This window comes from Enterococcus sp. AZ141 (assembly GCF_051714385.1).
In the GTDB taxonomy this organism is placed as follows: domain Bacteria; phylum Bacillota; class Bacilli; order Lactobacillales; family Enterococcaceae; genus Enterococcus_D; species Enterococcus_D entomosocium.
Window position 1 is genome coordinate 1,788,411 of record NZ_JBIORT010000001.1, and the last position, 230,686, is coordinate 2,019,096.

At 42.6% G+C, this 230,686-nt stretch carries 212 protein-coding genes and 1 tRNA gene (2 of these 213 only partly in view); 167 read left to right on the forward strand and 46 right to left on the reverse strand.

What is annotated here, in order from left to right:
• The 7 genes from IGI89_RS08345 to rbsK form a co-directional block, all read left to right on the forward strand.
• On the forward strand, positions 1-96 hold the 3' portion of the coding sequence (locus IGI89_RS08345; RefSeq protein WP_430617467.1) for an alpha-L-fucosidase. It extends 1,371 nt beyond the left edge of the window; the window shows 96 of its 1,467 coding nt (coding positions 1,372-1,467); its start codon lies off the left edge, out of view; its stop codon occupies positions 94-96.
• Between the two features lie 10 nt (positions 97-106).
• On the forward strand, positions 107-916 hold the full coding sequence (locus IGI89_RS08350; RefSeq protein WP_086316532.1) for an alpha/beta hydrolase: 810 nt from the start codon (positions 107-109) through the stop codon (positions 914-916).
• Positions 917-1,066: 150 nt separating this feature from the next.
• A complete protein-coding gene (locus tag IGI89_RS08355) occupies positions 1,067-2,080 on the forward strand; it encodes a LacI family DNA-binding transcriptional regulator (protein WP_008380606.1) in 1,014 nt (337 codons plus the stop codon).
• A 140-nt stretch (positions 2,081-2,220) separates the two neighbouring features.
• The gene (gene rihC, locus IGI89_RS08360) at positions 2,221-3,141 is read left to right on the forward strand and encodes a ribonucleoside hydrolase RihC (RefSeq protein ID WP_081117921.1); all 921 of its coding nucleotides are present in this window, start codon (positions 2,221-2,223) and stop codon (positions 3,139-3,141) included.
• 12 nt (positions 3,142-3,153) lie between these two features.
• On the forward strand, positions 3,154-4,524 hold the full coding sequence (dcuC, locus tag IGI89_RS08365) for a C4-dicarboxylate transporter DcuC (RefSeq protein WP_005234077.1): 1,371 nt from the start codon (positions 3,154-3,156) through the stop codon (positions 4,522-4,524).
• A 4-nt stretch (positions 4,525-4,528) separates the two neighbouring features.
• A complete protein-coding gene (locus tag IGI89_RS08370) occupies positions 4,529-5,023 on the forward strand; it encodes a GNAT family N-acetyltransferase (protein ID WP_086297989.1) in 495 nt (164 codons plus the stop codon).
• A gap of 4 nt (positions 5,024-5,027) precedes the next feature.
• Positions 5,028-5,957: a ribokinase gene (rbsK, locus tag IGI89_RS08375; RefSeq protein ID WP_086297986.1), complete on the forward strand. Its 930-nt coding sequence runs from the start codon at positions 5,028-5,030 to the stop codon at positions 5,955-5,957.
• Positions 5,958-6,048: 91 nt separating this feature from the next.
• Here the strand turns inward: rbsK and IGI89_RS08380 are convergent, their stop codons facing one another.
• Positions 6,049-7,263 carry an amidohydrolase family protein gene (locus IGI89_RS08380; RefSeq protein ID WP_086297984.1) on the reverse strand — a complete coding sequence of 405 codons (1,215 nt, stop codon included), beginning with the start codon at positions 7,261-7,263 and terminating at the stop codon, positions 6,049-6,051.
• A gap of 230 nt (positions 7,264-7,493) precedes the next feature.
• Here IGI89_RS08380 and IGI89_RS08385 point away from each other — a divergent pair, with 230 nt between their 5' ends.
• The 20 genes from IGI89_RS08385 (at position 7,494) to IGI89_RS08480 (ending at position 31,418) form a co-directional block, all read left to right on the forward strand.
• Positions 7,494-7,907: an RDD family protein gene (locus tag IGI89_RS08385; RefSeq protein ID WP_005234081.1), complete on the forward strand. Its 414-nt coding sequence runs from the start codon at positions 7,494-7,496 to the stop codon at positions 7,905-7,907.
• On the forward strand, positions 7,885-8,178 hold the full coding sequence (locus IGI89_RS08390; RefSeq protein ID WP_005234082.1) for a hypothetical protein: 294 nt from the start codon (positions 7,885-7,887) through the stop codon (positions 8,176-8,178). Before IGI89_RS08385 ends, IGI89_RS08390 begins: the two co-directional genes overlap by 23 nt.
• 50 nt (positions 8,179-8,228) lie before the next feature.
• The gene (locus tag IGI89_RS08395; protein ID WP_086297981.1) at positions 8,229-10,556 is read left to right on the forward strand and encodes a glycoside hydrolase family 65 protein; all 2,328 of its coding nucleotides are present in this window, start codon (positions 8,229-8,231) and stop codon (positions 10,554-10,556) included.
• A gap of 11 nt (positions 10,557-10,567) precedes the next feature.
• Entirely contained in the window at positions 10,568-11,845 is a 1,278-nt protein-coding gene (locus IGI89_RS08400; protein WP_005234084.1) for a sugar ABC transporter substrate-binding protein, read from the forward strand.
• A 62-nt stretch (positions 11,846-11,907) separates the two neighbouring features.
• Positions 11,908-12,816 (forward strand): carbohydrate ABC transporter permease, encoded by a 909-nt coding sequence (locus tag IGI89_RS08405; RefSeq protein ID WP_430601172.1) that lies wholly within the window; start codon positions 11,908-11,910, stop codon positions 12,814-12,816.
• 5 nt (positions 12,817-12,821) lie between these two features.
• Positions 12,822-13,658, forward strand: coding sequence for a carbohydrate ABC transporter permease (locus IGI89_RS08410; protein ID WP_016612747.1), 837 nt, complete (start codon positions 12,822-12,824; stop codon positions 13,656-13,658).
• Positions 13,645-15,771 (forward strand): glycoside hydrolase family 65 protein, encoded by a 2,127-nt coding sequence (locus IGI89_RS08415; RefSeq protein ID WP_101699315.1) that lies wholly within the window; start codon positions 13,645-13,647, stop codon positions 15,769-15,771. Before IGI89_RS08410 ends, IGI89_RS08415 begins: the two co-directional genes overlap by 14 nt.
• A gap of 3 nt (positions 15,772-15,774) precedes the next feature.
• Entirely contained in the window at positions 15,775-16,800 is a 1,026-nt protein-coding gene (locus IGI89_RS08420) for a LacI family DNA-binding transcriptional regulator (RefSeq protein WP_005234088.1), read from the forward strand.
• Between the two features lie 244 nt (positions 16,801-17,044).
• A complete protein-coding gene (locus IGI89_RS08425; RefSeq protein ID WP_086297971.1) occupies positions 17,045-18,925 on the forward strand; it encodes a BglG family transcription antiterminator in 1,881 nt (626 codons plus the stop codon).
• A 3-nt stretch (positions 18,926-18,928) separates the two neighbouring features.
• On the forward strand, positions 18,929-19,714 hold the full coding sequence (locus IGI89_RS08430; protein ID WP_438735528.1) for a tyrosine-protein phosphatase: 786 nt from the start codon (positions 18,929-18,931) through the stop codon (positions 19,712-19,714).
• A gap of 15 nt (positions 19,715-19,729) precedes the next feature.
• Positions 19,730-20,995: a PTS sugar transporter subunit IIC gene (locus IGI89_RS08435; RefSeq protein WP_034872121.1), complete on the forward strand. Its 1,266-nt coding sequence runs from the start codon at positions 19,730-19,732 to the stop codon at positions 20,993-20,995.
• A 28-nt stretch (positions 20,996-21,023) separates the two neighbouring features.
• On the forward strand, positions 21,024-21,323 hold the full coding sequence (locus tag IGI89_RS08440; protein WP_034872120.1) for a PTS sugar transporter subunit IIB: 300 nt from the start codon (positions 21,024-21,026) through the stop codon (positions 21,321-21,323).
• Position 21,324: 1 nt separating this feature from the next.
• Positions 21,325-21,666: a PTS lactose/cellobiose transporter subunit IIA gene (locus tag IGI89_RS08445; protein ID WP_005234093.1), complete on the forward strand. Its 342-nt coding sequence runs from the start codon at positions 21,325-21,327 to the stop codon at positions 21,664-21,666.
• 156 nt (positions 21,667-21,822) lie between these two features.
• Positions 21,823-23,163 (forward strand): hypothetical protein, encoded by a 1,341-nt coding sequence (locus IGI89_RS08450; protein WP_086297968.1) that lies wholly within the window; start codon positions 21,823-21,825, stop codon positions 23,161-23,163.
• Between the two features lie 220 nt (positions 23,164-23,383).
• Positions 23,384-24,748, forward strand: a complete 1,365-nt coding sequence (gene guaD / locus IGI89_RS08455) for a guanine deaminase (protein ID WP_086297965.1) — start codon at positions 23,384-23,386, stop codon at positions 24,746-24,748.
• A 40-nt stretch (positions 24,749-24,788) separates the two neighbouring features.
• The gene (locus IGI89_RS08460) at positions 24,789-26,072 is read left to right on the forward strand and encodes a uracil-xanthine permease family protein (RefSeq protein ID WP_086317423.1); all 1,284 of its coding nucleotides are present in this window, start codon (positions 24,789-24,791) and stop codon (positions 26,070-26,072) included.
• A gap of 328 nt (positions 26,073-26,400) precedes the next feature.
• Complete coding sequence (locus tag IGI89_RS08465; RefSeq protein ID WP_034878363.1) at positions 26,401-27,018, forward strand: LysM peptidoglycan-binding domain-containing protein; 618 nt, start codon at positions 26,401-26,403, stop codon at positions 27,016-27,018.
• Between the two features lie 287 nt (positions 27,019-27,305).
• Positions 27,306-27,707: an MmcQ/YjbR family DNA-binding protein gene (locus IGI89_RS08470; RefSeq protein WP_008380641.1), complete on the forward strand. Its 402-nt coding sequence runs from the start codon at positions 27,306-27,308 to the stop codon at positions 27,705-27,707.
• Positions 27,708-27,936: 229 nt separating this feature from the next.
• The gene (locus tag IGI89_RS08475) at positions 27,937-29,646 is read left to right on the forward strand and encodes an ABC transporter ATP-binding protein (protein ID WP_005234099.1); all 1,710 of its coding nucleotides are present in this window, start codon (positions 27,937-27,939) and stop codon (positions 29,644-29,646) included.
• Between the two features lie 2 nt (positions 29,647-29,648).
• On the forward strand, positions 29,649-31,418 hold the full coding sequence (locus tag IGI89_RS08480) for an ABC transporter ATP-binding protein (protein ID WP_438735529.1): 1,770 nt from the start codon (positions 29,649-29,651) through the stop codon (positions 31,416-31,418).
• A gap of 206 nt (positions 31,419-31,624) precedes the next feature.
• Here the strand turns inward: IGI89_RS08480 and IGI89_RS08485 are convergent, their stop codons facing one another.
• Complete coding sequence (locus IGI89_RS08485; RefSeq protein ID WP_194199243.1) at positions 31,625-31,942, reverse strand: RNHCP domain-containing protein; 318 nt, start codon at positions 31,940-31,942, stop codon at positions 31,625-31,627.
• A 514-nt stretch (positions 31,943-32,456) separates the two neighbouring features.
• Between IGI89_RS08485 and IGI89_RS08490 the strand changes: the two genes are divergently transcribed.
• Positions 32,457-32,774 (forward strand): hypothetical protein, encoded by a 318-nt coding sequence (locus IGI89_RS08490; protein WP_008380648.1) that lies wholly within the window; start codon positions 32,457-32,459, stop codon positions 32,772-32,774.
• Between the two features lie 107 nt (positions 32,775-32,881).
• Here IGI89_RS08490 and IGI89_RS08495 read toward each other — a convergent pair whose 3' ends face one another.
• The gene (locus IGI89_RS08495) at positions 32,882-33,673 is read right to left on the reverse strand and encodes an L-threonylcarbamoyladenylate synthase (RefSeq protein WP_005234103.1); all 792 of its coding nucleotides are present in this window, start codon (positions 33,671-33,673) and stop codon (positions 32,882-32,884) included.
• Between the two features lie 325 nt (positions 33,674-33,998).
• Here IGI89_RS08495 and IGI89_RS08500 point away from each other — a divergent pair, with 325 nt between their 5' ends.
• Together IGI89_RS08500 and IGI89_RS08505 are read left to right on the forward strand one after the other, a co-directional pair.
• Positions 33,999-34,919: a cation transporter gene (locus IGI89_RS08500; protein WP_438735530.1), complete on the forward strand. Its 921-nt coding sequence runs from the start codon at positions 33,999-34,001 to the stop codon at positions 34,917-34,919.
• A 58-nt stretch (positions 34,920-34,977) separates the two neighbouring features.
• Positions 34,978-35,814 carry a YitT family protein gene (locus IGI89_RS08505; RefSeq protein WP_005234105.1) on the forward strand — a complete coding sequence of 279 codons (837 nt, stop codon included), beginning with the start codon at positions 34,978-34,980 and terminating at the stop codon, positions 35,812-35,814.
• Between the two features lie 97 nt (positions 35,815-35,911).
• Here IGI89_RS08505 and IGI89_RS08510 read toward each other — a convergent pair whose 3' ends face one another.
• Positions 35,912-36,580, reverse strand: coding sequence for a GntR family transcriptional regulator (locus IGI89_RS08510; RefSeq protein WP_005234106.1), 669 nt, complete (start codon positions 36,578-36,580; stop codon positions 35,912-35,914).
• Positions 36,581-36,768: 188 nt separating this feature from the next.
• Here IGI89_RS08510 and IGI89_RS08515 point away from each other — a divergent pair, with 188 nt between their 5' ends.
• From IGI89_RS08515 to IGI89_RS08535, 5 genes are all read left to right on the forward strand, one after another.
• Positions 36,769-38,364, forward strand: coding sequence for a mannitol dehydrogenase family protein (locus IGI89_RS08515; protein ID WP_438735531.1), 1,596 nt, complete (start codon positions 36,769-36,771; stop codon positions 38,362-38,364).
• Between the two features lie 3 nt (positions 38,365-38,367).
• A complete protein-coding gene (gene uxuA, locus IGI89_RS08520; RefSeq protein WP_142437419.1) occupies positions 38,368-39,444 on the forward strand; it encodes a mannonate dehydratase in 1,077 nt (358 codons plus the stop codon).
• 16 nt (positions 39,445-39,460) lie between these two features.
• Positions 39,461-40,849 (forward strand): glucuronate isomerase, encoded by a 1,389-nt coding sequence (uxaC, locus tag IGI89_RS08525; RefSeq protein WP_438735532.1) that lies wholly within the window; start codon positions 39,461-39,463, stop codon positions 40,847-40,849.
• A 139-nt stretch (positions 40,850-40,988) separates the two neighbouring features.
• Positions 40,989-41,315, forward strand: coding sequence for an MGMT family protein (locus IGI89_RS08530; protein ID WP_438735533.1), 327 nt, complete (start codon positions 40,989-40,991; stop codon positions 41,313-41,315).
• Positions 41,312-42,019, forward strand: coding sequence for a GntR family transcriptional regulator (locus tag IGI89_RS08535; protein WP_086316517.1), 708 nt, complete (start codon positions 41,312-41,314; stop codon positions 42,017-42,019). The genes IGI89_RS08530 and IGI89_RS08535 overlap by 4 nt, the downstream gene beginning before the upstream one ends.
• Before the next feature lie 94 nt (positions 42,020-42,113).
• Here IGI89_RS08535 and IGI89_RS08540 read toward each other — a convergent pair whose 3' ends face one another.
• A complete protein-coding gene (locus tag IGI89_RS08540) occupies positions 42,114-43,313 on the reverse strand; it encodes an enolase C-terminal domain-like protein (RefSeq protein ID WP_005234111.1) in 1,200 nt (399 codons plus the stop codon).
• 290 nt (positions 43,314-43,603) lie between these two features.
• Here IGI89_RS08540 and IGI89_RS08545 point away from each other — a divergent pair, with 290 nt between their 5' ends.
• Positions 43,604-45,433 carry a glucose PTS transporter subunit IIA gene (locus tag IGI89_RS08545; protein WP_061053186.1) on the forward strand — a complete coding sequence of 610 codons (1,830 nt, stop codon included), beginning with the start codon at positions 43,604-43,606 and terminating at the stop codon, positions 45,431-45,433.
• Positions 45,434-45,486: 53 nt separating this feature from the next.
• Here the strand turns inward: IGI89_RS08545 and IGI89_RS08550 are convergent, their stop codons facing one another.
• The 3 genes from IGI89_RS08550 to IGI89_RS08560 form a co-directional block, all read right to left on the reverse strand.
• Positions 45,487-46,257 (reverse strand): ABC transporter permease, encoded by a 771-nt coding sequence (locus tag IGI89_RS08550; protein WP_005228499.1) that lies wholly within the window; start codon positions 46,255-46,257, stop codon positions 45,487-45,489.
• Entirely contained in the window at positions 46,250-47,185 is a 936-nt protein-coding gene (locus IGI89_RS08555; protein WP_005234114.1) for an ABC transporter ATP-binding protein, read from the reverse strand. The genes IGI89_RS08550 and IGI89_RS08555 overlap by 8 nt, the downstream gene beginning before the upstream one ends.
• A 175-nt stretch (positions 47,186-47,360) precedes the next feature.
• A complete protein-coding gene (locus tag IGI89_RS08560; protein ID WP_005234115.1) occupies positions 47,361-47,609 on the reverse strand; it encodes a helix-turn-helix domain-containing protein in 249 nt (82 codons plus the stop codon).
• Positions 47,610-47,802: 193 nt separating this feature from the next.
• Here IGI89_RS08560 and IGI89_RS08565 point away from each other — a divergent pair, with 193 nt between their 5' ends.
• Both IGI89_RS08565 and IGI89_RS08570 read left to right on the forward strand, forming a co-directional pair.
• Complete coding sequence (locus IGI89_RS08565) at positions 47,803-48,066, forward strand: hypothetical protein (RefSeq protein WP_005228502.1); 264 nt, start codon at positions 47,803-47,805, stop codon at positions 48,064-48,066.
• 13 nt (positions 48,067-48,079) lie between these two features.
• Positions 48,080-48,997 (forward strand): LacI family DNA-binding transcriptional regulator, encoded by a 918-nt coding sequence (locus tag IGI89_RS08570; RefSeq protein ID WP_008380675.1) that lies wholly within the window; start codon positions 48,080-48,082, stop codon positions 48,995-48,997.
• Between the two features lie 60 nt (positions 48,998-49,057).
• Here the strand turns inward: IGI89_RS08570 and IGI89_RS08575 are convergent, their stop codons facing one another.
• Positions 49,058-49,831, reverse strand: coding sequence for a MerR family transcriptional regulator (locus IGI89_RS08575; RefSeq protein ID WP_438735534.1), 774 nt, complete (start codon positions 49,829-49,831; stop codon positions 49,058-49,060).
• 114 nt (positions 49,832-49,945) lie between these two features.
• On the opposite strand from IGI89_RS08575, the gene IGI89_RS08580 reads away from it, so the two are divergent.
• From IGI89_RS08580 to IGI89_RS08600, 5 genes are all read left to right on the forward strand, one after another.
• On the forward strand, positions 49,946-50,827 hold the full coding sequence (locus IGI89_RS08580) for an HAD-IIB family hydrolase (protein ID WP_005234118.1): 882 nt from the start codon (positions 49,946-49,948) through the stop codon (positions 50,825-50,827).
• Entirely contained in the window at positions 50,814-51,170 is a 357-nt protein-coding gene (locus IGI89_RS08585) for a DUF1827 family protein (RefSeq protein ID WP_008380681.1), read from the forward strand. Before IGI89_RS08580 ends, IGI89_RS08585 begins: the two co-directional genes overlap by 14 nt.
• A gap of 244 nt (positions 51,171-51,414) precedes the next feature.
• Positions 51,415-52,881 carry a nicotinate phosphoribosyltransferase gene (locus IGI89_RS08590; protein ID WP_005234120.1) on the forward strand — a complete coding sequence of 489 codons (1,467 nt, stop codon included), beginning with the start codon at positions 51,415-51,417 and terminating at the stop codon, positions 52,879-52,881.
• 62 nt (positions 52,882-52,943) lie between these two features.
• Positions 52,944-53,768, forward strand: coding sequence for an ammonia-dependent NAD(+) synthetase (gene nadE / locus IGI89_RS08595; RefSeq protein ID WP_016612726.1), 825 nt, complete (start codon positions 52,944-52,946; stop codon positions 53,766-53,768).
• A gap of 192 nt (positions 53,769-53,960) precedes the next feature.
• Positions 53,961-55,781: an LTA synthase family protein gene (locus tag IGI89_RS08600; RefSeq protein WP_438735535.1), complete on the forward strand. Its 1,821-nt coding sequence runs from the start codon at positions 53,961-53,963 to the stop codon at positions 55,779-55,781.
• Between the two features lie 67 nt (positions 55,782-55,848).
• On the opposite strand, the gene IGI89_RS08605 is transcribed toward IGI89_RS08600, so the two are convergent.
• Positions 55,849-57,498, reverse strand: coding sequence for a MutS-related protein (locus tag IGI89_RS08605; protein ID WP_438735536.1), 1,650 nt, complete (start codon positions 57,496-57,498; stop codon positions 55,849-55,851).
• Between the two features lie 41 nt (positions 57,499-57,539).
• Positions 57,540-57,989, reverse strand: coding sequence for a class Ib ribonucleoside-diphosphate reductase assembly flavoprotein NrdI (gene nrdI / locus IGI89_RS08610; protein WP_005228511.1), 450 nt, complete (start codon positions 57,987-57,989; stop codon positions 57,540-57,542).
• A gap of 135 nt (positions 57,990-58,124) precedes the next feature.
• On the opposite strand from nrdI, the gene gloA2 reads away from it, so the two are divergent.
• Both gloA2 and IGI89_RS08620 read left to right on the forward strand, forming a co-directional pair.
• The gene (gloA2, locus tag IGI89_RS08615) at positions 58,125-58,502 is read left to right on the forward strand and encodes an SMU1112c/YaeR family gloxylase I-like metalloprotein (RefSeq protein WP_005234127.1); all 378 of its coding nucleotides are present in this window, start codon (positions 58,125-58,127) and stop codon (positions 58,500-58,502) included.
• 93 nt (positions 58,503-58,595) lie between these two features.
• Positions 58,596-59,162 carry a GNAT family N-acetyltransferase gene (locus tag IGI89_RS08620; protein WP_005234129.1) on the forward strand — a complete coding sequence of 189 codons (567 nt, stop codon included), beginning with the start codon at positions 58,596-58,598 and terminating at the stop codon, positions 59,160-59,162.
• 4 nt (positions 59,163-59,166) lie between these two features.
• On the opposite strand, the gene IGI89_RS08625 is transcribed toward IGI89_RS08620, so the two are convergent.
• Together IGI89_RS08625 and IGI89_RS08630 are read right to left on the reverse strand one after the other, a co-directional pair.
• Positions 59,167-59,688 carry an LURP-one-related/scramblase family protein gene (locus IGI89_RS08625; protein ID WP_005228514.1) on the reverse strand — a complete coding sequence of 174 codons (522 nt, stop codon included), beginning with the start codon at positions 59,686-59,688 and terminating at the stop codon, positions 59,167-59,169.
• Positions 59,689-59,727: 39 nt separating this feature from the next.
• Positions 59,728-60,597 carry a Cof-type HAD-IIB family hydrolase gene (locus IGI89_RS08630; protein WP_005234136.1) on the reverse strand — a complete coding sequence of 290 codons (870 nt, stop codon included), beginning with the start codon at positions 60,595-60,597 and terminating at the stop codon, positions 59,728-59,730.
• Positions 60,598-60,729: 132 nt separating this feature from the next.
• Here IGI89_RS08630 and IGI89_RS08635 point away from each other — a divergent pair, with 132 nt between their 5' ends.
• The 5 genes from IGI89_RS08635 (at position 60,730) to IGI89_RS08655 (ending at position 64,282) form a co-directional block, all read left to right on the forward strand.
• A complete protein-coding gene (locus IGI89_RS08635; protein WP_005234138.1) occupies positions 60,730-61,419 on the forward strand; it encodes a uracil-DNA glycosylase in 690 nt (229 codons plus the stop codon).
• Between the two features lie 141 nt (positions 61,420-61,560).
• Positions 61,561-62,544 (forward strand): phosphate acetyltransferase, encoded by a 984-nt coding sequence (pta, locus tag IGI89_RS08640; RefSeq protein ID WP_008380699.1) that lies wholly within the window; start codon positions 61,561-61,563, stop codon positions 62,542-62,544.
• Positions 62,545-62,759: 215 nt separating this feature from the next.
• Positions 62,760-63,233, forward strand: coding sequence for a tRNA (adenosine(37)-N6)-threonylcarbamoyltransferase complex ATPase subunit type 1 TsaE (gene tsaE / locus IGI89_RS08645; protein WP_008380702.1), 474 nt, complete (start codon positions 62,760-62,762; stop codon positions 63,231-63,233).
• Positions 63,226-63,750: a GNAT family N-acetyltransferase gene (locus tag IGI89_RS08650; RefSeq protein ID WP_008380704.1), complete on the forward strand. Its 525-nt coding sequence runs from the start codon at positions 63,226-63,228 to the stop codon at positions 63,748-63,750. The genes tsaE and IGI89_RS08650 overlap by 8 nt, the downstream gene beginning before the upstream one ends.
• A 16-nt stretch (positions 63,751-63,766) precedes the next feature.
• The gene (locus IGI89_RS08655) at positions 63,767-64,282 is read left to right on the forward strand and encodes a GNAT family N-acetyltransferase (RefSeq protein ID WP_438735537.1); all 516 of its coding nucleotides are present in this window, start codon (positions 63,767-63,769) and stop codon (positions 64,280-64,282) included.
• Positions 64,283-64,357: 75 nt separating this feature from the next.
• Here IGI89_RS08655 and IGI89_RS08660 read toward each other — a convergent pair whose 3' ends face one another.
• Both IGI89_RS08660 and IGI89_RS08665 read right to left on the reverse strand, forming a co-directional pair.
• On the reverse strand, positions 64,358-64,891 hold the full coding sequence (locus tag IGI89_RS08660) for a 3'-5' exonuclease (protein ID WP_005234143.1): 534 nt from the start codon (positions 64,889-64,891) through the stop codon (positions 64,358-64,360).
• 84 nt (positions 64,892-64,975) lie between these two features.
• Positions 64,976-65,728 carry an exodeoxyribonuclease III gene (locus IGI89_RS08665; protein ID WP_060791404.1) on the reverse strand — a complete coding sequence of 251 codons (753 nt, stop codon included), beginning with the start codon at positions 65,726-65,728 and terminating at the stop codon, positions 64,976-64,978.
• A gap of 214 nt (positions 65,729-65,942) precedes the next feature.
• Here IGI89_RS08665 and IGI89_RS08670 point away from each other — a divergent pair, with 214 nt between their 5' ends.
• The 4 genes from IGI89_RS08670 (at position 65,943) to IGI89_RS08685 (ending at position 68,923) form a co-directional block, all read left to right on the forward strand.
• Positions 65,943-66,218, forward strand: a complete 276-nt coding sequence (locus tag IGI89_RS08670; RefSeq protein ID WP_438735538.1) for an AbrB/MazE/SpoVT family DNA-binding domain-containing protein — start codon at positions 65,943-65,945, stop codon at positions 66,216-66,218.
• A complete protein-coding gene (locus tag IGI89_RS08675) occupies positions 66,212-66,562 on the forward strand; it encodes a type II toxin-antitoxin system PemK/MazF family toxin (protein ID WP_008380710.1) in 351 nt (116 codons plus the stop codon). The genes IGI89_RS08670 and IGI89_RS08675 overlap by 7 nt, the downstream gene beginning before the upstream one ends.
• A gap of 138 nt (positions 66,563-66,700) precedes the next feature.
• Entirely contained in the window at positions 66,701-67,585 is an 885-nt protein-coding gene (gene murB, locus IGI89_RS08680) for a UDP-N-acetylmuramate dehydrogenase (RefSeq protein ID WP_375137363.1), read from the forward strand.
• A 117-nt stretch (positions 67,586-67,702) separates the two neighbouring features.
• Entirely contained in the window at positions 67,703-68,923 is a 1,221-nt protein-coding gene (locus tag IGI89_RS08685) for a hypothetical protein (RefSeq protein ID WP_438735539.1), read from the forward strand.
• Positions 68,924-68,989: 66 nt separating this feature from the next.
• Here the strand turns inward: IGI89_RS08685 and IGI89_RS08690 are convergent, their stop codons facing one another.
• The 4 genes from IGI89_RS08690 to IGI89_RS08705 are packed head-to-tail and all read right to left on the reverse strand — an operon-like array spanning position 68,990 to position 71,962.
• Positions 68,990-69,634 carry an ECF transporter S component gene (locus IGI89_RS08690; RefSeq protein WP_438735540.1) on the reverse strand — a complete coding sequence of 215 codons (645 nt, stop codon included), beginning with the start codon at positions 69,632-69,634 and terminating at the stop codon, positions 68,990-68,992.
• Positions 69,635-69,636: 2 nt separating this feature from the next.
• The gene (coaC, locus tag IGI89_RS08695) at positions 69,637-70,194 is read right to left on the reverse strand and encodes a phosphopantothenoylcysteine decarboxylase (protein WP_008380717.1); all 558 of its coding nucleotides are present in this window, start codon (positions 70,192-70,194) and stop codon (positions 69,637-69,639) included.
• A gap of 32 nt (positions 70,195-70,226) precedes the next feature.
• The gene (coaB, locus tag IGI89_RS08700) at positions 70,227-70,976 is read right to left on the reverse strand and encodes a phosphopantothenate--cysteine ligase (protein WP_429960196.1); all 750 of its coding nucleotides are present in this window, start codon (positions 70,974-70,976) and stop codon (positions 70,227-70,229) included.
• Positions 70,973-71,962, reverse strand: coding sequence for an acrylyl-CoA reductase family protein (locus IGI89_RS08705; protein ID WP_438735541.1), 990 nt, complete (start codon positions 71,960-71,962; stop codon positions 70,973-70,975). Before IGI89_RS08705 ends, coaB begins: the two co-directional genes overlap by 4 nt.
• Positions 71,963-72,349: 387 nt before the next feature.
• On the opposite strand from IGI89_RS08705, the gene IGI89_RS08710 reads away from it, so the two are divergent.
• Genes IGI89_RS08710 through IGI89_RS08730 form a run of 5 tightly spaced genes read left to right on the forward strand, consistent with a single transcriptional unit; the run spans position 72,350 to position 76,722 of the window.
• Entirely contained in the window at positions 72,350-72,892 is a 543-nt protein-coding gene (locus IGI89_RS08710) for a helix-turn-helix domain-containing protein (protein WP_008380724.1), read from the forward strand.
• 16 nt (positions 72,893-72,908) lie between these two features.
• A complete protein-coding gene (locus tag IGI89_RS08715) occupies positions 72,909-73,997 on the forward strand; it encodes an ABC transporter ATP-binding protein (RefSeq protein WP_005228533.1) in 1,089 nt (362 codons plus the stop codon).
• 12 nt (positions 73,998-74,009) lie between these two features.
• Complete coding sequence (locus IGI89_RS08720; RefSeq protein WP_005234157.1) at positions 74,010-74,819, forward strand: ABC transporter permease; 810 nt, start codon at positions 74,010-74,012, stop codon at positions 74,817-74,819.
• A complete protein-coding gene (locus IGI89_RS08725; RefSeq protein ID WP_005228535.1) occupies positions 74,816-75,652 on the forward strand; it encodes an ABC transporter permease in 837 nt (278 codons plus the stop codon). The genes IGI89_RS08720 and IGI89_RS08725 overlap by 4 nt, the downstream gene beginning before the upstream one ends.
• Positions 75,649-76,722, forward strand: a complete 1,074-nt coding sequence (locus tag IGI89_RS08730) for an ABC transporter substrate-binding protein (RefSeq protein WP_005234158.1) — start codon at positions 75,649-75,651, stop codon at positions 76,720-76,722. The genes IGI89_RS08725 and IGI89_RS08730 overlap by 4 nt, the downstream gene beginning before the upstream one ends.
• Before the next feature lie 140 nt (positions 76,723-76,862).
• Here IGI89_RS08730 and IGI89_RS08735 read toward each other — a convergent pair whose 3' ends face one another.
• Positions 76,863-77,309 (reverse strand): MerR family transcriptional regulator, encoded by a 447-nt coding sequence (locus IGI89_RS08735; RefSeq protein WP_016612709.1) that lies wholly within the window; start codon positions 77,307-77,309, stop codon positions 76,863-76,865.
• Positions 77,310-77,562: 253 nt separating this feature from the next.
• Here IGI89_RS08735 and IGI89_RS08740 point away from each other — a divergent pair, with 253 nt between their 5' ends.
• From IGI89_RS08740 to IGI89_RS08765, 6 genes are all read left to right on the forward strand, one after another.
• Positions 77,563-78,570, forward strand: coding sequence for an aldo/keto reductase (locus tag IGI89_RS08740; protein ID WP_008380731.1), 1,008 nt, complete (start codon positions 77,563-77,565; stop codon positions 78,568-78,570).
• Between the two features lie 171 nt (positions 78,571-78,741).
• Complete coding sequence (locus tag IGI89_RS08745; RefSeq protein WP_231472762.1) at positions 78,742-79,035, forward strand: zeta toxin family protein; 294 nt, start codon at positions 78,742-78,744, stop codon at positions 79,033-79,035.
• Positions 79,028-79,195, forward strand: a complete 168-nt coding sequence (locus IGI89_RS08750) for a hypothetical protein (protein WP_413135230.1) — start codon at positions 79,028-79,030, stop codon at positions 79,193-79,195. The genes IGI89_RS08745 and IGI89_RS08750 overlap by 8 nt, the downstream gene beginning before the upstream one ends.
• A 409-nt stretch (positions 79,196-79,604) precedes the next feature.
• Positions 79,605-81,371: a 1-deoxy-D-xylulose-5-phosphate synthase gene (locus IGI89_RS08755; protein WP_438735542.1), complete on the forward strand. Its 1,767-nt coding sequence runs from the start codon at positions 79,605-79,607 to the stop codon at positions 81,369-81,371.
• 290 nt (positions 81,372-81,661) lie between these two features.
• On the forward strand, positions 81,662-82,840 hold the full coding sequence (locus IGI89_RS08760) for an MFS transporter (RefSeq protein ID WP_315037116.1): 1,179 nt from the start codon (positions 81,662-81,664) through the stop codon (positions 82,838-82,840).
• A 125-nt stretch (positions 82,841-82,965) separates the two neighbouring features.
• Positions 82,966-83,853: a MurR/RpiR family transcriptional regulator gene (locus IGI89_RS08765; RefSeq protein WP_008380734.1), complete on the forward strand. Its 888-nt coding sequence runs from the start codon at positions 82,966-82,968 to the stop codon at positions 83,851-83,853.
• Positions 83,854-83,888: 35 nt separating this feature from the next.
• Here the strand turns inward: IGI89_RS08765 and IGI89_RS08770 are convergent, their stop codons facing one another.
• On the reverse strand, positions 83,889-84,710 hold the full coding sequence (locus IGI89_RS08770) for an MBL fold metallo-hydrolase (protein ID WP_016612704.1): 822 nt from the start codon (positions 84,708-84,710) through the stop codon (positions 83,889-83,891).
• Between the two features lie 98 nt (positions 84,711-84,808).
• Between IGI89_RS08770 and IGI89_RS08775 the strand changes: the two genes are divergently transcribed.
• The 3 genes from IGI89_RS08775 to IGI89_RS08785 all read left to right on the forward strand — a co-directional run bounded on the left by IGI89_RS08775 (position 84,809) and on the right by IGI89_RS08785 (position 88,470).
• Complete coding sequence (locus IGI89_RS08775) at positions 84,809-84,964, forward strand: hypothetical protein (protein WP_008380736.1); 156 nt, start codon at positions 84,809-84,811, stop codon at positions 84,962-84,964.
• A 213-nt stretch (positions 84,965-85,177) separates the two neighbouring features.
• Positions 85,178-87,034 carry a beta-glucoside-specific PTS transporter subunit IIABC gene (locus tag IGI89_RS08780; RefSeq protein ID WP_438735543.1) on the forward strand — a complete coding sequence of 619 codons (1,857 nt, stop codon included), beginning with the start codon at positions 85,178-85,180 and terminating at the stop codon, positions 87,032-87,034.
• Positions 87,035-87,045: 11 nt separating this feature from the next.
• Positions 87,046-88,470, forward strand: a complete 1,425-nt coding sequence (locus IGI89_RS08785) for a 6-phospho-beta-glucosidase (RefSeq protein ID WP_005234174.1) — start codon at positions 87,046-87,048, stop codon at positions 88,468-88,470.
• Positions 88,471-88,592: 122 nt separating this feature from the next.
• Here IGI89_RS08785 and IGI89_RS08790 read toward each other — a convergent pair whose 3' ends face one another.
• Complete coding sequence (locus IGI89_RS08790) at positions 88,593-89,477, reverse strand: AraC family transcriptional regulator (protein ID WP_008380738.1); 885 nt, start codon at positions 89,475-89,477, stop codon at positions 88,593-88,595.
• A gap of 132 nt (positions 89,478-89,609) precedes the next feature.
• On the opposite strand from IGI89_RS08790, the gene bglB reads away from it, so the two are divergent.
• The gene (gene bglB, locus IGI89_RS08795) at positions 89,610-90,716 is read left to right on the forward strand and encodes a beta-galactosidase BglB (RefSeq protein ID WP_438735544.1); all 1,107 of its coding nucleotides are present in this window, start codon (positions 89,610-89,612) and stop codon (positions 90,714-90,716) included.
• Positions 90,717-90,755: 39 nt separating this feature from the next.
• Positions 90,756-91,067, forward strand: a complete 312-nt coding sequence (gene rhaM, locus IGI89_RS08800; protein ID WP_061053170.1) for an L-rhamnose mutarotase — start codon at positions 90,756-90,758, stop codon at positions 91,065-91,067.
• A gap of 155 nt (positions 91,068-91,222) precedes the next feature.
• Here the strand turns inward: rhaM and IGI89_RS08805 are convergent, their stop codons facing one another.
• The 3 genes from IGI89_RS08805 to IGI89_RS08815 are packed head-to-tail and all read right to left on the reverse strand — an operon-like array spanning position 91,223 to position 95,065.
• Positions 91,223-92,674 (reverse strand): response regulator, encoded by a 1,452-nt coding sequence (locus IGI89_RS08805; protein ID WP_005234181.1) that lies wholly within the window; start codon positions 92,672-92,674, stop codon positions 91,223-91,225.
• Positions 92,671-94,440 carry a sensor histidine kinase gene (locus IGI89_RS08810; RefSeq protein WP_438735546.1) on the reverse strand — a complete coding sequence of 590 codons (1,770 nt, stop codon included), beginning with the start codon at positions 94,438-94,440 and terminating at the stop codon, positions 92,671-92,673. The genes IGI89_RS08805 and IGI89_RS08810 overlap by 4 nt, the downstream gene beginning before the upstream one ends.
• Positions 94,409-95,065: a DUF624 domain-containing protein gene (locus IGI89_RS08815; protein WP_010749870.1), complete on the reverse strand. Its 657-nt coding sequence runs from the start codon at positions 95,063-95,065 to the stop codon at positions 94,409-94,411. Before IGI89_RS08815 ends, IGI89_RS08810 begins: the two co-directional genes overlap by 32 nt.
• Positions 95,066-95,329: 264 nt before the next feature.
• Between IGI89_RS08815 and IGI89_RS08820 the strand changes: the two genes are divergently transcribed.
• The 16 genes from IGI89_RS08820 to IGI89_RS08895 all read left to right on the forward strand — a co-directional run bounded on the left by IGI89_RS08820 (position 95,330) and on the right by IGI89_RS08895 (position 118,131).
• A complete protein-coding gene (locus tag IGI89_RS08820; protein ID WP_016612696.1) occupies positions 95,330-96,640 on the forward strand; it encodes an ABC transporter substrate-binding protein in 1,311 nt (436 codons plus the stop codon).
• A gap of 189 nt (positions 96,641-96,829) precedes the next feature.
• Entirely contained in the window at positions 96,830-97,789 is a 960-nt protein-coding gene (locus IGI89_RS08825) for a carbohydrate ABC transporter permease (RefSeq protein ID WP_016621592.1), read from the forward strand.
• A 3-nt stretch (positions 97,790-97,792) separates the two neighbouring features.
• Positions 97,793-98,626 carry a carbohydrate ABC transporter permease gene (locus tag IGI89_RS08830; protein ID WP_438735547.1) on the forward strand — a complete coding sequence of 278 codons (834 nt, stop codon included), beginning with the start codon at positions 97,793-97,795 and terminating at the stop codon, positions 98,624-98,626.
• A 75-nt stretch (positions 98,627-98,701) separates the two neighbouring features.
• On the forward strand, positions 98,702-100,315 hold the full coding sequence (locus IGI89_RS08835) for a glycosyl hydrolase family 28 protein (RefSeq protein WP_438735548.1): 1,614 nt from the start codon (positions 98,702-98,704) through the stop codon (positions 100,313-100,315).
• Positions 100,316-100,739: 424 nt separating this feature from the next.
• Complete coding sequence (locus tag IGI89_RS08840) at positions 100,740-101,993, forward strand: glycoside hydrolase family 28 protein (protein ID WP_438735549.1); 1,254 nt, start codon at positions 100,740-100,742, stop codon at positions 101,991-101,993.
• A 419-nt stretch (positions 101,994-102,412) separates the two neighbouring features.
• Positions 102,413-103,927 carry an extracellular solute-binding protein gene (locus IGI89_RS08845; protein WP_438735550.1) on the forward strand — a complete coding sequence of 505 codons (1,515 nt, stop codon included), beginning with the start codon at positions 102,413-102,415 and terminating at the stop codon, positions 103,925-103,927.
• 266 nt (positions 103,928-104,193) lie between these two features.
• Positions 104,194-104,862: a DUF1961 family protein gene (locus tag IGI89_RS08850; RefSeq protein WP_429968044.1), complete on the forward strand. Its 669-nt coding sequence runs from the start codon at positions 104,194-104,196 to the stop codon at positions 104,860-104,862.
• Positions 104,862-105,536: a YesL family protein gene (locus tag IGI89_RS08855; protein ID WP_194199249.1), complete on the forward strand. Its 675-nt coding sequence runs from the start codon at positions 104,862-104,864 to the stop codon at positions 105,534-105,536. The genes IGI89_RS08850 and IGI89_RS08855 overlap by 1 nt, the downstream gene beginning before the upstream one ends.
• Positions 105,511-108,024 carry a hypothetical protein gene (locus tag IGI89_RS08860; RefSeq protein ID WP_438735551.1) on the forward strand — a complete coding sequence of 838 codons (2,514 nt, stop codon included), beginning with the start codon at positions 105,511-105,513 and terminating at the stop codon, positions 108,022-108,024. Before IGI89_RS08855 ends, IGI89_RS08860 begins: the two co-directional genes overlap by 26 nt.
• Positions 108,009-108,956 (forward strand): ABC transporter permease, encoded by a 948-nt coding sequence (locus tag IGI89_RS08865; protein ID WP_005234199.1) that lies wholly within the window; start codon positions 108,009-108,011, stop codon positions 108,954-108,956. Before IGI89_RS08860 ends, IGI89_RS08865 begins: the two co-directional genes overlap by 16 nt.
• Positions 108,957-108,967: 11 nt before the next feature.
• Positions 108,968-109,846 (forward strand): carbohydrate ABC transporter permease, encoded by an 879-nt coding sequence (locus IGI89_RS08870; protein WP_086297880.1) that lies wholly within the window; start codon positions 108,968-108,970, stop codon positions 109,844-109,846.
• Positions 109,847-109,932: 86 nt separating this feature from the next.
• Positions 109,933-112,143, forward strand: a complete 2,211-nt coding sequence (locus IGI89_RS08875; RefSeq protein ID WP_438735552.1) for a helix-turn-helix transcriptional regulator — start codon at positions 109,933-109,935, stop codon at positions 112,141-112,143.
• A 193-nt stretch (positions 112,144-112,336) separates the two neighbouring features.
• On the forward strand, positions 112,337-115,009 hold the full coding sequence (locus tag IGI89_RS08880; protein WP_438735553.1) for a beta-galactosidase: 2,673 nt from the start codon (positions 112,337-112,339) through the stop codon (positions 115,007-115,009).
• Positions 114,981-115,820 carry a sugar phosphate isomerase/epimerase family protein gene (locus tag IGI89_RS08885; protein ID WP_008380772.1) on the forward strand — a complete coding sequence of 280 codons (840 nt, stop codon included), beginning with the start codon at positions 114,981-114,983 and terminating at the stop codon, positions 115,818-115,820. Before IGI89_RS08880 ends, IGI89_RS08885 begins: the two co-directional genes overlap by 29 nt.
• 286 nt (positions 115,821-116,106) lie before the next feature.
• Positions 116,107-117,090, forward strand: coding sequence for a LacI family DNA-binding transcriptional regulator (locus IGI89_RS08890; RefSeq protein WP_438735554.1), 984 nt, complete (start codon positions 116,107-116,109; stop codon positions 117,088-117,090).
• A 273-nt stretch (positions 117,091-117,363) separates the two neighbouring features.
• Positions 117,364-118,131 (forward strand): histidinol-phosphatase, encoded by a 768-nt coding sequence (locus IGI89_RS08895; protein ID WP_086316497.1) that lies wholly within the window; start codon positions 117,364-117,366, stop codon positions 118,129-118,131.
• A gap of 68 nt (positions 118,132-118,199) precedes the next feature.
• Here the strand turns inward: IGI89_RS08895 and add are convergent, their stop codons facing one another.
• The 4 genes from add to IGI89_RS08915 form a co-directional block, all read right to left on the reverse strand.
• A complete protein-coding gene (add, locus tag IGI89_RS08900; protein WP_086297866.1) occupies positions 118,200-119,216 on the reverse strand; it encodes an adenosine deaminase in 1,017 nt (338 codons plus the stop codon).
• Between the two features lie 152 nt (positions 119,217-119,368).
• Complete coding sequence (ald, locus tag IGI89_RS08905; RefSeq protein WP_016612688.1) at positions 119,369-120,475, reverse strand: alanine dehydrogenase; 1,107 nt, start codon at positions 120,473-120,475, stop codon at positions 119,369-119,371.
• Positions 120,476-120,622: 147 nt separating this feature from the next.
• Positions 120,623-121,345 carry a C39 family peptidase gene (locus IGI89_RS08910; protein ID WP_086297862.1) on the reverse strand — a complete coding sequence of 241 codons (723 nt, stop codon included), beginning with the start codon at positions 121,343-121,345 and terminating at the stop codon, positions 120,623-120,625.
• A gap of 100 nt (positions 121,346-121,445) precedes the next feature.
• Positions 121,446-123,377 carry an ABC-F family ATP-binding cassette domain-containing protein gene (locus tag IGI89_RS08915; protein WP_438735555.1) on the reverse strand — a complete coding sequence of 644 codons (1,932 nt, stop codon included), beginning with the start codon at positions 123,375-123,377 and terminating at the stop codon, positions 121,446-121,448.
• 217 nt (positions 123,378-123,594) lie between these two features.
• Here IGI89_RS08915 and IGI89_RS08920 point away from each other — a divergent pair, with 217 nt between their 5' ends.
• Complete coding sequence (locus IGI89_RS08920) at positions 123,595-124,269, forward strand: redox-sensing transcriptional repressor Rex (RefSeq protein ID WP_005228549.1); 675 nt, start codon at positions 123,595-123,597, stop codon at positions 124,267-124,269.
• Positions 124,270-124,361: 92 nt separating this feature from the next.
• Here IGI89_RS08920 and IGI89_RS08925 read toward each other — a convergent pair whose 3' ends face one another.
• On the reverse strand, positions 124,362-124,724 hold the full coding sequence (locus IGI89_RS08925) for a thioredoxin family protein (RefSeq protein WP_438735556.1): 363 nt from the start codon (positions 124,722-124,724) through the stop codon (positions 124,362-124,364).
• Positions 124,725-124,944: 220 nt separating this feature from the next.
• On the opposite strand from IGI89_RS08925, the gene IGI89_RS08930 reads away from it, so the two are divergent.
• From IGI89_RS08930 to IGI89_RS09000, 15 genes are all read left to right on the forward strand, one after another.
• Positions 124,945-125,892 carry a permease gene (locus IGI89_RS08930; protein ID WP_008380792.1) on the forward strand — a complete coding sequence of 316 codons (948 nt, stop codon included), beginning with the start codon at positions 124,945-124,947 and terminating at the stop codon, positions 125,890-125,892.
• 3 nt (positions 125,893-125,895) lie between these two features.
• Positions 125,896-126,726 carry a TIGR03943 family putative permease subunit gene (locus IGI89_RS08935; RefSeq protein ID WP_438735557.1) on the forward strand — a complete coding sequence of 277 codons (831 nt, stop codon included), beginning with the start codon at positions 125,896-125,898 and terminating at the stop codon, positions 126,724-126,726.
• A 145-nt stretch (positions 126,727-126,871) separates the two neighbouring features.
• Entirely contained in the window at positions 126,872-127,138 is a 267-nt protein-coding gene (locus tag IGI89_RS08940) for an IreB family regulatory phosphoprotein (RefSeq protein ID WP_005228556.1), read from the forward strand.
• A complete protein-coding gene (gene ruvX, locus IGI89_RS08945) occupies positions 127,138-127,569 on the forward strand; it encodes a Holliday junction resolvase RuvX (RefSeq protein ID WP_005234242.1) in 432 nt (143 codons plus the stop codon). Before IGI89_RS08940 ends, ruvX begins: the two co-directional genes overlap by 1 nt.
• A gap of 22 nt (positions 127,570-127,591) precedes the next feature.
• Positions 127,592-127,909 carry a DUF1292 domain-containing protein gene (locus IGI89_RS08950; RefSeq protein WP_005228559.1) on the forward strand — a complete coding sequence of 106 codons (318 nt, stop codon included), beginning with the start codon at positions 127,592-127,594 and terminating at the stop codon, positions 127,907-127,909.
• 104 nt (positions 127,910-128,013) lie between these two features.
• A complete protein-coding gene (locus IGI89_RS08955) occupies positions 128,014-128,436 on the forward strand; it encodes an NUDIX hydrolase (RefSeq protein ID WP_176285369.1) in 423 nt (140 codons plus the stop codon).
• A gap of 145 nt (positions 128,437-128,581) precedes the next feature.
• On the forward strand, positions 128,582-129,685 hold the full coding sequence (locus IGI89_RS08960; protein ID WP_008380802.1) for an alpha-hydroxy-acid oxidizing protein: 1,104 nt from the start codon (positions 128,582-128,584) through the stop codon (positions 129,683-129,685).
• Between the two features lie 176 nt (positions 129,686-129,861).
• The gene (locus IGI89_RS08965; RefSeq protein ID WP_010749841.1) at positions 129,862-130,488 is read left to right on the forward strand and encodes a glycosyltransferase family 32 protein; all 627 of its coding nucleotides are present in this window, start codon (positions 129,862-129,864) and stop codon (positions 130,486-130,488) included.
• Positions 130,489-130,600: 112 nt separating this feature from the next.
• Complete coding sequence (locus IGI89_RS08970) at positions 130,601-131,110, forward strand: GNAT family N-acetyltransferase (protein ID WP_438735558.1); 510 nt, start codon at positions 130,601-130,603, stop codon at positions 131,108-131,110.
• Positions 131,111-131,231: 121 nt separating this feature from the next.
• A complete protein-coding gene (locus tag IGI89_RS08975; RefSeq protein ID WP_005234267.1) occupies positions 131,232-132,074 on the forward strand; it encodes a DUF368 domain-containing protein in 843 nt (280 codons plus the stop codon).
• Between the two features lie 259 nt (positions 132,075-132,333).
• On the forward strand, positions 132,334-133,785 hold the full coding sequence (locus IGI89_RS08980; protein ID WP_086297850.1) for an amidase: 1,452 nt from the start codon (positions 132,334-132,336) through the stop codon (positions 133,783-133,785).
• A gap of 12 nt (positions 133,786-133,797) precedes the next feature.
• Positions 133,798-134,649: a transporter substrate-binding domain-containing protein gene (locus IGI89_RS08985; RefSeq protein WP_086297847.1), complete on the forward strand. Its 852-nt coding sequence runs from the start codon at positions 133,798-133,800 to the stop codon at positions 134,647-134,649.
• Positions 134,649-135,329 (forward strand): amino acid ABC transporter permease, encoded by a 681-nt coding sequence (locus IGI89_RS08990; RefSeq protein ID WP_005234278.1) that lies wholly within the window; start codon positions 134,649-134,651, stop codon positions 135,327-135,329. The genes IGI89_RS08985 and IGI89_RS08990 overlap by 1 nt, the downstream gene beginning before the upstream one ends.
• A 277-nt stretch (positions 135,330-135,606) precedes the next feature.
• A complete protein-coding gene (locus tag IGI89_RS08995; protein ID WP_086297843.1) occupies positions 135,607-136,245 on the forward strand; it encodes a GyrI-like domain-containing protein in 639 nt (212 codons plus the stop codon).
• On the forward strand, positions 136,242-137,186 hold the full coding sequence (locus IGI89_RS09000) for an ROK family protein (protein ID WP_438735559.1): 945 nt from the start codon (positions 136,242-136,244) through the stop codon (positions 137,184-137,186). Before IGI89_RS08995 ends, IGI89_RS09000 begins: the two co-directional genes overlap by 4 nt.
• Positions 137,187-137,228: 42 nt before the next feature.
• Here IGI89_RS09000 and IGI89_RS09005 read toward each other — a convergent pair whose 3' ends face one another.
• Positions 137,229-138,428 (reverse strand): AI-2E family transporter, encoded by a 1,200-nt coding sequence (locus IGI89_RS09005; RefSeq protein ID WP_438735560.1) that lies wholly within the window; start codon positions 138,426-138,428, stop codon positions 137,229-137,231.
• A gap of 201 nt (positions 138,429-138,629) precedes the next feature.
• A complete protein-coding gene (locus IGI89_RS09010; protein WP_005234285.1) occupies positions 138,630-138,998 on the reverse strand; it encodes a PaaI family thioesterase in 369 nt (122 codons plus the stop codon).
• Positions 138,999-139,186: 188 nt separating this feature from the next.
• Between IGI89_RS09010 and menB the strand changes: the two genes are divergently transcribed.
• The 6 genes from menB to menC are packed head-to-tail and all read left to right on the forward strand — an operon-like array spanning position 139,187 to position 146,527.
• Positions 139,187-140,002, forward strand: coding sequence for a 1,4-dihydroxy-2-naphthoyl-CoA synthase (menB, locus tag IGI89_RS09015; RefSeq protein ID WP_005228595.1), 816 nt, complete (start codon positions 139,187-139,189; stop codon positions 140,000-140,002).
• Entirely contained in the window at positions 140,002-141,501 is a 1,500-nt protein-coding gene (gene menE / locus IGI89_RS09020) for an o-succinylbenzoate--CoA ligase (RefSeq protein WP_086297834.1), read from the forward strand. Before menB ends, menE begins: the two co-directional genes overlap by 1 nt.
• Entirely contained in the window at positions 141,479-142,843 is a 1,365-nt protein-coding gene (locus tag IGI89_RS09025) for an isochorismate synthase (protein ID WP_438735561.1), read from the forward strand. Before menE ends, IGI89_RS09025 begins: the two co-directional genes overlap by 23 nt.
• Positions 142,836-144,548 (forward strand): 2-succinyl-5-enolpyruvyl-6-hydroxy-3-cyclohexene-1-carboxylic-acid synthase, encoded by a 1,713-nt coding sequence (gene menD / locus IGI89_RS09030; RefSeq protein WP_086297828.1) that lies wholly within the window; start codon positions 142,836-142,838, stop codon positions 144,546-144,548. Before IGI89_RS09025 ends, menD begins: the two co-directional genes overlap by 8 nt.
• On the forward strand, positions 144,545-145,384 hold the full coding sequence (gene menH, locus IGI89_RS09035; RefSeq protein WP_086297825.1) for a 2-succinyl-6-hydroxy-2,4-cyclohexadiene-1-carboxylate synthase: 840 nt from the start codon (positions 144,545-144,547) through the stop codon (positions 145,382-145,384). The genes menD and menH overlap by 4 nt, the downstream gene beginning before the upstream one ends.
• Before the next feature lie 15 nt (positions 145,385-145,399).
• Positions 145,400-146,527, forward strand: coding sequence for an o-succinylbenzoate synthase (gene menC, locus IGI89_RS09040; protein WP_429960548.1), 1,128 nt, complete (start codon positions 145,400-145,402; stop codon positions 146,525-146,527).
• 72 nt (positions 146,528-146,599) lie between these two features.
• Here menC and IGI89_RS09045 read toward each other — a convergent pair whose 3' ends face one another.
• Together IGI89_RS09045 and IGI89_RS09050 are read right to left on the reverse strand one after the other, a co-directional pair.
• Positions 146,600-148,138 carry an AMP-binding protein gene (locus IGI89_RS09045; protein WP_086297819.1) on the reverse strand — a complete coding sequence of 513 codons (1,539 nt, stop codon included), beginning with the start codon at positions 148,136-148,138 and terminating at the stop codon, positions 146,600-146,602.
• Between the two features lie 194 nt (positions 148,139-148,332).
• Positions 148,333-148,956, reverse strand: coding sequence for a DapH/DapD/GlmU-related protein (locus tag IGI89_RS09050; protein ID WP_008380829.1), 624 nt, complete (start codon positions 148,954-148,956; stop codon positions 148,333-148,335).
• Positions 148,957-149,050: 94 nt separating this feature from the next.
• On the opposite strand from IGI89_RS09050, the gene IGI89_RS09055 reads away from it, so the two are divergent.
• From IGI89_RS09055 to IGI89_RS09070, 4 genes are all read left to right on the forward strand, one after another.
• Positions 149,051-150,244, forward strand: coding sequence for an NAD(P)-dependent oxidoreductase (locus tag IGI89_RS09055; RefSeq protein ID WP_086297816.1), 1,194 nt, complete (start codon positions 149,051-149,053; stop codon positions 150,242-150,244).
• Between the two features lie 54 nt (positions 150,245-150,298).
• Positions 150,299-150,952, forward strand: coding sequence for a GntR family transcriptional regulator (locus IGI89_RS09060; RefSeq protein WP_005234303.1), 654 nt, complete (start codon positions 150,299-150,301; stop codon positions 150,950-150,952).
• A 135-nt stretch (positions 150,953-151,087) separates the two neighbouring features.
• Complete coding sequence (locus IGI89_RS09065; protein WP_005228609.1) at positions 151,088-152,302, forward strand: quaternary amine ABC transporter ATP-binding protein; 1,215 nt, start codon at positions 151,088-151,090, stop codon at positions 152,300-152,302.
• A complete protein-coding gene (locus IGI89_RS09070; RefSeq protein WP_005228611.1) occupies positions 152,295-154,019 on the forward strand; it encodes an ABC transporter permease/substrate binding protein in 1,725 nt (574 codons plus the stop codon). The genes IGI89_RS09065 and IGI89_RS09070 overlap by 8 nt, the downstream gene beginning before the upstream one ends.
• Positions 154,020-154,138: 119 nt before the next feature.
• Here IGI89_RS09070 and IGI89_RS09075 read toward each other — a convergent pair whose 3' ends face one another.
• The 3 genes from IGI89_RS09075 to IGI89_RS09085 are packed head-to-tail and all read right to left on the reverse strand — an operon-like array spanning position 154,139 to position 156,042.
• On the reverse strand, positions 154,139-154,975 hold the full coding sequence (locus IGI89_RS09075; RefSeq protein ID WP_086297813.1) for a histidinol-phosphatase HisJ family protein: 837 nt from the start codon (positions 154,973-154,975) through the stop codon (positions 154,139-154,141).
• A gap of 19 nt (positions 154,976-154,994) precedes the next feature.
• A complete protein-coding gene (locus tag IGI89_RS09080; RefSeq protein ID WP_086297810.1) occupies positions 154,995-155,636 on the reverse strand; it encodes a sugar O-acetyltransferase in 642 nt (213 codons plus the stop codon).
• A 13-nt stretch (positions 155,637-155,649) separates the two neighbouring features.
• Positions 155,650-156,042, reverse strand: a complete 393-nt coding sequence (locus IGI89_RS09085) for a VOC family protein (RefSeq protein WP_008380837.1) — start codon at positions 156,040-156,042, stop codon at positions 155,650-155,652.
• A 159-nt stretch (positions 156,043-156,201) separates the two neighbouring features.
• Here IGI89_RS09085 and IGI89_RS09090 point away from each other — a divergent pair, with 159 nt between their 5' ends.
• A complete protein-coding gene (locus IGI89_RS09090; protein WP_086297807.1) occupies positions 156,202-157,182 on the forward strand; it encodes an ROK family protein in 981 nt (326 codons plus the stop codon).
• 88 nt (positions 157,183-157,270) lie between these two features.
• Here the strand turns inward: IGI89_RS09090 and rnhC are convergent, their stop codons facing one another.
• Positions 157,271-158,197, reverse strand: coding sequence for a ribonuclease HIII (gene rnhC / locus IGI89_RS09095; RefSeq protein WP_005234312.1), 927 nt, complete (start codon positions 158,195-158,197; stop codon positions 157,271-157,273).
• Positions 158,198-158,413: 216 nt separating this feature from the next.
• On the opposite strand from rnhC, the gene zapA reads away from it, so the two are divergent.
• From zapA to IGI89_RS09135, 8 genes are all read left to right on the forward strand, one after another.
• Complete coding sequence (zapA, locus tag IGI89_RS09100) at positions 158,414-158,854, forward strand: cell division protein ZapA (RefSeq protein ID WP_005228634.1); 441 nt, start codon at positions 158,414-158,416, stop codon at positions 158,852-158,854.
• Positions 158,855-158,877: 23 nt separating this feature from the next.
• On the forward strand, positions 158,878-159,432 hold the full coding sequence (locus IGI89_RS09105; RefSeq protein ID WP_005234314.1) for a CvpA family protein: 555 nt from the start codon (positions 158,878-158,880) through the stop codon (positions 159,430-159,432).
• 78 nt (positions 159,433-159,510) lie between these two features.
• Positions 159,511-161,874 (forward strand): endonuclease MutS2, encoded by a 2,364-nt coding sequence (locus IGI89_RS09110; protein ID WP_016612651.1) that lies wholly within the window; start codon positions 159,511-159,513, stop codon positions 161,872-161,874.
• Between the two features lie 96 nt (positions 161,875-161,970).
• Positions 161,971-162,285 (forward strand): thioredoxin, encoded by a 315-nt coding sequence (trxA, locus tag IGI89_RS09115; protein ID WP_438735562.1) that lies wholly within the window; start codon positions 161,971-161,973, stop codon positions 162,283-162,285.
• A 282-nt stretch (positions 162,286-162,567) separates the two neighbouring features.
• Positions 162,568-162,894, forward strand: coding sequence for a PadR family transcriptional regulator (locus IGI89_RS09120; RefSeq protein WP_005234324.1), 327 nt, complete (start codon positions 162,568-162,570; stop codon positions 162,892-162,894).
• A complete protein-coding gene (locus tag IGI89_RS09125; RefSeq protein ID WP_005234326.1) occupies positions 162,881-163,561 on the forward strand; it encodes a DUF2812 domain-containing protein in 681 nt (226 codons plus the stop codon). The genes IGI89_RS09120 and IGI89_RS09125 overlap by 14 nt, the downstream gene beginning before the upstream one ends.
• Before the next feature lie 17 nt (positions 163,562-163,578).
• Positions 163,579-164,478, forward strand: a complete 900-nt coding sequence (locus IGI89_RS09130; RefSeq protein ID WP_005234329.1) for an ABC transporter ATP-binding protein — start codon at positions 163,579-163,581, stop codon at positions 164,476-164,478.
• The gene (locus IGI89_RS09135) at positions 164,471-165,724 is read left to right on the forward strand and encodes an ABC transporter permease (protein ID WP_008380850.1); all 1,254 of its coding nucleotides are present in this window, start codon (positions 164,471-164,473) and stop codon (positions 165,722-165,724) included. Before IGI89_RS09130 ends, IGI89_RS09135 begins: the two co-directional genes overlap by 8 nt.
• A gap of 72 nt (positions 165,725-165,796) precedes the next feature.
• Here the strand turns inward: IGI89_RS09135 and IGI89_RS09140 are convergent, their stop codons facing one another.
• Positions 165,797-166,510 carry a gamma-glutamyl-gamma-aminobutyrate hydrolase family protein gene (locus IGI89_RS09140; protein ID WP_008380852.1) on the reverse strand — a complete coding sequence of 238 codons (714 nt, stop codon included), beginning with the start codon at positions 166,508-166,510 and terminating at the stop codon, positions 165,797-165,799.
• 76 nt (positions 166,511-166,586) lie between these two features.
• Positions 166,587-166,961 (reverse strand): lactoylglutathione lyase, encoded by a 375-nt coding sequence (gene gloA / locus IGI89_RS09145; protein WP_005234340.1) that lies wholly within the window; start codon positions 166,959-166,961, stop codon positions 166,587-166,589.
• 147 nt (positions 166,962-167,108) lie between these two features.
• On the opposite strand from gloA, the gene IGI89_RS09150 reads away from it, so the two are divergent.
• Positions 167,109-167,552, forward strand: coding sequence for an NUDIX hydrolase (locus tag IGI89_RS09150; protein WP_008380853.1), 444 nt, complete (start codon positions 167,109-167,111; stop codon positions 167,550-167,552).
• A 42-nt stretch (positions 167,553-167,594) separates the two neighbouring features.
• On the opposite strand, the gene yidA is transcribed toward IGI89_RS09150, so the two are convergent.
• The 3 genes from yidA to IGI89_RS09165 are packed head-to-tail and all read right to left on the reverse strand — an operon-like array spanning position 167,595 to position 170,598.
• A complete protein-coding gene (gene yidA / locus IGI89_RS09155) occupies positions 167,595-168,413 on the reverse strand; it encodes a sugar-phosphatase (RefSeq protein ID WP_438735563.1) in 819 nt (272 codons plus the stop codon).
• 9 nt (positions 168,414-168,422) lie between these two features.
• On the reverse strand, positions 168,423-169,793 hold the full coding sequence (locus IGI89_RS09160; RefSeq protein ID WP_008380856.1) for an HD domain-containing protein: 1,371 nt from the start codon (positions 169,791-169,793) through the stop codon (positions 168,423-168,425).
• Positions 169,777-170,598 carry a biotin/lipoate A/B protein ligase family protein gene (locus IGI89_RS09165; protein ID WP_399550368.1) on the reverse strand — a complete coding sequence of 274 codons (822 nt, stop codon included), beginning with the start codon at positions 170,596-170,598 and terminating at the stop codon, positions 169,777-169,779. The genes IGI89_RS09160 and IGI89_RS09165 overlap by 17 nt, the downstream gene beginning before the upstream one ends.
• Positions 170,599-170,819: 221 nt before the next feature.
• Here IGI89_RS09165 and IGI89_RS09170 point away from each other — a divergent pair, with 221 nt between their 5' ends.
• Positions 170,820-171,257 carry a DUF1934 domain-containing protein gene (locus tag IGI89_RS09170; RefSeq protein WP_005234346.1) on the forward strand — a complete coding sequence of 146 codons (438 nt, stop codon included), beginning with the start codon at positions 170,820-170,822 and terminating at the stop codon, positions 171,255-171,257.
• An 84-nt stretch (positions 171,258-171,341) separates the two neighbouring features.
• Positions 171,342-171,950 carry a DNA-directed RNA polymerase subunit delta gene (gene rpoE / locus IGI89_RS09175; RefSeq protein ID WP_005234347.1) on the forward strand — a complete coding sequence of 203 codons (609 nt, stop codon included), beginning with the start codon at positions 171,342-171,344 and terminating at the stop codon, positions 171,948-171,950.
• Between the two features lie 164 nt (positions 171,951-172,114).
• Here rpoE and IGI89_RS09180 read toward each other — a convergent pair.
• Positions 172,115-172,186, reverse strand: a tRNA-Arg gene (locus tag IGI89_RS09180).
• A 51-nt stretch (positions 172,187-172,237) separates the two neighbouring features.
• Between IGI89_RS09180 and rpoN the strand changes: the two genes are divergently transcribed.
• The 8 genes from rpoN (at position 172,238) to IGI89_RS09220 (ending at position 192,866) form a co-directional block, all read left to right on the forward strand.
• Positions 172,238-173,557 (forward strand): RNA polymerase factor sigma-54, encoded by a 1,320-nt coding sequence (gene rpoN / locus IGI89_RS09185; RefSeq protein ID WP_438735564.1) that lies wholly within the window; start codon positions 172,238-172,240, stop codon positions 173,555-173,557.
• Positions 173,558-173,803: 246 nt separating this feature from the next.
• The gene (locus tag IGI89_RS09190; protein ID WP_005228675.1) at positions 173,804-174,841 is read left to right on the forward strand and encodes a sugar-binding transcriptional regulator; all 1,038 of its coding nucleotides are present in this window, start codon (positions 173,804-173,806) and stop codon (positions 174,839-174,841) included.
• Positions 174,842-174,881: 40 nt separating this feature from the next.
• The gene (gene gap / locus IGI89_RS09195) at positions 174,882-175,883 is read left to right on the forward strand and encodes a type I glyceraldehyde-3-phosphate dehydrogenase (protein WP_420694341.1); all 1,002 of its coding nucleotides are present in this window, start codon (positions 174,882-174,884) and stop codon (positions 175,881-175,883) included.
• 99 nt (positions 175,884-175,982) lie between these two features.
• On the forward strand, positions 175,983-177,173 hold the full coding sequence (locus tag IGI89_RS09200; protein WP_008380859.1) for a phosphoglycerate kinase: 1,191 nt from the start codon (positions 175,983-175,985) through the stop codon (positions 177,171-177,173).
• A gap of 63 nt (positions 177,174-177,236) precedes the next feature.
• Positions 177,237-177,992 carry a triose-phosphate isomerase gene (gene tpiA / locus IGI89_RS09205; protein WP_008380860.1) on the forward strand — a complete coding sequence of 252 codons (756 nt, stop codon included), beginning with the start codon at positions 177,237-177,239 and terminating at the stop codon, positions 177,990-177,992.
• Positions 177,993-178,104: 112 nt separating this feature from the next.
• Positions 178,105-179,406, forward strand: a complete 1,302-nt coding sequence (gene eno, locus IGI89_RS09210; RefSeq protein WP_005234360.1) for a surface-displayed alpha-enolase — start codon at positions 178,105-178,107, stop codon at positions 179,404-179,406.
• Positions 179,407-179,636: 230 nt separating this feature from the next.
• Positions 179,637-180,749, forward strand: coding sequence for a UDP-galactopyranose mutase (glf, locus tag IGI89_RS09215; RefSeq protein WP_005234362.1), 1,113 nt, complete (start codon positions 179,637-179,639; stop codon positions 180,747-180,749).
• 159 nt (positions 180,750-180,908) lie between these two features.
• Positions 180,909-192,866, forward strand: coding sequence for a KxYKxGKxW signal peptide domain-containing protein (locus IGI89_RS09220; protein ID WP_438735565.1), 11,958 nt, complete (start codon positions 180,909-180,911; stop codon positions 192,864-192,866).
• A gap of 125 nt (positions 192,867-192,991) precedes the next feature.
• On the opposite strand, the gene secA2 is transcribed toward IGI89_RS09220, so the two are convergent.
• Both secA2 and IGI89_RS09230 read right to left on the reverse strand, forming a co-directional pair.
• The gene (gene secA2, locus IGI89_RS09225) at positions 192,992-195,361 is read right to left on the reverse strand and encodes an accessory Sec system translocase SecA2 (protein WP_438735566.1); all 2,370 of its coding nucleotides are present in this window, start codon (positions 195,359-195,361) and stop codon (positions 192,992-192,994) included.
• 46 nt (positions 195,362-195,407) lie between these two features.
• A complete protein-coding gene (locus tag IGI89_RS09230; protein ID WP_244732300.1) occupies positions 195,408-195,803 on the reverse strand; it encodes a hypothetical protein in 396 nt (131 codons plus the stop codon).
• Between the two features lie 323 nt (positions 195,804-196,126).
• On the opposite strand from IGI89_RS09230, the gene IGI89_RS09235 reads away from it, so the two are divergent.
• From IGI89_RS09235 to IGI89_RS09405, 35 genes are all read left to right on the forward strand, one after another.
• Positions 196,127-197,344, forward strand: coding sequence for a preprotein translocase subunit SecY (locus tag IGI89_RS09235; protein ID WP_034872023.1), 1,218 nt, complete (start codon positions 196,127-196,129; stop codon positions 197,342-197,344).
• Positions 197,345-197,365: 21 nt separating this feature from the next.
• Complete coding sequence (asp1, locus tag IGI89_RS09240; RefSeq protein ID WP_223347114.1) at positions 197,366-198,967, forward strand: accessory Sec system protein Asp1; 1,602 nt, start codon at positions 197,366-197,368, stop codon at positions 198,965-198,967.
• Entirely contained in the window at positions 198,957-200,540 is a 1,584-nt protein-coding gene (asp2, locus tag IGI89_RS09245) for an accessory Sec system protein Asp2 (RefSeq protein ID WP_144331068.1), read from the forward strand. The genes asp1 and asp2 overlap by 11 nt, the downstream gene beginning before the upstream one ends.
• 15 nt (positions 200,541-200,555) lie before the next feature.
• The gene (asp3, locus tag IGI89_RS09250; protein ID WP_225869308.1) at positions 200,556-201,461 is read left to right on the forward strand and encodes an accessory Sec system protein Asp3; all 906 of its coding nucleotides are present in this window, start codon (positions 200,556-200,558) and stop codon (positions 201,459-201,461) included.
• Between the two features lie 16 nt (positions 201,462-201,477).
• Positions 201,478-202,917, forward strand: coding sequence for a glycosyltransferase (locus tag IGI89_RS09255; RefSeq protein WP_420656997.1), 1,440 nt, complete (start codon positions 201,478-201,480; stop codon positions 202,915-202,917).
• Positions 202,907-203,755 carry a hypothetical protein gene (locus IGI89_RS09260; RefSeq protein ID WP_429967337.1) on the forward strand — a complete coding sequence of 283 codons (849 nt, stop codon included), beginning with the start codon at positions 202,907-202,909 and terminating at the stop codon, positions 203,753-203,755. Before IGI89_RS09255 ends, IGI89_RS09260 begins: the two co-directional genes overlap by 11 nt.
• Positions 203,756-203,762: 7 nt before the next feature.
• Positions 203,763-204,320: a hypothetical protein gene (locus tag IGI89_RS09265; RefSeq protein WP_086332624.1), complete on the forward strand. Its 558-nt coding sequence runs from the start codon at positions 203,763-203,765 to the stop codon at positions 204,318-204,320.
• A gap of 58 nt (positions 204,321-204,378) precedes the next feature.
• On the forward strand, positions 204,379-204,561 hold the full coding sequence (locus IGI89_RS09270) for a hypothetical protein (RefSeq protein WP_034872028.1): 183 nt from the start codon (positions 204,379-204,381) through the stop codon (positions 204,559-204,561).
• A 45-nt stretch (positions 204,562-204,606) separates the two neighbouring features.
• The gene (locus IGI89_RS09275) at positions 204,607-205,593 is read left to right on the forward strand and encodes a helix-turn-helix domain-containing protein (RefSeq protein ID WP_081117484.1); all 987 of its coding nucleotides are present in this window, start codon (positions 204,607-204,609) and stop codon (positions 205,591-205,593) included.
• Positions 205,590-206,606, forward strand: a complete 1,017-nt coding sequence (locus IGI89_RS09280; RefSeq protein ID WP_016612581.1) for a sugar transferase — start codon at positions 205,590-205,592, stop codon at positions 206,604-206,606. The genes IGI89_RS09275 and IGI89_RS09280 overlap by 4 nt, the downstream gene beginning before the upstream one ends.
• On the forward strand, positions 206,603-206,986 hold the full coding sequence (locus tag IGI89_RS09285; RefSeq protein ID WP_016612582.1) for a hypothetical protein: 384 nt from the start codon (positions 206,603-206,605) through the stop codon (positions 206,984-206,986). Before IGI89_RS09280 ends, IGI89_RS09285 begins: the two co-directional genes overlap by 4 nt.
• A gap of 71 nt (positions 206,987-207,057) precedes the next feature.
• Positions 207,058-208,395, forward strand: a complete 1,338-nt coding sequence (locus IGI89_RS09290) for a hypothetical protein (protein ID WP_438735567.1) — start codon at positions 207,058-207,060, stop codon at positions 208,393-208,395.
• A gap of 662 nt (positions 208,396-209,057) precedes the next feature.
• Positions 209,058-212,369, forward strand: a complete 3,312-nt coding sequence (locus IGI89_RS09295; RefSeq protein WP_438735568.1) for a Cna B-type domain-containing protein — start codon at positions 209,058-209,060, stop codon at positions 212,367-212,369.
• Between the two features lie 144 nt (positions 212,370-212,513).
• On the forward strand, positions 212,514-213,470 hold the full coding sequence (locus IGI89_RS09300; RefSeq protein ID WP_438735569.1) for an alpha/beta hydrolase: 957 nt from the start codon (positions 212,514-212,516) through the stop codon (positions 213,468-213,470).
• Positions 213,471-213,487: 17 nt separating this feature from the next.
• Positions 213,488-213,760 carry a GNAT family N-acetyltransferase gene (locus IGI89_RS09305; RefSeq protein WP_005234370.1) on the forward strand — a complete coding sequence of 91 codons (273 nt, stop codon included), beginning with the start codon at positions 213,488-213,490 and terminating at the stop codon, positions 213,758-213,760.
• Between the two features lie 156 nt (positions 213,761-213,916).
• Positions 213,917-214,153 (forward strand): preprotein translocase subunit SecG, encoded by a 237-nt coding sequence (gene secG, locus IGI89_RS09310; protein WP_005228700.1) that lies wholly within the window; start codon positions 213,917-213,919, stop codon positions 214,151-214,153.
• Between the two features lie 123 nt (positions 214,154-214,276).
• Positions 214,277-215,029 carry an alpha/beta hydrolase gene (locus tag IGI89_RS09315; RefSeq protein ID WP_005234371.1) on the forward strand — a complete coding sequence of 251 codons (753 nt, stop codon included), beginning with the start codon at positions 214,277-214,279 and terminating at the stop codon, positions 215,027-215,029.
• A gap of 3 nt (positions 215,030-215,032) precedes the next feature.
• Complete coding sequence (gene rnr, locus IGI89_RS09320; protein ID WP_005234372.1) at positions 215,033-217,393, forward strand: ribonuclease R; 2,361 nt, start codon at positions 215,033-215,035, stop codon at positions 217,391-217,393.
• 15 nt (positions 217,394-217,408) lie between these two features.
• Entirely contained in the window at positions 217,409-217,867 is a 459-nt protein-coding gene (smpB, locus tag IGI89_RS09325; RefSeq protein WP_008380870.1) for an SsrA-binding protein SmpB, read from the forward strand.
• A 292-nt stretch (positions 217,868-218,159) separates the two neighbouring features.
• Positions 218,160-218,879 (forward strand): F0F1 ATP synthase subunit A, encoded by a 720-nt coding sequence (gene atpB, locus IGI89_RS09330; RefSeq protein ID WP_008380872.1) that lies wholly within the window; start codon positions 218,160-218,162, stop codon positions 218,877-218,879.
• 32 nt (positions 218,880-218,911) lie between these two features.
• Positions 218,912-219,124, forward strand: coding sequence for an ATP synthase F0 subunit C (atpE, locus tag IGI89_RS09335; protein ID WP_005228705.1), 213 nt, complete (start codon positions 218,912-218,914; stop codon positions 219,122-219,124).
• 88 nt (positions 219,125-219,212) lie between these two features.
• On the forward strand, positions 219,213-219,737 hold the full coding sequence (gene atpF / locus IGI89_RS09340) for a F0F1 ATP synthase subunit B (RefSeq protein WP_005228706.1): 525 nt from the start codon (positions 219,213-219,215) through the stop codon (positions 219,735-219,737).
• Complete coding sequence (locus IGI89_RS09345; protein ID WP_005234375.1) at positions 219,724-220,266, forward strand: F0F1 ATP synthase subunit delta; 543 nt, start codon at positions 219,724-219,726, stop codon at positions 220,264-220,266. Before atpF ends, IGI89_RS09345 begins: the two co-directional genes overlap by 14 nt.
• 23 nt (positions 220,267-220,289) lie before the next feature.
• A complete protein-coding gene (gene atpA, locus IGI89_RS09350; RefSeq protein WP_008380876.1) occupies positions 220,290-221,846 on the forward strand; it encodes a F0F1 ATP synthase subunit alpha in 1,557 nt (518 codons plus the stop codon).
• Positions 221,847-221,862: 16 nt separating this feature from the next.
• Positions 221,863-222,765, forward strand: a complete 903-nt coding sequence (locus tag IGI89_RS09355) for a F0F1 ATP synthase subunit gamma (protein ID WP_005228710.1) — start codon at positions 221,863-221,865, stop codon at positions 222,763-222,765.
• Positions 222,766-222,791: 26 nt separating this feature from the next.
• The gene (atpD, locus tag IGI89_RS09360; RefSeq protein ID WP_005234377.1) at positions 222,792-224,198 is read left to right on the forward strand and encodes a F0F1 ATP synthase subunit beta; all 1,407 of its coding nucleotides are present in this window, start codon (positions 222,792-222,794) and stop codon (positions 224,196-224,198) included.
• A 31-nt stretch (positions 224,199-224,229) separates the two neighbouring features.
• Entirely contained in the window at positions 224,230-224,652 is a 423-nt protein-coding gene (locus tag IGI89_RS09365; RefSeq protein ID WP_005228716.1) for a F0F1 ATP synthase subunit epsilon, read from the forward strand.
• Between the two features lie 158 nt (positions 224,653-224,810).
• Positions 224,811-225,044 (forward strand): DUF1146 family protein, encoded by a 234-nt coding sequence (locus tag IGI89_RS09370; RefSeq protein WP_008380880.1) that lies wholly within the window; start codon positions 224,811-224,813, stop codon positions 225,042-225,044.
• A gap of 90 nt (positions 225,045-225,134) precedes the next feature.
• Positions 225,135-226,427: a UDP-N-acetylglucosamine 1-carboxyvinyltransferase gene (murA, locus tag IGI89_RS09375; protein ID WP_142437618.1), complete on the forward strand. Its 1,293-nt coding sequence runs from the start codon at positions 225,135-225,137 to the stop codon at positions 226,425-226,427.
• 20 nt (positions 226,428-226,447) lie between these two features.
• The gene (locus IGI89_RS09380; protein ID WP_005228723.1) at positions 226,448-226,624 is read left to right on the forward strand and encodes a DNA-directed RNA polymerase subunit beta; all 177 of its coding nucleotides are present in this window, start codon (positions 226,448-226,450) and stop codon (positions 226,622-226,624) included.
• A 92-nt stretch (positions 226,625-226,716) separates the two neighbouring features.
• Positions 226,717-226,992, forward strand: a complete 276-nt coding sequence (yidD, locus tag IGI89_RS09385) for a membrane protein insertion efficiency factor YidD (protein ID WP_008380886.1) — start codon at positions 226,717-226,719, stop codon at positions 226,990-226,992.
• A gap of 39 nt (positions 226,993-227,031) precedes the next feature.
• The gene (locus IGI89_RS09390) at positions 227,032-227,490 is read left to right on the forward strand and encodes a GNAT family N-acetyltransferase (protein ID WP_005234382.1); all 459 of its coding nucleotides are present in this window, start codon (positions 227,032-227,034) and stop codon (positions 227,488-227,490) included.
• Positions 227,491-227,616: 126 nt separating this feature from the next.
• Complete coding sequence (locus IGI89_RS09395; protein WP_005234383.1) at positions 227,617-228,498, forward strand: ROK family protein; 882 nt, start codon at positions 227,617-227,619, stop codon at positions 228,496-228,498.
• Positions 228,499-228,782: 284 nt separating this feature from the next.
• Positions 228,783-229,970 (forward strand): ABC transporter substrate-binding protein, encoded by a 1,188-nt coding sequence (locus IGI89_RS09400; protein ID WP_008380891.1) that lies wholly within the window; start codon positions 228,783-228,785, stop codon positions 229,968-229,970.
• A 108-nt stretch (positions 229,971-230,078) separates the two neighbouring features.
• Positions 230,079-230,686, forward strand: partial view of a branched-chain amino acid ABC transporter permease gene (locus IGI89_RS09405; protein ID WP_008380893.1) — the 5' portion only. The gene runs 271 nt beyond the window's last position; only the first 608 of its 879 coding nucleotides appear in the window; the start codon lies at positions 230,079-230,081; the stop codon falls past the right edge of the window.

Genomic DNA, 230,686 nt, shown 5'->3' on the forward strand with positions numbered 1-230,686 from the left:
CCTATTGATTGGCAAGTGACCGATGAAGGCTTGCAACTAACTTTTGAACCAATTGAAACCGACCAACCAATCGTCTATAAAATTACAATGAAATGAGGCGCAATCCGTGATACATGAAAAAAGAACCGCACTTTTACCAGAAAGCCAAGCCAGTTTAACCACGTATGTCATGGAAAATTCTCCTGAAATGGAACCAGATCGTGTTCGACCAGCGGTCATCATCTGTCCTGGCGGCGGCTATGAAATGTTGTCTGATCGCGAAGCGGAACCCATCGCCATCAAAATGATGAGCTTTGGTTTCCAAGCCTTTGTGTTGCATTATAGTATCAAACCGGCTGTCTATCCGTTAGCCTTAAAGGAATTGGCGGCTGCCGTTCGTCTTGTGCGCACCAATCATGAGGTCTGGCACGTCGATCCTGAAAAAATCATTGTTGCCGGTTTTTCAGCTGGTGGTCACTTAGCTGCTAATCTGGGTGTGTCTTGGCAGCAACCTTTTCTAGCAGAGGCTTTACAAGGAGCCAATGAAGAATGGCGACCTAACGGGTTACTGTTGAGTTATCCGGTCTTATCTAGTGGTGAACTTGGGCACCAAGATTCCTTCCGTTCATTATTAGCAGATCGCTATGAAACAGAAAAAGCGGCTTTGTCTTTAGAGACTTTAGTCAATGAACAGACACCGCCGACGTTTCTTTGGCATACGTTAGAAGATGGATTAGTCTTGGCGGAAAACAGCCTCCTTTTTGCCGAACAGCTGCGCAAATTTAATATACCTTATGAGCTGCACATTTTCCCTCGCGGTGGTCATGGACTAAGTTTAGGAACACCGGAAACCGCCAACGGCAATCAACACGGGATCGAAGCATCGGTTGTCCGTTGGCCAGAATTGTTTGCTGATTGGGTGAAGTGGAACATCTAAGAGGAATGCAAAAAACAGTATAATCTTTAATCAATCATCTTTGTCGAATTCTCAAATCCGTTTTTTCAGCAGTATAAAAAGGATTTACTGAAAACATAAGATTGAGTGCTTGGTTCATTTACAAAATTAGGAAAGCGAAAGGGGTATTCAGTGAAAGTCAGATTAAAAGACATTGCAAAAGAAGTAGGTGTATCGATCGCAGCCGTTTCTCAAGTGTTAAATGACAAACCGATTCGGATCACAGAAGAAAAAAAACAGCAAATCAAGCGCTTGGCGGCAGAAAATAATTATACGCCGAATGCTGCGGCTAAAAGCCTGGTTTTGAAAAAAACCAATACGATCGGACTGATCATCCCAGATATCAACAATCCTTTTTTTGCCAACTTGGCCAAGGTCTTAGAAGATTTGCTGCGAAAACAGGGGTATCTGCTGATTTTGGTCAACTCAGATGATAAAGTTGACGTTGAGAAGGAATTGATTCAGCTCCTGATTGACCGCAACGTTGATGCGTTGATCATCGCCCTTTCAACCGAATCCTACGCGGATGAGGTACAAACCAAAGAACGATTGAAGAATCTTTCGGTTCCAATCGTTTTGGTTGATAGAGGAATAGATAACTTTGAGGTCGATCAAGTCTTTTATAATAATCGGCATGGGGGATATATTGCTACCAGTGAGCTAATAAAAAAAGGACACAAAAAGATCGGCACGATGATGAACCCTGATAAAAATATCAATTGTGTGTATCGATACCAAGGCTATTTAGATGCGCTGAAGGAATTCAATCTCCAACGAAAAGACAGTTGGCATGTGGTAACAAAGTTCCAATTTGAAGACGCCTATGAAAAAGCAGACATTCTCTTAAAAAACCGAGATGTAACCGGCATTGTTGCTGGCAACGACTTGATTGCATTGGGAATTATGAAGCGTGCCAAAGAACTAGGAATCAAGGTTCCAGAGGATGTTTCGATCGTAGGATACGACAATCTTGTTTTGAATGATCTTTTAGAAGTATCTCTAACGTCTGTGGAACAAGATGTAAATGATTTAGGTGAAAAAACGGTTCTTGCCTTGATGAATGCAATCAGCGGACAGAAGCCACGTTACGTCCAATTGACACCTAGATTGATAAAAAAGAACAGTGTGACTGAAAGAGTTTCCTAGCGAAACTCTTTTTTTACTATTGACAGCGCTTTAAAACGATGTTATTCTTTGTGTGAACATTAGATAAAACGCTTTATCAGATGTTCACTTTTTTTAGAAAAATGATAAAACGTTTTATCAAAGGTGAGAGGAGAATACGTATGTCAAAAAAAGAAGTCATTATTGATACGGATCCGGGGATCGATGATGCAGTTGCGTTGGGAATTGCTCTATTTAGTGAAGTCTTGGAGGTCAAGTTGATCACGACAGTGGCCGGAAATGTCGGTATTGAACATGTCACCAATAATTTACTGAAACTGCTTTCCTTTTGGAATTTGTCGATTCCAGCAGCACAAGGTGCATCTCAGCCACTAACGCGAGCAGTCAAAGATGCCAGCGATGTTCATGGGGTCACAGGAATGGCCGGCTATTCATTTCCAGAACCAGATCGTTCATTGCTGCTGGAAACTTCAGCTGTGGAAGCGATGTATCAAACGATCAAAAAGAATAAAGAAAAAATCACAATTGTCGCATTAGGTCCTCTAACGAATATTGCTCTTTTGCTTAAGATTTATCCAGAAGTCAAAGAAAAAATCGATGAGATCGTTTTAATGGGCGGAGCCTTAGGTAGAGGAAACTTTGGTGTATTGTCAGAGTTCAATATTGCGATTGACCCCGAGGCTGCAACGATTGTTTTTGAGAGCGGCTTACCACTTTCTGTAGCACCATTAGATGTGGGCGCCAAAGCGCTTGTTTACCCAGAAGACAGCGCAAAAATCAAAGAAATGAATCAAACCGGAGATATGATGGTTCAATTATTCAAAAAATATCGTGGTGGCAGTTTTGGCACGGGGCTGAAAATGTATGACAGTTGCGCGATCGCTTATCTTTTGTGTCCAGAGATGTTCACTGTTCAAGAGACTTTTGTTGCGATCGAAACACAAGGAGCCTACACAGCAGGTGCGACAATTGTCGATCTCAACAATCGTCTGAAGCAGAAAAACAATTGCCGTGTTTGTGTCGATATCGATGAAGCGCTCTTTAAAGAATGGTTTTTACAGGCAATCAGCAAGTGTAAATAGGAGGGGAAAGAAATGATAGAAGCGATTTTAGTACTCGTTGTTTTGGGGATCGTCGGATATTTTATTATTAAGAGTTATAATCCAGCATTGATTTTGATTATTGGGGCACTTGTCTTGCTTTGTGCATCCGTTGCTTTAGGAAATCCGCTTTACCCAGAAGGCGAAGGGACTGGCTTGGCCTTATTCGATATTTTTTTAAAGCTTAAAGATACGATCATCTCTCAAGTAAGTTCTGCTGGTCTAGTGATCATGATCTTATTCGGATATTCAGGTTATATGAATCTCATTGGTGCCAATCAAAAAGCTGTCAATATCCTGGTTCAGCCAATGACCAAAATCAAGTCTAAGGCATTATTTATTCCGATCGTTTTCTTATTAGGGAATTTGATGTCGTTAGTCGTCCCAAGTGCATCTAGTTTGGCAATAATTTTGATGGCAATCCTTTATCCACTGCTTCAAGGGATTGGTATCTCTTCCTTAACAGCAGCCGGTGTTATCGCAATGACTGCCACGATCATGCCGACGCCATTAGGTGCGGATAATGTGATTGCGGCTCAGACATTGAATTACAACATCTTAACTTATGTTCTGTACCATGCGAAAATTTCCATCCCAACATTGCTGATCATGGCCATTGTTCATTACTTTTGGCAAACGTATTGTGATAAAAAAGAAGGCAAAGATGCCTTTGTAGAACTAAAAGAAATTGAAAGTAAGTCAGAAGAAACGGCTGTTCCTGGATTTTATGCAATTTTACCACTCCTTCCTTTGGTGTTGATCATTATCGTTGGTATAATCGGTATATTCAAAGAAGGTGTAACAATGGATATTTTCGTCCTAACGATGATTTCCTTTTTTGTCGCATTACTGATTGAATGTTTGAGAAAGAAATCTTTCAAAATCGCGCAAGAAAGTGCAGTGGAACTATTCAAAGGAATGGGACAAGGGTTTAGTCAAGTAGTCATGTTGGTTGTGGGTGGATCATTATTTACCACAGCTATCCAAAGCTTAGGAGTGATTGATTCACTAATGAGTGCGGTAGAAAATTCTCAATCTGCTGGCGTGTTAACGGCATTGATATTCAGCGGCGCAACCGCATTGTTCGGTATTTTGAGTGGCGGAGGATTGGCGATGTTTTACGCTGTGATTGAACTGATTCCCGATATTGCCGCTAAAGCGGGAATTGACGGGATTTTGATCGCCTTGCCAATGCAGATGATCGCCAATCTTGGCAGAACGATCTCACCAGTTGCCGCTGTAATTATGATTGTGTCTTCTTCAATCGACGTCAGCCCTGTTCGGTTACTGAAACGAACCAGCGTTCCAACGATCGTTGGGATTATAGCAGTGGTCATTTTGTCGTTGGTATTGCTCCCTTACTAGAGTCATGAATGAACTACAAAGGGCGTCACGGCAAGAATTAGCAGAGATTTTTCAACTGTTCATCGAAGCAAAGCAGCAGATGAATAGAAGGAAAATCTACCAGTGGACTGATACTTATCCCTCCCTAGAAATCTTAGCGAAGGATATCGAGAAAAAGGAACTGTTGGTGTTGAAGGATGAAAATAAAAACATTGTAAGTGTCGGTGTTTTGTCAGTTGACTCATTGTCAAATTGTAGCAAAGAATATCATGGGATAAGAACGATTCAGCGACTCGTTGCGAGACCATCTCAAGCGGGGCAAGGCTTTGGCCGCCAGTGGATCAGAAGCTGTTTGGAACAACAGTGTGATGAAGGGGAAACACTTCTTTCAATCACAAATCATACCAATCTGCCCATGCAGCGATTATTTGTAAAAACAGGGTTTTTAAAGGTTGGTGAAACGACCATTGAGGGTCGGGAAGCCTTTGGTCCTTTTTATATATTCAAGAGAAATAGGTGATTTTTTGAGTAAGATAACGATTTTAGGTAGTGTGAACATGGATATCGTGATCACGACAACACGAATGCCGAGGATCGGCGAAACGATCATTGGGGAGCAAATTGATTATTTTGTCGGGGGCAAAGGAGCAAATCAAGCAGTGGCAGCTTCTCGTTACGGTGCATCAACAAAATTTTTAGGGAAAATCGGGGAAGATACTTTTGGGGAAAAGGTTCTTCAGCACCTCAGCAGAGAAGCTCTCGATTTATCGGCTGTTTCCCGTGAAAAAAATATGTTCACAGGAATTGCGAGTATTTTTAAATTAGCAGAGGATAATTGTATCACTGTCGTCCCCGGTGCGAATGGACTGATCGATGAAGCCTACGTTCAGCAAACAATCAGTGAACTTTCACAAGGGGATATCTTACTTACTCAACTGGAAATTCCTGTGGAAACAATCAAACAAGCATTGATTCTTGCCAAGAAAAAAGGAGTTCTAACGATTTTGAATCCTGCTCCTTACAATGAAATCGTACCGGAACTCCTGCCGTATATTGATATTTTGACACCAAATGAAACGGAATTTGCCGCTTTGATCGGTAAAGAGGCCATTTTGGAAGACGAAATTGAGCAGGTCATTGCTGATTGGCAAAAAAAATATGCCACGCGAATCGTTGTCACACGAGGAAGCAAAGGGGTAACATTTGTAGAAAAGTCACAAGTTGTGACGATTCCATCGAACAAAGTTTCAGTTGTAGACACTACCGGTGCGGGGGATACCTTTAATGGCATCTTGGCAGCAGCTTTAGGGGAAGAAGCCGATTTTTATGAAGCCGTTTCTATGGCGAATAATGGAGCTAGTCTGTCCGTTCAAAAGCTGGGGGCTCAAACAGGAATGCCACTAAAAAGTGAAATAGAAGAGTTTATGAAGCAGCAGGTTGATTCATTTACCTGAAAGACTATGTACAATTAGCAAACGACTATTCCTGAAAAAAGGCATCTGCGCCTCTAAAAAGAAGCGCAGATGCCTTTTATATAGGTAAGATTTATGCGGTGAAAACAACTGTTCCGTGATAAAAGCTTTTGCTGACGAAGCCTTTACGGGCAACGAATTCTGCCGTACAAGTAGCTGGTGTCAGTAAGAAATCAGCCGAATCACCAACCTTAGGCCATTGCTGCGCACCGTTTTTATCCAATGGGACTTTGCCATCCGTGACTAAACCTAATGCTTGCGTCAAGTCTTCCTGACTTTTGACGGCAAAAATCTCTAAATAGCGGGCCAGTTTTTCTTGTAAAGAACCATCTCCTAGAGAAGACCAAGAATCATAGACGTTGTCGCAACCAATATGAACAGCAACGCCATAGCTTTGCAATTCCTTAAGCGGTGGAATCGTGCCAGGGCTGATGGGAATACTTGAAATGATGTGGATCTCTAAATCTGCTAAGGCTTGAAAGACTTCTTTGCGTTCTGTGCCTTCAAAGTCATTTAGACCAAAGGCGTGACTGATCGCCACATTTCCTTGCATATTGAATTCCTTCGTCAAACGAATCATTTCTTTGACGGTCGCTCTGCCAGCTTCTTGCCGATCGTGAAGATGGAGGTCAATCCCGACATGTCCTTTTTGAGCAAGTTCAAAAGTTGTCCGTAAGGAAGCCTGGTAATCTTGATCGAGTGTATAAGGATCAACACCGCCAATAAAAGATGCTTTGCCCGTTGCTAAGGCTTCTTCAATCAAAGAAGCAGCATTTGAGCGCAATAAGCCATGTTGTGGGAATAAGACCAACTCCGAGCCAAAAGGTTGTTCGGCAACTAATTCGGTAATCGCATCAAAATAACGCAGCTGAGTCATTGGTTCAATATCAATATGTGAGCGGAACATCACCGCACCATGAGGCAGTTCTAAATCGATCAGCGCTTGTCCGCGTTCTTTGATCGATAACGGCAAGGCATCTAATTGGGGAATCTCAGTTTCAAATCGTTCCACCAAGCTAGCTGCCGGCGTTACTGGACGCCAAGGAGTACCTAATTTACTTTTGTCCAAATGACAATGTTTTTCGATCAATCCTGGCAACAATAACTGATTTCCCCCATCAATGATCGTCGCTTCGCTTGATGCCTGCCATTCGGTCATCGGCACGATCTCCGCTATTTTTCCATCATTGATCCCGATTGCTGTATTTTCTGTTTTGGTTCCATAAGACCAATCGCCTTCTTTTAAATAACTCGTCTCAAGTTGTACATTTGTAAGCCATAAATCCAAGAAATCGCCTTCTTTCGTATTTGCTTCATGGTATCACAAGTAAAGCTGGTTCCCAACCAAATCGCTTGCAAAAAAACAGACAATCTAAAACGTTTTAGTATTCACGCGATTTTCCATTAGGAAATCGGAAAAAATAAACATTATTTTTTTATGAAAACGCTTGAATAGAGAAAAGATGTCTGGTAATATGTGGATGTAACGAAAAGGTTTTCGAAAAGAGGGGGACAAATATGCTGTTACTAAGATTGCTAGCATTTTTGATTGATTGCATGATCATTTTTTTACCAAGTACCATGCTTAGCTATCTCCTAATGGTACCTGCTGGAGTAACGATTGTCTTGCCACAACTTCTCTTTGTGGTCTACAACATGATTTGTTTGAGTAGTTTTGAGGGGAAAACGATTGGCAAACATTTTGCGAAACTCGTTGTTTTTACGAATCAACGTAATTTATTAACTGTAGGAATGAGGGAAGTAGCAAAATTGCTCTACTTTTTACCAATGATCGGTTGGTTGTTTTTCACTGGTTCTTTCTTCCTCTATCTAGGTACGAAAAAAACGTTACACGACATTTTAGGACAAAGTGTAGTGGGGTTCAATAAGAAACAGGGGAATGATCAGTATGAACGAAACCTCCTTCGATGAGTTGTTAACAGGGAATCCTTTATTGGAGATCAATACACAAGCGCTACTTTTGTTAGTTATTTTTGCTTGGGCTAGTGCTAGTCTTATTGCTTGGAAGTGGCGAAACGAATACCAAGCCGCAAAAATAATTAGAGATTATGCTTACTATGCGCCACTCCACTTGATCGTAGGATGGGTGTTTCTTAACGCAGCAATTGTCCTAGTAATTGGTAGTTATTTCATGGGCTTGATTGTACTTTTGTTTCGGTCCAATAACTATTTTTATAAATAAAAAATTTTTGAAAGAAACTAAAACGTTTTCTGAAGAAATAGGAGGAAAAAATGGAGACAGCGATGCAGTATTTAAAAGAAGACCCTTGGAAAATTACGGAAAAGACCTTTGATACAAAATGGTTAGGCAAAGCAGAAGCCATCATGTGTTTGGGTAACGGGTATCTGGGGATGCGCTCTGTGACAGAAGAGAAATATGTTGGCGAAACGCGTAATCTTTTTGTTGCAGGAACCTTTAATAAATTCGACGAAAATGAAGTGACTGAGCTTCCTAATGTGCCGGATATGATTGGAATGGAGCTCCTTTTTGATGGCGAACGATTAGATTTATCAAAAGGCAAATATTCAAACTATTCACGTGTCTTAAATTTGAGAACTGGGGAACTCACGCGCTCCTTTCAATGGAAACATGGTCAGATTAATGTCGAACTGACCTTTAAGCGATGTGTTTCCTTTGCCCAAAAGCATGTGTTTGCGCAACAAGTGCTGGTCGAAAATTTAGGAAAAGAAGTCACGTTGGAAATTATTTCTGGTATTGACGGACAAAAGACAAATAGCGGCTCACAGCATTTTACTGAAGGTGACAAATCATTAACAGAAAATCGTTTCTTACAAATGATGCCAAAGACCACTCAATCTAAGATCGCCTTTGTTCTTTCGACAGCACATAATCTAGAAAAAACAGAAGATTGCTATGATGGAACCAAGAAGCGGATCGAGATGGGAAGACGGAAAATCTACAATCGTTACTGGCAAACCTTGGCACCTAATGAGACGTTGAAGCTTGAGAAGTTTTCTTCTGTTTATACCACGATCGATAAAGAGCATTTAGGAAAGGCACCACAAGATTTGAAGAAGATTGCCCTTGAAGAGCTGAAAGAGATTCGCAAAAACGGCTATCAGGAATTAGCAAAAGCTTCAGCAGCGGCATGGGACAAAGAAGTCTGGTCCGTCTTTCCAATCAAAATCAAGACAGAGAACACACTAGATCAATTAGCGATTCATTTTGCAAAATATCATCTACATGTGATGACACCAGCCCATGACGAACGCATGAACATAGGTGCCAAAGGCCTATCTGGGGAAGGGTACAAAGGACATACCTTTTGGGATACAGAGATTTTCATGCTGCCATATTTTACCTTCACACACCCAGAAATCGCCAAAAAATTAGTGACTTATCGCTATTTAGGTTTGGCTGGTGCCCATAAAAAAGCTACTGAGAACGGCTATCAAGGCGCCCAATTTCCGTGGGAAGCTGCTTGGCCTGAAGATGGTGAGACTACGCCAGTTTGGGGCGCTGCGGATATCCTTACGGGCTTACCAACGAAAATTTGGTCAGGATTTATTGAACAGCATATTACCAGTGATGTCACCTACGGCATCAAACAATTTATTGATGTAACGAATGATCAACAATTTGCATGGGAAAAAGGTTATGAAGTGATTTTTGATACGGCGATCTTCTGGGCGAGTCGTTTAGAGTGGTCCGAAGAAAACCAGCGTTTTGAAATTTTAGACGTAGTCGGACCAGATGAATATAAGGAGCATGTCGATAACAATGCTTTCACGAATCATACTGCGCACTGGAACATTCAATTAGCCATTTCATTGTATGAAGAGTTGAAAAAGAACCAGCCAGAACAATTTGCGAAACTAGCTGAAAAATTACCATTAAATGAAGCTTATCAAGAATGGCAAGCAAAAGTAGCTGCTATTTATTTACCGCAACCGAATGAAGCGGGAATCATCCCGCAAGATGATACCTATTTGACGAAAAAAGAGATCGATCTCACGAAATATAAAAATGATTCGCAAGTAGGCACACTGTTCCATGAGTATAACTTAGAACAAGTCAACGAGATGCAAGTTTCGAAACAAGCGGATGTTCTTTTGCTCTTGTTCTTATTTGAGAACCTTTTTCCAAAAGAAGAGAAACGGTTGAATTGGGATTACTATGAGCCGAAAACGTTGCATGATTCTTCCTTATCCTTATCGACACATGCCATCCTCGCTGCTGATTTAGGGGAAGTAGCACTTTCTTATGATTTGTTTCAACAAGCAATCAACATTGATATGGGAGAAAATATGCTGTCTTCCAATGAAGGGATTCATGCAGCATCACTCGGCGGTATTTGGCAAATGACGGTCTTCGGCTATGGTGGTATCCGTTGTTTAGACGGCCAGTTAAGAATCGAACCACATTTACCAAAGGCTTGGGAAGCACTTGAATTTGGTATTATGTGGCACCAACAGCCATTAAAGATTGAGGTCACACAGGAAGGTTTTACGGTCACCAACCATGGGGAGCAAGCGATTGAGTTTATCGCTTTTGATAAGGTTTATCTGCTTGAAGAACAAATCAAAATCACTTTTTAGGGGGAAATAAAATGACTGGATGGAAAAAAGTAGTAGGAACAGGGCTTCTATTGTCTGGAGCAGTGGTGCTGGCAGCTTGTGGGGGAAACGAAGACACCAGTAGTTCGACAGATCAGACGGATTTCACGGGGGATTCGTTAACGATCGGTGTTTGGGGTGGCAACGAGGCAGAAGAAAAATCGTTGGATGAGATGATCCAATCTTTTGAAGAAGCAACGGGTGCAACAGTTGAAAAGAAAGTATATACCGATTATAATACCCAAATTCAAGCTGACATGGCTGGTAGAACGGCACCAGATGTCTTTTACGTGGATGCCTATATGTTCCCATGGTTCTCAGAGAATGGCACACTTGCAGAGCTGGATCCGGCTAATTTTGAAAGTGAGCAGTTTTATGATAGCTTGATCGATGCTTTTACGACTTCGGATGGACAACTGCAGGCTGTTCCCAAAGATATGTCAACTTTAGCACTCTATTTCAATACAGCGATTTTTGAAGAAGCGGGTGTGTCGATCGATGAAGTGCCAGACACACTTGAAGCGTATGTTGAGTGGCTGCCGTCGTTCCAAGAAAAAATCAATGAGGCGTATGGTGACGGAAATGTTTTTGCCATGAGCTATAACCAAGATATGGCTCGCAACTATCATCTTGCAACGCGGGAAAATGCTCAACCAATCAATGAAGATGGGACGGCTAATTTGGCTGATCCAGCAGTAGTTGATAATCTTTCGATTTTAAAAGAGTTGGTCGATACGAAAGCAGCTGTTACACCGCAAGATATCGGAACAGGTTGGAACGGCGAAGCTTTTGGTTCTGGAAAAATTGCGATCATGGATGAAGGAAACTGGGTGTATGAGACACTTAAGACAGAATTTCCTGATATTCCTTTTGTTGTAAAAGAAATGCCAACGTATAAAGGAACGGAAGGGTCAATGATGTTTTCTGTCGGTTGGGGAAAATATGTTGGGACCGAAAAAAGTGCCTTGGCAGATAAATGGATTCAACACGCTACTGGTCAAAGCGGTATGCAAGCATGGGTTGAAGGAACCGGGACATTACCTAGTCGTCAAGATGTAGCAGATGCGGCCAAAATCACAGAAAACAGTGACTTGAATGTTCACCTAGAGGCTTGGGATTATGCAACGATTTGGCAAAAGGGCACCACTTTAGATACGATCAACAAAGCCTATCAAAACTTTTTACCAAATGCTTTAAATGGAAACATGACCTTTGAAGAAGCAATGGAAGCTGCTGATGAACAAGCGAACGCAGATATTACAGCAAATTAGTCTGAATTTGAACGAGGGAGAGGAACTCCTCTCTCTTTTCTTTTGGGAAAGGTGACAACATGATGGAACGAAAAAAAACTAACTATACAAAAAGCCAATGGCAAGAAATCCGACAAGCTTGGCTCTTTCTGGCTCCAGCAATCATTGTCGTAGGAATCTTTTTCGTCTTAGCTGTTCTCTTTGCTTTTTATCTATCTTTCAACGACGTCAATTTGTTTACCAATACATTTTCTTTTAAAGGGATAGAAAACTATTTACGTATCTTCACCGATCAAAAAGCGCGAATCGCTCTTAGAAATACGGCCACGTTTGCCTTGGTCGTCGTTCCGTTACAAACGATTTTTGCTTTGATTATCGCGTATATTTTAAGCAGCAAAGGAATCAAGGGGAAGAAACTGTTTCGGATGGTTTATTTTTTGCCAACTTTAACTTCTAGTTCAGCATTGACGATCATCTTTATGTTTATTTTTAATATTTACGGTCCAGTCAATGACTTATTTATGAATTTAGGATTTTACTCAGAACCAATCAATTTTTTACAAGAACCGGCCTATGCGTTGAAAGTGATTATGGTAATGAATATCTGGTCGACCGTGCCTTATTATATGACGATCTATTTGGCTTCTTTAGTTGATCTGCCTCATTCTTTGTACGAAGCAGCAGAGATCGATGGTGCGACAACCGTGGATAAATTACGGTATATCACGATTCCTTATCTACGCCCAATCACTACCTATGTACTGCTGACGGGGATCATTGGTACCTTTCAGATGTTTGACCAGGCGTATATCTTCTCGAACGGATCAGGGGGACCCAACAATTCGACTCTGACCTTGTCACTAATGATTTACCAATACGCCTTTGGACAAATGAACACGATGGGGTATGCGGCAGCATTAGCGATCGTTTTAGCAATTCTTATCTTTATCACGTCACTTTTAGCAGAAAAATTGAACAAAGAAAGAGGGTAACGTCCGTGAGAGGAAAAGAGAAAACAAAAATTTTAAAGATCTTGCTTTATACGATCTTGATTCTTTATGCAGTACTGACCTTTTATCCTTTTGTCTGGGCAATTGCTGCATCTTTCAAACCCTATAGAGAAATTGTTTCTGGGGATATGAGTTTGATCCCCAATGAGTTTACTTTAGACAATTTTCGATATGTCTTGGGGCGCTCTTCTTTGTTTATGCGCTGGTTTCTAAACTCCGTGATTATATCCGTTATTGGAACGACCATCAATATTTTATTAAATACGATGGCAGGTTATGCCTTAGCAAGATTAAATTTTCCGGGGCGTGAACGAATTTACTATGGGTTTTTGGCATTGATGATGGTGCCAGCTCAGGTTTTGTTGATTCCAAATTACTTAATCTTGATGAATCTAGGAATGTTAGATAGTTTTTCAGCATTGATTTTACCAGCTGCGATCAACATCGGGAATATCTTTATGATGCGTCAATTCTTTTTATCTTTTCCAAAAGATGTGGAAGAAGCTGCGGCAATCGATGGTCTCGGCAGATTTCAAACATTCTTTCGTATCGTGATGCCATTAGCAAAACCATCCATCGCAACACAAGCTGTCTTTATTTTTATGGGCTTTTGGAATGAATTCATGAAACCAATGCTCTATTTGACCACGCCAAGTAAATATACTTTGACTCTAGGGTTGCAGACTTTCCAAAGTCGAAATGGTGGTGTACGATGGGATCAGACGATGGCGGCAAGTGTGATCACGATCATTCCCATTGTGATCATTTACTTGCTGTTCAACAAATATTTCTTACAAGGAGTGCGAATGGATGGCGAAAAATGATTCATTTAAAGTAAGAGCACAGGAACTTTCTCATCAAACCCCTGAATACTTAGAAACATTGTTTGCAGTTGGCAATGGTCAAATTGGCGTGCGTGCAGGTCACCCCTTAAAAGTCAATGAGCTTTACGAGGGAAACCCAGGCTCCTTTGTTAATGGTTTTTTTGATAGTGAGACGATCCAATATGGTGAATGGGCATACGGCTATGCCAAAGAGCATCAGACGATCATCAAGCTGCCGAATCTAAGAGGCGTACGTTTACAGATTGGTGACGAGGACTCTAGTGCTTCAGAATGGCAAGTAAAGCCTATACAAATGACTTTGGATTTGGAAAAAGGCGTGTTGGATGAATCCTATAAAGTAGTAACGCCACTAGGTAAAACTTTTGAATTGGTGATGCAGTCGTTTGCCTCTGTGACACGAAGTGAACTTTACGTCTGTCAGTATCAAATTAAGAACACCAATTTCTCAGAGCCAATTTCCATAACACATCCGTTAGAACAAAAAGCAGCAATTGTTCAAACAGATGATCCTCGGGTTGCTAGTAAAGCACATCACTTACGAAAAGCTGATTATCAGGATTATGCGATTTGGACTGCTGAAAATAGTCAACGAAGTATAGCAATTCGAGTGATCAATGGCGAAAAGCAAGTACAAGCAGAGGAAACGCTTACGACGGTTTTCCAAATGAAACTACTTGAAGATAATCAAAATCACGAAACACCTTTTAACCAAGAGTTAGCCGATTTTGAAGTTCTCTTGCAAGAGCAGCAACAAAGTTATCAGCAATTTTGGGCGGCAAGTGATATCCAAATCGAAGGAGATCCAGTTCTTCAAAAAGGCATTCGGTTCAATTTGTTTCATTTGAATCAAGGTGCGGGGCGAGACGGCAGAACAAATTTCGCAGCCAAAGGATTGACTGGCGAGGGATATGAAGGGCATTACTTCTGGGATACGGAAATGTATCTGTTGCCATTTTTTATTTTCACGAACCCTGAAATAGCCAAGGCATTGCTTTCCTATCGCGGGAAGATCTTGCCGCAAGCCAAACAACGGGCGCAGGAGCTAAGCCAAGAGGGTGCTTTGTTTGCTTGGCGAACAATTGATGGAAATGAGACGAGTGCTTATTATCCAGCGGGAACTGCCCAAGTCCATATCAATGCGGATATCGTTTATGCATTCCAATTGTATGAACGAGTGACTGGCGACCAGGCATTCATCGAAACGGTTGGCAGTGAAGTTGTTTTTGAAACGGCGAAATTCTGGTTGAGCTATGGCGATCTAGTAGAAAAAGAGGGCAAACTTGCCTTTTGCATCAATGGAGTGACTGGACCTGATGAGTACAGTGCCCTTGTTAATAATAATTTTTATACGAATAAAATGGTTCAAAATAATCTATATTATGCCATTGAGTTAGCACAGCGGTATGGTAAATACCAAGAAACAATTAGTGCTTGGCAGCAAGCAGCCGACTTAATGTACTTTGGTTACGATGAACAGCGAGGGATTACGAAGCAAGACGATGGATTCTTAGAACAAGCAGTCTGGCCATTTGAGACTACACCTGCTGAAAAGTATCCTCTCCTGCTGCATTATCATCCAATGGTCATCTACAAACATCAAGTCTGTAAGCAAGCCGATACGGTTTTAGCCCAAATGCTCTATACAGGAGACTTCAGTCTTGAGCAATTAAAAAAAGATTATGACTATTACGAACAAGTGACGACGCATGATTCCTCCTTGTCTCGTTCTATTTTTAGCGTGATGGCGAGTCGAATTGGGGATTCTGAAAAAGCCTATCGTTATTTTATGGATACGGCTTTGATGGATTTAACGGATCTCCAAAAAAATGTTGTCGATGGCATTCACGCAGCAAATATGGGGGGAAGTTGGCTGAGCTTGATTTACGGTTTTGCAGGGTTGTATTACGATCAAGGCCTGCGATTAGCGAATCATTTGCCACAGAAAATAAAAGAACTAAAATTTACGCTCTTTTATCAAGGAGAACCTGTTAAAATCAGTTTAAAGGATCGCGATATTGACTGTCAGTTAGCGGAGACAACCCAATTGCTCGCTACGAAGACTGATGGTGGTATTTGGATAAAGGAGAGATAGCAAATGCGAACAACGATTCGCGATGTGGCAAAGGCAGCCGGTGTATCAATAGCGACTGTATCCAAAGTTTTTAACGGGTATAGTGATATCAACCAACAAACCAAGCAAGAAATTTTAAAAATAGCGAAAGAATTAGACTATTCCCCAAACATGGCAGCAAGGACACTGTCTTCGAAGAAACAACAAACCATCGCCTTGATTTTAAATGAGTTGAATTTCAACCGAAAATCAACGATGCCTTTAGAAGTGTTGAATGGGGTCTATCGTTATACGGATCAGTCAGATTTTGAGTTTGTCTTTTATGGGACAAGTACTGAGAAACAAAAGCAAAAGACGTTTAGTCAGTTCTGCAATGAGCACAATATCACTGGTGTAGTGATCCAAGGGTTAAAAACCACCGATCCTTACTACCAGGAAGTACAGCAAACCTCTTTGCCGACAGTTCTGATTGATATGGAAATCGACAATCCTAAGATCGGCTTGGTTTCGATTGACAATGAAAAAGCGGCGCAAGAAGCTGTGGATTTTTTGATTGCCAATAATCATCGACAAATTGGCATGATCAACGGGAGTCGTGATGCCAATGTCAGTGAACTTAGAGAAAAAGGCTACCGCGCTTCTTTGGCAGCGCATGGCTTGTTAGTGAATGAGTCGTATATCCAGTACGCCAACTATGAAGAAGAAATTGCCTATTTGATTTGTAAAAATCTGTTAGAAAACAATCAAGAAATCACTGCACTGTTCTGTGCTAGTGATATTATGGCAATCGGAGCGATACGAGGAATCAAAGACATGGGCTTGCGGGTTCCTGAAGATATTTCGGTCATCGGGTTCGATGATATTATTTTGGCTAGCTACGTAACGCCTGAATTAACAACCGTTGCCCAAGATATGGAACGAATCGGTTATGAAGCAGCTGAATTACTAGCAGACATCATCACCAATCAAGCAGAAACGAGCCATCGAAAAATTAGTCCCCATCAATTAAAAGTGCGACAGTCGGTAGAGAAAATCAGCGAGGTTCGCTAAATAAAAAAGACATGACCTTCATTGAGTGAAGATCATGTCTTTTTTTGTGGAGAAGAAAACTCAAACAAATTGGTCGGTCATATGTGGCAACAACAAAGTGAAAGTCACGACCATTCGTTTTTTTGATAAGAAGCAAAGCACAAGGCAAGCAACTTCTTGTAGAAATTTCCCTTAATGAAAGGGAAGATATACCTATGGAGGTTGCTTGGGTTTGACTCTAAACTAGTAAGCGAGGGAGAGAGAGATGGAAAAATTAAGCCTATTGTTGTTAAGAACACTTTCGGAGCATGACGGTTTTATGACGAGTAAAGCGGCTGCTGCCGAGTTGGGTGTTAGCAGAAAAACCGTTCGCCGTTATGCAGAAGAAATCAACCAGCATCAAGAACGATACGGTTGTATGATTCAAGCGAAAAAAGGGAGTGGGTTGTATTTACAAATAACGAACGAAGAAGCTTTTCAGCGAAGGAAAGAACAAGCGTCCCACAATGACGACTTTGTTTCTAGAATTATTGAATTCTTTATTCAAGAAGAAACGTATATTAAATCCGAAATGCTTTGCGAACGCTTATTCATTTCTCAGAGTAAGCTATCTCAAGAATTGAAAAAGCTGCGACGGATACTAAGCCATTACCAGCTCTCCATTCAAACGAAGCCGTATTACGGAATGAAACTTAGCGGTAGCGAATTTGACTTGAGACGGTTTATGGCTAGTAATTATTTGCAAAGAACCCATATCAAGCAGTTAGAAGAGGGCACAATCAGCGAAGATACACCGTCGCTTCTTCACCAGCAGATAAAAGCGATCGTTTCGACGGAGTTTTCGCAAAAAGCCTACCCCATGTCGGAGGCTATTTTGAACAATCTGGTGAATCATTTAGCGATCGCTGTCTTACGCATGCAAAGCGGCCGCTACTTAGATCGAAACCTACCGATCAGCGGCAGGACCAATGATGAGCAGACATTACTAGGAGAGCGAATCATCGCCAGAATTGAAAAAGAGTGTGCTGTACATTTTACCGAATACGAGCGAAATTATGTTTTAGGGCAAATCGTTGGCAAACGAGTAGTCCCTAGAAATGAAAAGATGACTGTTTCAGATGAAGCAGCAGAATTGGTCAGCAAAATTTTAAAAGCGATCAAGGAAAGCCGCCAAATCGATTTCAGCAAAGACTTGGATCTGCAAACGATGTTGATGTTGCACTTTGCTCCGCTGATCGATCGGATCGAATTGGGGATCGAGCTGAAAAATCCTTTGTTGAATGAGGTGAAGGTACACTGTAATGTCGCTTATGATTTAGCCATCATTGCCGGTCAAGTCATTGCAAAGCAATTTGAAAAGACCATCAGTGATCATGAACTCAGCTATTTGGCGATGCACTTTGATGTGGCTTTAAATAAGAAAAATTCGCAAACACAGCGCAAGTATATTTTAGTGGTCAATGACCTAGGCCGAGCGGCCAATACCTTCCTTAAAGAGAAATTTGAGTTTTATTTTCGCAATTATATCAAGAAAGTCACGGTATGCAATCAATATGAATTTTTGCAAATGATCGAAGAGCAGGAGTTCGATTTTATCTTTTCTTCGATTCCACTTCCTTACGAAGGAACGATTCCTGTTATGAGTGTTGATTATTTTATGCAACCGGATATGATCAAAAAGATCGAAGCCGCATTGGCCGCTGTCTTCACAGAAGAAGTGCTTTTGAACTACTTTAAGGAATCGTTATTCATCTGTGAACAAGAATTTGAAACAAAAGAAGCGGTGTTGCATTTTTTATGCCAACAAATCAAAGAACAGTATTCAATGCCTGAGAATTTTGAAACGTTGGTTTTTGAACGAGAAGCCTTTTTTGGAACCGATTTCTTACCGTCAGTCGCTTTCCCTCATCCCAATGCGCTGATTGGTGCAGAAACGGTGATTGCCGTTGCAAACTTGAAAAAGCCAGTGTTCTGGTACAAACAGACGGTTCGTCTCGTTTTCTTATTAGTGATTGCTGAACAAGATCACTTAAAAGTGAAACCGCTGAATGATCATTTGATCAAACAATGTTCTTCGTTGGATAAAGTAAACAAACTAGCTGCGACAACGGACTTTATGACGTTCATTAATTATTTAAAGGAGTAGTGTATGACAAATGAAAAAGTAACCTTAGAAGGTGCGTATAATTTTCGCGATTTTGGCGGCTATCGGACCAAAGAGGGCAAATACGTAGTGACTGGAAAACTATACCGCTCAGACGAATTGAGCAAATTGACAGAAGCTGATCAGAAAAAATTAGCAGCTCTGGGAATTGAGAAAATTATTGACTACCGCAATGCCCAAGAAAGAGCAGACAATGAAGACAAACCCATTGGGAATGCTCAGATACTTTATTTGACGCCAATTGCTGATATTGCTGCTTTAGCTTCTTCAGAAGAAGGGGAGCCAATGGCGCTTTCTGCAGAAAAAATCACCGCCGAAGTTGCAAAAGAATTGATGATTCGGCAAAATTATGAATTTGTTGAAAACAGTCAATGCAAGACCGTTTTTAAAGAAGTATTGGCCATTCATTTGGAAGCTGAAGGTGCAGTGGTTCAGCACTGTCGTGGTGGCAAAGACCGCACCGGGTATGGGGTTGCCCTGATTCAGTTACTGCTGGGTGTCAGTTATGAAGAGGTCATGGAAGATTACCTGCTGACCAACGAGTACAAAAGGGAGAAAAATACCAAGAGTCTCAAGCAGATACAAGAAGAAACGAACAACCCCGATTTTGTGGCAGCAATGCGATACTTCAAAGAAGCTGATCGGTGTTTTTTACAAACCGCTTTGGATTTGATTGAGGCTCATGGGGGGATTGAAACGTATGTAAAAGAAGAACAGGGTTTTTCACAGCAGAAAATCCAGCTACTTAAAGATAAATACTTGCGGGATTAAGTGAAGGAGGACCTTATGAATACACTGAAAGATAAAATACTAGCTGCAGCCGTTCAAGTACAAAACAATATTTATATGAAAGCCATTGCCAATGCAATGATGGGCTTAATGCCCGTCATGATGATCAGTTCCATTGCCTCCTTGATCAATGCGATCGACATTGGGGCAACGCAACAGATAATGGAACAAATTGGTTTGAAAGCATTATTAACCCAAGTCAACGCGATGACGATCGATGTCGTTTCCGTTTATGTCGCCTTTCTAGTTGGCTATAAATTAGCCGAGCATTTAAATGCGGATCAACTAAATGCCGGTATCATGAGTTTGGTATCATTTTTGATCTTGAGTCCGATTTCGACTTTAGAAGAAACCCGTACGATGGAGTTGTCGACCCTTGGCTCCGGTGGGATGTTTGTCGCCATGTTTGGCGGATTGTTGGGTGCCAGAATTTACATTTTATGTGTACAGAAGAATTTGATGATCAAAATGCCGGATTCGGTACCGCCGATCGTCAACAAATCCTTTGCAGCGATCGTGCCAGCAATTATTGTTTCAGCCATTATGGGCATCATTTACGTGGGTATGGCGGCAACTCCTTACGGCACACTGACAGATATGATCTATACTTGGGTACAAGCTCCATTGACCTTATTAGGAGCGAATATTTTTGCTTGTATGATCATTGTGGCGTTTATCGAATTTCTTTGGTTCTTTGGCATTCACGGAGTGTTGGCTGTTTATCCGATCTTGATGTTGGTCTTTTACCAACCAGGGCTTGATAATCTGGCGGCGTACAGTGCCGGCCAAGCATTACCACATCTGTTTACGATTGGGTTTATTTTGAACAATCGCGGGGCTCGTTCATTTGCAGTCGCTTTACTGGCTATTTTTGGCTGCAAATCAGAGCAACTAAAAGCTGTTGGTAAAATTGGATTGATCCCTTCCATGTTTGGTATTTCTGAGCCAATCAAATTTGGGATTCCTCAGGTGATGAATATCAGAATGCTGCTTCCCTTGATGTTAACACCGGCTGTTTCCGTGTTGTCAGCATATCTCTTAACAATTGTCGGCTTTTTGCCTTACCACAATGGAGTCAATATCCCAACTGGATTTCCGATTATTTTCGGTGGCTTCTTAGTGAATGGCTGGCAAGGGATCATTGCACAATTGATCCAATTTGTCTTATGTATCATCATCTACATCCCTTTTATGCGTCTGCAAGACAAAGCAGCACTAGCTGAAGAAAAGAATCTGCAAACCCAAGCGGCAGTCGTTGAGTAACAAATAACGAGAAAATGGAGGAAAAATGATGAAAAAAATAGTGTTAGTTTGCGCTGGCGGCATGTCTACTGGCGTCTTAGTAAATAATATGAAGAAAGCAGCGCAAGAAAAAGGAGAAGCGGTGGCGATCGATGCGTTCTCCATTGAATCGGTCACGACTGCAGCAAAAGATGCTGATTGCGTACTGTTAGGACCGCAAGTTTCTTACCGATTAAATGAAGTCCAAGGCTTAGTTGCTTGTCCAGCAGCCAGTATCGACATGCGCACCTATGGCATGATGGATGGAAAAAAAGCATTGGAACAAGCACTTGAACTAATAGGAGAGTAGAATGGAAGAAAAAGAACAAATTTGTTTTCAGATTATCTCGCAAGCGGGTATGGCAAGAAGTTGCTTTTTTGAAAGTATTCAAAAAGGAAGAGAAGCCCAGAATCTGGCTGCACTGCAAGCAATCGAAAAAGGAAAAGAACACTATCATGAAGCCCATTTGGCACATCGGAAGTTAGTTCAACAAGAAGCTCAAGGGGACAAAGTTTGGATGTCCTTACTATTAAGTCATGCGGAAGATCTTTTGATGAGCGCAGACATCATGAGTGAGCTTGCAAAAGAGTTTCAAGGGTTGTATGAAGAAATTCAGGCAATTAAGCAAACGATTCAGTCTACTGGCTTCTAGCCGAAAATCGCAATAAGAAAAAGAAACGAAGTGTCAGTCTTTTGACAATACACTTGGTTTCTTTTTGCTTAAATTTGGCACGCAAGTTGACAGGATTGCTTGAAAGTGTAGGATAGAAGAAAGATGGAACTTTAAATCAAGGCAAGGAGTCGGACGATGAAAGTTTTAAAATCCCATACCGCACTTTTGATCATCAGCAATACGATCACGATCATCCCGTATCTTTATTTCTTATCTTTGAGCAAAGAGCAGTCGCTAAGTGCAGCATTAGCCTTTGCGCTCTTTTATACCTTTCGCATGACAGGGGTCTTTTTCTTACAGACGCTTACGGCGCTTTTTGCACCATCATTGTTAGCAGCCAGTGTCTTGATCGGCGGCGCCGGCGCATTGGTAGGTATCTTGAGCACTTGGTGGAGCGCTGCACTCTTGCCAGCTGCTGGTTTGTTGGGGATCAGTGCTTCTTGGTTGCCGCCAGCTGACCTGATGGTACGCCAAAAAGCCAAGCTCACTGAACAGCCGCTGAAAAATGATTGGAAGGAGGCGCTGTTCTTTCTTTTCGTTTTATTGTTTGCCTTACGGTTGCCTGATGACCTTCAAGGCATTGGTCTATTTGGCAGTTATCTTGCACTCTTTATGCTGGCGGCTAAGAGTAGTCAAACCTTCAAAAACCTCCCAAAAAGACCGCTGATGCAGCGCAACCAGTTATTCAATAAGCAATTTTTGTTGTATTTCTTTTTCTTTCTCTTACTGTTTGGCTTGCGAGCCGCCAGGCTGATCAAGTCGAATGCCCTCTTTGAGTGGGCGATCACTGGTTTCTTGTTTCTCTTTGCTTTGCTACTGATCACTTTAACGAAACGCAGTAAGTCGTGGAGACAGCCGCTTCACTTGAACATCCTCACCTTTATTCGGGGAGTGATCGGTAACTTTCTTTTTCTTTTCGGCTCGGTCTATGTTACCGGTCGATTTGGGGCACAAGCGCTAAGCACGCACGTTTACTTACCATATGCACTGGGCCTTTTTGGTGCCATGTTTCTCGGAGGAAAACTCGCTCATCGTTTAGAAAAACAGCTGGTACCAACATATTTACTTGGGCTGATGGCAGGTGTTCTTCTGTTCAGCAGCGACACACTGATTCCAATAAGTTTATTTGTCATTAGCTTCTTTAATGCGGGATTGAATCAATGGCTCACGAAACAGTATTTGGCGGCAAAACCGGAAGCAATTGAACAGCAGAGTTTAGCCAAGTATGCCACACAAAGCAAAGGGAGTCTGGTACATCAATTTCTTTTGATGACACTCCTGTTTGTCATTCTTCGTTTTGAACATCAGCCGTTGGCTTTCTTGTTTCAGCTATCAGGAACGACGGCAACGAATCAGACCTCAAGGATCCAAAGCTTTTTAGAGCCAGCAAAATGGGGCTCGATTGCAGGATTACTGTGTTTGCTAGTAGGTGGATTGGTGGTATTTCGCCGACAATCAAAGAAAACAAAAGAATAAGCGTCTTTAGCAGTCACTATCTTGATTCAAGACAGTGGCTGCTTTTTTTGAAACCGCATAAAAACCGAACGTTCAGCGTTTTATCTTCCTTTATGATAGTGAATTTTATTGCACTATTTTCGAATAGCGTTAAAATAAGAACATCGTGTTAGTGAAAAAGGAACATTAAATGAACGGCTTTTTCCTGACAATGTCTTAGAGAACGGGGGAAATCAAACAAATGGCAACCATTCGCTATTTTAAAGGAGATGTTTTCCATACGCCAACTGATGGAAAACTAGAATATATAGAAGATGCATTGATTCAAGTCGATGATGCAGGGATCATCACGAAAGTCACTGCCAAAACAGATCAAGGGTATGAGGCAGAGCTGGCAAAAGCATCAGAGAATCTTCAGGCTTTATCTGAAGGCCAGTGCTTTTTACCAGGGTTTGTCGATCTGCATGTCCATGCACCGCAATGGCCGCAAGCAGGGATCGCGTTAGATGAACCGTTAAATGTCTGGTTAGATGAATGCACGTTTCCGCTGGAGGCAAAATATGCCGATCCAGCATTTGCCAAAGCTGTCTATCAAGATTTGGTGGCACAGCTATTGGCAAGAGGAACGACAACGGTTCTTTATTTTGCAACGATCCATCTAGAAGCGAGCCTTCAATTGGCGAAGACTTGTGCCGCTCTTGGTCAACGGGGATTAGTCGGAAAAGTCGTTATGGACGATCCCCAAGCCAATCCTGTTTTTTATCGGGATGCGTCAACAGAAGAGGCATTAGCGGATACAGAACGTTTTATTCAAGAAGTACAAGCAATCGCAAAGACCGCACCTCAAGGCGTTTATCCTGTGGTCACTCCGCGATTTGTCCCCAGCTGTACCGATGAAGGCTTGGCAGGCTTAGGCGCATTGGCTCAAAAATATGATGTCCATGTTCAGACCCACTGCAGTGAAGGGCAATGGGAACATGACTTTGTTCAAGAACGATTTGGCAAAACGGATACCGAAGTGCTGCAAGATTTCGGCTTGTTGCGTGACAAAGCAGTGATGGCTCATGGCAATTTCATCAGCCCAGCTGACGGCGCCCGTTTTGTCGAAACCGGCGCCGCAGTTGCGCACTGTCCCATCTCAAATGCCTACTTTGCCAATGGCGTGATCCCAATCAAGCGCTTGAAAGAACAAGGAGTCACGATTGGTTTAGGAACGGATATCTCCGGCGGTTTTTCACCGAGTTTGTATGACAACATCAAACAAGCTGTGATGTCTTCGAGAATGTTAGAAGATGGCGTAGATGTCACGCTTCCCCAAAATACACGAGGAGTAGCAGATTCTCGTATATCCGTGATCGATGCGTTCTCATTAGCGACAAAAGGCGGCGGTGAGGCACTGAAATTACCTGTAGGTGTCATCAAAGAAGGCTATGCGTTTGATGTACAAGTGATCGATACGCGACAAAAAGAAAATCCTTTGCCTGACTTCGGTGTGTTCACCTCACCCGAAGCAAGATTACAAAAAATCCTGTACTTAGCAACGATGCAAAATATTCGCCAAGTCTGGGTCCAAGGAAAAAAAGTACACGAAAAACGAGGAGAATGAGACAGTGGAATCAACGAAAAATAAACATTTAACGATCGGAATGAATGAAGACATTCCCTTTGGTCAAGCAGTACTTTTAGGGTTGCAGCATGTGTTGGCAATGGACGTGTATGTGCCGCCATTTATTATCGCAACGGCGGTGGCGATGTCCTCTTCAGATGCATCAGGTTTGATCCAATCAACCTTTTTAGGAGCAGGGATCGCTTCTTTGATCCAAGTCCTCTTTTTCTTGAAATTACCCGTATGTCAAGGGCCATCCTTTGTCCCCGTTGGAGCGATCATCGGTATTTATTTTGGTGCCAACGGCATGGACACGGTGTTAGGAGCCAGCATCGTAGGTGCCACAGCAGTCATTTTACTAGGTTTTACGGGCATTTATAAGTATATCGTTCGTCATTTTATTCCTACGATCGTCAGTGGAACGATCATTATGATCGTTGGGTTGACATTGCTGCCAACGGCCTTTACCAGCAATATCTATCCTGCCACTGAAACACTAAGTGCCAATCAAAACATGTTGTTGGCTGCGATTACTGCGGCGATTTTGATTTTGTTTTCCATGTTAGGCGATTATTTTCCGGGAATGGGAAAATACTTCCGAATCAGTTCGGTCATTATTGCTTTGGTTATCGGTACCGTGATTGCTTCCTTTATGGGGGGCGTTGATTTTCAGTCGGTGGCGGATGCTTCTTTCTTTAGTCTGCCAAAACTGGTATTTCTAAACTATGGCCTGCACTTTGATGTTTCAGCGATCTTAACGATGCTAGTGATCTATATGGTGCTCCTAGCAGAAACAACAGGTACTTGGTATGCGGTCAGTTCCGTGACAGAAGAACCTGTTACGGATGAACAGATCAATAAAGGCGTGATCGGCGAAGGATTAGGCTGCTTGGTTGCCGCCTTAGTAGGAACGACCCCTGTGACTGGTTATTCTACCAATGCAGGGATCATTTCGATCACCGGGGTTGCTAGTAAAAAAGTCTTTGTGATGGCATCCGTCTGGTTTATCCTATTGTCCTTCATGGGGAAACTTTCAGCCTTGATTCACGCAGTACCTTCTGCTGTCATCGGCGGCGTGTTCGCGGTCGTCTGTGTCATTATTTTGTTGAGCGGCTTTCGGGTCATTAAGAATGAAGAGTTTTCCGAGCGTGAGTTGTATATTATCGGGGTACCATTGATTATTGCCATCGGCTTGTTGTTTATGCCAGCAGAAATCAAAGAATCTGCGCCTCAATTCTTACAATATTTATTAGATTCACCGATTGCTTTAAGCGCTATTGCGGCGATCGTCATGAATAAATTGATCCCAGTGAAGAAAAAATAGGAAGTAAATGGGGAATGAGACCTTGTCTCGTTCCTTCTTTTGTTACAAGTCTGTGTAAAAAGAGGGTTTTTTGTAATATAGGAAAGGTTTTCTAAGGTTAACTGGTTTACCTGAAAACAAAATAACTGTAATGTTAAAAATTACAGCAGAGAAAAGCTTGATATGATAGTCTTTTTCAATTCTTACGAAACGTAAGGCAACTGTCGTTTTCGTAATCATCTGTAATGATTTCTTTACCTATGAAATATTCTTCGGTGTTAGACTTGTTTATGCGCTTGAGTCATCTCAAATGACGCAAAATGAGTTTCAAAGAAGGAGATTTAATTATATGAAGTCTTTAAAAACTGTTTTACTTAGTACAGCTGTCCTTGCCGGTTTCGGCCTTTTCTTAGGTGGGAAAGACGCCTTTGCAGACGAACAATACACTGTTCAATCTGGTGATACATTATCAACAATCGCTACTAACTTTTACGGTTATAGCTCTGATGATACGATCAGTGCGATCGTTGAAGCAAACGAGATTGCTGATAAAAACTTGATTTTTGTTGGGGAAGCATTGATCATCCCTACAGATGGCACTGCCACTTATACAGAATCTGCAAACACGACTGCTGCAGCAAGTGTACAACAACCAAGTGAACCAGCAGCTTCACAATCAAGCAACACACAATCTGCTGCTGCAAGCACACAAAGCAGCTCAAGCTACAGCTCTTCAGCTAGCGGCTCAGAAGCTTCAGCAAAAGAATGGATCGCAAACAAAGAATCTGGTGGTTCTTACACAGCGACAAACGGACAATACTACGGCCGTTACCAATTAACCAACTCTTACTTAAATGGTGACTATTCAGCTGCTAACCAAGAAAAGGTTGCCGATGAATATGTTGCATCACGTTATGGTTCTTGGTCTGCTGCCAAAGCATTCTGGGAAGCAAATGGTTGGTACTAAGATTCTAAAATGAATCTTGTCCATGACATCTAGTAATCAATTGCCCTTATTGGCGAGTACATCTTACTCGCTGATAAGGGTTTTTTTGTATCTTCTGAGAGAGATGAATGAATGTAACGCCGCATGCAACTCTCAAGAGTCATTTTCAGGCAACATGCCATTGATAAAAAATCCCTTTTTACACGGCAACCATGTATAATAGTAGGAAATAGAGCAGAAAGCGATTCAATCTGTCAAAATTGAGACAGAAAATGACGGTTTTGATAGTAGAAAGTGAGGGAAACACAATGAGTACATCGATTGAAGAAAAAATTGCACAAAAAATGCAGCGATTTCAAGCATTTGGGGAAGGCTTGCCGGGAGCCAAAGTCTATTACCGCGAAGATTGGGATGCAATCTACTTTGATTTAGTAGGAAAACAGTTTGGGATCATGAGTCCGCAAGCAGAAGAAACAGCATTTTTGACTTTGAAAAATCTGCCCGAGGTCAACGAAACGCTGCGAGAGCAATTTCCTGACGTCATCATTCCGGGGTATTATGCCAATAAGACCCATTGGAATACCATCAAGTTGGCATCTGATGCCTTGATGGAAGAAAACATCGAACAAATGATTTTGGTTTCCTACGATCTAGTCAAACAAAAACTGACAAAAAAACAAAAAAGTGAGCTGGAAAACAGCGAATCGTAAGTCAAAGATTTAGCGCCAGAAAATAAGGAAGACCCTCTTGAGGATCATCATAATCCCTTTATTATTCGTTATTTTCGCCAACATTTATGCAATATTTTCAAAGAGCTTTCATGAAAGCTCTTTTTGTTTTATTTGTTCGCTTGTTTCTAGTCGTGATCCATGGTAAATTGTTGTGCAACCGAAATTTTTTGGCAGTCTTTTCTGCTAAACACAAAGGAGTGGTACGTATATGGATCTGGTCTTACGCCATGTCAAAAAGTACAAAGCGGCAACCAGCATTGCCTTATTATCGGTCATTTTAATGGTCGTTGCTGCATTATGGCAGCCAAAGCTCTTGCAGCAAGTGCTAGAATCAATTATTACCGAAAACAATGATGAAATGAAAAAAATTGGTGTGCAGTTGATTGGGCTAGCATTGCTAGGACTTGTTGCAGGGATCATCAACACGGTTTTTTCTGCGAAAGTGGCGCAAGGCGTTAGTGCCGATATTCGAGAAGAAATGTTTCGGAAAATCCAGACTTTCTCATTTGGTAATATCGAAACCTTCTCGGCAGGAAACTTAGTGGTGCGTTTGACCAATGACATCACGCAAATTCAAAACTTAGTGATGATCTCACTACAATCGTTGTTTCGCATCCCGTTCTTATTTATCGGTGCCTTCATTTTGGCGATGACAACCATGCCGCAACTGTGGTGGATCATCGTCTTACTGATTATCGCTGTTCTAGTGATTACGGCACTCTCCTTTACACGGATGGGGAAACACTTTATGATTATCCAAAACTTGATCGACAAAATCAACGGGATCGCCAAAGAAAATTTGATGGGGATTCGTGTGGTGAAATCCTTTGTCCAAGAAGACAACCAACTGCAAGGCTTTTCCAAAGTCAGTGAAACGTTAACGAAGCATAATATTATTGTAGGAACCCTGTTCTCTGTAATGATCCCCTCCTTTATGCTGGCGGCCAACTTAGCAGTGGTCGGCGCGATTTTCTTTGTCAGTGATCTAGCGAAAGATGACCCAACCTTGATTGGGGGAATTGCCTCATTCATGAATTATTTGATGCAAATTATGATGGCGATCATTATCGGCGGCATGATGATGATGATGACTTCACGGGCTGCAGTTTCGCTAAAACGGATCAAAGAGATTCTAGATACCGAACCGGATCTGCAATACCAAGATGTCCCAGAACAAGAATTGTCTGGAAGTGTCGCTTTTGAAAACGTCAGCTTCCGTTACCCTGGGGATGAAAAAAATGCCCTAACGGCTATCAGTTTTACCATCAAACCTGGCGAAATGATTGGGATCGTAGGAGCGACTGGTGCCGGCAAATCAACACTGGCGCAGCTGATTCCCCGTTTGTTTGACCCAACGGAAGGTGTCGTGCGGGTTGGCGGCGTTGACCTAAAAGAAGTCAATGAACAAAGCTTGCGTAAAACGGTCGCCTTTGTCTTGCAAAAAGCGATCCTCTTTTCAGGAACGATTGCCCAAAACTTGCGGCAAGGGAAAAAAGATGCTTCAGAGTCTGAGATGTCTCGGGCAACAGAAATCGCCCAAGCCAGTGAATTTATTCAAAAATTGACAGCGGGTTTTGAAGCGCCGGTCTCCGAGCGCAGCAGCAATTTTTCTGGAGGACAAAAGCAACGCTTATCGATTTCTCGAGGCGTGATCGGTGAACCGAAAATTTTGATTTTGGATGATAGTACGAGTGCATTAGATGCGCGTTCGGAGAAATTGGTTCGCGAAGCGTTTGAAAAACAATTAAAAGACACGACAACAATCATTATCGCGCAAAAGATTGCCTCTGTTGTGAAAGCCGACCGTATCTTCGTTTTAGATAATGGACGTCTGGTTGGTGAAGGAAGCCATGAATTTTTAGCCAATAACAATGCCATCTATCAAGAAATCTTCGCAACACAGAAAGGAGAGGAGTAACCATGACAGATTTGTTCAAAGCGAGTAAATTTTTCTACCATTACTTAAAACAATACAAGTGGTCGTTTCTATTCATTTTTGTAACGGTGATTCTGGCAACGTATCTGCAAGTACAAGCGCCAGTCTTTATCGGAGAAGCGTTCCAGGAATTGGCGAATTATGTTGGCGGTTTGATGCAAGGGGTCGATGATAAATCGGCTTTTCTATCGATCATTTGGAAACTGTTGATTTTTTATGTCTTAGCCAGTGCAGCTAATTTTGTCTATAGTATCTTGTTCACGCAAGTGGTGGGGAAATCAACCAACAGAATGCGGATCGGTTTATTTAATAAACTGGAAAAATTGACGATCAAATTCTTTGATTCTCATCAAGACGGTGATATTTTGAGCCGTTTCACCAGTGACTTGGATAACATCCAAAACAGTCTGAACCAAGCATTGTTGCAAGTGCTGACCAATGTAGTCTTAATGGTGGGGATCTTGATCATGATGTTCCGTCAAAACGTTGAATTGGCATGGGCAACGATTGCTTCTACCCCGATTGCGGTGTTGATCGCGGTGATCGTGATCCAAAAAGCCCGCAAATATGTCGATCTGCAGCAAGATGAAGTCGGAAAATTAAACGGCTATATCGATGAAAAAATCAGTGGTCAACGAATCATCATCACCAATGGACTGCAAGAAGAAACCATCGATGGTTTTCTGGTCCACAACCAACAAGTCCGGGAAGCTACCTACAAAGGGCAAGTCTACTCTGGGCTGCTTTTCCCATTGATGCAAGGGATGTCCTTGTTGAACACGGCAATCGTGATTTTCTTTGGTGGCTGGTTAGCATTAAACGGTGACTTAGAACGTTCCGTTGCTTTAGGATTAGTTGTGACCTTTGTCCAGTATTCGCAGCAGTATTACCAACCATTGATGCAGATCTCTTCTGGTTACAGCATGATTCAATTGGCGATCACCGGTGCGCGCAGAATCAATGAAATGTTTGATGAACCCGATGAGGTCAATCCAAAAGACGGGATCAAAGTGAAGGGCATCAAAGAGGCGGTTGCTTTGAATCATGTGGACTTTGGGTATGACAGTCAAAAATTGGTCCTAAAAGATGTGTCGATCACAGTCAACAAAGGCGAAATGGTCGCATTAGTCGGACCGACGGGTTCAGGAAAAACGACCATCATGAACCTATTGAATCGCTTCTATGATGTGAATGGTGGTTCTGTGACCTTTGACGGCATCGACATCCGGGAGCTAGACTTGGATCTGCTGCGTTCTCAAGTGGGAATTGTTTTGCAAGAATCCGTGTTGTTCTCAGGGACGATTCGCGAAAACATTGCTTTTGGGAAACCAGAAGCGACTGAAGCCGAAGTCATTGCAGCAGCGAAACAAGCCAATATCCATGAGTTCGTTATGACGTTGGAAAAAGGCTATGACACGGAGATCACCGAAGAGAATAATCTTTTCAGTACTGGTCAAAAACAATTGATGAGTATTGCCCGAACGATTTTGACCAATCCAGAATTGTTGATTTTGGATGAAGCCACCAGTAACGTTGATACCGTGACCGAAGCGAAAATTCAACGAGCAATGGATGAAGCGATCAAAGGTCGAACCAGTTTTGTGATCGCCCATCGCTTGAAGACGATTTTGAATGCCGACCGCATCGTAGTCTTGAAGGATGGCAAAGTCATTGAAGAAGGCAATCACCATCAATTGGTGGCTGCCGACGGCTTTTATGCGGAACTGTATCACAATCAATTCGTTTTTGAATAAGCGCAAACCAACGTAAAATCATCAAGAAGACACTAGCAGGACAGCCCGCAATTTCGTCAACCAATCGACGAAACAGCGGGCTGTTTTTTTAGGTTAAAGCAAGCGCTTCTTATGACGACAATGTTTATGAGCAGTTAGTGGTATAAGGGGTCCGTTGTTCTGATAAACAAAAAAGACCAGCCTGAAGCATAGTCTTCTTTGGTTTTTTAGTGATACGCAGCGGTTTGAACCAACCACTCAATAAAATGGTCTGGCTGTTGCGTATCCTGTGCCACGATATTCCACTGCTGGTTTTTGCAGCGGGTGCATTCATGCAGCAGCTGATAGCCTTTTTTGGAATGTTGGCGATAATCGATGGGTCGCATCAGGCCATGGCAAGTATTTTGACGATCACCTGGGCGAATATCCACGTGTAACGAGTAGAGACACTGGGGACAATGGTTGCGGTAAGAACCATTGGTCAAGGGTGCCACAGGCGTACTGCAGTTTTTACAAACAAAGGTCGTATTTTCACCTTTTCTCATTTTGCTTTCCTCCAAAAGAATGATTTCTTTTGAGAGAAAAGGGTTCCGTTCGTTCTTCATCAGGCTTCTTTGGCTAGGGACACATTCACCGTCCGTAACGATTACTTCTGCTTCCAGCTTCATGCGATTTCGCAATCCGTACCACGCTTAGTTTTTTCGTTTTGTGCTAAGCACTGTGTTGCGGCAGCCCACAACCCAGCAGTAAGTGTAGTCCAAAGTCACTGTCATTGGCGTCGTCCCCTAGAAAGCAATTGAGGAATGCTTTTTCATAGAGTCCCTCCTATGTGTTTATGAGGGGATTATAGCAGAAATAGAGTTGGAATTCTATGACAGAGAAAACCTGATCGTAATTTATCTCCTTTTTTATCTTTAAAAACAACAAAATGTAGATTCTAATGCTATTTTATGACAAAATGTTCGTATGTAGGTTTCGCTCAATTTTATTTTGGTCACTGAAGAAGAGACACGGAATCACAAAATGGAGGAAGGATGACCTAACGAAAGGAGAACAAAAATGTTTGGCACGAACAAGAAATCTGAAAATTCGAATGGCACACAAGGCAAGAAACGAAAAAAGCGTTTGACTGTAGAAGACCTGATCAACCAGTATATTGTAGAAAAAGAGGTTCATGAATTGAGTGAGGAACTGTCTGTTCAGATCTTTAATGACTTATCTGCACACCGAATACATTTCATGGAGATCCCCAACCTTAGTTACAAAAATCTCGGAGCAGCTATCCAAATCGACCAAAACTGGATTAAAATCAAGCAACAAGATACGATCATCAAACAACAGGCACAGATCATTCAGCTTTTGAAAGAAACACGATAGAAGAAAAGTATTTTTTTCTATTGAAAAACCGAAGAACGAGCTGAGCGTTTTTCCTTGAATAGGAGGGCCGTTAGCTGGTTCTTCGGTTCTTTGTTGACGATGAAAGATTAATAATACTCCCCGTGGCGATAGTCCCATGAGTTGAAGTGATCAGAAAGGTACATTTGGATTTTTTCAACATCGAGTCCTTTACGGATCAAGACAGGTGCGGGAGTGATGGAGCGTTGGTCTCCTTGCTCTGGAATCAAGTTACCGTCTTTATCAACGAAAGAAACCATGACTCCTTGTTCGTAGCGGGTTTCCAGCGTTTTGTCTGGTTGGATCGATGCAACATAGTCGTTGCCTTCAATGATTAGATCGGCTTCTTGCGCGATTTGTTCGCCGATCCCTTCAACAAGTCCGCGGTTTCCTTTGCCTGAAGGGTTCGCTGAGCTGGCGAAAAGCAATTTCTTTTTTTGATCCCAAAGTTCTTTTGAGATCTGCTCACCAGGGACACCGAATTTGATCACGAAACAGCTGGTTCCCCGAACGTCCGTCATCAATTCTTCTGAACCATCTTTTGGGATATAGGCTTTTCCTGATTCTTTCCAAGGCAAAATCGCACCGAATAACACGTCATTGTTCCAACACGTTTCATAAACGGCGGCGGTTTCCGCATTTAATTCGGCTAATTCATGTAGCTGCTCCAATGAGCTGCAAAGAACGACACCTGGTTTGTTACGCTTGCGATTCTTTGCTGAAAACTTGCGTTCCAGCCCTTTTTTATCAGAGACGGCAATGATATAGCCGACTTTGGTTGGGCAGACGATCACTTTGCCTTCTTCATTCAAATAGTTGATCGCTCGTTGGTTTGGTTCTCCTGTCCATGGGACTTGTTTTGCTTCATTCACTCTCTTCATCCTCCCTGTCTTCCAATGAATCGCCGTTATGAAAAATATAACGGAATATTCTGAAAATTCTGATTGAATATGGTTACCCTTGATGATAAGGGAATCAATCCGCGTAGTCAAGGGGATTTACACCAGAATGTAAAAAGAGTGGAATAGAAAGATCGAATATGCATCACTAGAGAATAGAGTGAATGATTGACAGCAATACTATTTTTTTCCGCTTTGTATGAAAAAATTGACTGTTTTTTATGTTATTTATATGGGAAGATAGGCTTATAGATAGAAGAATGCAATCAAATTGATAGTTTTTTTGAAAAAAAGAAAGAGGAGTATCATGAGTGAAAAGAAAAAAATACGCAAACTTTTGCTGGCATCGATTGTCGCTGGGAGTATCTATGGCGGCGGTGCCTTGCTTTTTGGGTTACTGGTCAGTTATAACGTCCTCTTGTTAGATGGTGTTTATACATTGATTGGTGCAGTGATGTCACTGATTGCTTTGTATGTGGCAAAATATATCCAAGCCCAAGACTTTGAACGTTTCCCATTCGGCAAAGAAGCGTTGATGCCGTTGGTTGTTTTTATTCAATATAGTATCATCTTGCTGATCTCAATTTATGGAATCATTGAATCTGCTTTTAGTTTATTACACGTCAGTGATGGCATGATTGATCCAATCGGTTTGTATTTCTCGCTGATTGGTACGATCTACTGTTTCTCTTTTTACTTGTACTTAAAAAAGAAACCACTGACTCATCCCTTTTACTGGGTAGAACTAGAACAATGGCGTTTCGGCTTTTTCTTTAGTCTGGGTGTCGTCGGTTCATTTCTTGTGTCATGGCTGATTCAAGCCAGTCCCTATGGAAATTTCGCGATGTATGTCGACCCAATCATCTCCATCGGGATCACCTTGTTCTTTATTCAGCTTTCGATTAAAGAGTTGAAAGCGGCCATTCTGGAATTGACTTCTTCAACTCCGAAAGAAGAACTACGAGAGTCCATCATGACGATCGTTGAAAAAGAAATGCGCGCAGAAGAAGTGGTGGACTTTGTGTTACGTACCGCCAAAGTCGGCAATCAAGTCATTGTGGAATTAGATGTGGTGATTTTACCTGCAACACCTCTCGATACAGTTGGGCGGCAAGATCCCTTGCGAGAACGATTGAATCAAGCAATCAGCCAACAGATTTCCGGTTATTCCCTCTGGCTAAACATAAATTTTGTCGGTGACATCAAATGGGCGTATAGTGAGGAGTAAGAATGGCTGCAAAGCGGCTTGAATAAACCGTGAAAATGACAGAGAAAAGAGGAAACAAATGACAATTCTGAAAACCTATGGAAAAATCACCGCAGCACTTTTCTTGTTAGCGGCAAGCATCAATTTATTTTTAGGCCCGCATCATGTGGCAGCTGGCGGTGTCAGCGGAATCGGTATTTTATTAGAGTCAGCCCTCGGTTGGGATCGAGCGGCTGTGATCATGGTCTTGAATATTCTCATGCTTATTCTTGCCTATGCCTTTTTAGGGAAGGGGCCTTTTTTGAAAGTCCTCTATGGTAGTTTTGCTTTTCCAGTAGCAATTGCTTTAGTCCCAGAATATATGGTGGCTGAAGATCGGCTGCTTTCCGTGATATTTGGCAGTGCGATTTTTGCTTTAGGAGTAGCGATTTTGTACAAAAATCAATCTTCCAGCGGCGGTACAACGATTCCACCGCTGATTTTCAAGAAATACTTTAATTTGAATCCAGCGATTGGCCTGCTGGCGACCGATGCGATCGTGGTCTCCATGAACTTGTTCGTTTTCGGGTTTGAAGAGTTCTTGTTTGCGATATTATCGATCGTGATCACCTCTGGTGTGATGACCTATATTGAAACGGGCTTTAACCGGAAGAAATCCATCATGATCTTAAGTGAGAACCACGTGAACGAGATTCGAGAAGCAGTCTTTGATAAAACAGCTCGTGGTGCCACACTATTGGCTGCCCAAGGCGGCTACCAGCAAGCAGACAAACAAGTACTGTTGATCGTGGCCAGCGACCAAGAATTTATGCAGATCAGACAAATCATTGAGACCATTGACCCAAAAGCGTTTGTGATCGTCAATAATGTCTCAGAAGTACTGGGCCAAGGCTTTAGTTATCACCCAATCGAATGAGCGTATTCTCGCTTGTTCAGCGTATGAAACCACCCTCGTCAAGTAGGCAATCTACTCGACGAGGGTGGTTTTTAAGGTCCATGATTTTCAAATAGCTTTACTCCGTAAAGTAATCGGGAAAGGCCTTTTCCACAAAAATCAAATCGTTATCAATGACATCAATGTGTTGTCCGACCAAGGGAGCAATTTTGGCTTGGTCTTTTTCTTTTAAAGTGGCTAAGATTTCTTCGTGATCCCGCAAAATAATTTCCCAAGACAATTCCTCCACCTCTAAACGTAAGAAGCGGAAGCGATTTAAAGGCAGATTGATCGTTTGTAGCCAATTCCAGACATTTTCTTTGTCGGCGATTTTATAAATCAACTGATGGAAGGCCTCGTCGAGTTGGAAAAACTCGATTTCATCCTTCAATTGGGCATAGGTCCGCTGCAAAATAACGAGTTTTTCTAGTTCTTTCAGCTGCTCTTCTGTAATGGCTTGGCAGGCCGCTACGAATACTTCTTTTTCAAGCGTCTCTCTGACAAAACGAGCTTCTTCAATTTGTTTGATACTGATTTTAGAAATATAGGTGCCGCTTTGGGGAACGACATGGATCAGTGCTTCACGGCGCAGACGAATAATTGCTTCACGGATCGGCGTCCTGCCAATGGTTAGCCGTTGCTCCAATTCCTTTTCAGATATTTTTTGACCGGGAATCAGTTTGGCGGTTAAAATCAACTCTTTGATTGATTCATAAGCTTGTGATTGAAAATTTGTAGGGTTCAACATAAACGCTTCTTTCTGTATCAGGCATTCAATTACCTTCTAAAGAAAAACTCTGAAGGAAGGTGCCTAGGGATAGTTTTGAGTAATAAAACTAGTATATAAGTTGAATAACCTTTTGTAAAGGCTTGCAATTCAGTATAGAATGAACTAGAATACTAATATATCAGTTTTAAGAAAAAGGAGGAAGTAGGATGTTTGATTTTGCTGCCTTGAAGCAGGCAGGAGTTACGATGCCGATCGTTCCCAAAGAAGTGACGGATCAATCAGATACTCAGTTTCAATGGTTACACTTTGGTGGGGGAAATTTGTATCGGGCATTTCACGCAGAAGTAGCCCAAACGTTGATCGATCAACAAGCGCTGACAAAAGGAATCGTAGTTTGTGAAACCTTTGATGAACAGGTGATTGATCAAGTATATGCCCCTTACGAGAATGATATTTTAGAAGTGGTCATGCATGAAGGGGGACGGTTGGAGAAAAAATTGCTCCAGTCAACGGCGGCTAGTTATTATTGCCATCCTTCCCGTGCTGCGAGTTATGAGCAAATACGCAAAGTATTTCAGGAGCCGTCACTACAGTTGGTTACCGTAACGATCACAGAAAAAGGCTATGGCTTAAAAGACAGTCAGGGGAAATTTTTACCTGTCGTACAAGCGGATCTCGCTGCGGGTCCCCATCAGGTCAACCATACAATGAGCATTTTGGCTAGCTTTTTATGGGATCGTTTTCAATCAGGGGCACTTCCGATCGCCATGGTCTCCACCGATAATTTTTCGCAAAATGGGCTCCGTTTCCAAATGGCGATTGTCACCATCGCAAAAGAATGGCAAAAGCTGGGGCATGTTTCAGAAGCGTTTGTCCGATACTTAGAAAACAACGCGCAGGTGACGTTTCCGTGGTCAATGATCGATCGGATCACGCCAAATCCTTCGACAGCAGTTGCAGAGGAATTAGCAGCAGCTGGCATTCAGCAGTTGCCAGTTACCCATACCGATAAAGGAACGAATATCGCTCCGTTTGCTAACACAGAGGCGACCCATTACTTGGTGATTGAAGATGATTTTCCAAATGGTCGCCCGAATTTGGATAAAGCGGGGGTGATCTTGACGAGTCGAGAGATCGTCGACAGAACCGACAGTATGAAAGTCACAACTTGCTTGAATCCACTGCATACCGCAATGAGTTTGTTCGGCTGTTTACTCGGTTATACATCCATTGCTGCGGAAATGACCGATCCAGATATTGTTGCTTTGATCAAAGGAATCGGCTATCGTGAAGGCTTACCGGTAGTGGAAGATCCTGAGATTATTCAGCCAGAGAAATTTATCGATGAGGTGGTCGGTCTTCGTTTACCGAATCCCCTGATTCCTGACACCCCACAGCGGATCGCCGCAGACACCTCACAGAAAATCGCCATCCGTTTTGGCGAAACCATCAAAAAGTATGTGGAGAAAGAAGGCTCGGCTTCTGAGCTGACTTTCATTCCCTTAGCGATTGCAGGCTGGTTGCGTTATCTATTAGCGATCGATGATGAAGGCCATCCATTTGGTCCAAGTCCTGATCCCCTCTTAGCAGAATTACAAGAGATTTTACGTGAGTGTCAGTTAGGGACAGCCGCCGATGTTCAAGGGATCATTCGACCAATCCTAGCAAATCCGCAGATTTTTGGTTTGGATCTCTATCAAGCAGGAATCACTGAAAAGGTGGGTCACTTGTTCGCTAAGATGCTGGCAGGAACCGGCGCAGTCCGTAAAACATTACATGAAACAGTAGAAGGGATCGAATAAAAAATGGAAATGACATTTCGTTGGTATGGAAAAGACTACGATAAAATCAAGTTAGCAGATATCCGTCAAATTCCTGGAATGAAAGGCATCGTCGGCACACTCTTTGATTTGCCTGCTGGGGCAGTTTGGCCGAAAGAACGGATCAAGGCGCTCGTGGAAGAAGTCGAAGCAGTTGGCCTTTCCCTGAAGGTGATCGAAAGCGTCAATATTCATGATGACATCAAGATTGGCTTGCCTTCGAGAGACCTGTATATCGAAAACTACAAAAAAACGATTCGTAATTTGGCAGCATATGGGATCGAAGTGATCTGCTATAATTTTATGCCGATTTTCGATTGGATCAAAACGGATCTCGATTATCGCTTAGCCGACGGTTCTTCTACGATGGCATTTGAAAAAGCAGGGATTGACAAAGACCCAGAAGAGATCGTCAAAGAAGTTGAGGAGTCAAGCTCTGGCTATACCTTGCCAGGCTGGGAACCAGAACGTTTGGCACATGTCAAAGAATTGTTTGCTGCGTATAAGGATGTCGATGATGACAAATTAAGAGAAAACTTTGCTTACTTCCTAAAAGCCATTATTCCCACCTGTGAAGAGGTCGGCATCAAGATGGCTGTTCATCCAGATGATCCTCCCTATTCGATTTTTGGTCTGCCTCGTATCGTTAAAAACCGCGATGATTTGGATTGGGTCTGCAACGTGGTCGACAGTCCGTCAAATGGTATCACACTTTGTACTGGCAGTATCGCCGAAGACCCAGCCAATAATGTCTATGAGATTTTGGCTGAGTTTTGTCGCCGGGACCGGATTCCTTTTGCTCATGTTCGTAACATTCAATACTTGGGCAATGACAAAGACTTTTATGAAGCACCGCATCTCTCCTCTGAAGGCTCGTTAGACATGTATCAGATCCTAGAAGCGATGTACAAAAATGGCTTTGACGGCTATATTCGACCAGATCATGGGCGAATGATCTGGGGAGAGAAGGGACGTCCAGGCTATGGCTTATATGATCGGGCGATCGGCGCTTCCTACTTATTAGGGTTGTGGGAAGCCATCGACAAGAGCGTGGGGCGTTAAGAAAAGGAGCGAAGAAATGTTTTTAACTGACGATTTTATTTTGAAAAACAGCTTTGCCAAACAGTTATACCATGAGTATGCAAAAAAGCAGCCGATCATTGATTACCATTGTCATTTAGATCCGAAAGAGATTTTCGAAGACCAAAACTTCACCAATCTGACCCAAGCGTGGCTGGCGGGGGACCATTACAAATGGCGCTTAATGCGAGCCAATGGTGTTGCAGAATCTTTGATCACTGGCGATGCTGATGACTACGAAAAATTCTGTGCTTGGGCGCAGACCTTGGAGGCTTGCATTGGCAATCCCTTATATGTCTGGACCAATTTGGAATTGAAGCGAATCTTTGGTATTGATGAGCGGTTGACACTAGCCAATGCAGCAAGCATTTGGGAAAAAGCCAATCAACAGCTGCAAACGAAGGAATTTTCACCACGAGGGCTGATCAAAAAGATGGCTGTTGAGGTGATCTGTACGACGGATGATCCCATTGATTCGTTGACGTATCATCAAAAGCTGGCAGAAGAATCCTTTGCTGTGTATCCTACCTTTCGTCCTGACAAAGCAATCAATCTGCAGAATTCAGAATTTCCAGCATACCTTAAGCAATTGGCTGCAGCTGCGAGCAAAGAAATCACTAGCTATCAAACGCTGGTTGAAGCATTGACCGTGCGTATTTCCTACTTCCAGCAACGGGGCTGTCGTTTAGCAGATCACAGTCTATCACGTCTTGGAGAAGAAGCCTACGATACCGCTGCACTTGAAGCGATTTTTCAGAAGCGTTTGACCACTGGAACACTGACTAATGAAGAAATCAGACAGTTTCAAACCGGCTTGCTGATTGACTTGATGCGCCAATACGCAAAGCAAGGCTGGACCGCGCAATTGCATCTGATGGCGACTCGCAACAACAATCAAAAACTTTTCCAACAACGAGGACCTGATAGCGGCGGTGATGCGATGGGGGACGACCGTCTAGCGAACGGCTTAAGTCGGACATTGGCGCAGCTTCAGGCGGAAAGCTTACTGCCGAAGACAATTTTGTATTCACTGAATCCCAAAGATTATCCGGTGTTGACTGCGCTGATGGGGGCGTTCCAAGAAGAAAGCAAAGGTAAGCTGCAATTAGGCTCTGCTTGGTGGTTCAATGATACGTATTCTGGCATGCGGCATCAGTTGACGACCCTAGCAGAAGGCGGGATTCTCGGAAACTTCGTCGGCATGCTGACGGATTCTCGCAGCTTTTTGTCTTACCCACGCCACGAGTATTTCCGGCGGATTTTGTGTCAGGTGATCAGTGAATGGGTGGAAGACGGACAACTGCCAGCAGATGAAATGTATTTAGGGCAGATCGTCGCAGACATCTCCTATCACAATGCGAAAACCTACTTTGATTTTCCAAACTAATGACTACTCGATTCGTTCTTGGCTTGCTAGAGAAGGAATCGAGTGTTTGGATGGCTATTGCTAAAGTTGCGTCTGGTCATTTACTATTGGCAGGGAATCCATTACTATGATAGAAAGAATCAAAGAAGGAGCGAGTAGTATGAATCCATTCTATGAAGAAGTCTATGCGCTGGCGCGGCAGATCCCTTTTGGTAAAGTCGTCTCCTATAGTCAGATTGCGTGGAAATTGGGACAAATCAACGGCGCACGGGCAGTCGGTCGAGCGATGCGCTTGAGCCCTCAGGATGTCCCTGCTCATCGAGTCGTGCGGGCAGATGGCGTCTTAGTTGGTCCCTCCGCCAATGTGCGAAAAGCAGCACTCGTCGATGAAGGGGTGGTCTTCAAAGCCAGTGGTCGTATCGATATGAAGACTTGCAGTTGGTCCATGAGCGAGATCGCTCCCGCTCAAATAAAGGAGCCATTATGAAAAAACGTGAATTTATCGTGCAAGATCTGTTGAGTAAAATCTATCAGGAAGAATTTTCTGCCGGCAAACTACCCAACCAAAGAACCCTTGCGCAAACCTATGGCGTTTCTCGGTTTACGATCCAGCAAGCAATCAAAAACCTTGAAGAGATCGGGATCGTCAAAGTGGTTCAAGGTTCAGGGATTTTTATCCATGAAAAATGGGTCAAAAACCCAATGATCTTTAATTCCTTGACCCGCACCCCTTATGACCGCATCCATTCCAAAATGATTTCATTGAGTAAAGCGGCAGCAACGTTGGATGAACAGCAGATTTTCCAAATAGGCCCAGAAGAGGAAGTCTGGACCTTTGAACGAGTGCGGATCGTTAATTACAAAATCGAACAGCTGGAAACCTCTAAATTGCCCGTCAGCCTATTTCCCGAATTGACACAAGAAATCGTGGAGCACTCGATCCAACGCTATGTCGAAAGCTGCGGGTACCGCATTTCCCACTACATCACCAGCTATACCCCCATCACCACATCGACTGCGCAGTCGGGCATTTTATTGTGCAAGCGGGGGACGCCGGCAATGCAGATCAGCAATCGGGCGATTTTAGAAGACGGCCGCGTGTATGAGTTCAGTAATATCGTTGCCATTGATTATGCCGTGACCTACATCCGTCCCTTTGACCGTGAGATCCATCGCTCACGCATCGATTGATTTGGAAAAGCAAATTTGCCAGTTGCGTCTTTTTTATCCAGAAAGAACAAAAGACATCCCCCGTCGGTTGGACAGGGGATGTCTTTTGTTGTGTTTAAGGAGTGATCAATGTGCCGTCTGGTGTACGGCTCTGGGTCCATTCATGAGGACGGTAAACCACGGGAAATTCCGCAGCTGCTGCTTCATCGAACGTGATTCCGATCCCGCTTTTCTCGATCGGATAAAAATAGCCGTTTTCAGGTTGCGGACTGCCACCAAAGACCGACTGGGTATTTGCTGGGATCGCAATCGTTTCTTGGATCGCGGCATTGTGCAGATGGATATTTAGATGGGTGTTGACGGCTAAGCCGACAGGGCTGATATCAGACGGCGTGTGCCAAGCGATCCGAATGCCCATCGCATCGCAGAAGTGAGCCAATTTCAATGCTGGCGTGATCCCACCGATTTGTGAGACATGGGCACGCATAAAGTCAATCTGTTGATTTTTGACTAGCTCTTGCCATTCCATCGGATTATTGAACAATTCGCCGGTCGCGATCGGGGTCGCCGACTGGCTGCGGAGTTGCTGCAACCACTTGTTTTGATCCGGCGGCAAAATATCTTCTAGGAAAAAGAGATTAAAAGGTTCAGCGGCTTTTGCAAATTGAATCGCTTGGTTTGGATGCAGCCGTTCATGCACGTCATGCAGCATTTGAAATTGATTGCCGTATCGTTCTTGGATCGCAGCAAACATTTTCAGTGTTGTGTCCATGTAGTCTGTTTGATCAAAATAGGAACCAGCGATGGGCTGATCGGGTGTTTGCAGTTGGCTAGGATTTCCACCATAAAAGCCTAATTGACAACGGATATAGCGATACCCCTCAGCCAAGAAGCGATCGATTTCTTGATAAAGATCTTCGAGATTATCTGCCACGGCATGAGTATAGGCGGGAATCGCCGTACGCGCTTTTCCACCTAACAGTTGATACAATGGCATATCGGCTAATTGTCCCTTGATGTCCCACAAAGCCATGTCAACTCCTGAGATGGCATTGTTGGTGATTGGACCATTCCGCCAGTAAGAATTGACATTCATCACTTGCCAAAGATCTTCGATTTGATTGGCATCGCGGCCAAGTAAGAGGGGGCGTAAATACTCGTCAACGACGGTTTTTACGGCTAGTGGGCGAAACTGGAAGGTTGCGCAGCCTAACCCAGATACGCCTTTGTTCGTTTCTACTTTAACGACAACAAGGTTATGGCGATCAGGTTTGATCGCAAAGGCTTTGACGTCGGTGATGATCGTTGGTGTCATTTCATTCACTCCAATTTTTGTCTCTAGTTGCTATAGCCATTGAAACATGCTTGGCAACCGCTGTCAATTTGGTCTAATAAAAACTAGATATACACCATAAAACTAGTCCAATTTTTTACTGTTTTACAATAAAACGTTGATATATAGCGTTTTTATTCTGTTTTTATCAAAAAAGGACTGGTTTTACAAGTATGTGTGAGCATGCTACTATGTGTGTGAAAACGGAAACACCTGAAAGGGCGCCCGTCAAAAGGATCAGGACCGTTAGCAAACAACAGGGGGAAAAAAAGATGACCAAAGAAGACATCGTAAAACAGATTATTAAAGATGTTGGCGGATCAGAAAATATCAACAATGCATGGCACTGTATGACTCGCTTGCGTTTTGATTTAAAGGATGAGAAAAAAGTCGACTATGCGGCGTTAGAAAAAACACCCAAAGTCGTAGGAACAAAATATCAAAGCAATCAGCTGCAAGTAGTGATAGGAACGGATGTTGCTGATTATTATGCACCTTTAGCCAAAGAATTAGGTCTTGATGAAGCGAACCAAGGGGAAACATCAGAGAAAAAAGGAGCCGTTTCCTTATTTATGGATACCGTTTCTGGCGTTTTTGGTCCGATCGTTCCAGCTATCGCTGGCGCAGGAATGATCAAAGGATTAATGGCTGGATTGGTGGCTTTGAATGTCATCTCTAATCAAACAGACACCTATTTAGTGATCGACATGATCGCGAGCGGCGTATTTACATTCTTGCCATTTTTTGTTGCTGCCTCAGCCGCTCGGATTTTTAAAACCAATCAATATTTAGCGATCGCAATCGCGGCAACGCTGCAATTTCCAACGATGACCAATGCGGTAGCCGAAGGAAGCATTTCCGCCTTTCGTTTGTTCGGCGTACTGCCAGTACCCGTCTTTAACTATGCAGGGACAGTGATTCCCATTATCTTTGCCGTGCTAGCGCTTAGCTATATTTACCGTTGGGTCGATAAACTCTTACCACAAGTGCTGCGTACCGTGTTTACACCGACGATTTCGTTGTTTGTCGCTGGTATCTTGACATTAACGGTCATTGGCCCAATCAGTATCCATCTAGGAAACTTACTGGCTGCTGGCGTGGCTGGGTTATTCACTATCTCGCCTGTCTTAGCAGGAATTGTGGTAGGGGCGATTCGTCCAATCGCAATCTTCACGGGTCTGCATCATGCCATGACCCCGATCGCTTTGCAAAACTTCGCCAATCAAGGGTATGACATGTTGATGCCAATGATGTTTATGGCAAATATGGCAATCACCGGCGCAACAGCAGCTATTTATTTCAAAGTCAAAACCAAAGAAGAAAAATCGATCATTCTATCTTCGGCTGTTTCGGGCTTGTTAGGGATCACAGAACCTGCGTTATTCGGGATTTTGTCGAAGTATAAAAAAGCCTTCATCGCAGCAACAGTTGGTAGTTCTGTGGCGTCTGCCTTCATCAGTTTCTTCGGTGTTCGGATTTATGGGTACATTCTTTCAAGTATCTTTAGTTTGCCAGCCTATATTGGGGAATACTTTATCTATGCTGTTTTAGGGATCATCTTGGCAATCGGCTTATCCTTTGCAATGAGCTGGTTCTTGGTACCAAATCAAGCAGCCGAAGGCGATCGTTACACCAACGAAGTGGATCTGCATGCCGTGACCCATGGAGAATATGTCCCATTAGAAGATGTACCAGATGAAGTTTTTTCAACGAAAATGATGGGAGAAGGCTATGCCATCGAGTCACAAGATGGGCAAATCTTTGCACCGGTCAGTGGCGAAGTCACCACTGTGTTCCCTTCAAAACATGCCGTCGGGATCAAAACCCAAAACGGCGTTGAAGTTCTTGTGCATATGGGGATCGATACAGTTTCACTTGGCGGACAAGGCTTTGATGTCTTTGTCAAAGCTGGGGAGCAAGTCACTCCGCAAACCAAACTGGCACAAATGGATCTACCTTATATCAAGCAGCAAGGCAAAGAAACCATGGTGATCGTTTTGATCACCAACATGGATCGCGTGCAGCAATTTTCTGGAAGTACTGATTTAGAAGGCAGACACCAAGCCGGTGCATTGCTGGAAAAAGTCGTTTTGAATGCCTAATAAAAGAAAAAAGATGAGCTTCGTTAACGAAGTTCATCTTTTTTTTATTGCAATTAACTACGCAGCCCGCGGCCTTTTTGGATCAAGTACCAGCATACGCTGTATAAGACAACAATGAACAAGACCAAAATACCGATGGATAGGAAAATTGGGACATCGATGGTGCCTAAAAAGCCGTAGCGGAAACCAGAGATCATATACACGATCGGGTTGACTTTGGAGATCGTTTGCCAAATCGGCGGCAGCATGCTGATGGAGTAAAAGACGCCTCCAAGATAGGTCAATGGTTGTAAAACAAAGGTTGGCACGATGGAAACATCGTCAAAGGATTGGGCGAAGATCCCATTTAGCAACCCTGCTAATGAAAATAAGATGGCGGTCATGACTAGGGTTAGGACAACGATGACCCAAGAATACACATGTAATGGCACGAAGAAAAGGGAAATGATGGTCACCAATGTGCCCACCAAGATACTACGGCCAAGTCCGCCAAAGACAAAGCCCCAAATGATGACGTGAGTAGGAACCGGCGCCACTAAGAGTTCCTCAATGTTTTTTTGAAACTTCTGTGAAAAGAAGGAAGAAGACACATTGGAGTAAGAGCTGGTGATCGTCGACATCATGATCAGCCCAGGAACGATAAATTCCATATAAGAAAAGCCGCCCATTTCGCCGATGCGGCTGCCAATCATTTTCCCAAAGATAATGAAGTATAAGGAAGTAGTGATGACGGGTGGGACGAGGGTCTGCACCCAAATCCTTAAATAGCGGTTGGTCTCTTTGACCGCTAAACTTTTTAAGGCTGTAAAATAAAGACTAAACATGGTTTTCCTCCGCTTCGTGTGCTTCTTCGGTGATTTTCAAAAATAGTTCTTCCAAGCGATTGGATTTGTTGCGCATGGAGAGGACATTGATCCCTTGCTGGCTGAATTGAGCAAAAAGATCGTTGACGCCTTGGTCTCGAGCGACTTCAACGGCGATGGTCTGTTCATCTTCCATTTGGATCGGATATCCAGTGATCGTTGGTGCTTGTTTGATCGGTGCGATATCAAAAAGAAAGGTTTCAAATTGCAGTTTTGCCAACAAAGATTTCATGCTGGTGTTTTCGATCAGTTCACCAGATTGAATGATCCCGATATTGCGGCAAAGCATTTCCGCCTCTTCTAAATAATGGGTCGTCAAAATGATCGTTGTGCCATTTTGGTTCAGCTCCCGCAAAAAGCTCCACATTTCCCGACGCAATTCGATATCGACACCTGCCGTCGGTTCATCCAAAATCAATAGCCGTGGTTCATGCATCAGGGCACGAGCGATCATCAAACGGCGTTTCATCCCGCCCGACAGCATCCGCGCACGAACATTGCGTTTTTCCCACAAATTCGACTGCTTCAAGTATTTTTCGCTGCGCTTGATGGCTTCGTTGCGGGGGACACCATAATACCCGGCTTGATTGACCACGATCTGCTGGACCGTTTCAAAGGGATTGAAATTGAATTCTTGGGGAACTAGACCAATCTGTTGTTTGACTTGGACCAATTCTTTGTCTAAATCGTAGCCGAAGACTTTGACGCTTCCGGAAGATTTATTGACAAGAGAGGTGATAATGCCGATGGTGGTGGATTTTCCAGCGCCGTTTGGGCCTAACAAGGCATAAAAGTCGCCTTCTTCTACCGTCAAATTTATGCCCCGCAACGCTTCAACGCCGGTAGCATAGACTTTGCGTAAATCGGTTAGTTCTAGTGCATAGGTCATGTTTATTTGAACTCCTTCTATGTATGATGGTTTATTCTATCATTTTTTTTCAAGAAGAACCGCATGTTTTGATTTTTTCATTCGATTAGATAACGATTGTTGCTAATTGATTAAAAGTGGGAAAGAGACAAAAGAAAAAACGACCATTTGATCGTTTTTTCGATAAAGTCGATTGTTAGCATAAATACCGTTCTGGTCGTTCTGTCTGTCCTAGTAAGTAATCGACAGAAACATTATAAAGGGAAGCTGCGTGTAGCAGCGTCAATACATCGGGTAAGCGATCGCCTGCTTCGTATAAGGTGTAATCGGGGTAAGACACATCGAGATGCTGGCATACTTCTTTTGGGCTCAATCCGCGTTCTTCTCTTAAAAACTTGAAGCGGCAACGCAAGGTGTCTAATAAAAAAGCTTCTTCTAATGTCACTTTGCGGTCCTCCTTAAAAAATTGCGCTTCCTTTCGCACTGTTCTCTTTTTATTGTACCAACAAAAGCAAAATATGCGAAGTAATTCACATGAAGGTCGAACGGTTTTTGTTAAAAAGTGAAACAAATGACTTGCTCTGAGACGCGTTTCATACAGTATGCTTGATTTATAAAAAGGAAGGCGGGATGAAAAAATGAATACATACATGAAGAAAAATGGTGCGGAATGTTGTTATGTAACGTTGGCTTTTGATGGACAACAACTGGTATTGACGAAGCCAAAAGGGTTCTTTCAAGAACGATTAGTAGAAATTCCTGTGGATGAGATCAGTCACTTGACGTGTGATGAACACTTCGGGTCTCAGCGGATCGGATTTATTCATCACAATGATTACTATGAATTTTATACATGTGGGTTAAGTGTGATAGACTATATGAAAGAACAATTATTCGTTTAAGGAGCAGTGAGTCATGGCAAACATTCGGGATATTGCACGCTTGACCGGTTATTCGGTCTCCACAGTTTCACGAGTCATTAACAACAATCCGTATGTCAGTGAAGAAAAGCGTCGCAAGATTCTGGCTGTCATGAAAGAGGTCAACTATATTCCAAATTACACCGCGCGGGCATTGAGTGTTGGCAAAACCAAAAATATTGGTGTGATTCTGCCATTTGTCAATCATCCGTACTTCGATCGCTTGTTGAGCGGCATCACAACAGCAGCGTTTGCTCGGGGCTATAAGGTTACGCTTTTAGCCACGAACTATGATCCGCAAGTAGAGGAAGCGTATTTGCAAGAATTTGCGGCGAAAAGCTTTGATGCCTTGATCATTGCCTCGCGGGCGAATCCGATCGAAACCTTATTGCCTTATCGTTCTTACGGTCGCATCGTCTTTTGTGAGAATATCTCGTATTTGACTGACGGTTGCACCTATATTGATCGAGAGGAATCGATCAAAGAAGTCTTTACGTATTTTAAGGAACAAGGTATCCAGAAAATCGGCGTGACATTGGGACGTAGCCGCAAGCTCAGCAGCAATTCAAAAATCACGGTCCGTTTGGCTCATGACTATTTTTCGACTTTTTCCGAAGACTTGATCTTTTGGGATTGTTTGACGGAAGAAGATGGCAAAGAAGCAGCTGCTTATTTTGCAGATAAAGGGGTCGAAGCGATTTTCACCAATGGGGATCATGTTGCTGCTGGGATCCAGTCGCAGGCGCCGGGAGAATGGCTCGTGATTGGACGGGACAATTTATACATCAGCGAGCTGCTACAGCTTTCAACGATCGATCATCACTTGCAAGCTTGCGGGGAGACTGCCGTCCAATTGGCGATAATGGAAAAAAGCGGCAACTATCGCATGCCCTATGAGTTCATCAAACGATAGCATAGACGAAACGATGCGCAAACAAAGCCCCTGAGTGGGCAGTGCTTGCGCATCGTTTTTTTAAAGGGATTCGGTGTAATGGTCAATGATCTCTTTCAACAGCTGGGCGCTACCGACGCCCGCTTTTTGATCGTAATAGGCGGTAAAACGCTCGTCTTGAACGTAGATTTCCCCTAAAGATCGGTGATATTCTACTGAGTAAAAGGGCGCTGCTTGTTTAAGCCATGCTTGATGCGCAGCAAAAGCCATTTGGGCTTTGTCAGAAGGGATTCGTTTCCCTTCCTTTTCAATCAATAGCTCTTTTAACAGCTGCAATAAGCGGTTTTCGTTGTCGGTCAGTGCTTGATAATCGACTTGGGTCATCTGCTGCCACTTTTGGTTGCTTTTTTCGATGATCTCCTCACCGTAGGTTTCTCGTAACTCGGCACCGTAGTTTGCTTCGTTTTCACGAATTTTTTGTTTCTTAAAATAACTGAATTTCTCTTGATCGGTCATCGTCTTTTCTCCTTCATAATAATCAATTGTTTGCGCTAAGGTGGTCAAAAGACTGTCCAGGGCTGCTCGCTCTTGTAAAAGCTGTTGGTAATGCTGCAACAAGACCGTTTGGATCGATGCTTGCGGCTCATCCAAGATCCCGCGGATCGTTTCTAATGACAGCCCAAAAGACTTAAAATACAAAATCTGCTGTAGGCGATCGACTTCCTGTCTCCCGTAGATACGGTAACCAGCTGAGTTGGTGCGTTGCGGTTGTAACAACTTGATCTGATCATAATACCGCAGGGTACGGCTGCTGACTCCTGACAGTTTGGCTAAGGCACTGATCGTATATTCCATCGGCTTTTCCCTCCTTACACCTGTATCCTAAAGGTTGACGTAACGACAAAGTCAAGAAAATTTTTTTGCGTTTTTTAAAATGTGCTATAATTATAACAAAGAAAGGAAGATAAGATGCAAATAGTTTTTTCTGATATTGATGGGACGTTTCAAGAAATGGGGCACCCGATTCATGAGATCAATAAAGAAGCCATCCGTTGTTTGCAAGCCCAAGGGGATCACTTTGTGTTTGTCACAGGGCGAGGATTTGAGCTTGTTCAAGATATGATGGCGGAAGAAGGCCTTTCCTGCGATGTGATTTTCGGAAACGGCGCCGGTCTGATGATAAAAGGAGAAGCGCCTGTTTTGACGCATACCTTACCCTATAAGACATTGGCACAAGTGATTGGTATCTTAGAGACAGAAGCGGTTTTTTATTTCTTACATACTGACCATGGCATCATTTCCCCACAAGCGCATTTGTATGAAGCGCAATTTCAAGAAAGCCGTAAGCAGTTACTCGCGGAGTTAGGGGAGCGAGGGCAAATCATCGCTGACTACAAATACGAGTTCTTCTACAACGAATGCCTTCATAAAGACGACGTGTTGCAGTTTATGAAGGAACATCCAGAGATAAAGGTCATCAAAATCGAACTGATGGAAGCGTCAGACGAAAAAAGAGAACGGCTGCGGGCGATGATCCAGTCAGAAACGGCAGCGATTTTTCAATCCTTTGTCCAAACACTGGAAATCGTTGATCCATTGGCGACCAAAGGTGCGGCGATCCGTAGCTTTTTAGAAGCTTTTCCCGCTGCCAAAAGCTACGGGATCGGTGATGGTGAAAATGACCTTGCGATGTTTGAAGCGGTGGATGTTTCTTTGGCTGTAGCAAATGCCAGCCCAGCGATCAAAGCAGTTTGTGATCGAACCATTGAGCGCGCGGAAGACGGCGGTGTTGGCCGCTTTATTTTAACAGAATTAGTTTCGAGAGAGGATGTTGTGCATGAAGTTGATTGAAACCCCAGTAAACCAAAATCTAAATATGGAAACTTTTTACCCGAACATCTCCAAGTATCTATTCGACAAAATAGCGATCAAATACTATAAATTGTATTCGCTTGATCGGACGCAGATTCTCTATGTGGATAGTTTTGATACGATTTCTTTAGTATTGATCAACAATAAAAAGAAAATCAGTCGGGAAGAAGTCGATACAGCGATTCATCGTTTGCTGAAGGTCGATCGCAAAGACGTGACCGTCAATATCAATATTCGTAAAGAAATGGAAGCAAGAGGCATCACCTTTTCTAAACCGAGAAAAGATGTCATTCTTGTTCAATTGCCTGTGAAAGAACACTAGTTGAAAGAAGTTGGGACATGCACGTTGCAAGAGCAATCAAACGTTGAACAAAGGGGCGACCTTATACGAGCGCGCAAATAATGCGCAATAAGTAGGAGGCTGACCCATGCTTTGGAGCAATTTGTTCTCAGATGGATTGCCTTGTACTGGCAAAAGCCCAACTTTTTTTTGAAAAAACAAGTTTTTCTGTCTTTTGTGTTTTTTTTGCTATAATGAGAAGAAGTAAGCTAGAGGGAGTAAGAACATGCAGAAATTATTTAAAGATGACAGCTTGACGCTGCACACCGATCTCTACCAAATCAACATGATGCAAACCTATTGGGAGTTAGGCAGAGCCGACCGTAATGCGGTGTTTGAATGCTATTTCCGTGACATGCCTTTTGAAAATGGCTATGCGATCTTTGCCGGTCTGGAACGTTTGATCGATTATTTGAACGATTTATCCTTTTCAGAAACGGATATTGCCTACTTGCGAGAAATCGGCGGCTACCCAGAAGCCTTTTTAGAGTATCTAAAGGAGTTCAAGTTTGCTTGTACCGTTCGTTCAGCGTTAGAAGGCGATTTAGTCTTCAACAATGAACCAATCATTCAAGTAGAAGGGCCGTTAGCACAAGCGCAGCTGATCGAAACAGCGCTACTGAATATGGTCAATTTCCAAACCTTGATCGCCACGAAAGCGGCCCGCATCAAATCCGTGATCGGCACGGATCCCTTGTTGGAATTTGGTTCACGTCGGGCACAAGAATTGGATGCAGCCATTTGGGGGACCCGAGCGGCTTATATTGGCGGAGCGGATGCGACGAGTAATGTGCGGGCAGGGAAGATTTTTGGCATCCCAGCCAGCGGAACCCACGCCCATTCCCTCGTGCAATCCTACGGCAATGACTATGATGCATTTATGGCGTATGCCCAAACCCACAAAGATTGCGTATTCTTAGTCGATACCTATGATACCTTGCGTTTAGGTGTGCCAAATGCGATTCGTGTGGCCAAAGAGATGGGGGATAAGATCAATTTCTTAGGTGTGCGGATCGACAGCGGCGATATGGCCTATATCTCGAAAAAAGTCCGTGAACAGTTGGATGAAGCGGGATTCACGGAAGCCAAAGTCTATGCTTCCAATGATCTAGACGAAAATACGATTCTAAGCTTGAAAATGCAAAAGGCGAAAATCGATGTATGGGGTGTCGGCACCAAGCTGATCACCGCTTACGATCAACCGGCATTAGGTGCGGTTTATAAACTGGTTGCCATCGAAAATGAGCAGGGAGAAATGATCGACACCATCAAATTATCCAGCAATGCCGAAAAGGTTTCGACCCCTGGGAAAAAACAAGTCTGGCGGATCACCCGTAAATCGGACGGCAAGTCAGAAGGCGATTATGTCACGCTATGGGAAGAAAATCCGCAAGCAGCAGACGAACTGTTCATGTTCCATCCTGTTCACACTTTTATCAACAAAACAGTGACGAACTTTGATGCGCGACCATTGTTGCAAGATATCTTTGTAGATGGCCAGCAAGTGTATCAAGTACCTGACTTAGAACACGTCAAAGCCTATGCGACGAATTGCTTGGATTCCCTTTGGGATGAGTACAAACGTGATTTGAATCCACAGAAGTACCCAGTTGATCTCTCGCAAGAATGTTGGGATCATAAAATGCGGACGATTGAAAAAGTACGCAAACAAACCAATGGCGCGATTTTGTAATCCGCAACTGCGCTGGTCCTAGGATCAGTCAGCTGCTTCAAAAAATAAGAGGAGGCGTTTCTATGACCATGCAACAAGAAATTATCAAAGAATTAGGAGTCTTACCGACCATCGACCCGAAAGAAGAAGTTCGTAAGAGTATTGATTTTTTAAAGGCGTATCTGCAAAAGAATTCGTTCTTGCATACGTTTGTCTTGGGGATCAGTGGTGGGCAAGATTCGACATTAGCTGGCCGGATCGCGCAATTGACGATGGAGGAAATGCGCAGTGAAACCGGGAATCCCAACTATCAGTTCATAGGGGTACGCTTACCTTATGGGGAACAAGCAGATGAAGAAGATGCAAAAAAAGCCATTGAATTTATCAAACCAGATATTGAGCTGCGGGTAAACATCAAAGCCGCCGTCGATGCCCAAGTGCAAGCGGTGGAAGAAGCAGGCTTAGCGGTTTCTGACTTTAATAAAGGCAATATCAAAGCCCGTCAACGGATGATTACGCAATATGCCATTGCGGGTGAAAAAGCAGGAGCTGTTCTGGGTACGGATCACGCTGCTGAAAATATCACCGGCTTCTTTACGAAATACGGCGATGGCGGTGCCGATATCTTACCACTGTTTCGTTTAAACAAACGCCAAGGCCGCCAACTCTTGCAATACTTAGGCGCACCAGAAGCATTGTATACCAAAGTCCCAACTGCGGACTTGGAAGACGGCAAACCTTTAGTGGCAGATGAAGCAGCTTTAGGAGTGACCTACAACGACATCGATGACTATTTAGAAGGCAAGGAAATTGCGGCTGAAGCCCAACAAACCATTGAAAACTGGTGGAACAAAACGCAACATAAACGCCACTTGCCAGTCACGATTTTTGATGATTTTTGGAAATAAACGAAACCAGTGATTCCGTTCCATTCAGATAGAAAGAAGAGTCTAGGGGGCAAGAAACCTTAGACTCTTTTTTTATGAGGGTTGCTTTCTTTAAAAATAACAAAAGCTTCTTGCCCTGGCTTTACTTTCTTGTCTTGAAAGCATAAAATACGAGGGTACCTAGAACGTGTAGAAAAGGAGGAATGTTCCTTCGTGAAAATAAATAGCCATCCTTATCTGAAGATCGCATTAAAAGGCATCGCCATCGTCCTGTTGATCATTTTCAGTAATTTATATTTGCAATGGTGTCAAAACAATCTTTCCGTTGAATTAGCCTTGAAATTTGCCTTTTCGTGGCATACAGCAAAGTTTTTCTTGGCTTGTGGGGTGCTACTGCTGGTGTATGGGGTGTTTGCCAGCTTGGCAGGTTCGGTACTGATCGGGGGCATCTTTTATAGTGTCGTCATCGGAATCTTAGGGTATGCCAACCACACGAAGATGGTCTATCGCCAAGAACCAATCTATCCCGATGATTTAAAGATGGTCACTCAATTCGACCTTCTACGAACTATGATCGGCAATGGCGCCTTTTTCTTAGCCATCCTCTTCGCTCTGGTGGCGATCGGAGCGATCGGCTGGAGTATCTATCGCAGCCGCAAATTAAACCGGCGTTTGCAAGTGATGCGAGGAGCGGTGCTGATCGTATGCTCGCTGGGCTTAGTCTATGTTTCTCACTTCAATGACAGCAACAACCTTTTACGCAAAGCCTACAATCAGACGGCGCTCTGGATTCCGTATTCACAAAAAATGAACTACTACAATACGGGATTTATCGGTGGTTTTTTGTACAACCTGCGGGTAGATGCCATGACGAAGCCTGAGGGGTATTCAAAAGAAGCGATCCAAGCGATTGCGGACACCTACAATGCACAGGCTGCGGAGAAAAATCAAGACCGTGAAAGTGAAGCACCAAATATCGTCTATGTGATGAGCGAGAGTTTTTCCGACCCGAGCCATTTAAATGGCTTATCGATCACCGGCGATCCGTTGAAAGACTATTACCACGTCGCCGATCAAACCATCAGTGGAAAAATGCTTTCGCAAAATTATGGAGGCGGTACGGCAAACATCGAGTTTGAAGCGTTGACTGGTTTTGCCATGGGCCTATTGAATCCACAGATGACAACGCCTTACACGATGCTAGTGCCGAAATTGACGCAACTGCCATCCTTGGTTTCTTTCTTGGAACAATCAGGGTATACGGCAACGGCGATCCATCCTTACGATACATCGATGTACAAACGCAAGGATGTCTATGGGGTGATGGGGTTTGAACAGTTTATCGATCAAGATACGATGACCTATACCGACAAAATCGAAAATAATCCTTATATCTCTGATGAGGCGGCCTACAAAGAAGTGCTGGCTTTGTTGGAAAACGATCAGCAACCGCAATTTGTCCATTTAGTGACGATGCAGACCCATATGCCTTATGCTGGCAAATACGATATGTTGAATTACCAAGCGAGCGGTCCTGGCAATATGGCTTCTTTGGAAAACTACCTACAGGATATCTCTTATAGCAGTACAGCGTTGAAAAACTTTGTGGCTGAATTAGAGCAGCTGGATCGGCGAACGCTGGTCGTCTTTTGGGGAGATCATTTACCAGGCATTTATGCCGATGAGATCAAGAATCAAAATGAAACGGCTGCCCTGCATGAAACCGAATTTTTGATGGTTGATTCGCAAGGGAATTTTGCGCCAGAAGATGTACCAGTAACAAGTCCTTTTTATTTTGCGCCGAACCTATTAGAAGCCAGTGATCAACCAACCAGCGGGTTTTACCAGTTGTTGTTGGCCTTGCAAGATGAGTTGCCGGCTTTTGAACTGGGTCAATATTATCAAGAGGGACAATGGCAGACGACTCTTGCGTTGGATCAAGAAGCCCAAGAAATCTATGATGCCTACAATTTGATCCAATATGATGTGCTACAAGGAGAGCAATACAGTTTAACGACTGGTTTGTTTGACTAAATGAAACATAAAATAGCGCCTTATCCTGTGACTGACACTGGGATAAGGCGCTTTTGTTTGTGTGAAGTTATAATTCCTGCCATTTACGATTTTTATCAAAATCATTGGCGGCGGCGTAGGCGTCTTGAACGATCGTTTCAGGGTAGCCCATGACTTTTAAGAGGGCGATCGCGTTGCGGCTCAAGGCAGGACCGGATTTGACCTTATAATCAAAGGAGATGCCGTCATCTTCCGTGACTTGTTCAGAAAAATGAATGTTGCGGCAATCATTTTTCAAAATTTCAGTCAGCTCAATATCATGGGTAGCGACAAAGGCCAATGATGGGTAGGCTCGCAACCAATGGATGATGCTGGCAGAAGAAGCGATTCGTTCCACCGTATTGGTTCCTTTTAAAATCTCATCAACAAAACAGTAGCAGCGCTGTTTCGTGGCAACGGTATCTAGCAGGCGTTTGATGGATTTGATCTCCGCCACGAAATAGCTGTCGCCTTCAAATAGATCATCTTCGACAGCCATCGAGGTAATGACGTGACCAGGAACCATCGTAAAGGTTTCAGCTACTGCTGTCTGGATCGTTTGTGCCAAAATACAGTTGATGGCGACACTTTTGACATATGTCGATTTGCCTGAGGCATTGGAGCCAGTTACAAGGGTATTGTGGGTCCAAGTGACATCATTCATGACTGCTTCACTCAGAAGGGGATGATACGTACCCGTTGCTTCTACACCTCCGCTTGTTTGGAAGGTCGGTAGGCAAGTGATGGGCATATACGTGCGAAAATTTAAAATGGCGGCTGCGACTTCCAATTTTCCCAGCAAATTCCACAGATCGATGGCTGCTTGTTGGTGTTTGGCCAGAGTAGTGGTGACCGTTTGATAGGAAATAAACGGCAGCATAAAAATGATATTGATGTATTCAAACAACATGTCTCCTTCGCTGCCGTTTTTGGCACGAAACGAGAAAGCGAAACGAGTGATCTTCTTTAATGGTGCCAAGGATTGTTTGATCTCATCTTGGAGGGGCGTGTTGATTTTAGCGATCTGACTGCCAGAGGCAATCGTTTGAACCAAATAGCGCATGCTGTTCAGTTCTGTTTCCAGCTTGGCTTTTTTGATAGAGTAATAGATCGTATTGAAAACGACACTAATCAACGTCAACAGGAGGCCTTGGACAATCCCCAGCAGGAGCAGCAAGATGCCGACTAATGGCAGCACACCTAAAAAGACAAAGAACGGCAGAGAACCGATCGATTGCGCCGCTTCATTGGCCAAGTAGGCTTTCGAAAAATTATCATCTTGTTTTCCTAAACGAGCAAACGTATATTGGGATTGTTCGCGTGCGGCACTGTCAGCAGCAAAAAAGTCGATCAATTTGGTCAGCTGTTTGTCCGGCTTGAAGTGGAAATTGCGTAATTGCTGGTACAACGCTTCTGAACCAACACTGGAAAACGTCAGATTAATGGACTCAAACAATGAAAAGCCATCCAAGTCATACCAAGTGATGTCATCGACCTCGCTATCAAAATCGTGAAACTTCTTCTCAGTCAGCCAAGCTTTTTTCAAACTCGCTTCTTTATCAAAGCGGGGCTGACGGGGAAGTTTTCCCCAAGCAAGCCGAACGTAACGGCGTACTTTGTATCGATTCCAGATATCTAGTGCGGTCAAGATGAGAATGCTGGCGAGTATGATCAAAATGACCATCGTTTGTGGTTCCATATGCAAAAGTCCTCCTAATGGCTAATGAATGCTGGCTAAAGCTAAGTGTTGCTGTGGGCAGGATCGATTTCTTTTAAACAAGCATAGATCCGTTCAATATCTTGTGTCGTGCCTCGCAGCTCGAAATCCGCTAAGAACGGGATCGAAAATTGTTCCGCATATTGCTTTGCGGTCAAGCAATATTGATAATTAAAGTTTTTGTTGCCGCTGCCGATCACGCCTAAGCAAAGAGCGGCGTTGTTTTCATAGTCAATGTATTCCCGCATGGTTTCTGTAAGGATCTCCTGATCGCCGTTATCGACGCCGTTTCCACCTTCTAAATAGGTAGGGACAAAAACCACATAAGGTTCGTCTTCTTGTTCAAAGACACTATTGTCATGAATTTCTTTGGCTTCCCAAGTGCTCGGTGTGTCTTGCTGATCTGCATAGGCCAACAAGCGGTTGACGAATGCACGGGTATTTCCAGAGATTGAAATATAAAGTAGTTTCATTTTTTCATCACCTTCCGCTTTCTAGTATAACAGAAACCATTTATGAAAAGAGGAGAACTTCGGCAGTCTTTTCTAGTAAAATGCAGCCAAAGGCTTTAAACTGAGAGAGGAGTCCAATACAAAGGAGTGGCAATAATGTTTTCAAAAATGCATCATGTGGCGATCATCGCTAGTAATTACCAACAGACCAAAGAGTTTTATGTAGAAAAATTAGGCTTTGAAGTGATTCGTGAACATGCGCGCCCAGAAAAGAAAGATGTAAAAATCGACTTGCGCTTTGGGGAATCAGAAATAGAACTGTTTGTGGTGGAAAACCCACCAGCAAGACCAAGTTTTCCCGAAGCAGCCGGCTTGCGACATTTGGCCTTTGCGGTGGAAAATATTGAAGCAGTCGTAGCGGAGTTAGCCACTAAAGGGATTGTGTGCGAACCGATTCGTTTTGATACCTTCACCAATAAGAAGATGACCTTTTTCCAAGATCCAGACGGCTTGCCGTTGGAATTACATGAATAAACAAGGAAGACTTTGTGTTGATCCTTTGTCGATTCAACTTGGTTTTTCTTGAGAGAATTGTTATTCTATGTATAGAAGCAAGGAGGAAAAAACGTGATAAGATTTGCAAAAGAAGAAGATCGTTTTGTCATGGCTGAACTCGTTTTAGTCATTTTAAAGGACATGGAATTGCCGTTTGTCAAAGAGATCGGAGAAGCCAAGACCTTAGAGATCTTGGCAGATGCCATGCTAGAACCCGATTATCGTTACGGCTTTCGCCGTGCGCTAGTCAATGAGATCGACGGAGAAGTTGCTGGCGTCGCCTTTGGATATCCAGACAAAGAAGAGGCGACGATCGATCAGCCTCTAGATAAAGTGCTGGAACAGTACGGTTTGAGTAAAGACATGAAGCTGTTTATCGATGAAGAGACTTTACCAAATGAATGGTACTTAGATACCATCTGTGTGGCTGAGAAATTTCGGGGCAAAGGCGTCGGCTCAGCCTTGTTAGAAGCATTGCCGAAAATTGCTTCTAGAGATGGTTATGAGGTGATCGGCTTGAGTGTTGACCGAGCAAATCCCCATGCGAAGCGGCTCTATGAAAAGCACGGATTTGAAGTCGTGGCCCAAAGAGAGATCAGTGGCCATCTTTACGACCATATGCAAAAAAGAACCAGCTGATTTTTCAGCTGGTTCCATTTGTTAGTCGAAGCTCAAGAGGATGGTCTTTTTTGCGGTGCCGATTGTACAGCCAGTAATCCATGACGGCCGCAATACAGATGCAGACCGGCGCATCCCGGTCATCGACAACATCCAGTACATAATAATCCCCCGTCAACAAGGTCGCTTTGTCCATCTCCATAATCTTTTTATTGAAATGATGGATCCCATAGCGATGATTATAGATATCGCCGTGGACCGCCCAGTGAAGCTGCTGGATATAGTAGAAATCACCTGGCCAGTTAAAAATTTTTTGCAGTGTACCGACTTTCTCAAAGTCTTTGTAGATCTCAAAGCGTGTACCAAAAGTAAAACTGATTTGTTTGATACTAGCGACCATTTGCCCATTTAAACGGTAAAGGGAGAGGGCATCGCCCTTTGTTCCCCAACGTCCCACCATCAAAAATAGTGATTTGCCTGTTTCATCTTTGACAATGGTTCGTGTGACTCTGCTAAGTTGCCTATCTTGGATGAAAAATTCTGACATACTTACGCCTCCTCATGTATCCCCAAAAAGCTGCGTGGTTTAAAGATTTTCATCAATTGCCCGAACGATTGCTTTGCCGACACCAGCCTCAATATTGGTGTCCGTCAAATACTTCGCGACTTCTTTTACCTCTAACTCGCCATTTCCCATTGCAAAACTAACGCCTGCCAGTTGCAGCATACTTACATCATTTAAGTTGTCACCGATCGTCATCACTTCCGCCAGTGAGATCATCCGATCTTTGGCGACATGTGCCACTGCGATTCCTTTTTGCGCGTTTCGGTGGTTGATCTCAATATTGTTTTGTCCAGAAGAAGTCACCACTAGATCGCCGTACCCATCGATGATTTTCGTGATAGGACCCAATACCCGGGCACCGTCTTGGTGGAAGCAGATCACTTTCAAAAATTCTAATTCTTCGATCGAAAACAACTCACTGAAATCATCGACATAATTGATCGGTAAAAATTCTAAACGGGCTGCTGTCATAGCAATCGCCATCTTATGGGTTAAATGGGGCATTGCTTCTGCCGTATGGATCGCAAAATTTTCGATCCGACGTGTCTGACTTTCCGAATAGATCCCATTGCTCGTTGAGATCTCAAAATAGATGTCGTTTTCTTTTAGTAGGTCGATCAACGAACGAGTTTGTTCATGGCTGATCGGCACAGTAAATAATGAATTACCCGTTTCGTCATAGACTTGGGCCCCATTCAAGGTGATCATTGCACAGTCGATTCCGGCTTCTTGCAGCGGTGGCAATGCCTCTTTACGGTTACGGCCAGTTGCGACCATAAATTCGATTCCTTTGGATTGGGCATATTTGATTGCTTGGATATTTTCTTCTGAAATCTGCATACTGGCATTTAAAAGCGTACCATCCATATCAGAAGCAATTAATTTGATCATTGTCAGCGTCCTTTCTTAATCGTTTCTACAAATAGTGTACCATAAATCACGGATTTTTTTTCTTTCGAAGAGTAATTCTTGTTTCTAATAGGCGGGATTTGTTATCCTAGAAGAAAACAAAGGAGATTCGCCATGAAACGACTATTGGACAATGATTGGCAAGAGCAATTGCAAGAATCATTTGAGCAACCCTATTACCAACAACTACGGGCTTTCTTGAAACAAGAATATGCCCAGCAAAAGATCCATCCAGCGATGGACCATATTTATGAAGCACTTAAACTGACACCATACCATGACGTAAAAGTTGTCATCTTAGGTCAAGATCCTTATCATGGCCCTCACCAAGCCCACGGACTGTCGTTTTCCGTGCAGCCGGGGGTCAAAATACCGCCTTCCTTACGCAATATTTACAAGGAATTAGCCGATGACTTAGGGATTGCACCTGTGTCCCATGGCTATCTTGTGCCATGGGCGCAGCAAGGGGTCTTATTGTTGAATACCGTATTGACGGTACGTGAGGGACAAGCTTATTCACATCACGGGCATGGCTGGGAGCAGCTGACAGATACGATTATCGAAAAATTGAATCAACGAGAAAAACCGGTCATTTTTGTGCTTTGGGGCAAACCCGCTCAAAAGAAAGCCGCTTTACTAGATACCAGCAAACATATTATTATAACAGCGCCTCATCCAAGTCCGTTGTCGGCACATCGAGGATTCTTTGGTTCAAAGCCTTTTTCTAAGATCAATCAAGCGTTGCTGGCATTAGGGGAAGAACCGATTTCTTGGGCGTTACCGGAAAAAATAACACAGTTGTAAAACTGTGTTATTTAGAACTGATGATTTTGTGAAAAAGGTAACGATATTTAAAATAATCGACTAATACAGGATTTTTATCTGTTCTTTTTTTCGCAGTTATTGTACAATGGAAGGGTATAAAAAAACTGGAGGTCTTTACCCGTGGAATTATTCGAAAGTTTAAAATTTAAAATCGTGCGTCGTCATATCAAAATCGTTTTTCCAGAAGCAACAGATCCTCGTATCTTAGGTGCTGCTAGCCGTCTACGTTCAGAAGAATTGATTGAACCCGTTTTGATCGGTAACCCGGTTGAAATCGAAAAAGCAGCAGAAGCTCGCGGAATCAACGTATCAAACTTTGAAATTTTAGATCCTGAAAATTATGATCGTTGGGATGAAATGGTTGAAGCTTTTGTGGAACGCCGCAACGGCAAAGCAACGAAAGAACAAGCAGAAGAAATCTTAAAAGATGTCAACTATTTCGGTACAATGTTGACTTACATGGGCATTACTGAAGGAATGGTTTCCGGAGCGATCCATTCTACGGGTGATACAGTAAGACCCGCTTTACAAATCATCAAAACAAAACCAGGTGTGAGCCGTACAAGTGGTGCTTTCTTAATGGTTCGTGGTCGTGACCAAGAAAAATACTTGTTCTCAGACTGTGCCATCAATGTAAACCCAAATGCACAAGAACTAGCAGAAATCGCTGTTGACTCAGCGAAAACCGCTGAATTATTTGAAATCGATCCAAAAGTTGCTATGTTAAGCTTCTCAACGAAAGGTTCTGCGAAAGCACCGGAAGTAGATAAAGTCGTTGAAGCAACAAAAATCGCCAAAGAATTGGCACCAGAATATCAAATCGATGGAGAATTGCAATTCGATGCTGCGTATATCTCAGCAGTTGCGCAATTGAAAGCTCCTGAATCTGAAGTAGCAGGTAAAGCAACCGTCTTTGTTTTCCCCGATTTACAATCAGGAAACATTGGCTACAAGATCGCCCAACGTTTCGGTAACTTTGAAGCGATTGGACCAATCTTACAAGGGTTGAACAAACCAATCTCTGATTTGTCCCGTGGTTCAAATGAAGAAGATGTCTACAAATTATCAATCATTACTGCTGCACAAACATTAATGGAGAAATAAGCAGCCAATCGCTGCACTTATGAAAAACTGATCCGTTGAGGGTCAGTTTTTTGTTTTGCTTTTGGAAAGTTGAGGGCAACAAAGCAGGGGGCGTCCATATGAATCAACGATCCAGTGGTCGTCGGGAAATTTTCCTTAAGCTCCTTCTTTACAATTCCTTGAAAAACAAGCTATACTAGCAACTAGTAAATTAGATTGATCAAAGGATGGGGACTATGTTTACCATTAACGACTTAGAAGCAACCGCAGCATTTGCAAAAATCATTGGAGAAGTAGCCGAGCCAGGGGATAATCTGGTATTGACGGGCGACTTGGGTGCTGGCAAAACAACATTGACGAAAGGCATCGCCTTGGGGTTAGGGATCGAGCAACTGATCAAAAGTCCGACCTATACGATCATTCGTGAATATACCAATGGGCGGATGCCCCTGTACCATATGGATGTCTATCGGGTGGAATACGGTGCAGAAGATTTAGGACTGGATGATTATTTCGAAGGGGATGGCTTGTGTGTGATCGAGTGGGGCAATCTCTTAGAAGCCTCCCTGCCAGAGGATTATTTAGAACTGATTTTGGAAAAAGATGATACAGATGAACAAAAACGTCTTGTGAAATGTCATGCATATGGCTCCAAAGCAACCGCCTTTTTGCAACGGATCACAACCAAATGGCAGGCAGCCCATGAGTGAGATCCAATTACAGATCAAAGAAGCCACGGGTGCTGATGCGAAAGCCGTGTTAGCAGTCAGTCAACAGCTAGGAGAAGAAACGGATTTTCTCTTAATGGACGAAAGCGGCTTGGCGTTGCCAGAAGCCCTATTGGCAGAACAGTTGGATGCTATCTATGAACGGGAGGACTATTTGCTGTTGTTGGCATTTGATCAAGAACAATTGATCGCCATGGCATCAGTCAAAGGCAACGAAGAGTGGCAATTAGCCCATGTCGGGGAGATCGGTATCTCGATTTTAAAAGACTATTGGGGCTTGGGTTTAGGTTCGCTCCTGATTGAAGAATTACTGGACTGGGTAGTAGAAGTTGGCGAATTGACCCGCATCGAGTTGACCGTCCAAGCGAGAAATCTACGAGCGATCCATCTGTATCAAAAATTTGGTTTTTTAACAGAAGGCTGCATGAAAGAAGCAGTGCAAACCCGCGAGGGGCAAAAAGTTGACGTCTTGATGATGGCACGTCTTTTTGAATCATAAAAAAGGAGTGAAGGAAATGGAGTTTCGGGAACCGACGATCGCAGACTGCGATCAAATCGAAGCGTATCGGCAAGCGTTTGAGAAGAATCAAGAAGTCATCCACGGTGGGGCAGGACTTGTAGAAAGTCCGACAGCCAAAGACTGGCTAGAGGGATTGGCGGATTTTAAAACAGCAGAAACGGTACCAGAAGGATTCGTCCCCGCCCGTACCTATCTGGCTATCCAAGATCAAAAAGTGGTCGGTCTCTTGAATCTGCGTCTGACACTTAATGCGTATTTGCGCCAAATTGGCGGACACATCGGGTATTCGGTGCACCCAGACCATCGAAAGCAAGGCATCGGCTCGGCAATGCTGGCACAGTCATTGGTAAAGGCCAAACAATTTGGCTTGAAAAACGTGTTAGTAACCTGTGAAGAAGCCAATCGTGCTTCCGCCAAAGTCATTGAAAATAACGGAGGTAAACTAACCGAAGAAGCCATTGATCCTGAAGATGGCGCTGTAATCTGTCATTATTGGATCGATCTAACTTAAAATGATTCCTTCCTTAAATGAAAACGTGCGTCCTAAAGTCTAGCGCAATGCTGACTTTAGGACGCACGTTCTTATTTATTTGACTAAAACCATTTTTTTTAATGGATCGATGCCAAATTCTTCTTCTTGACGCAATAAGATTTGGGCACATGCCCGGCTATCTTCCAAGGCATCATGGTGGTTTAGTAAAGGAATCTGCAATTGCTCACAAACCGTATTTAATTTGTGGTTCGTAAATTCTGGATACAGTTTGCGGCTTGTTCGTACCGTGCACAAGGAAAGATAGTTTGGTTGTGACAACCCATAATAGTCAAGACACCCCGCCAAAACGCCGGTATCAAAACCAGCATTATGCGCAACAATCAGACTGTTTAATTGATAATATTGTTGGATTTGTTTCCATACGTCAGGAAACTTAGGCGCTTCTTGCACATCTTCTGGACGAATGCCATGAATTTGAATGTTTTTCCAAAAAAATTCCGTTTCCGGTTGGATCAATGTGTAATATTCGCCCACGATTTTGCTATCTTGTACCATGACTAGTGCAAGGGAACAGGCACTATGCTTTTGATAATTTGCTGTTTCAAAGTCCATTGCGATAAAATTCATCAGACTCACCTCATTGCCATTCTAGCACAAAATCAAAGAATGAAAAGCGAACAAACGTTAAGAAAAACTGAAGTTTTCTTACGGTTATTTGAGATCCAGTTCCACCGGGCAATGGTCACTGCCGATGATATCTGTATGGATCTTGGCATCTAGCAAGCGCTCATTTAAGTCATCCGAAACGACAAAGTAATCGATGCGCCAGCCGGCATTGTTTTTGCGAGCGTTGAAACGGTAGCTCCACCAAGAATAAATGCCTTCTGCATCTGGATAGAAATAACGGAACGTATCGGTAAAGCCAGCAGCCAAAAGAGTCGAAAACTTTTCCCGTTCTTCAGGTGTAAACCCAGCATTTTTTTGATTGGTTTTCCAGTTTTTGATATCGATATTCTTATGGGCAACATTCAAATCACCACAGAGAATCACTGGCTTTTGTTGTTTCAATTCAGTCAAGTAAGCCAAAAAGGCATCTTCCCAAGTCATGCGATAATCCAAGCGGCGCAATTCATTTTGAGAATTCGGTGTGTAGCAAGTAATCAAGAAAAATTCAGGATACTCTAGTGTGATGACGCGACCTTCCGTATCATGTTCTTCGATCCCTAATCCATAACGGACAGATAGCGCAGGTTCTTTTGCGAAAATCGCCGTGCCAGAATAGCCTTTCTTCTCCGCATAATTCCAGTATTGATGATAGCCTGGTAAATCCAATTCAATCTGACCTTCTTGCAGCTTTGTTTCTTGTAAACAAAAGAAATCAGCATCGAGGGCTTCAAACACTTCAGAAAAATTTTTTTTAACGATGGCCCGTAAACCATTGACATTCCAAGAAATAAATTTCATTGAGACTCCTCCTTATTTTCCACTACGCCTCCCATTTTACCTAAAAAAGCCAGAAGCGCAAAGCAAGTGAGCGGAATAAGGAAAACAAGGAGGAAGAATGAGGATTAAATTTGGATGCTAGAGAAAATTCGTTTGTGGTACGAAAAAGGATTAATAAATCCTTACTTTTCCTTACGTTTTATGTTACAATCGTTTTGAAAAGGGGGCAGTTCACATGACGATCAAAGCGCAAGTTTCAGCGAAAATGACTTCGAAAAATCAAATAACTATTCCAAAAAGTGTGCGGCAAAAGTTAGGCTTAAAAGAGAATCAGCGGGTAATTTTTGAATTTACTCCAGAAGGCGAGATCAAGGTAACAGGCGAAAAAGCAGCACCTTCCTTTGAAGATTTTTGGAAACAAGAATTAGCGATCGTAGAAGAAACGGGGAAATTTGATACAGGTGAGATGTTTTTTGGAGAAGATTTTGGTGAGGAGAATATTGAATGGTAAGACAAGGAGATATTCTTTTTATTGACTTAAATCCCACCAAAGGAAATGAAATGGCAAAAAAAAGACCGTGTGTGGTGGTTAGTAATGATTATTATAACAAGAGTTTCAATACCGTCTTAGTGATGCCAATCAGTAGCTCAAAAAAATATGTAGAAGAAAAATTCGCTCGATCGAATGCGTTTCAAACAGTTACCGAAACACAAAAGAGTAAAGTTCAAGGGACGATTCTTTGTCAGCATATTCGCAGTGTGGACCTCTTGCATCACAGCAACTTAGAAGTAGTCGATAAAGTCACTACGGAGATGAAAGAACGATTATCTGAAATAACAAAACACTTTTTTTGAAGCTTACTCTTTATTAATCAGGTCATTCGATTATTAAGCTTTTCTTTGATTCACCAGAGGTAGCAACTTTTCCTTGAACATGCTAAAATAAGTGAGATGTTTATTGTGAAAGGAAACCTTCTCGTGAATAAAGACTTGATGATTGCGCAATTCCCTGAAATTGCCTTATTAAAAGATGAACCCTTATTGAACTATACGTATACAAAAACTGGTGGACCGGCAGACATTTTGGCTTTTCCCAAAACAGCAGAAGAGGCTAAACAGCTGCTTGATTATTGCCGAGAACAAGCGATTCCTTGGATCGTCTTAGGAAACGCCAGCAACTTGATCGTCCGTGATGGTGGTATTCGCGGCGTGGTGATCATGCTGTCGGAAATGAACCAAATCGTGGTAGACGGCACTTCTTTGATCGTCGATGCTGGAGCAAAGTTGATCGATACCACCTATGTCGCTTTGCATGAATCCTTGACTGGTTTTGAATTTGCCTGCGGGATTCCCGGCAGTGTCGGCGGTGCCGTCTTTATGAATGCAGGCGCTTATGATGGCGAGATCCAAGATGTCTTTGCGTCCTGCGACGTTTTGCTGGCTGATGGTCAAATCGTGACATATACCAAGGAAGAAATGGAATTTGCTTATCGTCATAGCAAATTGCAAGAGCAAAAGATGATCATTTTGAGCAGTCGCTTTGATCTAGCAAAAGGAGATCAAGAGCAAATCAAAAAGCGGATGGATGAACTGACAGAATTGCGGCAATTGAAGCAACCGCTAGAATACCCCTCTTGTGGGAGTGTCTTCAAACGCCCAGTCGGTCATTTTACCGGCAAGCTGATCCAAGATGCAGGCTTACAAGGATTGAAATGGGGCGGTGCCCAAATTTCGGAAAAACATGCGGGCTTTATCGTGAATGTCGATCAAGCAACAGCCACGGATTACGTTGAACTGATCGCTCATATCCAACAAGTCATCAAAGAAACCTTTGATGTCACCTTAGAAACAGAAGTCCGAATCATCGGCGAAGAATAGATTAGCGAAAAGATTGTCCCGCGGGGCAATCTTTTTTTCATGAGAGCTGATAAAAAAGAGCTTAGGATTGTAAGCTTTCGCAGTCTTCGGTACAATAAACGAAAAGGAGTGAGCAGGATGAAAAAGTGGGGAAGCGTCATTTTGTTTGTTGGGTTCGCCTTTCTTTTCGGCGGTTGTACGAAATTACCGCAAGAACAGTTTGCCGAACAGTTGACGAATCAGCAAGCAACGAATGCTGGTGAATTCCAAGCGACGATCGATACCTTTGAGATAGGCAACAGCAGCGAATACGGTCAAGAAGCCGATAGGTATGCCTCTATGTTGATGTCACAGTTAGTCGGCTCGTCATTTAAAGGGGACTTCGTCCAAGACAAGGAAACCAAAGCGATTTTACTCAATCTGGCAGTCGCTTATGGGGGGCAGGAGCTGCCGATCAAGCTGATCGTCGATCCTGAAAAACAAGAAGCGTATGTGTCAGCTGAAATCTATGAAACACTGCAAGGGTATATCAGCGCATTTGGTGATGACAGTTATGGAACAACACCAGACGCTGGGGAATATGAGGGCAAGTACCTGCGCATCGATCAAGAAACCTTAGATTCTTACTTTGGCGAAGGAACTTTTGCAGAGGACGACGAGGAGACAACCGAAGCAGAAAAAGCGCCTGAAAACCTCTTTACCATGAACAGTCTTTTTCATAATGAGACGTTTGCAGACTATTTGAAAACCTTCGAACCGGATGCTTTCAAAAGAGATGGAGATACGATCAGCCATACGTTTACCAAAGAAGAATTGGCAGATTATGCAACCTATGCCCAAGAACACGGTGCCGATCAAAAGCAAGTCGCCGAATTAGAAACGATGCTGGAAGAAGTCGAGCAGTTTGACTTAGCTATGACCGTCAATACGAAAACAAATCAGCAGAAAATGGCTTTTCACTTCGTGCAAGCGGATGAGCTGCAAACGACTATCGGAGCTACGGTGACTTTTACAGGAAAGAAAAGTGATACTGCCGTTGCGATCCCCACAGCGGAAGAATTGATTGACCCAGAAGAATTGTTTTCTCCCTATGATTATGGCTGGGATGACAGCTATGACGATGGGTATGAGAATGATTATGATGATGAGTACTGGGATAGCTATGATGAAGCCGATGATTGGTCTTCTTATATGCTGACGGATGAGGAGTTCGAGGAACTGCTACTGCAAATCAAGCAAGAGCTGCCTTATTTGACCCAAGCAGATATCGATGATTATCTGACATTTTATGAAGAGTATTTGACCCAAGAGCAGTATCAAGAGCTTGTCGAAGCACTCCAGATGACACAAAGTTTATGAGTCACTCAAAAGGGAAGCGACCGCCTAAGTTAGCCAAAAAGCTAACTTTAGGCGGTCGCTATTTTTTTAGATACGATTTTTTTTGCGGTTCATGACTAAGCGCAAAAGGACGGTTCCAACTGCCATCGTGGCGATTCCCGCTACAATGGCTTCAGGTACACCTTGGGCGAAGATCACACCCAAAATCGCTGCATAAACAGCATTGCCAGCTTTCCCCACAACCACCGCATATTCTTGCTGGAACAAGAAGTAGATCAAGTTCATTACCAGAATCGTATTCGTCAAACCTCCGGCAACACCAGCAATTAGTAGCGAAAGACTTTGCTGTTTGTTTTTCCAGATTTTTTGACAGCCCTTATAAACAAAGTAAGGAACGACACCAATCAAAATACGGGGAATCAGCGCTACGAGGATCGCTTTCCAACTTCCTTGATCACTCCCATAAATCGGTACGAAAGGAGAGAAGACAAAAGAAAGCGGGGTGATGATCCAGGTCGAACGTACCATACTGATGATCCCAAAGGCACCGCCTAAAAAGCCGCCGATCCGAGGGCCCAATACAATGGAAGCAATGATGACAGGAATGTGCATCGTTGTCGCATTGATTGGTCCTAAGGGAATAAATCCAAGAAAGGGTACCGATGCTAAAAGAATCAAGATTCCTAAAAAGAAAGCTGTTAAGACAAGTTCAAAAGTTGATATTTTTTTCATTGTTAGACACTCCGTACTTCCAAAGCAGTCAATGCTTTTTCGAGAATCGTTTCTGTTGCTGCTAATGCGCCTCTGCCGAAATCACCGCAAGCCAGTAACGCTTCACGGGGTTCAATCTCTTGGAAGCCGACTTCTTTCAAAATCCCCAAATTTCTTTGAACAATCGGGTTTTCGTACATGACGGTATTCATGGCTGGTGCAATCAAGCGGGGCACGGATAACGGTAACGCTAAGGCAACTGTTGAGATCAAATCATCGGCTAACCCATGCGCCAGCTTGCCAATACTGTTAGCACTGGCTGGGGCGAGCAAGAAAAGATCGGCTTGTTTGGCTAGTTCAATATGATTGATCCGATCTGGTTGGCGCTCTTGCATAACATCCACATGGATCGGGCGTTTGGATAATGACTGTAACGTCAAAGGCGTAATAAATTGTGTGCTATTTTGAGTCATTAAGACATCCACTGCATAGCCCTTTTTGGTTAATTCATTGGTCAGGTCGGCTGCTTTGTATGCAGAGATACTGCCGCTGACGCCAAGCAGAACGTGTTTTTGTTTCATGATTCTTTCTCCTTTTCTAAAAAAACATCTAGCTAAGCACGCAGGTCATTGCGTAATGTGTCAACGATCAAGGTTGCGATCTCAGCTTTTGTGCGACCAGTCCCGATTTGTCCTTCTTGTGTCAAAAGGTGGCCAACATGCTGGTTTCCTGAAATTTGCGTCAAGTCGTTGGCCAACACATAATCCGCTTGGCTAGCCAGCAAACTTTTTCGTGCGACCGCAAACAACTCGTCTTCCGCTACGTCTACTAATAATTTGAATCCGACTAATAAGGTTGTCGGCTGTAATGCTTTGATGGTTTGGATCACTTTCGGGGTTTTCTTCAACACTAAAAACAAATGATCCGTATTAGAAGAAACTTTGCCTGCCGTTGCCTCAGATTGTGCGAGCACGTGTGCCATCAATGCCGGAGTGACCTGGTTGTCATAAGTCGGTAGGGCATCGTTGATTGCTTCATAAAAGGCTGCTTCTGAAAAATGAGCAGCAGGGGTAAAATCACTAACTGCCATACTGTGGATCACGGCAGCATACGAATGGGTCGTCAATAAATCGGTCAATTGCGCCAACAAGTCCGTGGTCCCTTCAATGAAATGACAGGTAACTCGTGGATCGGTAGGCGGTTGCTTGGCAGTTTTCGTCGTAACGTAATCGATGGTCACCTCAGGGTACCGCAGCCATTCATTGGCAATCGCTTGACCAAGTGAACCCGTGGAATGATTCGTGATTGCACGGACATCATCGATTTTTTCGGAAGTACCGCCAGCCGTAATCAAAATTCTCATTTCCCTTGTGACACCTCAACGATCGTCCGTCCTTGGTGCGTGCCAGCTAATAAAGCTGCCAACGTTTCTGGTAAGTCTTCCAAAGTGATGGCTTTCGTGTAAAGCTGATCGATCACATTCCACTCACCCGCTAATTTCTCCCATAATGCCGTGCGGATTTCATGGGAAACATTGACTGAATCGATCCCAATTACGCGAATCCCACGCAAAATAAAGGGTAAGACAGTCGTTTCGATTTTGATCCCACCAGCATTGCCGCATAAGAAGGCACCGCCCCCATAAGCGATTTGCGGAAGCACGGCCGCAAGCAATGGACCACCAACCGTATCGATGACCGCTGCAAACGATTGTTTTGCTAATGGTTTGACCTTTTCGGGTACCACTTCATCCGGACGGATGATTTTCGCTGCGCCTAGGTCTAACAACCACTGCGCATCGGTTTTCCGAGATAGCGCCACTATATTTGTATAGCCCAGTTTTTTCAATAAGGCAATGCTGACACTGCCAACGCCACCGCTCGCACCTGTCACCAAAATCGCAGCGTCTTTTGCTAAGTGCAGCTGCTCTAATTCTTGCACCGCTAAAGCTGCTGTGAACCCAGCCGTGCCATAGGTCATACTGTCTTTTGCTGAAAAACCAGCAGAACGTTTCACGAGCCACTCGGCTGGGACCCGTTGAAATTGACTGTAACCGCCTGGGTGAGAAACCCCTAAGCCATAACCTGTCACTAAAACTTGATCGCCTGGGGCAAAATCAGCAGACTGACTGTCCACGACTTCCCCTGCTAAATCGATTCCCGGCGTCATCGGATACGTGCGAATCACACCGCCATTTTCATTTGCTGCCAAAGCATCTTTGTAATTAACATCTGAGTAATCAACACGGACAAGCACATCGCCTGCTGGCAGCTCGTCAAGGGTTGCAGTTGTGAGTGAAGCAGTAAAATTTGGTTCATTCATGACACGAAAGGTAGAGAAATTCGTCATTTCAGACACTCCTTTGATGGTTTGTACTCATAATACCATAAGTTTTATTTTTTTAACCAGTGAAGCAAGAAAAGGCAGGGCTTCTTATCAAAAAATCAGTAAAAACAGATCATTATTAAATCTACCTTTTCTTCGTTAAAATAGAAGATGTTCTTTTAAACCTGTGAAAAGCGAAAATGACGGGACCGCCAATCGTTTCCTTTATAGCACAAGCATTTAGCATCACTCCTTTTTTTGATTAGGAAGAAAAGAATTCAAAGAAATGAAGAAAAAAGGCTTGTGTTTTCTGCAATAATTTGTATACTAGAAAAAGTGAAATTAAACATGAAGTTTACTTATAGCAAACTTTTTATACTTGCAGTTGTGTCAATAAAAGGGGGAATGAACATGGAGATTGGCGAGAAGCTGCGCAATTTGCGCGTTCAAAAGAATTTGACCCAAGAAGAATTAGGTGAGCGGACCGATTTGACGAAAGGCTATATCTCACAGTTGGAACGTGATTTGAGTTCGCCTTCTATGGAAACTTTTTTTACGATCTTAGAAGTTTTAGGCGTGACACCAGAGGAATTTTTCCGAGAAGAAAATGCGCAGCATCAAGTGGTTTATCGCGAAGAAGATAGCACGCTTTATTATGATGAAGAAAATGGCTATGAATTGAAGTGGCTGATTCCCGATTCCAATGAAAAAGAAATGGAGCCAGTCTTGCTGACTTTTGATAAAGCCGGCGAATACAAGACCTTTGAACCATCGTTAGCAGAAACATTTATCTATGTCTTAGAGGGCAGTGTGGCGTTGTCGTTAGGAGAAACGCAGTACAAGGCTCGTAAAGGCCAATCGATCTATTATCAGGCGACTGAGCCGCATCAATTAAAAAATATCGCCGGCAAAAAAAGCCGTGTGCTCGTAGTCGTGACGGATTCTTATTTATAGTACAGGAGGAAAGAGTGTGGGAAAAACAATAATTTCATTCAACAATGTGGTGAAACGATTTGATGATGATGAAACAGTTTTGAAAAAAGTGAGTTTTGATATTGAAGAAGGTCGCTTTTATACATTGTTAGGTCCTTCAGGTTGTGGAAAAACAACTATTTTACGCATCATTGCGGGTTTTTCGGACGCAACAGAAGGCGACGTTTATTTTGATGGACAAAGAATTAATGACGTTCCTGCCAATCAACGGCAAGTGAATACTGTCTTTCAAGATTATGCCTTATTCCCACATATGAACGTTTTTGAAAATGTGGCATTTGGTCTGCGAATCAAAAAATTACCAAAAGATGAAGTGAATAAAAAAGTCTTAGAAGCGTTACGGTTAGTACAACTTCCTGGTTATGAGAATCGTGAAATCAGCGAAATGTCAGGAGGTCAACGCCAACGGGTCGCAATCGCACGAGCGATCGTCAATGAACCCAAAGTATTGCTTCTTGATGAACCATTGTCCGCATTGGACTTGAAATTGCGAACTGACATGCAATACGAGCTGCGGGAATTGCAGCAGCGACTAGGCATCACCTTTATTTTTGTCACCCATGACCAAGAAGAAGCGTTGGCCATGAGTGATGAGATTTTCGTCATGAACAAAGGGAAGATCGTCCAAAGCGGAACACCAGTGGATATCTACGATGAACCAATCAACCATTTCGTGGCGGATTTTGTCGGTGAAAGCAACATCGTCACAGGCACGATGATCGAAGACAACTTAGTGGAGTTTGTCGGCAAGCAATTTGAATGTGTCGATGGCGGGATGCGGCCGAATGAAGCCGTTGAGATCGTGATCCGTCCGGAAGATTTGAATTTGACGACGGCGGAAAAAGGCAAGCTGGTCGTTGAAGTAGACACGCAATTGTTCCGAGGCGTGCATTACGAAATCATTTGTTACGACGAACAAGGCAACGAATGGATGGTTCACTCTACAAGAAAAGCCACTGAAGGAAGCAAGATCGGGCTTTCCTTTGAACCAGAAGACATCCACGTCATGCGTTTCAATGAGTCCGAAGAAGATTTTGATGCTCGTTTAGAGAGCTACGAAGATTAGGAGGGAAAGCAAATGACGAAAATGCGTCGTTTTTATGCGATACCCTATGTCTTTTGGTTATTGCTATTTGTTATTGCACCAGTCTTATTGATCATCTACCAATCCTTTTTTGATATGAACGGCAACTTTTCGCTGGTCAATTATCAAAGCTACTTAGGTTCTGGCAAATATTTGATCATGACCTTAAACTCGGTTTGGTATGCCTTTTTGATCACCTTGATTACCTTAGTGATCAGCTACCCGACAGCCTATTTCTTAACTAAGCTGCGTCACAAAGATTTGTGGCTGCTGTTGATCATCTTACCAACGTGGGTCAACTTATTGTTAAAAGCCTACGCGTTTATTGGCATCTTCGGCATTCACGGTAGTGTCAACAATTTTCTAGAAATCATGGGTGTTGGACCAAAGCAGATTTTGTTTACCGACTTTAGCTTTTTGACGGTTGCCGTCTATATCGAACTGCCCTTTATGATCATGCCGATTTTTAATGCCTTAGAAGAAATGAATCCCTCTTTGATCAGTGCCAGTCGCGATTTAGGGGCAAACAGCTATGATACGTTTCGACGAGTGATTTTCCCTCTGTCGTTAAACGGGGTAAAAAGCGGCGTCCAAGCCGTCTTCATTCCATCGCTCTCCCTCTTCATGTTGACCCGTTTGATTGGGGGCAATCGCGTGATCACGCTTGGTACGGCAATCGAGCAGCACTTTCTCGTTACCCAAAATTGGGGCATGGGTTCGACCATCGGCGTCATTTTGATCATCGCCATGTTCCTCGTGATGTTGTTTACGGGAGAAAAGAAAAAAGGAGGGCAACGTAAATGAAAAAATTTCGCTGGTCGAATCTTTATCTGATCGTCGTCTTTATTCTTTTGTACGTGCCGATCTTTTATTTGATTTTCTATTCCTTCAATGAAGGAGGCACCATGAATGCTTTTACGGGTTTCACTTTTGAACATTACCAATCCGTCTTTCAAGATACCCGCTTGATGATCATCGTGTTGAACACCTTTATGCTAGCATTTTTATCAGCATTACTGGCAACGATCATTGGCACATTTGGTGCGATGGGCATCTACTATACCCGCAAGCGCCGAACGAGAACGGCCTTGTTGAGTTTAAATAATATTTTGCTGGTTTCACCAGATGTCATCATTGGTGCCAGCTTCTTGATTTTCTTTACGATGATCGGCAACTTGTTCCGTGGGTTTAGCTTAGGCTTTTTCAGCGTATTGCTTTCGCATATCGCCTTTAGTATCCCGATCGTGGTATTGATGGTCTTGCCGAAATTGCAAGAGATGAACGATTCAATGATCGATGCTGCCCGTGATTTAGGCGCGAATAATTTTCAAGTCATCAAAAATATCATTTTGCCTTTCTTGACACCGGGCATCATCGCCGGCTATTTCATGGCCTTTACTTATTCACTTGATGATTTTGCCGTGACATTCTTTGTGACGGGCAATGGCTTTAGTACCTTATCAGTAGAGATCTATTCTAGAGCACGTCAAGGAATCAGTTTAGAAATCAATGCATTAAGCACACTTGTCTTCTTATTCTCCATGATTCTGGTGGTAGGCTATTACTTTATCAGTAAAGAAAACGGCGCGAAGAAATTACGTAAAAACCGCCGTGTGGAGGTGGCAAATCTGCGATGAAACGACTACAATCTCTGATTATCGGTATTGTTGCGATCGTCCTGATCTTGCTCTTTGGTGTCCGTGAATTGGAACGCACCTCTGGTATGGCAGGTGCTGAGGTCGTCAACATCTACAACTGGGGCGACTACATCGACCCTGATTTGATCAGTAAGTTTGAAGAAGAGACTGGCTACAAAGTCAATTATGAAACCTTTGACTCAAATGAAGCGATGTTCACGAAGATCCAACAAGGCGGTACGTCCTATGACATCGCCATACCGAGTGAATACATGATTGAGAAAATGATGGAACAAAATCTTTTAAAACCATTGGATCACAGCAAAATCAAAGGGCTAGACAATATCGACCCTCGCTTTTTAGACCTGAGTTTTGATCCGGGCAATCAATATTCGATCCCTTATTTCTGGGGAACACTAGGGATCGTCTATAACGATAAATTCTTTGATGAAGGTGAGATCACCCAATGGGACGATCTTTGGAAACCCGAATTAGCAAACAGCATCATGCTGATCGATGGCGCGCGTGAAGTAATGGGATTAGGTTTGGACAGCTTAGGCTATTCTCTAAACAGCAAAGACGATGATCAGTTGCAAGAGGCATTCAATAAGCTTCGGACCATGACCCCAAACATCAAAGCCATCGTCGCAGATGAAATCAAGATGTACATGGCCAATGAAGAAGCATCGGTTGCGGTCACATTTTCTGGGGAAGCAGCCGACATGATGTACGAAAATGAACACATTCATTATGTGATCCCTTCGGAAGGCTCCAACTTGTGGTTTGATAATATGGTCATTCCTAAGACCTCACAAAACGAAGCCGGCGCTTATGCCTTCTTGAACTTTATGCTGGAACCCGAGAATGCTGCACAAAACGCAGAGTACATCGGCTATTCCACACCTAACCAAGAAGCCATGGCCTTACTGCCTGACGAGATCACCGAAGACGAACAGTTCTATCCATCCGATGAATTGATGGAACACCTCGAAGTCTATGAAAACTTAGGTGCTGAGTATCTTGGCATCTATAATGATTTGTTCTTGGAATTGAAGATGTATCGGAAATAAGCAAACTGCCATTAAGCAGGGAATGAATCCTGTTTAATGGCAGTTTTTTAGTAATGAATAGTCTATTTCAGCACTATACGAATATAATCATCAAAAAATTAAGTGTCTATTGATCCAAATCATTGGTAAAATATCTTCATTCAAGTTCTATTCCGCAATACTGCTTCCTCCTCCCAAGTTGCCGGATTCAATGGATCGTTAGAAGCTGTTTTCTGGTTGATGAGCTCTTGATAGGTATTGCTTTTCTTTTCTAAATAAGCGACTCGTTTTTGCGCTTCTGTAAGTTTAACGAGCGCTTTTTCTTTTTGCGATTGAATGATGTCGGCTCTTTCTTTGATCGTCGAATCGCCAAGGAGGCAAAGCGAAATATAATGCTTAATGGCTTCTAAAGACATGCCTGTTTCGCGCAAATTCTTGATACCAGTTAACCAATTGATGGAAGTCTGATTAAAAACCCGTCTGTTGTTTTTGTCCCTGATCAAACTAGGAACCAAACCCATATCGGTATAATAGCGAATCGTGTGTTCAGACAATTCAGTGATCGTGGCTGCTTCTTTGATAGAGTAAATGTTGGTCACGCCTTTCATAATTTGCTGAAGTCAAGCAAGTCGTTTGAACGTATTAGTAAAAACTGTTGTAGATCATTTTCTTTTTATATCGCGTATTATAGCACAGATAATTTTGTGGAGAAAAGTAGCTTCCTATTTGAGAGCCTCAAAAAGAAAAAAGGTGGAAGAAAAATGATTGTTAGAAACTCCTTGACTTCGAGTGACTCGAAGATGCTAAAGTTTAGCTAGCTTAGCGAGCACACAAAGTATCGATGGAGGAGGGAATTATAATATGAAGAATAGAAAAATCAGAAGTTTAGCAGTTTCGCCAATCGGAATGGGGTGTATGGGGTTTTCTCACGGATATGGAAAGGTGCCAGAAGAAAAAGAGAGTATTGCATCTATTCGCAAAGCTTACGAATTTGGCTGTACATTTTTTGATACAGCAGAAGCTTATGGAAAAGAAATGTTTTATTCTGGACATAATGAGGAGTTGGTGGGTAAAGCACTGTCGCCTTTTCGAAACAAAGTTGTTCTTGCCACCAAGTATCATCTCGACGAAAAAGAAGTGAATGAAAGCACAACTCTTTACACAGCCATCCGTAACCATTTGGTTGCTTCAATGGAAAAACTGCGCACCGATTATATTGATCTCTATTATCTTCATCGAATCAATGAACAGATTTCTATAGAAGAAATAGCTGAGGTGATGGGACGATTGATCAAAGAAGGTATGATCAGAGAATGGGGACTCTCACAAGTTTCCGTGGAGACACTTGCTAAAGCACATGGGATTACCCCCGTTGGTGCTGTGCAAAATCTCTATTCAATGGTTGAGCGTGATTGTGAGCGAGAGATTTTCCCCTATTGTCTTGAGAACGAGATCGCCGTCGTTCCTTTTTCACCAATCGCTAGTGGGTTTTTATCTGGAAAAGTCACACCAGATACATCCTTTGAAGGGGATGATGTTCGCAAATTCGTCCCTCAGCTGGCTAAAGAAAACCTCGTAGCCAATCAACCGATTTTAAATATGCTAGCAGAAGTCGCTCAAGCAAAGCAGGCGACAAATGCCCAAATTTCATTGGCGTGGATGCTTCACAAGTACCCGAATGCAGTGCCGATTCCTGGATCAAAAAATCGAGGCAGGATTTTGGAAAATCTAGCTGCTTGGGATGTACAGCTTACAGATACCGAGTTTCAAGTAATTGAAAACCAATTGAATCAAATACCTGTATATGGCCATCGAGGACATGTCGAATCACAACAACAATCTTTCGGAAAACAGTGGGACAAACACTAAATTAAGAAAAAGTTGGAAAAGCAGACTGCATGACAAATGTAGTCTGTTTTTTTGCGTATAGTTCATTAACAGAAATTTTTGCCATCTTACTTCTCGCAATAAATGATTCTTGTTTCACCCACTAAAAAAGCTGATCAAAATATTGCGCGATGCTTAAAAAAGAATTATGATGTGCTTATCTATTATATCTATCAAGATCCTTTTATTGCTTGGAATTATACGAAGCAACGTGAAAAAATAGAAGGACGCTTTGTTCCTAAAGAACATTTTATAAATGCTTTTTTTCAATCAAGATATAACTTGATTAAAATGAAGGAATTGTATAAAGAAAATGTGACCGTTAATATTTTTATAAAAGATTTTCAAAATCGCCATTCTCATACGTTGATGGCAGTTGACAATGTATCGTTCGCTTTGCCATTAACATACACAAAGGAAGAATTGGAGGAGAAGCTCAATGACTGAGAAAGAAAAAGTAGAAACAATCATGATAAAATATCATCGAAACTTCTCGATCTTACAGAAAAAGGCAACGCCTAGCGAATTGAAAACAGTTTTAAACTTTATTGCAGAAGAATCGAACCGTAAACAGCGAGTGCTTGTTGGCTTAGAGAAAGAAGAATAAGTGGTCAATGAAAAAATTTAGGTTTCTTAAGAATGACCATTGAACAAGTAAAATCCGAGATAAGAAGCAAGCGCTTCTTATCTTTTTTTTGTATCATTATGGCGGGCATGCAGTAAAGATAGGATCAAAATAGAATAAATTCACAAAAAGTGCTTGACCTAAAGTGAACTCTAGGTGGTATCTTTTTAGATAGAAGAAATGAGCAGCGATTGTTGAAACTCAAAAAAATCACGATTTCCCTTTAGGATAACTTGCTATTTCTTGGTTTGACAGGAATTTTAAAAAGAGCGTCTAGCTCTTATGGCCACGTTTTTCATTCTAGAGAACGATCCACTCATTTCGATTTCGTGTCTTTTTCCTTGTGAGCAAACACACGAATCATTCAAACATTACTACAGGAGGTACGTACATGTTATTAGAAAAAATCAAAAGCCCCAAAGCGTTAAAAGAATTGACCAGTGGGCAACTTCAAGAACTGGTAGTAGAAGCACGAACTGCCTTATTGGAAAAAATCAGTCACCATGGGGGGCACAATGGCCCCAATCTGGGGATGGTTGAGATGACGATTGCGTTGCATAAAGTCTTTGATTCCCCCACAGATAAGCTGATTTTTGATGTGTCCCATCAGACCTATATCCATAAAATGTTGACGGGACGCGCCCATGCCTTTCTTGATGCTGCGCAGTATGGTGCGGTTTCTGGTTACACGAATCCGAAAGAAAGCGAGCACGATCTCTTTACGGTCGGACATACCTCCACGTCAGTTTCGCTGGCAAATGGTGTGGCGAAAGCCCGTGAACTAAAAAATGAAACGTATAACGTCGTTGCCGTGATTGGTGATGGTTCTCTATCAGGCGGGTTAGCGTTTGAAGGCTTGAACAATATCGTGGAATTAGGCACCAATACCATCGTGGTCCTCAACGACAATGACCAATCGATCGCAGAAAACCATGGGGGGATGTATCAGAATTTGCGAGTATTGCGAGAAACAAAGGGGCAAGCAGCAGACAATCTGTTCAAAGCGATTGGTTTTGAGTACCACTATTTGGATGAAGGAAATGACCTCGCTGCATTGATTGCTTTATTTGAAAAAGTGAAAGATGTTGATCATCCTGTTTTATTACACATTCATACGATCAAAGGCAAAGGCTTCAAGTTTGCGGAAGAAAATCGTGAAAAGTTTCATGCAGGCGGTCCCTTTCATTTAGAAACCGGCGAATATATTTCTACTGGCGGCAATCAAGTAACGTACAATAGCTTAACGACGGATTATTTATTAGAAAAAATGGCGTCAGATCCTAAAGTCGTGGCAGTAAACGCTGGTACACCGATGCTGCTTTTTTCTCCGGAACAAAGAGAAAAAGCAGGCAAACAATTTGTAGATGTAGGTATTGCAGAAGAACATGCGGTATCGATGGTTGCTGGGTTAGCAAAAAATGGAGCAAAACCTGTCTGGGCCGTTTTTTCTACCTTTATGCAACGTAGTTTTGATCAAATTTCCCATGATTTGGCCTTAAATCATCTGCCTGGAACGATTCTGGTATATGGTGCATCGATTCACGGCATGAATGACGAGAGCCATTTGGGAATTTTTGATATTCCATTTTTGGCACATATTCCCAACCTTATTTATCTTGCGCCAACCTCTAAAGAAGAATATCTGGCAATGTTGGATTGGTCGCTGGAACAAACCAACGCACCAGTTGCGATCCGGGTACCGGTTGGACCTGTCAACGAAATGGCAGTGACAGTCTCTACTGACTACAGTGATCAAAAAAATGAAGTGACTCAAGCTGGCACGCAGGTAGCCATCGTCGGTGTTGGGAACTTTTATGCGCTAGCGGAAGAGATCGCAGAACAATTGAAAATGCAACATGGAATTACGCCAACGGTGATCAATCCTAAGTTTATTTCAGGGGTCGACAAAGAGTTGTTGGATGCTGTGGCACGATCGCACAAACTCGTTGTCACGTTGGAAGATGGCATACGAGAGGGTGGCTATGGACAAATGATTGCCAGCTACCTGGGTGATCGTGAGATTGTCGTCAAAAACTATGGCTTAGAAAAGAAATTTTATGATAATTACCGGGCAGCGGACGTTTTATCTGAACTTGGTATCACCGTTGAGACAATTACGAAAGACGTTATGGAACAGTTACAGCAATCAATTCACTAAAGCATTCTGAGTAGTTACAGTCGATTTATGAAAAGAAGGAAACCTTGCAGAAAACATACTGCAAGGTTTCTTTTTTTTAGACAAACATAAATGAGTTCCAGCAATCGCCATAGAAACCTAGTAAAATACAGAAGACCAATGCTTTTCAAGCATAAAGCCCAAGCGCGTTAAGCATTGGTCAACGAGGACAATCTAGCGAATAATAAGGTAGTGAAAGGATCACTTTGTCATCTTGGACTATTGGGTTCAGAGACAAGGAAGAAAAGGTGTTTTTAAGGAAAGGGGTATTTATGAAATTTTTTTCTATGAAGTTGTTGGCACTGCTGTCGGTGGCAATGGTTGTCTATTCGGCACCGGCGATTTCTGCCAATGTCCCAGCGATTGCGGCAAGCTTCCCAGAAGTTGATGCGGTCTACATTGGGTTACTGACCACGATTCCATCATTGTTTCTTTTACTGGGAATTTTTACTACCAGCATGATCGAAAAAAGGATCGGCAAAAAATACACGATGGTCACCGGCTTGGTCATTGTGGCGGTTTTTGGCACGCTGCCGGCATGGTATCAGGGGAGCTTTCCCGTCTTGTTTCTTTCTCGAGGGATTCTTGGCTTCGGGATCGGCTTATTCAATCGTTTGGCGATTCAAATGATTAGTTTGCTGTTTCAAAATGAGCCGCAAAAGAAAGCCAAAGCTCTTGGATTAGAAAGTGCCGTCGGTGGTTTAGGTGGTATCTTTATGACTTTGCTGGTTGGGCAGCTAGTGAAAATCAGTTGGGAAATGTCCTTCTTGGTTTATGGCTTTGCCCTGATCAGTCTCTTCTTTGTCCAGCTGTTTATTCCAAACGAAACACAGGCTGTGACTAATGAGACGTTATTGGCGAACGTCACGGTTTCAAAAGAACGGAAACAGCGATCATTCGTTCTGGGTGTGCTCTTGTTTCTAATCGTTGTCTTATTTATTAATTACAATTTACAGATCACACCATTGTTATTGGAAAAAGGAATCGGGGACGCCACTGAAGGCAGTAACATGATTGCCGCCATTGCGACGGGAGCATTTATCGCCGGCAATGCCTTTGGCTTGATATACAGTCGCCTACATCGCTGGTTGCTGCCCATTGCGGCATTGCTTGCAGGAAGCAGCATCTATTTGACTTATCCATTGCAGACAGTGGGGCTACTCTTGGGTTGTTCTTTATTATTAGGCTTTGCCTTTCGCAGCATCATGCCTTTTTTCACCCACTTGCTGACGACTGGTGGTGAAGCAGAAGCTAAGTTTGGCACGATCGTCTCGATCGTTGCTTACAATTTAGGGGTCACGCTCGCACCCTATGCATCACGCTTGCTGATACTAGTCAGCGGCAATGAAACAGCAGGGATGCAGATGATCTTATCAGGGGGCACGCTATGTCTGATTGGTATGATCGCCCTTTTGGGAAATAAATTCTTTTTGTATTTTGAACGAGGGTAGGCATACGCTGGCGTGCTCCACGCTTTTCTGTCTTCAATTCATCACTTTCAGTGCTTTTAGATAGAAAGAAACGTGAATGAATGGGACGTGTAAAACTAACAGCAGCAATCAGAAGGGAGAACCAGATGTATCTTTTTCAAAAAATTGAAGAAGCAGCGTTTAAACAAAATGATGCAAGAAGGACGATCGGTGATTTTTTACTAGGCAATCGGGAAAAAGTCAGTGAGTATACTATGGAAGAAATCGCAAAACTGACCCATACCTCAAAGCCGACGTTAGTCCGTTTTGCAAAATATTTTGGCTTTTCCGGTTGGAAAGAATTTGTGTATGCCTTCGTGCATGAACTGGCACACTTTGATGATGGCTCAGCAACGATCGATGTGAATATCCCTTTTGGTGAGGCGGCAGACACATTAGAAATCATTGAAAACTTGGCGAACTTGCGCATGCAGACGATTAAAGAAACAGCGGCACTTATGACGGTAAAAGACCTGAATCAAGCCGCTCGACTCATCAATGGCGCTCAAAACGTTGTCATCTATGGGCGTAGTCCAAATTCGTATTTCGGGCAGCTGTTTAAACGCAACTTAAACACGATTCATAAAAAAGCCTTTGTTGCGGATACGGACGAAGCGGGCTTGATTTCCCAAACGCTGACCCCGCAGGATTGTGCCATTCTTATCTCTTATTCTGGCAATAATTCAGAGACCTATCCTATGAAAAATGTGAAAACATTGCTGAAAAATGGTGTGCCAATTATCAGTCTTACGAGTGGTGGGGACAACTATTTGCGGGACTATTCGACGATCGTCTTGACGATTGCTAGCCGAGAAAAACTATATTCTAAAATCGGAAATTTTTCCACAGAAGAATCGATTCAATTCCTTTTGACGGTTTTGTTTGCTCAGATTTTTTCCCTCGATTATCAGGAGAATATCCAAATGAAAATCAGCAACGCTCGTTATTTAGAAACGAGTCGAAGAACGACGTTTAAAGAGATGGCAGAAGAATAAAAGGACCACACCAAAAATGGTGTGGTCCTTTTTCCCTATTCTAAATTGTTGGAAGTGGTTGATTTCAATTCGATCGGCTCACCGGCAGCAACTAGACGAATCCGTTTCGGATTGACGATCCGATCGTACAAAGCTTCAGGGTCCCCATTAAAAGCATCGATATGCGGAGCATCCACTGTTCCCCAATGGGAGAGGATCAATTCAGCATGAGGATAGGTATTTGCCAGTTTCACGGCGTTCTCAAAGCCGATATGCCAAGCGTTGTCGTTAAAGTCAAATAAGATCGCATCTGGTTGAGGCATCTCTAATTGTTCTGGTAAAAGACGAGAATCGCCAGGAATCCACAAGGAACCATCCGGAGTATCGATCCAAAAGCCGCAATAGTCCTCAATTTGGAAGACACGGTCAAATTTTGTCGTCTCATTTTGCCAAAGGTGATACGCCTTTGTTAAAGAAATCTCCAAATTTTTAACGGTGAATGAATCATAGATTTCGTGACCTTGGGCAGCAACTTGAAAGTGCTCTTGCATAAGTTCGGCAACATATTTGGGTCCATGGAAGCTATCGGTAATCGGGACTAATTTTTCAATCGTCGGAATGCCGTAGTGATCATTATCTGAATGGGTGATCAATACCGCATCTAAGTGAGGGACTGCCGTCGGTTTGATTGGCAGATCGATCAGTAACGGCAGGTCAAATCCTTCTAAGACCGGATCGACCATGATACATGTACCACGGCTGTTTAGAAGAATACCGGAGTTTCCTAACCAGCGAATGATCGTTTGATCTGTTTTTTGAAAAGCTTCTTCATGAAAGAAAATCGTTTTTGGGGGTATTGCTTGTTTCGCGTTTGTCATGTTTCTTCGTTCCCTTCGCCTGTTTTTTATAAATCCAACCCAGAATAGCCGTTCATAACAGACTAGACCAAATCGTTGATTCAGTAAGGATTGCTTCAATGGTTGGGGGAAGAAGCAGTGGTTTGATCCGTTGTTGCGGGATCATCGGGGCGCTCTTTTTCGGTTGGTGGGTCCATTACGTTGAAAAAGCCTATTATGATCGCGATAAATCAAAAGTAACACAATCATCTAGTAAATTATATCATTGTTTCTAGTGGCTTCGTCAAGGCGATGTTTGGTCTTTTAATGGAATGGATTTCGAAAAAAGAGCGGTTTTTAATGAAAAGATGAAATCCATTTCGTCTTTAGGAAAATATATTGGAAACGCTCTCTATAAATGGTACATTGCTGGCAGAAAGAACAGTATGTTATACCGGTAAGCACATACAACATAGATTTTCTTTGAAATTTATTTAGGGGTGGAATGTATGAGTGAAAATTATCAATCATTAGCAAAAAAAATCGTCCAGTATCTGGGGGGACAAGAAAATATCACGGATGCCTATCACTGTCAAACCCGATTGCGCTTTAAAGTCAATGAAGAAAAGCGTATAGATCAAGGAGAACTAGAGGCGCTCGATGGGGTTGCCAAATACATCAATAACGCAGGGGTACATCAAGTCGTGATCGGAACACATGTCAAAGATGTCTATGAAGAAGTCACAAAATTGGTTTCGCTTCAATCATCAGGGGCGTCGGAACCTGGGGAGAAAAAAGGACCAGCAGCTGCAGTGATCGATTTTGTGGCAGGAACGTTTCAACCAATTATTCCCGCACTGTCCGGTGCCGGAATGGTTAAGGCAGTTTTGGCTTTATTGATCGTTTTTGATGTGATCACGGCTGATTCGCAAACCTATTACATGCTGAATCTTTTTGCAGATGGTGTTTTCTTCTTCTTACCAATGATCCTGGCCTTCACTGTGGCACAAAAATTGCGATGCAATCCGATTTTAGCGGCTTCAGTGGCTGCTATGATGATGCATCCTAATTGGGGTGCCTTGGTCACAGCAGGCGAACCCGTTCACTTTTTTGGGGTTATTCCTTTTACATTAGCAAATTATACGGGATCAGTCATTCCGATCCTGATCGTGATTTTTTTCCAATCGTATGTCGAAAAGTTTTTGAACAAAGTGATTCCAAAATCAGTGGAGCTGGTTTTTGTTCCGATGCTAACATTCTTGATAATGGGTACATTAGCCTTCTCGCTATTTGGACCGATCGGTAGTATCTTGGGTGGTTATTTGGCAACTTTCTTTACCTTCTTAAGTGTCCATGCTAGCTGGGTTCCAGCGGTTTTGATTGGGGGCTTTTTGCCAATCATGGTGATGTTTGGATTGCACAATGGGATTGCTCCTTTAGGGGTGATGCAAATGGCAGAACTTGGGTATGACAGTATTTTTGGTCCAGGGGCATTGGTCTCAAACATTGCTCAAGCAACCGCAGTAGCAGTTGTCGCATTGCGTACGAAAGAGAAAAAAACTAAGCAGTTGGCGGTATCAGGGGCAATCACTGCCTACATGGGGATTACCGAACCCGCTTTATATGGCATCAATTTGCCCAAAAAATATCCGTTGGTTGCGGCAATGATTGGTGGGGCTTCTGGTGGTTTGTATGCTGGCTTGACCAATACGCATCGCTTTGCGACCGGTTCGTCTGGTCTCCCAGCAATCTTACTATATATCGGTGATGATACGATGCGCTATTTTTGGAACATCATTATCGCATTGGTGATTGCAGCTGTGGTGAGTGGGGCCGTTACCTATGTCTTAAGTTTCAAATATGAAACAAAAGTGACAATTGATTTTCCGGAGATGAAAGCAGTAGTACTAGAAGATACCGGCTTGATCAATCCTGTACCGGGAATCGTGATTCCGTTGAATCAAGTCAAAGATGACGCATTTGCTTCTGAAGCACTCGGAAAAGGATTTGCGGTCGATGAACCCATCGGTGAAGTCATTGCGCCTTTTGATGGAAAAGTCGCTGCTGTTTTTCCTACCAAACACGCGATTGGCTTGGTTTCAGACACCGGAATCGAATTGTTGATCCATGTCGGTTTAGACACAGTGGAACTAAATGGTCAGTATTTTGATGCTTTAGTAGAAGCAGAGCAAAAAGTTACAAAAGGGCAGCGATTGCTGACGTTTGATGTACCGCAGATAAAAGCTGCAGGATATGTCACACAAGTACCGATCATCGTTACCAATACACCACAATATACCGCAGTCGAACGTGTGAAAGAAGGTTTGGTAGCTAAAGAAGAGGAAGTACTTGTAGTCAAAGTTTAGGAGGAAATAACATGGGATTATCAGATGATTTTTTATGGGGCGGTGCAACGGCTGCCAATCAAGCAGAAGGTGGTGTATTAGCAGGAGGACGTGGCTTATCAAATGTCGACCTCTTACCAACTGGTCCTGATCGCGCAAGAGTCGCTGCTGGTGAGTTGAAGATGTTAGAATGGCAGGAAGATTCTTTTTATCCAGCCCAAACGGCCATTGATATGTATCACCATTATATGGAAGATATTACCCTTTTTGCCGAAATGGGTTTTAACGTGTATCGGATGTCACTTTCTTGGTCAAGGATTTTTCCAAATGGCAATGACGAAGAGCCCAACGAAGAAGGACTGCTTTTTTATGAGAAAATCTTCAAAGAATTGAGAAAACATCAAATCGAGCCATTGGTCACGATTGCCCACTTCGATGTTCCGCTGCATTTGATCAAGGAATTTGGGGGCTGGAAAAATCGTCGGCTCATTGATTTCTATGTGACCTATGCGGAAACCGTCTTCCAGCGCTATCGCGGGTTGGTCAAATATTGGCTGACGATCAATGAAATCAATATTTTGCTGCATCAGCCCTTTGTAGGTGGCGGGATCGTCTTTAAAGAAGGGGACAATCGTCAAGAAATCAAATACCAAGCAGCGCATCATCAGTTAGTCGCCAGTGCCTTAGCAACCAAAAAAGCTCATGAGATCGATCCGACCAATAAAGTCGGCTGTATGCTGGCTGGCGGCAGTCATTATCCTTATACTTGCCGACCTGAAGATTACCAAGAAGCAATCAATCGTGATCGCGAAGGCTATTTCTTTATCGATGTGCAAGCCCGAGGCAAATACCCCAATTATGCCTTGAAAAAATTTGAGCGAGAAGGCTTAACGATCAAAATGACACCTGAAGACGAGGCGATTTTAGCGGCTTCTCCTGTTGATTTTGTCAGTTTTTCTTATTACTGTTCGCGAACGGTCAGTGCCCATCCAGAAGACTATGCGCAAGCGACCGGGAATCTCTTTCCATCAATTAAAAATGAACATCTACCATCGACTGAGTGGGGGTGGCAGATTGATCCGTTAGGACTGAGAAATTCATTGAATCAATTGTATGATCGCTATCAAAAACCGTTGTTTATCGTAGAAAATGGGTTAGGGGCGATCGATACCCCTGATGAGAACGGGTTTGTCGCAGACGATTATCGGATCAACTATTTAAAAAAACATATTCAAGCCTTCAAAGATGCGGTGATGATCGATGGCGTGGAACTACTTGGTTATACTACTTGGGGTTGTATTGATCTTGTAGCAGCCAGTACCGGTCAAATGAGTAAACGCTATGGCTTTATCTATGTGGATCGAGATGATCAAGGCAACGGCACCTTGAAACGAACCAAGAAAAAATCCTTTGAGTGGTATAAAAAAGTGATCGCTTCAAATGGGGAAGTTTTATAGCATACAAAAAGAATGACACATTTCCTCGTGTCATTCTTTTTGTATTGTGTCATCTAACATCAGGAAAGGGAAGCAGCAACTCTTTTTTCACGAGCCAATGATTGGCGCTTTGCAACGGCGTGCTATTTTTTCCCTGCAAAATGCGTAAAACGGACAAACTGATTTTGGGCTTCTTCTTGTAAAAATTCTTTTGGTGTCAGCTGAAATTCTTGTTTAAAGCAGCGTAAAAAATGGGTATAGGAGTTGAAGCCGCAAGCTTCGAACGTGGCGGTGGCGCTTCTGGTTTTACGTAAAATTTCTTTGCTCTTTAAGAGTCGTTTCTTTACCACATAGGCATGAAAGGCGACGCCAGTTTCTTTTTTGAAGGTCCTTGAAAGCGAGTATGGGCTCATGAAAAGGGCTTTGGCGACGGTCTCTAAGGAGAGATCAGCGGTCAAATGCTGATTGATATAGGTAATAGCAGCCAAAATGTCTTTATTTTTATAGAGTGAGTCGGATAAAAATAGCGGTTCTTTTTCCTGATAGGCAATCGTATTGATGGAAATCAAAAACGCAATCAAATGATTTTGATAAAGTAAGTCGGTGCCATAATTGCTATCCGTTTTTTTGCGTAAAGGACGCAATAGCTGGTCTAGTTGGTCGGCATCGATCGATAAAATACGACTGTTGATGCCGCCGTTGCTACGAAAACAGGCAGTGAGATCTGTTTGGGTAGTGGAGAGGGCAGCGAGATAACTAGGATTGATATACAGGTAGGTTCGCTCGAAAAAATCAGAAGTTTGATGAACGATTCGATGCAAGACGTTTGGAGGAATCAAGATGATCGTACCAGGTTCTAGAGGGAATTCTCCGCCATCGATAAAGAAGACCGCTGATCCTTTTAAGGTACAGTGAATCTCATAAAAACTATGGTAATGATAAAGGGTATTGTTTTCTTCTACGATGTCTTTGATATGAAAGGCCTCAAAACGATCGTTGATCATCGTATCCGCACTTTGCTTCTCCATGATTGGCTCCTTTCGTACTCGTTTGTTTTTATCATACAAGAATAGATAGTAAAGTGTCAATAACTGCTATTTTTGTGTAAATGTAAGCGTGTTACGATCAATCTATCAAAGAGAAATGAGAGGATGAACCCAATGGTGATTTTAGAACAGTTATTTGTGGAAAAACGTGTTGTAGAAGAAAAAATTGATCGCATGATCGAAAATTTAACGACGATCAAGGATGATAATGGCGAATTTCTATTAGAATTTGACGGCTTGATCGTTGATGATAAAAGCTGGGGGATTTGGAACTGGCCGCAAGGGGTGGGACTATACGGCATTTATAAAAACTACCAAATCACCAAAAATCCCAAAGCGCTCCAAGTTGTGGAAGAATGGTTTGAGCAGCGGATGTTAGAAGGCGCGCCGCCTAAAAATGTCAACACGATGGCGCCGCTTTTGGCAATGGCGTATCTTTATGAAGACACCAAAGATTCTCGTTACTTGCCGTACCTTGAACAATGGGCGGAATGGGTCATGCATGATATGCCGCGAACCGATGAAAATGGTCTGCAGCATGCGACCTATGGACCAGAAAATCGCAACCAGCTTTGGGACGATACCTTGATGATGACCGCTTTGCCTTTGGCGAAAATTGGCATGTTGCTGAATCGTCCGGCCTATATCGAAGAAGCAAAACAACAATTTATGATCCATATCAAATACTTAGTTGATAAAAAAACTGGTCTTTGGTTCCACGGCTGGACCTTTGAAGAACGCCACAATTATGCGCAAGCGCTTTGGGCAAGAGGCAACTGCTGGATCACCATTGCGATTCCTGAGATCATTGACATTCTCGACTTGCAAGAAGGAGATGCGTTACGAGGCTTCTTGATCAATACCCTCTTAGACCAACTAGCTGCCTTGCAAGAAATGCAAGATGAAAGTGGTTTGTGGCACACCTTGTTAGATGATCCTAGCTCGTATGTGGAGGCTTCTGCGACGGCTGGTTTTGCCTATGGGATTTTAAAAGCCGTTCATAAGCGTTACATTGACAAAGCTTGGGAAGATGTTGCCTATAAAGCGTTAGCCGGTTTGATCGAACAAGTCGCAGAAGATGGAGAAGTCCAAAATGTTTCCATCGGTACTGGAATGGGAGAAGACTTGGCGTACTACAAAAACATCGCGATTACAGCAATGCCTTACGGGCAATCACTGACAGTTTTAGCATTTACTGAACTATTGGTTTCATTTTGTTAAGCAGAACACCTTACGTAATAAAGAGAGGAGCAGACAAAGATGATCAAAAAAGCGATTCGGATGAAGCTACATCCTGGTTATGAAGCAGAATATGAAAAACGGCATCGCGAACTATGGCCAGAACTAAAAGAGCAGCTCATAGCACACGGGGCGAAAAGCTACCAGATTTTCTTAGATCCAGAAAGCCTTGCGTTGTTTGGCTACCTTGAGATTGAAGATGAAACCCGCTGGCAGCAGTTAGCGGCAACCGAGATCAACCAAAAATGGTGGCAGTACATGGCAGAACTTATGGAAACAAATCCGGATGATTCGCCAGTGACACAGGAGTTAAAGGAAGTCTTTACGCTGTAAGCTAGACAAAAATGTTTATTTCTTAAAACGAACACGGTCGCATCAATTGTTTGACATCAATTACTGGTTAGTCAAAGAGGTAGTTCGCTCACGAATGTGAGCGGACTACCTCTTTTGTTGAAATAGCAACACAGTCATTTCGGATAGAAGAAACGTTAAGAGAGAAGTGCTTTTTCTTGCTGCTTCAAAAATTTCTTTGGTGTCATACCGGTAATCTTTTTAAACGTTTGAACAAAATATTCGGGGGCATTACTAAAGCCCGTCATCGCTGCCACTTCGTAGACTTTGTAGTTTTTCTTCAGCAGTTCTTGTGCTTTTTGGATGCGGTATTCGGCTAATTTTTGATTGAAGCGAATCCCGGTTTCTTTGTAATAGGTTTTTCCTAAGTATTCAGGATTTAAGTACAAAAGATGGGCGGCGATCCATTTCAATGACAATGCTTCATGGTCATAATATTCTTCGATGATCAGGTTGACTTTTTGGGACAGCTGCATGTTCTCGCTATCGTCTAAGCTGCCCCGCATCAAATCGATACAGTGAAGCAGCATAAACTGGAGTTCGTGCCAATTATTCAAGAGCATGATCTTTGGGGAATAGTCATCAAAGTAGATGTCTTTTTTGATGCGATGGTTTTCAAAAATTGCCGATAACAAATCGTTGACCTGCAGCCGCAATAGTTGGACAGGGTAAAGCTCCATGCGACAGGTAGAAAAAAAGTTTTCCGTAAGAACTTGGGCTAAAGTCAGTTCGCCTTTGTCGATCAATGCCAAAAGTTTTTCACGGTATTCCATATAGAGACTATTTTCATAGACATTTTCTTGTGAGATTTGGGCTTCTTGGATGACTTCAAAGGTATCAAAATAAAACTCCTTATCCAAGTTCCGCTTGCCTAAATGATAACTGAGTAAAAATTTTTCGGGGGTTTCGACCCAGCAATTGATGGCGATCCCTTTTCCTAGATGCGCAGCCTGTACCTTCGTTTTAAAAAAGAGATTAAAGGTATTTTCCGTACTGAAGTTCAGGATATAGCCAACTTTGTTTTGATGACCGATCACCAACTCGTGATGGTTCTCATAGCTTTCGATCCGCTTGGCGATGGCGTGATAGAATTTCGAATCAAATAAGTACATACAAAATGGAAAAACGAACGATTCAGGCAGCGGTTCTTCTCCGCAGCTATTGATGTATTGTTCAATTTGTTGTTTTAAATAGAGGGTAGATTCCATTTGACGACGTTCAGAACGTTCGATCGTCTCAGCCAACGCTTCTGAAAGCTTGCTCGGAAAAACAGGTTTTTCAAGGAAAAATTTGACCCCTAAAGCCATCGCTTCTTTGGCAAAGGAGAAGCTGCCAAAGCCTGTCAAAATAATGATTTGAATCGCAGGATTGATGGCTTTTAATTTTTTGATCAAGGCAAGTCCATTGACTTTAGGCATATTGATGTCGGTAATCACGATGTCGATGGTGTTTTGCTGACAAAATGCCAAGGCTTCTTCACTGTCTGTGTAAATTCCTTTGACCACTAATGGGAAATCAAAAGAAGCAACGAGGTTAGCCACACCATTTGCTATCAAGGGTTCATCGTCAACAACGAGGATATTTTTCATGTTTCACTCACTCCTTTTAAGGGGATCACAAAGCGCACCGTCGTCTTTTTGAAGGGAATCGAGGAGACGATGGCTAAGGACGCTTGATCACCATAATGCAGTTGCAATCGTTTTTGAATATTGGTCAATCCGATGCCGCCTTCTTTTTCAATCGAGAAGTTGGCTTTAAAACCAGGGCCATTGTCAGAGACACTGACTTGGAGAAAGGTTGCTTGTTGTTCAATCGTAAGGACGAGGCGACATGTCTCCTTCATATCATTGACGGCGTATTTAAAGACATTTTCAATCAATGGTTGAATCAGTAACTTAGGAATCTTAAAGGACAAGTCATTCACCAAAATTACTTCGATATACTCGATCCGTTTCCCGAAGCGAACGTTTTGAATATTGATATAGGCGTGCACGATATCTAATTCATCTTGTAGCGTTGTGAAGTCAGACTTGGTATCGATTTTTTTTCGAAACAAATAGGCAAGGGAGGTGACCATCTCTGAGATCTGCCACTGCTGATTTTCAATGGCGATCCAGTTGATCGAGTCTAACGTATTGTATAGAAAATGTGGATCTAATTGCGCTTGCAATCCTTTAAATTCGATTTCTTGGGACAATATACGCATTTCATAATTGTCCTTGATCAAGGCATTTAATTCATCGATCATCGTATTGTAGCTTTCATAAAGGACCATGATCTCTTCTTGACTATTTTCTGGGACAGCGAGGGTCTTTAAAGAGGCCAGTTTTTTCGTTTTCCGCAGAACGGCCATTTGCGAAGCCAAGTCAGCTAAAGGGCGGGTCAGCTGATTGCTTATTTTCCGAATCACAACAATAATCAAACATAAAAAAGGCAAACTCACAGCGATGGAAAGGCCTTGTAGTTTATAAAGATCAGCTAAGACTTGATTTTCAGGCAGTAAATAAATGAAGGTCATATTCGGCATCGTCTTCCGATCCATTGCGTAGTAGTACTGGCGATTATCAAACGTCATGGAGCCGATCGATCGCTGGAAGGTTTCCATTTTTTGCTGCAAGGTATTTTGATACGCAGCTACGGTTTGCTCGTCATTTGCGGTACTATAAAATTGGTTCTGATACGCCATGAAAAATTGGTTTTGTTCGGAGACAATGGGAAGACTTTCGATCTCGTTACGAAAGAAGGACGTATTCACTAGAAATATCACCGTACCAATATAGGTTAAAGAAAGATCGGCTGTTGAATAGATTTTTCGCAGGTAGACACCTTGAGAAAGGTCCTTTGCAAAAAACCAACTCCCTTTGGCAGGCTTATCGGGCAAAGTCTCGATCATATCTTTGATGGTTTGGCCATTAAAGATATGGTCGGTCTCGGCTAGAAAGTTGATCATGTTTTCGTTCGTTGGGGTAAAGAGATAGACGTTTTGAATCGTTGATTCATTGCGTACGAGGGCGTTGATTTCTGCACTTAAGGCATTCTTTTGGTCGATCGCCTCTAAGGATTGCAAGGAATCTTGTGCCAAGATCCTTTGTAGGCCATTTTGGATCGGTGCACTATCGATAATGCGAAAAGAGAGGGTTTCGACGGCAGTTAAACGCTTGGCGATATTTGTTGAAATGATCGAGACATCTTTATACGCGGCTTCTTTCAGCTGCGCCATGTAGACTTGTCGCCAAACTAAGGTCAGGAGAACAGCCAATGAGACGATAATTGCCACCGTCGCAAAAAAGACAAAATGTAACTGTCGCTCAAAAGGCTGCTTTTTAAAGTGATTGATCAGCTTCTGGGACTTCATGGACACTGCCTCGCTTTGCTTGCAATTGTTTGGTTTTTTCAATCATCTGACCATGAAAAAATTCAGCGAAGAACAAGAAAATCACCAGTCCAAAGACGAGTAACAAAGAGGTTTTGGCAGTCAATAAGAGAAACAATAAATACCAGGTAAACAACAAGGCAAGGCCTTGCAGTGGGTAGCGAAAGACTAGAAAGATACTGACGTACAAGGTCTGTTTCCAAGCGTGTTGTTCGGCTTTGGCATAGGTCATAAAGCTGATGAATGCAGTGTAAAGGAGGAGAATCGTTAAAAGTAAATAGACAGGACGCAGCCAAGCCATTTCAGTCGGGAAAAAATGAGTAATCCGTAAGTTAAACAACAACAGGAGTACTGTACTTAATAGTCCAATGCCAAAAAGGGAAAAGGTGCGAAAGGCTTGCTTGTAGGCTTGCCAGAAGGCAACAGCTGAATAGTCATGACCAGTTTTACGAAAATCATGTAAACATTTGATCGTGACAGCGGTGGCAGGACCGAAGCCAAAAATCCCCAACCCTAAAAGGGTAAAGAAAAGCCATAAAAGGTTTAATTTAGCAAAATAAGCTGTTACCGTAAAAAGACGAAACAGTCCGGTTTGTATTTTTTTCATTGTTTCCACCTACCTTGTTTTTTGAAAAGTAAGCCTTTTCAACGCTAGTATAGCATAGTATATTGGAAAAAATAGAGCATGTCTGTTTTTTTACATTTTTCATCTGTTTTTCTATTTTTTTCTAGCTATTGCCCGTGAAGGCTTAGCCTTCAGCAAAAACGACAGTCTAGTTTTTCACATATTTGCTCTTGTTTTTTCATTTTTATTAACGAGGATTTCCATTACAATCACCTTGTAAGCGCAAACAAAAAGGAGTGTAGAAGAATGAAGAAAACTTTTTTAAAAGCAGCGAGCTTGTTGTTTCTTGGTGCGACCTTAGCAGCTTGTGGCAATAACGGCAATAGTAGCGGAAGCTCAGAAGCTGATGCAGATGGGAAAACGACGATTTCCTTTACCTGGTGGGGCTCAGAAGTCAGACACGAGAAGTATATCGAATCGATCAAAGAATTTGAGAAACAAAATCCTGACATCAAAGTTGAATATGAATATGGTTCTTGGGATGACCATTGGAAAAAACTAGCGACAAAAGCGGCTTCTGGAGAATTACCTGATGTGATCCAGATGGATGTGCAGTACATTGCGCAATATGGAACGAAAAATCAATTAGCAGATATGTCGGAATTTATCGGCAATGAGATTCAAACCGATGATATCAAAGAATCGATTTTAGCAACAGGCGAGTTAGATGGAAACGTTTTCGGCATACCAACTTCTGTCAATACTATGGCGATGCTCTACAATCCATCATTGGTAGAACAAGGGGGCACTGGGATTGACTTTAGCAATTATACCTTCGATGACCTTGTAGAAAGTACGGCAGCGATCGCTGAAGCAACAGGTGATTACGGTTGGAACGATAACAATGACAACAGTACGATTTTGCAATACTTTTTACGTACTAAAGGCGAAGATCTATACCAATACGATGCAGACGGCAAACCAGAGATCGGTTTTACCAAAGAAAACTGGGTTGAATTTATGGGGGCTATCGCAGATCTTACGGAAGCCAAAGCAATGCCAACCGCAGAAGTGACTAGCAATGCCAACAGTATGGATCAATATCCGTTTTCACAAGGAAAAGCAGCTTATATGATGACTTGGTCCAATCAATACTTGACCTATAAAGCCTCCGCCGCAGAAGATGTCGAAATCAATTTGGCTCGTCCTTTTGACTCAGAAAACGGGGCGATGGCGTATCGACCAGGGTTCTTTTATTCGATCGCGAATGCTTCTGAATCAAAAGAAGCAGCTGCGAAGTTTGTTGACTTTTTAGTGAATAGTGAAGAAGCCAATAAGATCATCGGTACTGAGCGGGGAATTCCTTCCAATGATGCCATCAAAGAATTGCTTTATGCCGACATGACACCAGAAGAACAAGAGTCCTCTGATTTCTTAGATGATATTGCAGACATCGTCGGTGATCCATCCCCAATCCCACCAATTGGGTTTGCTGAAATCAACACGTACTTTAAAGAGCTGTACGCAGAGATCACTTATGGCACGATGACACCAGAAGAAACTTATGATGCCTTTACGCAACGCTGCGAAGAAATTTTTGCAGAAAACTATCAATAAGCATAGATGCGGCGCCTTTACTGACTTTTTCAGTAAAGGCGTTTTTTTAGGAGAAGCACTGGAGGAAAAAAATATAGGTCCTCTAGTTTTTCACATTTCTGTGCTTTTTTTTCTATTCATTCTTAAGAAGTACTTCGTTAAAATCAACTTGTAAGCGTAATCAACTATAGGAGGTAGGAAGTGAAAATTATGGAACTACAATCAAAATCACCCACGGCCAAAGAACCTGGGAAACTCAAAAGCTGGTTTAATCGATTACCAGAATCAAAACAGAATATGGTTACAGGCTACTTATTTATCTCACCCTTCATCATTGGCTTTTTTGCTTTTATAATCGTCCCGATGGGGATTTCTCTTTTTATGTCTTTTCATGACTATGATCTATTGACAGAGGCGCAATTTGTTGGCTGGAATAACTTTATAACGATTTTTACGAATGATCCCAAGTTTGTTCAGTCACTGACTGTTACGCTGAAATATGTTGTGTTGGCAGTCCCTTTACGGCTGATCGTCGCATTAGCAGTGGCGATGCTGATCAACCGCCCATCGAAATTAAGCGGCGCTTATCGGGTATTATTTTATATCCCTTCGATTTTAGGTGGGAGCGTGGCGGTATCGATCATGTGGCGGAATCTTTTTGGCGATTCAGGGTTGATCAATGGCGTGCTAGCGGCGATCGGCTTAGACCCGATCTACTTCTTTAAAAGTCCTGGCTTAGCGTTGATGACCTTGATTTTATTAGCAGCGTGGCAATTTGGCTCGTCGATGTTGATTTTCTTATCCGGTTTGAAAAATATTCCGAAAGATTATTACGAAGCGGCGGAAATTGATGGGGCAGGAAAAATCAGACAGTTTTTCAATATCACGGTCCCAGTCCTGACGCCAATCATCTTTTTCAATCTGATCTATCAAACGATCATGGCCTTTTTGACCTTTACACCTGCGTTTATCATTTCGAATGGGACGGGTTCACCCCGTAACGGCACGTTAGTCTATTCCTTGTACATGTATCAACGAGCCTTTACCGATTTCAAAATGGGCTATGCTTCAGCCTTAGCGTGGATTTTACTGGTCATCGTTGGGTTGATTACGATTCTGTTGTTCGCAACATCGAAATTTTGGGTGTTTAAAGAAAACGAGGAGGTTTGATTGATGCGTGAACAAAAACAAAATTTTTTCTTTGATGCCGTGATCTTAGTTGCTGCATTACTGATGCTTTATCCGATTTTCTGGCTGCTGTTTAGTGCCTTTAAACCTAGTAGTGACATTTTTCGAACGGCAACGGAGTTGATCCCCCGCAGCTGGACGTTAGAAAACTTTACCAAGGGGTTTGAAGGGATCGCAGGGATTCCCTTCATTCGCTATATTTTCAACTCATTGCAAATCGCGTTGATTTCAATGGTAGGGGCGGTCTGTTCTTCGGCTGTCATTTCTTATGGATTTGGTCGGATTCCTTTCAAAGGAAAAGGCTTTTGGTTTGCTTGTATCTTGGTCACGATGATGCTACCGCAAGAGATCATCATGGTGCCTCAGTATCTTTGGTTTAATCAATTAGGCTGGCTTAACTCGATTCGTCCAGTGACCGTTCCTTCATACTTCGGACAAGCCTTCTTTATTTTCATGATGGTCCAATTCGTCTCTGCGATCCCGACAGATTTAGATGAAGCAGCAAAAATGGACGGCTGTGGACGGGTCGGTATTTTCTTCCGCGTGATTCTACCGTTGATGAAGCCTTCCTTGGCAAACGCTGCGATCTTCTCTTTCTATTGGAAATGGGAAGAACTGATCGGACCGATGCTGTACCTCACACGTCCGCAAAACTACACGGTATCGATTGCCTTGAAGCAGTTCCTGGATGCTAGCAGCACCTCCAATTGGGGAGCCATGTTCGCGATGTCTGTGGTCTCCTTGCTGCCTGTGTTGATCATTTTCTTTATTTTCCAAAAATACATTGTTGAAGGCATCAGCACGACTGGTCTTAAATAAGTATGGAAAAAGATATTCGCTGTTTTGGAATATCTTTTTTCTATTGAATGAATTCGTTGAAGAAAGGACAAACCGATGGAACCATTTCAAGTAATTGATTTTCATGTCGTACCAAGCACGATCGGCGCTCATCAAGCGACCCTTATTTGGGAGAAGCCGCTGCACGCTCAAGCTATTTTTGGTTATCAATTGTTTTTAGACAACGATTTGATCCAAACCAGACCAACAAACAAGACGCATTGGACGTTGACAAACTTATCTGCCGATCAAACGTATCAAGTAACGATCATCTGCCTCGATCTTCAGGGATGTCTGCTTACAAATACCGCAGTCACGACGACCTTTCGTACAAAGAAAAAAAGTGTTGTGTTAGATGTTACGCAAGCACCATACCATGCTGATAGCGAAGGCAAAGAAGATAGTACCGCCATTCTCCAGCAAGCGATCAACGATTGTCCTAGCAACGGCACAGTCTGGATCCCAACAGGGGCGGTGATCCTTTCCGGTGCGTTGGAGCTAAAAAGCAATATGATTTTTCAGGTAGATGGCACATTGCAAGCAAGCCTCGACATAGAAACGTATCGGGTTGCCCCTCACGATTATTTAGGAAGCGTGAATCAAGAGGGGTTGCCATTAAGCCGTTATGAAGGCTGGGAATTGTTTTGTTTTCGTTCATTGATCAACATTGGGTATATCGATCGGGGCGATCGAGGGCGTATCGTTTGTGAAAATGTCCGTCTTTGTGGCAAAGGAACGATCATTGGTGGCGGGAATCCATTAGGACTAGCGATGCGAAACCCTTATGTAGACCGTGAACAGTATCCAGAATATGTTTCTGATGGAAAACCTGGAAGACGAGTAAGGGGACGTTTGATCTGTATGATGCAGGCCAAAAACATCCATTTGACAGAGCTGACGTTGAGTGATCCACCATGCTGGACTGTTCATATGATTTACTGTGACACCGTTGTGACCCATGGGGTGACTATTCAGTCCAAAGGCATCGACAATGGCGATGGTTGGGACCCAGATTCTTCGCAAAATTTGCTGATTTTTGACACCGTTTTTGATACGGGCGATGATTGTATCGCAATCAAATCTGGCAAAAATCCAGAAGGAAATCAGATCAATAGACCAGCGAAAAATATTCGGCTGTTTGATTTGGCTATTCGAGGGGGACATGGCATCGCGATTGGTAGTGAGCAATCTGGTGGTGTTGAAAATATCGCTTTTCGAGATTGTCAACTGACCAATACGCTTTATGGACTAGAATTGAAAGCGCAGAATGATCGTGGTGGCTATATTCGTCAAGTGACGATCACCGATTGCCTGTTGGATCGTTTCATGGCTCATCCTGTTGCTTACAATGCCGATGGTCAGGCAGCACAACAGTTACCGATCATTTCGGATATTTTGGTCAAGAATACCCGTATCGTAGGGCAGAACCCTTTGGTCGAGCTAAAAGGGTTTGTCGATGAACAAACACAGCAGGTTTCACCGATCCAACGCGTTACTTTTGAGTCAGTTGCCTTTGAATCAGCTAAAGGGCAAAAGAAAATGATTTTTGAACAGTGTCAGGAGGTCAGCTTTAAAGAGGCAGCGATCATTGATCGAGCGGCCATAAGTGACGCAATAAGTTGCCAAGAAACAGTCGAACTATCCATGGTGGGGCAAAAGAAACGCACGTAGAACAAGCTTTTGGAAATGATCTGCGTTGGTTTTCCCAATGAGAAACAGTTAGTTAAGCACCTTATTTCCTTCCTTGACAGGTTGCGCCTTTTTGCTTTTGTAGACAAAAAGGCGCATTTTTCTAACAAGAAAGGACGTTACAAAAAAAGACGATCCTCAGAAATCAAAAAGGACTTTCTTTTGCCACTAAGGGGACTATAGTAAAGAATGTAGGAAAAAAGGACGCCAGAAAGCACATGGGAAAAGACAACGAGATGTGCCAAGAGGAACGCTTTACTTGATGGACAGCGCCAGTAAGAAGCACTTAGTTCTATCCAAATAAATGATAGATGAAAAAAGGTTGGCGATGCGCAAATTTTTAAAAGTCATGGATATCGATAAACCTATTTGTAGCGTAAAACAAAAGCGTAGGAGGTAAGCAAGAATGGAAGACATCACGCAATTATTGCAACGAGAAATTGACCAAGCATCAACTGTGCAGGGAACAGTGATTACACCACCCGGCGCCTATCAAATCGGCGCACTGTTTTTAAAAAGCAATGTGCACTTGATTGTCTCAGAGGATACGATTCTGTATGGTAGTCAAGAACTGACCGATTATCCCGAAGTAAATAATCGGGTCGCAGGGATCAATATGAAGTGGCCTGCAGCGATGATCAATGTTTTTCACGCAGAAAATGTCATGATCTCGGGAAAAGGAAAACTTGATGGTCGTGGAGAAACATGGTGGCAAACGTTTTGGGGAACAGATGAAGCCAGCGGGATGATGGCGGATTACGCAAAGAGAGGCTTACGCTGGGCAGCAGATTATGATTGCAAGCGTCCACGGAATATCCTTGTTTATGAAAGTCAGCAAGTAACCATCAAAGATATTTCGTCGGTACAGTCGGGTTTTTGGAATACCCAAATCACGTATTCTCACCACATATTGATCGACGGCATCACGATAGACAATGGGAAAGGGCCTAGTACCGATGGCATCGATATTGATTCCTGTGAAGAAGTCACCATTCAAAATGCTCACATTTCCTGCAACGATGACAATATCTCGATCAAGGCGGGACGTGGGGCAGAAGCCTTAGCCCAGCAAAGAAGCTGTCGGAAAATCACGATCAAAGACTGTCAGTTAGGGTACGGTTCAGGAATTGCCATTGGCAGTGAAACTTCAGGTGGGATCGAAGAGATCAAAATCCAAAAAGTCGTCTTTGAGCAAACTGGCGCAGGGTTTCGGATCAAATCCGCCAACAATCGAGGTGGATTTATACGCAAGGTCACTGCTTCGGATTTAACGATGAAGGATGTTGGCTTTCCTTTTCTCTTACAAACAAATTGGTACCCAGATTATAGTTATCCAGAACTGCCAGCTGATTATGCGGAAGAGATTCCCGACTATTGGCACAAATTGATGGCACAACCAGCTATTCCAGTAGGTCCAGCAAAGGTCTGCGACATTACTATTGAAAACGTGCAAGCTACCAAAACAGGACAACAAAGCGTGCGTGCTTTTTTCATCGAGGCCAGCCCAGCAGAACCGATCCGCAATCTAACATTGAAAAATCTTTCCATCCATGCCGATGAGTTCGGCAAGATTGCAGGGGTTGAGAACTTAAAGATGGTGGAAACGATCGTCACTGCGTTAGCGCCAACCTTGGATCAAAATGATGTGTATGAGCGGTAGTACTCTTTCTGTCAAATATGAATAAGTGGTGATCCGCTTAGTACTAAAAAACTGATGAATTATCAAAAAAGACCAATGAGTTGGTCTTTTTTTCATGATAAGGTGTTTCCAAATCTCTCACGAATAAGAACATCAGTACTTAGGCTACCCTTTCTACAACGAGAATTTAAGAATGATAGGAATCAGAAAAACTGCGATAATTAAATTGATTGAGCGAACTAAGAACATGAAGAACTATTTATTCTTTTTTCCTATAATTTACGATACCTGCAAATGTAGAGCAAAACTCCCTACCCAGCCATATATCAACGATTAGCAAAAAATGTCAATTGCTGGAAATCCTGCTTTTCGTTATGCTTTTGATATTGAAAGCGGTTTATTTAATCGGGCTCAACAACAAAATCTAAGGAGGAAAAGTAGTGAAAAAATTAAGTACGATTCTTGGTTTGGGGTTACTATCAGTCGCCTTTTTGTCGGCATGTGGGAAGGAGGAAGCAGGTTCCACAACAGATTATGATACGATTTCGATTTTATCGCCGTACATTGAAACTGAACCACCTGCAAGTGACAACGAGATTTTGAAACAATTAGAAGCTTACACTGGCAAAAACATTGATATTACCTGGGCACCCAATACATCCTATGAGGATAAAATGAATATTACGTTAGCTTCAGATGATATTCCAGAAGTGATGGTCATTCAAGGAAAATCAGGAGGATTTATCAAGTCAGCAGAAAATGGGGCTTTTTGGGATTTGACCGACTATTTAGCTGATTATCCTAATCTCTCTCAGTCTAACGAGGATGTTTTGCGTAATTCTTCTGTGAATGGCAAAGTGTATGGAATTTATCGGAAACGTGATGCGATGCGGACGGCGGTGATCATCCGAAAAGATTGGTTAGAAAACTTAAACTTAGAGGTACCAGAAACGATCGATGATCTTTATGAGATTGCCAAAGCATTTACTGAGAACGATCCCGATGGGAATGGTGAAAATGATACGTTTGGTTTGATTATTCCCCAATGGCCTGGCTCGATCAATTCAAATAGTCCTTACGATGTGTTAGCTACTTGGTTTGGGGCAGGAAATGCTTGGAAAGAAATAGACGGCACTTTAGAGCCATCCTTTATGCAACCAGAATACCTAGAATCAATGCAATTTGTTAAAGATATGGTGGAACAAGGCTATGTCAATCGTGATTTTGCAACTATGGCAGCAGATAAATGGGATGAGCCGTTTATCAATGGACGTGGTGGGAGCATTATTGATACGTATTCACGAGCAGCACAAATCAGTAATAAATTATTGCAAGCTGGAGAAGAAGACCTCGTCGTCTTTACAGGGAATTTAAAAGATAATAACGGTACGATGAACGCGTTACCGACAGATGGCTATTCTGGCTTCTTGGCGATTCCTAAGTCGAGTGTCCAGACAGAGGAACATCTAAAAGAGGTGTTGACGTTCCTTGATAAATTAAATGATAAAGAAGCACAGGTATTGCTGAACAACGGAATCGAAGGAATCAATTTTGAAGTAGTGGACGGAATGTCCGTCGCACTAGAAGGAACAGAAGCTGAAGCGCTAGCCAATGCGGTCAAAGGCTATTCACAAATTGGGATGAATGTAACGGAAGATACCCTTTACTATATTGCTAAACCTGATACAGAAGCGGCTACTGAAAGCTATGAAAAACGATTGTCATTGATGGAAGCTGATTTAGAGCACGCTGTCTTTAACCCAGCAGCCTCCTATAATACAGATACGTATGTAACAAAAGGGGCACAGCTTGATCAGATCATTAGTGATGCGCGGGTTCAATTTATTGCAGGACAAATCGATGAAGTGGGTTGGGAAGCTGCGATCGAACTTTGGAAGAATCAAGGAGGCACGCAGCTGATGGAAGAAACGAATGCCCTTCATCAAGCACAATAACGACAGTCGAAGAAGGTTGAGTGGATCTTGCTCTCAACCTTTTTCTTTTTCAATGATTTTTTTCAGCTAATAAATTGGAGTACTATTCAGGTGAGACGAGACAGGTAGTAAGAAATCAGAAAAGAAAAAATGGAAAAAACAAGTGAAAACCCTAATCTAACGCTTGATATCAAGGAATTCAAAAAAAGTCAATTGTTAGAAATGTAGGTCAAGTTTACTATGAAAAGAGAGAAGCAGCTCATATACGCATAAAAGGAGAAGAAGAAATGGTAGCGAAATTGATCTATGAAAATCCGCTGAATCAAGCAGCAGATATTCAACACTTTATTGCTGAAGGAGAGCCCAAAATTACTTTCCAAGACGGGATGATTCTGGCGAATACGTATTCTGAAGAATCAAACAAACAACCACATTTTGTTTTATGGCTGCCTCAACAATTTCCAGCGGACCTACGAATCACCTGGCAGTTTCAACCACTGGCTGAACCAGGCTTATGTATGCTCTTTTTTGCAGCAGCCAATCGCAAGGGTGGCTCGATCTTCGATTCTGGAGTACCCAAACGAACCGGGGCATATCCCGAGTATCATTCTGGAGGGATCGATGCTTACCACCTTTCTTATTTTCGAAGAAAGTATGAGGAGGAACGGGCGTTTGAAACGTGTAATTTGCGCAAAAGCCATGGGTTTCATCTGGTCGCCCAAGGCGCAGATCCACTTCCGAGTGTAGCAGATGCCCGAGGGTTTTATCACCTAAGAATCGATAAGGTAGGTGCAACGATCTCCTTTTGGATCAACGACTTATTGGTGTTAAGGTACCTTGATGAGGAACAGTTTGGTCCCATATTAACCAAAGGAGCGATCGGATTTCGGCAAATGGCGCCAATGAAGGCCCGCTATAAAGACTTAAAGGTATATTCCTTAGAGGAGGAACGGTGATGAATTGGCAGAAAGTATATCAAGCAGCAGATTTTGTCTTTTATTGTTTGCTGATAAATGTAACCGTTATTATAGGTGCGCTAGTAGGTGGGATCATCTTTGGACTGGCGCCTAGCGTACAAGCAGGATTCCACGTAGCAAAGAAAACCCTTAAACAGGAATCGCCGCCTTTTTTTCAAACGTTCTTTCGGTATTACCGCAGGAACTTTTGGCGATCGAATCGCTTGGGCTTACCGATCATTCTCTTTTATTTGTGCCCCATGGTAGTGATCCAGCAAGGATTTTTAGCGGCATTGACTCAAACAGGCTTGATCCTATTGATCGTTAGCCAATGCGTCGCGATCGCTGTGATTAATACATTGCTTAGCATGTACGAATATTATGTGCTCCCAACGAAGAAGTACCTAGGCGCTTCACTACGCTTTCTTTTCTTTCAACCTATTGGCACCTTTTTAGGCGTCCTTTGGTTTGGGATTTGTAGTACGATCAGTTTTTTTCTCCCCGGTCTCCTGCCATTTTTAAGTATTGGGATGTGGATCATTGGCACAATGGGGATTTACTTGAAATTATTTGATGAAAATGAACGAAAGCTAAAGCAACAAAAAGATGCAGGTCAACCTGCAGAGAGGGAAGAGGAGGAAATCGAACATGGCATTGAAATGGCTCAAAAATAAACCTAAGGGAAAACGTGGGCTGAGTTTTGGGTATCCATGGGAAAAAGGAGCTTTACAACCTGAGGCTCTAAGTGAGGAAATTTTTTTGCTGGGTGAGGAGCCGCTACAAACGAAAGTACTGGCTTACTGGCCAGATGGCAGTGTGAAATGGACAGGACACAGTGGTCTGGTGGCAGAAACGACGCAGTTACTTTTTCAAAGAAAACAGCGTGTCCAGAAGAAACAGGCGATTGCTAGGAAAGCTTACAACGGTATTTATTTTGACAACGGTACGATCAAAGGCTTCTTCCCGAAACATGGGGAAGGGAAAAATGTATTGGACTGGGTAGCGGTCAATGGGCAGAAAAAATTGCAAGATCTTCACGCAATCCTGCAATACCAAAACAAAAAGGTGCAGTCCAAAGTAACGGACTTGATGTTGGAAGAAAATGGTTCCGAGAAAGCCGTTATCAAAGTATCAGGCATCATTGAGATCGATCAAGAAGTGGTGCAAGAGTTTATTTTACGGTTCCGCATCTTTCGCGAAATCAGCAAATTGGAAATCATTCATACGGTCATTATCATCAAACCACTTGCTTATGAAGGCATGGGGATAGCATTTGATTATGCGTTGACAGGTGAAAATTGGAATCGACAAGTCAAATTTATTGCAGATGCTGTGTATCATGAAGCGGCGCAATTGTTACTTTCACGGCGACACTATCAACAAAACATTCCCTATCAAGAACAAGCCAGTGGACAGCTCGTTTCATTGACCCCAGCGGACGAGCCGATGCTGTCTCATGCAGTGGAAAATGCTATTTGGGACAATTTTCGGGTCAATCAAATCAATCATCGGTCATTTGAATTAGAAAAACAGACCGAAGCTGGGTACTGTTGGTTGCCCATTGGGGATGGCGAGCATTATTCAGGTACCTTTTACGCTGGGGGAGAAACCGGCGGCGTTGCTTGCAGCATGGAGAAATTTTGGGAAAAAGCACCATCTGCGATCGAGGTGGCAGGCATCACCCAAAAAGCAACCCAAATCACGATGTGGCAGTGGTCACCGAATGCCAAGCCAATGGATTTTCAGCACTATTCCAAACGGGATCATATGCTTAGCGGATACGAAGGAATGGAAGAGATTCGTTCGACGGCAGTTGGTGTAGCAAATACGACGCGTTGTTGGTTGGATCTTTATGAAGAAGCCCCGTCAGAAGAAGTGTTGCTGGGCTTAGCTCAAGAAAACCAAGAACCTGCCCAGCTCGTTTCATTGCCAGAGCGTTATCAAGAGACGAGGGTTTTTGGCAGGATCAGTTTACCAGACGAATCAACGAAAACGAAACAATTGCTGGAGCAACAATTGGCTGAGATGCGGCAATTCTATTTAGCAGAAGTCCAACAAAGAGGTTGGTATGGCTATTGGAACTATGGTGATGTCATGCATACCTATGATCAGTTTCGACACCAATGGCGCTACGATCTTGGTGGGTACGCTTGGCAAAACACTGAATTGGTGCCTAACATGTGGCTTTGGTTAGATTTTTTACGGACTGGTGATCCAAGCGTCTACTATCTGGCTGAAAGCATGACGAGACATACTTCAGAAGTCGATCAGTATCATGCTGGGGAATACAAAGGATTAGGGTCACGGCATAATGTCGTTCATTGGGGTTGCCAAGCCAAAGAAGTTCGAATTTCAATGGCGGGTCTCCATCGCTACTACTACTATTTGACAGCGGATGAACGCATTGGAGAGATTATGGAACAAGTCAAAGACAATGAAACCTATGCTTTTGATGCGTTACCACCGATGCGCGAGTTTTATGAACGAGAAACGAAGCGGATACCGATTCGCATCGGACCAGATTGGGCTGCGCTAGTCTCGAACTGGTTTACCCAGTGGGAACGGACGAATGATCCTGTTTACCTTGAAAAAATTCGCACGGGCATCACCTGCATCAAAGCCATGCCCCAGCGCCTATTGTCTGGTCCCACAGTGTTATTTGATCCACAAGACAAAACCTTATCTTATATGGGAACAGGGAATTTTGGCGGCTATCACATGGTCATCTCCTTTGGGGCGCCGCAAGTTTGGTTAGAACTTGCTCAAGTGCTGGAAGACCCCGAGTGGACAGAGATGTTAGGGGAGTTTGGCTGGTTTTATAGCTTGAGTCCTGAAATAAAAGCAGAAGAGTCAAACGAGGTACTGACGGAACCTCATTTTGCCTGGCCAATGTTTGCGTCGACGATGATGGCCTTTGCTGGGCGAGTGCGTAAGGATCAAGCAATCAGTCAAAGGGCTTGGCAGTTATTGCTTGATAATGACAAATCGGGTGTTCCATTGCCGATCGAAGCGACCATTGAAGCAGCGACAACGTGGAAAAAAATAAAAGAAATGCCGTGGGTATCGACCAATGTGTTGTCACAGTGGGGTCTAAATACGATTTGTTGTTTAGCACTGATCGGAGCGGAGTTAGAGGAGGAGAATGAATGGAAACAACAATAAAAAAAGTGCCGAAAACGAAAGAGCAATGGGGGAGTTTTCTCAACCATTTTAAACAAAATAAATGGCTCTATATTTTGACGATTCCCGGGATCATCTATTTTGCAGTATTTCGTTATGCGCCGATGTATGGGTTGATCATTGCTTTCAAAGATTATGTGCCCTTTTTAGGAATCGCAGATAGCCCATGGGTAGGAACACAAAATTTTATGGATTTCTTCAATAATCCTGATTTCTTTCGAATCTTGTGGAACACGTTGATGATTGCCTTTTTAAACATTTTCTTTTCGTTTCCAGCACCAATCTTTTTGGCACTGTTACTGAATGAATTACGCAACAAGCTGTTTCAGCGGACCATTCAAACCTTCGTCTATGTACCGCATTTTCTTTCATGGACGATCGTCGTTAGTCTTTGGCATATTTTATTCAACATCGATCATGGAGCGATCACTCAATTTATCGCTTCGTTGACAGGCGTGGAAATCGATTTTCTCTCAGACCCGCAATGGTTCCGCCCCATGATCGTGATGCAATCGATTTGGAAAGAGATCGGTTGGGGGACTATTATTTATTTAGCTGCCTTATCAGGTGTGGATCAGGAACAATACGAAGCCGCGATCATGGATGGTGCAGGACGTTTCCGTCGTGTGTGGCACATTACTTTGCCTGCGATTCGTTCGACGATCATCATTATGCTGATTATGCGGATCGGGTCAATTTTGTCTACTGGGTTTGATCAGATTTTCTTGATGACCAATCAATTGAACCGGACAGTAGCAGATGTTTTTGACACGTATGTGTATATGATGGGGATCACCAATGGCGCTTACAGTTACTCAACAGCCGTCGGATTATTTAAATCGATCGTTGGGATCATCCTCGTACTTTGTACCAATAAATTAGCGAAACGTTTTGGCGAAAGCGGCTTATACTAAGGAGGAAAAAGATGGCTACTTTACACAATACGAAAGCAGGGAAAATATTTGACATTTTTAATGCACTATTTTTGGCATTGATTGGGTTATTCATGGTGATTCCTTTTATTTATGTGATCGCCGGTTCATTTGCTACGGAGTTAGAATTGACCACACGTTCGTTTTTCTTATGGCCAAATGAGATCAGTCTCGACTCCTATCGCTTTATTTTTTCAACCAACACCTTTATCCGTAGTTTGCTTGTAACGGTCGGCGTTACCATCGTTGGCACGCTGGTGCAGCTTTTCTGTACCTTCACCTTTGCCTATCCTTTATCACGCAAGCACCTAAAAGGACGGAACACCTTGTTGAATCTCGTGATTTTTGCAATGCTCTTTTCAGGTGGGATGATCCCAACGTTTATCGTGGTGAAAAATTTAGGACTGATCAATTCTTATTGGGCATTGATTTTGCCAATCGCGATCAATCCGTTCAACTTAATGATCATCAAAAACTTTTTCCAAGAAATGCCGATCGAGTTGGAAGAATCCGCCAAGATGGACGGCTGTACGGAACTAGGGATCTTATGGAAAATCATTTTGCCTTTATCAAAACCAGTGATCGCGACCTTCACCCTTTTTTACGCCGTTGGTATCTGGAACGACTTCATGAGTGGATTGCTCTATATCAACGATTCAGCAAAATGGCCGATTCAGTTATTGTTAAGACAGATCACGATGGCCTCCAGTGGTGCCAATGCGTTAGCAAGTATGGACCCAAACTATGTGCCGCCTGAACAAGGAATCAAATTTGCAGTCATCATTGTGGCGACTTTACCAATTTTGATCTTCTATCCGTTTTTGCAAAAACATTTTGCCAAAGGAATGCTGATTGGATCCGTCAAAGGATGATACACTTCAATAGTTGTGGATAGGTTGTCATGCGTTTTTTCGCATGACAATTTGTTACATAAAATCTATTACAAGGGTGTTTGGGAATGAAGTACTTTAAAACAGGCGGTTTTCATCGAAAACTGCAGCTAGCCAGTCTATGGATCGTCGTGCCGCTATTAGCCGTTGCAATCTTTTTGCATGCCTATTTGATCGGACCATTACAACGATCGTATCAAGAACTAAACAATCGCCAAGTCGAAGGAATCGTTAGTAACATCAACCAACAGTTCTCGCAGCTGGAAGTGACTTTAAGCGTTTGGGGGCAATCGTTTCAAAGGCGCTACCAAGAAGATTTATTGGAAACGACGAATTATCAGACGTTGATCCAGCTGTCGGAAGAATTGTTTTACTTAACCAATAGCTCCAATTATGTCAATCGAATCGGTATTTATTCGCTCGGAGAGGCGCCCTTTGGGATTGAAAGTGGCGGCACGTATGAATTAACGCTCGAGCAAACCAAAACAGCATTTGAACGCTATCGGATCGATAATGGTAGGCAGTATCAGTGGAAGATCATTGAAGAAGAGGATGAATTGATTTTTGTACAAAACATTGATAGCCAAGGCGAAGATCAGCCTAAAATTTTTTTAGTTGCAACGATCGACGAGCAATCATTGTTAAAGTATTTTTATGATACTCAAATTGAAAATGGACTCGCAGCGATTTCCTTTAATCATGAGAGTTTTCGTTTTATTGGCGATCAGAACTTAGCGAATGTTATCCAACCGCTGAGTGAGGAGCATCAAGGAACCTGGGTCGAATCGATCAATGGCAATGATTATAGCATGATCGCCGTAAACAGTACGCGACTCAACCAAATATGGACGTTTTATACCGTCGTTCCCTTAGCATTGATTACCGAGCCAGTCACTCATTTGGCTAGAGTGCTGATCGTCGTAAGCATTCTTTTTATTGCTTGTGTGGCAGTCATGAGTCTCTTTTTGGCAAAAAAACAATACCAACCTTTTGAAAAAACGATGGATCAGCTCTTTGGTAATACCCAATGGAAAAAAGAAAACGATCTGGAGTTTTTGGTGGACCGTTGGCAACAATTAAGTCGGGAAAAAGGATTGTTGCAAAATCAGGCGGAACGCTTTCAAGATTCGCTGAAGCGACAAGTGATCCAACATTTGATGGAAGGGTATTATGGCTATTTATCGGAGGAAGAATCGCAACAATTACTGCAGCAAAAAAACTGGTGCTTAAGTGACCAAGGGTATCGCCTGTTTTATTTCCAACTCAATGATCTATTAAGCAATCAAGCAAATTCACAAGATGAAACCCACATTTTGTTTGCCTTAGAAAACATTATAGCGGATGTCACAGCCATGTTTTTCCCTGAATCAACCATTGTTTCTTCAAATGAAGGACGGATTTTGGTTTTTGTGGTCAATCAAGAGCAGCTACTGACAGATTACTTCACGATGATCACCAAGCAAATCAATTTGATCGTCTGCCGTTATGTCACCATCGTTAGTTCGCAACAAGAAACAGAGATTCGCAAGTTGCCTGAAGTTGCCCAACGTCTCAAAAAGCAAATCCATCTGCAACGGTTGATTCCCGAAAATCAAGTGCTTCAAGGAGAGAAAATGCGCCCGCTGCCGAAGTATTCTCTTTCGCAAGAAAATTTGATTTTAACAGCGCTGAAAAGTGGCTATCATGAAGAATTGCAACGAAGTGTCCAGCGGTTTTTAGAACAGGTCGTGGCAGAAAACAATCAACAGGCTGCGGTGATCTATGTGGTCAATCGACTGTACGATCAAGTCGATTACCTTTTAAATGAAAATGGGGTCTCACGAACGGATTATGTATCGAAAACGGTTGTGTTAGAGCGAATCGAACGACTTTTAGCCATCAATCAGATCCAAGCCTTTTTGTACCATCATTTCTTAAAACCCGTCTCCATCCTCTGGCAAGAAAATGTCGCTAATTCTTATAGTGAAATGATCCAAAAAGTAGCGGAGTACATCCAATCTGATTTTCGCAATGAACAAATTTCGTTAGAATACGTTGCGGATCGTTTCGAAGTAGACCCAATCTTTTTGAGTAAGGAGTTCAAGCGTGCCAAGCAGGTCAACTTTATTGATTATTTAACCAATGTTCGCATCGTAGAAGCAAAACGGCAGTTGCTCGAAACTGATCACCAAATCAATGAAATTGCAGAAAACCTTGGGTATAATCCCAGTTACTTCAATCGTTTATTTAAAAAGTGCACGGGAATGACCCCAGGACAATATCGAAAAGGTCAGAGCTGATCACTGTTGGTTGCTGCGGAAAAGCTCGTATTTTCGCAGCTTTTGCTCTGATTTTTCCATGTTTTCGTCAGCAAATGTTTTGTATAATAGAAAAGAAAGCGATTTTCAATGCAGCTTATGTTCAGCAAGAAAACCAGTGGACTTGTCGAAGCTGTTGGAAATCTGATAGTAAATAGATGGAGGAAGAAAAGAAATGAAAATCGTTCTAGGCGGAGATTCAACCGTGGCGGATTATCCCATTGATCAACAGCCAATGATGGGCTGGGGACAAGCTTTACCAAGCTATCTGTCCCCAGAAGTAGACGTACGCAATTTTGCGAAAAACGGCAGTACGACTCGTTCCTTTATCGAAGAAGGGTTGTTTGAGCAACTCCTGCAAGAAGTCGAACCGAATACAGTCGTCCTACTGCAATTTGGACATAATGACCAAAAAGAGAAAAATCATGTCACGATGGAGGCGTACATTGCTCATTTGACAGAGATGATCCGTCAAATCAAAGAAAAAGCAGGAATCCCGATCCTGTGTACACCTGTTGAACGGCGTGTAGGAGAAGAGGGACGACTGGCGCATACGTTGTCAGCGTTTTTATCGGTCTTAAGAGAACTTAGTCGAACGGAAGAAGTGGATTTGTTTGATTTAAATCGCTATACCTATCATTATTATGACACACTAGGACTAGAAGCTTCCAAAGCGCTCTTTGTTTGGTTAGCACCAGATGAGCACCCCAATTATCCTGCAGGTCTCGCAGATGATACTCACTTTTCAAAGGTCGGGGCGCATATGATCGCTCGCTATGTAGCGATTCGTTTACAGGCGTTTTTCCATGAGCAACCACTGTTTCCTGATATTTATTACGGCGCCTGCATGTATCCAGAAGTCTGGTCGGAAGAAATCATGCAAAGTGATAGTCAAACGATGAAAACGTTGGGCATGAATTTTGCTAGAATTGGGGAATTCATGTGGCGTGACTTGGAGCCTCAACCTGGAGAATATGATTTTTCGTTGTTGGAACGTGCGCTAGAACAGTACCAAGCAAATGGCATCGATGTTTGCTTATGTATTCCAACGCCGACCCCACCCCGCTGGTTTACAAAACAGTACCCAGAAGCATTAATCACTAATCAAGATGGAACGAAGATGCATCACGGCTCAAGACAGCATGTCTGTACAAACAACGAGGACTTTCGCCGTTATGCCTATCGGTTGACGAGAAAAATCGCTGAGATTGCCGAAAAACATGAAAATGTCGTTATGTTGCAATTGGACAATGAGTTTAAATGTCATGTCGATCTATGTTACTGTACGACATGCCAAACGCGTTGGCATACGTATTTAAAAGACAGCTATCAATCCGTGACCAACCTCAACGAGTGTTGGGGCACGAAGGTATGGAGTGAGCGGTATGACGCATTTGAGGATGTCGTCTTGCCACTAACGACCCCGTTTTTGCATAATTCTTCCCTGATGAATGCCTTTCGTCGCTTTACCACTGATACGTTGAATGAGTTTGCGCATGATCTTTGTCATTTTATCCGAATGGAGACCGCGTTACCCATTACCCATAACTCCGCTTTTGGGTTTAACTTGCAAAATGATGAGCTATTTGCTGATTTAGATATTGCCGGTTTTGATACGTATGCACCGGCAGACAACTATCCAGCGTATACCATGAACTTGGATCGTTGGCGGAATGTCAAACCGCGCAACAAGGAAATGTTATTGTTAGAAACTTGTACCGCCAATGCCGGTCATATTGAAAACTATGCGGCACCTCGTCCTCATGGGTTTGTCACAAGTGAAGCGTTCATTGGCTATGCTGGTCATTTGAAATCCTTCTGTTTTTGGCATTTTCGTGGACATCGCTATGGTGTGGAGCAACCCCATAGCGCCGTGTTAACTGCTTGGGGAGAGCCAGATCGTGGGTATGAAGAGGTAGTTCGGATTGGCGAACTAAGACAACAGATCGCACCACTTTTAGCGGAAACGAAGTATGTATCTGCAAAAATAGCCATCATCTACTCGGACTACTCGAAACGCTTTTACACGATCGATCATGGGGGTATTTATGATTATCGCAGCCTGTTTACCGAATTTTACGGCAGTCTGATTCGCCAAGGGATTCGTGTAGAAATCATTCAAGAAAATAGTCCGTTAGAAGAGTATGATGTTGTTCTTGCCCCATTTGTTCGTTGGATCAGTCCTACCTTGCTGAAAAAATTTGCCGCCTTTACTGAAGCAGGAGGCAAGCTGATTTTAGGCCCGATGACGGGGGATCGGACAAAAGAGCTAGCGTGGCCAGCGACGAATGGCTTAGATCGTTTAGGAGAATGGCTCGGGTTTGACCAAATCCAGCAGTTTACGGTGAAAGGACTGACTTATCAGCTAACCTATGACGGCCTAAAAGAACCTTTGGATCATTTGGTCACAGTTTTTCATTGCCCAGAAGATTGGGAAACGATCGGACGAGGGAATGACCAAACGCTACTAGCTAAGAAACAACTGGCTCAAGGAGAGATCATCTATTTAGGTGCGCTACCTAGCAATTTACCAGACAGTTTGATATGGCAGTCGTTTTGTCACAAAGAACTTTTCCCTTATGAATCAGAGCGCCTGTTGATCAAATGTTCGGAAGGTGTGATGAAGTATCGCCGAGAGTCAGCGACCCATGTCCAACTCTGGATCAGTAACTTAGGGATGACGACAGCTGACTTTACCTTACATCTCCCCGGTTTCGAACGCTTATCAGGTGAAGCGCTGGCGCGGGGTAACCATAGGCTAGAACCTTATGAAAATTTGATTATTGAATGGGAAAAAACAGTAGAAAGCGAGGAGTCAGATGATTCATTTAGCCATCCGAGGGCATGACCTCTCAGGAGAATATACACCCAAGCAGCTAGCACAAGCGGTAGGAGCAAAGAAAATAAGAAACGTTCAGTTTGCCTTGAATGCGTCTTTTCCAGACCTAAGTGCTCCTGAAAAAATGAGTCCAGGTATGGGGACCTTCTTCAAGAATGAATTCCAAGAACAAGGCGTTCAAATCGCTTTGTTAAGTTGTTATAGTAACTTGATTCATCCCGAACCAGAGGAACGAGAGAAAATCTTACAGAAATTTGAGCGCTACTTATTCCATGCCCGTTATTTTGGTGCCAGCATGGTGGCTTCAGAAACAGGCTCAGTCATTGCCGCGCTGGGATATAGCGAAGAGAATTTTTCGGATGAGGTTTTTGAAGACTTGATCCATGTGATCCAGCGACTCGTTCGAGTAGGAGAAAAACATAAAACCATGGTAGGGATCGAAGCAGGAATGAATCATCCGTTGTATTCGAATCAGCGCATCGCCGAGCTGATTGAACGTGTTCCTTCTGATTATCTAGGGATCATTTACGATCCAACGAATTTGATCACCGCAAAAACGGCTGCTGATCAAGTTGCATTGGTAGAAGAAGCGTTTACTCTTTTTGGCGAGAAAATCGTCTGCTTGCACCTAAAGGATTTTCAACTCTCGAGAGAAGAAGTGATCCCTGTCCCGTTAGGTGAAGGACAAATACGGTATCCAGAAATTTTACAGCTTCTGATCAAACACAAGCCATACTGTTACGTGGTGTTAGAAGAAACAAAAGACGCTGGGATCGATCGTGCGGTGGCGTTGATTGAAGGCTTAGATTTAAAAAATTAGCTGGGTGCTTTTGTAAATGATTGTTTAAGAGAACACGGGAGTGATTTTCTTGTTTTCTTCAAAGACGCTGACATTAATGCAAACTTTTATCGAGCATAGAAAAGTTGTTTATGGTGAGATTTCATCTAAACAGCTTTTTTATTTTCATAAAAACAGAAAATATGATGCAAGGTTTGTTATTATAGAATAAAAAGAAAGCATTTTAGAGTGTTGCATTCGGATAATAGATCAAATGGAAAAGGATTTAACAATTACGAGACATGAAAAAGAGAGAAAGGAGGGACCAATGGCAAACATGCAAGATGTGGCAAAACTTGCCAATGTATCCGTGACTACCGTCTCACGAGTGATCAACAATAAAAAATACGTGAATGAAGAAACAAAGCGGGTTGTGCTAGAAGCAATTCAAGCACTTGATTATGTACCAAATGAATTAGCACGGTCCTTTTATTACAATTCTTCAAAGATGATCGGCTTGCTGATCTATGATTTGAAAAATGATTTTTATAATCAATTTATTACCCGAATCGAGTCGCAACTGATTGAGAAAGGCTATAGTTTGATGATTGGTACCACACAAGGAAATCCTGAAAGAGAAGCCTATTTTTTGAACTTGTTTCTCGCAAATAATATTGATGGGTTGATCTTATGTACCAACCTTTGTACGCAAGGTCCGTTGTTGCAAAAGGTTCTCAAATTACCTCTAGTGAGTGTGGGTAGAGTCCTTAGCGATGAAGTATCCTCCGTTTCTGCGGATAATACCTCAGGTGGACAGTTGGCAGCACAGATCTTAATCCAAAATCGTTGTCGCGAGATCCTCTTCGTTAATGGACCAAAGACATTACATTCCGTTCAAGAAAAATCAGCTGGTTTTTATCAAGTGATGGACCAATACCCAGAGATCCATGTTCACGAGGTCATACTCGATTTTGTAAATGTCACGCAAACTTCCTTTGATCAACTTTTTCGTCAATGGCCTTCTATCGATGGCATTTTTGCGGCAAGTGATTTTTTGGCAGCCTGCGCTTTACGTTCCCTTCATTCACTGGATAAAAAGATTGGTGAAGCGATTCAGGTGATTGGTTATGAAAACACCAATGTTTGTCTTTGTACTAACCCTTTGCTTTCGTCCATCGCACGACCTTTAGAGGAGATGGTGGATTGGACGACCCAGCTACTTTTTCAAGAGGTACAAGGAGACAAAACCGCACCAAGACACGTCCTCTTGAAAAATTCATTTGTCCCAAGAGAAACGACTCAATGGAAGTGATGGGAAAAGAAGCAACCGCTTGCAGCTTTCTTTTGATTGTCTTGGGATAGCCGCAATTCTATAATGAAATGGACTGGAATAAATCCAGACTGATGAAGTTGCTAAGTGATAGGTGTTGATAGCTAGTACTATTTTTTCGAAAAAATGGTTCCGTTTACAAAAGATTCTGTAAAATAGCGAACGGTTTGAAGGATAACGCCTCAAGAAGAGTGTACCTAAAATGCGATCACAAAAACAAATTAACCTAAATGTAATAAGAAGGAGTGAATAACCATGTGGAAAGCAAACTATCATACCCACACAACTCGATGCAAACATGCACGGGATTCTGATGAAGACTATGTGATCAAAGCCATCCAAGCTGGCTTTAAGGAAATCGGCTTCGCTGATCATTGTCCCTGGCCCTTTGAGGATGGGTATGTCTCGCCCATGCGGATGGATGTTGCGCAATTGGAAGATTACGTTTCATCGGTGAAAAGCTTACGGGAAAAATATCAAGGACAAATCGATGTGAAATTAGGATTAGAGTGTGAATATTTTGAAACAATGATTCCTTGGCTAGTTGCAGAGAAAGAAAGGCTGTCGATCGACTATTTGATTTTTGGCAATCACTTTCCTGAAATCGAAAGCAATCACTATTACGACCATACACCCGGGGATTCGGTAAAAGCGATCAAAGATTATCTCCGTGTTTCTTTACAAGGGATCGAATCAGAAATTTTTGCTTATATGGCACACCCAGATGTGTTTATGCGGGGCTATAAAACCTTCGATTCCCATTGCGAAGAAGTTGCTTACCGTTTATGCGAAAAAGCCAAAGAGTATCAGCTGCCATTGGAGTATAATTTGGCGGGCTATACGAATGGTGGCTATCCGCATCCTGAATTTTGGAAGATCGCTAAGGAAGTCGGCTGCTCTTGTATTATTGGGATCGATGCCCACGAGAGTGCGGCTTTCACAAATACAGAAATTTACGAAAGAGCTCTTTTAGAAATCGATGCCTTAGGATTAACAAGGATCGATCGGCTCTTCTTTGCGTGAAGGAAAGAAAGTTGATTGTTTTGGAAATAAACATGGACGCCAGTGGGGATCACTAGCGTCCATGTTTATTAGAATTGCCATTCTTGAATTTTTTTCAAGAGTACCGCTTTGTCGGCAGCTTCCGCAAAGGAATGCTGAGCGGCAGTTTCGTTTATGAAGCGCATCTCTGATTCGGACATGTCGCAATGATGAGCCATTTGCAGGTATTCATTGGTCAATGTCGTATTTGAGACCGTTCGGTTATCTGTGTTCAAACAAAAAGGGACCTTGGCTTCCAGCCATTCTCTTAATGGGTATGCCGAGTATGTGGGAATCGCACGAGTATGAACATTGCTGGTAGGACAGCCTTCGATACAGCGCTTTTGTTCTCGAACAAACGCTTGAGCAGTGTGATCTCCTTTTAAGGCGATGCCGTGGCCAATCCGCTGCGCACCGCTTTCGATGGCTTGATAAATGTTTTGCACACAGCCGCATTCGCCTGCATGTAAGGTCAGCTGGACACTTTGGTTCTTGAGGAACACTTGATAGCTGGCAGCTAAATCAGGGACGTACCCGTCTTCTTCTGGACCTGCTAGATCAATACCGACTACTTTTTCATCGGTAAGAGCGATCGCTTCATCAAAAATCTCCGTAATAGCTGGTAGGTCTTCTTGACGCATCCCAATGACCAAAACATTGCCTTTGATTGGGTAGCGTTTTTCTGCTCGTGCGATGCCTTCGATCACGGCTTGGATGGTCTGGCTGCAAGTGAGTCCTTTGTCCATCGATAAGCTGGGGGCAAAGCGGATCTCAATATAAGCGACCCCATCTTGAGCGGCTTGTTCCATCACGTCATAGGCAGCAGCTGCTAACGCTTCTTGTGTTTGCAGATACGGCCGAACGAAATCAAAGCAGCGAAGATAATCCCTCAGGTCATGACAATCTTTGGGGGCTTGCATCTGTGCTTTCACAGCTTCGATGTCTTGAGCGATGGGAAGCTCTTGCTGATTGGCGATGGCGATCAATGTTTCTGGACGAATGGAACCGTCGAGATGGCAATGAAGTTCTACTTTGGGAAATGCTTGGATTTGTTGTTGAGTAAGCACAGTGTTCCTCCTGTCTAGGTCGAATTTTTTTTAAGTATGAATATAGCATACTTCCAAAGCCCATGCTACCCAAAAAAGGAAATTCTCATAGAAAGCAAACCAGCAGCCGCGAATTACTTGTGTGGCTGCTGGTTTTATTGTGGGAGAGTGGCTCAAATCAACTCCGATAGATCGGTAAAAGGCAATGACAGATCATGAGCGGCTTCTTTTGAAGTAAATGCGCCCTCATAGGCGATGACCCCTTTGGCAAGGGCCTCGTTTTCTCGCAACGCTGCTAAAGGGTCTTTCGCTAGCTGCTGGGCATACGGTAATGTGGCAATGCTCAATGCGATGGTTGCCGTTTGCGGCACAGCACCCGGCATATTCGCCACTGCATAGTGAATGACTTCTTCCCGGATATAGGTTGGCTCGTCGTGGGTGGTGACTTTGTCTTCGGTCTCGAAAATTCCGCCTTGGTCAATGGCAATATCGACGATCACCGATTTTTCAGGCATCTGTTTCACCATGTCGCGGGTCACTAAGCACGGGGCTTTTTGTCCTGGCAATAAAACGGCTCCTACCACCAAGTCTGCGGATTGGATCGTTCGCTCGATATTCAAACGATTGGAATACAAAGTTTGGACTTGACCAGAAAATTGTCGATCCAGCTCTTGTAAGCGTGGGATTGAAACGTCTAAAATTGTCACTTGTGCGCCTAGACCTACGGCGACTCTCGCGGCATTCTCGCCGGCAACGCCACCACCAATGATCGTTACCCGACCTTGACGGACGCCGGGAACACCCGAAAGCAGGATCCCTTTTCCGCCATAAATTTTTTCGAGAAATTGCGCGCCAATTTGAACAGACATTCTTCCAGCGATCTCACTCATGGGAGACAGTAAAGGCAGGGTGCCGTTCGCCAGCTGGACGTTCTCATAAGCAACAGCGATCACTTTGCTGTCGATCAACGCTTGAGCAAGCTGTTGATTGGCGGCTACGTGGAAATAGGTGAATAAAACCAGTCCCTCATGCAAAAAGGGGTATTCTTCTGGTAAAGGTTCTTTGACTTTCATAACCAATTCAGAGGCCCAAACCTCTTCAACGGTAGCAATCGTAGCGCCGACTTCCTGATACGCTTGATCAGAAAAGGTTGATCCTGCACCAGCGCCTTGTTCAACGAAGACTTCGTGTCCGTCTTGGACTAACTCATAGACTCCGGAGGGCGGCAATGCCACACGATTTTCATTGTTCTTGATTTCTTTGGGGATACCGATTTTCATAGACTTCACACCTTTCTTTCTTCCATTATAATAGAAAGCGGATTCCCAAGGGGAGAAAAAAGGGTTTTTTTATTAAAAAAGTAAGATCCAGTTGCTGCTTTCGGGACGACAAAGAAAAAAGCCCCCAATGGGACTTTTTTCGAACAATCAGCTGAAGGTCCAAAAGCGCAAGCTTTGATCAGCGATTTCATCTAGTGTGTAGTAAGTAGCGTAGTGGGATTTTTCCGGATCATCATTGGGATCTAAGACAAACACTTGATCGCCCATCATTCCACCTAAGACCATGATATGGCCGCCATCTGTAAATTCCCCTGGGGTCATAGAAACGATGACGGGATGATTTTGTTGCAAGTAGGCTTCAACGCTAGCTAGGTCAGTACTAAGATCATAATAGTTGTAGCCGTTTGCATCGGCAAAGTCAGAAAAAATCCGCCAGTCCGTTCCTTGGCCGTCAACGTAATAATGATCTCCTGCCCAATCAAGGACTTCCGGTGGCGTAATGTGATAGCCTTCAAGATAGGATTGAACCATCGCAAGAGAAGCGATCGCACAGCCGTTTTCTGCTAAGGTTTGGCTGCCGTCATTGCCATAGGATCTATCGGCCCATTCTTCGTTCGTCTGCAGGAAAATCGGTGTTGTGATGTCCATTTCCCCTAAGTAAGCATTGATATCTTCACTAAAAATAGCTTGAGAGTAAATATATTCGTCGTCATAACTCTCATCATAGGCAACGACGGTGTGCACGTGTTCGGACAACTCTCCGTACAACACGTGATGAGAGATTCGATTGAACCCTATCCAAATCAACACCAATCCTGCTAAAACAATCATTGGCCGACGCTTTCGATAAACATCTGTCTGTTTTTGCATTTTTCCCTCCTTGTTTTACGAATCGTACGTATTCATCCTGTTCTTTTAAGTAAAACAAAGGAGGGGGCGCTTGTCATCGGCCTACAGACCGATTCCACGATCAACTTTCAAATGCCTCTAGTTCTAAGCTAGTATTTTCCCATGCTTCTAATAGGGCTTCTTGTTCAGTGCGGGCTTGTTCTAACGCTTGATTCAACGCGGTCAATTTTACATGATCATTCAACGCTTCTGGTGCGGTCATGTCTTGTTCCAGTTGCTGGATCGTTTCTTCTATCGTGGCAAGCTCTTCTTCGATTTGGGCGACTTTTCGCTGTAAGGTTCTAACGGCTTTTTGCTGTTCTTTGCTTTGGACAAAGTTTTGCTTGCCCGCTGAGATGGTGGTTTCGGTTGTTTTTGCTTCCAACATTGCTGCGATCTCAGCTTCTTCTTGTTTCTTTTCTAAATAATAATCGTAATCGCCTAGATAGAGCTTGCTGCCGTTTTCAGACAGTTCCACGACCTTGGTGGCGATTCGATTGATAAAGTAGCGGTCATGAGATACGAAGAACAACGTGCCTTCATAATCGATCAGGGCATTTTCTAAGACTTCTTTGCTGTCGATGTCTAAGTGATTGGTTGGTTCATCCAAAATCAAGAAATTGTCATGATCCATGGCTAATTTTGCCAAAGCGACACGGGCTTTTTCGCCACCGCTTAACAGCGTGATCGGCTTTTCAACATCTTCTCCCGAAAATAAGAAGCTGCCTAATATATTGCGAATATCGACTTCAGGTGTGGTACTGTGGTCATCCCAAAGCTCATGGAGGATCGTTTTGGTTGAGTGCAGATCGGATTGAGTTTGGTCATAGTACCCGATTGAGACATTGGCGCCAAAATGCACCTTTCCTTGAATAAAGGGGATTTTATGAATCAGCGATTTCAGTAAGGTTGACTTGCCGATCCCATTCGGCCCCACTAAAGCGATCGCATCTTTGCGACGAACATCTAAGTCGATGGGCGCCGATAAGACTTCTTCTTCAGAATAACCGATAGCGGCATTTTCTACTTGCATTACAACATTTCCTGAAGGTTTTTCAATGGAAAAAAGGAAGTGGGCGGATTTTTCATCTCCTTGCGGGCGATCCAACCGGTCCATTTTCTCCAATTGCTTACGGCGACTTTGCGCGCGTTTGGTGGTAGAGGCACGGACAAGGTTGCGGGCAACAAAGTCTTCCAGTTTATTGATTTCTTCTTGCTGCTTTTCAAAGGCTTTCCATTCGCTTTGCAGCTGTTCAGCTTTCAGGGTCAAATAGCGGCTGTAATTGCCTTTGTAGTGGCGCATTTTTTGCCGACTCAGTTCGTAGACTTCGTTGACAACTTTGTCTAAGAAGTAACGGTCATGGGAAACGATCAGCAACGCACCGGCATATCCTTGTAGATAGTTTTCCAACCAAGATAACGTTTCGATGTCTAAATGGTTGGTCGGCTCATCGAGGATCAAGATATCAGGTTTTTGCAGCAGCATTTTTGCTAATGCCAAGCGGGTTTTTTGACCACCGGAAAGGGTATCGATCGGCTGTGTGTAAAAAGAAGGATCAAACTGAAAACCGTGCAAGACGGAGCGAATCTCATTTTCATAGCCATAACCGTTTTTTTCTGCAAATTCATGCTGCAACTGGTCGTATTCTTTCAGGAGATTGCCAGAGTCAGCAGCAGGATCTGCTTCGGAGATGGCGATCTCTAAGGTACGCATGCGCTGCTCCATCTGTCGAACCGTTGCAAAAGCTCCTAGCATTTCTTCCCAAACGGTGGCCTGACTATCAAGTCCGGTATCTTGAGCTAAGTAGCCCATCGTAGCGGTCTTGTTTTTAGCGATCGTTCCTTTATCAGGACTTTCGAGTCCAGCAATAATTTTCAGTAGCGTTGATTTACCAGCACCGTTGCGCCCAACAAGCGCGATTCGGGAATTGCTGGCAATCTCTAATTGGATATTTTCAAATAAAACCTCGGCTCCGAAAAGACGGGCGATTTGGTTGGCTTGTAATAAAATCATGTGTATGTCATTCCTATCTTTAAGAAACTTGTCTGTATCAAGGTTGCAATACTACAAGTCTATCATATTTTATGAAAAACAGCGATTGGGAAAAAGTTTGATTTTACCATTATAAAATTTATATTTCAAATTATGAGCATTCAAATTGATTTTTGAACAATGTATTTGTTATGATAGCTTCATCACAAGTGAATTTTTCACAATGGGGGAGTATTCTTTGAAAGATCATCAAATTCCAAAGGCAACAGCGAAGCGATTGCCTTTATATTATCGTTACTTGCGTATTTTGCACCAAGCTGGCAAATTAAAAGTTTCTTCGACCGAACTAAGTGAAGCTGTTCAAGTTGATAGTGCGACGATCCGCCGCGACTTTTCCTACTTTGGTGAATTAGGAAAACGCGGCTATGGCTATGACGTTGAAAGCTTGATGCAGTTCTTTGCGAAGACATTGAACGAAGACCACATGACGAATGTAGCTTTAGTCGGTGTCGGAAACTTGGGGAGCGCCTTGTTGAAATACAAATTTCACCAAAGCAACAGCATTCGGATCAGTGCTGCATTTGATGTCAATGAAGATCTAGTTGGTCGAATCGTAGATGGTGTGCCGGTCTATCCAATGGATGACATGAAGGAACAAGTGAAGATCCAGCAGATCGATGTGGCTATTTTGACGGTTCCCGCACAACATTCACAAGATTTAGTGAACGAGCTTGTGAAAGCTGGCATTAAAGGAATCTTGAACTTTACACCTGCACGGATCACTGCACCAAAAGGCGTGCTGATTCAAAACGTTGACTTAACCAATGAATTGCAAACATTGATTTATTTCTTGCATTCAGGCAACGTCTTGTCCCATGAAGAACCAGTAGAAGAACCATCACTAAGCGAATAATCGCATCACATAAATAGGAACCAGCAAAACAGCTGCCAGATCGTAGTATATACAAGGATCTGACAGCTGTTTTTTGCTTTCATTCACTGAACTTACTCGTCTAACTGGTCAAAAAGTGATTCGTAGGAATCTTGCTCTTCAACGCTTGTGAGTGCTTCTTGATACCGCAAGATTTGTTGAGTCAAACGTGTGAAATCGATGATGCGGGCTTCGCGATGCACTTCTTTCCCATTTGCGAACAAGAGGACGACGGGAACCGTCAAGACCGAAAATAAACTGGCTGCTTCTGGCTCTGTCAGCGTGTTGATGGTAAATAGTGGGAGTTGTTGGGTTTGTGCCAGTTTTTGGATGCGTGGTTTGTCTGCAATACAAATACTGCAATTCGGTTGAGAGAGATAGAGTAGTGCCAACGGTTGTTGGGCGAGCTGCTCTTGGATCGGTTGATTTTTTTGCATAAGTCATTCCTCCATGGAAAATGTACGCTGTTCTTGAGGAAAAGTCAAAATATCTGCTAGCAGCTGATCGCTTAGGTGAGTAAGAAGGATTCAAAGATAAGGGAAATCTAAAGCAACGATTAAAAAAATAGGCTGCTTTAAAAAAAACGTTGTATAAAAAAAGGAAAAAACGTATAGTAATTCCAGCGTTTCGAATTTATTGATAAAGAAGGTTAAAGTTATGTTTCAGGCATTACCGAATTCTGTCCTGCAAATGAGTGTTATTTTTTTATCTATCGTCATTGAAGCCTTGCCCTTTGTCCTATTGGGCTGCTTGATATCAGGTGCTTTACAAGTCTTCTTGACGCCAGAAAGAGTCACGAGACTCTTACCAAAAAACAAATTGGCATCGATCACTGTTGGTTGTGGCCTGGGGGTCTTTTTTCCTTCCTGCGAGTGTGGGATCGTACCGATCGTTAATCAGTTCGTAAAAAAAGAAGTGCCAGTGTATACGGCGTTTGCCTTTATGCTGACTGCACCGATCATCAATCCTATCGTGATTTTTTCGACATTCATTGCCTTTGGAAATTCCGCGAAATTCGCCTTTTTGCGTGTACTGGGCAGCTTATTGGTCGCAATGGTCGTGGGGATCTGGCTGGCGTATTTTAACAAACAAGAGGTCTTAAAAACACGGCTTGCCAATCAATTAAGTGGCGGGAATGAGCAAGTAGCTCACCCACACCATCATGGGCATGATCACGCCCACCATCAAACAGAAAAGACCAGTCATCCGCTTCTTCGGCAGATTCGTCATTTGCTACAGCATAGTTTGGATGAGTTTTTCGATACTGGGCGTTATTTGATCATTGGTGCGTTGATCGCCTCAGCGATGCAGACCTATCTGCCAACTGGCTTGATGCTGACATTAGGCTCCACGAAGCTGTTAGCGGTTTTCGTCATGCTGCTGTTGGCACTGACATTATCCCTATGTTCCGAAGCAGATGCCTTTATCGGCTCTTCGTTGTTGAGTTTATTCGGCACTGGACCAGTCGTCGGTTTCCTGGTTTTTGGTCCAATGGTAGATATTAAAAACCTGTTGATGATGAAGCGGTACTTTTCGGGGCGTTTTATCGCTTCTCTGGTTGGTTTAGTCGCAATCGTCGTTTCAATTTATGCATGGGTGGTGTAAAGAATGATTCGTTTTTTGATCTTATCAGGCTATTTTGAATTAATGATGTATTTGCAAGTGACGGGCAAACTCAATCAGTTTATCAACATTCATTATCGCTATCTCGCTATTTTATCTATGATCATTTCTTTATTGTTGGCTTTGGTCCAGCTGTACTTTTGGGTCAAACAAGAGCCCGAGCATCATCATGACGACGAGCACCAGCATGGATTAGAGAAAAAATACCAACGAGTGATTGCGTATTTTCTATTAGCCTTACCGATCATCGTGGGTCTCTTTTTTCCCACCGTTAGCTTGGATACGACGATCGTTGAAGCAAAAGGGTTTAATTTCCCCCTAAGTGAAGAATCTGTGGGGGATCCAGAAATGACGACCCAATATCTGAAACCCGATACAAGTCTTTATTTTAACAAAGAAGATTATGACACTCAGATGGATGCAGCATTGGCACGTTACGCCAAAGATGAGACGATTGCGATAACGGAAGAAAATTACTTGGAAGTCATGGAGTTGATCTATACGTACCCGAGCGAATTTATTGGCAAGAAAATCACCTATGATGGATTTGTGTACCATGCAGATCAAGATGATGCCAATGAAATCTTTTTGTTTCGTTTTGGCATTATCCATTGTGTGGCTGATTCAGGCGTTTTTGGCTTGCGAGTGGAATTACCACAACAAACAACGGCAGAAAATAACCAGTGGCTCCACGTGGAAGGGACGATCCAATCGAAGTACTATCAACCCTTCAAACGGGACTTGCCGATGGTGGTAGCAGACCAAGAGAAGACGATTGAAGCACCAGAAAACCAGTATGTCTATCGCGCTTTCTAGCTTTTTTTAAGAAAGTTCATAAAAACATCATAAACCTTTGTTATAATGGAGAAAATCTTAGCATATGTTTGTAGTTTTATCAAACGTTTAGTACAATATAGTAGGAACATATGCTAAAATCTATACAAAAGAGAGGTGTCGTGAAATGGGTTTTACAGATGAAACAGTTCGCTTTGATTTTGATGATAGCCGTAAAAAAGAAGTCAGCGAAACATTAGCTATCGTCTACCGAGCATTAGAGGAAAAAGGATACAATCCGATCAATCAAATCGTCGGTTATCTCCTTTCTGGCGACCCGGCTTACATTCCTCGTTATCGGGATGCCCGGAATTTGATTCGTCGTCACGAACGGGATGAGATCATGGAAGTTCTGATCCGTTATTATTTAGGCAATCACGGGATCAACCTATAATGAGAATCATGGGATTGGATGTTGGTTCGCGGACAGTCGGCGTGGCGGTCAGTGACCCAATGGGCTGGACAGCACAAGGGATCGAGATCATTCGCATCAATGAAGATGAAGGCAATTTCGGTTATGATCGACTTGCTGAATTGGTGAAAGAATATGAAGTCTCACGTTTTGTGGTAGGACTACCTAAAAATATGAATAATACGATCGGACCTAGAGCGGAAGCTTCTATGGCTTACGGCGCAGCGATCGAACAGCAGTTCGGTTTGCCGGTCGTTTACCAAGACGAACGTCTGACGACCGTTCAAGCAGAACGAATGCTGGTAGAACAGGCGAATACATCGCGTGCCAAACGAAAAAAAGTGATTGATAAATTAGCAGCAGTCATGATTTTGCAGAATTATTTAGATGGTGCTGGGAAACAGCTGTTTTAATTTACAGAAAAGAGGAAAATAAATGTCAGAACATACACACGATCATAACCACGATCACGATCATGAAGGACATGAACACATTACTTTAATCGATGATCAAGGAAATGAAACATTATACGAAATTCTATTAACGGTTGACGGTACGGAAGAATTCGGCCGCAACTACGTCTTGCTTTATCCAGCAGGCGTACCAGAAGAAGAAGACGTTGAATTACAAGCATACGCTTATATTGAAAACGAAGACGGTTCTGAAGGTGAATTAGAACAGATCGAAACAGAAGCAGAATGGGATATGATTGAAGAAGTCTTCAACACATTCATGGCGGAAGAAGAAGAGTAATAAGTTGCAAGTGCTGACCCTTTCCATAAGGGATCAGCACTTTTTTTGATTTAACGACTGTTTATTTTAGAAACATGTCTGCTTTTTTGAAAGGAATGAGAAAAATGAGTAACGTAACGATATTCGATCTTGAAAAGATCGCAGAAGAGCAGCTAGTTTTTGCCGTGATCATCAGCAAGTACCAAGAAAAGTTCGTCTATGTCAAACACAAAGAACGAGACACCTTGGAGATCCCTGGAGGCAAGCGAGAACTAGGAGAAAGCATCACAGAGTGTGCTGCCCGTGAATTAAAAGAAGAAACAGGCGCCAAGCACTTTACTCTAGAGCCGTTATTTATCTATGGGGTAGAAAAAGACGGGGAGACCGATTACGGCTTGGTGTTCGAAGCCCAGATCACGGAGTTGGAGGATGAGTTGACCTCAGAGATCGAAGCAATCTATGTAAGGGTAAAGCCGCCTGTCAGTTGGACATATCCAACGATTCAGCCGTTGTTATTGGCAGAATATGTTAAACGAACAAAACAATAATTCAGCTAGTTCAAATGGAGGGCTGTCTTGAGTGGAAAAGTAAAGTAAGCCTATTTGACAGGAGTGAGCGAATGAGTTGCGTGATCCTGCAATCAGGGGTAGGATGAAAATGTAAACGTTATCTTATCGGAGAGTAGGGAAAGGCATGGAAAAAATTTATCAAGCAAGTACCGCAGAAGGAGCAATCGATTTTATCAATATGCGCGATTTGGAGATCGCGGCAGAGGAAGTGATTCCTAAAGGTGGGTATGGCTATATCAGCAGTGGTGCGGGGGATATTTTTACCTATCAAGAAAATGAACGCGCCTTCAATCACAAATTGATCATTCCTCATGTCTTAAAGGACATTGAATTACCGGACACAACGTTGTCCTTTGGCGGTGACACGTTGTCAGCGCCAATCATTATGGCACCTGTGGCTGCCCACGGCTTAGCAAATGTTGCGGCAGAACAAGCGTCAGCCAAAGGTGTGTCACGTTTTGGCACGATCTATACGGCGAGTTCGTATGCCTCTTGTACGTTGGAAGAAATCCGAGCGGCTGGAGGTCAAGAAGCGCCGCAGTGGTTCCAGTTTTATATGAGTAAAGACGATGGTATTAACAAAGACATCTTGGCGATGGCAAAACGCAATGGCGCCAAAGCGATCGTTTTGACCGCAGATGCAACCGTGGGGGGCAATCGAGAAACGGATCGCCGCAATGGCTTCACCTTTCCGTTGGCAATGCCGATCGTTCAGGCTTATCAATCAGGGATCGGACAAACGATGGATGCCGTTTACGGCTCCTCAAAACAAAAATTAAGTCCCCAGGACGTCGCTTTTATCGCCAAAGAATCTGACTTGCCAGTTTATGTCAAAGGGGTGCAATCAGAAGAAGATGTGGAACGAGCTTTAGGGGCAGGTGCACAAGGGATTTGGGTCTCAAATCACGGGGGACGCCAATTGGATGGTGGTCCAGCTTCCTTTGATTCCTTGCAGATCGTGGCTGAAGCAGTGGCAGGTCGGGCGCCGATCGTCTTCGATAGCGGGGTACGGCGAGGACAGCATGTCTTTAAAGCGATTGCTTGCGGAGCAGATCTAGTGGCGATCGGTCGACCAGTGATCTATGGGTTGGCTCTAGGTGGTGCCACTGGTGTTCAACAAGTCTTTGATTTCTTCAAAAAAGAATTGGAGATGGTCATGCAGCTTGCGGGGACGCAAACGGTGGCAGATATCAAAAAAGCCGTCTTACGGGACAATCATTATTTATAAGCAATCCCTCAAAAAGCACTCGAGTCGTTGACTCAGGTGCTTTTTTCAATGATCCTTTCTGATCCTGAAGAGCAGAGCCAACAGTTCTTTTCGCCGTAAAAAGTGTATATGATTTTGAAACAATTGCAAAATCCGCTACACTTAAAAGAGACCAATAAACTAAAGGAGAGAGATTGATGATTCCAAAAATTATTCATTATTGCTGGTTTGGCGGCAATCCATTAGGTGAACAAGAAAAGAAATACATGGATACCTGGAAAAAATATTGTCCGGATTATGAGATCAAACGTTGGGATGAATCAACGATCGACCTTTCAAAATTCGGTCCTTATCTAAAAGAGGCCTATGACCAAGAAGAATGGGCATTTGTGTCAGATGTGGTTCGTTTGTATGCGTTAGTGACAGAAGGCGGTATTTATATGGATACTGATATCGAGGTGGTCAAACCTTTAGATGAGCTCTTGACACTGGAGGCATTTATGGGCTTTGAGATCGAAACCAAGATTTCTACTGGGATCATTGGAGCGGTTCCGCACCATCCCTTTATGGAAGAATGGTACCACGATTACGATGACCGAAAATTTGTCCGGGCAGAAAAAACGGAAGATGTCGTCACCAATGTGATCCGAGTGACGGAACTGCTGCAAAACCACGGATTAGAATTGAATAATCAACGACAAACCGTTAAGGGCGTAGAGATCTTCCCGCAAATGACGTTTTCACCAAAAAGCTATATCACGGGTGAGGTCGAGGAAGATCCGAGTACGATGGTGATCCATCAGTTTTCTGGCTCTTGGTTATAAAAGAGTAAGTCTATGAAAGGACGGACAGTGGGGAAAGCTGTCCGCCCTTTTTGCTTTTGCAAGGGATAATGGAGATGTGATAGAATAGCTTGATAAAAAAGGAGGCGTTTTGATGGCTATCAAACGATGTACTTTGGCAGATTTAGAAGAATTGGGAGAAATCAGCGTATCCACCTATTACGATACATTTGCTCCTTTCAATACGGAGGAAAATACCCGCATCTATCTAGAAGAAGCCTACAATCTGCCGAAACTGACCCGAGAGTTAGAAAATCCGCAATCGGTGTTTTATTTTTTGCAAGAAAATGATCAAACCGTAGGGTATATCAAACTTAACTGGGGGGAGGCACAGACGGAAGCGATCGCCCCAGAGGGGTTGGAAATTGAACGGATCTATATCAAAAAAGAACATAAGCGGATGGGCTATGGCAAAACACTGCTGCTTTTTGCCCAAGAGACCGCCAAAGAGCTGCAGAAAAAGTCGATCTGGTTAGGCGTTTGGGAATTTAACGACAATGCGTTGGCTTTTTATCATACGATGGGCTTTGAAAGAGTTGGCAGTCATTCCTTTTTTATGGGGGATGATGAGCAGACGGATTTCTTGATGCTGAAAGAGCTTTGAGTGCCGCCTTGTATGAGGAATTAGAAATTACTTTCCATTTTTTTGGCAATCAAGTATAGTTAAAGGGATTGATGAAAAAAGAACGATTGGTGAAAACCATCGCTAAGGAGAGCAATTGTAAATGGAAAAACAGAGAAACGAAAGTATTTTGTCACGTTTTCTTAAAGGCGTGGTGATTGCCTTGGGCTTTATCTTGCCTGGTGTTTCAGGTGGCGTATTGGCAGCCATCTTAGGCATTTATGAGCGGATGCTGCGCTTTATGGCACATCTGACGAAGAATTTTAAAGAGAATTTCCTCTTTTTCCTACCAGTAGGGATCGGGGGAATCGTAGGGATCGGTCTTTTATCGAAGCCATTAGAGTGGTTGCTGCAAAATTATCAAATCATCGTTTTGTGGGGCTTTGCGGGGGCAATTATTGGGACATTACCGGCACTTGCCAAAGAATCTACTTTAAAAAGCAAACGAACAACCGGTGATTTGATTTGGTTCTTCGGCAGTATGGTCATCGGCTTCTTGTTCCTCTATTTTATGGGCGATATCTTAGGAACGATCCCTGCCAATTTCATAGGTTTTGTGATCGCCGGCGGTCTGATCGCGTTAGGTGTTTTGGTTCCCGGCTTGAGTCCTTCAAACCTTTTGCTCGTTCTGGGCCTTTATGATCCGATGTTGAAAGGCTTTAAGAGCTTTGACATCATGGGTGTCTTTCTACCGATCGCCATTGGCGGCTTGGCAGTGATGCTGTTGTTTTCGAAATTGATGGAGTGGCTATTGACGCATTATCATTCAAAAGTCTATCACTTCATTTTAGGGATCGTTATTGCCTCAACGGGTTTGATCGTGATTCCTCCGGTGGCAAACTATAGCGGCTTTACTTGGGTAACGGCCGTCATCGGAATTATCTTGTTTGTCTTGGGGGCTTGGTTAGGTCTTTGGATGAGCAAGCTGGAAGAAAAATACAAGTAAATCAAAACGGCACATCGTTTGGCGATGTGCCGTTTTTGTTAGGTTATGATTCGGGCAGCTAAGAGAAAGCGTTGGTGGACAGCCAGTAGTAAAAAGATTGGAACGTTTGATAACGATGTGATACAGGTTTAAAAACTGTTCTATTTTTGTTGAAAGATTTCCTAGTGTTTGGTATATTGTAGTCTATATAAAGAAGAATTTTTCATGTGTTACAGTTTAGATAATTGTTTGAGGTTATTGAGAAAAAGGAGGGACAAGCATGCAAGATGCGACCTATTGGGCGGAACAATTGCGGCAAGGACAAATCAGCTTTGCAGAGCGGGTGGCGATGATCGAAGAAAAAGTCAATCAACAAAATTCGCTTTTGAATGCGCTTGTAACATTTGATCCGCAAGCAGCGATCCAGCATTACGAGCAGCATCTTCAAAAAACGGTTTTTGGTGGACAACCCATGCCGTTAAAAATACTCGGCCAAACCAAAGCAGGGTGGCCAGCAACGTCAGGAGCCAAACTGTTTGCAAAAGCACGAGCCAGCCGCACGGCTCATTTTGTCTCTCGTTTAGAAGAGGCGGGCTTTGTGCCGTTAGGGCAAACCAATGCACCAGAATTTGGATTCAAAAATATCACTGATCCAACATTGTATGGGCCTACACGTAATCCGTGGAATCCTGCCTATTCAGCTGGTGGTTCCAGTGGTGGTGCGGCAGCGGCAGTGGCTTCGGGGATGTTTCCGATTGCAGGTGCCAGTGATGGCGGCGGATCGATCCGCATTCCAGCTTCCTTTAGCGGATTGATCGGTTTGAAGCCAACCCGTGGCACGATGCCAGTGGGTCCTAGTGAATGGCGCAGCTGGCAAGGCGCTTCCATCAACTTTGCGTTGACGCTTTCTATGCGTGATACGGAACAGTTGTTTTATGCGTTGCGGACGTCACAGCCGGCAGCCCCTTATCAGGCACCGCAAGTAGAATGGCATCATCAGCAAGCGAGTCAAAAACCGCGGTTGAAGGTTGCTTTTACTACCGCATCGCCGACCGGTGGACAAGTGTCTGAAACTGCCATCCAAGCAGTCCGAAGTGCAGCCGCATTTTTAGAAAAGCAGGGGCACGAAGTCATTGAAGTGGGCTATCCAGTGGATGGTCAGCAAATGATGACCACTTATTACGCCATGAATGGTGGCGAAACAGCTGCGATGTTTGCTGAGATCGATGCTGCTCGTCAAGAACCGGTCAAACGGGAAGAAATGGAATTGATGACCTGGGCACTTTACCAATATGGCAAAAAACTGCCGGCCGCCGATTACGTTCTTGCCTTGCAGTGGTGGGATCAGCTGGCAGAAAAAATGGAAGAAGTCTTTTCGACCTATGATCTCTTTTTAACACCGACGACGGCTTTTCCAGCCCCTTTGATCGAGGAAGACTTACAAAGCGATAGCATTCGCCAAAGACTGCATGAGATCGAATCGCTTGGAAAAAGAGCTGCGGGTGAGTTGATCGAAGAAATGTTTGCCAAGAGCTATGCTCTGACACCTTACACTCAATTAGCCAATTTAACGGGGCAGCCAGCCATCAGCTTGCCAACTGCTCTTAGCGAGGAAGGGTTGCCGCTAGGGATCCAATTTATGGCGTCTAAAGGCAGAGAAGATCTGCTTTTCCAAGTCGGCTATTTATTTGAAACACAGCAACGATTTCTGTTGCCAAAACAAGGAAACTAAGAGGAGGATATTATGAAACAAGTTAGAAAAGGGAAAATCGTTGCAATGGTTGGCTTTTTAGGTTTATTTACGGGGGTCCTGTTAAGTGCCTGCAGCAAACCAACGGAAGAAGACTCAAGTCTAAGCAAGGTGGAAGAAGCCAAAACATTGGTTGTTGCTACTTCGGGAACCTTGTATCCATCGTCTTACTATAACGATAAAAATGAATTAGTGGGCTATGATGTCGATGTGGCAAAAGAAGTCGCCAAACGATTAGGCGTAGAGATCACATTTAAAGAGTACAATGTCGATGGACAAGTTTCTTCTTTAACACGTGGAGAAGCCGATTTTGCTGCCAACGATTTTGGTTTGACGGATGAACGGGCGGAAAAATTCAGTCTCTCAACGCCTATCAAATACTCGTTCGATAGTATGATCGTGCGTAAAAGTGATGACTCAGGGATTGCTTCTTTAGAAGATTTGGATGGCAAAAAAGCTGCTGGTGAACCGAATACCAGCTACATGCGCTTAGCCGAATCTTATGGGGCAGAATTAGTGACTTACGACAACGCAACGAATGATCAGTATTTGACAGATGTTGCGAATGGTCGAACGGATGTGATCTTGAATGATTACTATTTGCAAAAAATGGCGGTTGCTGCTTTGCCAGATATCCCTGTAAAAATTTTAGAAGATGTCTACTTTAATCCGAATGAAACGGGCTTCTTATTTGTGAAGGATCATAAAGCATTGCAGGAAAAAGTGGATGCTGTTTTAGCAGAAATGAAAGAAGACGGCCGTTTAAAAGAACTTGCAGAAACGTATTTTCAAACCGATATTTCAGTAAAATCTGATCAAGCGATCCAAACGGTTGAAACAGACTAATGTATATTCCAACCCTTGATTTGCCGTTGATGTGGGACTCATTGCCCTATTTGCTGTCGGGCTTGTCCTATACGGTCGGCATTGCTGTCGTTTCTTTTCTAGGTGGCAACCTCTTAGGGATCATGCTCACCTTCTTAGGGATGCTGGAAAACCCCATCATTAGAGGGTTCGTGCGGGGCTATCTCTCATTTCTAAGAGGCGTCCCAGCGTTGGTCTTGTTGTTCCTACTGTATTTTGGCTTGCCCTATCAATTGTCGGCGCTTAGTGCTGCGATCATCTGTTTTACATTGACCAGCAGCGCATTTATCGGGGAAATCTACCGAGGATCAATTGCTGGAGTGGATCGTGGGCAATTTGATGCTGCCTATGCGTTAGGGTTATCATTTACGAAAACGATGCGTCTGATTATTTTGCCGCAAGCTTTTCGTATATCTGTACCGGCATTGAGTAATGTGGCAATGGATTTGTTGAAAGGAACCTCCTTGGCAGCAATGATCACGATTCCTGATATTTTTCAAAAAGCCAAGATCGTTGGCGGACGAACTTTTGATTACATGTCCATGTACGTGCTAGTTGCCATCATCTATTGGCTGTTGTGCATTTTGATTGAAGCCGGGCAAAAGCGATTAGAACAACATTTTTCAAAACGCTTTGCTGCTAATGAGGCTGTAAGACAATAAAAAAAGAGCTGAGGCTCGATCACTGCAGAAATCACTCTCTTCTTGAATTGATTTCTGCAGTTTTTGTATTTGAAAAGATAGAAGAAAGGAGATTGCCATAGTAAAACAATGAGCGAAGGCAAGGAAGATAGAGAAATTTCTGTAATGTCAAACTAGTTTCAGTATGAAAATGGTGCTGACCAAGTTATTTTCCTTCACTTAAACAGTCTATATTTCATTCGTTCGGCTCAAGTGATTCATGGTAAAATAAAGAAAAGCAAATCGAGGAGGGTCTTTTATGAAGTATGAATGGCGCAAACTAGAAAAAGAGCTTTATCTTCCCAAAAAACCAACAGTGATCGAGGTGCCAACGTATCAATTTATTAGTTTGAGCAGCAGCGGCAATCCGAATCGTCCTGAATTTAGCGAAGAGATCGCCGCTTTATATACGATTTCTTATTCACTCAGGATGGGATTGAAAAAAGGGGCTTTTGGCAATGAACCCTTTGAATACACGGTCTTTCCTTTGGAAGGCGTGTGGACCTCTCTGACAAAGCCAGAGGGTGCCATCAACAAAGAAGAATTGATCTACAAAATCATGATTCGCCAACCAGAACCAGTCACGGAAACACTGTTTCAAGAACAGCTCTTGGCCGTCAAAGAGAAGAAAGACAATCCAAATCTAGAAAAGCTCATCTTTGAGCGCTATGAAGAAGGATTGTGTCTGCAAGCGATGCATACAGGTTCTTTTGACACTGAAGCGGAAACATTTGCGAAAATGAAAGAGCTGTTAAAACAAGAGCAGTTAGTGATCCGTCCAACGATGGACACGTTCCAGCATCGAGAAATCTATTTGTCTGATCCGCGAAAAGTTTCACCAGATAAAGCCAAAACCGTCCTGCGATGGGCAGTAGAAGCAGAGGGTGGGATTCAGTGAATAAAAACTATTTAAGCATCGACATCGGCGGCACGAAAATCAAATCGGCTGTCATTGATCGCTCGGGGAATATTCTGGCACGAGGCCGGATGGATACGCCGAAAAATCTTACGGAATTTCTGACAGGGATTGAAACGATCATTGAAGACGTTCATGGGAGCATTCGGGGCATTGCTGTTAGTACTCCAGGAAAAGTCAACCCAGAGACAGGGACAATCTCGTTTGGCGGGGCATTGCCTTTTTTAGATGGGGTCTCCTTAAAACAGCTGCTGGCAAAGTATCAAATGCCGCTTGCTGTGACCAACGATGGCAAAGCAGCCGCATTAGCTGAATGGTGGCTAGGAAACCTTAAAGGGATTCAAAACGGAGCTGCCATAACATTAGGTACTGGTTTGGGCGGTGGCGTAATCGTTGAGGGAAAACTGATCCAAGGTGCACATTTTCAAGCCGGGGAATTAAGTTTTCTACTAAATGCCACTAAGAGAAGTGACACTCAAGAAAACGCTGAGCAACCAGTCAATCAGGGATTGACCCTGCAGCAATTGGCAGGTTTTAGCGGTTCATCGGTCGCCATGATTCGTCGCAGCGCCCAACTGCTAGGCTTAGCTGATCTTGCGGATGGTGAAGCAGTTTTTGACGCCATCAATCAGAAACAACCACAGGTCTGGGCGCTGTTTACAGCGTATTGCCGAGAAATCGCGTGTGTCATGCTCAATGTTCAAGCCGTGATCGACTTAGAGCGCTTCGTGATTGGCGGGGGCATCAGTGCCCAAGCGATCGTGGTGGAAGAAATCGACCGTCAGTATCAGCAACTGCTAGCTAGTTTACAGATTTTGCAGCAGACTTTGACGAAGCCGGAAATCCAAGCCTGCAAATTTCAAAATGACGCCAATTTATTAGGGGCGCTCTATCATTTCTTTTTGGAACATGAGATGAAATAAAATAGAAAAAAACTGCCGCGAACCAACGATCGCGGCAGTTTTTTAGGCTTTTTTCTTGGTGTCTTTGTCTTCGTCACCTAGGTAATCTTTGCTAGTGAAGGCACTGTGGAAGTATTTGCCCTCTTGACCGTAATAGCGGTTATAGCGCTGCTTGAATTTGCGGAACACGTAAACGACAAGAACTTTTAGCAGACAATAAATTGGGATCCCGAAAATCACCCCAACGATCCCCATCAAATCACCCATCACTAATAAAACAACCAGAATCGTAATAGGATGAATTTTCAATCGGTCACCCATCACACGGGGCACGACTAAATCCCCATGAAGCAACTGTACAGCAAACCAAGCAATCAAAAATTTAATCAACATCCCGGTGGAGTCTTGTGCGGCAATGAAAAGTCCCGGAAAAAAGACGATAAAAGGACCAATATAGGGGATGATGCAAAGCAGACCAGCGGCGATCGCCAGAATACTGGCATACTCTAAGCCAATCAATAGGAAAACGACCCAATAGATCGCCCCTAAAATCAAGGAAGAAATGATTTGTCCTTTCAAAAAGGCACCGACTTGTATGTCAGAGATCTTGACGATTTCATTAAAGTCTTTGCGAAAACGTGGTGGCACTAACGAGAGAACTGAAAAATAAAACTTGTTGGGGTTGCGCAATAAGAAAAAGGCAATGATCGGTCCCGTAAACAAAGCGATGAACAAGGTCGAAATCGTTGAAAACAAGCTGCTGAGCCCAGCAGCACCAGTTTCCCAATAGTCCCCAATAAAACTCATGATGTTGTTGGTGATATTTTGCAATGTGTCTGTAATTTGTGCCATCTCATCTTGAAACGGGGTATTTTCTAAAAAGGCGGTCGCGTTTTTCTCAAAGTCACTGACCAAACTTGGTAAGCTGTTGATCAGATCGGTGGTTTGCTGCTCCAAAATCGGGTAAAGCTGGAAACCAGCAAAGACGATCAACAAAAGAATCAAAAGATAGATCCCAGCAATCGAAACACTGCGGGGAATTTTTTTCGATTTCAATTTATCGACCACCGGGTTAAACAGATAGTAAAGGATCAGCCCAAATAAAAAGGGTGGGATAATAGCTGTAAGTATGGCTGAAAAGGGTGTAAATAAAAAAGAAATCTGATTTAGCAAAAAGACAGCAACTGCCGACAAGATAATCAGTCCTAAGACATAATAGCTTGTTTTGCCGCCTAAAAAGTGGATCAATCGGTTATTTTTCATAATAAGCCTCGCTTTCTTAGCTACATTATAACGAAAGACCCCTATTCTGTAAAAAAACAACGTACCTTTTGAAAAAACTACGCTCATATTCTCAATATCTTTATAATGAAAGAATATCTTTGATAAGGGGTTAACTGATGGCATCTTTCTTCAAAGCAGGCCAAAAATGCTCCCGTGTTTACAACACAGGAGCGAAAAGAATTATTTGCGCACTGTCGTCAAGGTACAGCGACCAACGGCTGTTTTTAACCCGCTAGCTAACCAAATAGTGGCTTGCCAAGTTTGGATACGAGCGCCGATACGATCAGGACTAGCTTCTACGATCAGGGTTCCTTCTTGAGCGGCGGCTAGATGGTTGACTTGTAGGTCAACGCCGGCGGCGAAGGCTTCTTCTTGAGCCAAAGCTTGATTGGCGCCGATGCTGCAGGCAGTCTCGATCAAAACGCCGTTAATGCCACCGTGAACGAGACCAAAAGGCTGTTTGTGCTGTTCTTTGATTGGCATCCGTAAACGAACAAAATCGGCTGTTGCTGCTTCTACTTCGATTTCTAAAGCTTCTAGTAAGTTCATTTTTAGCTCCTTTTTCTAAGAAAGTTACCATGATTATAGCACGAGTTTTGTTAGAAATAGCCGAAGTTCTCAGAAAGTCGGCAACAGGGGGAGAAGTCTTAAGAAATTCCCTTAACCAAAGCAATTTCTAACGAAAAGCGACTAGATATGTGTATAATAGAGCTATGTGAATTGAGGAGGAACAAGTAATGAGAGAATGGAAAACCTTAAAAGAATATGATGAAATTTTATTTGAACAACATGGAAAAGTGGCGAAGATCACGATCAACCGCCCAGAAGTCCACAATGCGTTTACACCAAAAACGGTGTTTGAAATGATTGATGCGTTTTCAATCAGTCGCGATGAACCAGGCATCGGCGTGATTATTTTGACAGGCGCCGGCGACAAAGCCTTTTGTTCAGGCGGAGACCAAAAAGTCCGTGGTCACGGTGGCTATGTTGGGGAAGATCAGGTTCCTCGCTTAAACGTATTGGATCTGCAACGCTTGATCCGCACGTTGCCAAAACCGGTGATCGCCATGGTCAAAGGCTGGTCGATCGGCGGCGGAAATGTTTTACAATTGGTTTGTGATTTAACGATTGCCGCTGACAACGCTAAATTTGGTCAAACAGGACCAAATGTCGGTAGTTTTGATGGTGGCTATGGTTCGGGGTATCTTGCACGGACGATTGGACATAAAAAAGCCAAGGAAGTTTGGTTCATGACAAAACAATATACTGCCGAAGAAGCATTGGCAATGAACTGGATCAATACGGTCGTTCCTCTTGATCGAGTAGAAGATGAAACGATGGAATGGGCCGAAACGATGCTGCAAAAGAGCCCGTTGGCGTTACGCATGATCAAAGCATCAATGAATGCCGATACAGACGGATTAGCTGGCATTCAGCAATTGGCCGGCGATGCGACCTTATTGTATTACACGATGGATGAAGCCAAAGAAGGTCGTGACGCGTTTAAAGAAAAACGTCAACCAGACTTCGACCAATTCCCTAAATTCCCATAATGACTGGGAGTTGGCTGCAAAGGCAAGCACAACTTCATCCAGAACGACCAGCTTTTTATTGGCATGAAAAAAGCTGGTCGTTTGCTGCCTTGCAAAAAGAGGTTTATGCTTATGCTGCTTATTATCAAGCCCAATTCGTTGTTCTGCCAAACCGGGTAGCCCTTTTTAGCAATAACTCCCCTGAAATGGTCTTTACGATCCTTGCTTTGTGGGAGTTGGGGATCGAAGTCCAGCTGTTGAATACGCGATTGACAGCCGCTGAAATCACCTTCCAATTGCAAGATGCCCACTGCGACTGGGTGATCACGGCGGATCAGGCAGCGGTCCCGGGTGTTCGCAGCCTGACCTTTGGACAAGCGATGGAACAGGCGAAGGCTCTTGCCAGTTCTTTTGATCCTTCGTTTGTTCCTAATAAAGCAATCTATCAAGCAGAACAAGTAGCTTCGATTATGTATACATCCGGTACGACGGGCAATCCCAAGGGTGTGCCGCAAACCTTTAGGAATCATCTAGCAAGTGCCGAAGCGACTCAAAAGAACTTAACGATCACTAGTGAGGATTGTTGGCTTTGTGCAGTTCCGCTGTATCATATCAGTGGATTATCAATTCTCTTGCGTTCCTTGCGACTTGGAATGAGTGTTCGTTTGTATGAGCGCTTTGATGCTGGAGAAATGGCGAAAGATCTTGAGGCAGGAAAAGGGACGATCGTTTCTTTGGTGGCGAAAATGTTGACAGATTTGCTGCCATTGGTGCCCCAACAAGGCTTTGATTCGTTGCGTTATGTACTGCTAGGCGGCGGGCCCATTGCCAAAAGTATATTGGAAAAATGCCAGCAAAAACAGCTTTCTGTGATCCAATCCTATGGGATGACAGAAACCTGTTCACAAGTGGTGGCATTGCCGCCAGAAAAAGCTTCAGAAAAAATCGGCTCCTCAGGGGTTCCCCTGCAAGGTGTCCATCTACGAATTGCGGTTGATGCGAAAATGGCAGATCATCGGACTGCTGAAAGTACCCAGTCGATCGGAGAGATCCAACTGCAAGGACCGGCGATCACGACCCGTTACTTAAACGATCGCAGTCCACAGCAGTGGGACCAAGAGGGCTGGTTTGCCACAGGAGATCTAGGGTATCTTGATCAAGAGGGCTTTTTGTATGTAGTCAGTCGTGCAAGCGAACTGATCATATCTGGTGGAGAAAACATCTATCCTGCAGAAGTGGAGCAAGCCTTGTTGCAGCATCCAGCGGTCAAAGAGGCAGCTGTGGTGGGGGAACCAGACGAGGAGTGGGGACAATCTGTCGCGGCTTATTTAACGTTAAATGAGTCCGTCCGACTCCAAGCCTTGTTGGATACATTAGAAGGGCAGATCGCCCATTATAAATTTCCGCGCCGTTTTTATCACGTGCGAGAAATGCCGCGCACAGCAAGCGGCAAACTTTTAAAACGGCTATTGCTGAGTGAAGAAAGAGTGAACTACATTGAACAGCAAATCATCAAGTAATTATGAAGCAGCGATCGCTGCCGGGAAAACCTATTTGAGTGAGTATCAGCCTTTAAAAAGGTGTGACTTACTGGCTCTTTATGCAGCGGCACAAGAATATCAAGGGGAACGCTATTTCTGGCGTACCCCTGATGAAACGACTAGTCTGGTAGGGTTGGGTTGGTTAGCCACTTTTTCGCAACCCAAACTTGCAGACTTTTCAGAAGTCCGCTCTCTCTTAAAGCAAGCCCATTATCAACCAGAGGCACCTTTGCAGGCGCAGTTGGTTGGTGGTTTTGCTTTTGATGAACAGGCAGAAGTCAGTCAGGATTGGGCTGAGCTAGGTGCCGGTCTCTTTGCGTTGCCAGAAATACTGGTCCGCAAAACTGATGATCAGTGTGGCGTCGTTTATACAGTAGCCGCTTCTTCCGAGGAACAACGACAACAAAAAGTCGCTGCCTTACAGGAAAAAGTCGCAAGCTGGTTGAATGCCAACCCGGACAAGAGTCTTGTAGCAGAAACGCCTGCTTTTCAGGCACAAGAGGAACTAGAGGTGCCCCAATGGCTGCAAGCGGTCGAAGAGACAGTGGCAGCCATTCGCTCGACTGAAACACCGTTGAAAAAAGTGGTTCTGGCCAGGAGAATGAAGATAGAAACGAAGCAGTCGATCATTAGTGCTGGGGTGTTGCAACGGTTGGCGCAACAGCAGCCGAATACCTATCTTTTTGCCATCGAACATGGGGGCCATGTTTTTGCTGGTGCGACGCCAGAACGCTTGCTAAAAGCAACTGTCGATCAGTTTGAAACGGTAAGTATCGCAGGTTCCGCGCCAAGAGGCAAAACCAAAGAAGAAGATGAGGCACTGGCACAATCCCTCTTAGCGGACGCAAAAAATACCCATGAACATCAAGTAGTTGTCGATCGCTTGGAAACGGCATTGGCTACTTTGTTAGCTGACGGTTTTCAATCAGAAGCCCGCTCCGTCATCAAAAATCGTGACATTCAGCATTTGTTTGTTCCTTTAGCAGGGCAAAGAAAAGCAGGAGTCAACTTTCTGAGCGCCGTGCAAAAACTACACCCGACCCCAGCATTGGGGGGAGAACCGAAAGAAGCAGCCGTCTCTTGGATTCGTACCCATGAACCAGCCAGCAGAGGGATGTACGGTGGACCGATCGGTTGGTTGGGAATTCAAGAAGATATTGGCGAGTTTGCAGTGGCCATCCGCTCAGGATTCTTTAGCGGCAATCAAGCAACGCTGTATGCAGGCTGTGGGATCGTTGCCGATTCAGATGCGGAATCCGAACGTCAAGAAACACGGTTAAAATTTCAACCGATGAGGAGAGGGATCTTAGGAGATGAATAACCAGACAGTCATGACAGACTATTTATTAGCGGCAATCCAAGGACTAAAAGCAGCGGGTGCGAAGCGAGCGGTTATTAGTCCCGGTTCACGCTCAACGCCATTGGCGCTACTATTGCATCGTGATCCTGAGATCACCTGTATGGTGGCTGTCGATGAACGTTCGGCTGCTTTTTTTGCTTTAGGGATGTCCAAAGTTGATCTCCAACCGACGATCTTACTGTGTACCTCTGGAACTGCAGCAGCCAATTATTATCCAGCAATTTGTGAAGCAGAGGCCACCAACTTGCCATTGATCGTCTTAACGGCTGATCGCCCGCCAGAACTGCGGGGCGTTGGGGCGCCACAAGCAATGGACCAACAGAATTTGTATGCCTCTCACGTCAAAAAGATGGTAGAGATGACGGTGCCAGAAAACGATCCTGCTTTGTTGCGTTATAGTTTTTGGCAAGCTACAACTTGCACGATCGAAGCGCAAAAACAGCCGAAAGGCCCGGTCCAAATCAACTTTCCATTACGGGAGCCGCTGTTGCCTGACTTTAGTCGCCAATGCAGTATTCAGCAAGACGTGAGCTATCTGGCACCACAACAAGAGCTGTCAGCAGAGATGATCACCCAGCTAGCCCCTTACTTTGATAAAAAAGGTATTCTGATTGCTGGAGAAAGCCTTACGATCGAAGAAGCGCAGCAGTTGCTGGCTTTTTCAGAGAAATTAGGCTGGCCGATTGTCGGCGATCCATTGACCAATCTGGCGACAGCCGGTACCAAAGTAGGAACATTTATCAGTCAAGCCGATCTTGTTTTCCCGCAATTGACTTCTGCCTTCCAACCAGAAGTGGTCGTGCGTTTTGGTCGCTTACCAGTCACTAAAAATGTCCTATTATGGTTGAACAAAGCAGCGGATACGACGACGTGGCTCTTTGTTGATCCATCGGGGCAGTGGCAAGATCAGCTGCATCGGGCAAACTATTTGATCGAAGCAGCGATCAGCACTTTCGTGGTGGCCATCACCCAGTTGCCGATCGTCAAACATACGGCGTGGCAACAACAATGGCAAGCACTTCAAGCGCGGGCAGATCAGGTGATTGCTGCAAGTCCGCAGTTGAAACAATGGGATGAGAGCAGCGCTGTGCGCATGCTCCAACAATGTCTACCTGAAGAAGCGCAAATTCTTTTGGCAAACAGCAATGCGATCCGTTTCTTTGATCGCTACGGCAGCAAAACTTCCTCCACTTATCGAGTGTATGGAAATCGGGGCGTCAATGGGATCGACGGCCTTGTCTCGACCGTAGCTGGGATTGCTTCAGCCAGTCAAAGGCCTACCTACTTGTTGATTGGTGATTTAGCGTTATACCATGATATGAACGGCCTACAACTACTGCGTCAGTATCAATTGCCAGTAACGATCATTTTACTGAATAATAACGGTGGTGGGATCTTTTCCTTTTTGTCACAAAACACCTTAGAACCAAACGACTTTGTCCCGCTCTTTGGCACGCCGTTAGACCTTGATTTTCAAAAAGTGGCGGCCTTATATGAGGCAGATTGGCACACACCGACCTCTTTGCTAGAGTTTCAAACGATTTTAACGGAAACAAGCCAACGGCCGTGCTTTCAAATAATCGAAGTGAAAGGTGAGCAAAAAGATCCGGTCAATACTTGGCAAGCACTGCAACAGCAGTTTAGCGAGGCGGGAGCGCAGCCATGAAGGACACGATAAATGGCGTCAGTTATTTTTATCAGTGGCTGCAGCCGTATCGACCAGCCTTACCAACCCTTGTGGCATTGCATGGCTTCACGGGTTCTTCGGAAAGTTTTCGACCGGTTTTTGCAGAGGAAGGTTCTTATAATGTATTGGCAGTCGACTTGATTGGACATGGACGGTCATCGATTTATGTCCATCCCATGCGTTATGAACTTCCTTTACTGGTAGAGGATCTTGCACAGCTTTTAGCGAAGCTAGGGATTGAACGTTATGGCCTTTATGGCTACTCGATGGGGGGACGAATCGCACTTGTCTGGGCAGTCAAGGAACCAGCTGCAGTGACCCATCTTTTGCTTGAGAGTGGTTCCCCCGGGTTGGCTGATCCAGCAGAACGACTCGCTCGTCAGCGGCACGATCGCCGCTTAGGATTGCGCTTACTAAGGGAGCCTTTGGTCGATTTTGTCGATTACTGGCAAGAACTGCCGTTGTTTGCTAGTCAAAAGGAGCTGCCCTTAGAGCAGCAGGCTGCTGTACGGCAAGGACGCTTGCAGCAAAATAAATTTGGCTTGGCAGTAAGCTTGGTTTACGGTGGTACTGGCAAACAGCCAAGCTGTTGGTCGGCACTTCCGCAGCTAGCTTGTGAAATTCTTTATTTAGCGGGGGAAAAAGATTTAAAGTTTCGGAAAATCGCCCACCAAATGAAGCAGCTGCAACCAGAGATGACCATCAAAGTCGTTGCTAATGCTGGACATTGTATCCATTTAGAACAGCCGACACAGGTTCGTCATGAAATCGATCAATGGTTTGTAAAAGGATCGAGGCCACAGTCAGCTGATTGACAAGGAGAGAACGCAATGAAGATTGAGAAAATTGAACGCATCGCCTGTCGCTTGCCCCTCAAACAATCCTTTGTGACAAGTTACGGACAATTAACAGAAAAAGCCTTTGATCTTTATTTGGTGACGGCAGAGGATGGAATGGTTGGCATCGGTGAATTGGTCGCTTTTGAGCAGCCAGATTACATTGAAGAAACCCTCTTTTCTGCTCGAAAAGTGATTGAAACAGCACTGATCCCATTATTGATTGACCAGGAGATCGAGCATCCGCAAGAAGTTTGGCAGCTGTTTCAAACGGTCCAAGGAAATTACATGGCAAAATCGGCTTTGGAAACAGCAATTTGGGATCTATATGGCAAGCAAACGCATCAAAGTGTGAAAGAGCTGTATACCGCAACCCGACCGAGTGTCGCTGTTGGCGTTAGTATCGGCATACAAGACTCTGTCGAAAAACTAATGGCTCTTGTTGCCGCTTATGTCGCCCAAGGGTATCAACGAATCAAATTAAAAATCAAGCCGGGGCAAGATGTGGCACCTTTGCGAGCGATTCGACAAGCCTTTCCAGAATTGCTTTTGATGGCAGATGCAAACGGAGCCTATCAGAGTGAGCCAGAACGCATTTTGGCACTGGATGACTTAGGCTTGGTGATGATCGAGCAACCCCTTAAGGTACGAGATCTGTTGGGGCACAGTCAGCTGCAGCGGCAGATGAAGACGCCTCTATGTTTAGATGAAGATATTCGAACGGCAGAAGACGTCGATACAGTCGCAGCACTGGACAGCTGCCGTGCGATCAACCTGAAAATCCCCCGTGTCGGTGGGATCACCGAAGCTTTGCGAATCCTTGATCGATGTCAAACCCATGGACTGCTTGTTTGGTTAGGCGGCATGTTTGAGTCTGGTGTAGGACGAGCCATGAATTTGCAATTTGCGAGTCAAGATATTTTCCATTTTCCCGGGGACCTTTCCGCTTCTGACCGTTACTTTTATGATGATGTCATTACACAGCCTGCAACTTTGCATAAAGGAAAGCTGCTGGTACCTGATGGAGAGGGCTTTGGTATCACGTTAGCTGAAACAAAGCTAAGTCAATATGGGCAACCTAAAGAACGTATCTACTCAAGAAAAGGGTCAGCGAAAGAATAACATCAGCCAAAGAAAAACAGCGAAAGCAAAAGAAACGGCCAGCAGGGAAATCTGCTGGCCGTTTCTTTTGTTTTATTCTGCGTTTTTGAATTCTTTTTCAATTTGTAGTCGTTGGACTTTCATGGTTGCTGTTCGTGGGATATCTTCGTAGTCGCGTAAAATTGGCTGATTGAGGTGAGGGAGATCTTCCACCATTTTCCACCAAGCATCCCAATCCATTTCACGATTTGGCGCTAAAGCAATGATAGGTTGTGGTGAGTTCTCTTTGTCGCGAACGATCACAACTTCGGCAAGGAAGTCTAAATGATCCAGCAAAAGGTCTTCCAAAGCAAGATTGCTTTCAATATTTTTGATCAAGTCCACTTGACGGTCTTTTAAGTAAAGATGTCCCTGATCATCCATCATGCCGTAGTCTCCACTGTCCCACCAAGCGCCATAGACATTGTCAGCAAAACGCTGATCTTCTTTATAATAGGTCAACGCGCGTCCTTTTGAAAGGAAATGGATGTGCCCATCGGTATTGGCTGGCAGCTCGTTGCCCTCTGCATCGGCGATCCGTGCTCTCGTTAAGTCCTCGAGACCCACACCCATATCACGGGCATCGTTGGTAGCGATGCTTTCTAAGGTATGTGCTTTTAGGATCATTGGCCCGCATTCACTTTGACCATAGACTTGCAAAAAGATTGCTTCTTTTGTTGCTGAAGTATTTAAAAAAGTGGCCATTGTTTGGTTGTTGATGGCATCAAAGGTTGAATGGTAATAGCGAATATTGGCGAAAGCATCTGGTTGTTCTTTTGCCACAAAGCTCCATTGGACAAAATTGTTTGGATGAGTTTCCAAAGCGATTGGTGGATATTCTTTTAGCATGCTTACGACATGAGCGCCGTTGGCATTGGCTAATGGCATCATCGGAAAGCCCATCGCCATCAAGGATGAGATGCCAATATTGAAGCGGGAGTGCACCGGTGAAATATGGAACGCCACTAAATCAGAGTCTGCCTTGGTGCGATCAATCTTGGTGAAGATCGTTTTTTGCCATTTTGTCCGCCAGCCCATGGAGTTTGCCGAATGACAAATCAATTTTGGAATACCCGTTGTTCCAGAAGTGTGGGTCATATAGGAAATTTGATCCGCCGGTAACTCAGTTTGTGCCACGGGTTCCGCTGGTTGTTGCAGCAGATGACGAACAGCAATCTGTTTGTCAGTACTGCTATTTTTCACTTGTGCGACGCGGCCTTCGGTTTCTTCATCAAATAAGATGAATGGATCTTCTAAGCGATCCACAAACACTTCGATGGTTTCAGCAGGGAAATGATAAGAGATCATAGCAGGCACTGCGCCAAGGTAAGAAGCAGCCGTTGCTAATAAATAGGTATCGAATTTTGAAGATTTATAAAGAATGATTTTATCGCCGGCTTGCACGCCTAGTGCAGCAAGTTGGTAAGCACGTTTTAAAATCATTTCATGACTCGAACGGTAGGTACTACGATAGCCAAGTTCAGGAAATGCTGGTAGCACTTCATCGTGGATGATGGTTGTGTCAGGAAATGCCTCGGCAGCTTCGCGGTAATTGGTGTAAAGATTTAATGGACGATAGTCTAAAATGGTCAAATAGAACACTCCTTTAAAAGTTCGTGAAAAACTTCATTTGATTTCTCCATTTTAGCACAGGAATTTCTCGATACAATAGATTTTCAGTGTTTTTTATTTATTTCTAAAAAATCCTTCCCTCAAAGACTTTCGAAGAATGAATGACTGTGATGTGTTATCATTCATTCCTCATACTAAGCGGAAAAAGCGCATAATCAACGGGTGTATTTTACTATAAAATCTTCGATTGGGAGCCGGAAATCCAGATAGCGTGCTTCTAATTCTGCACGACTCCAATTCCACCAAGCGATTTCTTGTAAAGCAGTGATCGTTTCTGGATCAAAGCGGTATTTGATCACTTTTGCTGGAACCCCGCCGACGATCGCATAAGGCGGCACATCTTTGGTTACGACTGCGTTTGAGGCGATCACGGCACCATCACCGACGGTCAAACCAGATTGGATCACGGCACCGTGGCCGATCCAGACATCATTGCCAATGACGGTCGTTTTTGCTTTGCGTTTTTCTAAGAAGGACTCGTCCTTTGGCGCAAATCCATAGCCTTCGCCATTATAGGCAAAAAGATGCTGACTAGGGCGTTCATAGGGATGATTGGTGGGGCCGATGCGGACCATCGCTGCGATACTGATAAAACGTCCTAATTGACTGTTCTGAATAAAGCAATATTGCCCCGTATAGGTATAATTGCCGATGGAAGAATGATCAATGTGATTGGCTTCGCCAATTTCGACATAGTCTCCTAAAGTTGTGTCTTGAAGCTGCGAGTCTTTGCCAACGATCGGCTGTTCATCTGGAAAATTTGTGATCGATAGGTGCATAGTAATCATCCTCTCTTGCGTATTGCTATCATTTTACCGCACTTTTTTGTACTATTTGACTAATACGCACTAAAGACAAAAGGAGGTCTGCTTTATGGAGACGATTTATCAGTTAGATAAGATGACCGAAACGATAGGTAAGCGAGCAATCAAAAAAGGATACTCGTTAAAAAATCAAGCGGCCCCAGAGGCGCTGTTTGTACGCAGTTCAACGGTTCCTAACGAATTGATCACACCAGAATTAGCTGTGATCGCTCGCTCAGGAACAGGCACCAATACGATCGATTTGGCACGGTGTACTCAAAATGGCACAGTAGTCTTCAATAGTCCCGGTGTCAATGCCAATGCAGTCAAAGAATTGGTGCTCTCCAATTTGTTTCTCAGCGTTCGCCCCTTATTCAAAGCCATCCAGACGGTAGCCGATTTGCAAGAAGAGCTAACGTCAGGTCAAATTGAAGCAGAAGATGTGTTGAAGGTAGCTGAAGAACGGCGAAAAGAAGTGATCGGCGAAGAATTAGCTGGAAAAACCATCGGTATTTTAGGCTTAGGAGAGATCGGTGAACGGGTGGCAAAAGCCTGTCATCAGCTAGGGATGGAAGTCCTCGGCTATGCCCGTACGAAAAAAGCGGCCCACGATTACGAACAAGTCAGTGACTTGCACGTACTGTTGGCCGAATCAGATTTTGTAGTGGTTTTGCTCCCTTTAAGTCAGGAAACCAAAGGCATGCTGAATCGACAAACGATTCAGCAGATGAAAAAAAATGCAGTGTTGATGAATTTTGGGCGCGGGGAGATCGTGGAAGAAGCAGCCGTCTTAGAAGCACTAGCCAAAAATCAGCTCAAACAATACATCACCGACTTTCCTAGTGCCGGCTTGATCGGACAACAGAAAGTGTTGTGTTATCCGCATATCGGCGGCAGTACTACCAATGCCTTGGAAAAGGGGGATCACGTAGTTTTTGATCGCATGCATGCCTATTTGCGCGCTGGGACGATTCAAGAATCGGTCAATTTTCCTCATGCAGAGTTGCCTTTTTTGGCACCGTATCGCTTGGCGCTGTTTTATCACGACAAGCCTGGTGCTTTTGCCCCGCTATTGCGGATCATTTCTGAAGCAGGCGTAGATATCGATAATTTGGCGAGTGAGAGAAAAGCCGGAGTCGCCTATACCTTGATTGATCTTGATGAGACAAATGAAATACTGCTGCAAGATCTACAGAAGCAGATACAGCAAGAAACAGCGGTCATCCGTGCCCGCTTGATCAAAAATTCGCGAACCAGTGAATAGTTGCCACCAACAATGTTTCTTGTTATGATGAAAAAAAAGTAAAGGAAGTTCATCATGACGAATAAGTTTCAAGATAAAAAGAAGGTCGCTTTGCCTCGTTATCAGCAGATTGCCGTGGCGATCGCGGAACGAATCGTTGAAAATCGCTACCAAGTTGGGCAAAAGATCCATGCGCGCTCAACGTTAGCCAGCAATTTCAATGTCTCTCCTGAAACAGCCCGCAAAGCGATCAATGTATTAGTTGATTTAGAAATCATGGATGTCCGTCATGGCAGCGGCGCCTATATTGCTTCAAAGGAAAAAGCACAGGCCTTTGTTGAACAATACCAAGATGTGCAGTCGATCCAAGAAATCAGACAAGACATTTTAGACAGTGTGGAGCGGCAGCAGCAAGAGCTGGATAATTTTTCTGACTTGTTGAACACGTTAGTGCAGCAGACCAAAAAGGTACACCATATGAGTCCGTTTGTGCCCTTTGAACTTCAGTTGACGGAACAAGCGCAGCATTTGGAAAAAAGTATCAATGAATTGAATATTTGGCAAGCCACAGGGGCGACGATCATCGCAATCCAAACAACCGAAGAATTGTTGTTGTCACCAGGACCTTATGCGAAATTTAGTGCAGGCAATACGATTTATTTTGTCGGAAATGAACTGGCGTTGCAGCGCATGACCAATTTCTTCTATCCAACGGACCATTCAGCGTAATTCTTTTTCCTGATTCCCATGCTTTTTTTGCAAAAGAAAAAGCATTGGGAAATTTTTTTTGACAAAGTGACCACATCTTGTTAAGATAGTATGGTCACTTTCGTGAAATTTTTCAGAAAAAGGAGTATTAATCATTTGAGTAAAGTTAAAGTGGAACACTTAACCAAAATCTTCGGTAAGAAAAAGCAGCAAGCTCTTGCCATGGTCAAAGAACAACGCAGCAAAAACGAGATTTTAGAAAAAACGGGTGCCACCGTCGGGGTCTATGATGTGAACTTTGAAGTCAACGAAGGCGAGATTTTCGTCATCATGGGCCTTTCTGGAAGCGGGAAGTCAACATTGATTCGACTATTGAATCGATTGATCGAGCCGTCTGGCGGAGATATTTACATAGATGGCGTGGATGTTGCCAAAATGAGTAAAGAGGAACTACGAGAAGTTCGCCGTCACAAAATCAACATGGTTTTCCAAAGCTTTGGCCTTTTCCCTCATCGGACAATTTTAGAGAACACAGAATACGGACTAGAAGTCCGTGGGGTCTCGAAAGAAGAACGAACAGCGAAAGCGGAAAAAGCGTTAGAAAACTCAGGATTGCTTTCTTTTAAAGACCAATACCCTGACCAGCTGTCTGGAGGGATGCAACAGCGTGTGGGACTTGCCCGTGCGTTAGCCAATGATCCAGAGATCCTCTTGATGGATGAGGCCTTTTCAGCATTAGATCCGCTGATTCGCCGTGAAATGCAAGATGAACTTTTAGAATTGCAAGCCAATGTTCAAAAAACGATTATCTTTATCACCCATGATTTGAACGAGGCCTTGCGGATCGGTGACCGGATCGCTTTAATGAAAGATGGTCAGATCATGCAGATCGGTACAGGAGAAGATATTTTGACGAATCCTGCCAACCAATACGTGCGTGATTTCGTGGAAGATGTCGATCGTTCCAAAGTCTTGACTGCGCAAAATATCATGGTTCCAGCATTGACGACGAACATCGAGATCGATGGACCAAGCGTAGCATTGAACCGGATGCGGAAAGAAGAAGTCAGCATGCTGTTAGCCGTCGACAAACGTCGTCACCTAAAAGGAAGCCTGACAGCCGAGTCTGCTCGTGAGGCACGGAAAAACAATCTGACCTTGAAGGAAGTTATTGATAAAAATGTTAAAAAGATCGATAAAGATATGCTGGTAACGGATATCTTCAATTTGATCTATGATTCGCCTACACCTTTAGCCGTGGTAGAAAACGATCGTTTGATCGGAGTCGTGATCCGCGGAAGTGTGATTGAAGCATTGGCTGAGACTGATTCAGCCGCTCAAGCAGAGGAAGGGGTAGTGACAAATGGATAATTTCTTACAACATACGATTCCGGTGGCTGATTGGGTCGAAAACTTTACTGATTGGCTAACAGGAACTTTCAGTGGATTGTTTTCAGCCTTACAGTCTTTCGGACAATTTATCATGGACGCTATTACAAATGTATTACTGTTTGTACCACCGTTATTAATGATCGTCTTATTGACGGCTGCTGCCTTTTTCGTTTCACGCAAAAAATTCGGCTTGCCAGCTTTTACTTTTGTCGGGTTGCTGTTCATCTATAACCAAGGGTTATGGACAGACTTGATGAACACCGTGACGTTGGTCTTATTGTCGAGTTTGGTTTCGATCATCATTGGGATTCCACTAGGAATCTTAATGGCGAAAAGCGAAAAAGCGCAAAGTATCGTGACGCCGATCTTAGACTTTATGCAAACGATGCCTGGTTTCGTTTATTTGATTCCTGCGGTTGCTTTCTTTGGGATCGGGATGGTTCCTGGGGTCTTCGCCTCAGTGATCTTTGCTCTACCACCAACCGTTCGGATGACGAACTTAGGGATTCGCCAAATTTCTCGTGAATTGGTGGAAGCCTCTGATTCCTTCGGTGGGACTGGCTGGCAAAAACTGATCAAATTAGAATTGCCACTAGCCAAAAGCACTATTTTGGCTGGGGTCAACCAAACCACGATGCTGGCATTATCAATGGTCGTGATCGCGTCAATGATCGGTGCTCCTGGGTTAGGGCGCGGCGTCTTGTCTGCCTTGCAACGAGCACAAGTCGGTAACGGATTTGTCAGTGGGGTATCCTTAGTTATTTTGGCGATCATCATGGATCGCTTTACCCAGAATTTGAACCGTTCGGCACATCAAAAAGCAGCGAGCAAGACGAGTCGCAAACAAAAACGTCTTTTTGGCGGGATTGCTGCAGCGGCAGTCGTTGCTTTGATTGGCGCATCGTTTGCCTTTGGAAATGTTTCTGACAGCAAAGGCACGGTGAACTTGGCGTATGTCGAATGGGATACGGAAGTCGCATCTACCCATGTGGTGGCAGAAGTCTTGTCGCAAATGGGCTACGAAGTCAACACGACGCCTTTGGATAATGCCATCATGTGGGAATCGGTGGCAAAAGGGGAAGTTGACGGGATGGTTGCTGCTTGGCTGCCATCTACGCATCAATCCCAGTATGAACAGTACCAAGACCAAGTCGAGAACTTAGGTCCTAACTTAGAAGGGGCAAAACTGGGGATCGTTGTCCCAAGCTATATGGATGTAGATTCCATCGCAGACCTTTCTGACGAAGCTGGAAAAACCATCACTGGTATCGAACCAGGCGCTGGTGTCGTGAATGCAGCGGAGAATACGGTTGCGACGTATGACAACCTTTCCGATTGGAATGTCGCTACCTCTTCTTCTGGAGCGATGACAGTGGCATTGGGCCAAGCCATCAAGAACCAAGATGAGATCGTTATTACTGGTTGGTCTCCACACTGGATGTTTGCGAAATATGATCTGAAATATCTGGATGATCCAGAAGGAACAATGGGTGAAGCAGAAAGCATCAACACTGTTGTACGCCAAGGATTAGCAGATGACATGCCAGAAGTTTACGAAGTACTTGATCGTTTCAACTGGACACAAGAAGATATGGAAGAAGTCATGTTAGCAATCAATGACGGAACATCAGCCGAAGATGCAGCCAAAGATTGGGTAGCCAATCACCCAGAAGAAGTTGCTGCATGGACGAACTAATGTCTAAAAAAAGAACGACCGCAGATTGAAGCGGTCGTTCTTTTTGTTGTTTAAAATACTTAGGTTCATAACGAAAGACGAGGGGATGATTTTTGCAAAAGACGGAGCTTTTGTGCAGGTTAAGCAAAACGATGAAAAATCGGCTGCATCTGTTCAAACGCACAGAGTTCAGTAAATCCTAATGATCGTAAAAGATCTTGTCCCTCTTTGATTTGAAACCCGAGCTGCTCTGGTTTATGACTGTCGCTGCCGATGGTTAGCACGCTTCCCCCCAAGTCACGATAAAGCTTGAGGATCTCGATCGATGGCGTATACCCATTGATTCCGTAACGGTGGGAAGAGGTATTCAGTTCGATGCCTTTGCCATCTTTGATCACGACTTTCAAGATCTCTGCGATTTGTTCTTTCGTTTGTTCAAAAGCGTCCTTCTCTTTATCTAAATAACGACGAATCAAATCCATATGGGCTAAGACGGAATACTCTTTATATGTCGTGACCAGCTGATACATTTCATCATAATAGCGCTCGTAGCATTCCTGTTGGCTGCGTCCTTTTTGAAATTCTCCGGTCCAAAATTCTTGATCGTCTACCTGATGAACGGAAAGTAAAATGAAGTCAAAGGGATGCGAATGATAAAGACGGGTAAATTGTGGGATCGTGTGCATTTGCATCCCAAATTCCAGCCCAGTTTTTAGCTTGATTTGGTCACTGTATGTTTCCTTTAAGCGTGCCAGTTCGTTAAAATACAAGTCGTAGTAGACATTTTTTACGACTTTATTGGCTCCAACGAGGTACGTATCCGTGGCTTGCCAGTCTTCTTTGACCCCATAATCCACATGATCGGTAAAGCAGATTTCGGCTAAGCCTAGTCTAATAGCGTCTTTGACTACATCTTCCATCAAATACCAAGAATCATCGCTGTAATCACTATGAACGTGATAGTCTGTAAAAATCATGGCGTCTCCTTTTGTTTCGTTATTTTTGCTGCTTCTGCCAGTCTGCTCGTTTTTGATGATAAAGCTGGGCGGCCGTTTCCCAATGCTCTTTGTCAGTCGGCTGAATCTCACGGATAAGACGGGCTGGATTGCCACCGACGATCGTATTCGGCGGCACATCTTTTGTGACGACGGAACCAGCAGCGACGATGGCATGTTTGCCGATCGTGACACCTGGTAAAATCGTACTGTTGCCCCCGATCCAAACGTAATCTTCGACGGTGATCGGTAGGCCAAATTCCAAATCTTGACTGCGGATCACAGAATCGATCGGATGGCCGGCTGTATAGAAGCTGACCCGTGGTCCCACCATCACATGATCACCAATCAGAATCTTATTGACATCTAAAAAAATGCAATCCATATTGGCATAAAAGTGATCACCAATCTCAACATGGCGACCATAGTCGACAAAAAGGGGTGGTTGGATAAAGCAATGCTGCCCAAATTTGCCAAAGAGTGCTTTTTCTTTGGCGATGATTCCTTCTCGGTCATCGACTGGTAAAAGGTTGATTTCCTGGGCACGTTTTTTCCCCTCCACTGAGCCATTCTCAGGGAGAATACCGGCAGCTTGATACAGTTGACCAGCCAACATCGCTTGATAATCAAAATCTTCTTTCATTGCAAAATCCTTTCTAAGACGGTAAATCGTCGGTGGTTAATTCAATCAAATTGCCTTCGGGGTCTTGGACAACTGCTTCATAATAGCCATCGCCTGTCGTACGAGGACCATTTAAAAGAGGGTAGCCATCTTCAACAAACCGTTGAGCGTATCGATCAACGTCAGCTTGATCACCTACTGCAATCGCAAGGTGAGTGTAGCCTAAGCTCTCACTGACACGAGGGCTTAAAAATTTCTTGGTCGTTAATTCTAACCGACTTCCAGAATCAAAGGTCAAAAAATAGGACTGAAAGCCTGTTTTCGGATTATGATATTTTTGGTTGCTGACCGCCTGAAAGTAGGTTTCATAAAATGTTCTCATTTTTTCTAAATCATTGACATATAGTGCGATGTGTTCAATTTTCATTATCGACAACTCCTTTAATAAGCAACATAGATCGTTTTTTTTTGAACTTAGTAAACTTTGTTTAATAAGTTGCTTCTATTATACCTTTGTTAACAAAATTTATAAAGGTATATTCCCAGCTTTTTATCTGTTAAAATAGGAGCGTTGAGGGGGAGAAAAATGAAAGCTTATCAGCCAACGACCATTAAATTACATAATCAGGCAGTATTGCTGGATTTGCTAAAACAGCAGCAAGCGCCTATGACCAAGCGCCAACTGGCAGATGCCTCTCAATTAAGCGTGGTAACGATCAACAAGCTGCTTCCTGAATTGATAGAAAAGCAGTTGCTTTTGACGACGGATCAACCGCAACGAACGGGAGGACGTCAAGCTGCGGCTTACCAGTACAATGCGCAACGGACACTGTTGTTGATCATTCAGTTTATCGAAGAAGACCAGCAGATCGTGATTCGTTTTTCAGTCGTCGATCTCGTCGGGAACATTTTGCATCATGAGCAGTCAGCAGAGGGCCGATTGCCGCAGTTCTTGCAAGTGATTCGTCAGATAAAACAGGAATACCCGAAAATCAGCTTGGCAGTCGTGGGAATTCCTGGTGTGGAAATTGCTGGAAGACTGAAGATCATGGATGCTCCAGCATTTAAGGACATGGCGCTAGGGGAATTGATTGAAAAGGAGATCGCGGTAAAAACGCTTATTGAGAATGACGTGAATGCAGCGGTATTCCATTTCAAAGAAGAGAAAAAAATCGTGGCTGGCATTTATTTTCCAAAAAATTATCCACCAGGTGCGGGACTGGTCATCGACCAACAGCTCTTTAAAGGAGCCAACCATTTAAGTGGCGAAATCAAGCATTTGCCGCATCTTTACAAAGTTTCTTACCCTTTGGCAACAGAGGCGATCCAAGAGCAAGTGACTGCCACTCTTCAAGCGATCGTGGCAGTCACGGACCCGCATCAAGTCATTTTGTTTTTGCCCTCTGAGTGGCAGGCGCTTGTGCCGCGCTCTTTTTTGGAAAAGCAGCTGGCAGCAGTGTTTCATTATGGCGTCTTACCAAAGTTACACTTTTCAGATCGGTTTTCAGAAAACTATTTGGCTGGGTTGATCACGATGGGAATCGAAGCAGCGGGCTTAGGGCTTTGATTCGCAGCATTTAACTGGTACTGAGGACAAAAACTGCCGCTGCTTCCTTTATCAGAAGCAATGGCAGTTTTTTTGAAAATACGAGAACTCACAGTTTAGCGAGTTTCTGTGCTTTTTCGGTATTCGCAAAATGCAGTTTGGCATATTTGCCCAATAGTGCTATGCCACCTTGCTGCAGTAATTTTGCGGCAACTTGGTCAGCAGCTGCGTGGGCGCCAGAAGGCAAGCGCATACCGACTTCTTTGGAGGCTGCCTCTAATTCATCCAAAAAGACTGTACGACATAAAATAGAGGCTGCCGCTACTGCTAGATGATATTGTTCACCTTTCGTCGCAAAATAGAGCTTTTCGGTAACCGCTGCTTGTTCCGATTTTAAATAAGTGCGATAATTTTTTTCGCTTGTGAACTGATCGATCAAAATGGCATCTGGTGTCTCAGGAGCAATCTTTTGCAAAAGCAAACGAATGGCTTGATTATGCAAAGCAACTTTCATTCGGACCGTGTTGTATTTTGGTTGGATCTCGTTGTATTTGCTGGGTGTAACAGTGAGCAATTGGTAAGGAACCAATTCTTTGATTTTCGGCGCCATCTTACGGATCTCTGGATCTGTCAGCATTTTTGAGTCCTTGACACCTAAGGCTTTCAGCTGTGGCAATTGCTCTTTTTTGGCATAGACGGCACAGACCACCAAAGGACCGAAATAACTGCCGTTGCCGACCTCGTCACTGCCGACGACGCTTTTTTCGCTAAATCCTGCTGGCAACGCAGTGGTTGAAACAGTCGCTTTTTTCTTATCCGGTACAGCACTTGCCGTATCGCCCCATAAGGAAGCTTCTTTTTCAGCAGTCGCTCCTTGAAACATGACTTTTCCAGACGTATAAGCAGTGATCGTCGTTGGCCCTTTTTTGGCGACAAACGCTGTATAAGGAACTTTCTTAGCCAGCAGTTCTCGTTGGTAAAATTGCTGCATCTTTTTGATAGTTGAAGTTGGTACTTTGATAACGATCGTACTCATTTGATTCCTCCTGTTTTTTTGTCTTTTCTTAGGTAGACAAAAGGATACTTTAAGATTTTACCATACTTCTTATTCTTTTTTACTAAGACGATCAGCAAACAAACGATTGGCATGGAAATTCATAAGAAAATCACGTATAATAGTTAAGAGTTTGCGACACATGTTCAATAAGTGATAGAATAGAGCAGAATGTAAGCAATGGGAGGAAATATTCCTATGACGGAGCAAAAGAAACGCTATAAAGCAGTTATCGCGAATCAAAGTTACACGATTATTGGACGCGAAAGCAAAGAACACATGGATATGGTGACAAGATTGGTCAATGACCAACTGCTTGAGATCATGCAATTATCGCCACAAACCGATCAAGAACAAGCGTCGATCTTATTAGCGATCAACGCTGTTTCCGACCAGCTGAAAAAACAAGAACAGCTTTTGGTCTTACAAAAAAAAGTGGACGAGTTGCGGGGACAAGCCATTAAAGCAACGGAGCTTGAGAATCGCATCAAGCGGATCGAAGCAATCGAATCCGAAGCACGGAAAGTTCTCGATGAGACAGGTCGCAGTGATGTGGAGATCCATAATCATGTGGAAGCACAACAGATCTTAAATGAACAAAGGAAACGAAAAATTCAAGAAAAGACAGCCCATGGGTAGTGCGGCGTAGAAAGGATTCCTAAATGATTGGATTATTTGTCTTGGTTTTGTTGTTGGCAGCCTTTTACGGCGGCGCGCGGCGCGGAACCAGTTTACAATTGGTCTCAGTTTTGGGCTATTTGATCTCTTTTTTCTTTGCAGTTGCGAATTACCAAGAAATTGCGAAAAAAATTGAGCTCTATGTTCCTTATATGTCAGTAACGGCGGATTCAAAGTTAAAATACTACGATATGGAACTGGCTTTAGATTTAGACAAAGCCTATTATGCGGCTATCGCTTTTGTGATGGTACTCTTTGCTGGTTGGCTGATCACAAAACTATTAGTGATTTTTGCAGACAGTTTGCGTTACAAACGCCTACGTTTTTTAGGTGGCTATGACTGGGCAGTTGCGGGTGTTTTGAATGTCATCTTGATGTATATCAATTTATATATGTTTTTTATGATTCTCTCAATGATCCCGTTTGCCACGATTCAAAATCTGTTTGAAACGAGCGGAACTGCGAATTTCATCGTTGATCGGTCACCGATTCTCTCAGATTATTTCTATCGATTGTGGATCACAGATGTGATTGGGTAAAAAGCAGGCAGATGGTTGCAGAGCCATTCTGCCTTTTTCTTAGGAACAAAAAGTTAAAACAAAGCAGGTGAGAAAAGAATGAATACTAAGATCCTTGATGTTTTAGGATTTGAACAAGTAAAGAGTCAAATCGGTCAGTATATCGTAACAGCCCAAGGAAAAGAAGCCTTAGCAAAGCTTGTGCCATCAAGTGATGCGCAAGTCATTTCCTCTTGGCTAGCAGAAACAGAAGACGCGATCAAGATCCAGCGTTTAAGAGGCGGAATCCCTGTACCAAAAATTGAGAATATTCGTCCCCAAATGAAACGGATCGAAATCGGCGCAGATTTAAACGGCGTTGAATTGGCACAAGTTGCCCGCGTCTTATCAACTACGCAGGAATTGAAACGCTTTTTTGCTGATTTGTCTGAAAGTGAGATTGAATTTTCCCGCTTGTATCACTGGGAAGAACAGTTGGTTTCTTTACCAACCTTGAATCGTCGCTTGAAAGAAGCTATCGATGAGGATGGCCGAGTCACAGACGATGCCTCTCCAGCACTTCGGGGAATTCGTCAATCGATCCGACGAGCAGAACGGACGATCCGTGAGACATTGGATGGCATCGTCCGAGGTGGCAATGCAAAGTATCTAAGTGATACGATCGTAACCATGCGAAATGAGCGTTATGTGATTCCAGTCAAACAAGAATACCGAGGTGTTTTCGGCGGCGTGGTTCACGACCAAAGTTCATCTGGTCAAACCTTGTTTATCGAACCGAAACAAGTAGTGGAACAAAATAACCGCTTGCGTCAGCATCAAATTGCGGAACGGGACGAAATCACTCGTATTTTGGCGGAATTATCAGCAGAGTTAGCTCCGTACCAAAGAGAGATCCTCCATAATGCATATGTGATCGGAATCATGGATTTCATGAATGCCAAGGCTCGTTTTGGGAAAGAGATGAAGGCAATCGTACCAGCGATCAATCAAGATAACCATGTCTTTTTTAAACAAGCACGTCATCCATTGATCGATCAAGAAAAAGTCGTTCCTAACGATATTACGATTGGAAAAGACTATCAAGCTGTTGTCATTACTGGGCCGAATACCGGCGGGAAAACCATCACCTTAAAAACATTAGGGCTATTGCAGATCATGGGCCAAGCCGGCTTACCAATCTTGGCAGAAGAAGAAAGCCAAATGGGGATCTTCAATGAAATTTTTGCGGACATTGGTGATGAACAATCCATTGAGCAAAGTCTATCGACCTTTTCTTCACATATGACAACGATCGTTGATGTGTTGAAAAAAGTCGACGAAACAAGTCTGGTGCTTTTTGATGAACTAGGTGCTGGGACCGATCCCCAAGAAGGGGCAGCACTAGCAATTGCGATTTTGGACGAACTTGGGGCTAAGTCGGCTTATGTCATGGCGACGACCCATTATCCAGAATTGAAAGTTTATGGCTATAACCGATCCAATACGATCAACGCCTCTATGGAGTTTGATGTCGATACCTTAAGTCCGACCTATCGCTTGTTGATCGGGGTTCCGGGACGAAGCAATGCGTTTGAGATTTCGAAAAGACTTGGCTTGCCAGAGACGATCATTGATCAAGCCAAAGAGATCATGGACGGAGAAAGCCAAGACCTGAATGAAATGATCGCTGATTTAGAAAATCGAAGAAAAATGACGGAAACCGAGTATCTGGAAGTTCGTCATCATGTAAAAGAAGCAGCCCGCTTGCACCAAGAATTGGAAGCAGCTTACAGTTATTTCTTTGAAGAACGCGAAAAAGAATTGGCAAAAGCCCGTCAAAAAGCCAATCAAATCGTAGAAGAAGCCAAAGAGGAATCTGAAAAAATCATTGCCGATATTCGTAAAATGCAGTTAGCTGGCGGTCAAACGAAGGTCAAAGAACACGAACTGATCGATGCGCGCACCAAGCTATCAGGACTGCAGCAAGAAGAACATCTGCAAAAAAACAAAGTTCTGCAAAAAGCCAAAGCAGCCAAGACGCTGAAAGAAGGAGACGAAGTGCTTGTAACATCTTATGGGCAGCGCGGGGTCTTATTGAAAAAAGCAGGCAAAAATCAATGGCAAGTCCAAATCGGTATTTTGAAAATGAATTTGCCAGAAACAGATCTCCAACCAGCAGCGCCAGTGAAGGAGCCTACACAGCGTATCGTCAATACGATTCGTTCTGCTGACAGCAGTCCAGTGGTCAATCAGTTGGATTTACGCGGCAAGCGGTACGAAGAAGCCCTCAATGAAGTGGATCAGTATTTAGATGCAGCGATTTTGGCAGGCTATCCGCAAGTGACAATCGTCCACGGAAAAGGAACCGGCGCATTGCGTCAAGGGATCACTGACTACCTAAAAAATCATCGCTCGGTGAAAAGTTTTGAATTTGCGCCAGCAAATCAAGGGGGCAATGGGGCGACCATTGTGAAGTTTAACTAACCTTTAAGAACCCTTACCTTTTGTAAGCAGACGATTTTAAAAAACTTCCGATACGTGGTATACTTTTTTTAGTTTTAAAAATGGAGGGGAAGTACGATGGCAAAAGAAATTACCGATAAAAATTTTTCAGAAGAAACCGATAAAGGCTTAGTCCTTATTGATTTTTGGGCAACTTGGTGTGGCCCTTGTCGTATGCAAGCACCGATCTTGGAACAATTAGCGAATGAATATGAGGAAGACGAATTGAAGATCGTGAAAATGGATGTGGATGAAAATCCTGAAACACCTGCTTCATTCGGGATCATGTCTATTCCTACTTTGTTGTTGAAAAAAGACGGACAAGTCGTTGATAAAGCAATTGGGGTGCATACAAAAGATCAATTGAAAGCTTTAGTTGCGGAACATATGTAATAGAAGAAGTGTTTTTGAAGCAATAGCCGAAAGAGGCTATTGCTTTTTTTATTTTGGGGACAAAGTCTTTGAAGAATGCCTTTGACGTTTCTAACTTCTACTCTTTGTTCCATGCACTGCTGTTGGGGTTCACTCAATTGCTAACGAGAAAAGTGAGAATGAACATTAAGAAAGCAGTCATTCTCCAGCAATGTTAGCAGATCAGAAAAAAAAGATTGACGCTGGCTATATCATTCGATAATATATCATTAAGTGATATAGTTAGTGGGATGGAGGAATCAAATGGATGAGGCATTGACAGATTCAACCTATTTGATTTTATTAGCGCTTTTAAAGCCAAAACATGGGTATGTCATTATGAAACAAATCCATGAGCTAAGCCAAGGAACATTTGAGATTGGCCCCGCGACGATGTATACGATTTTGAAAAAGCTGACGAAAAAGGGGTGGATCGATTTAGAAGAAAGCGTCGATCGAAAAAAAATCTATCAGATTACACCAGAAGGAAGACAGGTTCTGGAGAAAGATATTCAGCGACGCAAACTATTTTATCAAATCGGAGAACAGGTCTTCGAAGCGTTAGGAGGGGAACAAGATGGGCATCAATAAGAAATATCTTCTTTCTCTTGGAGTCGCCTATTATCCGGAAAAGGAAATGGTTCGTTTACAAAAACAAGCGTCAATGGGCTGGCATTTTGTGAAGATGAATCGGTTAGGGTTTTTGAAGTTTATCAAAGGAAAATCGGAAACGACCAAATATGCAGTGGACTTTTTCGAAGGAGATCCTTCTGAGATCGTTGATTACCTAGCGATGTATCAAGCTGGGGGCTGGACCTATATCAGCAATTATAAAGATCGGTATTTTTATTTTAAAGCATCTCCGGATACACCAGCGATTTTCAGCGATCAAGAAAGCTATCAAGAACGAATCGATAATGAGACGCGCTATTTGATGAAAAAATCGATTCTGTTTTCAGTGGTCAGTTTAGCAATTTTAGCAGTGATTTATTTTTCCATTCGTTATTTCAATATTCGTACAAATCCCTTTTGGTCCTTTGGGCTAGGATTGATTACTGGGCTAGTATTTATTCCGATAGGGGTAGGATTGACCACGATTTTGATGAAATTTTTATACAAAAATCGAGCAAGTTATTACAATGAACCAGAGAAACTGGCGAAACGCCAACGGGTGATCCGCGACTCTATCATCTTGATGGTTGCAGGAGCAATCGTTGGTGCCATTATCGGTTTTTTCTTTAGTGACATATTTTATTAGACAGGGAAGGTGAGCATGTGTTAGAAGCAAAACAGCTAGTAAAAACATTTGGGGATTATACAGCAGTCGATCAATTGTCTTTTACCATCAATGATGGTCAGATTATGGGATTAATTGGTCAAAACGGAGCAGGAAAAACGACGACATTCCGATTGATCTTGGATTTTTTGAAAGCCGATCAAGGAGAAGTATTATGGGATGGTCACAAAATTAGTGAAAAAGAATACAATCTTATTGGCTATCTGCCAGAAGAACGCGGCTTGTATCCAAAAGTCACGATTGAAGATCAATTGATCTACTTCGCGCGTTTACGTGGCAAAAAGAAAGAAGACATCGTACCCAAAATCGACTATTGGATGGACAAGTTTAAAGTCAAAGGCAAGAAAACTGATAAAGTCAAATCTTTATCAAAAGGAAATCAGCAAAAAGTTCAGCTAATTTCAACGTTGATCCATGAACCAAAATTAGTGATTCTAGATGAACCGTTTAGTGGCTTAGATCCAGTCAACGCGGAACTGTTGAAAAACGGGATCATTGAACTGAAAAAAAATGGCTCTTGTGTCATCTTCTCCAGTCATAATATGGATAACGTAGAAAAAATCTGTGACCACTTGATTATGCTAAGGGATGGTCAAACTGTCTTAAACGGAAAGGTCCATGAAATTCGTGAATCCTTTGGACGAACGAAAGTTTATTTGGAGTCTAATTTGACGAAAGAACAGCTTTTGGCAGTGGCAGGTGTTGAGGAAGTCATTGCCAGAGAAGACGGCAGCTATGATATTACGATCGCTGATCCTGCAGTAGGAAAAACCTTATTTGATTTAGCGACGGCGGATGGTTATATCCCTATGTTCAATCAACAACCGCCAACGTTAGAAGAAATCTTTAAGCGGAAGGCAGGAAAAACAAATGAATAAGTTTTGGGTAATCGCATTAGATGTTTATAAGAAAAATATCAAATCAATTTCGTTTTTGATTATGATATTGGTTCCATTCATTGCAATGGGCGGATTTTATCTGATTAGTTACTTTGCCGATGGTATGAGCAGTGTGGATAAAATTGTCGTTTATGCGAATGAACCAGCCATTGCGCAGACCTTTGTGGAGCAAAGTAGCGATGATTATGAATTTGAAGTTGTGGAAAGCGAAGAACAAGGACAACAACAGTTGGCTGACAAAGATGCTGATGCCTTGTTAGTTATTACTGCTTCAGGGGATACGCTGCAAGGGGAATTATTAAGCGAGTCCTCGATGGGGCAAGCTTTAGAGCTGACGATCCAACAATTATTGACGGGCTTGCAGTCATCCTTTCGAGCTAGCGAGCTTGGTTTGACTGCTGAGCAAGTGGCAGTTCTTAGTGAAGTTGCACCACTTGACCGGCAAAAAGTTTCCTTCAGTGAAGGTGGCGAAATGACCTATGGAGAAGATAATACCGCGATGCAAGCAGCAGTTAGTACCATCGCAACAATCGTTCTCTTTTTCTTTATCATCACTTACGCACAAATCATTGCGCAAGAAATTGCTTCTGAAAAAGGAACGCGCATTATGGAAGTCATTTTGTCTAGTACGCGAGCACAAACCCATTACTACGCCAAATTAACTGGGGTGATCATGGTTGCAGCGACCCAGCTAGTTGCGTATGTTGCGATTTTTGGCGGGAGTTATTTCTGGATCAAGGACAACTCCATGGTAAAAGACTTATTGGCAAGTTTTTCATCAGATGGCATTTTTGGTCCTTTCCTCGTGTTTGCGATCGTTTTCGTCTTCTTAGGAATCTTGATCTATTCTGTCTTGTCAGCCCTTTGCGGGTCGTTAGTGAACAAAGCAGAAGATACGGCGAAAGCCATTATTCCAGTGACGTATCTTTCGTTGGGCGGGTATATGCTAGGAATCGTACTAGGCGGTATGGATCCGCATAACGTTGTTTTACGAGTAACTTCTTATATCCCATTCTTGTCCTCGTATATTATGCCAGTACGGCTTGCTAATGATACAGTGGGGATTGGCGGAGCGTTGATTTCAGTAGGGATCCTTGCTGTTACCACGATCGTCCTGATGCTGGTTTCTGCAAAAATGTACAAATCAAATGTCTTGATCTATAACGACAATGGCATCTTGGCAACGTTGAAACAATCACTGGTGTTAATGAAAAATGAGAAATAAACAAAACGCCCGATCCTTTTTGTGATCGGGCGTTTTTTATTGGCTAGCATCTAGAAAACAAGGTGCAGGCCTTTAGAATTCCTGCACAAAAAAGTCGAAGATCGATTGCTCAGAAGGCAGCTTGTGAGCGGCTAGCTCAGGATGCCACTGAATGCCTAAGATCGGTGCGCCATAGGCGGTGGATTCAATGGCTTCAACAACACCATCAGGAGCGGTGGCGGTCACATTGAAATCATCTGCAACTGTTTTGACTGCTTGGTGATGAAAAGAATTGACTTGATAGGTTGTGCCTAAAAGAGCAGCCAAACGACTGTCTGCCTTGATTTCCACCCGATGTGTAGGGAATTGAAAGAACGTTGGTAATTGCACGTGTTTGATCGTTGGGTGATCGATCAAAGAGAGATCTTGGTACAAACTCCCACCAAATGCGACATTTAGTAACTGCATGCCGCGGCAGATTCCAAAGATGGGTTTGTTTTGAGCCACTGCTTCTTTGATCAATGCCAATTCAAAGACATCACGATCAGGATGAATGCCTTGAATCAAAGGATGAGGATCTTCGCCATAATGATCAGGGGAGACATCATGACCACCGGCTAACAAGAGTTTATCGATTTTGCTGATGTAAGTCGCAGCATCTTCCACGACACCCATTGGTAATATTAGGGGAATGCCTTGGGCTTGTTGGATATGGGTGACAAAATTTTTGGGTGTATAGGACAACCAATGTTCTGCTTCTTCAATCATTGGCCGTTCATTAGCAGCGATGCCGATAATGGGTTTCATTTGATCAAACCTTTCTATAAGTAAATGGAACGAAAAGAAAAAAGGACACGAGGTCCTTTTTTCGAGCATCTTCGCTTTATTTTTCGCGAATAACTTCGATTTTATAACCATCAGGATCTTTCACAAAATAGTAAGATGGAGAAGTCCCTGGTAGTCCTTTCAAGTCAGTGACGTCAAATCCGGCAGCTTGGTGCTTCTCATGAAGCGCTTCTAGATCATCGGTACTGATGGCGATGTGGCCATAGCCGTCGCCTAACTCATAGCCAGGATGGTCATAGTTATATGTCAACTCTAGCTCGTAGTCATCTCCAGGCAATGTTAAGTAAACCAAAGTAAATTGATGTTCAGGAAAATCACGACGGCGAGATTCTTCAAAACCAAAGGCAGTTTGATAAAAATCTAGAGAAGCCGTTAAGTCTTTGACGCGGACACAAGTGTGAGCCATTTTCATGGGTAAATCATCCTTTCGATCTTGATAGTTGTATGATAACATATTTTATCATTTTATAACGAATAAAAGACAACAGAGCGTTATTTCCAGCTTGTCCAGACTATTGGCATAGGGTAAAATGGAAAGAAAGTGTTGGTGGAGGGAATCATGCCAGAAAAGGAAATTGTGTTCGGGGAAAAAGAAGCGGGGAAACCATACAAATCAAGATATGGCGCGTATGTCGTTCTTCCAAATGAAAAAAATGAAGTGATCTTGGTACAAGCACCCAATGGCGCCTATTTTTTACCAGGCGGTGAAATTGAACCAAATGAGACCAAAGAAGAAGCGATCCAGCGAGAATTAATAGAAGAACTTGGATTTGAAGGGGAGATCGCTGCCTATTTAGGGGAGGCAGTTGAATACTTCTATTCACGCCATCGCGATACATTTTACCATCATCCCGGCTATTTCTATTTAATGACCAAATGGAAAAAAGTCTGTGAACCGACAGAAGAAAACAATCAGTTGTCATGGCATACGCCAGAAGAAGCGATTCAGCGATTGAAACGCGGCAGCCATAAATGGGCAGTTGAACAATGGTTGGCAAAATAAAAAAGGCAGGCTTCCGATAAAAAGGAAACCTGCCTTTTACACTTAGTTATTTGCTAAAACATACTTGTTGATTACTTCTGCCACACCATCTTCTTCGTTTGATGCAGTTAGGACATCTGCGGCATTTTTCACGTTTTCAGTGGCATTGGCCATCGCCACACCGATACCAGCGTATTCCACCATGGTTAAATCATTTTCGTTATCGCCGATCGCCATGACTTCTTCTTGTTTGATGCCTAAGTGCTCCGCCAATTTTTTGACAGCAGCCCCTTTATGGGCTTGTTTATTTAGAACTTCCAAGAAGTAAGGAGCACTTTTGACCACATTGTAATTGTCCGTCAAACTGCTCGGCAATTGTGGGATGATCTGATTAAGTTTTTCGGGATCATCGATCATCATCATTTTGATGATATTCAAGTCAGCAGTCATTTCTTCTGGTGTCCGATATTTCAATGGCATGTTGACTAAGAAGGCTTCATAAATCGTATAAGGACTGATATCGCGGTTAGCGGTATACATGGTATCTTCGGTTTCTACATGAAGATGAACCCCTAATTTTCTCGCAGTCATCTCAACAAAGAGATAGTCATCTTGGGACAAGCCGAATTCAGAGATGATCTCTTGGTTTTTGGTTTTTTGAACCAAAGAGCCATTATAAGTAATAACGAAATCATTGTCCGTAAATAAGTCTAGTTCCTTTAATAAATCTTGGACACCAGTTAAAGGGCGTCCCGTACACAAAACGATGCGTACACCTTGCTTTTCAGCGTCTTTCAATGCCTTGTAAGCGGCTGGGGTGATCTTGCGGTCGTTGTTCAACAGGGTACCATCGATATCGATGGCGATCAATTTGATACTCATAAGTTCCTCCTAGTGGCTTGGTTTGATCAAAGCACCATTGCGAATGTGCTTGGCAAACTCTTGATACGTCTCTCCAAATAAATCATAGTGATTTTGGATGTTGGGGTCAATCATTTCTTTTGGAAAATAAAAGCGTTGGTCACCTTGGGTTTGTCCCGCTAAAGCTGCAACTAGCTGACTGGCTTGGGATAATTCCACAAGGGAACCATCTTTTTCCTGTAATTCGATTTGTGTCCGATGTTTGCCTGAAGTCGGCCGATAAAAATCATAAGGCAGATCGAAGCTTGAATTGATGGCAGTATAATAGCGGGGATTGAAGCCGACTTTTTCCACCAGTCCCTGCATTTCTTCAATCATCGGCAACTGCGTCTCATCGTCAAAGCGGGCGGATTTCAACGGTTTACGATTTAAGAACCGCTTGGCCAAATCGCTGAGGATCGGATCATTTTCTTCCGTCCATTGGGTAAAGTAGGTATTCAGAACGCCATCGTCGAGTTTCAAGTATTCATCTAAGGTGAATTCTTGTTTTAAAAATGGGAGAAGCAGCTGCGAATGGCCTTGAAACAATTCTGAATCCACTTGATACAGTTCTGCAGCTCGATCCAGCAAATGGGCTAAGATCACTTCCATCCCTCGAGAACTCGCATGGAAATAAACTTGCACATACATCTGGTAACGACTGACGATGTAGTCCTCCACAGCGTGCATGCCATTCATAGAAAAAGCAATACCGCCTTCGTACGGACGAATCACTCGTAAAATTCGGGTCAGATCAAACGTGCCGTATTCAGTGCCGGTAAAATAAGCATCGCGCAGCAAGTAGTCCATCCGATCAGCATCGATTTGACTAGAAATCATTTGAACGACTTGAGGATTTGGATAAGTTTTAGTGATAACACTTGCGACTTTCTCAGGAAATCCAGCTTCCACTCGGTTCAATATCTGATGAACTTCCGTTTCAGGAGAAGTAATGATCGCCACTGTGATGGCTTCATGGTCTGTATGGAAAATGTGCTCAAAGGTGTGGGAGTATGGTCCGTGGCCCACATCATGAAGCAATGCTGCACACAAGGTCACTAAACGCTCTTTATCATCCCAGCCGTTTGGTCCGACTTTTTCAAGGGAATAATTGCGTTGGAAAATATCGCAAATGCGACGGCTGATTTCATAAACGCCCAAGGAGTGAGAAAAGCGGCTATGTTCTGCTCCGTGAAAGGTAAAGGAAGCAGTTCCCAGCTGTTTGATGCGCCGCAAACGCTGCACTTCTTTGGAATTGATCAAATCTAAAATCACTTGGTGCTGTACATGGACATAGTTATGAACAGGATCACGAAATACTTTTTCTATCGCTAAGGTTTGATATTTATATGGTAGGCTCATCGCTAAACTCCTTTATTGGTTGGTTTCGCTTTTCCATGCCAGCTAAGCGTTGCTGCATTTGTTCGCTAAGGTTATTTTCTGTCAGCCATTGATCCAGTGATTCAAGCGGATATAGGGATTGGTCTGTGATCAAGGAAAGCAGGGCTTTTTGCAAGCGGTCAGTCACCTCGTGTGTGGTAAACTTACGGCCGAGGGCCGCTTCTAAAGTGGTCATGCTCGCAGGATTGACGACTGGATAGCCATCTGTACCAAAGCGCTCTTTCAAACCTGCTTGGTAAAAACGACGAACGAGAGAGCCGCGGGCTGGTTGGTCGCCGTTGACACTCAGATACATCATGACAGCCACGCCGTCTTTGATTCGTCGTTGTGCTGTACCAGCAATTTTTTTCCCATCAATACTCAGGTCATAGGTGCCTGGGCAATACGAGTCAGCAATTTCATAAGCCAAAATTGTCCGCTCAGGAAAGGCGGTTTGCAGCAATGTCGCCATCATTTCATAGGCTGCATCTGTGGTGGCAGCCAAATGTTTAGGGAAGATGAGGGAGACATTCAAAATACCGGCATCATTAATTACACCAAGCCCCCCTGAGTTGCGGATGATCGAGGCATAGCCAGCTTCTTTCAAAACCTGCAGACCATCTGTCAAAAAAGGCAGCCGGGTATCTTTCATTCCTAAAATCATCGTATCGGACAACTGCCAAAAATGACAATAAACTTGTTCCTTTTTGCCAGCAACTTCGGTGGCAACATCGGTGAAGGCAAACGGCTCATAAGGATTGTGGATACGTGGTAAGGTTTGATCCATTACATAGATAGTCAAATCGGTTAAACTCCTTTAAAATACCTGTTATCCTTATTATATACGATTCTTGGAAAATTACTTGGAGAAAAGAATGAAAACTTGCTTTTGTTTTCGTTTTTTATTTTCAATGAAGAAATAGACCAAGGAGAATCAACTGAAATGATTGACAAACGAATGAAAAAAAGCAAGAATGAAACTGAAATCTTCAAAGGAGGCACTCGTACATGCAAGAATTATCAAAAGGAATCCCAATCTCGATTCATTTAACAACCAATGTACGTCAAGCAGGGGAAACAGAGAACTTTCTGTTTGATCTGCAAGGACAAGCAGTCAAGATCGGTGATACCTTATATCTCCGTTACAAAGAGATCCAGCCAGACGGCACCGACATTCCTGTTACGATGAAAATTATGCCAGACGGATTGATTCAATTGATTCGCTCAGGGGAAATGCGCATGCGCTTGAAATTTTCTTATAAGGAACGTTTAGAGACGAGTTATCAAACCCCGTATGGCTTGATGATGTTCCACACCTTCACCAATCACTTGCACGTTAGCTTGAAAGACCGTCCATACTCGGGAAAGATCGATATCGATTATGACTTGTTCATGGCTGCTGACAAAGTCGGCGAATACAAACTGTCTTTAGAATTTACCGCTTAATCAAAGGGAAATTGAAAGAAAAAATTGCAATTTGAGACGTAATTTTGTATGATTAGGAGTAGACTGTGAAAGGACGTGTCCCGTTTGGAAATTAATGTATTTGAAGGTGTAAATAAAAACGAATTGTCGATGATTGAAGTTGCCCATGCGATTTTAGAGCAGCGCGGTGACGTGATGGATTTTTCTGATTTGGTCAACCAAATTCAAAACTATCTTGAAACTTCAGACAGCGAGATTCGTGATTCATTGGCGCAGTTTTATACAGACTTGAATATCGACGGTAGTTTTATTTCTTTAGGCGACAATCGTTGGGGCTTACGTTCATGGTACGCCATTGATTCGATCGATGAAGAAGTCAACCATGGCATCGAAGACGAGGATGAAGATACACCACGTCGTCGCAAACGTAAAAAAGTCAATGCCTTTATCAACGATGATGAAGATGCAATCGATTATAACGATGATGATCCTGAGGATACTGATTTGTCAGATGACGAAGAAGATGATCTCTTTGATGATGATGATGACGAGGATGAAGAAATCTCGGCATACAATTCAGACTTGCAAGAAATCGGCGCCGACAATAGCACCGATGATGAAGAAGAATTACCTGACAGCATTGAGGAAGATCTAACCATTATCGATGACGATGATGAAGATGATTTTGCGGATGAAGAGGAAGAAGAGGAGTAATCCTCTTCTTTTTTTCGCCTTATGGCTGTAAGCAGCTTTTAATCGTTGAAGGACGAGTTCGCCTTCTTACATAGATACAAATAAAAAAGGAACCGCATCAGCGGTCCCTAAGTGCTTTTGAATTATTGATTTGAATCGAGTATACTTGTAACGAAAAGAAAAAACGCGCCTTGAGGGAATCGAACCCCCGTCTCAAGAACCGGAATCTTACGTGATATCCACTACACTAAAGGCGCGAAGCACAAATATTAGTTTAACCAATTTCAGTGAAAAAAACAAGAGGTAGAATGATGAAATTTCAACAGCAATTTTCACAACAACAAAAACAGACGCAAAAGCTTGCTATGACGCAGAAATTACAGCAATCGATCCAAGTGCTGCAATTTTCCGCAGACGAATTATTGTCCTTCATAGATAACCAGGCATTAGAAAATCCGTTGATTGATCTGGGGGAATATGATTCGCCCATCACACTAAGCAAGAGCAGCGGCTCGTCAGAACAAATAATGGATTACTTAAGCCAGATCCCTGATCAGCACACGTCTTTATTCGAACACCTCATTGATCAAGTCCATTTAAATTACCGCGACACCTTTTTGCGGACGATCGTTTTATTTTTAGTCGAGTACATTGATTTAAACGGCTTTTTGACGATTGATTTGGAAGAAGCTGGGAAGCTTGTCGGGGGGACGCCAATCCAAATGCTTGATGCTTTAACCTTGATCCAGCAACTGGATCCGGCAGGAGTCGGTGCTCGTGATCTAAGAGAGTGTTTGATGCTGCAAACGGAAAGAGATGACTATGCGCCGCCAATGGCTTATCTCATTTTAGAAGAATTCTTCACGGAAATGGCAGAGCGCAAGTGGGACAAAATCAGCAAAGCGCTGCAGATTCCATTAACTGAGATTCAAAAGGTCTTTGATTATGTTCAAACATTGACCCCCACACCAGGGGCGGCGTTTGGGTCGACCGATGGGCTTTACATCGTTCCTGACCTGCGAGTGACGGTTGAAAAAGGACAACCGATCGTGAAATCAAACAAACGCGCCTTACCAGAGGTTCGCTTTCAGCAGCAGTACTTTGACCAATTGAAGCAAAGCGGTGATCCAGAAGTCTTAAGTTATTTAGACAATAAAGCCCAAGAGTTCGAGTGGTTAAAGAAGACCTTGCTGCAACGAGGGGATACCATCTATCGTGTCGGGGTGCAGATCGTTGCGCGGCAAAAGGAGTTTTTCACTCAACCAGATCGACCATTAAAGCCATTGGTTTTAAGAGAAGTTGCCGAAGAATTAGGAATTCATGAATCAACGGTCAGCCGGGCAGTCAATGGGAAATACTTGGAGACCTCCTTTGGGGTGTTTGAATTAAAACTATTCTTTGGACAGAAAGTTTCGACGCAAGAAAGCGGTGATGAGCTGACAACGGCATCGATCAAACAGCAGCTAAAAGCACTGATCGATGAAGAAAATAAAAACAAACCATTGTCAGACCAAAAGTTGACAGATGCCCTCAAAGCCCAAGGCATCGATATTTCTAGACGAACGGTGGCAAAGTATCGTGAAGCCATGAATATCCCTGGTTCTTCCAAGCGGAAACGATTCGAGTAAAGCAAAACTTACTATTAACGATGAGTAGGGAAGGCAGCAAAGCCTTTCCTTTTTTTATCGATCCTTTCCTCTTTTTCAAATTATGACGATTTTATGAAAAGCAAGATTTTGTGACTGAAATAGTTGCGTATCAAGGCGATAAGTGCTACTATTATTGGTGTAGGAAACAGATTTAAATTTTTTTTGCAATCGATGGGTCATTTTAAGTCATTGTAGGACGAAAATTGTCCAACGGGAGGATATAAAATGCTCGATGAATTAAAATTGATTGAGGCAATCACCCCGGATATTCTCGCTGTACTCCAGGAACGTTACCGTATCTTAAGAAATATTTATTGGATGCAGCCCGTTGGCCGCCGGACACTTTCGGAAAGTTTATCAATGACGGAACGCGTGTTGAGGACGGAAACAGATATCCTTAAAAAGCTGAAACTGATCGACTCTTCAAAAAGCGGCATGCAATTGACCGCCTACGGAGAAGAAGTGTACACGAAGATTGGTGCACTGATGGATCAGCTGTTCGGAATGCACCAAATCGAGAAACGATTATCAGAGACCTTTGGCATCGAACGTTGTTTGATTGCGAGCGGCGATGGTGATCGACAACCGAAAGTTATTGCTGAATTTGGCCAGTTGCTGAATGAATCGTTGGATCTCTTATTGCCAGAAGGCAAAAACACCATCGCAGTAATGGGAGGGACGACAATGGCGAAAGTTGCCGAGGAATTGGGTAATTTGGAAACCGCCAAACGTCATAACTTGTTTGTTCCAGCCCGTGGTGGTATCGGAGAATCAGTCAACGTGCAAGCAAACTCTGTCAGCTCAGTGATGGCAATGCAGACAAATGGCGATTATCGCTCCTTGTTTGTACCAGAACAATTAAGCATGAACACCTACGAGTTCCTCTTGAAAGAACCCGCCATCGTTGATGTCTTAAACTTGATAAGTCAAGCAAATTGTGTTATTCATAGTATTGGACGGGCGTTGCATATGGCGGCTCGAAGAAAAATGTCAGAACAAGAAATTCTGATGTTGAAACAAAAAAATGCAGTTGCAGAATCCTTTGGGTATTTCTTTAACGAAGCAGGCGAGGTCGTTTACAAAGTTCCTCGAATCGGACTTCAATTAAAAGATTTACAAAAAGTCCCAATCATTTTTGCGGTCGCTGGCGGACAATCAAAAGCCAAAGCGGTCAATGCATACATGAAAAATGCACCAAAACAAACCTGGCTCATCACCGATGAAGCTTGCGCAAATGAGATTTTAAAAGGGGCAACCCTTTAAAATAAATATTTTTATGATTTTCATAAGGAGGAAATCTTAAATGACAGTTAAAGTAGGTATTAATGGATTTGGACGTATCGGACGCTTAGCATTTCGTCGTATCCAAGAAGTAGAAGGAATCGAAGTTGTGGCTATCAATGACTTAACAGACGCTAAAATGTTAGCTCACTTGTTAAAATATGATACAACACAAGGACGTTTCAACGGTACAGTTGAAGTTCACGAAGGTTCATTCAATGTGAACGGAAACGAAATCAAAGTTTTAGCTAACCGCAACCCTGAAGAATTGCCTTGGGGCGAACTAGGTGTTGAAATCGTGTTAGAATGTACTGGATTCTTCACTTCTAAAGCAGCTGCTGAAAAACATTTAACAGCTGGTGCAAAACGTGTAGTTATCTCAGCTCCTGGTGGAAACGATGTTCCAACAATCGTTTACAACACAAACCATGAAACTTTAACAGGTGAAGAAACAGTTATCTCTGGTGCTTCATGTACAACAAACTGTTTAGCTCCTATGGCGAAAACATTGAACGACAAATTTGGTGTGATTGAAGGATTAATGACTACAATCCACGCTTACACAGGTGACCAAATGACTCTAGACGGACCACACCCTAAAGGTGACTTCCGCCGTGCCCGTGCTGCTGCTGCAAACATCGTGCCTAACTCAACTGGTGCTGCTAAAGCGATCGGCTTAGTAATCCCAGAATTGAACGGCAAATTAGATGGTGCTGCTCAACGTGTTCCTGTTGCAACTGGTTCATTAACTGAATTAGTTACTGTTCTTGACAAAGAAGTAACTGTTGATGAAATCAATGCAGCAATGAAAGAAGCTTCAAACGAATCTTACGGTTACAACACAGACGAAATCGTTTCTTCTGATATCGTTGGTATGACTTTCGGTTCATTATTTGATGCAACTCAAACAAAAGTTATGACTGTTGGCGACAAACAATTAGTTAAAACTGTTGCTTGGTACGACAATGAAATGTCATACACTGCACAATTAGTACGTACTTTAGAATACTTCGCTAACCTATAAGAGTTGCGAACGACTTTAATTTAAACCATCGCAAGAGAAAGCGGGGAAGCATCGCGCTTCTCCGCTTTTTTTAACAATTATGCTAGGAGGAATCTGTTCATGGCTAAAATGACAGTTCAAGATATCGATTTAAAAGATAAAAAAGTTCTTGTACGTGTGGACTTCAACGTTCCATTGAAAGATGGAGTGATCGGAGATGATACACGGATCAAAGCAGCATTACCAACAATCAATTATGTGATCGAAAACGGCGGAAAAGCAATTCTTTTCTCACACTTAGGTCGTGTGAAAGAAGAAGCAGATAAAGCTGGAAAATCTTTAGCGCCAGTTGCGAAACGTCTTGGCGAATTATTAGGCAAAGAAGTAACTTTCATTGATGAAACCCGCGGCGAAAAATTAGAAACAGCGATCAACAACATGCAAGATGGCGATGTCGTTGTTTTTGAAAACACTCGTTTCGAAGACATCGATGGCAAAAAAGAAAGCAAAAACGATCCTGAACTAGGCAAATACTGGGCTTCTTTAGGCGATGTTTTTGTAAATGATGCCTTTGGTACCGCACACCGCGCACACGCTTCAAACGTAGGGATCGCTTCAACAGGTATCCCAACAGTTGCTGGTTTCTTAATGGAAAAAGAAATCAAATTCATCGGGGAAGCAGTCGAAGAACCAAAACGTCCAATGATCGCGATTCTTGGTGGAGCAAAAGTATCTGATAAAATCGGCGTAATCGAAAACTTGATTCCTAAAGCAGACAAAATCTTGATCGGCGGCGGAATGACGTATACGTTCTACAAAGCAAAAGGCATGGAAATCGGTAATTCTCTTGTGGAAGCAGATAAAGTAGAATTAGCAAAAGAATTGATCGAAAAAGCTGGCGATAAATTAGTATTACCAGTTGATTCAATCACTGCTGCTGAATTTTCAAATGATGTCCCAACAGAAGAACATACTGGTGATGTTCCTGAAGGACAAATGGGCTTAGATATCGGACCTGAAACCATCGCTTTGTTTGCTGAAACATTAAAAGGCGCAAAAACAGTCGTTTGGAACGGACCTATGGGTGTGTTTGAAATGTCTAACTTCGCAAACGGTACGATTGGTGTTTGTGAAGCAATTGCCAACCTTGAAGATGCAACAACGATCATCGGTGGCGGTGACTCTGCAGCTGCAGCAGAACAATTAGGGTTTGCTGACAAATTTACCCACATCTCAACAGGTGGCGGTGCCAGCCTTGAATTGCTAGAAGGAAAAACACTTCCTGGCCTAGCTGCGATCAACGATAAATAATCAATGACAAGCCGTGCAAAGAATCTCCTTTGCACGCTTGATAACGAAAAGGAGTGCCAGAACATGCGCAAACCAATTATTGCCGGAAACTGGAAAATGAACAAAACTGCGAAAGAAGCAAAAGAATTTGCTGAAGCAGTCAAAACAAAAATTCCTAGCAACGAGACAGTTGACTCTGTGATCGGTTCGCCAGCTTTATTCTTAGAAACATTAGTGAATGCTGCTGAAGGAACAGAATTAAAAATTGCTGCTCAAAACAGCTACTGGGAAAATGAAGGTGCCTTTACTGGCGAAACTTCACCAGCAGCTTTAGCAGATCTAGGTGTTGACTATGTCATCATCGGCCATTCAGAACGTCGTGAATACTTCCATGAGACAGATGAAGACATCAACAAAAAAGCCAAAGCAATCTTTGCAAACGGCATGATTCCAATCCTATGCTGTGGTGAATCTTTAGAAACCTATGAAGCTGGCAAAACAGCGGAGTGGATCGAAGGACAAATCACTGCTGGCTTAGACGGTTTAACAGACGGTCAAGTAAGTAATCTTGTGATTGCTTACGAACCAATCTGGGCAATCGGTACTGGTAAATCAGCGGATGCAAACATCGCAGACGAAATTTGTGGCGTTGTCCGCAAAACCGTTGAAAAATTATACGGCAAAGAAGTTTCAGATAGCGTGCGTATCCAATACGGCGGTTCTGTAAAACCTGAAAACATTGCTGAATACATGGCAAAAGAAAATGTTGACGGAGCATTAGTTGGCGGCGCAAGCTTGCAAGCTGATTCATTCCTAGCATTATTAGATGCTGTAAAATAATTTCATTTTCATGAAAATAACATTTGCAGAATCGTGATTTTTTCACTACAATTAAGTTGTTCGCAAGGGGTATTCCCCTTAAGATAAAACAAACTCAAAGGAGAGACAAAACATGTCAATTATTACTGATGTTTACGCACGCGAAGTCTTAGACTCACGTGGTAACCCAACTATCGAAGTAGAAGTCTACACAGAATCAGGTGCTTTCGGCCGCGGAATGGTTCCTTCAGGAGCTTCAACAGGTGAACACGAAGCAGTTGAATTACGTGATGGCGACAAAGCTCGTTATGGCGGTAAAGGTGTAACGAAAGCAGTTGACAATGTAAATAACATCATTGCAGAAGCTATCATCGGCTACGATGTCCGTGACCAAATGGCTATCGATAAAGCAATGATCGCTTTAGACGGAACTCCTAACAAAGGCAAATTAGGCGCAAACGCGATTCTTGGTGTTTCTATCGCTGTTGCTCGTGCAGCTGCTGATTACCTAGAAGTACCTTTATACCACTACTTAGGCGGATTCAATACAAAAGTATTGCCAACTCCTATGATGAACATCATCAACGGTGGTTCTCACTCAGACGCACCAATCGCTTTCCAAGAATTCATGATCTTGCCTGTAGGCGCACCTACATTCAAAGAAGGCTTACGTTGGGGTACTGAAGTATTCCACGCTTTGAAATCAATCTTGTCTAAACGTGGTTTAGAAACTTCAGTAGGTGACGAAGGTGGTTTCGCTCCTCGTTTTGAAGGAACTGAAGACGGTGTTGAAACAATCTTAGAAGCAATCAAAGCTGCTGGTTTAGAACCAGGTAAAGATGTATACCTAGGATTTGACTGTGCATCATCAGAATTCTACGAAAACGGTGTTTACGACTACTCTAAATTTGAAGGCGAAAACGGCGTAAAACGTACTGCTGCTGAACAAGTTGACTACTTAGAAGAATTAGTTAACAAATACCCAATCATCACTATCGAAGACGGTATGGATGAAAACGATTGGGATGGTTGGAAACTATTAACTGAACGCTTAGGCGACAAAGTTCAATTAGTAGGGGATGACTTGTTTGTTACAAATACTGAAATCCTTGAAAAAGGAATCAAAAACGGTATCGGTAACTCAATCCTTATCAAAGTTAACCAAATCGGTACATTGACTGAAACATTCAATGCTATCGAAATGGCGAAAGAAGCTGGTTACACTGCAGTAGTTTCTCACCGTTCAGGTGAAACAGAAGATTCAACAATCTCTGATATCGCTGTTGCAACAAACGCTGGCCAAATCAAAACTGGTTCTCTTTCACGTACTGACCGTATTGCAAAATACAACCAATTACTACGTATCGAAGACCAACTTGGTGAAGTTGCTGAATACAAAGGCTTGCAAGCTTTCTACAACTTAAAAAATAAATAATCTTTCGATTATTGCTTTGCTCTGAAAGAGCAGCGGTTGATTTAACAGTCAGCTGCTGCGATTTCAGAGCTTTTTTGTTGTCTCGATTCATTCAGTGCAGACAATGACCAATCATTTAAGATAACAGAAGGTAGTCATTTCTTCTTTATTTTCTTTTTCAAAAAAAAGAAATTATAGTTCTGACTTATCAAAATCCTATAATAGAAGAAAATAGTTTTTAGGAGAAAAAAATGGCTTATGATTATTTGATCGTTGGTACAGGTCTTTTTGGCTCAGTTTTTGCTCATGAAGCAGCGAAACGGGGACATACAGTCAAAATGTTGGAAAAACGGACACATATTGGCGGTAATTGTTATACAGAAAAACAAGCAGGAATCGACGTGCATAAATATGGTGCGCATATTTTTCATACATCGAGTAAAAAAATTTGGGACTATATCAATCAGTTTACTGAATTCTATCCCTACATTCATGCTCCTATTGCAAACTATCAAGGCGAGCTATATAATCTTCCTTTTAATATGAACACATTTTACCAACTATGGGGAACCAAAAATCCTGCTGAAGCTCGTACCAAAATAATGACTCAAATTGAAAAGACAAGAATAAAAAGACCACGAAATTTAGAAGAACAGGCTCTTTCTTTAGTCGGACCAGACATCTATCATAAGCTGATCAAAGGCTACACTGAAAAACAGTGGGGACGAGAATGTGATCTTCTTCCTTCTTTTATTATCAAAAGGCTGCCGATCCGGTATACCTTTAACAACAATTATTTTACGGATATTTTTCAAGGAATACCTAAATTGGGTTATACACAAATGATTCAAAAAATGCTTACACATCCACTGATTGATGTTTCTTTAGAGACTGATTTTTTTGCAGATCGCACACGACATGAAGCCTCTTCTAAGAACATTGTTTATACTGGAATGATTGATCAATATTTCGATTATTGTTATGGCGAGTTGGCCTATCGGTCTTTACATTTTGAAACTGAAGTCTATAACACGGATAATTACCAAGGAACAGCCGTCATGAACTTTACAGACAGTCAAACGCCCTATACGCGAATCATTGAGCATAAACATTTTTGTCCAGTGGTGTCAAAAAGAACAGTTATCACTAAAGAATACCCGAAAGAGTGGAAGAAAGGAGATATTCCTTACTACCCAATTAACGATCAAAGCAATAATGCATTGTATCGCAAATATGAAAAATTAGCGCAACAGCAAAAAAATTGTTTGTTTGGTGGGCGCCTAGCCAGCTATCGCTATTATGATATGGACGATACGATCGCAGCTGCTTTAAAGCTTGTCCAACAGGAATTTCAAGTGGAGTAACCTCTTCTATTGGAGAGGTTGCTTTTTTTTGTCCCGATTCTGGGACAAAACGTAACTTTTTTACTAGCTATGAAATAATTAGTTATCCTATCTTCTAAATAAATAGGACTTGGGGAAGTTTATAAAACATTTTTACGAAAGGGGAGAAAAATAAACGTAATGAGTAAAAAGAATAATTATCGAAAGTTGTTACGCTCCAATAAAAGTGAACGCTACAAGATGTATAAAAGCGGAAAACATTGGGTCTATGCAACGATCACTTCTTTTACTGGCATTGCTGGATTGAGTATCGCGCCAATCGTGGCACATGCTTCAGAAATCACACCGCCATTAGATGCAAGTAAAGAAGCAAATGCCGAGAATGTCTTGGCAAATAAAACGACGACCAAAATACCGGCTTCATCGACACAAGAAAGTGAAGCTACTTCTCAATCTGAAAGCACACAGCCATCGGATAGTTTTTCTGAATCCGAAAGTATTACCCAGTCACAAAGTGCAACAGAGTCAACTAGTTTAACCGAATCACAGAGTGTGAGTGATTCAGAAATTGAAAACAATGTTACCACTATTGAAGAATCCCAAAGCACTTCTGAATCAATGAGCCTTTCCGAGGAGGAGAGTGTGTCTGAATCAGAGAGTTTGAGTATCTCAGAAAGTACCTCGATTTCAGAAAGTGGTTCGTTGTCGTCAAGTGCATCAGAATCGACTAGTCTATCGATGTCACGATCTACCAGCGTCTCTCATTCAACGTCAGTAAGTCAAAAGAACCCACCAAAACAAACAGTCTCCGAAAAAAATAAAGTAGAATCGCAAAAAGCACAAGATCTCTTTGATCAATTAGTGCCGAAGAAAGTACAAGCGTCGGTTGACACTACAACGAATTCATTAGAGATAGTAGTCAAAGATGGCAATTCACCAAGTACATCTTTGATACGGGCAGCGCAACAATATGCTAGTGCCAATAATTTGATTGCAAGTTTTGCAATTACCACCCAATCGGGGCAGATCATTAAAATCAATGTTTCTGCAGATCCGGATATGGGTCGAGAAGAATTTGAGCAGGCAATCAATGATGGAAATAAAACCAATTCACCTTCTGGGGTAACAGTTGATGTGCCAGACCAAGTGAAGAATAAAGATTTATATAAGCAAACCGCTATTGCTAATGGCACTTATGCCGCAGTTACTGACTGGGCTACCTTAAAAGCAGCATATGGAAATTCTTCGATTACCTATATCGAGGTAACCGCCAATATTACAGCGGCTACCAATGTGGCAACTCGTGATTTGGGTTGGCGCGAAACGAGTGTGATTATTGACGGGAATGGTTTTACAGTCAATATGGCAGGAGCAGCGTTTAATGTAGGGGCAAGTTCTACGGTTCGCGGTTCTATTTTTACGATCACAAATATTAACTTGATTCATTGGCAGTCAGGCACCAACTCAGGAGACAGTGGGACAGGTACAGCGGACGCTGTGATCGATTCAAGGTCGGCAACAGGTGGTTATGGATACTGGTACTTCAATATCGATAATGTCACTCTCGAAGGACGAGATGGTGTTAGCGGAACAGATACTGCTTATCAACCACGACGACTACTGGATGCTGAGGATAGTCAAGTGACTTTATCAGGCAAAATCGTTGCCAATGTAAAACAAGAATTGATGCAAATTGGGGAAGTAGCTATCGCTAACGGATCCCATGTAGAGTTGAATCGAACAGCTGGTACCACTGGTTATTCCATGTTTTACTATATGGCCATCCGAGGGAACAATGCGAGTGATACAGGATTCAACCATACCTTTAAAGTAGGTGATGGAGCGACAATTATTGGGAACGAACTTAGTACCTATAATAGTAACAACTATCCCCTTGTCTATTATGGATTTAACTCAATCACTGTTGGAGATGACGTAACCTGGAAACAAGACGGCTTCCAAATGCTCCTTGATTTTTCTCGTTATTCAGGAAGTCAATCAAATGACCGAACTGCAACTTTTGGACAAAATTTACAAATGACGGCTACGCGTACAGTAGGTTCTAACTCGCTGAATGTCACAAATAGAGCGGTTGTTACATTTAATGCAGGAACGGTACTTGATTTGCAACAATGGAATGCCAATACTGTTGTAAACGTTGATTCTGGCGCAACCATTCGCTTTATTTCACCGCGAGCATTGCACTTAGCACGTTTAACTTCTTCAGGAGCTGTTTCGGCTGGCCGATTGATTACAGGTTCGGGAACATTTGTCATGAATAATTCTCAGATTAGTACATGGCAGGGCAGCAGTAGCCAAACCGCTGCTCCAGAAGGAAACCGTAACTTAAAATTCGTAGAGATGACTATTTCAGGTACGACAACCACCATTAAAGATACGGCTGGAAATGTTACTACATCTAATATTGTAGATACTTCTACCCGTGAATTAGCAACTGTTGCTATTGCACCAGGAACTGTAACTGTAAACTATGTTGATCAGTATGGCAATATTATCAAAACTGTTGATATGCCAATTGATCCAGACGTTAATTACATTGGTGAGTATCTTGATTTGCAAACGTTGGAGTATGCCAATGATCTAATGCCTGATAATTATATGTGGGCAATTGGTACTCAAGTCGCTAGTTCTGCGAAAAACGATGGCCAAAGTGGCGGAGATAGTACGACTAATGCCGATAATGGGGATAGTTATGGACAAGCGACAGTTGCGATCGTTCCGATGGAAAACACCAATTATACCTATAATATTTATGTATACGGTGTTGCTAATAATTCGGTTCAGTACCAATATGTTGACGTTAAGACAGGTCAAGTGATTTCTTCTGAGTACATGAATGCTGGTACCGAAGCTTCAGGAACAGATAGAGTTCCTGCAAACTACGGGAATGTTATTGATTGGACCAATAGTTACTATACTTCGACGAATTTACCTCCTGGTTACTATTATGCAACAGGTGCAGTATTAAATGGCAATGTACAGCCTGGATCTACTACAGTAGGAACAAGTGCGAGTCTAACCACTATTTACGTTGTAGCAGATACACAAACAGTCAATGTAACATTTGTTAATTCAGATGGTCGTCCATTACAAAACCAAACTGGCACAGTTGCCATCAATGGGACGACCGGCCAAGAAATAAGTTATGAGGATTTAATTGCGGATTACCTCACTCAAACCGGTTATTATGCAGATCAAACAGGGACATTTGTTTTTGATAATACTAGCAATAATGGTAGTACGACAGATAGTGATCAACAGTTTATTACGATCACTCTCTATCCGTCTTATCAAGAAGTCGGTGTCGTTGGAAATAATCAACCGGAATCAGATCCTGCTACAGGGGAAGCATTTGAGCAAATCCCGGGAACAGTCACTGTTGGAAAATATGGTACTTCTGGCGTTTCAAACGAAAGTATCACTCTTGGTGTAACAGATGCAGATTTAGAGAGAAATGGATATATTTATACGGTTACAGGACCAGATGGAGTAGTCTACAATACATTAGCGGAAGCTATGGCTGCCAATCAAACTTTTGATACCACCAGCAATGGAGCATCTCAAATGGATTCTTCACCTCAGATGTTCACGGTCAATTATGAACAAGATCCGGTATCTTTGTCTACTTCAGAGTCTGTTTCGGGAAGTGAATCATTATCAGAATCCATTATTACTTCTACTTCAGAATCAGAAAGTGTTTCTCTTTCTCAATCGATTTCAGAAAGTGACTCTTTATCAGAATCGATCTCTGTTAGTGATTCAGAATCAATGTCTACATCAATGAGTGAGTCTGTTTCAGTTTCAGAATCAGAGAGTGACTCATTGTCATCGTCTATTTCAGAAAGTGAATCTGATATGAATGATTCGACATCTGAATCATTATCAACATCAATCTCTACTTCAACTTCTTTAAGTGATTCAGAATCGGTTTCGATCTCATTGAGTGACTCAGAATCAGCGTCTCTTTCAACAAGTGAATCTATTTCAGTGTCGGACTCAGAGAGTGACTCGTCATCGACCTCTATCTCAGAAAGTGAATCAATGTCTCTTTCAATTTCGCTTAGTGATTCAGAATCTTTATCAGAATCCCTGTCTGAAAGTATTTCAACATCGATTTCATTGTCGGATAGTGATTCAATGTCAGAAAGCCTTTCAGCATCAGAATCGTTATCCATATCAGCTAGTGTTTCTGAGTCAGATTCAGAAAGTGATAGTTCTAGCTTTAGTGCCTCTGTTTCTGGATCATTGAGTAACAGTACAAGTGATTCTGAAAGTTTATCTTTATCTGAGTCAGTATCAGTTTCACTCTCGCAATCACTCAGTGAATCCACTTCACTGTCATTGTCAGAGAGTGATTCAGTATCAGAAAGTATTTCAGCATCAGAATCATTATCGGTCGCAATTAGTGAATCTGATTCTTCTTCGCTTAGTGAGAGCATTAGTTTCAGCGAATCTATTTCTGATTCATTGAGTGCCAGCATGAGTTTATCAGAAAGTTTATCGGAATCAGACTCGATCTCAAATTCAATTAGTACGTCGATGTCATTGAGCATTAGTGAAAGCAATAGTGAGTCTACTAGCGAATCAGCAAGTTTCAGTGGCAGCACAAGTGTAAGTAACAGTGATTCCACAAGTGTAAGTACGTCAGCTAGTGCATCAACATCTGTAAGTATTAGCGAGTCAATCAGTACCAGCACATCAGTTAGCGATTCATTATCATTAAGTAACAGTGAGTCAATGAGTTTGAGTACCTCGCTTAGTGATTCATCCTCATTGAGTGCCAGCATTTCGACATCATTAAGTGCAAGTGACTCTGCAAGTTATAGCGGCAGTACGAGCGTAAGTAATAGCGATTCGGCAAGCGAAAGTATATCTGCAAGTAATTCACTTTCAGTAAGTATTAGTGAGTCAACAAGCCTGAGCACCTCGATTAGTGATTCATCATCATTGAGCACAAGTGTTTCGACATCCCTAAGTGCGAGTGATTCAGCAAGTTATAGCGGCAGTACGAGTGTAAGTAATAGCGATTCGGCAAGCGAAAGTATATCTGCAAGTAATTCACTTTCAGTAAGTATTAGTGAGTCAACAAGTGAAAGTACGTCAATCAGCGATTCTGCATCATTGAGTACAAGCATTTCGACATCCCTAAGTGCGAGTGATTCAGCAAGCTTTAGCGGTAGCACAAGTGTAAGCAACAGTGATTCCACAAGCGCAAGTACCTCAAGTAGTGAATCAACATCTACAAGTATTAGTGAGTCGACAAGCACCAGCACATCGATCAGCGATTCGTTATCAGTAAGTACAAGTATCAGTAACAGTGATTCGGCAAGTGCAAGTACGTCAGTGAGTGAATCAACATCTGTAAGTATTAGTGAATCCACAAGCACAAGCACCTCGATCAGCGACTCATTATCATTGAGTACAAGTGTTTCATCTTCCCTAAGTGCGAGTGAATCAGCAAGCTTTAGCGGTAGCACAAGTGTAAGTAACAGTGAGTCGACAAGTGCAAGTACGTCAAGTAGTGAATCAACATCTACAAGTATCAGTGAGTCGACAAGCTTGAGCACCTCGATCAGCGATTCATTATCATTGAGTACAAGTGTTTCATCTTCCCTAAGTGCGAGTGAATCAGCAAGCTTTAGCGGTAGCACAAGTGTAAGTAACAGTGATTCGACAAGCGCAAGTACGTCAAGCAGTGAATCAACATCTGCAAGCATTAGTGAGTCAACAAGCACCAGCACATCGATCAGCGATTCGTTATCAGTAAGTACAAGTATCAGTAACAGCGAATCAACAAGTGAAAGTACGTCAATCAGCGATTCTGCATCATTGAGTACAAGCATTTCGACATCCCTAAGTGCGAGTGATTCTGCAAGCTTTAGCGGCAGTACAAGTGTAAGTAACAGTGATTCCACAAGCGCAAGTACGTCATCGAGCGAATCAACATCTACAAGCATTAGTGAGTCAACAAGCCTAAGCACATCGATCAGTGATTCATCATCATTGAGTACAAGTGTTTCTTCTTCCCTAAGTGCGAGTGATTCAGCAAGCTTTAGCGGTAGCACAAGTGTAAGTAACAGTGATTCGACAAGTGCAAGTACGTCAAGTAGTGAATCAACATCTACAAGTATTAGTGAGTCGACAAGCACCAGCACATCGATCAGCGATTCGTTATCAGTAAGTACAAGTATCAGTAACAGCGAATCAGCAAGTGAAAGTACGTCAATCAGCGATTCTGCATCATTGAGTACAAGCATTTCGACATCCCTAAGTGCGAGTGATTCTGCAAGCTTTAGCGGCAGTACAAGTGTAAGTAACAGTGATTCCACAAGCGCAAGTACGTCATCGAGCGAATCAACATCTACAAGCATTAGTGAGTCAACAAGCCTAAGCACATCGATCAGTGATTCATCATCATTGAGTACAAGCATTTCGACATCCCTAAGTGCGAGTGATTCAGCAAGCTTTAGCGGTAGCACAAGTGTAAGTAACAGTGATTCGACAAGTGCAAGTACGTCAAGTAGTGAATCAACATCTACAAGTATTAGTGAGTCGACAAGCACCAGCACATCGATCAGCGATTCGTTATCAGTAAGTACAAGTATCAGTAACAGCGAATCAGCAAGTGAAAGTACGTCAATCAGCGATTCTGCATCATTGAGTACAAGCATTTCGGCATCATTAAGTGCGAGTGATTCAGCAAGCTTTAGCGGTAGCACAAGTGTAAGTAACAGTGATTCGACAAGTGCAAGTACGTCAAGTAGTGAATCAACATCTACAAGTATTAGTGAGTCGACAAGCACCAGCACATCGATCAGCGATTCATTATCAGTAAGTACAAGCATCAGTAACAGTGAATCAGCAAGCCTGAGCACATCAGTCAGTGATTCATCATCATTGAGCACAAGTATTTCGACATCTCTAAGTGCGAGTGATTCAGCAAGCTATAGTGGTAGCACAAGTGTAAGTAATAGTGATTCCACAAGTACGAGCACGTCGATTAGCGATTCATTATCAGTAAGTACAAGCATCAGTAACAGCGAATCAGCAAGTGAAAGTACGTCAATCAGCGATTCTGCATCATTGAGTACAAGCATTTCGGCATCATTAAGTGCGAGTGATTCAGCAAGCTTTAGCGGCAGCACAAGTGTAAGCAACAGTGAGTCCACAAGTACGAGCACGTCGATCAGCGATTCATTATCAGTAAGTACAAGCATCAGTAACAGTGAATCAGCAAGCCTGAGCACATCAGTCAGTGATTCATCATCATTGAGCACAAGCATTTCGACATCTCTAAGTGCGAGTGATTCAGCAAGCTTTAGTGGCAGCACAAGTGTAAGTAATAGTGAGTCCACAAGTACGAGCACGTCGATTAGCGATTCATTATCAGTAAGTACAAGCATCAGTAACAGCGAATCAGCAAGCTTTAGTGGCAGCACAAGTGTAAGTAATAGTGAGTCGACAAGCACCAGCACGTCGATTAGCGATTCAATGTCTGTAAGTACAAGTATCAGTAACAGTGAATCAGCAAGTGAAAGTACGTCAATCAGTGATTCATCATCGTTGAGCACAAGCATTTCGACATCCCTAAGTGCGAGTGAATCAGCAAGCTTTAGTGGTAGCACAAGCGTAAGCAACAGTGAGTCGACAAGCGCAAGTACGTCAGTGAGCGAATCAACATCTACAAGCGTTAGTGAGTCAACAAGCTTGAGCACATCAATCAGTGATTCATTATCATTGAGTACAAGTGTTTCGACATCTCTAAGTGCTAGTGATTCAGCAAGCTTTAGTGGTAGCACAAGTGTAAGTAATAGTGAATCAACAAGTACAAGTACGTCGATCAGTGATTCACTATCATTGAGTACAAGTATTTCAGCATCCCTAAGTGCGAGTGATTCAGCAAGTTACAGTGGCAGCACAAGCGTAAGCAACAGTGAGTCGACAAGCTCAAGTACGTCAGTGAGCGAATCATCATCTACAAGCGTTAGTGAGTCGACAAGCTTGAGCACATCGATCAGTGACTCATCATCACAAAGTGCAAGCATTTCGACATCATTAAGTGCGAGCGATTCTACAAGCTTTAGTGGCAGCACAAGTCTAAGCAACAGTGATTCCACAAGTACGAGCACGTCGATCAGCGATTCATTATCTGTAAGTACAAGCATTAGTAACAGTGAATCAACAAGCCTGAGCACATCAATCAGTGATTCATTGTCATTGAGTACAAGTGTTTCGACATCTCTAAGTGCGAGTGATTCAGCAAGCTTTAGCGGAAGCACAAGTGTTAGCAGTAGCGAGTCCACAAGTGTAAGTACGTCATTAAGTGATTCATCATCGCTAAGTACAAGTGTAAGCAACAGTGACTCGACAAGTACGAGCACGTCGATCAGCGATTCATTGTCTGTAAGTACAAGCATCAGTAACAGTGAATCAGCAAGTACGAGCACATCAATCAGTGATTCATCATCATTGAGCACAAGTATTTCAGCATCCCTAAGTGCGAGTGATTCTACAAGCTTTAGTGGTAGCACAAGCGTAAGTACTAGTGAATCGACAAGTGCAAGTACGTCAGTGAGCGAATCAACATCTACAAGTATTAGTGAGTCAACAAGCACTAGCACGTCGATCAGCGATTCATTGTCTGTAAGTACAAGCATCAGTAACAGTGAATCAGCAAGTACAAGCACATCAATCAGTGATTCATCATCATTGAGTACAAGTGTTTCGACATCTCTAAGTGCGAGTGATTCTGCAAGCTTTAGCGGAAGCACAAGTGTTAGCAGTAGCGATTCCACAAGTGTAAGTACGTCATTAAGTGATTCATCATCGCTAAGTACAAGTGTAAGCAACAGTGACTCGACAAGTACAAGCACGTCGATCAGCGATTCGTTATCAGTAAGTACAAGTATCAGTAACAGTGAATCAGCAAGTACAAGCACATCAATCAGTGATTCATCATCGCTAAGTACAAGTGTAAGCAACAGTGACTCGACAAGTGCAAGTACGTCGATCAGTGACTCGTTATCTCTAAGCACAAGTACTTCGTTGTCATTAAGTGCGAGCGATTCTACAAGCTTTAGTGGCAGCACAAGTGTAAGCAACAGTGAGTCAACAAGTACGAGTACGTCATTGAGTGACTCATTATCAGTAAGTACAAGTATTAGTAACAGTGAGTCAGCAAGTATTAGTACTTCACTAAGTGATTCATCATCATTGAGTACTAGTGGTTTAATGTCACAAAGTGCAAGCGACTCTGCAAGCTACAGCGGTAGCACAAGTACAAGTAATAGTGAATCAACAAGCATTAGTACGTCTGTGAGCGATTCACGGACTAGTGAAAGTCAAAGCTATAGCAGCAGTACTTCAGCCAGCTTGAGCATGAGTACTAGTGTCAGTACTTCGGTTAGTGACTCTGCTTCAATTAGTACAAGTAGCAGTAATAGTGAATCGAATAGTTTGAGTACGTCAATTAGTGATTCACGTTCAAGTATGAGTGAAAGCTTTAGCAGCAGTACCTCAGCAAGTATTAGTCTAAGTACTAGTGACAGTACTAGCTACAGTAGCAGCACCTCAGCAAGCATAAGTACAAGTACTAGCGATAGTACAAGTATTAGTAATAGTGCTTCTGAAAGTATGAGTGAAAGCTTGAGTATCAGTACATCAATGAGCGACTCATCGTCAATCAGTGCTAGCTTGAGCAATAGCGATAGTCTTTCAGAAAGCAGATCACTAGCAAGTGAAAGTCAAAGCTACAGTAGTAGTACTTCTGCGAGTCTAAGTCTCAGCACAAGTACTAGCAGTTCATTAAGTGATTCATCGTCAACTAGTGCGAGCGACAGCTACAGTTTGAGTAATAGTTTGAGCCAATTGACAAGTGACTCACTTTCCGAAGGTATTAGTTTAAGTAATAGCCTAAGTAATAGTTTCAGTCAAAGTACTTCAGCTAGCACGAGTTTGAGTTCAAGTACAAGTCTAAGTGAACAATTATCTCAATCAGTCAGTGCCAGCGAGTCACGGAGTGATAGCCTAAGCTATAGTAGCAGCACATCAATTAGTACGAGTGAAAGTAGCAGTACTAGCTTGAGCGAATTACTATCTCGTTCAACCAGTGCCAGTGAATCACGGAGCAATAGCTTGAGCCAAAGCACAAGTACTTCGTTGAGTGGCAGCAACAGCTCTAGCTTAAGTTTAAGTGAAATGAACTCTCAATCTAGCAGTGCGAGCGAATCACGGAGTGATAGTGTAAGCAATAGCATGAGCACATCAACTAGTGACAGCTTAAGTTCTAGTACGAGTGTAAGTGATTTACTTTCTAGATCAGAGAGTGCAAGTGAATCTAGAAGTGATAGCCTAAGCTATAGCGGTAGCACGAGCGTAAGTAACAGCTTAAGTTTAAGCGCAAGTCTAAGTGATTTACTATCTAGATCTGAAAGTGCCAGCGAATCACGTAGTTTCAGTACGAGTGATAGTGCAAGCACATCACTCAGCAATAGCGATAGTGCAAGTGATAGCTTAAGCGATCTATATTCAAGATCGAACAGTTCTAGCCTTTCAACCAGTGACAGTACAAGTACAAATGATTCTGTCTCAGCAAGTGCTAGTGAGAGCACCAGCATTTCACAATCTACTAGTACAAGTCTAAGCGAATCGGCATCAATCAGCACATCGCTTAGCGAAAAACAAGAAGTGATTGAATCTCAAAGTGTGAGTGCTTCGACAAGTGATTCACAAAGCTCTAGCACCAGTGAATCAGTTAGCGTCAGCATCAGTACTAGCGAAAGCGAGCGGAATAGTACGGAAGTTACACCTAGCGAATCAACCTCCATTAGCGAAAGCATTAGTACAAGTGAAAGTGTCCGAGATTCCGAATCGGTTAGTTCAAGTGACAGTACAAGTTTGAGTCAATCTATGAGTACGAGCGATCAAGCCTCCGCTTCTGAAAGTACAAGCAACAGTTCTAGCATTCGTGATTCTGAGTCTGAAAGCGCAAGTATTTCTACGGAAGAAAGCCGCAGCTTCAGTACAAGTGAGTCGATTTTTGCAAGTGAGAGCACATCAATCAGTCAAAGTGACAGTACAAGTATGAGCGAATCAGCTAGTGAAAGTACTAGCATTAGTGACAGTGAACGTGGTTCAATGTCTGATAGTGCAAGTGTAAGTGATTCGACTTCAACCAGTGACAGTACAAGTGTGAGTGAATCTGTTAGCGAAAGTACCAGCATTAGTGACAGTGAACGTGGTTCAATGTCTGATAGTGCAAGTGTAAGTGCTTCGACTTCAACAAGCGAAAGCCTAAGTGTGAGTGAATCTGTTAGCGAAAGCACCAGCATCAGCGATAGTGAACGTGATTCAATGTCTGATAGTGCAAGTGTAAGTGATTCGACTTCAGCAAGCGAAAGCCTAAGTGTGAGTGAATCAGCAAGCGAAAACACCAGCATCAGCGATAGTGAACGTGATTCAATGTCAAATAGTGCAAGTGTAAGTGATTCGACTTCTATCAGTGACAGTACAAGCGTAAGTGAATCCGCAAGCGAAAGCACCAGCATCAGTGATAGTGAACGTGATTCAGTATCACTTAGCGCCGAATCAAGTGATTCAGGGTCAACAAGCGACAGTCTGAGCGCTAGCAACTCGGCTAGTCAGAGTGAAAGCTTTAGTGCCTCTGATCGAGATTCAGTCTCCATGAGCGCTAGTGAATCAATCAGCGATAGTACCAGCGTGAGTGACTCTGCTTCGCTAAGCACAAGTACAAGTGATATCAACTCTGATATCGTCAGTGAATATCACAGTAATAGCTTGTCTGAGAGTCTATCAGAGCTGCAATCACAATCAACTAGCCAAGATCATTCACTTTCGGCAAGTGAGTCTAACAGCGGCTCTACTTCAACACCATCAAGTTCTGATCAGAACAATGGAGTAAATGGAAATACAATAACGCCAATTGGCAACACAGAAGTAGGGAGTCATACGACCGGTGCAACTGGTTCTACTCTTCCTAAGACTGGCGAATCTGATGCAAGTGGTATTCAAATGTCTCTTGCTGGAATTGCCACGCTGTTAGCTGCTATTGCTTTAATGAAAAAGAAAAAAGATGAAGCAAAGCGTGAAACAGAGTAACTCGTTAGTTTTGTTTTGTGAAGAGCTAGGATAAATTTCCTAGCTCTTCTAAAATGATAAAAGTACTTCTATTAAATAAAAAAGCATCACAGTTAGGCAAACTAACTGTGATGCTTTTTTATTGGCTATGGAAATTCAACATCGAATGAACCATCTTCTGTTTTTACCAACTCGGATAATAATAAATTTCTGACTGCTTCTAGATAAATGGCTTCACGCATTTCAGTAAAAGAACGATGTGCTTCTACTTGAAATTCATAGATGGGGCGATGTTGTCCCCAGTTTCGCCCATTGATGACTGTTTTCAATTGTTGCAGGTTGTCTGATTGTTCGATCCAAAGAGTATCTAAGGCTTTTAAAAGAATGATTCGCTTGAAAAACAGCTGTTGGAAACTATCTGGCATAAATTGTTGAATGTGAATCAAACGCTCTGAAATCAGATCCAATAAAAATTTTTTGACCGTTCGCTTATTAAATTTATCTAGTTTCTCGATTTCAAAAACATCAAAATTATAGTCCAAATTATTAAAGATAAAATCAAGGATCGCTTGTTGATTTAGGTTCTCTTTTTTAGTGGTGAATTGATTGATTGTTTCTTCTATGCATTGATTAATGATGTTTTCTAACTCGACAGGGGTACCTTTCATAATGCTGTTTCTCATGCTGTACATTTTGTCTCTTTGAATGGTAATAATTGAGTCAAATTCTAGCGTCGTTTGACGTCCGGCAATTTCTTGATTTTTGCGATTGCTTTGAGACTGATTGATTAGTTTATTGTATTTTTTCTTTTTTAAGGGCGTGAGATCACTGGATAATTCTTCTTGTTCAGTTAATAATTCTCGTTCGTCGGCGGCCCATTTGGGTGCACTTTCAACCACGATTTTGTCTTCCATAGATACATAGAAAATACTGTCACCCGGATCTCCTTGACGTCCAGAGCGGCCCCGAAGCTGATTGTCAATTCGGTCACTGGTCATCCGCTCAGTTCCTACTACTAATAGACCACCATTTTCCCGTGCGTCTTCTTCCAGTTTAATATCTGTACCACGCCCAGCCATTGAAGTAGCCACAGTTACGGCACCTTTTTTACCAGCTTCTGAGATGATCCAGGATTCCTTGGTCGCTGTTGTAGCGTTTAAAAGATTATGAGGGATTCGATGCTTTAAGAGAATCAGGGAGTATAACGTCGACATTGAGACTGATCCTGTCTCAATCAATACGGGGCGTTCTTGCGTCAAAGCATTTCTTACTGCTTCTAAAGAAGCCATGATTTTCGACTGATTGGTCACATAGACCAGATCCTGATGATCTTTTCGGCGAATGGGTTTATTTGTCGGGATTTCGATTACGTCAATATCATACGTTTCTCGAAATTCGTCGGCGTCTGTTTTGGCAGTACCAGTCATTCCGGACAAAATTTTAAATTTTCGGAATAGGTTTTGGTAGGTAATGGAGCCCATGGATCGGCTCTCTGTAGTAATCTCTACGCCTTCTTTCGCTTCGATTGCTTGATGAAGGCCAGCTTGTAGTTTTGTTCCAATCAGCTTACGTCCATTTGCTTCATCAAGCAAAAGAATCTCGTTGTCCTCCACAACATAGTCTTTGTTTAAGTGTAAGAGATAATTGGCCCGTAAGGCAATGACTAAATGACGGTAAAGACTTTTCCATTTTTCTGAAAGAATAGTTTCAATACCTAAGTAGTCTTCGGCTTTTTTTATGCCTGCTTCTGTAAACCAAGCGTGACGTTTGTTTTCACTCCTCATAAAGTCTTTACCTTCAATCAAGCTTTTCACAAACCAATCAGATAGCGTAAAAAAATTTGACTGAACTTTGGGTGCTCCTGAAATGATCAATGGCGTTTGCGCCATATCAAGTAATATTGCATCGATTTCATCTATCAGTACATAATTGAAGTGGGTGACATATTGTTCGTCTGGAGAAACAGCCAAGTTGTCAAATAAATAGTCAAAGCCCAGTGCGCTATGCGTCGTATAGACGATGTCTGCTGCATAGACCACCTCTTTATCGATTTCTTCTCCTTCATCTTCATGTTCAGGAACACCTGCAGCCACGGTTAGTCCTAGAAAACGATAGACTTTTCCCGTTTCTTCAATATCTCGCAAGGCTAAATACGTATTAGAAGTAATCAAGAAATTGCCTTTGCCTCCCAGACCATGTAAATACATCGGCATGGTTGCGGTCAATGTTTTTCCTTCTCCGGTTTTCATTTCAGCAACATTGCCGTAAAAAAGAGCAATTGCGCCAAGAATTTGAACAAAATAAGGCTCCATTCCCAAGACACGACGGTCTGCTTCGACAACGACAGCATAGGCTTGCGGGAGTAAACTCTCCAGTTTTTTGCCCTGTTCGAGTTGTTGTCGAAAATGAATGGTTTGCATTTGCAATTCTTGATCTGATAATTGCCGATAGTTTTCTGCTAGACTTTGAACTTTTCTCGCCAACCGAATATACTTGCGAAACTTTTTATCTTTCATTTTTTTGTTCCTCCTTTCAAAAACTTATATTGCTTGTGGCTTAAGCTTAATCAGCAATGCTTTCTAATTTAGCACGAATCATGACGTCGTCTAGGTCAAAAAGATATTCCCTCATCAAATCATTGGCTTCTAAAAAAAAGACGATCTTTCCCTTCTGAGTAACTAGTTTCATCTTTCTTGATGCAATAAGTGGTTCTTCGTTTTGATCCAGCAGCGCTTCACCAGAACTTGTTACGAAGTGAAGTGAAAACGTATAGGTTTTGGTGCTATCCATATTATAGTAGGGAAATTCACCGTGATAGATGGACTCTTGATCAACTGCTTCCAAAGAGTCATCAGTCCGCAAAACGACAGCTTTTAGGTTTAACTTAGGCGTCGTTTCATTGTCAGGGACCCTAGATTCTGTAGTCGGTGTTTCGTTGACTGTTAAATTTTCTTTCAAAAAAAAGATACCTCCTAAGAGCAAAACGAGAGGTATGATGACTTCAATTAGTTTTTTCATAGTAAAGACCTTCTTTTGGGGGCTATTTCTCAGGAAATTCTCCCTTTTTTTCTTTTCCAATCCTTGTATTTCTCTGATGACCATTTAAAGTGAGTAGTTTTTACTTATTTGAATTTAAAACGATGATACCACAATGACCAACCTCACCTTTTCCTTTTTTTTTTTTATTTCAACAAAAAACAAGTACAAAAGGCAATTTTAAACCTGTTACTATTTTGTTAAACCTTGCAGATTAAAAAAAAGTAAGAAAATTGGAGATGAAAATGAAGAATCAAAAAGAACTCATTCGAAGAATAATCGCGAGCTTTTTCCTTTTGTTCATTGTTGAGATAGGTAAGCATATCCAGGTTCCTTTTTTTATTTCAGAAAAGATACCAGAGGAATCAACTAGTTTGATTCTGAAATTTTTAGCGACATCAACCGGTGGGAATTTTACTGTTCCAACGCTTTTTTCTTTAGGGATGGGCCCGTATATGACTGCCCTGATCATCTGGACAACGATCAGCATGATTGATACAGAAAGTATCGGAAATCTTTCCACCAAACGAATTGGGTATATTCAACGCAGTTTGACTCTTTTATTTGCTATCCTTCAAAGTTGCGCACTGGTTTTAAAATTTCGTTCCTCAATGATTGATCAAAAAGCAATTGGAGGCTCTATTGTCCTGTTGTTTTTAGGAGCAGTTCTTCTTTTGACGGCTGGGGGATTGTTCGTTGCATGGCTAGCTGATATCAACATTGATAAAGGAATTGGAGGTCAAAGTCTGTTTATTGTTCCAGGTTTACTGATGAATATCCCAGCTATGTTAATTTCGGGACAAACAGAATCCGTTCATTTAAGTCAAAACTTTATTATCGGGTTAGTTATGGTGACCTTAGTTTTTATTTATCTCACACTCTTCCTGTACAATGCAGAATACCGTATCAATATTGAACGGACAGGTATCGACAGTCGCTTTAACAATTCATATATTCCTATTCGACTTTTACCTGCCGGGGCAATGCCTTTCATGTTTGCAGTAACCGTCTTTTCAATGCCACAGCTTTTACTATTGAACGAAAAGTGGGGAGACACAGGCTTTTCAAATTTTATTACGACTTACTTTTCCTTTAATAATGTGCGGGGTATTTTCACTTATGGTCTGATTCTCTATGTTTTAGGTTACGGATTTAGTTTTATAAATGTTCGACCATACGATATAGCCAAAAATCTAAAAGAGACGGGAGATTACATTTTAAATGTTGCTCCTGGCAAACAGACAGAGCGATATATATTGAAGCGTTTATCAACCGTTGCATTACTTGGCAACAGTTATCTTGTGATCGTTTCAATGATTCCCTTGTTGATTGGATTGCAAAATCAAATCATTTCCAACTTAGCTTTTTATTTCGGAAGTATTTTTATGTTGATCATCATTTTAGAAACTATCACAAATGAAATACGGTTCCTCTTTTCCAGACATACTTACCGGATTTTTTAGAGGATGTTAGGAGGCAATTTTTTGAATTATTTTATCCCTGATTGGACGACCAGTAGTGGCAATTTAGAAAGTGATTATATGATGAATATCATTCAGCTTTTCAAGAACAATCGAGAACCGTATCACTTATTGTTATTGGAGCATATACCGTTTTTACGTTATCAGATGCATGCATATGAATTAGAAGTAGCGCAAATGACTTCGCTTTATGATCGCTTGCAAGACATTCAAAAAACCAATGGATTTCCCTTAGATGTCGATGACTTGCCTCTTGCTCAGAATGTTGAGAAGGTCTATACACCTTTTGGAATCACGCTGATTAAGGAAAATCAACCATTTGGTGAAATTCGGTTCAATTCATTTGGTTTTGCAGAACAGATGTCTATAATGACGGAACCTTATCGACAAATCCTCTTTTTCGATGATCGGGGATTTATTTCTGCAAAATCGTTCCAGAATGACAAAGGGGAACAAGTAAAGAAGATTTATTATAACGAATCGGGAATGGAAAAATGTGTGGAATACTTTGGAGAAAATCCACAGATTGAGCTGATAAATCCTCAAAGAATTGGGCTAAAGAAAAGTCAGTATCAAAGCATGGATGAACTTCTTTTAGAGATGATGAATCAATTTCAACTGAATCTTGAGCCAGAAGATCAAACAATTTGTTTGACAAATGAGCGGAGTCTACGATTGGTCAAAACGAACGAGGAACGAAAAAGAGTGATCCAGATCGTTTCTGATGCCCACAGACTTTCAACTTGTGCATCAGATGAAAAAGCAGCATTATGGGCTGGCGAAAATAAAATCATTACGGATTCGACTAGTAATCAAACAGCGCTTTTCTCTTTAATGAAACAGTCCGGTGTCAATGACCTATCTCGGATACAGCGCATACCTATTTACACAACTTCTTTTCAGCTGGGCAATAGCAACTCCATTCCCCAGCTGGTTCTTTATTGGAACGCCGGTGAGCTTAACGAAGACGTTCGGAGAATCCATCATCTATTACTGCAAAAAGTTATTCAGAATGATCGTTATGACTTAATTATCGAAACGACGACATTCCAAAGCGAAGTCGTTTTACGAGAAGCACAAAAAGAACTGGTTGATACTCACTTCGGTGTCGATAGTGAATCTGAGGAGTATCAAAAGGTATTAAAGTATTTCGAAGCAAAAAAGGCGAAAAAGTTATTTAAAACGGATGAAGAGGCGATTGAAGAGATCCGAGAAAGCAAAAATTGGCGAAATCTAGTAGAGGCAGTTGATGTCAATTTTAGGATTCACTTTCGTTTGGATTCTCATCTCACCACGATTCGTCAGGATTTCAATGAGACACGATTGTATATTGATTTGTCTGCTGAAGTTGATGTCCAGAAACAAGCACTAGCTGTTAGTGCAGGGATTCCTCAGCTTGTTAGGAAGAAAACCGATTATGTGGATGACCAAAAGAATGGGCAAATCATTGGTCAAATTAGAGAATTAGATGCAGCAATCGCTTTTTACCTGGACGATTTAAATAATTGGAACCAAGCATTGGTGGAAAATATTAGTTATATTGAGCGTTTTAGTGAGGAAAATATTATTAAACAATGGAGGGAGTTGCTAGAGGGTGTCGTCTAAACAGATTCAGGTATTTCATGTTGCAGCTGTTTCTTCTGAGGGGCAAAAGCAGCTTTCTCCTTTGTTTGCCTATCAGTGGCTTCCGTTGGCCTATGATTTCAGAAAAGATGAGCAGGAGCTACAGCTGTTTAAGAAAGACAAATATAATACCAAATACCATCGGGCAATTTTTCTTCTAGAGGAAAATGCCGCGATTCTTGAAAATTTGGAATTTTTAAAACAATTGCCAGCCTACCAAATATTTTACGAAGAAAATGGGCAGCTATCTCCAGAAGTTCAAGCGCTATTCACATTAAAAGCAGCGAATCCTTTTGATAAAAAGCAGCTAGAAAATGTTTTTCGTACGATCAATGAGCAATTCTCAGCAAAGCAACAAGGATATAAGCTATCTATGGATCACATGAAATTTAATAAAACTGTCCCGTTGCAGATCGTTAAAGAAGGACATGCAGCCTGTCAGGTAAAGGCACAACTGACATCAGACGATCAGCAAATAACTACTTGGAAAATGACTAACCTGATACCTAAAAACGAACGCACCTGTTTTTATCCGGAGATCGCAGATGTTCAAGGAGAAGTGACATTAAAAATCAAACTCTTTTTCATTAAAGAAAACACGAATCAAGTCATCCAAGTGATTGAGGTCCTTCACGATCAAATCATAAATGGGGAGCCGGTTTACTTCAAATTAGATCAAAATTCATACATCAATGTTTCATTGTATGCCAAAGGAAATCGAGGGCAATTTACGATCGGGCAGATGCACCTGCGAAGAGCAATGGCAGATGAAAGTGTCATGATTCCAGGAGGCGGACGGATTCGGGATGAAGAGAATCTGGGGGGCGAAGTGATCTATTACTTTAATCCGGGAGATTTAAAACCTCCATTAGCGGTTTATTTTTCTGGCTATCGTTCAGCGGAAGGATTTGAAGGCCGTGGGATGATGGGAAGTATGGGCTGTCCGTTTCTGCTGATTGGTGACCCTCGTTTAGAAGGTGGGAATTTCTATCTAGGCAGCCAGAAATTCGAACAAGAAATCGTAGCGATCATCTTAGGGAAACTAGCACTGCTAGGATTTGATAAGTCAGACCTCATTTTATCCGGATTATCGATGGGCACGTTTGGGGCGCTGTATTTTGCTAGCGATTTAAGCCCAAACAGTGTCATTGTGGGAAAACCGTTGACGAATCTTGGTTCCATTGCTCTAAATGAACGCATCAATCGACCAACTGGATTTCCAACCTCATTGGATATGCTGCTTTACAATATTGGGGTTGTTTCAAAAGAAGCGAGCAGTCAATTGAATGAACGGTTCTGGAGCAAATTCAAAAGTGGCGATTATCGGGAGACAACCTTTGCGATCGCCTATATGAAACAAGACGATTACGACATGGAGGCATTTCCAATGTTGTTTGAATTTTTAAAAAATAATTTCCCCATGACTCGTGTTCTGTATAAAGGCATGATCGGCCGACATAACGATAATAGTCCTGCCATCAATAATTGGTTTTTGAAACAATACAAAAATATTCTCGTGCATACATTTCACCGCGATATCAAGAAAATATTATAGGGAATGAGGGAGTCGATGAATAGTTTATATCGTATCAAGTGGGGGATCGACTTTAATGACAATTATAATTATGGCGCAAAAATAGCTTATATGCCCTCTGGGGATGTCTTGTACTCTTCTCCTTTGATGCCTCCAGGCGTCAGTATTAAATCTTGGTATTCGAAAACAGAATTTCATATTAGTCGGAAATCACCAATGCTACCAATGTTACTGCCTGGATACAAGTACGAGTTAACACTTCATGCTGCATTCGATCGTAAGGAAGCAGTACAGCTATTGGTGGAATTTTTTGATAAGGATGGGTTTCTCCTTGAAAAACTAGTCTTCGAAACAAACCAAGAATGTTTTCTCTTTCCGCAAGGTGCCACTGATTATCAGATTCATATGGTAAACAAAAAGCATCAAGAGATTCATTTTAAGGAATTGGTTTTATCCACTAAGGAGAATCAAGCATTTGAAGTGGTTCCTATAAATGCAACCACTGGAGCAAACCAAGGCTCAAACATAGCAACCAGCGTTGTTGCGGTTACACCGTTGGTTGAGAAACATGCTGCATTATCGGTCGTATTTGAAAAACAGAACAGCTATGTCAAAGAATATTCACTTTCAGATTTTGAAGCAGGATTGTTTGTTGAACCGGATACTAAGGCTGCATCATCGTATTTGGAAGTATTGCTTGAACAAATCTATCAGCGAAGCGATAGTCCCGAAAAAATCAACCTTAAAATGGGACAAAATTTTTCTTTGCTGGAGTCTTGTTACCACGAAGATTTTTCTGTATTAGCTTTATTATTTGCAAAGCCAAATAAAGAAGCCGAAGCACCCGAGCTTATGGATCGTCTGCAAAAAAAGATCGCACTTAATCAAAGGGCACTAAAAGTTTTAGAGAATGTAAAAGAAAACAGGAAAAAATCAACCTAATAAAGAGGGGGACATCATGAATTTTTTTGTAAATAAAGCAATGGGGATTGGTAATTCTGGTGTGGAACATGCACAGTTCTATCGTGCTGCTTGTTTTGATAGAAAAAATATTCCCTATAAGTATATTTTTATGGAGCTAGTGAAGAATCTCCATGAAGCCATGGCGGCTTGGAAAATACCAGATGATAAAGTCATCTCCATGTGGGAATATTTTGCACTAGAAGGTGATTATTTAAGGCAAGGGGCTAAAGCAGTTTTTACTGCACAACAAGATCTCTTAGTAGATGCTACGAACACACATAGAATCAAAGAAACCATCACGTCATCAGGATTAAAAATCGTTGAGCATATGGAAAAATCTCCTAGTCCAAAAAAGGAAGGCTTACTGCTAGTTTCGGATTATCGGGTAGAGATTTTTGACTATCGAACGAATCAAAGAAAAATCATGTACAGTTATCGAAATGATTCGCATCGAGGAAGAGTAATGACGAATATTCATTTGTTTGCTTTCAAAGGCAAACATCGTTTCTTTAGAAATGAAGTCTTATTGCAGCGATTTTTCTTTAAACAACTGATAGAAGAATTCCCAGAAACCAAAAGTATCATCATTGATCGGGGGGAGGAAAGCGAGGCTGCTTTATATGATCATTGTCCTCCGGAAATCAAATTGATTGAGATCGTTCATGCCGATCATTTATCTGATCGTGACGTAGCTAGCGCACCTCTTTGGAACAATTACTATGAATTTGCTTTGACGCATTTGGAACAAGTCGCTCATATCGTTGTTGCGACAGAATTGCAAAGGCAAGATTTGTTGATCGATTTCCCAAACGAGTCCAAAAAAATTGTGACGATCCCGGTGGGAGGGATTCGCGATGTGACAGAAGATTCATTTGAATTAGGCAAACAACAGGCAGAAAAGTTTGTGACAGTCTCTCGTTTGGCATCCGAAAAGCACATTGATCTTGTGATGCGGGCAATTGCTGCAGCAAAAAAAGAACATCCAACGATCTCTTTAGACATCTATGGTCAAGGGGGAGAAGAAGGTAAGTTAAAAGCAGTGATCAAGGAGTTGAATGCAGAAGAGTACATTCGGTTAAAAGGGCATTCTCATGCAATCAATGAAGTATATCCTGATTATGATGCATTTATCTCTGGTTCTTTTTCAGAAGGTTTCGGATTGACTTATATTGAAGCTTTAAATGCAGGATTGCCAATTGTAACCTTCAAGGCTCGTTTTGGGGCCATGGAGTTGATCAAAGAAGGAGTCAATGGTTATTTGAAAGATTTTTCTAGAACTGATGAAGCTTATACTATTCAGCAACTAACAGAGGGCATTCGTCAGTTGACTGCTTCTGATCTGAACCAACTTAAAGCCAATACCCGCAAGTCTGTACGAATGTTTCAAGACGCGATAATTGCAGAGAAATGGAGTGAGTTGATCGATGCATTATGAATTAGTCACCGTGATCCGACCAAATGACCGAATTTGGATGGCACAAAAATCACGAATCAAAGAAGGAAGTCAAGTGTTGTCCATCTCACCGAGTCCAAATTTTCAAGCGATACTCCAAAAAGAAGCCTTGCAGGGAATAAATATTTTAGATCAAGTGACACAGCGCAGTCACGATCCAGAAGCCTTTCTGTTTTTTAACCAAGTACCAACAGCTTACTCTACAGAAGTTTATATGAACGAGGACCGGACCATTTCCTTGATCACTGATGGAGATGAAGTAGGTAAAGTGAGCTTGTATCCTATGACTAGAAGACATGTCAAAGAAGTTCGCTACTTTTATCCTGATGGCACGACAGATTTCATTGAAGAATATGCCGCAGATGGGAAATTATTCTCAACTATTTATTACTGCAATGACCAGGTTCAAGAGATTGCTTTTTTCAATGATCAGCAACAAAGTATTCTGAATTACTATTTTTATCAAGGCACCATCAATTTAGTCACGATTCGTGATACAGAAACATTCAAGGTAACTCAAAAATTTAACACAACACTTGATTTCATTCGTGATCAGTTAGCTTTTCGGTTAACAGAAAATGATACAGTTGGCATTTCATATATGGGGTTAGAATTATTTTCTCTAGCAAAATCCAACTCGACAAATACACTTTATCTGGAAGAATCGCCGCTTGATGGCAAAGGGAATATCAAAGGGAACTTAATGAGTATTTTAGATGACCGCGTTCCTTATATTCATAAGGTAGAAGTCGATCAAAAGAATTATCAGTTGTTGGCAAACAAAAATGTATGCATGGACAAAGTTGTGTTGAAAGGATGAAGACAAAATGAAAAAAATGAAAACCACTGAATTGTATGAGCAAATTATGTTGTTAATAAAAGAGAACAGCGGGTCCATGCTCACTTTTGAGAAGGAACAAGAGGAAGCAAAGAAACTTTTTGCTCATCAAAACGCATTGATTGATCAGCTGATTCAAATCAATCAAGAAATGAAAGCAATGATGAACAAGTCAGAAAACGATATCGATCTAAATGTGATCCAAACATTAAAAAAACAATTCAATGCATCTTTTGAGCAGCAACAGGAGGAGCAAAATAAATTACAAATGATTTATGAGAAGCTCTTTTCTGCTTATGAGGTTGAAAAGCAAATGCTTCGAACCTATTTTTTGAATGAAACCGAGCAGATCATTGATCGGTTAACCTCAACCGTCGAAAGACAAGATAACGATGTGAATCAATTGAGTCAAGAGCTGATTGATGAGCTTCGGGCAGTGGAAATAGCAGAGGTAGTGAATGAGATAGCTACAAACGAAAATGAACCAGTAGAAAATGTTTCAGAACTGAGTGAATCACTACAACTGGCAGACGATCAGAACCAGTAGATAAACCAGTTTTCTTCATAGTTGTTTGCCGAAAATAAACTGGGAAGAGGTGATTTCGTTGGCGAATAATCAGCTAGAAAAAACGATTCAAGCGGGATTTCAAGAAGAACGAGAAAACGTAAGAAATCACTCAGAAGAAAAGAAAAAGGGCAAAGCGATCACCATCGTGCTTTCCTTAGTTATGTCGATCGTGATCCTTGGATCGTTGGTTTATTCTTTATTGGAAGCATTACAGAAGTAAGAATAAAAATAGGTCCTGCATTTTAGAAAAAAGGATTTGAAAAATATGGAAACTAGATTACTAAGCGTTTGTCGATTAATTAGCACGATCAACCCAGACTTAAAGATACCTGATACATCAGTCGTTGCTGTCAATATTGATCGCGAGAAATTAGAAGAGATACGCAAATGTAAAGGACTATCTGTGAAATCTTTTGAAAGAAAGATTGGGTTATCTCGCTCACGGTACTATAGATGGGTACAATATGAGATCGACTTGCCCTTCGAATTGGTTGTTGGCATCAAGAAAATGTTGAGCATATCTGATACCGAATTGTTAGACATGTTTGCAATGTCAACAGATGAACAACTTCATCTATTAAGTGTATTGATTTATAGCTCTTTATCAACGAAAGAGGACATGTTTGTTACCTTTATGAAAGTCAGAAAAGAGTTAGAAAAATTTCGCTCCTCTACTGAGGATAATACGATGTTTAAACTTATGTTGGCCTATTCTGACCTCGTATTTGGTTGTATGAACCAGAAAGTTCCGGATGCAAGTTTAGAAATGCTTGAAACATTTTTTCTGGGAACTGATTTTTATACATTATTTGACAGCCTTTTATATTTAGCTACATTACGCATCAAACAGCGCTATGGCTTGCACGCTTCATCTTTAGAAAAACAAATTTTTTTGTTAGAGAGCTGCCTTTTAAAGAAAATAAATTCGACTGATTTTACGGAACTGCGGCCAGTCTTGGTAGGCGCCGTATTAGATTTATCAGAATGTTTGGTAGACATCCAACGCTGTGATGATGCGGTTCAATTACTTCAACATGCAAGTCGTTTAATGGAGGAACATTGGCATATTGATGTCTATAATCAGACAGTTCTAAAACTAGTCAAATATTTGCTGCTTACAAGGAATACTGCACAAGAAGATCCTGCTGTACAACTGTTTTCTAAAAATTTGAAGGGTGCAGAATGGTGCTTACCGAAAGATGAAGTGATGTTTGTGCGGGCAATGATGGAAAAGGAGATGGGACAAGCGTGAATCGGTGGGTGACGACGATCATTGAATCGAATGCAGCAGATTCAGTCAAAAAAGCGAAAGTAGATGTTTTTCACATTGCCAATGGGATGGATTATCAACCTTTATATATTTATCGTTATATCGATGAGAATGAAGATGATTATGCACTTATGTCAAGGATTGATGGCATTACAGCTGGTGTCGCTTATGAAGATATCGTGGTCTATCAATATCCAAGTTATAACGGAGCCCATTTTGACCGAATGTTCTTACAAAGAATGAAACAAAGAGGGATTTACACGAGTTTATTCATCCATGACGCTGAGATGTTACGTGGGAAAGTCGATTTTGATGAATCTGCTCTTTTCAATGAAGCAACAGTATTGATCGTTCATAGCCAAGCTATGCAGACAGCCTTAGTCGAAAGAGGCGTGACACGGAGAATGATCCAAAAACCATTTTTCGACTATCAGCATCAAGATGTTAGTGTCAGTCATGAAAGACCAGAAAAACGAGTTGTCTTTGCAGGAAATTTGGCAAAAACCCGTTTTCTACAGCAGTGGCCCAATCGCACGGAAATTCTTGTATACGGCGATAAAAACGACAGTCATTTTGGTCCGAATGTTCATTATTGTGGTGTTTTTGAGCAAGAAGAATTGGTTCGTAGGATGGAGAAAAATGGTTTCGGACTTGCGTGGGATGATAAGTTGCCTGATGGTGGTGACTACCAACAATATACGAAGTATAATGCACCGCACAAAATCTCGTTGTATCTCTCGTTAGGAATCCCTGTCATTGTATGGAAAGAAGCAGCTATAGCAGAGATGGTACAGAAACTGGAACTTGGCATTACTATCAACGCAATTGAAGACATTGATCATCAATTAAGTGAGTTAACAGATGAAGAGCTGCTGCGGATAAAAAATAATGTTCTTTCATTTAGTTGTTTACTGCAATCAGGAATATTTACTAGAACGGCACTGATGGATTCAGAAGTGAAAATACTCCTAGGCAAAGGAGCAAGTCAAGCATGAAACAATCGATGAGTACAAAGAAGTTATCCGCAATCATTCAAATCAGCGAACTAGATCAGATGTTGACTGATTTGAAACAAGCGATCGAACAACGGGATAGTAAAATTGCGCGATTACAACAAATGATTTTAGAAAAACGACAGTCAGCCATTGGTTATCGCGATTTTATTGTCTTAAAGAATAGCCAAGAAGAATTGAGAGAGTTATGCAAAAAAATTGACTTGCAGCTGGTCAAAACCAATGAGCTTTTACGGCATATACGTAATACAAAAGTAATTTTCAGCGACTTGTTGCTTTTAGAAGCAGAAGTCAACGAACAAATGAGTAAAATTCAGGAACTGTCCAATGCATTCTTTATCCAAGAAGAGGCAGGAAAATAGAGGATGAAATAGCAATAGTGTTATTAGGGAAGCTGTAAGTCATGATAAATAGGGAAGTTAGGGGGATTAGTGTGAACAAAATCATTGCATTAGACATTGATGAATTTCGAGTAGGCGTTGTTGGCTACGGTTATCAAGATGTCAGAAGTTCTGTTTATTCAGAAGTCAAAAAAAATAATCTACAATATCTTTTAGGAAAGAATAATGAACCGATCTACCTAAAAAACAAAGTAGGGAAACGAATACTTCTCGGGGGCAGCGAGAAAGAAATCACTTGGGGGCTCGACAAGTTGTATAGTCGACGATCAGAAGCCTATCAAACATTTGGCAATCCGTTGGCAATCCTGGGAGACCAAAAATTTAAGACATATATCAAAACGATACTCTCTTATTTAGTAGCGAAAAGACCCTCACTTTTTACTGAAATTGCAGAGGATTACTTTAGCTGTTCATTATGCCTTGGCGTAGCAACAGAAAGTTTTGACCGGCTTGCTGACATTGAGAGACAACTGGCAGATGAATTCGAGACAGTTGTTGATGGCACTCACTATCAGATCCGCATCGAGCGAGTAAAGCTGATCCCGAAATCTCTGGGCGCAATTTTTGAAAGCAAACGAAATGATATTCATTTGATGTTAGGCGTGGAAGAAATTCTTGCTGGGTTGACCTATGTGATTGAAATCAATGATCATTCTCTCACTTGTGATAGCTACGAAAATGGGGAACTGATCAAAAGTTCAAAAGTCACAGACGGCTTGTTTGAATTGGCAGGCAACGTGGTACAAGATTATCAAGAAAATGAGGGGGATCATCCCGCACCTATCTTTGCGCTAGATCATGGCGTCGTTTACGATATGCTTGTCACAGCTAAGAAAAACAATCCATTTGTCGTGACGATCAATGGAGGTCAGACAATAGATTTAACTGAGATCGTTAAAAAAGAGACGACTGCTTTGACAGATCAATTGATTGATTATGTAAACAGTGATCAAGATATTCAATATGCTGATACAATTCTAATCAGAGATATTCCTTCAGAAACGATCAACGAAAACACAGTAAATCAGGCACTCAACAAGATGGGGTTATCTTGTAAAGTGTTTAACAATAAAAATGCTCTTGGCGTGTATCTCTTCGGAGAGTTGTTTTGGAAAAGTCAACTGAATGCTTCGATAGATCACTTTGAGGATAACAGTCCATTTCCAATGAAGCCAGACGGTTTAGAGTCGAAAGTGAATGCAGAACCTTTACCAGTCGAGAAGTCCCTCGAATCTTCAACTAACCAAATTGATTCTGAGTTACCAGAAGCTACCAAGCAAAAGAGTCATCATAGAAGCTTATCAGTAGAAGCAATCTTTGCGGAACAGTCGGAATTGCTTGATTTCTTGATCAGCAACGACAAAGAGTAGTCGATTTGGAGAAGGAAACGTGAATTTCGAGCGGATTGCAATAACCATTCCTTTTTTTTCCATGGTTAGTCTTTTGTACTAGATCAGAACATCGGACTTTGCAATAAAGTCTTGTCGTCAATAAGGATTGATATGTTGTACAAAAAACACACTTGGGACTGAAGAATCAATTATGATTCATCAGTCCCAAAAACGATAAAGACGTTTCTTTGTACAGTAAAAGTTAAGAGAACTTATAAATAAAGGGAAAATAACAGTAAGATTTTAAAGAATCTGCTAAAATTTTTGTAACCGAAAATGAAAATAATATGATTGTTTATGAAAATTTCATTTTCAGTTTACAATTATTTTTTTTTGACAAGTGAAATTTTAGCGAGTAGCCAATCACTCCTGATGTTTCAGCGTTTTTAAGGAAAGAACTTTTATCACAAACAAAAGATTCTTTCTGGATTTTGAGTATTTATCATGAAAAAAATATTCTGTTGTTTTTCAAACAAAAGAAATCCTATTTCATTTTCACAAATTCCCTTGAGAGAAGGACCCATTTTTTGGCTTTTGCTCTCATTTTTCTCACAGAATCAAAATTTGGGTCATTTTGCATTTTCTCTTTTTTCCGATTAGGATAATCACCTGAGTAAAATTTGTTGTTTGGAGGAAGAGAAATGCGTACTTATGTGAAAAAAATAGCTTACCCAATGTTCATGCTGTCCTTACTTATTTTATCCTATTTGGCGCCTTTATTATCAGTCATCACAGCCAATGCGGACACCGAGGAGAATCCCAAAACAATCCTATTTCAAAACGAAAAGGGCATAGCGCAAGTGACATCATTACCAGATCCTACCACAGGGGAGATCACTTGGACGATCCAAGTAGAAAAGAATCAACAAGCAGCAAATCAACTGGCATTCAGCTTGAGTGAAGGGGAACAAACGGTTCTGCCGAACTCGATTCAAAGCAGCGGCACGCCATTTACATATGATCCGCAAAGACAGCAGCTGATGGAAGAAACCGCTAGCAGTTCTTTTAGCCAAATGACGCTAACGTTTCAAACAAAAAGTCTTCAAACATTGACAATCAAATCCGCCTTTCTTCAAACAGATGAAAAAAATGGACAAGTGAAAGAAGACATCATCAACACAACAGATGTAGCAGTTGTTCTACCTGAAAATGAATCCACAGAAGCAACGAGTACAGAAGCCGTACTTTCTGATACTCAGGATCAAACAGAGGCTTCTGAAAAAAAGGTTGTATCAACAAGCAGCGAGTCACAACAACAAACGGCGTCAAATACTGCATCAAAAACCATAGAATCAACGCCTGATACCCAAGCAAGTGCGCCAGCAGCTTCACAACTTTCAAGTGGGGGCATTTTTAAAAATGATGTTCCTGAAGTTGATGACGCACTTCTAGGAGAAGCGCAATATTTTCATATTTTTGCTAACCATGCGACGCTAAATACACACACGAACGGAAATTTGGCCGTTGGTGAATTAAACGGAAATGTCAATTTTGGGACCAGTATTCAGGATGGTTCTTTGCCAACAGAAATCAATTATATTCAAAAGGTCAATTCCATCGCAAACTCTTCTTTTGTATCAGGAAGTGATAGTAGAAAAAACAAAGTTGTTTTTGGCCCATCAGTCACAGTAGATTTAGCAGATCAAAATCAGCAACCTGCCGTTTTTGTAAATGGTCAGAGAATGGATCACTTGAAGACTTCCGAAGTTTTTCAAGATCAATCCGTGAGTGAGCCTTATATAGACTTTGAACAAGCATTTTCAACGTTACAGGCGACGTCAGAAAGACTGGGAGCTTATCCGCAGGCACCCGGTGTAACCAAGGATTTCACTGATAATAATCAGCGGGTCATCAATACAGCCGATGCCGAAGATGAGACACAAGCGGTTGTTTTGACCTTGACAGACGAACAAGGAAATCCACTTGATGATGGTGTTTACGAACTTCAAAACAACAAGACGCATAAGGAAGTCGATGAAGAAGTCACAAATGATGATGGGCAGGTGATCGAAGCTGGTCTTCCAGAGGGAGAATATTCCTTTGTGGAAACGGAAGCGCCAGACGGCTATCTGATTGATAAAAAACCCATTTCTTTTTCAGAAGATACAATTGCGAAAGAAGATCAAAAGGTTGTTGTTTCTCTTTCAAAAACGGAATTAGAAAAAGATACGCCAATCACCATTAAAGGGCTAACAAGAGGAAATACGCCTGTGATCATCAATGTGGACACTGAGGGAGCCAGCACCGTTAATGTTAAGTCCCAAATCAAACTAGAATATACGGATGGTACGTCTCGTAATAGCCATGAAACAGAAGAGTTTGATGATGCTGTTATCTTATGGAATTTTGTTGACCAATCAGAGGGCCAAACGATTTCGATTAATAGTCCATTCCAAGGAACCATCTTGGCTGTTGGTGATACAGTCGATGTCCATCAAAATGTTGACGGCAGTATCATTGCTGATACAGTGCTGGTCAACGCAGAAACCCATCGCTGGGATCTGCAAGCAAATGAAACAATCGTGCCGACTATTAAACTAGCTGCCATGAATCAATTGCTTTCTTTTGAAACAACGACAATCAGCGGGACCAAAACGTGGGATGATTATGACAACAAATTCAATACCCGTCCGACAAGCATTATGGTTCAATTATTGCAAAACGGTGAAGTATTCCAAACAAAAACGGTTACCCAAAGTAAAGAGGGGGACTGGCATTATGAATTTACTGATCTACCGAAAACTGACGAATCTGGTCAGACCTATGAATACACAATCCAAGAAACACCTGTTGAAGGGTATTCTACTAAAGTAAACGGTTATGACCTGGTCAACACGTACCGCAATACTGAAACGACAGAAGTAGCCGGAACAAAGACATGGAATGACTACGATAACAAATTCGAAACAAGACCAGAAAGCATCACTGTCAAGCTGATGCAAAATGATAAAGAAATCGACAAGCAAGTCGTAAAAGCTGATAAAGAAAACAACTGGAGTTATCACTTTGAGAATCTGTCTAAGTATGATGAAAAAGGTCAAGCTTACACCTACACGATCCAAGAAGAAAAAGTGCCAGGTTACACCACTGAAATCAATGGTTATGACCTAGTCAACACCTATCGCAACACCGAAACAACGGTAGTATCGGGAACGAAGACGTGGAATGACTATGGCAACAAGTTCCACACCCGTCCAGAGAGTATCAATGTGAAGCTGATGCAAAATGATAAAAAAATTGACAAACAAACCGTAAAAGCAGATAACCAAGGGAACTGGACCTATCGCTTTGAAAATTTGCCTAAGTATGATGAAAAAGGTCAAGCATACACGTACACGATCCAAGAAGAAAAAGTGCCAGGTTACACTATTAAAGTCAACGGCTATGACCTGGTCAACACCTATCACAATACCGAAACAACGGTAGTATCGGGAACGAAGACGTGGAATGACTATGGCAACAAGTTCAATACCCGCCCTGAAAGCATCACTGTCGAATTAATGCAAAACGGTAAAGAAATCGACAAGCAAACCGTAAAAGCAGATAAAGAAGGCAACTGGACCTATCGTTTTGAAGATCTGCCAAAATATGATGAGAAAGGTCAAGCGTACACCTATAGCATTCAAGAAGTGGCTGTCAAAGGATACAAGTCAGAAGTCCATGACTATGATTTGATCAATACTTATGTCGAACCAAAAACGCCTGAGACACCGAATGATCCTAGCGGTCCCAAAGTACCAACACCTTCTGACAAGTCTGATAAACCGAAAAAAATAGCCGGAAACGCCGAGCAAAAGCTGGATGACAAAAAGAACCAGACAGAGTCATCACAGACAGATAATGAAAAACGATTGCCAAAGACAAATGAGGAATCCTCTTATGAACTAAGTGTTCTTGGAAGTATTTTACTCACCATGATCGCCTTCCTATTCTATAAACAGAAACATATTTAACCAAACAAATCTTTGTACTGCTCCTTCGCTAGAAGTCAGTACAAAGATTTTTTCTTAAAAAAGTATAGGACTTATTTAAGACTTGCGACAAAACTTTGGCTGAAAACCGGTGTAAATGGTAAACTAAAATGAAGGGGGGATCCTATGGTTTGGCTATTGCTACTACTGCTAATTTTTATTTTTTTGGTGTACTATGTATATCGCACGTCTGTGATGAAAAAGGGCGTACGCTATTTTGTTTCGGCAATTATTATGCGTAACAATGAATGGTATGAAAAAGAAGGCAGAAAGAAACTGGGGATTCCATACAAAGAGCGGATCGCGAAAAGCAGTTCGGCTTTTTGGTCACAAGGTTCGGAATGTACGGTAACGACCACCGATGATCTGATCCTGAGAGCAGAAGTCTTTGATCAGTGTGCTAAAACGTGGGTGATCTGCTTGCATGGGTATCGCAGTGATGGGCAAGCAGACTGTCAAGATGCGGCCGAGAAATTCTGGGCTGCGGGTTACAATGTTTTAGTTCCTGATTTGCGTGGACATGGCCGTAGTGAAGGCAAAGAGATCGGCTTAGGGTGGCTAGATCGGATGGATCTGCTTTTGTGGATCGATAAGATTTTGGAAAAAGACCCACAAACCCAAATCTTCCTCTATGGTTTAGGGATGGGAGCGGCGACTTTGCTGCTGGCCAGTGGAGAAGTCATGCCGGTGCAAGTTGCGGGTTTGATCTCAGACAGCAGTTATACGTCCGTTTATAGTGCCATTCGGGCAAGTCTACCACAATTTTCTCGGTTACCCGTCAAGCGCTTTTTGCGATTAGCCAATCGTTACAGTAAACACTTAGTCGGCTACCCCTTCCTACAAATCTCAGTGACCCGACAAGTCGGCAGCAACCATTTACCTGTGCTGTTTTTACAAGGAGAAAAGGATACGTTTCTTTCTGAAAAAGAAATCAATACTTTAATGGAAGCAACGGCTGGTCCGAAACAAAAAGTCCTTTTTCCAAATATGGGACATTTACAGGCAGTTAAAGATGTCCCAGAATATTGGCCAACCGTTTTGCAATTTATTGAGAATATCAAACAAAAAACAGACATTGTCTGATAGAAAGGGCGAAAACAATGGAAATAAAAGAAGAAAACAAGCGTTTTGCTTTATATGATGGAGAAACAGAAATTGGTGAGATTACATGGCAAGAAACACCAGATGATGTACTTGAAGTTGATCACACCTTCGTCAACCCTGATTATCGTGGACAGCAATTGGCGCAAAAATTGCTCAAAGCAGTTGTTGAAAAAGCACGACGGGAAGAGAAAAAAATTATGCCTGTCTGCTCCTTTGCGGTCAAAGAGTTCAAAGAAAAACCAGAATATGATGACGTACTCGTTCGCTGATTTGAACGAAAGCGATCTATGAGAAAAAGGCTGTCAGAAAGGACAGTCTTTTTTTTAAACCGTCACGCAACGAGCAATGACAAAAAGGGAGTAGTAATTTCTAGCGGAAAATGCTAAAATAGAAAGGACGACTTTAGCAAGCAAGGAGGAGCTAACGTGTATAATATCTTATTAACTGCTGTAATTGTTATTTCGATTTTAATGGTCATTACGATCATGATGCAGCCTAGCAAGCAAAATAGTGCAGCTAGTGCCTTTACTGGCGGTGCGGATCAATTGTTTGGTAAGCAAAAAGCCCGTGGATTTGAAGCAGTGATGCAGCGCTCAACGGCCATTTTAGGGTTTGTTTGGATGGTCTTGCTCTTTATTTTGGCTTTTCTTTCATCAAACTAATCATTTTGCTAGCGAACCTCTCGTAAAGAGAGGTTTTTTTCTTTTTAAGGGGAAGATTTTGATCGCATTTGTCGAAGTATTCTTCTTAACTATGGTAGAATTGGACGTGAGGTGAAAGGAAACATGAAAACATTTAATCAACCAAAACCGGTTTTTGCTGAACACGGCAAGCGAGCAGTCATTTTGTTCCATGCCTATTCAGGTAGTCCTAACGATGTGCGTATGCTTTGTCGTTCGTTAGAACAAAAAGACTACACGGTTTATACGCCGATGTTTACTGGACATGGTACGCCCAATCCAGATGATATCTTAAATCAAGGGATGGCTGTTTGGCAGCAGGATGCTGCAGATGCAGTTACTTATGTAAGAGAAAAAGGCTATGAAGAAGTTGCCGTTCTTGGACTTTCGATGGGCGGGATTTTAGCGATGGATCGTTTGACACAAGATCCAACATTGATGGGGGGCGGACTGTTTTGTTCGCCATTATTTGAAACCAAGAATGAAGTGCCAGTCAATTTTGAAAAGTATGCTGAAATGGTCATACCCTATGCTGATTTAGACGAGGCGACCCAAAAAGAAATATTGGCAGAAGTCCCTCGTAAGGTCAGAGAGCAACTGCAAGGAATCGAAACAGTCGGACAAACCACAGCTGGGCATTTAGGGAAAATCGAGCGCCCAGTCTTTCTAGCACAAGCAGGAAAGGATCAAATGATCGATCCACAGACGGTTTTCAAAACAGCAGGGGCACTGTCCCATGTTCCCTATACGCTTCAATGGTATCCCGAAAGCGGTCATGTGGTGACCGTTGGACCAGAACGGAAAAAATTAGAGCAGGATGTGTTTGCTTTCTTAGAAACACTTGCTTGGAAAGAGTGAGTTATGACAGAAACGATTAAAACAAAAATTATTCAGTTTCTCGAAGAAAGCCGCAAAAAAAGTTTTTCAATGGAAGAAATTGCTGAAGGTCTAGGACTTCAAAAAAGTACAGACTTTAAGAATCTTGTCCAGACAGTAGCGGCGATGGAACGAGAAGGCAGCGTGATTTTTAACAAAAAAGGCAAAGTGAAATTACCCATGAAACGAGTGTTTGTGGAAGGAACCTTCCGTGCCAACGAGCGGGGCTTCGGCTTTGTCACGTTGGATGAAGAAGAAGACGATATTTATATCCCTAAAGAAGCAACAGGCTATGCCATGGACGGCGATACCGTTGCTGTGGACATCGTGCACGTTGCGGATCCTTTCTCAGATCGTGGTGCAGAGGGGAAAGTCGTTGAGATCAAACAACGGGCCATCAGTCAGTTGGTCGGCGAGTTTACATTATTTGATGAAAAAGAGATCGAAGAGTCGGATCTATATGGCGTTGTTCAGCCTAAAGATAAAAAACTAAGTGAATTAAAGGTGTTTATTGGTGCTCAAGGGATTCGACCTGTAGATGGGAGCATTGTGATCGTTGAAATCAGCCATTACCCAGAAAAAGGTTATTCGAAAAGCTTAGAGGGGTTGATCACGAAAGTTGTAGGACATAAAAACGATCCTGGAATGGATATATTATCGATCGTCGTGGCGAACGGGATTCCAACAAAATTCGAGGAAGAAACCTTAGCAGCGGCAGATGCAGTACCAGATACGATCGATCCTGCCGACTTTCCGGAACGGCGGGATTTACGAGATCAACAGATTGTAACAATCGATGGAGCGGATGCCAAAGATTTGGATGATGCGGTGACCGTAAAAGCATTGCCTGACGGTAGCTTCTATTTGGGCGTGCATATCGCCGATGTTTCTTATTATGTGACCGAAAACAGCGCATTGGATAAAGAAGCGTTTGATCGGGGAACGAGTGTCTATCTTACGGATCGTGTGATTCCGATGATCCCACAGCGTTTATCAAACGGGATCTGTTCGTTGAATCCGAATGTCCCAAGGTTGACTATGAGCTGTGAAATGTGGATCAACCAAGAGGGGATCGTCACAGATTACAATATTTTCCAAAGTATTATTCAAACAAGTGCCCGTATGACCTATCAGGCAGTCAATCAAATCATTGAAGACAATGATCCAGAAACCACCAAAGAATATGCGGAATTAGTACCGATGTTCCATGATATGGCCGCCTTGCATCACGTGTTAGAAGCGATGCGCATCAAACGTGGGGCAGTTTCTTTTGAAGACCGAGAAGCAAAAGTCTTGGTCGATGGAGAAGGACACCCGCAAGAAATCGTTCTACGAGCACGGGGCGTCGGCGAACGATTGATCGAATCATTCATGTTGGCAGCCAATGAAACCGTGGCGCGTCATTTCAATCAGAAGCATTTACCATTTATTTACCGGATCCATGAGGAACCAAAAGAAGAGAAAATGCGCCGCTTCTTTGATTTTGCATCTGCTTTAGGGATCGTAGTCAAGCAGACCAATGGCTCGATCTCACCAAAACAATTGCAAAAAGTGGTTGAAGATGTCGCAGATAAGCCAGAGGCAATGGTTGTCAATACAATGCTGCTAAGAAGTATGCAACAAGCGAAGTATTCTGAAGAAAACGTCGGTCACTATGGTTTGGCAGCGGAAGATTATACCCACTTCACGTCACCGATCCGTCGTTATCCCGACTTGATCGTGCATCGTTTGATTCGATCTTACAGTGAAGATGTCTCAGAAGCCAACCAAAACAAATGGGCGGAAATCTTGCCGGACATCGCGCTGCACAGCTCCCAAATGGAACGACGAGCAGTCGATGCAGAAAGAGAAGTCGATGCGCTTAAAAAAGCTGAGTATATGGCCGATAAAGTAGGAGAAGAGTTTGACGGTATCATCAGTTCCGTCGTTAAGTTTGGCTTGTTTATTGAACTGCCTAACACGATTGAAGGGTTGATCCATATCAATAATCTGAAGCAAGATTACTTCCATTATTTGGAAAACCATCTGGCACTTGTGGGTGAACGGACAGGCCTGACCTTTAAAATTGGTCAGAAAGTTCGCATCAAAGTCGTAAAGGCTGATCCAGAAACAAGAGAGATCGATTTCGAACTGGTAGCAGCAGAAGAAGTTGAAAAACTGCAAGCACCAAAAGCCAACAAACGTAACAACAATCAAAAAAATGAAGCTAGCCGCCGTGGAAAAAAACAACGAAACCCTGAAAAAAACCAAGGGAAACGCTTTGAGCAATCAGGTAAAGGCAAGCCGAAAAAAGCTGGCAAAGTGAAAAAGAAAAAACCTTTTTACAAAGGAATCAAGAAAAAATAATTGGAGGGATGGCCCGTGCCTAAAGGAGAAGGGAAATTAATCGCCCAAAACAAAAAGGCCCGCCATGATTACACGATCCTCGATACGATCGAAGCGGGGATCGTCTTACAGGGAACAGAGATCAAAGCGATCCGTAACAGCCGGATCAATTTGAAAGACGGCTTTGTACGCATTCGTAACGGTGAGGCATTCTTAGTCAATGTGCATATCAGTCCTTACGAGCAAGGAAACATTTTTAATCACGATCCATTGCGGACGAGAAAACTGTTGCTACACAAAAAGCAGATCGCTCGTCTAATTGGCGAAACAAAAAATACCGGTATGACGATTGTGCCATTAAAGGTGTATATCAAGGATGGTTATGCCAAAGTTTTGATTGGTTTAGCGAAAGGAAAACGCGAATATGACAAGCGGGAATCCTTGAAACGCAAAGATCAAGAAAGACAAATTGACCGAGTTCTTAGAAATTTCTAATTTTCTAAGAACTTCTTTTAGAATCCGATAGAGGTTATTGCTTTGAAAATCACGCTAAATTTGGTAGCATTTAAGGGAAAGCTGTTGATATAACAGGCTTTTTCTTCCACATAGCGACACGAGGATTTTTCAATTAATTTAGGATTTTTGGCATTGTGAGTTTTTTGTCTAATTTTCTTGAAAATGCTTTGAAATTTTCCATTCGTGGTGGTATGATACCGATTGTTATGAGAGGAAACGCATTGTAACACCAGATTTTTTCTGGAGATGACAGGAAAAGAGGTGAGAAAGATTGGAAGATAAATCGCTTATGTTTCATATCGGTCCTATATGGTTTGATGGAACTGTAGCTATGATGACAATCATTTCTTGTATTATTGTTTTTTTGGTGGTCTTTATTTGTACACGTAACCTGCAAATGAAACCGAAAGGGAAGCAGAACTTCATTGAATGGGTCATTGACTTTGTTCGTGGCATCGTGGCGGACAATCTACCAGGATCTCAAGTGAACAACTTTCATTTGCTCGGTGTAACAATGTTTCTTTTTGTGTTTGTGGCAAATGAGATCGGCTTAGTCACAAAAATCGTGACGACAGATGACATTACCTTATGGAAAAGTCCGACAGCAGACCCGTTTGTTACATTGACACTTGCACTTATGGTTATTTCCTTGACACATTTCTTTGGGATCAAGTCGTTGGGCTTCAAAAATTACTTGATCAATTCGTATCTGAAACCGGTGGGCTTTTTATTGCCGCTAAAAATCATCGAAGAATTTACGAATGTCATCACGTTAGGCTTGCGTTTATATGGAAATATATTCGCTGGTGAAGTGTTATTAGGATTGATTGCCAACATGTTTATTAGTCTTGGTTGGTGGTCATTGCCGATCGTGATGCCGCTAGAAATGATCTGGATTGGCTTCTCGCTCTTTATTGGAGCGATCCAAGCTTATGTATTTGTTACATTGACCATGGTATTTATGAGCCACAAAATCGTGGCAGAACATTAATCGAATCGACATACAATTAGGAGGAAAAAAGAATGAACTTTATTGGAGCAGGATTAGCAATTATCGGAGCAGCAATTGGTGCAGGGTATGGTAACGGACAAGTAATCGCAAAAACGATCGAATCAATGGCACGCCAACCTGAAATGTCAGGTCAACTACGTTCAACAATGTTTATCGGGGTAGCGTTAGTCGAAGCTGTACCGATTCTAGGGGTAGTTATCGCGCTGTTATTAGTCTTCCGATAAGACGAGCACGAAAAGGCAGAAACGAACAATTGCACTCGTTTTTGCTTTTTTCTAATGAAACAATGACTTTCAGAAAGGAAGAATCGTTATGCTAAATCAGTTGGTTATAGCGGAAGTTCAAAATCCAATGCTTGGCAATATTATCGTTGTCAGCGGGTCAATTCTTCTTTTGCTATTCTTATTGAAACATTTTGCATGGGATGCCATCAGCAGCATGATGCAAAAACGGGAAGATAAAATCGCCAATGATTTGGATTCAGCGGAACAATCACGCTTGAATGCAGCAAAATTAGAAAAAGAACGCCAAGAAAAATTGGCACGTTCTCATTCTGAAGCTGCGGAGATCATCAAGAGCGCCAAAGATAGCGGGGAATTGAGTCGGCAAAATATTTTGAGCGAGACCAAAGAAGAAGTGGCTCGTTTGAAAGAAAAAGCAAACTCAGATATCACCCTTGAAAAAGAAACTGCGTTAAAAGAAGTGAAAGATGATGTTGCAGAACTTTCGCTTCAAATCGCAGAAAAAATCTTAGGCCGCGAATTGACTCCCGAAAATCATGAATCCCTAATCAATCAATATATCGAAGGATTGGGTTCAGTTAATGAAACTCGATAAATTCACAGTGGGAAAACGTTATGGAAAAGCGTTGTTCGAATTGGCGATGGAAGAACAGCGCTTGACAGAAGTTTACCAAGAATTATTGACCTTGCGTCAGATTTATCAGGAAATTCCAACATTCGGCCAAATCGTGACCGATAACCGTTTGGATCTTCATGAGAAAAGACAATTAGTCGATCAATTGCTGAAGGGCTTTGAAGGTTTAGTCAGAAATTTCTTGGAGATCGTTTACGAATATGATCGCATGGATGATTTATTGCTGATCATTGATGAATACGAACGTCGTTACGATGAATATCAAGGTCTTGTTCTCGGAACGATCACAACGGCTGTTGCTTTGTCAGCAGAACAAAAAAGCAAAATCGAAAAGCAAATCGCCGATAAGCTTGGGTACAAGCAGGCACAATTGAAAGAAACGATCGATCCAACGATTTTAGGCGGTGTCATCGTTGAAGCAAATCATCAAGTGATCGACGGTAGTATTAAGAGCCAACTGGATTATCTGCGACAAAAAATCGGCAGATAAACAAGAGATAAGAGGTGAATCGGATGGCCATCAAAGCAGAAGAAATTAGTGCCTTGATCAAAGAGCAAATTAAAAATTATCAGAACGAACTTTCTGTAGAAGAAATCGGTACTGTCACATATGTTGGGGACGGGATCGCCCGCGCCCACGGTTTAGAAAATGCCATGAGTGGAGAACTGCTTGAGTTTTCAAACGGTTCTTATGGGATGGCACAAAACTTAGAGTCAAACGATGTCGGAATCATCATCCTAGGTGATTTTGAAACCATTCGTGAAGGGGACAAAGTAAAACGAACTGGTAAAATCATGGAAGTTCCTGTCGGCGATGCATTAATTGGCCGGGTAGTAAATCCATTAGGGCAACCAATCGATGGTTTAGGTCCGATCGAAACAGATAAATCACGCCCAGTCGAAGCAGCTGCACCAGGTGTTATGCAACGGAAATCCGTTTCGGAACCAATGCAAACAGGGTTGAAAGCTATTGATGCTTTAGTACCAATCGGTCGTGGCCAACGGGAATTAGTCATCGGTGACCGGAAAACCGGAAAAACAACGATCGCTATTGATGCGATCATCAACCAAAAAGGGCAAGACATGATCTGTATTTATGTCGCAATTGGCCAAAAAGATTCAACTGTTCGTGCACAAGTGGAAACATTGCGTCGTTACGGTGCGCTTGATTACACGATCGTGGTCTCAGCAGGTGCTTCACAACCAGCACCACTGCTTTATATCGCACCTTATGCGGGGGCTGCGATGGGGGAAGAATTCATGTATAACGGCAAACATGTTTTGATCGTCTTTGATGACTTATCAAAACAAGCGGTCGCTTATCGTGAACTTTCTCTACTTCTACGTCGTCCGCCAGGTCGTGAAGCATACCCAGGGGATGTCTTCTACTTGCATTCTCGTTTATTGGAACGTGCAGCGAAATTAAGTGATGAACTAGGTGGTGGATCGATGACGGCATTGCCGTTTGTTGAAACACAAGCAGGGGATATTTCAGCCTATATCCCAACCAACGTGATTTCTATCACAGATGGACAAATTTTCTTAGAAAACGACCTTTTCTATTCTGGTGTTCGTCCTGCCGTAGCGGCTGGATTATCCGTTTCACGGGTTGGGGGGTCTGCGCAGATCAAAGCAATGAAAAAAGTTGCCGGTACCTTGCGTTTGGACTTGGCTAGCTATCGCGAACTAGAGGCCTTTACGCAGTTTGGGTCTGATCTAGATGCTGCAACACAAGCCAAATTAAACCGCGGTCGTCGAACCGTTGAAATCTTGAAGCAAAAACTGCATGAACCACTGGCAGTAGAAAAACAAGTCGTGATTCTTTATGCCTTGACGCATGGATTCATTGATAGTGTACCAGTCAATAAACTATTGGACTTTGAAGCAGAATTATTTGAATATATCGAAGCAAATGCAGCGACGATTTTTGAAACCATTCGGACAACGAAAGACTTGCCAGAAGAAAGCTTGTTAGATGACACCATTAAAGCATTCAAAGATATTTTCATGGCATCCAACGGTTCTCGGGTGACACCCCAAGATAAAATATCGACAATGCAAAACGCATAAAAAGAGGTGAGAGAAAATGGCTGCTTCATTAAATGAAATCAAGCAACGAATTGCCTCAACAAAAAAAACCAGCCAAATCACAAAGGCCATGCAAATGGTTTCAGCTGCAAAATTAACAAAATCTGAAGCTCATTCGAAACAGTTTCAAGTGTATGCCAACAAAGTACGTGAAATCGTTACGCATTTAACTGCGCAGCAGCTTTCCGATCTTGCAGGTTCTGGTCCAAAAGATGGTGTGAACTATAACAGTATGTTGGTTAGTCGTCCGGTCAAACGCACAGGCTACATCGTCATCACTTCTGATGGCGGTCTAGTGGGCGGCTACAATAGTTCCATCTTGAAGCAAATGATGACCATGCTGGATGAAGACCATGCAAAAGAAGAAGAGTATGTCATGATTGCCATTGGTGCAACTGGCGCTGACTTTTTCAAAGCACGGGGCATCAATTTGGCGTACGAGCTAAGAAACCTTTCGGATCAACCAAGCTTTGACGAGGTGCGTAAAATCGTAACATTGGCGACAACGATGTACCAAAACGAAGTCTTCGATGAATTATATGTGTGTTATAACCATCACATCAACTCATTGACTAGCCAATTTCGTGTGGAGAAAATGTTGCCGATTTCCGATCTAGATCCTGAAGAAGCCGAAAGTTATGAACAAGAATACTTGTTTGAACCTTCCAGAGAAGCAATTTTGAATCAATTACTGCCTCAATACGCTGAAAGCTTGATTTATGGTGCGATTGTTGACGCAAAAACAGCCGAGCATGCTGCCGGAATGACAGCGATGAAAACAGCAACAGATAATGCCAAAAATATTATTGGGGACTTGACGATCTCTTATAACCGAGCGCGCCAAGGAGCGATCACCCAAGAAATTACTGAAATTGTGGCGGGGGCATCCGCGTTAGAATAGTTTCAAGAACGAATGGAGGAATACGAATGAGTTCAGGCAAGATTGTTCAAGTCATTGGTCCCGTTGTTGACGTGGAATTCTCTCTAGACCAATCATTACCAGATATCAACAATGCGTTGATTGTTTACAAAAAAGATGAGCAGAAAACAAAAGTTGTGTTAGAAGCTGCCTTAGAACTTGGCGACGGCGTTATCCGTACGATTGCCATGGAATCAACAGATGGCTTACAACGAGGAATGGAAGTAATCGATACAGGCGCCTCCATTTCTGTTCCAGTTGGGACAGAAACCTTAGGACGGGTGTTTAATGTCTTAGGGGACACCATCGATTTAGAAGCACCGTTTCCTGAAGAAGCACCCCGCAGTGGGATCCACAAAAAAGCTCCTGACTTTGATGAATTGTCAACAAGTACCGAGATCCTTGAGACTGGGATCAAAGTTATCGACTTATTAGCCCCTTATTTAAAAGGGGGGAAAGTTGGTCTTTTCGGTGGTGCCGGTGTTGGTAAAACTGTCTTGATCCAAGAACTGATCCACAACATTGCCCAAGAGCATGGGGGGATCTCTGTCTTCACAGGTGTTGGTGAACGGACACGTGAAGGAAACGACCTTTATAATGAAATGAAAGAATCTGGCGTTATCGAAAAAACAGCTATGGTGTTTGGACAAATGAACGAACCACCAGGTGCCCGGATGCGGGTTGCCTTGACTGGGTTGACCTTAGCGGAGTACTTCCGCGATGTAGAAGGACAAGACGTGCTCTTGTTTATCGATAATATCTTCCGATTTACTCAAGCTGGTTCTGAAGTATCTGCCTTACTAGGTCGGATGCCTTCTGCCGTTGGATATCAACCGACACTAGCAACCGAAATGGGACAATTGCAAGAACGGATCACTTCAACAAAAAAAGGATCGGTTACTTCTATTCAAGCAATCTATGTTCCTGCCGATGACTACACGGACCCGGCACCAGCGACTGCTTTTGCCCATTTGGATGCAACAACCAACTTGGAACGTAAATTGACTGAACAAGGGATCTATCCAGCTGTTGATCCGCTAGCTTCTTCTTCTAGTGCGTTAGCACCTGAAATCGTTGGTGAAAAACACTATGAAGTAGCGACTGAAGTACAGCATGCGTTGCAACGTTATCGCGAACTACAAGACATCATCGCTATCTTAGGGATGGATGAGTTGTCTGATGAAGAAAAAACGTTAGTGGCTCGTGCGCGTCGGATCCAATTCTTCTTGTCGCAAAACTTCCACGTAGCGGAACAGTTTACTGGACAACCTGGTTCTTATGTACCAGTTGAAGAAACGATCAAAGGCTTTGCTGAGATTCTTGAAGGAAAATATGATGATCTTCCAGAAGAAGCCTTCCGTAGTGTAGGACGAATTGAAGACGTCATTGAAAAAGCGAAAAAAATTGGCTATTAATTAACCAGCCTTGAAGAAAGAGGGGAACCTCATGGATCAATTTTTAACAGTCAATGTGGTGACACCTGCTGGTTTGGTTTACGATCATCACGCGAAAATCGTGGTTGCACGTACGACAGATGGTGAGATCGGTATTTTGCCGCATCATGCCCCAATCATCGTTCCTTTGACGATTGATGAAGTCCGGGTCAAACGGATCGATTCAGATACTCACGTCGACTGGGTCGCCGTCAATGGCGGTATCCTTGAAGTGCGGGACAATGTTGTCTCCATCGTAGCCGATAGTGCGGAGCGTGATCGTGATATCGACGTTTCACGGGCAGAAAGAGCAAAACAACGTGCAGAACGTCAAATCGAAGAGGCCAAACAAGTCGAAGATATCGACCAGCTTCGTCGCGCAACAGTTGCTTTGCACCGCGCCATTAATCGAATCAACGTGTCAAAACATTCCTAAAAAAACAAGGGCATCTTGCCTTTGTTTTTTTTTATTCGAGAAAACGTTTTAAAAACTTTTTAAAGTCTTTTCATGAAGGTTTCAAGAAAGATTATTTTTTATCTTGACATCTTTGTGGTATGATAGGAATGTTCAATTATGAAAAAGGAGCAGGAAGTATGCAAGTGTATGGAATTGATGCAATCATTCGAATCGTGAGTCATTTAGCGTTCATCTATTTAGCATTTTGGGCATTGCAATCTGTGCGGATCGATGCTTTTTTTAAAGCCTTACGAACGACTCAGATACGAATGGTCATGGTGTTTCTTGCGATTGCATTAGGCTACACCGCCAGTACTTTTTTCCTTGAGTTGATTGCGTTATGTCGTAATTTATTTTTAACAGGTTTTTAAGAATTTCATTAATATATGCAAAAACACCGAATATTATGCTATAATTGGCAAGATTTGTGTGAGTCACTGCATTATTTGGAGGGAACATAAATGGAAGAGATGATCGTTCAAGGTGGTAATCGATTAACTGGAACAGTGAAGATCGAAGGGGCAAAAAATGCTGTTCTACCTATCTTAGCGGCAAGCTTATTAGCGGAAGAAGGAACAACGACATTAACAAATGTACCGATCCTTTCCGATGTATTAACAATGAAAGAAGTGATTCGGCATTTAAATGTCGCAATCGATTTTGAAGAAGAAAACAATACGATGACGATCGATGCATCACAAGAGTTAGCGATCGAAGCACCTTATGAGTATGTAAGCCAAATGCGCGCTTCAATCGTAGTCATGGGGCCTTTGTTAGCCCGTAATGGTCATGCCAAAGTGGCAATGCCTGGCGGCTGTGCAATCGGCAAACGACCAATTGATTTGCATTTGAAGGGATTTCAAGCACTAGGCGCTCAAATCATCCAAAAAGATGGATACATAGAAGCGATCGCCGATGAGTTAAAAGGCAATAGCATTTACTTGGATTTCCCAAGTGTCGGCGCAACGCAAAATATCATGATGGCTGCGGTAAAAGCTAAAGGTATCACCATCATTGAAAACGTCGCTCGTGAACCTGAAATCGTCGATTTAGCAAACATTTTAAACAAAATGGGTGCCAAAGTCTTTGGTGCAGGAACCGAAACGATGCGTATCGAAGGGGTCGATCACCTTCATGCGGTGGAACATTCGATCGTCCAAGACCGTATCGAAGCAGGAACCTTTATGGTTGCAGCAGCGATGACCCGAGGAGACGTCATTATTAAAGATGCGATCTCAGAACACAATCGTCCATTGATCTCAAAATTGATCGAAATGGGCGCAGAAGTGACTGAAGTAGCTGAAGGGATTCGTGTCGTTGGACCTGAACAATTGAAGGCAACAGATGTGAAAACAATGCCTCATCCAGGTTTTCCTACGGACATGCAAGCGCAAATGTCTGCTATTCAACTTTTAGCAGCTGGAACGAGTGTTGTGAACGAAACTGTATTTGAGAACCGTTTCCAACATTTAGAAGAAATGCGTCGGATGAATGCTCATGTCAAAATAGACGGCAACGTAGCAGTGATCGAAGGCGGCCATGAATTGCAAGGTGCGCTGGTCTATGCAACGGATTTACGTGCAGCAGCAGCGTTAATTTTATTAGGTCTACGTTCAACTGGTCGGACACGTGTCCGCAATCTAAAATATTTGGATCGTGGCTATTACAAATTCCATGAAAAATTGCAGCAATTAGGTGCTTCTGTGGAACGAGTTTCTGAAGCAGTTGAAGAAACCGTACCAGTAAACGCATAGTAGGAGTAGGAGAGAATAAAGTGAAGTTGAACCGTTACATTCTAACTAGCTTGATAAAAATTCTAATCGTCATATTATTAGCTATTTTATTGTTCTTAGCCGGAACGATGATTGGCTATGGGGTGATTGGCGACGGTAGTCCTTTTAAAGTCTTCTCTCCAAGTCTTTGGAATCATATCTTTGAGTTTATGAAGTAACCCCAAACTAGGACTTATGCCTCGTGCTGAGTCCTAGTTTTTTCTATCTGTCTTCACTGAATCGTGATCATAAAAAGAAAGGTTGGCAAGAAATGAGTAAACTTTTGATTGGCTTTGTTCGTTTCTATCAACGTTTTATTTCCCCATTATTTCCTCCGAGCTGTCGTTATTATCCGACTTGCTCAGGATACATGATCCAAGCGATCCAAGTCCATGGCGCAGCCAAAGGAGGTTTGATGGGGGTAGCTCGTATCTTACGCTGCCATCCCTTTGTAAAAGGCGGTATAGATTACGTACCCCAGACGTTTACTTTAAAACGAAATACGCAAGACAAAGTCAAACCAACGTACCGTTATCGGAAAAGTTAAAAGGAATCAACAAAAATGTAAAAAAGGAGCCAAAAAGCCATGATTCGTCCAATCGACTCTAATGAAGCGTATCCTTGGGCGTTGCTGCTGGATGCAGATCCTGAAAAAGCAGTCGTAGAAAGCTATCTATATAATAGCCAAACACTTGTTTATGAAGAAGCTGGAGAAATGATTGGTGTGCTAGTTTATCAAAATCAAGGCAACAATTGGGAGATTATGAATGTGGCCGTTTCTCCAGAAAAGCAAGGAATGGGCATTGGTCGTCAATTGCTGCAAGCTGCCGAAGAAGCGATCCTCAGTCAACACCTTGGGGCAAAACGGCCGATTGTAGTGATCAAAACTGGTAGTCTGCCCTCTGCAGCCCTGACTTTGTACCAAACGCAAGGCTATGTTGAAAAAGACCGGATGGAAAATTATTTCACCACTCACTATGCTGAACCGATTTTCGAAAATGGGCAGCAGTTGATCGATCAAGTTATTTTGGAAAAGCAGCTCTAATCCCATAGAGACAGTCTATGGCGATTTTAGGCTGTTTTTTTTATTGTTCTCGGAAATCGCTTTCTTCAAGTGGGGACTTACGGTAAAATAGATAGTATCAGAATAATAAAGGATTGAGGGAAAAAAATGGCGATTTTAGTCTTTGATATGGGTGGTTCAGCAGTAAAATATGGCGTCTGGGCACAGGATTCTTTGGTGAGTAAAGGCAAATTTACTACACCAAGCACGTGGCAAGAAATGAAAGCCCAGTTGCAGCAAGTAAGAGCAAGCGTAAACGAAGAGATCGAAGGGGTCGGGATCAGTGCTCCAGGTGCAGTCAATGCCCAAGAACGTCGAATCGACGGTATCAGTGCGATTCCTTATATCCATGGGTTTGACATCTACTCTGAACTCGAAGGAGTGTTTGGGGTACCAGTAACCATCGAAAATGATGCTAATTGCGCTGGGATGGCTGAATTCTATCAAGGAGCGGGCAAAGAGTATCAGCAAGCAGCTTTCGTTGTGATCGGAACAGGCGTTGGCGGTACCCTGTTTCAAAATGGTGAGCTAGTCCGTGGGGCACATTTATACGGCGGTGAATTTGGGTTGATGATTTTGGATCAAGGCAAAACATTTTCGCAACTAGGGACAGCGGTTCAGATGGCTTGGCGTTATTGTGATCGAATTGGTGTAGATCGAACCACAATTACCGGCGAAGAGGTCTTTCAACGTGCAGAAGATGGGGATGCCATTGCGATCGAGGAAGTCAATAAATTTTACCGCTATTTAGCGCAAGGACTATTCAGTATTCAATTTGCTTTTGATCCTGAAGTGATCATTATCGGTGGCGGTGTCAGTGCCAAAAATGGCTTGTTAGAAGAAGTGAATCAACGGTTGAAAAAAATGTTGGCAGATCAAGCTTTAAATGATTTTGTCCCACTGATCAAGCTATGTGACTATCGCAACGATGCCAATCTAGTTGGGGCGGCAGCCAATTTTCAAGCATTGTATCCACGAAATAGCCGCTAACATCTTGATGTAATGTTTTCAAACGTCCTTTTGACAAAAAATGAAGCAATTCGAAACGATCAAAAAGTAAGCAAAGGAAAAAAAACTTTGCTTGCTTTTCTTTTTGTTCAAAAAAATGAAAAGCGATTCCATTATTGATGGAACAGTGTTTTAAAAACACCATTTTTTCCTAGTAAAAAAAATAAATTCTGAATAGGTGAAATATTCTGATAATTCGTTGACATTTTCCAGATTTTTCAGTATATTGGATAACATATTCAGGGGAAGTGAAGGAGAGGAAAATTATGAAAAAGAAATTTGCGTTTTTGTTTGCGAGTTTGTTTTTGTTGACAGCATGTAGCGCTGGACCAACAGGTGGATCAACGGATGGCAGCGGGGCTGCTGAAGGTGGCAATAAACAAGAGGGAGATACCATCAAGATCGGAACCAACTTAGAGTTGTCAGGAGCCGTAGCTGCTTATGGGACGGCTGAAAAAGAAGGAATCGACTTAGCAGTAGAAGAAATCAATGCTGCCGGCGGTATTCTTGGAAAACAAATTGAAATTATTTCGAAAGATAACAAATCAGATAACAATGAAGCTGCAACGGTAGCAGCCAACTTAGCTACAAATGATAAAGTTGTAGCCATCATTGGTCCAGCAACTTCTGGTGCTACGAAAGCGGCTTTGCCTAACGTGACCAGAGCACAAGTACCAATGGTTACACCTTCAGGTACTGACGATGCGATTACTTATACTAGTGGGAAAGTGCAAGAATTTGCCTTCCGTTCTTGTTTCCAAGATAGCTTCCAAGGAACGATCTTAGCGAAATATGCGGCTGAAAATTTGGATGCATCAAAAGCCGTGATCTTGGGAGACAACTCAAGTGATTACGCAATTGGATTGACGGAAGCATTTAAAGAAAGTTACCCAGGCGAAATTGTCTTAGAAGATAACTTTACTGAAGGCGACAAAGATTTCCAAGCAGTTCTTACAAGAATCAAAGATGTCGACTTCGATGTCTTGTTCATTCCAGGCTACTACACAGAAGCTGGTTTGATCATCAAGCAAGCGCGAGAATTAGGAATTGATCAAGCAATCATTGGTGCCGATGGATTCGGTGATGAAAAAATGGTTCAAACAGCTGGTGCAGAAAATGTCAGCAATGTTTACTATACCGGTCACTTCTCTACCAAAGCACCAGCAAACGACAAAGTTGAGCCGTTTGTGGCAGCTTTCAATGAAAAGTATGGCAAAGAACCTTCTGCTTTTAATGCGTTAGCCTATGATGCAGTTTACATGATCAAACAAGCAATCGAAGATCAAAACTCAGCAGATTCATTGGCAATTGCAGCTGGTTTGTCTGAACTGAAAGACTTTGTCGGCGTGACAGGTGAAATCACAATGGATGAAAATCATAACCCTGAGAAATCAGCAGTTGTTTTAGGATTGACTGACGGGAAGGAAACCTCCGCAGACACTGTGGAACCTTAAAAACCTGTAGTTGTTTGGCAGTGAAAACTGGGACAGACCTGATGTGTTTGTCTCAGTTTCTTTTCTCTAATGAGAAGAACCATAATAAATGATATTGGAAGTGAGTATATGGAAATGATGATCCAACAATTGATCAACGGCTTGTTTCTAGGCAGTATCTACGCCTTGTTAGCGTTGGGTTATACGATGGTGTATGGCATCATCAAGCTGATCAACTTCGCCCACGGAGAAGTTTATATGATTGGTAGTTTTATCGGTTACTTTTTGATCAATCAATGGCAATTGGGCTTTTTCCCAGCGTTATTCATTTCGATGATCGCCAGTGCAGCACTTGGGGTAACGATTGAATTTTTAGCCTATCGTCCTTTGAGAAATTCCACGCGAATTTCGGCATTGATTACGGCAATCGGGGTTTCTTATTTTTTGCAAAATGTCATGATCTTTTTCTTTTCTGCCAATGTGCGCCCGTTTCCGCAAGCAATCGAACGAAAAACCTATTCCATCGGGTTTGTTCAAGTAAGTAATGTCCAGTTATTGATTTTGGCTGTTTCGGTTACCTTAATGATTCTCTTGCAATTGATCGTGAAAAAGACCCGTATGGGAAAAGCGATGCGTGCAGTAAGTGTTGATGCAGATGCAGCGCGTTTGATGGGGATCAATGTTAATCGAACGATTTCCTTTACCTTTGCCTTAGGCTCGGCTTTAGCTGCAGCTGG

Coding starts and splice junctions, on each gene's coding strand:
- rihC (WP_081117921.1), top strand. CDS start 2,221: ATGTCAAAAAAAGAAGTCATTATTGATACGGATCCGGGGATCGATGAT.
- dcuC (WP_005234077.1), top strand. CDS start 3,154: ATGATAGAAGCGATTTTAGTACTCGTTGTTTTGGGGATCGTCGGATAT.
- IGI89_RS08370 (WP_086297989.1), top strand. CDS start 4,529: ATGAATGAACTACAAAGGGCGTCACGGCAAGAATTAGCAGAGATTTTT.
- IGI89_RS08385 (WP_005234081.1), top strand. CDS start 7,494: ATGCTGTTACTAAGATTGCTAGCATTTTTGATTGATTGCATGATCATT.
- IGI89_RS08390 (WP_005234082.1), top strand. CDS start 7,885: ATGAACGAAACCTCCTTCGATGAGTTGTTAACAGGGAATCCTTTATTG.
- IGI89_RS08395 (WP_086297981.1), top strand. CDS start 8,229: ATGGAGACAGCGATGCAGTATTTAAAAGAAGACCCTTGGAAAATTACG.
- IGI89_RS08400 (WP_005234084.1), top strand. CDS start 10,568: ATGACTGGATGGAAAAAAGTAGTAGGAACAGGGCTTCTATTGTCTGGA.
- IGI89_RS08405 (WP_430601172.1), top strand. CDS start 11,908: ATGGAACGAAAAAAAACTAACTATACAAAAAGCCAATGGCAAGAAATC.
- IGI89_RS08415 (WP_101699315.1), top strand. CDS start 13,645: ATGGCGAAAAATGATTCATTTAAAGTAAGAGCACAGGAACTTTCTCAT.
- IGI89_RS08420 (WP_005234088.1), top strand. CDS start 15,775: ATGCGAACAACGATTCGCGATGTGGCAAAGGCAGCCGGTGTATCAATA.
- IGI89_RS08425 (WP_086297971.1), top strand. CDS start 17,045: ATGGAAAAATTAAGCCTATTGTTGTTAAGAACACTTTCGGAGCATGAC.
- IGI89_RS08430 (WP_438735528.1), top strand. CDS start 18,929: ATGACAAATGAAAAAGTAACCTTAGAAGGTGCGTATAATTTTCGCGAT.
- IGI89_RS08435 (WP_034872121.1), top strand. CDS start 19,730: ATGAATACACTGAAAGATAAAATACTAGCTGCAGCCGTTCAAGTACAA.
- IGI89_RS08440 (WP_034872120.1), top strand. CDS start 21,024: ATGAAAAAAATAGTGTTAGTTTGCGCTGGCGGCATGTCTACTGGCGTC.
- IGI89_RS08445 (WP_005234093.1), top strand. CDS start 21,325: ATGGAAGAAAAAGAACAAATTTGTTTTCAGATTATCTCGCAAGCGGGT.
- IGI89_RS08450 (WP_086297968.1), top strand. CDS start 21,823: ATGAAAGTTTTAAAATCCCATACCGCACTTTTGATCATCAGCAATACG.
- guaD (WP_086297965.1), top strand. CDS start 23,384: ATGGCAACCATTCGCTATTTTAAAGGAGATGTTTTCCATACGCCAACT.
- IGI89_RS08460 (WP_086317423.1), top strand. CDS start 24,789: ATGAATGAAGACATTCCCTTTGGTCAAGCAGTACTTTTAGGGTTGCAG.
- IGI89_RS08465 (WP_034878363.1), top strand. CDS start 26,401: ATGAAGTCTTTAAAAACTGTTTTACTTAGTACAGCTGTCCTTGCCGGT.
- IGI89_RS08470 (WP_008380641.1), top strand. CDS start 27,306: ATGAGTACATCGATTGAAGAAAAAATTGCACAAAAAATGCAGCGATTT.
- IGI89_RS08475 (WP_005234099.1), top strand. CDS start 27,937: ATGGATCTGGTCTTACGCCATGTCAAAAAGTACAAAGCGGCAACCAGC.
- IGI89_RS08480 (WP_438735529.1), top strand. CDS start 29,649: ATGACAGATTTGTTCAAAGCGAGTAAATTTTTCTACCATTACTTAAAA.
- IGI89_RS08485 (WP_194199243.1), bottom strand. CDS start 31,942: ATGAGAAAAGGTGAAAATACGACCTTTGTTTGTAAAAACTGCAGTACG.
- IGI89_RS08490 (WP_008380648.1), top strand. CDS start 32,457: ATGTTTGGCACGAACAAGAAATCTGAAAATTCGAATGGCACACAAGGC.
- IGI89_RS08495 (WP_005234103.1), bottom strand. CDS start 33,673: ATGAAGAGAGTGAATGAAGCAAAACAAGTCCCATGGACAGGAGAACCA.
- IGI89_RS08500 (WP_438735530.1), top strand. CDS start 33,999: ATGAGTGAAAAGAAAAAAATACGCAAACTTTTGCTGGCATCGATTGTC.
- IGI89_RS08505 (WP_005234105.1), top strand. CDS start 34,978: ATGACAATTCTGAAAACCTATGGAAAAATCACCGCAGCACTTTTCTTG.
- IGI89_RS08510 (WP_005234106.1), bottom strand. CDS start 36,580: ATGTTGAACCCTACAAATTTTCAATCACAAGCTTATGAATCAATCAAA.
- IGI89_RS08515 (WP_438735531.1), top strand. CDS start 36,769: ATGTTTGATTTTGCTGCCTTGAAGCAGGCAGGAGTTACGATGCCGATC.
- uxuA (WP_142437419.1), top strand. CDS start 38,368: ATGGAAATGACATTTCGTTGGTATGGAAAAGACTACGATAAAATCAAG.
- uxaC (WP_438735532.1), top strand. CDS start 39,461: ATGTTTTTAACTGACGATTTTATTTTGAAAAACAGCTTTGCCAAACAG.
- IGI89_RS08530 (WP_438735533.1), top strand. CDS start 40,989: ATGAATCCATTCTATGAAGAAGTCTATGCGCTGGCGCGGCAGATCCCT.
- IGI89_RS08535 (WP_086316517.1), top strand. CDS start 41,312: ATGAAAAAACGTGAATTTATCGTGCAAGATCTGTTGAGTAAAATCTAT.
- IGI89_RS08540 (WP_005234111.1), bottom strand. CDS start 43,313: ATGACACCAACGATCATCACCGACGTCAAAGCCTTTGCGATCAAACCT.
- IGI89_RS08545 (WP_061053186.1), top strand. CDS start 43,604: ATGACCAAAGAAGACATCGTAAAACAGATTATTAAAGATGTTGGCGGA.
- IGI89_RS08550 (WP_005228499.1), bottom strand. CDS start 46,257: ATGTTTAGTCTTTATTTTACAGCCTTAAAAAGTTTAGCGGTCAAAGAG.
- IGI89_RS08555 (WP_005234114.1), bottom strand. CDS start 47,185: ATGACCTATGCACTAGAACTAACCGATTTACGCAAAGTCTATGCTACC.
- IGI89_RS08565 (WP_005228502.1), top strand. CDS start 47,803: ATGAATACATACATGAAGAAAAATGGTGCGGAATGTTGTTATGTAACG.
- IGI89_RS08570 (WP_008380675.1), top strand. CDS start 48,080: ATGGCAAACATTCGGGATATTGCACGCTTGACCGGTTATTCGGTCTCC.
- IGI89_RS08575 (WP_438735534.1), bottom strand. CDS start 49,831: ATGGAATATACGATCAGTGCCTTAGCCAAACTGTCAGGAGTCAGCAGC.
- IGI89_RS08580 (WP_005234118.1), top strand. CDS start 49,946: ATGCAAATAGTTTTTTCTGATATTGATGGGACGTTTCAAGAAATGGGG.
- IGI89_RS08585 (WP_008380681.1), top strand. CDS start 50,814: ATGAAGTTGATTGAAACCCCAGTAAACCAAAATCTAAATATGGAAACT.
- IGI89_RS08590 (WP_005234120.1), top strand. CDS start 51,415: ATGCAGAAATTATTTAAAGATGACAGCTTGACGCTGCACACCGATCTC.
- nadE (WP_016612726.1), top strand. CDS start 52,944: ATGACCATGCAACAAGAAATTATCAAAGAATTAGGAGTCTTACCGACC.
- IGI89_RS08605 (WP_438735536.1), bottom strand. CDS start 57,498: ATGGAACCACAAACGATGGTCATTTTGATCATACTCGCCAGCATTCTC.
- nrdI (WP_005228511.1), bottom strand. CDS start 57,989: ATGAAACTACTTTATATTTCAATCTCTGGAAATACCCGTGCATTCGTC.
- gloA2 (WP_005234127.1), top strand. CDS start 58,125: ATGTTTTCAAAAATGCATCATGTGGCGATCATCGCTAGTAATTACCAA.
- IGI89_RS08625 (WP_005228514.1), bottom strand. CDS start 59,688: ATGTCAGAATTTTTCATCCAAGATAGGCAACTTAGCAGAGTCACACGA.
- IGI89_RS08630 (WP_005234136.1), bottom strand. CDS start 60,597: ATGATCAAATTAATTGCTTCTGATATGGATGGTACGCTTTTAAATGCC.
- IGI89_RS08635 (WP_005234138.1), top strand. CDS start 60,730: ATGAAACGACTATTGGACAATGATTGGCAAGAGCAATTGCAAGAATCA.
- tsaE (WP_008380702.1), top strand. CDS start 62,760: ATGTTTACCATTAACGACTTAGAAGCAACCGCAGCATTTGCAAAAATC.
- IGI89_RS08650 (WP_008380704.1), top strand. CDS start 63,226: ATGAGTGAGATCCAATTACAGATCAAAGAAGCCACGGGTGCTGATGCG.
- IGI89_RS08655 (WP_438735537.1), top strand. CDS start 63,767: ATGGAGTTTCGGGAACCGACGATCGCAGACTGCGATCAAATCGAAGCG.
- IGI89_RS08660 (WP_005234143.1), bottom strand. CDS start 64,891: ATGAATTTTATCGCAATGGACTTTGAAACAGCAAATTATCAAAAGCAT.
- IGI89_RS08665 (WP_060791404.1), bottom strand. CDS start 65,728: ATGAAATTTATTTCTTGGAATGTCAATGGTTTACGGGCCATCGTTAAA.
- IGI89_RS08670 (WP_438735538.1), top strand. CDS start 65,943: ATGACGATCAAAGCGCAAGTTTCAGCGAAAATGACTTCGAAAAATCAA.
- IGI89_RS08675 (WP_008380710.1), top strand. CDS start 66,212: ATGGTAAGACAAGGAGATATTCTTTTTATTGACTTAAATCCCACCAAA.
- murB (WP_375137363.1), top strand. CDS start 66,701: ATGATTGCGCAATTCCCTGAAATTGCCTTATTAAAAGATGAACCCTTA.
- IGI89_RS08685 (WP_438735539.1), top strand. CDS start 67,703: ATGAAAAAGTGGGGAAGCGTCATTTTGTTTGTTGGGTTCGCCTTTCTT.
- IGI89_RS08690 (WP_438735540.1), bottom strand. CDS start 69,634: ATGAAAAAAATATCAACTTTTGAACTTGTCTTAACAGCTTTCTTTTTA.
- coaC (WP_008380717.1), bottom strand. CDS start 70,194: ATGAAACAAAAACACGTTCTGCTTGGCGTCAGCGGCAGTATCTCTGCA.
- coaB (WP_429960196.1), bottom strand. CDS start 70,976: ATGAGAATTTTGATTACGGCTGGCGGTACTTCCGAAAAAATCGATGAT.
- IGI89_RS08705 (WP_438735541.1), bottom strand. CDS start 71,962: ATGACGAATTTCTCTACCTTTCGTGTCATGAATGAACCAAATTTTACT.
- IGI89_RS08710 (WP_008380724.1), top strand. CDS start 72,350: ATGGAGATTGGCGAGAAGCTGCGCAATTTGCGCGTTCAAAAGAATTTG.
- IGI89_RS08720 (WP_005234157.1), top strand. CDS start 74,010: ATGACGAAAATGCGTCGTTTTTATGCGATACCCTATGTCTTTTGGTTA.
- IGI89_RS08725 (WP_005228535.1), top strand. CDS start 74,816: ATGAAAAAATTTCGCTGGTCGAATCTTTATCTGATCGTCGTCTTTATT.
- IGI89_RS08730 (WP_005234158.1), top strand. CDS start 75,649: ATGAAACGACTACAATCTCTGATTATCGGTATTGTTGCGATCGTCCTG.
- IGI89_RS08735 (WP_016612709.1), bottom strand. CDS start 77,309: ATGAAAGGCGTGACCAACATTTACTCTATCAAAGAAGCAGCCACGATC.
- IGI89_RS08740 (WP_008380731.1), top strand. CDS start 77,563: ATGAAGAATAGAAAAATCAGAAGTTTAGCAGTTTCGCCAATCGGAATG.
- IGI89_RS08750 (WP_413135230.1), top strand. CDS start 79,028: ATGACTGAGAAAGAAAAAGTAGAAACAATCATGATAAAATATCATCGA.
- IGI89_RS08755 (WP_438735542.1), top strand. CDS start 79,605: ATGTTATTAGAAAAAATCAAAAGCCCCAAAGCGTTAAAAGAATTGACC.
- IGI89_RS08760 (WP_315037116.1), top strand. CDS start 81,662: ATGAAATTTTTTTCTATGAAGTTGTTGGCACTGCTGTCGGTGGCAATG.
- IGI89_RS08765 (WP_008380734.1), top strand. CDS start 82,966: ATGTATCTTTTTCAAAAAATTGAAGAAGCAGCGTTTAAACAAAATGAT.
- IGI89_RS08770 (WP_016612704.1), bottom strand. CDS start 84,710: ATGACAAACGCGAAACAAGCAATACCCCCAAAAACGATTTTCTTTCAT.
- IGI89_RS08775 (WP_008380736.1), top strand. CDS start 84,809: ATGGTTGGGGGAAGAAGCAGTGGTTTGATCCGTTGTTGCGGGATCATC.
- IGI89_RS08780 (WP_438735543.1), top strand. CDS start 85,178: ATGAGTGAAAATTATCAATCATTAGCAAAAAAAATCGTCCAGTATCTG.
- IGI89_RS08785 (WP_005234174.1), top strand. CDS start 87,046: ATGGGATTATCAGATGATTTTTTATGGGGCGGTGCAACGGCTGCCAAT.
- IGI89_RS08790 (WP_008380738.1), bottom strand. CDS start 89,477: ATGGAGAAGCAAAGTGCGGATACGATGATCAACGATCGTTTTGAGGCC.
- bglB (WP_438735544.1), top strand. CDS start 89,610: ATGGTGATTTTAGAACAGTTATTTGTGGAAAAACGTGTTGTAGAAGAA.
- rhaM (WP_061053170.1), top strand. CDS start 90,756: ATGATCAAAAAAGCGATTCGGATGAAGCTACATCCTGGTTATGAAGCA.
- IGI89_RS08805 (WP_005234181.1), bottom strand. CDS start 92,674: ATGAAAAATATCCTCGTTGTTGACGATGAACCCTTGATAGCAAATGGT.
- IGI89_RS08810 (WP_438735546.1), bottom strand. CDS start 94,440: ATGAAGTCCCAGAAGCTGATCAATCACTTTAAAAAGCAGCCTTTTGAG.
- IGI89_RS08815 (WP_010749870.1), bottom strand. CDS start 95,065: ATGAAAAAAATACAAACCGGACTGTTTCGTCTTTTTACGGTAACAGCT.
- IGI89_RS08820 (WP_016612696.1), top strand. CDS start 95,330: ATGAAGAAAACTTTTTTAAAAGCAGCGAGCTTGTTGTTTCTTGGTGCG.
- IGI89_RS08825 (WP_016621592.1), top strand. CDS start 96,830: ATGGAACTACAATCAAAATCACCCACGGCCAAAGAACCTGGGAAACTC.
- IGI89_RS08830 (WP_438735547.1), top strand. CDS start 97,793: ATGCGTGAACAAAAACAAAATTTTTTCTTTGATGCCGTGATCTTAGTT.
- IGI89_RS08835 (WP_438735548.1), top strand. CDS start 98,702: ATGGAACCATTTCAAGTAATTGATTTTCATGTCGTACCAAGCACGATC.
- IGI89_RS08840 (WP_438735549.1), top strand. CDS start 100,740: ATGGAAGACATCACGCAATTATTGCAACGAGAAATTGACCAAGCATCA.
- IGI89_RS08850 (WP_429968044.1), top strand. CDS start 104,194: ATGGTAGCGAAATTGATCTATGAAAATCCGCTGAATCAAGCAGCAGAT.
- IGI89_RS08855 (WP_194199249.1), top strand. CDS start 104,862: ATGAATTGGCAGAAAGTATATCAAGCAGCAGATTTTGTCTTTTATTGT.
- IGI89_RS08860 (WP_438735551.1), top strand. CDS start 105,511: ATGGCATTGAAATGGCTCAAAAATAAACCTAAGGGAAAACGTGGGCTG.
- IGI89_RS08865 (WP_005234199.1), top strand. CDS start 108,009: ATGGAAACAACAATAAAAAAAGTGCCGAAAACGAAAGAGCAATGGGGG.
- IGI89_RS08870 (WP_086297880.1), top strand. CDS start 108,968: ATGGCTACTTTACACAATACGAAAGCAGGGAAAATATTTGACATTTTT.
- IGI89_RS08875 (WP_438735552.1), top strand. CDS start 109,933: ATGAAGTACTTTAAAACAGGCGGTTTTCATCGAAAACTGCAGCTAGCC.
- IGI89_RS08880 (WP_438735553.1), top strand. CDS start 112,337: ATGAAAATCGTTCTAGGCGGAGATTCAACCGTGGCGGATTATCCCATT.
- IGI89_RS08885 (WP_008380772.1), top strand. CDS start 114,981: ATGATTCATTTAGCCATCCGAGGGCATGACCTCTCAGGAGAATATACA.
- IGI89_RS08890 (WP_438735554.1), top strand. CDS start 116,107: ATGGCAAACATGCAAGATGTGGCAAAACTTGCCAATGTATCCGTGACT.
- IGI89_RS08895 (WP_086316497.1), top strand. CDS start 117,364: ATGTGGAAAGCAAACTATCATACCCACACAACTCGATGCAAACATGCA.
- ald (WP_016612688.1), bottom strand. CDS start 120,475: ATGAAAATCGGTATCCCCAAAGAAATCAAGAACAATGAAAATCGTGTG.
- IGI89_RS08910 (WP_086297862.1), bottom strand. CDS start 121,345: ATGCAAAAACAGACAGATGTTTATCGAAAGCGTCGGCCAATGATTGTT.
- IGI89_RS08915 (WP_438735555.1), bottom strand. CDS start 123,377: ATGATTTTATTACAAGCCAACCAAATCGCCCGTCTTTTCGGAGCCGAG.
- IGI89_RS08925 (WP_438735556.1), bottom strand. CDS start 124,724: ATGCAAAAAAATCAACCGATCCAAGAGCAGCTCGCCCAACAACCGTTG.
- IGI89_RS08930 (WP_008380792.1), top strand. CDS start 124,945: ATGTTTCAGGCATTACCGAATTCTGTCCTGCAAATGAGTGTTATTTTT.
- IGI89_RS08935 (WP_438735557.1), top strand. CDS start 125,896: ATGATTCGTTTTTTGATCTTATCAGGCTATTTTGAATTAATGATGTAT.
- IGI89_RS08940 (WP_005228556.1), top strand. CDS start 126,872: ATGGGTTTTACAGATGAAACAGTTCGCTTTGATTTTGATGATAGCCGT.
- ruvX (WP_005234242.1), top strand. CDS start 127,138: ATGAGAATCATGGGATTGGATGTTGGTTCGCGGACAGTCGGCGTGGCG.
- IGI89_RS08950 (WP_005228559.1), top strand. CDS start 127,592: ATGTCAGAACATACACACGATCATAACCACGATCACGATCATGAAGGA.
- IGI89_RS08955 (WP_176285369.1), top strand. CDS start 128,014: ATGAGTAACGTAACGATATTCGATCTTGAAAAGATCGCAGAAGAGCAG.
- IGI89_RS08960 (WP_008380802.1), top strand. CDS start 128,582: ATGGAAAAAATTTATCAAGCAAGTACCGCAGAAGGAGCAATCGATTTT.
- IGI89_RS08965 (WP_010749841.1), top strand. CDS start 129,862: ATGATTCCAAAAATTATTCATTATTGCTGGTTTGGCGGCAATCCATTA.
- IGI89_RS08970 (WP_438735558.1), top strand. CDS start 130,601: ATGGCTATCAAACGATGTACTTTGGCAGATTTAGAAGAATTGGGAGAA.
- IGI89_RS08975 (WP_005234267.1), top strand. CDS start 131,232: ATGGAAAAACAGAGAAACGAAAGTATTTTGTCACGTTTTCTTAAAGGC.
- IGI89_RS08980 (WP_086297850.1), top strand. CDS start 132,334: ATGCAAGATGCGACCTATTGGGCGGAACAATTGCGGCAAGGACAAATC.
- IGI89_RS08985 (WP_086297847.1), top strand. CDS start 133,798: ATGAAACAAGTTAGAAAAGGGAAAATCGTTGCAATGGTTGGCTTTTTA.
- IGI89_RS08990 (WP_005234278.1), top strand. CDS start 134,649: ATGTATATTCCAACCCTTGATTTGCCGTTGATGTGGGACTCATTGCCC.
- IGI89_RS08995 (WP_086297843.1), top strand. CDS start 135,607: ATGAAGTATGAATGGCGCAAACTAGAAAAAGAGCTTTATCTTCCCAAA.
- IGI89_RS09005 (WP_438735560.1), bottom strand. CDS start 138,428: ATGAAAAATAACCGATTGATCCACTTTTTAGGCGGCAAAACAAGCTAT.
- IGI89_RS09010 (WP_005234285.1), bottom strand. CDS start 138,998: ATGAACTTACTAGAAGCTTTAGAAATCGAAGTAGAAGCAGCAACAGCC.
- menB (WP_005228595.1), top strand. CDS start 139,187: ATGAGAGAATGGAAAACCTTAAAAGAATATGATGAAATTTTATTTGAA.
- menE (WP_086297834.1), top strand. CDS start 140,002: ATGACTGGGAGTTGGCTGCAAAGGCAAGCACAACTTCATCCAGAACGA.
- menD (WP_086297828.1), top strand. CDS start 142,836: ATGAATAACCAGACAGTCATGACAGACTATTTATTAGCGGCAATCCAA.
- menH (WP_086297825.1), top strand. CDS start 144,545: ATGAAGGACACGATAAATGGCGTCAGTTATTTTTATCAGTGGCTGCAG.
- menC (WP_429960548.1), top strand. CDS start 145,400: ATGAAGATTGAGAAAATTGAACGCATCGCCTGTCGCTTGCCCCTCAAA.
- IGI89_RS09050 (WP_008380829.1), bottom strand. CDS start 148,956: ATGCACCTATCGATCACAAATTTTCCAGATGAACAGCCGATCGTTGGC.
- IGI89_RS09055 (WP_086297816.1), top strand. CDS start 149,051: ATGGAGACGATTTATCAGTTAGATAAGATGACCGAAACGATAGGTAAG.
- IGI89_RS09060 (WP_005234303.1), top strand. CDS start 150,299: ATGACGAATAAGTTTCAAGATAAAAAGAAGGTCGCTTTGCCTCGTTAT.
- IGI89_RS09070 (WP_005228611.1), top strand. CDS start 152,295: ATGGATAATTTCTTACAACATACGATTCCGGTGGCTGATTGGGTCGAA.
- IGI89_RS09075 (WP_086297813.1), bottom strand. CDS start 154,975: ATGATTTTTACAGACTATCACGTTCATAGTGATTACAGCGATGATTCT.
- IGI89_RS09080 (WP_086297810.1), bottom strand. CDS start 155,636: ATGAAAGAAGATTTTGATTATCAAGCGATGTTGGCTGGTCAACTGTAT.
- IGI89_RS09085 (WP_008380837.1), bottom strand. CDS start 156,042: ATGAAAATTGAACACATCGCACTATATGTCAATGATTTAGAAAAAATG.
- IGI89_RS09090 (WP_086297807.1), top strand. CDS start 156,202: ATGAAAGCTTATCAGCCAACGACCATTAAATTACATAATCAGGCAGTA.
- rnhC (WP_005234312.1), bottom strand. CDS start 158,197: ATGAGTACGATCGTTATCAAAGTACCAACTTCAACTATCAAAAAGATG.
- zapA (WP_005228634.1), top strand. CDS start 158,414: ATGACGGAGCAAAAGAAACGCTATAAAGCAGTTATCGCGAATCAAAGT.
- IGI89_RS09105 (WP_005234314.1), top strand. CDS start 158,878: ATGATTGGATTATTTGTCTTGGTTTTGTTGTTGGCAGCCTTTTACGGC.
- IGI89_RS09110 (WP_016612651.1), top strand. CDS start 159,511: ATGAATACTAAGATCCTTGATGTTTTAGGATTTGAACAAGTAAAGAGT.
- trxA (WP_438735562.1), top strand. CDS start 161,971: ATGGCAAAAGAAATTACCGATAAAAATTTTTCAGAAGAAACCGATAAA.
- IGI89_RS09120 (WP_005234324.1), top strand. CDS start 162,568: ATGGATGAGGCATTGACAGATTCAACCTATTTGATTTTATTAGCGCTT.
- IGI89_RS09125 (WP_005234326.1), top strand. CDS start 162,881: ATGGGCATCAATAAGAAATATCTTCTTTCTCTTGGAGTCGCCTATTAT.
- IGI89_RS09135 (WP_008380850.1), top strand. CDS start 164,471: ATGAATAAGTTTTGGGTAATCGCATTAGATGTTTATAAGAAAAATATC.
- IGI89_RS09140 (WP_008380852.1), bottom strand. CDS start 166,510: ATGAAACCCATTATCGGCATCGCTGCTAATGAACGGCCAATGATTGAA.
- gloA (WP_005234340.1), bottom strand. CDS start 166,961: ATGAAAATGGCTCACACTTGTGTCCGCGTCAAAGACTTAACGGCTTCT.
- IGI89_RS09150 (WP_008380853.1), top strand. CDS start 167,109: ATGCCAGAAAAGGAAATTGTGTTCGGGGAAAAAGAAGCGGGGAAACCA.
- yidA (WP_438735563.1), bottom strand. CDS start 168,413: ATGAGTATCAAATTGATCGCCATCGATATCGATGGTACCCTGTTGAAC.
- IGI89_RS09160 (WP_008380856.1), bottom strand. CDS start 169,793: ATGAGCCTACCATATAAATATCAAACCTTAGCGATAGAAAAAGTATTT.
- IGI89_RS09165 (WP_399550368.1), bottom strand. CDS start 170,598: ATGGATCAAACCTTACCACGTATCCACAATCCTTATGAGCCGTTTGCC.
- IGI89_RS09170 (WP_005234346.1), top strand. CDS start 170,820: ATGCAAGAATTATCAAAAGGAATCCCAATCTCGATTCATTTAACAACC.
- rpoN (WP_438735564.1), top strand. CDS start 172,238: ATGATGAAATTTCAACAGCAATTTTCACAACAACAAAAACAGACGCAA.
- IGI89_RS09190 (WP_005228675.1), top strand. CDS start 173,804: ATGCTCGATGAATTAAAATTGATTGAGGCAATCACCCCGGATATTCTC.
- gap (WP_420694341.1), top strand. CDS start 174,882: ATGACAGTTAAAGTAGGTATTAATGGATTTGGACGTATCGGACGCTTA.
- IGI89_RS09200 (WP_008380859.1), top strand. CDS start 175,983: ATGGCTAAAATGACAGTTCAAGATATCGATTTAAAAGATAAAAAAGTT.
- tpiA (WP_008380860.1), top strand. CDS start 177,237: ATGCGCAAACCAATTATTGCCGGAAACTGGAAAATGAACAAAACTGCG.
- eno (WP_005234360.1), top strand. CDS start 178,105: ATGTCAATTATTACTGATGTTTACGCACGCGAAGTCTTAGACTCACGT.
- glf (WP_005234362.1), top strand. CDS start 179,637: ATGGCTTATGATTATTTGATCGTTGGTACAGGTCTTTTTGGCTCAGTT.
- IGI89_RS09220 (WP_438735565.1), top strand. CDS start 180,909: ATGAGTAAAAAGAATAATTATCGAAAGTTGTTACGCTCCAATAAAAGT.
- secA2 (WP_438735566.1), bottom strand. CDS start 195,361: ATGAAAGATAAAAAGTTTCGCAAGTATATTCGGTTGGCGAGAAAAGTT.
- IGI89_RS09235 (WP_034872023.1), top strand. CDS start 196,127: ATGAAGAATCAAAAAGAACTCATTCGAAGAATAATCGCGAGCTTTTTC.
- asp3 (WP_225869308.1), top strand. CDS start 200,556: ATGAATAGTTTATATCGTATCAAGTGGGGGATCGACTTTAATGACAAT.
- IGI89_RS09255 (WP_420656997.1), top strand. CDS start 201,478: ATGAATTTTTTTGTAAATAAAGCAATGGGGATTGGTAATTCTGGTGTG.
- IGI89_RS09260 (WP_429967337.1), top strand. CDS start 202,907: ATGCATTATGAATTAGTCACCGTGATCCGACCAAATGACCGAATTTGG.
- IGI89_RS09265 (WP_086332624.1), top strand. CDS start 203,763: ATGAAAAAAATGAAAACCACTGAATTGTATGAGCAAATTATGTTGTTA.
- IGI89_RS09275 (WP_081117484.1), top strand. CDS start 204,607: ATGGAAACTAGATTACTAAGCGTTTGTCGATTAATTAGCACGATCAAC.
- IGI89_RS09285 (WP_016612582.1), top strand. CDS start 206,603: ATGAAACAATCGATGAGTACAAAGAAGTTATCCGCAATCATTCAAATC.
- IGI89_RS09295 (WP_438735568.1), top strand. CDS start 209,058: ATGCGTACTTATGTGAAAAAAATAGCTTACCCAATGTTCATGCTGTCC.
- IGI89_RS09300 (WP_438735569.1), top strand. CDS start 212,514: ATGGTTTGGCTATTGCTACTACTGCTAATTTTTATTTTTTTGGTGTAC.
- IGI89_RS09305 (WP_005234370.1), top strand. CDS start 213,488: ATGGAAATAAAAGAAGAAAACAAGCGTTTTGCTTTATATGATGGAGAA.
- IGI89_RS09315 (WP_005234371.1), top strand. CDS start 214,277: ATGAAAACATTTAATCAACCAAAACCGGTTTTTGCTGAACACGGCAAG.
- rnr (WP_005234372.1), top strand. CDS start 215,033: ATGACAGAAACGATTAAAACAAAAATTATTCAGTTTCTCGAAGAAAGC.
- atpE (WP_005228705.1), top strand. CDS start 218,912: ATGAACTTTATTGGAGCAGGATTAGCAATTATCGGAGCAGCAATTGGT.
- atpF (WP_005228706.1), top strand. CDS start 219,213: ATGCTAAATCAGTTGGTTATAGCGGAAGTTCAAAATCCAATGCTTGGC.
- IGI89_RS09345 (WP_005234375.1), top strand. CDS start 219,724: ATGAAACTCGATAAATTCACAGTGGGAAAACGTTATGGAAAAGCGTTG.
- atpA (WP_008380876.1), top strand. CDS start 220,290: ATGGCCATCAAAGCAGAAGAAATTAGTGCCTTGATCAAAGAGCAAATT.
- IGI89_RS09355 (WP_005228710.1), top strand. CDS start 221,863: ATGGCTGCTTCATTAAATGAAATCAAGCAACGAATTGCCTCAACAAAA.
- atpD (WP_005234377.1), top strand. CDS start 222,792: ATGAGTTCAGGCAAGATTGTTCAAGTCATTGGTCCCGTTGTTGACGTG.
- IGI89_RS09365 (WP_005228716.1), top strand. CDS start 224,230: ATGGATCAATTTTTAACAGTCAATGTGGTGACACCTGCTGGTTTGGTT.
- IGI89_RS09370 (WP_008380880.1), top strand. CDS start 224,811: ATGCAAGTGTATGGAATTGATGCAATCATTCGAATCGTGAGTCATTTA.
- murA (WP_142437618.1), top strand. CDS start 225,135: ATGGAAGAGATGATCGTTCAAGGTGGTAATCGATTAACTGGAACAGTG.
- yidD (WP_008380886.1), top strand. CDS start 226,717: ATGAGTAAACTTTTGATTGGCTTTGTTCGTTTCTATCAACGTTTTATT.
- IGI89_RS09390 (WP_005234382.1), top strand. CDS start 227,032: ATGATTCGTCCAATCGACTCTAATGAAGCGTATCCTTGGGCGTTGCTG.
- IGI89_RS09395 (WP_005234383.1), top strand. CDS start 227,617: ATGGCGATTTTAGTCTTTGATATGGGTGGTTCAGCAGTAAAATATGGC.
- IGI89_RS09400 (WP_008380891.1), top strand. CDS start 228,783: ATGAAAAAGAAATTTGCGTTTTTGTTTGCGAGTTTGTTTTTGTTGACA.